Source organism: Dietzia psychralcaliphila, assembly GCF_003096095.1.
Lineage (GTDB): Bacteria > Actinomycetota > Actinomycetes > Mycobacteriales > Mycobacteriaceae > Dietzia > Dietzia psychralcaliphila.
The window spans coordinates 1,031,767-1,262,452 of the sequence record NZ_CP015453.1; the positions used below are offsets into that span (position 1 = coordinate 1,031,767).

The following is a 230,686-nucleotide window of genomic DNA, read 5'->3' on the forward strand; positions in this document are numbered from 1 at the left end:
AGGTCCACCTCTACGGGAAGTCCGAGCGGCCGGGACGCAAGATCGGACACGTCAACGTCCTCGGCGACCCCGGCGTCGACCCGGACGACGCCGACCAGGTGGCAACGGTCCGCGCGGTGGCGGAGCACGCCGCGCACTGGCTCTCCCACGGGGAATGGGCCGACGGCTGGGACCCCCACACGGGGGCGCCGGTCGGGGACTTCGACCGCTGATGCCAGACCCTTCGACGAAAGGCACCACCATGACCGAACGACTGGGCGGGCCGCAGGTCGGTCTGATTATGGGCAGCGACTCGGACTGGCCGACCATGGAGGCGGCCGCGGAGGCGCTCGCCGAGTTCGGGATCCCCTTCGAGGTGGGCGTGGTCTCGGCGCACCGGACCCCGCAGAAGATGCTGGACTACGCCCGCTCGGCCGCCGGCCGGGGAATCCGGGTGGTGATCGCGGGAGCCGGTGGCGCCGCGCACCTGCCCGGCATGGTCGCCTCCGCCACTCCGCTGCCGGTCATCGGGGTTCCGGTGCCCCTCAAGCACCTCGACGGGATGGATTCGCTGCTGTCGATAGTGCAGATGCCCGCCGGGGTTCCCGTGGCCACCGTGTCGATCGGAGGCGCCCGCAACGCCGGGCTCCTGGCGGTCCGCGTCCTCGCCGCCTCCGATCCCGCACTGCAGTCGCGCATGGAGAGCTTCCAGGCCGATCTCGAGGCCATGGTGGAGCGCAAGGACACCGCATTGCGCCAGAGCCTCCACGGCTGACCGGGGGAGCCCCCGGCGGGGCGCCCGCGCCGTCACGGTGTCCCCGGCGCCCTAGCCGGGGGGCGGTTTCCGGCTGGTAACTTGGGAGGTCGGGCGCGGCACGGAGGACCCCGAGGCGACCAGGACGGCAGGACATGCGCCGTCCGCGTCGCCGGGGGGTTCCCCGGACGGTGACCGCCGCGCGACCTGCACCGACGAACCCCTCTTGGAGGACCGCACATGTCCGGTAACCCCGACTTCGACCTGTACCAGCCCGCCGAGGAGCACGAGGAGCTCCGCGCAGCGATCCGTGCCCTCTCCGAGAAGGAGATCGAGCCGCACGCCGCGGATGTCGACGAGAACGAGCGGTTCCCGCAGGAGGCCCTCGACGCGCTCAACGCCTCGGGCTTCAACGCGGTCCACGTGCCGGAGGAGTACGGCGGCCAGGGCGCGGACTCCGTGGCGGCGTGCATCGTCATCGAGGAGGTCGCCCGCGTCTGCGGTTCGTCCTCGCTGATCCCGGCCGTCAACAAGCTCGGCACGATGGGCCTGATCCTGGCCGGTGGCGAGGAGCTCAAGCAGAAGGTCCTGCCCGGGATCGCCGAGGGCGCGATGGCCTCGTACGCCCTGTCGGAGCGGGAGGCCGGCTCGGACGCGGCGGCCATGCGCACCCGCGCCCGCCAGGACGGCGATGACTGGATCCTCAACGGCGGCAAGGCGTGGATCACCAATGGCGGCAAGTCCACCTGGTACACCGTCATGGCCGTCACCGACCCCGAGAAGGGCGCCGGCGGCATCTCCGCGTTCATGGTGCACGCCGACGACGAGGGTTTCGGTGTCTCCAAGACGGAGAAGAAGCTCGGCATCAAGGGCTCGCCCACCGCGGAGCTGTACTTCGAGAACGTCCGCATCCCGGGTGACCGGATCATCGGGGAGCCGGGCACCGGCTTCAAGACCGCGCTGCAGACCCTGGACCACACCCGCCCCACCATCGGCGCCCAGGCCGTGGGCCTCGCCCAGGGCGCGCTCGACGCGGCGATCGCCTACACCAAGGAGCGCAAGCAGTTCGGCAAGGCGATCTCGGACTTCCAGAACACGCAGTTCATGCTCGCCGACATGGCGATGAAGGTCCAGGCCTCCCGCCTCATGGTGTACACCGCCGCCGCCAACGCCGAGCGTGGCAGCGCGCCGGGTGGGCAGAAGCTGGGCTTCATGGCGGCCGCGTCCAAGACGTTCGCCTCGGACGTCGCGATGGAGGTCACCACCAACGCCGTGCAGCTCTTCGGCGGCGCCGGCTACACCCGCGACTTCCCGGTCGAGCGCATGATGCGCGATGCCAAGATCACCCAGATCTACGAGGGCACCAACCAGATCAACCGCATGGTCATGGCGCGTCAGCTCCTGGGCTGATCTGACGGCGCGCCGCGCCCGGCGCCCCGCGCTCCGAGATCCGCTACTCCGAGGCCGGATCCGCTACCCCGATCAGGGTCGCGGATCCGGCGGGAGGGTAGCGGATCTCGTGGTTGTGCCGGGATGAGCGGGCGGTCAGAGGGTGAGGGTGGTCCGCTCCGTGGTCGCCACGTCGGCGGCACCGGGGGAGTCCGCGTCCGCCCCGGTGACCAGGACCGCGGAGCCGCCCGAGGCGAAGATCCCCGCGAGGACGGTCAGGACGTCCTTCCGCTCCCGGCCCGCGACGAGCGCTCGACCGGCCAGCGTCGGGTCCGCGAGTTCCCCGACCCTCCGCCCGTCGAGGGCGAGTCCGCCCACGCCGGACGGGATGAACGCGTCCGGGTGGATCCGGCACGACTCGGCCAGGTCGATGACCCCCGGCGGCACGTCCACGCCGACCGCGGCCAGCGGGCGACCCATCGGGTCGGTGGTCATGAGGAGTGTCTCGACGTCGGCCGGATGGCGGTCGAGGCGGTCGGCGGTGGTGATGACCGCCACGGCGTCGTCTGCCGGCCCGGTCCGGACCTCGGCCCCGGTCCACCAGGCGCCCAGGAGCACCCCTGCGGTGAGCCAGTGGGCCGGCAGATCGCACACCACGACGTCGCCCGGTGCCACGCCCACCTCGTCCCGCAGCAGCCCGGCGATCTTGGCGGCCCAGTTGGCGGTGGAGGTCACGGACAGCTCGATCCGGGACGGGGCCGCCAGGTCGTAATGGGTGACCAGCGGCGCGCCCGGGTCCGCTGCGAGGAGCGGCTGGAGCACGGTGTCTGCGGCGGTGTTCACGGGTCGTCCTCCGGGTTGTCGGTCAGGTGACGGTCGGTCAGGTGACGCCCGATCAGTTGACGCAGGGCACGTCCGAGCCACCGGCGTCGAAGGTCGGACGCTGCGCTATCGAGGGCGGCAGCGGGGCATAGGTGGTGGTCTCGGGGGAGTAGGACTCGGTCGCGGAGGCGTCTCCGGTGGGGCCGCTGTAGTCCTCGGCGAGGACCACGCGGACCGCTCCGGGGGGCACCGCGGGATCCACCTGGACGGGCAGCCCGCCCAGGGCGTCGGACACCGCGAACGCCGCGGGGTCGTCGGCCGAGCCGGCCGCGACGTGCGAGGTGTATGCGGCGGCCGGATCGGTGAGCAGGTCTCCGACGCCGTACCCGAGCTCGGAGAGCGAACCGGAGACCCGGGCGGCGAGCCCGTCGATCACGGTCGTGTTGACCACGGACACCGTCACGGCGGCGGGGTCCACTCCGGGGGTGCCGGTCGGGGTCTGTTCTTCTTCCTCTTCCACGTCCTCGGTACTGGCGAATCCGCCGACGAACTCCGCGACCTGCTCGGGGTCGACGGTGACGATGGACTCTCCCCATTCGGTGAACGAGTCGATGCTGGTGACCGGGATGGTCTCGAACCGCACGTTGCCGCCGCTGATGTCCTGGAGCTTCATCGCGAAGTCCACGAAGTCCCAGTTCTCGTCGATGACGAACGAGCGCCTGGCCGCGTCGACGAGCGCTCCGAGCTTCGAGGGGTCCGCGAGGGTGCCCGCGGACAGGGTCTTCTTGACCAGCTGGGACATGAACGCCTGCTGGCGGACGATCCGGTCGAGGTCGCCCGCGGGCAGGTCGTGCCGCTGTCGCACGAAGCTCAGGGCGTCGGACCCGGACACGGTCTGGACCCCGGCCCGGAAATTCGCCCCGGACAGCGGCTCGTCGACGTCCTCGTTCAAGCACACGGGGACCCCACCGACGGCGTCAGTGAGGAGCACGAAGCCCAGCAGCCCGATCTCGGCGTAGTGGTCGGCCTGCACGCCGGTGAGGTCGCGGATGGTGTTGATCAGCCCGTTACGGCCGGCCTGCACGGCATCGCGTTGATCCTGCTCGGTGAGCGCGCCGTCGGGATCATCGGCCACGGCCTGATCGAGGTAGGCCTGCTTGTAGCCGGAGTAGACCCCGTTGATCTTGCTTCCCCCGATGTCCCGTGTCTCCACGTAGACGTCCCGCGGGATGGAGATCGCGGTGGCGGAACTCCCGTCCTCGGGGATCCGGATGAGCAGGATCGTGTCGGTGTTCTCACCCTCCTCCTCGCCGGTCCGGACGGTGGCGAGCTCCTCCTGGCTGAGCGCGTTGCCCTGGGCGTCGGTGCGGTTGTCCGTCCCCACCAGGAGGATGTCGACGGCGCCGTCGAGCCCGCCGTCGCCCACGTCGAGTCCCCCGGCGGAGGACAGGTCGGAGCTCAGTCCGTTGAACAGCGACCAGCCCACGCCGGTGATCAGGAGGCAGAACACGGAGACCAGGGCGGCGATCGTGCGGCCGATCCGCGAACCCAACGGTCGGGAGGGGGTGGCGTGGCGCCGACCGCGCCCGGGGGCCGGCGCGCGCCGGGGCGTCGCTGGTAGCTCGGCGCTCATCCACCGTCCTTGTCGTCGAATCGGGGCGGTCGGTCCGCTCTCGTGAGAGGGGGGACCGGCCCGCGGGCCGGTGCCCTGGATGCGGCACGGGGGCCGCGCGAGGCCGCCGATGATCTCCCCACGGTACCGCGCCGCGTGCCTGGCGTCGGAATCGGCGTGCGGCGTCGTAGGGTGTTGCGCGTGACGACCCGACTGCCCGTCGTGACGGTGACCTACTCTCCCGGCGACCACCTCCGCCGCTTCGTCGAGACCCTGCCCGGGTCCACGACGCGGCCGGTGGGGTTGGTGATGGCGGACAACGGTTCGACCGACGGCGCGCCCGAGGCGGCCGCGGCCGCGCACGACTTCGCCGAGTTCTTCCCGACAGGGGGGAATCTGGGCTACGGGACCGCCATCAACCGTGCCGTCACGGAGATCTCCCGGCGACCCGCGGAGTTCGACCAGGAGTTCGTCCTGGTCGTCAACCCGGATGTGCGGTTCGAGCCGGGTTCGGTGGACGCGCTGCTCGAGGCCGCCCACCGATGGCCCCGCGCGGCGGCGTTCGGCCCGAAGATCGCCGAGACCGATGGTTCCGTGTACCCCTCGGCCCGCGCCGTACCGCGGCTCGGCGCCGGTATCGGACACGCGGTGCTCGGCCCGGTGTGGCCGGGTAACCCGTGGACCGCCCACTACCTCGACGACTCCGACATGGACTCCGAACGGCCCGCGGGATGGCTGTCCGGATCGTGTCTGCTGCTCCGACGCGAGGCGTTCGATGCGCTCGGCGGATTCGACGAGCGCTACTTCATGTACCTCGAGGACGTGGACCTGGGGGACCGGCTCGGCCGCGCCGGGTGGCAGAGCATCTTCGTCCCGTCGTCGGTGATCCACCACGACCAGGGTCACGCGGCCAGGACCGTGCCGGAGTTCACCCTCCGGGCACACCACCGCAGCGCGTACCTCTTCCAGGCGGACAGGCATCCGAACGCGTGGCAGGCCCCGATACGCTGGGCCCTCAGGGCGGGTCTGGAGCTGCGGTGCCGCCTCGCGATCCGATCCGCCAGGCGCGACCTGCGCTGACTCCGGACGGGACCAACCGCTGGACGAGACCAACCGCCGGACGAGAGCATCCGTCGGACGAGACCAACCACCGGCCCGAGTCGGCCGCGCGAGCGCGCGGCCATGGGCCCATGACATCGGGAGCAAGACTGTGACCTCGACGACCCCCTCCAGCACCGGGCCGGGCGACCTGATCGCCGACACCGAGGCGGTGGTCCTGGTGGGCGGGAAGGGGACCCGACTGCGGCCCCTGACCATCTCGGCGCCCAAGCCGATGCTTCCCACCGCCGGTCTGCCCTTCCTCACGCACCTGCTCTCGCGGATCCGGGCGGCCGGGATCCGGCGCGTGGTGCTGGGCACCTCGTTCAAGGCGGAGGTGTTCGAGGAGTACTTCGGCGACGGATCCGATCTCGACCTGGAACTGACGTACGTGGTGGAGACCGAACCCCTGGGTACCGGCGGCGGCATCCGCAACGTCCTGGACCAGCTGACGGCCTCGACGATCATGGTCTTCAACGGTGACGTGCTGGGCGGGACCGACCTCACCGAGATCCTCGACCTCCACCACGCCAAGAGCGCGGATCTGACCATGCACCTGGTCCGGGTCTCCGACCCCCGCGCGTTCGGCTGCGTGCCGACCGACGACGACGGACGGGTCCTGGAGTTCCTGGAGAAGACCCAGGACCCGCCGACCGACCAGATCAACGCCGGCTGCTACGTCTTCCGGCGCGAGCTGATCGCGCAGATCCCCGAGGGTGTGCCCGTCTCGGTGGAGCGCGAGACCTTCCCCCAGCTGCTCAGTGAGGGGAAGCGGGTCTACGGCTTCGTCGACTCGGCCTACTGGCGCGACATGGGCACACCCGAGGACTTCGTCCGCGGGTCCTCCGACCTGGTGCGGGGTATCGCGCCGTCGCCCGCACTCGAGGGCCACCACGGTGAGGCGCTCGTCCACGACGGCGCAGGGGTCGGCGCCGGGGCGGTACTCATCGGCGGGACGGTGGTCGGGCGCGGCGCCGAGATCGGTGCCGGTGTCCGACTGGACGGCGCGGTGGTCTTCGACGGCGCCCGGATCGAGGCGGGGGCGACGGTCGAACGCTCGATCATCGGCGCCGGGGCCCGCATCGGCCACCGGGCGCTGATCCGCGACGGCGTCATCGGCGACGGCGCCGACGTGGGCGCCAGGTGTGAGCTGCTGCGCGGAGCCCGGGTCTGGCCCGGCGTCGTGATCCCCGACGGCGGGATCCGCTACTCCACGGACATGTAGGCGTCCCCGGGCGGGCGTGGTGCCCGGGGCGGGACCGGCTCGGCCGGGACACCGACGGCCACCGCTCCGAGCGGCCGCCAGGACGGTGGTAGGTCGAGCGCCCGGCGGGTGGTCTCGGCGGCGAAGATCGTCGACCCCACCCAACAGGACCCCAGTCCGCGCGCGGACAGTGCCACGAGGAGCGACTGCACCGCGGCGCCACCGGCGACGGTGAACATGGTCTCCTCGCAGGCGTTCCGGCGCGGGTCCGGGTAGTCGTGGGCCCCGGCGGAGTCGTCCACGAACGGCAGGATCAACTCGGGGCAGGTGCGCAGGAGGTCTCCGCGGGACAGGCGGCGGGTCAGCACGTCGCCGGAGTGGCCGTCGGCCCTCAGATCCGTCTCCCAGTCGGCCCGCAGCGCGTCCAGAAGGCGCGCGCGGGCGTCACCGGCCACCCGGACGAACCGGATCGGGGCGCTGTGGTGCGGCGCCGGTGCGGTGAGCGCGTCGGCCACGGCCTCGGCGAGCGACTCCTCGGGGACGTCCACGTCCGAGAACCGCCGGACCGAGCGGCGGCCGGGCACGGCCTCACGTCGTCCCTGTGCGAGCGCCTCGGCGGTGCCCAGCCGGAACAGGTCCGACGCGCTGTCGCGGACCAGGTCGCGGGCCCGCTGCGGGGAGCCGCGCTCGTCGTCGTCATCCCCGACCAGCAGGTGTCCCAGCCCCCGCACCACCGCCACGGGTCGGGCGCCCAGTTTGCCCTTGACCAGGTCGGCGGCGGCGGCTATCTCGTCGGCCACGGCGACGTCGGTGACGTACAGCTCGTTGCCCTGGCGGTCCACGGCGCCGTCGTAGCCGATCGAGACCCGCAGCCCCGCGGCGCCGATCGCCACGTCGGTCTGGCCGGTACGCCAGGCCCGGCCCATGGTGTCGGTGACGACGACGGCCACCGTCACGCCGGTCCGCCGGCGCAACTCGCGGGCCAGCGCGGAGGCGGACGCGTCGGGGTCCTCGGGGAGCAGCGCGAGCTCGCGGGCGTCGACGTTGGAGCCGTCGACGCCGGCGGCGGCCTGGACGATGCCGAGCCGGTTCTCGGTGATGAGGGTGCGGTTGACCCGCGCCACCACCCGCACGGACTCCTGCTCCACGAGCCGTCGGCGCAGGGCGTCCCGCTCGTCGGGGTCGGTGGGGGCGGCCACGATCCGTCCCTCGGTCTTGGAGAGGACCTTGGAGGTGAGCACCACGACGTCGCCGTGGGTCAGTCCGTGCGGGTCGTCGGTGAGCGCAGCGGCCAGGATCCCCGCCAGATCGTCGCCCGGCCGGAACTCCGGGAGGCCGTCCGGAGCCCACAGGCGGACGTCCGCGGCGGCGGCGTGTTCCCCCGACCAGAGGCGGATCTCGGGGACGGCTCCGTCGGTCATCGGTCGGACCGCGTGGGGACCTCGAGCCCGGCCAGTTCGATGGCGGCGGCCACCATCTGCGCCGTGGCGTCCGGGTCGGTCATGAGCAGCGGGGCCTCGCGGACGGCGATCCCGTCCACCTCGCCCGCGCCGTCGCCGGGGCCGTCGCCGGGGGCGACCAACCAGCCGTCGAGCAGGCCGGTGCCGGATCGGGCTCCGAAGTGACGCGCCACGGCCAGCGCCGAGGTCTCGACGCCGATCGCGGTGAGGCACGCGTCGGCCATGCCGCGCAGCACGGCGCCCCCGATCACGGGGCTCACCCCCACGACCGGCGCGGAGGTGGAACGCAACGCGGCGCGGATGCCGGGGACGGCGAGGATCGCGCCGACGGAGACCACGGGGTTGGAGGGGGCGACGACGACGAGGTCGGCCGCCTCGATGGCCTCGAGCGTCTCCGGGGTGGGCCGGGCCGCATCGGCACCGATCTGTACGAAGCCGGAGGCCGGAAGCATCGCCCGGTGGCGGACCCACCATTCCTGGAAGTGGATCGCCCGCTCACCGGCGCCCTCCGCTCCCTCCGCGCCGTCGGTGTCACCGGGGACCACGACGTGCGTCTCGCAGCGGTCGTCGGTCACGGGTAGCAGCCGGACCCCGGGGGACCAGCGGGCGGACAGGGCCTCGGTGATGTCGGTCAGCCGGTAGCCGGCGCTGAGCATCTGGGTGCGCACGAGGTGTGTGGCGAGATCCTTGTCCCCGAGTCCGAACCAGTCGGGCTGGACGCCGTAGGCGGCGAGTTCGTCGCGGCAGTTCCAGGTCTCGCCGGCGTGACCCCATCCGCGTTCCGGGTCGATGCCCCCGCCGAGGGTGTACATGCAGGTGTCGAGGTCGGGACAGATCCGGACGCCGTGCATCCACGCGTCGTCACCGACGTTGACCACCGCGTCGACACGGTGCACGGCATCCGTACCCGGGAGCGGGGTGCCCGCACCGCCCGGAGCGGGGTCCAGTCCGAACAGTCGGCGTGCGCCGAGCAGGAAACGGGCGCCACCGACGCCACCGGCCAATACACAGATCCTCACGTCGACCAAGAGTAGTGACGGGGGACCGGCCAGGCCCGGGTGGCCGGGGGTGTAGCCCCGCCCGGACGCAGGATGGTGTCCCACGCCACACAATCTGCGGCGTGTCACTGGCCGGCCCGGCGCACGAAAATGCTAGGTATCCCCGATTTCGCTTGACCTCAGCGATTCGCATGTGTGTAATCACAGGTGTGTCATTCGTATCCGAGCGGCACCCGGGCCGGGCGGACGCACGAGCGACGAGCAACGTAACACGAGGGGATGACCGTGGATCGACAGTCACGCACCGCAGCGGGACCCGAATTGACCCTGGTCGACTTCGGCAGCAGTGCGCTCTTCGTGGAGGACGAGGAGGAGAGCTGGCAGGACCGGGCTCTCTGTTCCCAGACCGATCCCGAGGCGTTCTTCCCGGAGAAGGGTGGCTCGACCCGAGAGGCCAAGAAGATCTGCACGGGGTGTGAGGTCAAGGCGGAGTGCCTCGAGTACGCACTGGCCAACGATGAGCGCTTCGGGATCTGGGGCGGACTGTCCGAGCGTGAGCGGCGACGGATCAAGCGCGAGGCCGTGATGTGAGTCCGTTCCGGACCGACCCGTCCGGGGGCCTCGGCGGCCGCTGAAGAACGAGTCGTCTCGACAACTGAGTGATCTCGGTACTGAGAGATCTCGGTACTGAGAGATCTCGGTACCGGGCCACCTCGACCCCGGGCCCTGCTCCCCATGCCTGACCATCCTGCGGGATGGTCAGTTGTCGTTGGGGCCGGCCTCGACCTCGTCCGGTGAGATCTCGAGGTGTTGAGAGACGAGTTCCACCAAGACCGAGTAGACCAGGTCACGCAGGTCGTCCCCGCCCGGCGCCCGGCGGGTGAGGGGCCTGCGGAACAGGACCAGCCGCGCCCGCGTGGGCTGGCCGGCCCGGTCCACCCCGGCGGGGACCAGCCGGGCGAGCGGGACCAGTCCGTCCGCCACGACCTCCTCCGGCCACGTCTCACCGGGCTTCAGGCGCATCCTCGGGACCATGTCCACGGCGAGGTCCAGATGCACCAGGCGGGAATGCCAGTGCTGGTCGATCTCGGCGAACGCCTCGAGCGCGGCGGCGTCGAACTCGGCGGCACGGCTCCGCCACCGGGGGACCTCCGGGGGCAGGATCGGGCCGCGCGGGCCGTGCCCGCGTCGGGCCGCGCGTCGGGAGGTCACGACCCGGGGGCCGCGGCGTCCGGGGTCGCCGGGGAAGTCCCGGACAGAGATCCGGCTGCCCGCACACACGTCGTTCTGGCCGGCGCCCGGGATCGCGTTCCCTGTCGGCGGCCGTCCGGGGACCGGTGCGGTGGGGGTCATGACGCGAGGGTAGCCGTCGTCTCCCGGGCTCCGCGGTACCGACGCGGCGGGTCGCGGCGCACACGGCAGCCGCTCGGGACTACCCTGGGGCCTCGTGAGTGAGAACCGTCGTTGCTGCCGCCCGGGGTGCCCCAATCGTGCGGTCGCCACGCTCACCTACGTCTACGCGGACTCGACGGCCGTCGTCGGCCCGCTCCCGGCGATCCGGGAGCCGCACTCGTGGGATCTCTGCGCAGCGCACGCCCTGCGCATCACCGCCCCCCGCGGCTGGGAACTGGTGCGCCATCCCGACATCGACGCATCCGCCGAGGACTCCGACCTCACCGCCCTGTTGGACGCCGTGGCCGGCGGGCCGGTCGGCGGCCGGAGGGCGGGTGCGGCCCTGGTGGACGCGGACCGGCTACGGCGGTTGGGGGTCTCCGACCCCGGGCCCGTGCTCGCCGCGGCCCCGGTGGAGCCGTCCGGTAGCCGCCCCCACCTGCGGGTGGTCCCCAACGCCCCGGACCGCGACGAGGCCCCGTCGGCGAGGCCCGCTGACGGCGCCCGGGAGCCGGGCCCCGGCCTCGGCTGACCGTGCTCCGGGCGCCCGCGCCCGCAAGCGTCGGACCGGGCGGGAACCCGGCGGGTAGGGTCGACTGATGACACCGTCCGACCGCCTCTCATCCCTGGAGCAGCACGTGGCACGCAGCGCCGAGTCCGTCCGAGCAGTCATCAAGGCCTACGACGTCCGAGGCGTCGTGGGTGAGCAGATCGACGAGGACTTCGTCCGTGAGGTCGGCGCATCGTTCGCCCGCCTGATGCGGTCGGAGGGCGCGGAGACCGTGGTCGTCGGCCACGACATGCGCGACTCCTCCCCGACCCTGTCCCAGGCGTTCGGGGACGGCGTCACCGCGCAGGGCCTGGACGTGGTGACGATCGGTCTCGCGTCCACCGACCAGCTCTACTACGCCTCGGGGCTCATCGACTGCCCGGGCGCCATGTTCACCGCCAGCCACAACCCGGCCCGGTACAACGGCATCAAGCTGTGCCGTGCGGGCGCCAAGCCGGTCGGTCAGGAATCCGGGCTGGGCGAGATCTCGGACGGGCTGGTCGAGGGCGTCCCGGCGTACGACGGGACGCCCGGCACGGTCTCCGAGCGCGACGTCCTCGACGGTTACGGTGCGTACCTGCGTGAACTGGTCGACCTGTCGGGCATCCGCCAGCTCAAGGTGGCCGTCGACGCCGGCAACGGGATGGGCGGTCACACGGTGCCCGCGGTGCTCAGCGGGCTGCCCCTCGAGATCGTCCCCCTGTACTTCGAGCTCGACGGCAACTTCCCCAATCACGAGGCCAATCCGCTCGAGCCGGCCAACCTGGTGGACCTCCAGGCGTTGGTCCGTGAGAGCGGGGCGGACATCGGACTCGCCTTCGACGGCGACGCCGACCGCTGCTTCGTGGTGGACGAGCGGGGCGAGCCCGTCGCCCCGTCGGCCATCACCGCGCTGGTCGCCGGGCGCGAGCTCGACAAGGAACCCGGCGCCTCCATCATCTACAACCTCATCACCTCCCGGGCCGTCCCCGAACTGGTCGAGGAGAAGGGCGGGGTCGCCGTCCGCACCCGGGTGGGCCACAGCTTCATCAAGGCGCAGATGGCGGACACCGGTGCGATCTTCGGCGGCGAGCACTCGGCGCACTACTACTTCCGCGACTTCTGGGGTGCCGACTCGGGCATGCTCGCCGCGATGCACACGCTCGCCGCCCTGGGGGAACAGAACTCGCCGCTCTCGGAGGTCATGGCCGAGTACACCAGGTACGCCGCGTCGGGGGAGATCAACTCCACCCTGGACTCGGCCGAGGAGCAGGTCGCGCGCATGGAGCAGGTCATCGAGGCGTTCTCCGGCCGCGCCGCGTCGGTGGACCGACTCGACGGCGTGACCGTCGACCTCGGGGACGGCGCCTGGTTCAACCTCCGGGCCTCCAACACCGAACCGCTGCTGCGCCTCAACGCGGAGGCGCCCACCAGGGAGGACGTCGCCGCGGTGGTCGACGAAGTCCTCGCGATCGTCCGTGCCTGACCTGACCAGCGACACCGGGGCGGGTCGGGTCGACCTGGACGACGCCGAGGCCCTCCGTTCCTCCGACGCCACCGGGGCCCTGCTCCACGCGTCGATGGCCGGGGCCCAACTCCGTGCGGTCGCGACGGCAGTCGACTCGGGGGCGCTGGACGCGCTCGCCGGGTTCCGTCCCCGGGCTCTCGTGTGGGTCTCCGGGCGCTCGGACCGGGCTCGGCACGCCGCCGGCGTGGTCACCGCCCTCTGCGAGGTCGTCGGAGGAGCCTCCGTCCCGCCGCTGGTCCACGCCCACACGCTCCCCACCTGGGTCGGGGCTCTGGACGTCGTCCTGGTCTCGGGCGACGACGCCGGCGACCGTGACCTCGCGTCCGCCGTCGAGACCGCCGCCAACCGGGGCGCGGCCGTCGTGGTGGACGTGCCGAGGGAGGGCCCGGTGGGCGAATCGGGAGGGGGCCGGGCCACCTGGCTCCCGCCGCTCCCGTACCTGCCGCCGCACCGCGGGGTCCTGCACCACCTGGCCGCGGGGATGGCGGTCCTGAGCGCCCTCGGCGTACCGGGGTTGGACGTCGGCGCGGCCGCGGACGCGGTCGACGTCGAACTCGAGGGGCTGGGGCCCGATCTCGCGACGCCGGTCAACCCGGCCAAGCTCCTCGCCACCTCGGTCGCCGGCTCGGACCCGCTCGTCTGGATCCACTCGGATCCGCTGTCCGCGGCCTACTGCGACCGGGCCGTGGCCGCGTTCTGCGATGCCGGCCGGGTGACGGCGTCCTCCTCCGTCACGGACGCGGTCCGGTCCCAGGCCGAGCGCGCCCGGGGACTGCCCGCCGTGGACCCCCTCGCGAGCCTCTTCCACGACGACGAACTGGACGGTGCGCGGGAGGACAGGACCATCAGGCACCTCGGTATGGTGTTGAGCGCGGACGAGGAGTTCGTCAGGCTGGCGGCGGGGGCGCTCGCGGACGTCGAGTGGATATCCGACCGTGGTCGGGACACGGTCGGCACCGCACCGGCACCGTTGAGCGGAAAGGTGGCGGCGCTCATGGCACGGACCGAACTCTCCGCCGCGTACCTTCTGGTGGGGGGGCTCTAGATCCGTGGTGGCTCTCAGCCCGGTCGTCCAGGCGTACGCGTGGGGCTCCCGGACCGCGCTCCCCGAGTTGTGCGGGACGGTCTCCCCGGCCCCCCACCCGGTGGCCGAGCACTGGTTCGGCGCCCACGACTCCGGCTCGTCCCTCTGCGCCGACGGGCGGGGGTTGGACGAGCGGATCGCCGCCGACCCCGAGGGTGAGCTCGGTGCCCGGGTGGCTGCGGAGCACGGGGGCGGGTTGCCGTTCCTGGTCAAGCTCCTGTCCGCCGAGCAGGCGCTCTCGCTCCAGGCGCACCCGTCCCCGGAGAAGGCGAGGGAGGGGTTCGCCGCGGAGGACGCGCGTGGCATCGCCGTCCACGCCCCGGACCGCAACTACCGCGACGCCAACCACAAGCCCGAGATCCTCGTGGCGCTGACCGAGTTCCACGCGTTGGTGGGTTTCCGACCCGTGTCCCGGACGGTGGCACTGCTCGACGCCCTCGACGTGCCGGCGCTGCGCCCCTACCGCGACATGCTGGACGGACAGCCGGACGCGGAGGGCCTCCGCGCGGTGTTCACGACCTTCGTGACGATGCCGCACATGGCGCTGGAGACGGTGGTGGCGGACCTGGTCACCGGCGCCGTGGGCTACCTCACCGCACAGGGGGTGGCCGGCGCGTGGTCGAACGAGGCCACCACCGTGGTGGAGCTCGCCGAGCGGTATCCCACGGACCCCGGTGTCCTGGGCGCACTGCTGCTCAACCGGGTGGTCCTCCGACCGGGACAGGCCGTCTACCTGGGACCCGGTCAGCTCCACGCCTATCTCCGCGGGGTGGGGGTGGAGGTCATGGCCAACTCGGACAACGTCCTGCGCGGTGGTCTGACGCCCAAACACGTCGACGTCCCGGAGCTGATGCGGGTACTCGAGTTCGACCCGCTGGCGGACCCCACGGTGCGGCCGGTACCGGCCGACCGCGGGATCCCCGGTGAGATGGACTACCCCACGCCCGAGCCCGACTTCGCGCTCTCGCGCATCGTGGTGCCCGCGGCCTCCGCTCCCGTGCGCTACCACCCTGATGGTCCCGAGGTCCTGCTGTGCACCTCCGGGCGGTTGTGCGTGTCCGAGAACGGAGCCACGGAGACCCTGGGGCCCGGACACGCGGTGTGGGTGCCCGCCTCGACGCCCGGGGTGGTGCTGGACGCCGCCGACGGGGCCACCGTCTTCCGCACCCGCGTCGGTGATCCGGTGACGGGGACGCGGCAGCGGTAGACCGCCCCGGCAGGGTGCCCGCTAGTGTGGTGCGGAAGTCTATTCCCCACAAAGAGGAGCTGGTCGCACACATGTCTGCTGATCTCCAGGTGCAGTCCGTCAACGGTGTCGAGTTCAAGGTGGCGGATCTGTCGCTGGCGGAGGCGGGCCGCAAGCAGATCCGTCTGGCCGAGCACGAGATGCCCGGTCTGATGGCGCTGCGTGAGGAGTACGCGGCGGAGCAGCCGCTGGCGGGCGCCCGGATCGCCGGCTCGATCCACATGACGGTGCAGACCGCCGTGTTGATCGAGACGTTGACCTCGCTCGGCGCGGAGGTCCGCTGGGCCTCGTGCAACATCTTCTCCACCCAGGACGAGGCGGCCGCCGCGGTCGTGGTGGGCCCCGAGGGCAGCCCCGAGGCGCCGTCGGGCGTGCCGGTGTTCGCGTGGAAGGGCGAGACGCTCGCCGAGTACTGGTGGTGCACCGAGCAGATCATGACGTGGCCCGACACCGAGCCCAACATGATCCTCGACGACGGTGGCGACGCCACCATGCTCGTGATCAAGGGCAAGGAGTTCGAGCAGGCGGGCGCCGTGCCGTCGGACGACTCCGCCTGGTCGGCGGAGGAGAAGGTCTTCCACGCACTGCTGCGCGAGTCGGTCCCGGCGCACCCGGGCAAGTACACGGCCATCGCCGACGCGGTCCAGGGCGTCACCGAGGAGACCACCACCGGCGTGCACCGTCTCTACCACTTCCACTCCGAGGGCGTGCTGCCGTTCCCGGCGATCAACGTCAACGACGCGGTCACCAAGAGCAAGTTCGACAACAAGTACGGCACCCGCCACTCCCTGCTGGACGGCATCAATCGCGGCACCGACGCCCTCATCGGCGGCAAGAAGGCCCTGGTGTGCGGTTACGGCGACGTGGGCAAGGGGTGCGCCGAGGCGCTGGCCGGCCAGGGCGCGCGCGTCCAGGTCACCGAGATCGACCCCATCAACGCCCTGCAGGCCCTCATGGACGGTTTCGACGTGGTGACGGTCGACGAGGCCATCGGGAACGCCGACATCATCATCACGGCCACGGGAAACAAGGACATCATCACCTTCGACCACATGAAGCGGATGAAGGACAAGGCGATCCTTGGCAACATCGGCCACTTCGACAACGAGATCGACATGGCGGGCCTGGAGTCGGCGGCGGACGTCACCCGGATCAACATCAAGCCGCAGGTCGACGAGTTCGTCTTCGACTCCGACGGCCGGTCGATCATCGTGCTGTCGGAGGGTCGACTGCTCAACCTGGGCAACGCCACCGGTCACCCGTCCTTCGTGATGTCCAACAGCTTCTCCGATCAGGTCATCGCCCAGATCGAGTTGTTCAGCAAGGCCGACCAGTACCCGATCGGGGTCCACCTGCTGCCGAAGATCCTCGACGAGAAGGTCGCGCGCCTGCACGTCGAGGCACTCGGTGGTTCGCTCACCAAGCTCGCGAAGGACCAGGCCGAGTACATCGGCGTGGACGTCGAGGGCCCGTACAAGCCCGAGCACTACCGGTACTGAGCCGGCCCGAAGGTGGTCGCGCGGCTGGTCGTCGTCGAGGGACTCGACGGCGCGGGAAAGAACACCCTGACGACCGCCCTGGTCGGTGAGCTCAGCGACCGGGGCGTGTCCGTCGGGCGCCTCGCGTTCCCCCGGTACGGCACTCTGCACGCCGACCTGGCCGCCGACGCACTGCACGGCGGCCAGGCCGGCACCGCGGACTCGCCGCACGCGATGGCGCTGCTGTTCGCCCTGGACAGGCACGCGGCCCTCGATCAACTCGGTGAGCTGAGGACCTCGCACGACGTGGTCCTGCTCGACCGGTACGTGGCCTCCAACGCCGCGTACACGGCGGCCCGGCTCGGCCCCGGCCGGGAGACGGAGGTGCTCCACTGGATCGGCGAACTCGAGTTCGACCGGCTCGGACTGCCACTGCCGGACCTGCAGATCCTGCTGGACACACCCACCGCGTTGGCAGCCGAGAGGGCGGGGTCCCGGGAGACGACGGACCCGGGTCGGACCCGGGACCGCTACGAGAGGGACGCGACCCTCCAGGCCGCGACGGGGGAGGCCTACCGTCGGCTCGCCGCCTCCGGTTGGCGGTCGCCCTGGCGGGTGCTGGGAGTGGACCCCGACGTGCGGGGGTTGGCGGACCACGTCGTCGGTCGCTGAGTCGTGGTCGGCCCCTGATTTCCCGGGCACCGAGCCGAGCCGTGGGACCGGCCCGTCGGTGCGGCCGGGTAAGGTCTTCATGGACACACGCCGACACACACGCCGACACAAGTGGTGACAATGACCCCGAAGATCCTCGTCGTCGACGACGACGCCGCACTGGCAGAGATGCTCACCATCGTCCTGCGGGGCGAGGGGTTCGAGACCGAGGTCGTGGGCGACGGCGTCCAGGCCATCGAGACCTTCCGTGCGGTCCAACCCGATCTGGTCCTGCTGGACCTCATGCTTCCGGGCAGGAGCGGGATCGACGTGTGTCGGGACATCCGCGGGGAGTCGAGGGTGCCGATCGTCATGCTCACGGCCAAGACGGACACCGTCGACGTGGTCCTGGGCTTGGAGTCCGGCGCGGACGACTACATCATGAAGCCGTTCAAGCCCAAGGAGTTGGTGGCCCGGATCCGGGCCCGGCTGCGTCGTGGGGAGGACGAGCCGAGCGAACTCCTGCACATCGGTGACGTGACCATCGATGTCCCCGCACACACCGTGACGCGTGACGGCACGCCGATCCCGCTCACCCCGCTGGAGTTCGACCTACTGGTGGAGCTAGCCCGGAAGCCCCGCCAGGTCTTCACCCGCGAGGTCCTCCTCGAGCACGTCTGGGGCTACCGCCACTCGGCGGACACGCGCCTGGTCAACGTCCACGTCCAGCGCCTGCGGGCGAAGATCGAGAAGGACCCGGAGAACCCCGAGGTCGTCCTCACCGTGCGCGGCGTCGGTTACAAGGCCGGCCCGGTCTCGTGACCGCACGTCGCACGGACGACGCGGCGGCGTCCTCCGGCGACGAGGGCGACACCCGCGACACCATGGACGCGGCCGACTCGACGTCGACCCTCCGGGAACGGATCCGGGACCTGGACCTCTCGGTCCTGGGGCTCCGGTTCGCGCGCCTGTGGCGGCGGTCCCTCCAGCTCCGGGTGGTCACCTCGACCCTGGCGCTGTCCATGGGCGTGATCCTCACGATCGCGTTCATGCTGCAGAGCCAGATGGCCGCGCAGCTGCTGTCGACCAAGCTGGACGCCGCGGTCGAGCAGGCCGGCAGGCTCCGGGTGACCGTCGAGGCGCAGATCGCGGCGACCGACGAGGGGACCAGCGAGCAGTCCCGACTCGACCAGGCGCGCAGCGCACTGGGGGAGCGGGGCATCGCCTCGGACGGTGAATCGGTCCACGCCGGCACCTTCGACCCGATCCTGGTGGTGCCCGACCAGACCGGCCGCGGGCAGGTCGTCAGCCCGGCGAACTCGCAGGTACCGCCGGAGCTGCAGTCGCTGGTCCAGCGGGGTCGTGTCGCCTACCAGTACGTCACCGTGGACTTCCGGGGCGAGCCCGCCAAGGCGCTGATCATCGGCACCCCGACGGACTCGTCGATACCGGGCCTCGAGCTCTACCTGGTCTATCCGCTCATCGCCGAGGAACAGACCCTCGGGATCATGCGCGGGATCGTCGCGACCGCCGGGTTGGCGATCATCGTGCTCAGCGCGGCGATCGCGTGGATGGTCGCGCGGCAGGTGGTGCTGCCGGTCCGGCAGGCGGCGTCGATCGCGCAACGGTTCGCCAACGGTCACCTCAAGGAACGGATGGTGATCCGGGGAGAGGACGACGTCGCCCGGCTGGCGATGGCGTTCAACGACATGGCGCAGAGCCTGTCCGACCAGATCACGCAGCTGGAGGAGTTCGGCGACCTCCAGAAGCGCTTCACGTCGGACGTCTCGCACGAGCTGCGCACCCCGCTCACCACCGTCCGCATGGCGGCGGACATCATCTCCGACTCCGCCGGACACCTGGATGCCCCGACCAAGCGTGCCGTGGAGTTGCTGGAGTCCGAGCTCGACCGGTTCGAGAGCCTGCTCACGGATCTCCTGGAGGTGTCCCGCCACGACGCCGGCATGGCGGAGCTGTCGGTGACCGCGTTGGACGTGCGGGGGGCGGTCGAGGACGCGGTGTCGACCGTGTCGCACATCGCCGAGTCCGCGGGCGTACAGGTCGAGCTGGACATGCCGGCCGAGGCGGTGGTGGCCGAGGTGGACTCCCGCCGGGTCGAGCGCATCCTGCGCAACCTGGTGGCCAACGCACTCGACCACTCGGAGTCCAAGCCCGTCCGGGTCACCCTCCGTGGGTCCGACGCAGCCCTCGCGGTCTCGGTACGCGACCACGGCGTGGGGCTCAAGCCGGGCGAGGAGTCGCTGGTGTTCAACCGCTTCTGGCGGGCGGATCCCTCGCGGGTCCGCCGATCGGGCGGGACCGGGCTCGGTCTGGCGATCGCGCTCGAGGACGCCAAACTGCACGGCGGTCGCCTGGACTGCTGGGGCAGCCCGGGTGAGGGCTCGTGTTTCCGCCTGACCATCCCCCGGCGCCACGGGGGCACGCTCACCTCGAGCCCGTTGCCGCTGACGCCGGATGATGAGGCGCGTCTCGTGCGGACCGGTTCGCCGACACCGCTGGACCGCGTCCCCGGGACCGAGGAGGCCCGGTCGTGAACCGCGCTCGGGCACTCGTCGCCGCGGTGGCGGTGGTCTGCGTGGCCGCTCTCGGTGCCACCGGATGCGCGACGCTGCCCTCGTCGTCGTCCCCTCAGGTCATCGACACCTTCTCGCCGTCCGGGGCCGGTCTGGCCGTCCCCACCCCGGTGCCCGACCAGGAGCCGGACCTCCTCGTCCGGGACTTCCTCAAGGCGGCCGCGATCGCCGACCAGCGACACGCGGCGGCCCGCCAGTTCCTCACCCCGGAGGCGGCGGAGAACTGGGACGATTCCGCGGAGACCACGATCGTGTTGCGCGCGGATCTCAGCGCCGAGGGCGGCAGGGGCGCGGACAGCGCCGAGTACACGCTCCGCGCCGAGAAGGTCGGATCACTCGACCCCGGCGGCATCTTCAGGGAGGACGTGGGGCAACTCGAGGTGACGATCGGACTCGCCCGGCAGGACGGCCAGTGGCGCATCGACCAGCTGCCCCCGGGGGTCGTGATCGAACGGACCGAGTTCGTCTCCACCTACGCCCAGCGTGATCTGTTCTTCCTCACCGGTTCCGGGGACTCACTGGTCCCCGACACGCGGTGGACGGCCGCGGACCGGACCGACCTGGGTTTCTCCCTGGTCAACCTGCTGGCCACCGGTCCCCGGCCGGGGATCGGGAACTCCGTCCTGTCCCGGGTCCCGACCTCGGTGTCGGTCCGCCCCGACGAGGCCGCGGACGGGGGGGCCGGAACCGCCATCGACTTCACCGGTCTGCCGGTGCTGAGCAGCCAGGCCACCACGCAGTTCGCCGCCCAGGTCGTGTGGACCCTGGCCCGCGCGGACGTCCCCGGCCCGTACCGGCTCGAACGGGACGGCGCGCCCCTCGACGAACGCTACGTCGACGGGTGGACGACCGAGGACGTCATGTCGTTCGACCCGTATCCGCCTGTGGAGCCCATGGAATATGCGCTCACCGCCGCCGACGGCCTGGTCCGGCTCGAGGGGGCCGGCGCGCGACCGGCCGGAGGGCCCTGGTCGCAGGTCCGTGGCGGACGGAGCGCGACCATGTCCCACGACGGGAGATTGCTGGCAGTCATCGCCGGTCAGGACCGCGCGGGGCCCCAGAGGGTGCTGATCGGGGCGATCGACGGCGAGCCGGCCGAGGCGCTCACCGCCCGGACCCTGACCGGACCCACGTTCCACCCCGTGGACGGACGGGCGTGGGTGATGGCCGACGACTCCAGGCTGGTGCGGATCGGAGCGGGAGGTGACCCCCCGTCGGTCCAGGAGATGGACGGCGCCCCGATCCGTGCCCTGGGGTCGCGGGTCACGGGGCTGCGGATCGACCAGTCCGGGGCCCAGTTGGCCGTGGTCGTCGACGGCAAGGTGTTCATCGGCGCGCTGTCGGCCGAGACCGGGCAGCCGCTGGCCGGCACGTTCCGTCAGATCGGCCGGGCGTTGGGGGAGTCGGCCACCGTCGTGGCGTGGCGGGACCGGTCGACGATCGTCGTGGGTCGGGACACCAGCGAGGCGCCGGTGACCACGATCACCGTGGACGGTGCGATGACCGAGCCGTTGTCCCAGCGCAACATCGCCGGGCCGGTCACCGCGATCGCCGCCGCGGGCCGCGAGGTGTACGTGGTGGACCAGCGGTCCCTCCTGAGACTCGACACGGCGGCCGAGACCGGTGACCGATACTGGCGGGAGATCAACGGACTGGCCGCCATCCGGGCGGACCCGGTCGTCGCGGGCTGACCCGGTGCCGACGGGGACCGGCGGGAGGCGTCAGCGCCCACGTGAGCCGGGCTGGGCGGCGGCGCTTGTGGACCTCGTGGTCCCCCTCGAGTGCGCGGGCTGCGGGCGTGCCCGTGAGCGGTGGTGCGGGCGGTGCGCGCTGACGCTGGCCGGGGTCCCGCTACACGTTCGGACCCGCGCGGACCTCCGGGTGCCCGTGTGGGCGTTGGCCCGACACACCGGCCCCGCGGCCCGCGCTGTGTCCGCGTACAAGGACCGTGGCCGCCCTGATCTCGCGTCACCGATCGGCGCCGCCCTCGCCGCCGGGATCGATGCCCTCAGGGCGGCGGGCGAGTTGCCGGAGGCCTCCGAGCGGCCGACGGTGCTCGTCCCCGCACCGGCGTCCGCCCGGGCCCGCCGTCGGCGCGGGTTCGACCACGTCCGCGAGGTCGTGGACGTCCTGGCGGCCGAGTTGGCGGGGTCGGTCCCGGGAGGGGCCGTGGCCGTGGCCCCGGTGCTCGAGGTCCGGGGGCGGGTCCGGGACGCCGCCGGGCTGGACGCGCGTGCGAGGACGGACAATCTGTCGGGCCGGATCCGGCGACGGCCCGAGGGCACCCCGCTGCGGGCCTCGCCCGGAGCGCCGTCGACGGTCGCCGCTCTGCTGGCGACCCCGTCGACGATCCTGGTGGTGGACGACGTCGTGACGACGGGTGCCACGGCGGCCGCGTGCGTCGGGGTCCTGGGGGAGGGGGGCCTGCGCGTGGACGGTGTCCTCGGTGTCACCGCCGCGTGAAGACTCCGGTGACTTCCGGACGACTTGTGGCTACTGCGGTCCGGTGCCCAGACGACCGGGTATCGTGGAGTTCGGACGGGGTTCACCAGCGCGTTCGTTGAAATTAGCCGGTGGTGTTCCACGTCCGGAGAGTATCCACTCAGCCATGTGGGTTGGCCCCTCGACCGGGGTCCCGGGCAGCTGCCGGGCCGGTCGCAGAGGTCCGCCGCAGGCCCGATGAGGAGGAGCTTCGATGGCGAAGACCCCCGCAGTCCTGCTCGACCCCGCCACCTTCGACGGTCCGTTGACCGACGACCCCGGTGCCCCTGATGCGCAGGTGACCATCAAGGGCCGGAACGTCGAGGTCCCGGACCACTTCGCGACCCGGATCCACACCAAGCTCGCGAAGATCGAGAAGATCTCGCCGGCGATCACCCGGTTCGACGTGGTCCTGTTGCACGAGAAGAACCCACGCCTGGCCAAGGCGAGTCAGCGGATCGAGATCACCCTCAAGGGCAAGCCGGGTGTCGCCCGCGCGGAGGCCGCGGAGGACACCTTCTACGCCGCCCTGGAGTCGGCGGTCGCCAAGCTCGAGCGCCAGATGCGCAAGGCGCGCACCCGCCGGAAGATCAGCCATTCCGGGCATCGTCGACCGCAGTCGGTCGCCGAGGCGACAGCGGAGCTCGCGCCCGAGGCGGCACCGGCCGAGGTCATGGACGAGTACGCGGACGGGGTCGACGACCAGCTCCCCGGTCAGATCGTGCGCCGCAAGGAGCACGACGGGACCCCGATGTCGGTCGACGAGGCACTGGAGAAGATGGAGCTCGTGGGTCACGACTTCTACCTCTTCCGGGATGCCGAGTCGGGACACGCCACCGTCGTCTACCGGCGGCACGCGTTCGACTACGGGCTCATCACGCTGACTGACTGAGGCCTGACGGTCGCACTCCACTTGCTCCGGGGGCGGTCCGGTCCACATGGACCGGGCCGCCCTCGGCGTGTATCCGCGGCCGGTAGCACCTAGGATGAACCGAGGACCCGCGTGGCACCCGCGCAGGTAGCCAGATTTCCCGACCAACCCGACCACGAGGACGTTCGAGACTGTGTCCATCCTTTCCAAGCTGCTCCGAGCCGGCGAAGGTCGAAAGCTCAAGCGGTACAGCGCTCTCGCCGAATACGTGGACACACTGTCCGACCAGACGGAGAAGCTGACCGACGACGAGCTCCGCGCCAAGACCGACGAGTTCAAGGGTCGGTTGGCCGAGGGTGAGACGCTGGACGACCTCCTCCCCGAGGCGTTCGCGGTGGCCCGTGAGGCCGCCTACCGGGTCCTCGGGCAGCGGCCGTACAAGGTGCAGATCGTCGGCGCCATCGTCCTGCACACCGGAGCGGTGGCGGAGATGAAGACCGGTGAGGGCAAGACCCTGACCTGTGTGCTCCCCGCGTACCTCAACGCCCTGTCGGGCGAGGGCGTCCACGTGGTCACGGTCAACGACTACCTGGCCAAGCGCGACGCGGAATGGATGGGCCGCGTCCACCGTTTCCTCGGACTGTCCGTGGGCGCGATCCTCGGTGGGATGACCCCGGCTCAGCGCCGGGAGTCCTACGCCGCCGACATCACCTACGGCACCAACAACGAGTTCGGTTTCGACTACCTCCGCGACAACATGGCCCACGACACCGCGGAGCTGGTCCAGCGGGGCCACCACTACGCGATCGTCGACGAGGTCGACTCGATCCTGATCGACGAGGCGCGGACCCCGCTCATCATCTCCGGCCCCGCCGACGGATCGAGCAAGTGGTACGCGGAGTTCGCCCGCATCGCCCCGCTTCTCGAGGAGGGCACGCACTACGAGGTCGACCGCAAGAAGCGCACGATCGGCGTGACCGAGCCGGGTGTCGAGTTCGTGGAGGACCAGCTCGGGATCGACAACCTCTACGAGGCGGCGAACTCGCCGCTGGTGAGCTACCTGAACAACTCCATCAAGGCCAAGGAGCTGTTCACCAAGGACAAGGACTACATCGTCCGCGACGGCAACGTGATCATCGTCGACGAGTTCACGGGGCGCGTGCTCGACGGCCGCCGCTACAACGAGGGCATGCACCAGGCCATCGAGGCCAAGGAGACGGTGGAGATCAAGGCAGAGAACCAGACGCTCGCCACCATCACGCTGCAGAACTACTTCCGCCTCTACGAGAAGCTGGCCGGCATGACCGGCACGGCCGAGACCGAGGCCGCCGAGCTCTACTCGATCTACAAGCTCGAGGTCATGCCCATCCCGACCAACCGGCCGATGGCGCGCGAGGACCAGGCAGACCTCATCTACAAGACCGAGGAGTCCAAGTTCTCCGCTGTCGTGGAGGACATCTCCGAGCGCGTCGAGAAGAAGCAACCGGTCCTCGTGGGAACCGCGTCCGTCGAGCGCAGTGAGCACCTGTCCAAGCTGCTCACCCGCAAGGGCGTCAAGCACCACGTGCTCAACGCGAAGTTCCACGCGTCGGAGGCCCAGATCATCGCCCAGGCCGGCCGCCCGGGTGCGGTCACCGTGGCGACCAACATGGCCGGTCGTGGTACCGACATCGTGCTCGGTGGCAACCCGGACATCATCGCCGACCTCAATCTCCGTGAGCGGGGACTGAACCCGGTGGACACCCCGGAGGAGTACGAGGAGGCGTGGGACGCCGAGATCGAGCGCATGCGCAAGCTCAGCAAGCAGGAGGCGGAGCGCGTCCGCGAGGCGGGCGGTCTCTACGTCCTCGGGACCGAGCGGCACGACTCACGGCGCATCGACAACCAGCTGCGCGGGCGTTCGGGCCGCCAGGGCGACCCGGGTGAGTCCCGCTTCTACCTGTCTCTCGGCGACGAGCTCATGCGCCGGTTCAACGGGGCCGCCGTCGAGGCGATCATGAACCGGTTGAGCCTGCCCGATGACGTACCGATCGAGGCCGGGATGGTCTCGCGGGCCGTCAAGAACGCCCAGACCCAGGTCGAGTCGCAGAACTTCGAGATCCGCAAGGACGTCCTCAAGTACGACGAGGTGATGAACCAGCAGCGCACGGTCATCTACGGCGAGCGCAAGCGGATCCTCGAGGGCGAGGACATCACCGACCAGGTCGAGTCGATGATCTATCAGGTGGTCAGCGCCTATGTCGACGGTGCGGCCGCCGAAGGGTACGTCGAGGACTGGGACCTGGACAAGCTGTGGGACGCCCTGGGCCAGCTGTACCCGGTCTCGATCACCGCGCAGTCGGTCATCGACGGCGACGAGTACGGGGCGCCGGGTGACCTGTCCGCCAAGAATCTCAAGGACGCGATCCTCGACGACGTCTTCGCCCGATACGACGACCGCGAGTCCGAGATCGAGGGCATCGGTGGCGAGGGTGCCATGCGCCAGCTGGAGCGCTCGATCATGCTGCAGGTCCTGGACCGCAAGTGGCGCGAGCACCTCTACGAGATGGACTACCTCAAGGAGGGCATCGGGCTGCGGGCCATGGCCCAGCGCGACCCCCTGGTCGAGTACCAGCGCGAGGGCTACGACATGTTCGCGGCGATGATGGACGGGGTGCGCGAGGAGACAGTCGCGTTCCTGTTCAACGTCAAGGTCGAGGCCTCCCCCCAGCAGAAGACGCTGGCGGCCCCCTCCGCGGCGCAGGCGGCTTCTCTCGCCGGCGCCAACCCGATCCTGCAGGCCGCGGGCACGGGCCGCGACGTCAGCGATGACCAGATGCAGTTCTCGGGCCCGTCGGAGACGGGGGAGGCGCAGCTCGTCGACGAGGGCGTCCCCGCGAACCGGGCCGAGCGTCGTTCCCAGGAACGGCAGGACCGGCTCGAGCGTCGCGAGCGGGCCGCGAAGATCGCGGCTCGCGGGCGCAAGGACTGAACGACCGGGACGCCGGACGGACCGGGGGCCGTGCAGGCCCTAGACCAACCGTAGGGCCGTGCAGGTCGCCCCGGTATCGGTGACCCGGATGCGGGCCGCGACTGCGAACAGTCGCGGCCCGCGGGCGTAGGTGGCGCACACCTCGTACTCGGAGGTTCCACAGGTCTGTGACCCGTGGGGACCCCGGGTTGCGGGGGCCCCGGGGTCGGCGGTGTTGATGTGGAGGCGGTGGATCCGGGCCGGCCCGAGGTCCCGGCCCGGGACGCCTCCGCGGGCCAGCGTCCTGAGCATCTCGACGAGGTGCGGTGGGAACGCGCCCCGTGTGTGGTGCGGGGCGCGCTTCCGGTCGACCACCTCGAGGGCCATGATCACCAGGGCGTGGGCCGCCCGCCTCGCGGGGACCGGCACCGCGTCCTCGGGTTCCGGCACCGGCACCGGCACCGCGACCCGGGTGCCCGGCGGGTCGTGCCGGCGCCCACCCGGACCGGGCTCGGTCGAGGGGAGGGGCCGGACCCTGTACTCGTCGTACGGCACCTCCCGGGACGGCGCCTCCCGGGACGGCGCGGAGCGACCGGTCGACGGCGGTGACACGGGTGTCGGGGCCATGTGTTCTCCTGCTCCCTCCTGCGACGACCGGGCCGGTCTCGCGTCCTTCTACCCCCTATGACGCGCGGGGACGGACAGTCGGTTCCGGCTCCGCTACTGCACTGTCGACGGGCGTTGCCTAGGCTGTCCCCATGCGAGGACTGATTGTCGACTACTTCGGGGTGCTGGACGGCACGGATGAGGATCGCGAGAGCTGGCGGGAGATCCTCAGCGGGGCGCGGGCCAACGACGTGCGCCTGGCGGTCCTCAGCAACGAGCCCGAGGGGCCGGGGGCCGATCGGGTGCGTGAGGACGCCCGCGCCTACGGGATCGAACACGTGGTGCTCAGCGGCGTGACCGGGGTGGAGAAGCCGGAGCCCGAGGCGTTCCTCGAGGCGGCGCGCCGGCTCGATCTCGAGCCCCGTGAGTGCGTGATGGTCGACGACGCCATCGAGAACGTCCTCGGCGCCGTCCAGACCGGCATGATCGGCGTCTTCTACCAGGTGTTCGACCGTGCGGCCGTGGAGATCCGGGGACTGCTCGGACTGGACGAGGCGGTCTGACCCGTGGCGACCAGGCTGGCGACGGCGGACGCGGATCTGCTCCTCGGGGACGCCACCCGATCGCGGAGTCGGCATTCGTGTTCCCTCGCGCTCGTCGCCCGTGACGAGCCGTGGGACATCGACCGTGTCATGGAGTTCGTCGACGCCCGACTGGCCGACGCCCCCAGGTTCCGCCAGCGCATCCGATACGTCCCGTTCGGGCTCGCGCGAGCGGTCTGGGTCGACGACCCGGACTTCGACCTGAGCTTCCACGTCCGCAGGTCCGCCCTGCCGGCGCCGGGGGGGATGCGTCAGCTCGCCGATCTGGTGGCCAGGCTGGTCGACCGCCCGCTCGAGCCCGGCCGACCCCTGTGGGAGCTCTACCTCATCGAGGGCCTCGCCGACGGGCGGCTGGCGATCCTCACCAAGACCCATCACGTCCTCCTGGGCGGCCCCAACGCCGTGGACCTCGCGCAGGTGCTCATGACCGACGAGAGGGCGTCGGCGGACGTGGACGAGGTCGCAACCTGGACCCCCGTCCCGTCGCCCGGCGACGGCGTGCTCGTCCTGGACGCGCTCATCACCATCGCTACGGACCCGTTGGAGCTGGTGCGCCGATCCGCACGCCTGGTCAACGCGGTCGAGCGGGCCAGTCGTGGTCTGGTCGGGGCCGCGAGTCTGACGGTCCTGCGTCCACCCGGGGGGCTCTCGGAGATGTTCCGCACCTCCCGGCCCCGGGGCAGCCGCGTGGGACTGGCCTCGTTCCCCCTGGACCAGGCGCGGGCGATCGCGAGGGAACACGGCTGCAAGGTCAACGACGTGGTCTTGGCCGTCCTGTGCGGGGCGCTGCGCTCGTGGATCCTCTCCTGCGGCCACCCGCTGTCGACGTCGGACACGCTCCGCGCGATCGTGCCGATGGCCGTGTCCTCGGAGAACGGACCGGCTGAGGCGGAGGGTTCGGATGTCTCCGTCGAGGCGACCTCCGCCGAGATCGCCTCCGCCCTCATCGGGATGCCGGTGGGGGAGCCCAATCCGCGGATGCGGCTCGCGCAGATCTCCAGGGAGACCGCCACCCAGCGGCACCCCAGGCAGGCGGTGGGCGCCAAGTCGCTGGCCCGACTCTCCGGCTTCGCCCCGCCCACCCTGCACGCGTTGGGCTCCCGTGCGGCGATCATGTTGCCGTCGGACAGCTACGACCTGGTGGTCACCAACGCGCCCGGGCCACAGCACAAGATGTTCTGGGGCGACGGCGAGCTCGCCGAGGTCTACCCCGTTCCCGCGTTGCTCGACGGTCAGGCGCTGGCCGTGTCGATGAGCAGCTATTCGGGAATTGTCTACTGCGGTTTCACGGCGGACCGCCAGGCGGTCCCGGACGTCGAGGAGATCGGCGAGCTCATCTCGTCGGCACTGGACGAGCTCACCGGTACCGCCCGCTGACCGTCACCGCTCACCCGAGGAAGGCACCACCATGCGTCTGTTCATCCCTGCCACGCTCGCGATGCTGGAGACCCTGCTCGACGGTGGGGAGATGCCCGTGCGCAGCGCGACCGCGTTCGCGGCGACCCCCGCACTCGTCGAGTCGTACGCCCAGGGGGACACGGAGGAGATCGAGCACGTGGCGTTCCTCGAGGCCGCACGTGCCTCCCTCCGATTGCTGGGGGGTGAGATCGACGCCGGGGCCGCGCACGATGCGCACCCGTACCGCCGGGTGGTGGTGAGCGTGGACGTCCCCGACGCGGACGCGGAGCCGCGGCCGGACCTGGACACCGCGGTCGTGCGCCTGACCCGGGGGACCGTGACGATGGCCGAGGTCGCGGCCGTCCACGTGGACCTCGCGGGTGCGGCCGGGCCCGTCGAGGCCGCGGTCGAGGCGGTGGATCGCGCCGACCTGGGGGACGAGGACGCGGAACTCACCGTGGGGGACGCGCTCGACCTCGATCTCGCCTGGTACGACGCCGCGGAACTACCGTTCCTGTTGAATCTGCTCTGAGAATCCCGGAGAGTCGACCCGGTTACCGGGATCACGCCCGGGCGGCATCCCCCAGACGCTAACCTTCGCTACCGTAGGTTCATCTCCGGCACCGTCGGCCCGGTCCTCGGGTCGCCAGGTTCCCGGTCCCAAGGAGGCACCAGTGACCGAGTCGAACAGCGGACTCAACCGTGTACTGCGGGCAGCGGCCGCGCGGGTTCCCGAACCACGGGCCGCGCACCGGTTCCTGAACCGCCTCACGCACCCGCTCCGGGTGGACGACTACTCGTCGCTCATCTATCCGCTGTGGTCCTCGCGAGAGCTCCGCGGGGAAGTGGTCACGGTGCGCCGTGAGGCCGAGGACACCGTCACTCTCGTCATCAAGCCCGGGTGGGGCGCCACCCCGCACTACCAGCCGGGTCAGTACCTGGGTATCGGCGTCCTCCTCGACGGTCGCTGGACCTGGCGTTCGTACTCCCTGACCTCCGCGCCCACCACCGGGCGCGGTGAGTACTCGGTGACGGTCAAGGCCCTGCCCGAGGGGCTGCTCAGTAACCACATCGTCGGCACCGTCGAACCCGGCACGATCGTCCGCCTCGCGGCGCCGGCGGGGGACTTCCACCTGCCCACACCGACCCCGTCCAAGTTGATGTTCGTCACCGCCGGGTCGGGCATCACCCCGGTCATGGGCATGCTCCGGTCCCTGGACCGTCGTTCGGTCACCGAGCCGTTCCCGGACGTCGTCCACGTGCACTCGGTACGCGAGCGGGACGACGCGCTCTTCTACGACGAGTTGCGCGCCCTCGAGAAGACCCAGCCCGGGTACGTCCTGCACCTGCGGGTCACCAGTGAGGAGGGCCGCATCGACTCCCGCCAGATGTCCGCCCTGGTCCCCGACTGGTCGGAGCGGCCGACCTGGGCGTGCGGGCCCAATGCGATGCTCGACGAGCTCGACGAGCACTTCGACGCCACCGGCCGCGAGGACCTCCACGTGGAGCGCTTCACGGTCAACCGGGACGCCGGGGCCTCGGGCGGGACCGTGACGTTCGGCTCGACCGGCAAGACCGTCGAGCTGGACGGCGCCACCACCATCCTCGAGGGCGGCGAGAAGGTGGGCGTGCAGATGCCGTTCGGCTGCCGGATGGGCATCTGCCAGACCTGCGTCGTGGGACTCGACGAGGGCCATGTCCGAGATCTGCGCAACGGGACGGATCACGGACCCGGCGAACGGATCCAGACGTGCATCTCGGTGGCGTTGGGAGACGTCGAGCTCAAGCTCTGAGCCCACGCGGGCTACGTCAGTCCTGATCCGTTCCCAGCGCCCACTGGTCGTTGGACTGCAGGACGCCGAGCAGCTCGCGGACCGCGAGGGCGCGGCGATGTGCGGCGGGGTCGGTGACGGCGTCGAAACTGCACTCGGGGTCCGCGGGCGGTCCCTGGTGGGTGCAGCCCCGGGGACAGTCCTGCGCGATCTCGTGCAGGTCCGAGAACGACGCCACCACGTCGTCGGGGGACACGTGCGCGAGGCCGAAGCTGCGGATCCCCGGGGTGTCCACCACCCAGCCGCCCGTCCCGAGTGCCAGGGCCACCGACTGGGTGGACGTGTGCCTCCCCTTGCCCACCCCGGAGACCACGCCGGTGGCCCGGTGGGCGTCGGGGATCAGCCGGTTGACGAGCGTGGACTTGCCGACCCCCGAGTGGCCGATCATGGCGGAGATCCGGCCGTCGATCCGCTCGTGTAGCGCGTCCAGGTCGTCGTCGATCCCCGTTGTGAGCACGGGGACGTCGAGCGCCTCGAACTCGGCGGCGAAGACCGACGGGTCGTCGAGATCCCCCTTGGTCAGGCAGAGCACCGGTGTCAACCCTCCGGTGTAAGCCGCCACGAGAGCACGGGCGACGAAGCCGGCCCGCGGCGGGGGGTCCGCGACCGCGACCACGATCAGCAGCAGTTCGGCGTTCGCCACCACCACCCGCTCGTACGGGTCGGAGTCGTCGGCGGTCCGGCGCAGCACCGTGCTCCGGTCCTCCACCCGGACGATCCTCGACAGGGTGTCCCGGGTACCGGTGAGGTCGCCCACCACGCCGACGTGGTCACCCACGACGATCGGTGTACGGCCCAGCTCCCGGGCCCGCATGGTGACGATCCGGGTGCCGGCGACGTGGTCCGGGCCGTCGTCCAGGAGCACACACCCCCACCGGCCGCGGTCGACGCTGACCACCATCGCGGCCGCGGCGTCGGAATGGGTCGGCCGGCGTTTGGTGCGTGGCCTGGATCCCTTTCCCGGCCGGAAACGGATGTCGGACTCGTCCCAGCCGCGCGCGTCGCTGCCGCCCCGCCTGCCAGCCATGGCCTTACGTCATCCGCCCGGCGAGCATCTCGGCCCACATCGTGGTGAACCCGGGCATGGTCTTGGCGGTGGAGTCGATGTCGTCCACCTCGACGCCCGGGACGACCAGTCCGACGATGGCGCCGGCGGTGGCCATACGGTGGTCGGCGTAGGCGCGCCACGGTGCACCGTGGAGGGGGGCGGGCGTGATCTCGAGGCCGTCATCGAGTTCGGTGACCCCGCAGCCCACGGCGGTGAGTTCGGCGGCGAGCGCGGCGAGCCGATCGGTCTCGTGGCCGCGCAGGTGCGCGATCCCGGTCAGCCGCGAGGGGCCGGTGGCGAGCGCGCACAGTGCGGCGACCGTGGGGGTGAGTTCACCGATGGCCGACAGGTCCAGGTCGACGGGGGACAGTCGTTCGGGCCCCACGACGACGAGGGTTCCGTGGTCCGCCCCGTCAGCGGTCTCGAGCGTGACGGAGGCGCCCATGTCCCGGAGGATCCCGCGGATGGCGTCCCCGGGCTGAGTGGTGGAGACCGGCCAACGCGGGACGCGCACGGTCCCTCCGGTGACGGCGGCCGCGGCCAGGAACGGGGTGGCATTGGACAGGTCGGGTTCCACCACCCGGTCGACGGCGGAGATCGGACCGGGCGCCACGCGCCAGGACGACGCGGTGGGGTGCTCGACGGACACTCCGGATTCCCGCAGCATCGCCAGCGTCATCTCGATGTGCGGGCCGGACGGGACGCCGGACCTGCCCACGTGGACCAACTCCAGCCCGTCGTCGAACCGCGCGGCGGAGAGCAGGAGGCCGGAGACGAACTGCGACGACGCGGAGGCGTCCATCTCGACCCGGCCGCCACGCACGGAGCCCGCTCCGGAGACGGAGAACGGGAGGCTGTCCCCGGTGACGTCGGCGCCCAGTGCACGCAGTGCGTCCAGGACAGTGGCCTGGGGGCGCACCCTCGCGGCCGGGTCGCCGTCGAAGGTCGAGGTGCCCGTGGCGAGTGCGGCCACCGGGGGCACGAACCGCATGACGGTCCCGGCCAGGCCGCACTCCACGTCCGCCCCGTGCAACCGCCCCGGCGTGACGACCAGCTCGGTGTCGCCCGGCGCGAGCGGCCCCGACGGGCCCTCGATCCGGGTGCCGAGCGCGGTGAGCGCCCCGATCATCAGGTCGGTGTCCCGGCTGCGCAGGGTCCCGCTCACCCGGGCGGGGGCGTCGGCCAGCGCAGCCAGGACGAGGGCCCGGTTGGTCAGCGACTTGGACCCGGGTACCGGGACCACGGCGTGGACGGGCGTGCCGGCGACAGGAGCGTTCCAATGACTCACCTGGTCATTGTCGCCCATCGACCCCGATCCCGCCCGGTCCGGGTGGGAGGATGGTCCGCATGTGTGGACGGTTCTCGCTCTCCTCGGATCCGGCGCGGCTCGCGGTGGAGCTCGACGCCGTCGACGAGGCGTCCGCACCGCCCCCGGGGCTGTGGCCCGACCAGGCCCCGGGCTCGCCGCGGTTCAACATCGCGCCCACCACCACCATCCCGGCCCTCGTCCTGGACTCCCCGCGCGAACGCCTCGACGACCCCGCGGCCTCCCGGCGGATCCTGCGCTCGATGCGCTGGGGCCTGGTCCCGTCGTGGGCCAGGGATCCGGGGAAGCTACCGACGCTCTTCAACGCGCGGGTCGAGACGGCGTTCGAGAAGCCTTCGTTCCGCTCCGCCGTGGCCAGGCGGCACTGCGTGATCCCGATGGACGGCTGGTACGAGTGGGTGCCGGGCGAGCCCGCGGTGCCGGGCGGGAGGGCGGGGCCCAAGCAGCCCTTCCACATGAGTCTGCCTGGCGATCAGGGCCTGCTCATGGCCGGTCTGTGGGAGGCGCGGCGCGATCCGGGGGACGAGACCGTCACGCAGCTGTCGTGCACGATCCTCACCACCGAGGCGCTGGGACCCCTGCGCCGGGTCCACGACCGGATGCCACTGGTGGTGCACCCCGCCGTGGTGTCGGACTGGCTCGACCCCTCGGTGATCGGAGACCCCCGGGCCCTGGTCGCCGGGGCCGGCGGCGACCTGGGGCAGTGGGCCGAGTCGGTGGAGATCAGGCCCGTCTCACGCGCGGTATCCAATGTCCGGAACGAGGGCCCGGAACTGGTCCGGCCGGTGGACCCGACCGCCGGCATGCTCTTCTAGCGCGGTCACCGGGAGGCGATCGCCGCCGTCGTGGCACCCGTGAGGTCGACGAGGTCGGCGGGCGCGAGTTCGATCTCCCACCCGCGACGGCCGGCACTGCACAGGATCGTGGGGTGATCCAACGCGGAACGGTCGACCACGGTCGCCAGAGGCCTCTTCTGGCCAAGGGGAGACACCCCGCCGACCACGTACCCGGTGGTCTTCTCCGCGACGTCGACGGGCGCGAGCGAGACCTTTCCACAGGACAGTGCGGCGGCGGCCGCCTTGAGGTCCAGCCTCGCCGTGACCGGCAGGACCGCGACCGCCAGTGGGGTCCGCGTTCCGGCCGGTGGTCGGGCGGTGGCGAGCACGAGCGTCTTGAGGACCCTGGCGGCGTCGACCCCGAGTCGCTCGCCCATCACGCGCGCGGCCTCGTCGCCGAACGCCCCGCCGGCCGTCTCGTAGGTGTGCACCGCGTGGTCGACCCCGGCGGCCCGGAGGGCGGCGATCGCGGGGGTCGCCGCAGAGTCGGACCTGCCCTGTTTCACGCGCTTCCCGTTCATCCTCCCGAGCCTAGTGACGAGGCCGGCCGGAATAGCGCGCCCGTGGACGGTGTTGGTGAGAGCAGGTACCCGGGATCGTCCCCGGGATCGGGAGAGGAGGGTGCGATGCGGACCGCGGTCCTCGACGCCCCCGGCGTGCGGATAGACTCCGGGCCATCGACAGGTGAGGAGTACCGGTTGCCGACCGAGTTGCAGCCCGACGAGTCCGACCAACGCGCCGAACAGTTCGAGGAGTTGGCTATGCCGCTCCTCGACCAGTTGTACGGTGCCGCGCTGCGGATGACCCGCAACCCGGCCGATGCGGAGGATCTGGTGCAGGAGGCGTACGCCAAGGCGTATGCGGGGTTCCATTCCTTCAAGCCCGGCACGAACTTCCGGGCCTGGATGCACCGCATCCTCACCAACGCCTACATCAACCACTACCGCAAGCGGCAGCGCCAACCCGCCCAGTATCCGACCGAGGAGATCACCGACTGGCAGTTGGCGGCGGCGGCCGAGCACACCTCCACGGGCCTGCGTTCGGCGGAGGTGGAGGCGATGGAGCTGTTGCCGGACGACGAGATCCGGTCCGCTCTGGCCCAGCTCCCGGAGGAGTTCCGGATGGCGGTGTACTACGCCGACGTCCAGGACCTGCCCTACAAGGAGATCGCCGAGATCATGGACACCCCGCTGGGGACGGTGATGTCACGCCTCCACAGGGGCCGCAAGCAGCTCCGCGAGTTGCTCCGGGACGTGGCGACCGAGCGTGGCTTCGGGCGTGACAGGACGGAGGGCGCGAAGTGACGAGAGAACACGACCCACGGCTGGATCCGATCGACTGTGACGCCGCCCGGCGCGACCTGTCCCTTCTCGTGGACCTCGAATGCGACGACGCCTGCCGCTCGAGGCTCGAGCACCACCTCGCCGGGTGCCCTCCCTGTCGTGAGCTCTTCCTGTCGGAGCGCCGGCTCAAGGCCAAGTTGTCCCGGTCATGCTGTGAGAAGGCGCCGTCGGGGTTGAGGGAACGACTCATGGTGGAGATCCGGCGCACCACCGTCACCACGACCGACGCAGACGGCACGACGGTGGTGCGCCAGACCACGACCGTCCACCGGCGTGACCCGCACTGACGTCACCGGAGACGACACGCGAGACGAGGTGAGGGGCGGGCACCGTATCGGTGCCCGCCCCTCACTCGGTTCTGATGGTCCGGACTCAGCTGTTCGGACGCTTGCCGTGGTTGGCGTTCTTCTTGCGGCGATCCCGCCTCTTGCGGCCACGCTTGCCCATGGTCGCCTCCTTTCGTCGGTGTACAAGTCTCCCATGGGAACCCCCGTGTGGTTGCATTGAGGAGTCCGGGGGCCGCCGCGTGAGGAAAGCAGAGGAACATCCGTATGACTGAACAGGTCCGTGCCGAGATGGTCGCGAACGTCATGGAGGTCGTCGCAGCCGTCGGCACAGAGGTCGCCGAGGGCGACACGATCGTGCTCCTGGAGTCGATGAAGATGGAGATCCCGGTGCTGTGCGAGACGGCCGGGACCGTCACCGAGGTGGCAGTCGCCCCCGGGGACGTCATCCAGGCCGGCGACCTCATCGCCGTCATCGGCTGACGATCGATCAGACGACGAAGGCCGGTTCCTCTCCCTCGTGGGAGGAGAACCGGCCTTGTCGTTACCGTCAGGTCAGCCGTCCGGTCCGGTCGCGAGCGGACCGCGTACGATCAGACTGCGTACGGGTCAGACTGCGTTCGGGGTCAGACCGCGGTGCGGGTGCGGGCGCGACGACGCTTGAGGGCGCGACGCTCGTCCTCGCTCATGCCGCCCCAGACGCCAGCGTCCTGGCCGGACTCGAGGGCCCAGGCGAGGCACTCGGCGGTGACGGGGCAACGGTTGCAGACGATCTTCGCCTCGGCGATCTGGGCGAGGGCGGGTCCGGAATTGCCGACGGGGAAGAACAGCTCGGGATCTTCGTCGCGGCAGATTGCGTTGTGGCGCCAGTCCATGGGAACTCCTTACGGTAACGAGACCGTTGTCGGGTCAACCGGACACGGGAAGACGCCGCCGACGCGCTGACCTGCGAGGGTCAGTGCGCGGACGTACGTGTTCGTTCACATCCGGCGATGTGGGGGGGGTGTACCCGCTCCGCGGGCTCGCTCCGCGCGGAGCAGCTCCCGGTTAAGGCTAGGCAAACTGTGTGCGTCTGCGCTGTTACGAATGATCGTGCCACGATTCCATGACAAGTCAACCCTCTTGTCGTGCGATGTGGCAAAGGTCACCCGGGTTGTCAAATCGAACCGTAACCGCACACCAGAGGCTGTAATGGGCTAATCGGAGTCCAGTCCACAAGGGTGGTTCGGGCCCGGGTGACGCCGCGACATAGGCTGTGGAGGTGAACGTGAGCCGACCTGACGACCAACGTGCCCCGCTCGATCACTCGGATCCTCGGACGGCGATCCCCACTCCCGTGCGGCTGGCCGGGTGGATCTCCTCCGCCCAGGGACTCATCGGTGTGGGCGTGGCCGTTGCCCTCGCCATCCGGGCGGCGGGAGGCCATAGAGAGGAGACCGTGGTCATCAGTGGCTACGGGACCGCGGTGTGGTTCGCGATCCTCGGCGGCGGCCTGCTCGCGGCCGGTATCGGTCTGTTGCGGGGTCGCCGCTGGGGCCGGGGACTCGTGGTGATCGCGGAGCTGCTGCTGCTGTTCGTGGCCTGGTACGTGGGGGTGGGTTCGGGCCAGTATCTCGCCGGGCTGATCCTCGCCGTGGTGTGCGTAGTCGCGCTGGTCTCGCTGTTCCGCAGGGACGCGATCGAGTGGTACGCCGTCTGACCTGCGCGGCAGAGGCACTCCCGGCGGCTCTCCCGGCGCAGACCGTCCCGGTTGATCCTGCCCGGTTGTCGACCTGAGCCTGTCAGGCGACGAGCTTGTACGCGCGGATCTCCCCGGCGTGGCGTTCGTACAGGATGTCGCCGATCTGCGCGAGCCCCGTGACGCCCGCTCCCTGTGTCGGCGTCCCGGCGAGGCGTCGATCCTCCCGCCCGGAGTCGTGGTCGAGGAGCGCGATCCCGCCGGTGACCGGCACGAGGACCCACTCGCCGTCCGCATGGGCCTCGGGGTCGGGGGACCAGCCCCCGGTGAGGCCGGGACCGGTCGAGTCCACCACCGTCCACGAGTACACCCCGGACGGCCCGTCGAAGGCGTGCGTGGAACGACCGTCGAACCACCTGACCTGATCGCCGTCCCCGGAGACGGTCTCGGGTGACGGGGGCAGAGCCGGCTCACCGTTCAGGACGAGGACGGTCGAGTGCTCGGTGGGGGAGCTGAACCACTCGACGGTCCAGTCGGGGCCCTGGTTCCGGAGTGCGAGGACCCCCTGATCGGTCACCTCGATGATCCACAGGCCGTCGGCACCGGTCGGGCCCGAGGCGATCTCCTCCGGTCTGCGGTTGTCCTCGGGAACGGTCTCCGAGAGCGTCAGTCTGACGGAGTCGTCCCCGGGGCAGCGCTCCGTCACGGCGAAGCGCTCGTCGGTCAGATCGGCGGTCAGGAGGGTGCACCCGGTGCGGGGCTGCATCCCCGCCTCCTGCGGTGCGTCCACGGCCCCGTACTCGACGGTCCGGACCAGGTCGTCGCGCCAGATCTCCAGCCGGTCCGGGCTGAACGCGAGAGCGTGCTTCCACGTACCGGTGAGGTCCATCGAGTCCGGGAACGCGCTCTGCCTGGAGCTCTCGTACACCTGTCGGGTCGGGTCGAGGGCCGTCACGTCACTGCATCCCGAGGCACCGTCGAACGCGGCCACGAGCCGATCGGAGTAGAACGCCCCGGCACAGAACCGGCCGGCGTGCGTGTACGACCAGGTCTCCTCGCCGGATCCCGCGTCGCGTCCGACGAGCGTTCCGTCGGAGGACACGGTGACGAGATTGCCCTTGGTGGTGAGCGGGGGCCCGGTGCCGGCGGACTCGTGCGTCCAGAGCGGCTGCAGCGACGTGGGGGGCTCGGTCGCCGGGCCGTACTCGGGCTGCTCCGATTCCGCGCCACGCAGCTCAGACCGGGCCGCGCTCCCGGAGAAGAGCACGGCGGCCGCCACCAGCACCATGACCACGGCGATGACCCCGGCGGTGACGAGGTCTCGTCGCGTCCTGCGCTCGGGGGGGACGTCGACGAACGGCAGACCGCGGCGGCCGGAACCGCTCCTGAGTGTGCGCACGTGCCTTCCAGGGGGTGGAGGTCGGGTCAGTCCCGGCCGGAGGAGTCGGAGGTCGACGAGGGGCGACGACGTCGACGCCGACGACGCGGGGCACCGTCCCCGGAGGGCGCGGAATCGGAACCTGGGTCACCACCGGCGTCACCGCCGGAGCCGGCGTCGGTGGCGGAGGTTGCCCCGGCGGCAGGGGACTGCGCCTGGGGTGAGGAACCACCGGTCCGGGTGCGACGACGAGCGCCGGATCCGCCCCCGGATTCGCGACCCGATCCGCGGGAATCACGGTCCGCCGGGCGCCGACCGGACCCTGTTCCAGTCGCGGCCCCGACACGACCACCCGCGCCCTCGGGGATGCCGAGCTCGGCGCGCAGGTGCGGGGACGTCGAGTAGGTCTCGGCGGGTTCTCCGTGGCCCAGGCCGAGTGCCTTGTCGATGAGTCCCCAGCGGGGCAGGTCGTCCCAGTCCACGAGCGTGACCGCGACCCCCTTGCGCCCGGCCCGACCGGTACGGCCGATCCGGTGCACATAGGTCTTCTCGTCCTCGGGGCACTGGTAGTTGATGACGTGGGTGACGTCGTCGACGTCGATACCGCGCGCCGCGACATCGGTCGCCACGAGGACGTCGACGTCCCCGGAGCGGAACGCCTTCAGCGACTTCTCGCGCGCGCCCTGGCCCAGGTCGCCGTGGATCGCCCCCACACGGAAGCCGCGCTCGGCCAGGTCGTCGGCCAGCTTCTGGGCCGTGCGCTTGGTGCGGCAGAAGACCATGGTGGCACCGCGCCCGTCGGCCTGGAGGATCCGCGAGACCACCTCGGGCTTGTCCATGGAATGCGCCCGGTAGACGTACTGGGTGGTGTTCTCGTGCGTGGCGCCGGAGTCGGCGGCCTCCGCCCGGATATGCGTGGGCTTGGTGAGGAAGGTGCGGGCCAGGGTGATGATCGGCCCCGGCATGGTGGCCGAGAAGAGCATGGTCTGCCGCTGGTCCGGGACCATTCTGAGCAGCTTCTCGATGTCCGGCAGGAAGCCCAGGTCGAGCATCTCGTCGGCCTCGTCGAGGACCAGGACCTCGACTTTGCCGAGCACCAACTTCGACTGGTTGGCCAGGTCGAGCAGACGGCCGGGGGTGCCCACCACCACGTCGACGCCCTTCTCCAGGGCGTCGGTCTGCTGCTCGTAGGGGGTGCCGCCGTAGATGGCCAGTACCTTGAGCGGGCGGGTCCCCGACCCGCTGGGCGCGGTGAGCCCGGTGGCGGCGATCTTGAGGTCCTGGGTGACCTGAACGCACAGCTCACGGGTGGGGACGATGATGAGGGCGCGCGGCGTGCCGTCGAGCTCCCGGGTCACCTCGCCCGTCGAGATGCGGTGCAGGAGGGGGACACCGAAACCGTAGGTCTTACCCATACCCGTACGGGCCTGGCCGATGAGGTCCGAACCCGCCAGCGCAAGTGGGAGGGTGAGCTCCTGGATGGCGAAGGTGTGGGTGATGCCGCGCTCTCCGAGCGCGGTGACGATCTCGGGTCGGACACCGAGTTCGGCGAAGCTGGGGGAGGAGTCGGAGGACGGGGCGTCGACGACGGCGGTCGTCGTGGCCATGCCGTCGACTTCACTGGTGGTCACGTCTGTAGTGGACAGGGCGGTGCCTTTCTCGTCTCGCGCGCGGGAGGATGGGCCTTCCGATGGTCGGCCTCGGCGAGCGGGGCGCGCGCACATTTCCACGCGGATCCTCGGTGCGGGGTCCGACCTGCGGACCGGGCGCGGGTGTGATCCACGTGCGACCACCCTATCCCGTGACGCCGCGGTACACAGGGTCCGGGCTAGCCTGGGTCCCACGTATCACCGACGACGGCGTGACATGCGCCGACGATGAGAAGGGCAGGCACCGTGGAGGTCAAGATCGGCATCGCCGACAGTAATCGCGAACTCGTGTTCAAGACCGGGATGAACCCGGAGGACGTGCACGCCCGCGTCGAGGCCGCGCTCACCGCGGAGAGCAAGGCCGTGTTGGAGCTGGACGACGAGAAGGGGCGTCGCTATCTCGTGTCGACCGACCGGGTCGCCTACGTCGAGATCGGGGAGTCGGCCCGCCGCGCGGTGGGGTTCCTCTCCTAGGACTCCGGACCGGGTCGGTCCCCGCCCTGACGAGGGATCTTCGACAGTCCGCCCCAGCACAGGGTGACCGTCGTGGAGACCGCGTCGGCGCGGGAGATCGGTCGGCCCGCGTCTAGCCAGTGCCCGGCGCTGACGCGACTCGCTCCCACGAGGCCCACGGCGAGTAGCCGCGACCGGTGCGCGTCGAGCCCGGAGTCACCGCGGACCAGGTCGTGGACGGCGTCGATGCAGCCGTCGGTCGCGCGGTCGAGCTCGCGTCGGACGTCCTCGTCCCCCGACTCGGAGGTGAACACCAGCCGGAAACCGCGGGTGTCGGAATCGGCGTACGCGAAGAACGTGTCCACCGCGGCCTCGACACGACGCCGGTTGTCCGAGGTCGACTCGAGCGCCGCACGGATGCGGCCGAGCAACTCGTCCACGTGATGGCGCAGGACCTCGATGTACAGGTCGCGCTTGGAGGCGAAGTGCTGGTAGAGCACCGGTTTGGAGACGCCGGCGAGGACGGCGATGTCGTCCATCCCGGAGGCGTGGAATCCCTGGTCCACGAACACGGTCCCGGCGGCGTCGAGGAGTTGTCGGCGACGGGCACCGCGGGGGAGCCGGGTCGCCCTGGCACGCCCCGGAGCCGTCGGGGACGGTCCGCCCGGGCTTGTCATCTTCTGGCTCCTGTCCTCCCGGACTGCGAGTCGACAGTCGACCGGGCCAGACGGACAATACCCGCACCGGCGGAGTGCCGGAGAAGGCGACCACCTCAGGATGTGGGATCGTGGTGGCCTTGACTCGAGCCTGACCGGAGCGGACTTGGAGGTGCGCGGATGAGCGACGGCCGTCGCCGGACGTCGGACGGTGTCGACGTCGGGTCCACTTCGCGAGGTGACACTCCGGGCCACGGCGGGGACCGCTCTCCGTACTACCCTCCGCACGGTGAGCCGCTGCGCGCTCCGTGGGATCCGGAGGAGGAGTCGACCCCCGGCCGTCGCCGCTCCGTCCCCGGCGCACGGGACCACCTGCGCAAGCAGAGCCCCGTGGGACGGTTCTTCACCACGTGGGGCTGGCGGGCGTACGCGATCCCGGTGCTGGTGGTGCTCACGGCGCTCGTGATCGCCGACTCCGTGGCGACACCGGGGCCGGACGACACCGGGTCCACGACCGAGGCGGAGGAGACCCCCGCGGTCGTCGGGGGACCGCTCCGGGGAGAGGTGCCACCGAGCGGACAGCTGCCGGAGGGAGGTCCCTTCACCGAGGCCGGCGCGGGGGGGTTCCGGATCGTGCCCGGGGGAACCGACCGCGTCGGGCGCCCCACCGCCGAGCAGTTCGTCTACACCGTCGAGGTCGAGGAGGGCGTCGACACGACGGATTTCGGTGGCGACGACTCGGTGGCCCGGATGGTCGACGCGACGTTGGCCAACCCCAAGAGCTGGACCGCCGACGGGGCGGTGGCGTTCCAGCGGACGTCCCGGGACGAGCCCGCGTTCCGGGTGACCCTCGCCAGTCCCCTCACGGTCCGCGAGAACTGCGGTTACGAGATCGAGCTCGAGACCAGTTGCTACAACCCGTCCACCGGGCGGGTCTACCTCAACCTGGCGAGGTGGATCCGAGGCGCCCGGTCCTTCCAGGGCGACATCGGGTCCTACCGTCAGTACCTCGTCAACCACGAGGTCGGCCACGCCATCGGTTTCCCGAGCCACGAGCCGTGCCCGGCTGACGGGGTCCTGGCGCCGATCATGATGCAGCAGACCTTCGGGGTCTCCAACAGCGAGATCTTCCGCCTCGACCCCGAGGGTGTGGTCCCGGACAACGACGACACCTGTCGGTACAACGCGTGGCCGTTCCCCGACAGTCCACCGGTGGGGCCGTGAACCCCCTGACCGGCGACTCGGCCGGGACGCTCCCCCCGCTGGTGGATCCGGTGCCCGATCTCACCGCGGAGGAGCGCGCGCGCTATTCGCGCCACCTCCTGCTGGGTGCCATCGGTGACGAGGGGCAGCGTCGACTGCGCGCCGCGTCGGTGTTCGTCGTGGGGGCGGGGGGCCTGGGCGCGCCGGTGCTCATGTACCTCGCCGCGGCGGGTGTCGGGCGGATCACCGTGATCGACGACGACGAGGTGGACCTCGGCAACCTGCAGCGTCAGGTGATCCACTCCGTCCCGGCCATCGGCCGCCCCAAGGTCGACTCGGCCCGGGAGCGACTCGCCGAGTTGGCGCCCGGGGTCAGGGTCGAGGCGGTCCACGCACGGCTCGACGCGCTGAACATCGGCGCGCTCCTCGAGGGGCACGACCTGGTGATGGACGGCAGCGACAACTTCTCCACGCGCTACCTCGTCAGTGACGCCTGCGAGATCGCCGGGATCCCGGTCGTCTGGGGGACGATCGACCGCTTCCGGGCCCAGCTCGCCGTCTTCTGGTCGCGCCCGCCCGCGCCCGCGGTCGCCGTCACCCTCCGTGACCTCTACCCGGCCCCGCCGCCCGCCGGTTCCGTCCCCAGCTGCGCCGAGGCCGGGGTGGTGGGCGCACTGTGCGGCACGGTCGGTTCGATGATGGCGATGGAGGCGGTCAAGCTGATCACCGGGGCGGGCCGGCCCCTGCTCGGCCGGCTCGTGTTGATGGACCTCCTCGAGACCACCCACCGGACCGTGACCATCCGGCCGGATCCGTCCCGGACCCCCGTGACCTCCCTGCCGGAGGGCGGAGACGACATCTGCGGGGTCCGACCCCCCGGCACGGACGACGTGCCCACCGTGGCGGCGGCGGACCTCGCCGCCGAGCTGGCGGACGCGGGACCGTCCGGCTCGGTCGCGCCCGTCCTCGTCGACGTCCGGGGTGCCGGGGAGCGGTCCATCGCGATGATCGCCCCCTCCGTCTGGGTTCCGCTCGACTCGGTCGCCGAGGACGCCGCCGACCCGACCGGGGTCCTCGGGCGCGCCGCGGCCCGGGGACCGCTCGTCGTGTACTGCAAGTCGGGTGTGCGTTCGGCACGCGCGGCTGCGACGTTGGCCGTGGCGGGTTTCTCCGGGGTGCGGTCGCTCGAGGGCGGTATCGAGGCCTGGACCCGCGACGTCGACCCGTCCCTGCCCGGCTACTGACCGGTGGGGTGGGTACGGTGAACGACGTGAACGACGTGACCGTCCCCGACCACGTCCGCGGCGCCTTCGGCGTGGTGGCCGGCGCGGCCATACCCGTTGTCGCCGGTTCCGGGACGGGCTGGCTGGTCGCCGCGCCGGGAACCCCCGTCGTCTTCCGGCCGGTCGTGGACACTGCCCTGGCCAACTGGTCCGCCCGGGTACGGGAGGAACTCGACGTCACCGGTCTGCGCGTGGCACTGCCGGTGCGGTCGACGGACGGCAGGCACGTCGTCAGCGGATGGCGAGCCGACCGGGTGGTCTCCGGACGCCCCGAGGCCCGCGCCGACGAGACCATCGCCTGGTCGGCCCGGATCAACGCCGCGCTCGCGGGTGTCGACCGGCCACGCCTCGCCCGGCGCCCGGCCACCCGACCGTGGACGGAGACCGATCTGTTCGCGATCGCCGAGGCGGCGGCGTGGGACGGGGACCCCGAGCTCGACCTCGGCCCCGGCATGGAGGACCGGGGGACCCCCTTCGCCACCCACCGCGCGGCCGCGCTGCTCGGCGCGACGGGGCTCATCCGACTCCGTCGGCCGGTCGCCCCGGCGGCGGGCGCCGGGGTGGTCCACGGTGATCTCGCGCGGGGCCTGCTCTTCGACTCGTCGGACGAACCCGCACTGACTGATGTCGTCCCCTACGCCCGCCCGGCCTCGTGGTCGGCCGCGGTCGTCGCGGTCGACCACCTCTCGTGGGGGACCGTCGACAGCGGAGTGCTGGCGCGGTGGCGTCACCTCGACGACTGGCCGCAGATGGTGCTGCGCGCGGCGGTGTTCCGGTTGGCGGTGCACGCGCTGCACCCCGGGTCCCGGCCGGCGGCGATGGACGGACTGCAGGCCATGGCCCGGACCGTCGAGGAATACGTCGGCGACCCGGACGCATGAACCCCCGCTCCTCGCGAGCAGGTACCCCCTCGGGCGCACTGGCGTTCCCCGTGGTGGCCCTGGTCGGTGTCGTCCTCGTCTCGCTCAACCTCCGTACCGCCGTCACCTCCCTGAGCCCGCTGCTGGGTGTGATCGACGCCGAACTCGGCCTCGGCACCGGGGGCATGGGACTGCTCGGGATGGTGCCCACGGCGATGTTCGCCCTCTGGGGCGTGCTCACCCCGATAGTGCTGCGTCGGATGGGCCTGGAGCTGCTGACCGTGCTGGCCATGGTGGCTGCCGCGGCCGGCCAGGTCCTCCGGGCCCTCGCCCACGACCCGTGGGTGATGGGGGCGGGATCCCTCGTCGCACTGGCCGGGATGGGCATCGGCAACGTGGTGGCACCACCGCTGGTCAAGAAGTACTTCCCCCGGCACGTCGCGGCCGTGAGCATGGCGTACATCACCGGTCTCCAGCTGGGTACGGTCGTGCCCGCACTGGTGGCGGTCCCCGTGGACGAGGCCGCCGGATGGCGGGTCTCCATCGGGTGGTGGGCGGTTCTCGCGATGGTCGCGGCGGTGCCCTGGATCGTCGTGATCCTGCGGAGCGGCCCGACCACCGCCGGGCCGCCCCCGGCCGGGACCGGCGGCGCGGCCGAGTCGATGCAGCGGATCCGGCCGTGGCGTTCGCCCGTCGGGGTGGCCCTCGCGCTGTTCTTCGGGACCAACTCCCTGTGCACCTACGCCTTCTTCACCTGGCTCCCGGCGGTGGCGGAGACGATCGGCATGACCCGGGCCGAGGGCGGACTCGCACTGGCGGTGTACTCGGCCATCGGTCTGATAGCCGCCCTGGTCGTCCCCTGGACGGCGGGCCGTTTCGAGGACCCGTACCCCGTCGTCGTCGTCTCGGTGCTCTGCTACCTGGCCGGCTTCGCCGGCCTGCTCTGGGCGCCCGGCGCCGCACCGTGGCTGTGGATCTGTCTGCTCGGGGTCGGACCAAGTACGTTCCCGCTCTGTCTGACGCTCATCAACCTCCGCACGCGCACCCAGGCCGGTTCCGCCGCCCTCTCCGGGTTCTCGCAGGGAGTCGGCTACACGGCGGCGAGCCTCGGCCCCATCGTCTTCGGCCTCCTCCTGTCCGGTCCCGGGCTCGGCGGGGGTCTGGCGTTCCTCACGGTGGTCCTCGCGGTGATGTGCGTGGTCGGCCGGATCGCGTGCCGCCCCCGGATGCTCGAGGACACCCTGCGCTGACGCCACCGGTCCCGTGAACCGGATCTCCGGCCTCCGGCCTGTCGTAGGGGTGTGGTCTCATCTAGCCGTGACACAGTCCGCAGCACCGACCGCCGGAGCGCCGCACGCCACCCGCCCCGCGGGGGTCGCCCCGCCCCGCCGGTGGCCACCCGGGCTCGACGACCTGGTCGGGCGGGACTGGCGGCCCCGGCCCCCCGGTCGTCAGGACCGCTGGGTGGTGCGCGGCGGACCGGGGAGTGGGAAGACCACCCTCGTCGCGGACGTGGTCCGCGCCGCGGTGACGGGCGGAGTGGGGTTGGACGGCGTCCTGGTCCTCACCGGGTCCGCCACCGCCGGGGCCGCACTCCTCGAGGAGGTCACGCGCGGGCTCCCGCCGGACTCCGTCGTGGGCACGGACGCCCCCGTCCGTACCGTCCACTCCCTGGCCCACGCCGTGGTCCGGCTGGCGGCGGCCCGGGTCGACGCGCCGCCGCCGCGGCTCCGGACAGGCGCCGAGCACGACGCCCTGGTCCGGGAGACCCTGCTGGGCGAGGTGGCCGACGGTGCGCCGCTGTGGCCCGAGCAGCTACGGCCCGCGTTGTCCGCCGTCGGCTTCGCCCGGGAGCTCCGTGACCTCCTGCTGCGTTCACTCGAGCGTGGGATCGGCCCCCGGGAACTCGCGCGACTCGGACGTTCGGCGGGCCGACCCGCCTGGGTCGCCGCAGCGGGGTTCTTCCGACGGCACGAGGAGCAGATGGCTCTGCGATCCGGACTGCGGGGTGGCGAGTCCGACGTTCCCGAGGCCCTCAACGCCGCGGAGCTCGTGGGGGCGGCGCTGGACGCGCTGACCGCGGACCCGCAGCTCAGGGAGGTCTTCCGATCCCGTCGGCTGGTGGTGGTCGACGACGCGCACCACCTCGACCCGCTCGCTGCCGAGTTCGTGGCCGCAGTCGGAGGTGGAGCGGACGTCCTGCTGGTCGTGGAGGACGGGGACCAGTCGGTATTCCGGTTCCGCGGTGCGGACGGCGGTCTCGCCCGGGCGGTCGTGGACCAGGGCGGCCGGGCGGTGGACCTGCACGTGGGGCACCGGATGGACCCCGCGGTCGCGGCGGTGGCGGCACGGATCGGCTCCCGCCTCCCCGGGGCGGCCCGTCACCGACCCCGTGAGGCCGCTACGGGATCAGGGCCACGCGCGGTCGGCGCGGAAGGCTCGGTGACGGTCACCGTCGCCCGGTCGGCGGCCGCCGAGGCCGCCGTCGTCGCGGACTTCCTGCGTCGGCGTCACGTGCTGGACGGTGTCGACTACGGGGAGATGGCGGTGGTCAGCAGGTCGCTCCCCGGGGTCGTCGACGCCCTGCTGCCCGCCCTCGACGCGGCCGGCGTCCCGGTGGTCGACGCGGGCGCCGAGCTGCCCCCGGCGCACGACCCCGTGGTGGCGGCCCTCCTCCTGCTGCTGCGGTCGGCGCTCCGGGGTGCCGACGGCACGGACGCGGAGCACACCCTCGCACTACTGTCCGGCCCCATCGGTCGAGCCGATGCCGTGGCGATGCGTCGGCTGCGGCGCGGGATCCGCCGCTCCGGGATCGGTGGCTCCGAGCCGAGTGCGGAGACTCTCCGCGCCCTCGTCCTGGCCGAGGGGGACCCGGCGCCGTCCGGTCTCACCGCGGTCGAACTCGCACCGGTCACCCGCATCCGGCACGCCCGGACCGCGGTACTGGACTCGCTGCGGGCGGGCGGGACCGTCGAGGAGGTCCTCTGGGCGGCGTGGTCGGGCTCGAGGATGGAGCGGCGGCTCGTCCGGCAGGCCGTGGCAGCTGATGCGTGGTCCCGTTCGGCGGACCGGTCCCTGGACGCCGTGGTGTCCCTGTTCGACCACGCGGCGGACTACGTGGACCGCGTCCCCGGGGGCTCCGTCGCGCTCTTCTGTGAGGTGGTGTCGAGGGAGGACCTCCCCGCCCCCCGACGGGCCGACACCCGCGCTCGTGGCGGGGCCGTGAGCGTGCTGTCCGCCCACGCCTCGGTGGGCAGGCAGTGGCGCTCGGTGGTCGTGTGCGGGGTACAGGACGGGATCTGGCCGGCCCCTCGCCGCCGTTCGGGGTTGCTCGGGGTCGACGAACTCGTGGATCTGACGGAGGTGGCCGGCGACGGGCCGCTCCCGTCAGAGGCCGAGCGGGCGGTGTCGTCCGCCACGGCCCGGGCGGCAGAGGAACGACGGTTGTTCTACGTGGCCTGCTCCCGTGCGCGTAGCCATCTGCTCGTGACCGCGGTCGAATCCCCGGATGAGGGCGACGTCGCCCCGTCGCGGTTCGTCGACGAGATCTCGGACCTCGCCACCACGGACCTCGCCGCGTCAGGTGGCGACCCGGTCGGCGCGGACGGGCATCGTCTGGGCGCCGCGTCGCCGGCCACCACCCGCTATGCCCCGACGGTGTTCACGGTGCAGCACCTGGCCGTGGATCTCCGGGCCGCGCTGCTCGATCCGTCCACGGACCCGGCGGACGCCACGCACGCCGCGGGGCTCCTGGCAGGGCTCCGTGACGCCGGGGTCGGGGAGGCGGACCCCGGGGCCTGGTACGGCTCGAACGGACCGTCCACCGCGGCGCCCCCCTTCCCCGCGAAGCCGGGCGAACCGGTGGTCGTGCTCTCGCCGTCGGGATTCGGTGCGCTCGAGGAGTGCCCGCTCCGGTGGTTCCTGCAGAAGGTCAGGGGCGATTCCTCAGAGGCGGGGTCGGCGGCGCCCCTGATCCGGGGTTCGGCGGTCCACGCGCTCACCCAGGCGGTCGAGGGCGGTGTCCCCGAGGACGCACTGCGGACGGTCGTGTCCCGCCGGGCCGATGCGCTCACGCGTGCCCGCGGTTGGTTCGCCGAGCGCGGCGCGGAGTCGATGGTCGGCATGGCCGAGACGTTCCGCCGGTGGCGCACCGACACCCGGGACGTCTACACGACCGCGGGAGTGGAGGAGGCGTTCACCTTCGACGTACGGGGCGGGGTGCGGATCCGGGGGCGGATCGACAGGCTCGAGGCGACCCGCCCCGGCGAGGTGGTCCCGGTGGACGTCAAGACCTCGTCGGCGGCAGTCTCCAAGGCGGTGGCGGCGACACATCCGCAGCTCGCCCTGTACCAGCTGGCTGTATCGCAGGGCGCCGTCGAATCCGCCGCGGGTCGCGCGCCCGGGGGCGGACTCCTGCTGTACCTCGGGGGCAGGGAGGGCCGTATGCCCACGGAGCGCGTCCAGGACCCTCTCGGCGGCGAGGCGGCGGACGCGCTGACCGATCGCGTGGTCGAGGCGGGCCACGCGACGGTGGGGCCGTCCTACACGGCCCGCGTGGGACAGTGGTGCGACCACTGCGACGTCCGGTCCAGTTGCCCCGCCCGGTCCGAGGGTCGGCAGGTGATCGGGTGACCCCGGCGACGAGCCCCGACGGCATCGCCGACGCGCTCGGTGTCCACCGTCCGACCCCGGAGCAGGCGGCGGTGATCGCCGGCCCCGCCGAGCCGACCCTCGTGTTGGCCGGCGCGGGTGCGGGCAAGACCGAGACCATGGCCGCGCGCGTGGTGTGGCTCGTGGCCAACGGCCATGCCCGCCCGTCGGAGATCCTCGGGCTCACCTTCACGCGCAAGGCCGCCCAGCAGTTGTCCAGGAGAATCCGGCGACGGCTCGAGGCGCTGGCCGGGAGCCCGTTGTGCACCGGTCCGGGAGCGGACCCCCGGATCGCGGAGTCGATCCGCACCGAGGATCCGCAGATCTCGACCTACCACGCGTTCGCGGGCACTCTGCTCGGGTCCTACGGACTGCTCGTCCCGGTCGAACCGGATTCGCGGCTGCTCACCCCGACGGCTGCGTTCCAGCTCGCGCACGACGTCGTCTCGCGGTGGGAGTCCCCGCTCGCCACGGGGTCCTCCGCCGCACAGGTGACCCGCGATGTCCTGGCCTTGGCGGGTCAACTCTCCGAGCACCTCGTGTCCACTGATGACCTGCGGGCCCACCCCGATCTCCTCTCCACCCTCGTCGCGACCCTGCCCGGTGGGCCCGGCCAGCGCGCGGCCCCGACGAAGTGGCTCGACGAGGCCGCCACCGTCCAGGGACACCGTGACGAGTTGGCGGATCTCGTCGACGCGGTCGCCGCGCGGATGCGCGAGGAGTCCGCGCTGGACCACTCGTCGCAGATGGCGCTCGCCGCGACGGTGGCCCGCGATCACCCCCAGGTCGGCGAGGCCGAACGTCGGGCGTTCCGGGTGGTCCTGCTCGACGAGTACCAGGACACCGGTCATTCCCAGCGGGTCCTGCTGACCTCCCTGTTCGGCGGAGGTGCGGGCCCGGTCCCGGCGGTCACGGCGGTGGGGGACCCGATGCAGTCCATATACGGGTGGCGGGGGGCCTCGGCCTCCAACCTCGACCGCTTCCGGGACGACTTCCCCCGGCCCGGGGGGCAGCAGTCCCACCTCCGCGAGCTCACCACGTCGTGGCGCAACCCTCCCGAGGTACTCGCACTGGCCAACCGGATCACCCTGCCGCTGCGGGACCGCCCGGGTTCGGTGCCGGTCCCGCAGCTGCGAGCGCGCCCCGGGGCCGGGCGCGCGGACCTGAGGATGGCGGTGCTGGACACGGCGGAGGCCGAGCGGGACTGGCTGGCCGACTCCATGGCGTCCCGGTACCACGCGGCGGTGTCGGCCGGCCGTGTCCCGACCGCCGCCGTCCTGGTCCGGCGCAACAGCGACTCCGGGCCGATCGCGGAGGCGCTGGAGAAGCGCGGTCTGCCGGTGGAGGTCGTCGGGGTGGGCGGGCTCCTGGACGTCCCCGAGGTGGCGGACGTGGTCTCGCTGCTCACGGTGGTCGCCCGTCCCGGGGCCGGTGCACCACTGGTACGCCTGCTCAGCGGCTCCCGGTTCGCCCTGGGCGCTGCCGATCTGGCTGCGTTGGCCAGACGGGCGTCCGCGCTCTCGCTCCGTCGCCCGGTCGACGCCGGGGGAGCGTTGTCCCGCGTCGAGGAGCTCGAGGACGTCCTGGACGCCATCGCCCGTGGCGAGGAGACCGACGCCGCTGGACTCGCGGACGCGCTCGCCGATCCGGGACCCGAGGGTGACTACAGCCCGGCCGGAGTCGCCCGGATCGCCGAGCTCTCCCGCATCATCGCAGCGCTCAGGGCCAGGTCATCCGCGCTCCCGACCAGGCTCGTGGCCGCGGCGGAGCAGGCGCTCGGTCTGGATGCCGAGGTGCGTCTGCGGGAACGCGCGGGTGGTGGAGAGGCGCGCGAACAGCTCGACGAGCTCCAGGAGGTGGCGGCCGGGTTCCGGGCGGACCGGGGTTCGGGTCTGGACGCCCTCCTGGCGCACCTCGACCTGGCGCGCACCGTGGACGGCGGGCTCGCCCGGGGTGAGGTCGCGGCGACGCCGGGTCGGGTGCAGATCCTGACCGTGCACTCGGCCAAGGGACTGGAATGGGAGATGGTCGCCGTGCCCCATCTGTCGGTCGGGGTCTTCCCGTCCGACCGGGCGCCCCAGACCTCTGTGCGGTCCGCCACCCACCTCCCCGAGGAACTGCGCGGAGACCGGGAGTCCGGGGACAATCCCGGCGGGGTGCCGGTGCCCCGGCTCGACGACGTGGCAGACCGCAAGCTCCTCGAGGCCGCGCTCAGGGGCCACATCGACCGCGTCGCACGGCGTTCCCTCGACGAGGACCGACGACTGTTCTACGTGGCCGTCACCCGCGCGGAACACTCTCTGCTGCTCTCGGCGTCGCACTGGCACGGGAGCGGTTCCACACCCCGGGGGCCGTCGGAGTTCCTCGACGAGGCCCTCAGGTCCTGCGGGGGCCCCGAACCACTGGGGGAGATCGACCACCTCGTCGTCACACCCTCCGCCACCAACCCGGCCACCTCGTCGGTGGTGGAAGCCACCTGGCCGCGCGCGGCGGCATCCGACCGCAGGTCCGCGGCCCACGCCGTGGAGACGGCCGACCCGGTGGACCCGGAGGCCGACCCGGCCCCCGATCACGGCGCCGCCCGTCATTGGCACCTCGTGGCGGCGCCACTGCTCGCGGACGCTCGCCGAGCGGCCGAACGGCGCGACGCGGTGGTCCTCCCACGGCGACTGACCGCGGGCGAGGTGGTGGCCATGGCGACCGACCCCGACGCGTTCGCCGACCGACTCCGCAGGCCCGTGCCGTTCCGGCCGGACCGGTTCGCCCGGCGCGGCACGCGGTTCCACCTCTGGCTGGAACACCGCTTCGGGGCCACCCATCTGCTCGACATCGACGATCTCCCCGGCGCCGGGGACCAGGGCGCCGTGGACGGGTTGTCGGAGGCGGACCTCGCGGCACTGCAACACGCCTTCGAGACGTCGCGATGGGCGCGACTGACACCGGAGGCGGTGGAGGTGCCCTTCGAGGTGGGACTCGGAGAGCATCTGCTGCGTGGCCGGATGGACGCGGTGTTCGCCGACGGGGACGACTGGATCGTCGTGGACTGGAAGACCGGGCGGGTGCCTGGTGCCGGGGAGTTGCCCTCCGTCTCGCTCCAGCTGGCGGTCTACCGCTACGCGTGGGCGAAGGTCGTCTCGGCGAGGCTCGGTCAGCCGATCGAGCTCGGCAGGGTCCGGGCGGCCTTCCACTACGTTCGCGACGGAAGGACGGTCGAGCCGACCGATCTCCCCGACGCGGACGAACTGCTCCGGCTCCTCTCCGCCGGTCCGGGGAGAGGCCGGTTGTTGTCCGACGGAGACCGATAGGCCACGATGGTCCCGGTGACCCCGACGATCGACGGCGGTCCCGTCCCGGAACGGAGCTGCCGATGGTGAGGAAGCGCGCACTCGCGTCCCGTGTCCGCAGCAGCGACCCGCTGGACGAGAGCCCCGACCACGTCCTCGTGGGCGTGGTGAGCATCCCCGCGAACGCGGAAAGCCCGTGGCGGTTGATCGGCAAGCGCGTGCTGATGGCCGCTCTGGTGCTGGGTCTGGCTGCCCTCGTCGTGTACGTCGACCAGGAGGGGTACGAAGGCGGCGGTGGGCCTGACGGCAGGATCACGGTCGTCGACGCCTTCTACTACGCCACCGTCTCCCTCTCGACCACGGGGTACGGCGACATCGCCCCGATCACCCAGCAGGCGCGGCTGCTCAACGCCATCGTGATCACGCCGCTGCGCGTGCTCTTCCTGATCCTGCTCGTCGGCACGACCCTGTCGGTGCTCACCGAGCAGTCCCGTCAGGCCCTCAAGATCCAGCGCTGGAGGAACCTCGTGCGTAACCACACCGTCGTCGTCGGCTACGGCACCAAGGGCAGGTCCGCAGTCGCGGCGATGCTCGCCGACGAGATCGCCCCCGACGACATCGTCGTGGTCGACACCGACCCCCAGGCACTCAGGTCCGCAGCCGCACGCGGGCTGGTCACCGTCCAGGGCTCGGCCACCCGGTCGGACGTCCTCAAACTCGCGGGCGTCACCCGCGCCGCCGCCGTGGTCGTGGCGACCAACTCCGACGACACCGCGGTGCTGGTCACACTGACCGCGCGGGAGCTCGCGCCCAACGCCAAGATCGTCGCCACCGTTCGCGAGTCCGACAACAAACATCTGTTGAAGCAATCCGGTGCGGACTCGGTGGTGGTCTCCGCCGAGACGGCGGGCCGACTGCTCGGCCTGGCGACCATCACCCCGACGGTCGTGGGGATGATGGAGGACCTGCTGACGCCCGACGAGGGGTTCTCGATCGCCGAGCGGCGCGTGGAGGAGACCGAGGTCGGCGGCTCGCCGCGGCATCTCGCCGAACTCGTCCTGGGGGTGGTCCGCAAGGGTCAGCTGATCAAGGTCAACGAGCCCGAGGCCGACGCGCTGGAGACCGGCGACCGACTGCTCTACATCAAGATGGTCTCGGGCTGAGACCGGGTCCGGCGACGCGGGCGGTCCTTGTGGCCACGGCGATCACCGGACACGCTGGCCGCCCCTCTCACGATCTGCATAAGGAATCTCGATCATGCCGCTGGACTTCAGCCTCGACTCCGACCCCGTGCTGTCGGTCGCCGCGCCCGACCGCGCCGCGCCGCTGAGGCAGGACGCCGACGGTCTGGCGCAGGGGTGGACCGCCGCGCGGGTCCTGCGGGTCGACCGCCGCAACCGGTTCGCCACCGACCCCGTGGCGGGGGGCCGCCGCCGCATCCGTTTGGAACCCGCGTCGGACCACTCCGAGCAGTTGCCGGAGACCGCGGTGTTCCTCGGTCGTACGGACGAGGGGCGTCACATCTGGGCGATGCCCGTCGAGGAGTTGCCCGACGACCCGGCGGTGGCGGGTCTCCGGTCGAACGGGGCCGACCTGGTGGACGGTGACGGATCACTCGCCTCGCAGGCCATCGCGTTGATCGGCTGGCACCGGGAGACCGTGCGCGGCCGGGAACCGCAGCACCATCCCCGTCGCGTGGACGCGGGCTGGGCGATCCAGGACCCGTTCCACGGAGGGGCCGAGTACCCCCGCACGGACCCGGCCGTGATCTGCCTGGTCCACGACGGCGGTCGCCGGGTACTCCTGGCCCGTCAACCCGTCTGGCCGGCCGGGATGTACTCCCACGTCGCCGGGTTCGTGGAGGCAGGGGAGTCGCTGGAAGGATGCGTCCGCCGCGAGGTCCAGGAGGAGGTCGGCGTGGTGGTCGACCGTGTCCGCTACCTCGGGAGCCAGCCCTGGCCGTTCCCCCGCTCACTGATGGTGGGGTTCCATGCGATCGGTGATCCGGACGCGCCCATCGTCCTCGAGGACGAGGAGATCAGCGAGGCCGCCTGGTTCGACGTGGACGAGGTCCGCGCCGCACTCGACGGCCGGGGCGAGCTCATGGTGGCGCCGGCGGTGTCGATCGCCCACGTGATGCTCCGGTCATGGGCGGCGGCGGTGGACCGTTAGGCGTTCGCCAGCTCGGCGAGCTTGGCCCGCACCTGCGAGGCCGGGGGATTGGTCTCGGTGGTGCCGTCCGAGTACAGGGCGGTGGGGACGACGCGGTTGCCGCCGTTGACGCTCTCGACGAACGCAGCGGCCTCGGCGTCCACGTCCACGTCGATCTCGGTGTAACCGATCTCCTTCTCGTCGAGAAGCTTCTTGAGCCGGGTGCAGAAGGGGCACCACGTGGTGGTGTACAGGGTCAGGGCCTCGGCAGCATTGTTCGTGAGATCGCTCATGACGGGGTCCAACGCACGGAGACGGAGGAATCATCCCGGGGGAGGCCCGCGGCGATGTGTCGGGCCCGGATGCCACCATGGGGGCGTGAATGACTTGCGACGTGGCCGGGAGTCGGCGCTCGACGGATTGGACCCCCAGCAGCGGCGGGCCGTCCTCGCGCCCCGTGGTCCCGTCTGCATCCTCGCGGGCGCGGGCACCGGCAAGACGCGCACCATCACCCGGCGCATCGCCCACCTGGTGACCACCGGGCACGTGCGGGGGGACCAGGTCCTGGCGGTCACGTTCACCGCCCGTGCGGCGGGGGAACTCCGCATGCGGCTCGCAGGCCTGGGCGTGGCGGACGCCGGGACGGGGCCGGTCCAGGCGCGGACCTTCCACTCTGCGGCCCTGCGCAATCTCTCCTACTTCTGGCCCCGTGTCTACGGTGAGGAGCCCTGGCAACTGCTCGACGGGCAGTTCCGTGCGGTCGCTCAGGCGGTGCGCCGGGTCGGACTGGATCCCTCGACGGAGACCATCCGGGACGTCCTCACCGAGATCGGTTGGGCCAAGTCCAGTCTGCTCACCCCCGACACGTACGCCGAGCAGGCGGTCGCTCTCGGTCGTGACCTCCCCGCTCCTGCCCCGGAGGTGGCACGGGCGTTCCGGGCGTACGAGGACCTGAAGGTGTCCGGTCCGGTCCGGATGCTCGACTTCGACGACCTGCTGGGACACATGGCGGAACTGGTGGAGGAGGTCCCGGCGATCGCGGAGGAGTTCAGGGACCGCTACCGGTGCTTCGTGGTGGACGAGTTCCAGGACGTCACCCCCGCCCAGCAGCGACTGCTGTCGGCCTGGCTCGGACGCCGCGATGACCTCACCGTGGTGGGAGACGTCAACCAGACCATCTACTCGTTCGCCGGTGCGGACCCGGACTACCTGCTGGGTTTCGCCGAGCGCCACCCCCAGGCGACCGTCGTCCGCCTGGAGTCGGACTACAGGTCGACCCCGCAGGTCGTCGACCTGGCCAACGCGGTGATCGGGGCCGGCGCCGGGCGGTTCCGTTCGGCCGGGCTCACCCTCCGGGGTATGCGCCCTGCGGGGCCCGACCCCGTCCTCACCGAGTACCCGGACGAGGATGCGGAGGCGGACGCGGTCGCGGGGGCGATCGCTGATCTGGTCCACGGTGGACTCGATCCCTCGGAGATCGCGGTTCTCTACCGTGTGAACGCGCAGTCGGAACGAATCGAGGCCGCGCTGGACGAGGTGGGCATCGGCTACCGGCTCAAGGGTGGGGAGGGCTTCTTCGAGAGGACGGTGATCAGGCGCGCGATGTCGACGATCGACAGACTGGTCGACGGCACGGACGAAGCGGTGACTGAAGAGCACTCCTCGCTCACCGATCCCACCGACGTCGTCCGGGTGATCCGGGCGTCTCTGGAGCCGCTGGGTCTCACGGCTGCCGAACCGTCGGGCACCCAGGCGAGGGAGAAGTGGGAATCCCTGACCGCGTTGGTGGGACTGGTGGAGGAGATCGCCACCACCGAGGCCCGTCCCGGGCTACTGCCGGTGGTCGCCGGGCTGAGGGCCCGCGCTGCCGCGAGGCACGCGCCCGACCAGCGCGGGGTCACCCTGGCGTCATTCCACGCCGCCAAGGGGCTCGAGTGGGATGCGGTGTTCCTCCTCGGGGTGCACGAGGGCAGTCTGCCCATCAGCCACGCGATCAAGGCGGGGCCGGACGCCATCGAGGAGGAGCGGCGACTGCTGTACGTGGGGATCACCCGGGCGAGGGAGCACCTGTCCGTCTCGTGGAGCCGCAGTCGGCGGGCCGGGGGCCGCGCGACACGTCGCCCCAGCCGCTTCCTCGATCCGGTGCGCCCTGCCCCGGCACCTGCCGGCACCCGACAGGCGGCCGAGTCGCCCGACAAGGGGCGCTGCCGTGGATGCGGGGAGCGGCTCACCGGGCCGATGCACCGGGCGTTGGGATCGTGCCCCGACTGCTCGGTGGAGATCGACACCGGGTTGTTCGAGCGGCTACGCGACTGGCGAAGGGAGACGTCGGAGCGCATCGGCAAGCCGGCGTACACGGTGTTCACCAACGACACGCTCGTGCAGATCGCCCGTGAGCGCCCCGCGGACACCAGCTCGCTGGGGCGCATCGGCGGGATCGGGGCGCACAAACTCGGCGAGTACGGGGACGATGTGCTGCGCCTGGTCAGGGAGGGCTGAGTCCGCTCTCGTGAGAGGAGGTACCGGCACCGGGCCGATCAGCCGTGGGTCACTCCTCGTCGACGAAGATCTCCGGCATCCAACGCTGGACGATCTGCTGGTACGGCGCGGTCGCCTCGAGTTGGCACAGCATGCCCACCGACGCCGAGAGCACCCGGTGGATGAGGACGTACTCACGGGGAAGCGTGAACGACCGCGAGGTCCGGAACTCGCGGCCGGAGACGTCCCCGTACACGGCCATGATCCCCTGCATCCATGCCCGGTCGAAGTGGAACTCTGGCTTGCGCATCGGCTCGATGAACGGGCCGAGGAAGGCCATCGCGTCCTCGGGGTCCAACCCGCCCCGGCCCACGTAGCCGGAGCGCGTCATGAGCGCGAGCAGTTCCTCGGACTCCCCGGCCAGGGCGAGCCTCATCATCGAGGTGAGGACCGAGGGCATGCCCTCCGGTAGGGGGAGCGAGGCCCCGAAGTCCAGGACCACCATCCGGCCGTCGTCCGCGAGGAGGAAGTTCCCGGGATGCGGGTCGCCGTGCATCATCCGGGCGCGGGTGGGGGAGCAGAACTGGAACTCCGCCAGCAGTTCGCCGGCCCGGTTGCGCTCCTCCTGCGTCCCGGTCGCGGCGATCCGGCCGAGCGTGCGACCCTCTGCCCACTCGGTGACCAGGACCTTGGGGGCGGAAGCCAGTACGGCGGGGACGCGGATCAGCGGGTCGTCGCGGAACGCGGCGGCAAACACCCGCTGGGTGTCGGCCTCGCCCCGGTAGTCGAGTTCGGCCACGGCGCTGTCGTACAGCTCGTCGATGACCCCCTTGACGTCGGTGCCGGGGGTGAGGGGCCGTAGGAGCGGGGCGAGGCGACGGAGCTGACGGAGGTCCGAGCGCAGCGCCTCGTCTGCCCCGGGGTACTGGATCTTCACCGCCACTTCCCGACCGTCCGACCAGACCGCGCGGTGAACCTGGCCGATCGAGGCGGCGGCGGCAGCGGAGGTGTTGAACTCGGTGAACCGCTCCCGCCAGCGCAGCCCCAGCTGGAGGTCGAGGACCTTCTCGACCTCAGCGGGGGGCAGGGGCGGCGCCTCTGCCTGGAGCTTGGTGAGCGCCTCGCGGAACGGGCCGGCGTACTTGTCGGGCATCCCGGCCTCGAACACGCTGAGGGCCTGTCCCACCTTCATCGCCCCGCCCTTGAGCTCTCCGAGCACGGCGAAGACCTGTTCGGCCGCCTGGTCGGCGAGCTCCTCGCTCAGCACGCCCTCGCCCCTGCCCAGCGCTCGGCGGCCCAGCGATCCGGCGGCTCGTCCGGCGATTCCCAGAGGCAGGCCTGCGAGGCGCGCTGCTCGGCGGGATGAGGTGCGGGGGAGTTCGGACACGCCTCCAATCATGACAGAGGAAGCGGATATGTCGCCGCGCCGCAGGTACAGCGTTCGGCTGCCGGCCACTCGAGTCTCTTCCACAGTCCCTCGGCGGGATTGATCTCGACCGTCGCTCCGACGGTCTGGAGGGTGCGTCCGGGTTCACGACTGGCGGAGACCTCGGCGAGCACGAGGGCGGTTGCCGCGGTGAGGGCGGGCACCCCGGCAGCGGGGGCCCGGCCGACGAGCTGGGCGGCGACGAACGGCCACCGCGGGTCGCACCCGGCACGGAACAGGTCGATGCACCGCAGGCACGGGCTCACGCCGGGGAGGACGGTGGGCCCCACCACCACGCGCCCGTCGCGGCAGTACACGTGGAGATGGACCTGGCCGGACCGGGTGAGCGCGGAGGTGACCACGGGATCCACCGCGATCGACCCGGTCAGGATCACCAGGTCCGGAGTCGGGCCGCGCCGGAGCCAGGGCGGCCGGTCCCGGTCGAAGGCCAGTCCCGGGTCCGGCCCGGTCGTGACCCGGCAACCATTGACCGACAGGGGCCCGCGCAGTACCTCCGACACCTGACCCGACCCGAGGATGTGGACCTGCCGGATGGCGGGGGGCATCAGGGTCCGCATCGGTTCCGGGGCCGGCATCGGCTCCGGGGCGGCGAGACGGACGTGGCCGAGTTCGGCGAGCCGCACCAGGATCCGGGCGACGGCGGGCAGGTCGGCGGCGTCGACTCCTGCCCGGGTGGCGGCGTCGTCGAGGTCGGCGCCCCCGTCGAGTTCGACGAGAAGCGCAGCCAGACCCCTGGGTCCGCACGACGCTGGGGCGCCCACCACGACCGCGCGATCCGGGGCCAGGCCCACCTGCACCGAGTCGTGGTCCCGCACCACCACGACGGTCCCCGCGCGCAGGGCGGCCCGGACGGGTTCCCGGGAGGTGGGCGCGATGACGGGGGGAGCGGGGGGTGGGAGGCCGACGGAGCCGGTCGCTGGTGTCACGGGCACATCGTGGCACGCGGCCGCTCGTCCCGGGGGTCCCGTCAGGAGGTTGTCCACAGGCGCGGTGAGTGCGGTGTGGCCTGTGGAGAACCGTGCGATCCCCGGTCGTCTACGGTGGTCGGCGTGTCGCCCACGCCCCGCCCAGACGCCGATGTCGACCCGGACGCTCGACTCGACGACGGGCTGCCCACCAGCCCTGATGACCCCCGGATCGAGGTGCGGAGGTCGCGCCGTCGTAAGCGGACGGTCTCGGCGCGCGTGGAAGGCCAGACCGTGGTGGTGCTCATGCCGGCGGGGTTGCCCCGGTCCGAGGAACGTCGGCTCGTCGTCGACATGTTGGCGCGCCTGCGGCGTTCCGGACGGCGGTCGGGGGCCAGGGCGTCCGACGAGGACCTGATGCGACGCGCGACCGCGTTGTCGGCCAGGTGGATGGACGGACGCCCTCGACCGGCCTCGGTGCGGTGGGTGCCCGCCATGACCACCCGGTGGGCGTCGTGTTCACCCGGATCGGGGGAGATCAGGGTCAGCGAGGCGCTGCGTGAGGTCCCCTCGTACGTGCTGGACTACGTCGTCGTCCACGAACTCGCCCACCTCGTGGTCCCGGGCGGGCATCCACCGCAGTTCTGGGAGGTGGTGCGGCGCTTCCCCCGTACCGAGCGCGCCATGGGCTACCTCGAGGCCTACGCGAGGGTGCTCGGTCAGGGAGCCGACGCAGCGGCTGGTGGCGGAGAGGGTATGGGTGACCTGGTGCAGGCCGACGACCCGGAGGCCGACGTCAGCTGACCGGTCCGCCGACGATCGGCGCGTCGGTCAGGAGTCCCGCCCGGGACCGTCCGTATCGGCGTCTCCGGCACCGTCGCCGTCGCCAGCACCGTCGCCGGCGCCGCCTCCGGACTCGCGGAGGAACTTCTCGATCTCGTCGACACCGGACTGGTCGCCGGTCGACTCGTCGAGGAGCCGGTCGATCACGGCGGCCGGGTTCTCGAGGTCCTCGCCCACGGGCAGCAGGTCCGGGTGGCTCCACAGGCCGTCGCGGCGATCCGTGCCGACCGCCTCTCCGACCCGGCGCCACAGCTCCGAGGCCTCGCGTGCCTTCCGTGGGCGCAGCTCGAGGCCGACGAGGCTGGCGAAGGCCTGCTCGGCCGCTCCACCGGTGGCTCGGCGCCGCAGCCACATCTCGCGCAGTTTGTCGGCGCTGGGCAGGCGGTCGCCGACCGCGGCGGTGACGACGGCGTCGACCCAGCCCTCGACCAGCGCGAGCAGAGTCTCGAGGCGGCCGAGGGCGGCTTCGTTCACGTTGGTCACCTTGGGCCCGATGGCGCCGGCGCCACCGGACAGCAGCTCCTGGAGCTTGGCGGGGTCCTGGAGGATGGAGGGGTCGAGCCCGGAGGCGAGGTCGTCCAGGCCCGAGGTGTCCACCCGGATACCGCGTGCGTACTCGTCGACGGTGGCCAACACCCGCGCCCGCAGCCACGGTGCGCCGGCGAACAACCGGATGTGTGCGGCCTCGCGCGCGGCGAGGAACACCACCACCTCCTGGCGGGGGAGTTCGAGCTCGTCGGCGAACGCGTCGATCGCGGTCGGGCACAGGGCGGCCACCCCGTCGTCCCCGAACGGCAGTCCCACCTCGGAGGAGAACAGCACGGCCGGTGCGAGCTTGCCCAGCCCCTGGCCGAGCTGCATCCCGAAGCCCATGCCGCCCATCTGGTCGAGCATGCCCAGCAGCGGCCCGGCGAGCTGGCGCGCCTCCTCGGGCATCGCTCCCTTGGTGGCCGAGTTCATCTGTTCGGCGACCGGGGTGCAGATCTTCTCCCACGTGGGGAGCGACTGCTCCACCCACTGCTGTGGGGTCCACACCTCGGTCCGGTGCACTCCGGAGGTGAACAGGGTGGTCTCGTCCAGCCACAGTTCCGCCAACCGGACGGACTCCTGGGCGGCGGTGCGGGACGCCTCGCTGATGACAGGGGTGCGGCCGAGGGCCTGCAGGGCGACGGTGCGGGCGAGTTGGTAGTTCACCGGACCCGAGGCGCCCGGTCCGGTCATCGCCGACCCCATGGAGCCGAGCATCTGCCCGAACTGGGAGAGCATCTGGCCGAACTGGCCGAACTGGGAGGGGTCGAAACCGCCGGAGCCGCCCGGGTTGCGGTCCCGGTCGTCGTCGCGACCGTCGTCATCGGAAGCGGAGAAACCGAAGGGCTGGTTCATGCCACAACGGTACAGCCCGACGGGTGCGCAGGTCCGGGCGCGACGTCACGGTTTGGCACGCGCGGACTACCCTTGCCCCCGTGAGTCGCCGACTGCTGACCCTCCTCGCCGCTCTGGTCCCGGCGCTGCTGCTTCTCGTCCTGGCCACGTCCGCGACCGTGCCGCTCGTGGCCATGGGTCCCGGACCCACCTACGACACCTTCGGCGAGGTCGAGGTCGAGGGTGAGGACGGGGTGGAGACGGTGCCCGTCATCGAGGTCAGCGGTCGGGACGCGGACGAGACCACCGGTGCGCTGCGGATGACGACGGTCGCGGTCCGCGACAACCTCACCCTCCTCGACGCCATGCGGTTCTGGCTGGATCCGGTGCAGGTGGTGGTCCCCCGCGATCAGGTCTTCCCCCCGGAACGGTCCAGGGACGAGGTCCGCGAGTCCAACGCCGCGGAGATGGTGGGGTCGGAGAACTCGGCGGAGGTCGCCGCCTACGGTCATCTGGGGATCCCGATGCAACCGCGGGTCGAGGCCGTCGACCCGGAGGGTGCGGCAGCCGACCTCCTCCGTGCGGACGACATCCTGACCTCGATCGACGGGGAGCGTGTCTCCGACTCCACCGCGGTGGTCGAGCAGGTCAGCGCCCACCGGCCGGGCGACGAGGTCCGGATCGGGTTCACCAGGGACGGGCGTGAGGAGACGACGACGACGACGTTGCAGCCGGCCGGTCCGGACGGCGATCCCGACCAGGGCCGCCTGGGCATCCTCGTCGGCGACACACCGGCCGACGGGACCGACGTCGAGATCAACATCGACCCGAATGTCGGCGGACCCTCGGCGGGGCTGATCCTGGCGATCGCGATCGTGGACAAGCTGTCCCCGGGTGAGGCGACCGGCGGAGCCGAGGTCGCCGGATCGGGCACCATCCGCCCGGACGGCACGGTCGGTCCGATCGGGGGGATCACCCACAAGATCCGGGCCGCCCGGGAGGTGGGCGCGACGGAATTCCTCGTCCCTGCGGGAAACTGTGCGGAAGCCGTGCAGGACCCACCGGGCGGGATCCGCCTCATCGAGGTGGACACCCTGGAGGGTGCGCTGGAGGCCCTGGAAGAGGTCGCTTCCGGGGGAGAGCCACCGACCTGCGGGTGAGACCGCGGTTTTCCGTAAGGTGGGGTCCACGAGCATGTCCGCCCCAGCAGTCCAGGAGCTTCCCCGGTGTCCGTCCGCCCACCCGGCAATCCCGGTCGGCCGATCGCGATCTCACGTCGCGGCCGAGCCGTCGCCATCTCGATCGTCATCCTCATCGCCCTGATCCAGGTACTGCCGAGGATCAACTCCACCTACACGAACTGGCTGTGGTTCAGCTCAGTAGACGCCACCAGTGTCATGAGGACCGAGCTGCTCACGCGGATCGGTCTGTTCTTCGTGGTGGCCCTGCTCGTGGGACTCGCGATCGCCGCGGGCATCCTGCTGGCCTACCGCTACCGGCCGGTCTTCCTCTCGCAACCGGGGATGCCGGACACGTTGGCGCGGTACCGGGCGGCCCTGGGTGACTCCCCGGCCAAGACGGTGCTCTGGGTGCCTGTCGGGCTCGGCCTCCTCGCGGGCTCGATCGCGCAGTCGGGCTGGCAGTCGGTCCTCGCGTTCTTCAACTCCACACCGTTCGGCCGAACGGATGCCCAGTTCGGACTCGACATCTCGTTCTACGCCTTCGAGCTCCCGATGTGGCGGTCGATCGTCACCTGGCTCATGGTGGCCGTGGTCCTGGCGTTCCTCGCCAACCTGGTCACGCACTACCTGTTCGGTGGGCTCCGTCCCGGCGCGCGGGAGGGTGCGTTGACCCGCGCCGCCCGGATCCAGCTGGTCAGCCTCGCCGGTCTGTTCGTCCTGCTCAAGGCCGCCGCGTACTGGCTCGACCGCTACGAACTGCTGTTCCGCGAGAACGCCACGTTCACCGGCGCCGGCTACACCGACGTCAACGCGGTCATGCCCGCCAAGATCTTCATGTTCTCCGTGGCCATCGTCTGCGCGATCGCCTTCTTCTCCGCGATCGTCATCAGGGACCTGCGCATTCCCGCGCTGGCCACCGTGCTGTTGCTGTTCTCCGCGCTCGTGGTGGGTTCGGCGTGGCCGCTCGCGGTGGAGCAGTTCTCCGTCAACCCCAACCGCGCCGAGAAGGAACGGGAGTACATCGCCCGGAACATCGAGGCCACCCGGGCCGCGTACGACATCGGCGACGACCGGGTCACCTATGTGGAGAACTGGGGCTCGGCCGACCCGAACCCCCGGGAGGCCGGCTCGGACGTCACGACCCTGTCCAACGTTCGCGTGCTCGACCCCAACGTCCTCTCGCCCACGTTCACCCAGCTGCACCAGCTGCGCAACTTCTACGGCTTCCCCGAGACACTGGGCATCGATCGCTACACGATCGACGGGGAGATGCGGGACTTCCTCGTGGCCGCCCGCGAGCTCAACCCGGAGTCGCTGCAGGCCAACCAGCGTGACTGGATCAACCGGCACACCGTCTACACCCACGGCAACGGATTCGTGTCCGCGCCGGCCAACCGGGTCAACGAGATCGCGGACGACGCCGGTTCGGACCGCGGCGGTCTGCCGAACTTCCAGGTCTCGGACCTCGAGGCCATCGCCAGTGGCCAGGAGATGGTGATCCCGGTGACCCAGCCGCGGACCTACTTCGGTCCGCTCATCGCCCAGTCCGACCCCGACTACGCCATCGTCGGCGACAACGGCGAGGGCCCCCGCGAGTACGACACGGACACCGAGCAGTACACCTACACCGGCGAGGGTGGGGTGCCGGTCGGCGGCTGGATCAACCGCACGGCCTACGCGCTGCGGTTCGCCGAGCGCAACATCCTGCTGTCCAGCCTGATCGGCGAGGATTCCAAGATCATCTACGACCGTGACCCCCGGGACCGTGTCCAGAAGGTCGCTCCGTGGCTCACGACCGACACCAACACGTATCCGGCCGTGATCGACGGACGGATCAAGTGGATCGTCGACGGGTACACCACGCTCAAGACGTACCCGTACGCCGAGCTGAGTTCCCTGGAGGCCATGACGGCGGACTCGACCAACGAGGCCGGCGGCCGCGTGCTCCCGGACGAGGAGGTCTCGTACATCCGCAACTCGGTCAAGGCCACGGTCGACGCCTATGACGGCACGGTGGACCTCTACGCGTTCGACGAGTCGGACCCGGTGCTGCAGACCTGGATGAAGGCCCTGCCCGGCATCGTGCAGCCGCGCGAGGCGATCTCGGAGGAGCTCGAGGAGCACCTGCGCTATCCGGAGGACCTGTTCAAGGTGCAGCGTGAGTTGCTGGCCAAGTACCAGGTCGACGACCCGGGTCAGTTCTTCACCAACGACGCCTTCTGGTCGGTTCCGTCCGATCCCACGGTGACGTCGTCGATCCAGAACCCGCAGACCCCGCCTGTGGGCGGGCCCGCCGGTGGCCCGGCGGGTGCGCAGGCAGTCGACCGCGGTCCGGTGGACGGGCCGAGTCAGCCGCCGTACTACGTGGTGGTCTCCGACCCGACAGACCCGGAGTCCGACGAGCCCTCGTTCCAGCTCATCTCGGCGTTCCGCGGGTACGAGCGCGAGTTCCTGTCCGCACACATGTCGGCGAGTTCGGACCCGGACACCTACGGGGAGATCACCGTCCGGGTGCAGCGACCCACGGAACCGCTGTCCCAGGGGCCCAACCAGGCGCAGGACATCATGATCGCCTCCCCGGCGATCGCCGAGGACCGCCGACTGTGGGGCGAGACCGCCGAGATCACCGAGGGCAACCTCCTGGCGTTGCCGTTGGCCGACGACTCGGTCCTCTACGTGGAGCCCATCTACACCCAGCGCAAGGACCAGGACTCGGCCTACCCGAGGCTGCTGCGGGTGATGGTCTCGTACGACCGCGCCGTGGGTTACGCGCCGACGCTGTACGAGGCGCTCCGGCAGGTGGGCATCGAGGCCGACCCGGACGTCGTGCGGATCGACGAGAGTGGGGAGGCCGAGGCCGAGGCGGAGGTCGAGGTCGAGGGCACGTCCCGGCCGAGCGCTGCGAGCCCGGCGGCGCCCACGACGGGCGGCGGGGGCGACGAGGCCGAACGCGCGACCGCCGTGCGGGAGCTCAGCCAGGCACTTGCGGCCGTGCGCGCCGCCCAGAGTGAGGGAGGAGACCTCTCGGATCTGGGCCAGGCTCTCGAGGACCTCCAGGCGGCGGTCGATGCCTATCAGGCCCTCGGGAACTGACCTGACCAGGGGATATGCGGCCCCGGGTGTGAGTTAGGTCATGTTCCGTTCGTTTTGCGTCCACCGATTTGCCTTCCTCGGTGACTGGCACGTAGTGTCATAGACGCAAACGACGCGGGGTGGAGCAGCTCGGTAGCTCGCTGGGCTCATAACCCAGAGGTCGCAGGTTCAAATCCTGTCCCCGCTACCATGCACTCAGGCCCGGTTCCCGACAAGGGAGCCGGGCCTGAGGTCATTTCGGGGGCGCCGCTTGAGTGCCGGCGGTCGGTGTGACGGTCCCTACGTCGACGCGATCTGGTCTAGTGTCCGACTCGCGCGCGGCGTGCGCGCGATCGAGACCACGCGCCCCGAGGGGCGTCCAGATCCCGGAGGACCCCACCGTGAAGACCCGTGCCGCCGTCGTCGAAGGGCCGGGACAGCCGTTCCGGCTGGTCGACCTGGACATCGATGACCCCCGTGCGGACGAGATCCTCGTCCGCATCAAGGCGGTCGGACTGTGCCACACCGACCTCACGATCAAGGAGATGCTCCCGGCCGAGATGTTCCCCCGGGTCTTCGGACACGAGGGGGCCGGCGTGGTCGAGGCCGTCGGACCGGACGTGGAGGGCGTCGGGGTCGGTGATCACGTGGTGATGAGCTTCCGTTCCTGTCGCGAGTGCGCTCGGTGCGAGTCCGGTGAGGTCGGCTACTGCGACCAGACCATGGCGCTCAACTACATGGGCTACCGGATGGACGGCTCCACCACCTTCCACCGTGACGGAGCTGACGTGGCCGGCTCCTTCTTCGGGCAGTCCAGCTTCTCGGAGCTGGCGATCGGCTCGGCCGACAACGTCGTGGTGATCGACCCGACGGTCGACCTGGCCGTGGCGGCGCCGTTCGCCTGCGGTTTCCAGACCGGAGCCGGTGCGGTCCTCAACACCATCGACCCCCGTCCCGCCTCCAGCATCGTCGTCTACGGCGCCGGAGCGGTGGGCCTGGCCGCGATCGCCGCGGCCGGTGCCCGGGGAGTCGAGACGATCGTCGCTGTCGACACACAGAACTCCCGTCTCGAGCACGCGGAAGGCCTCGGGGCGGTCGGGGTCAACCCGGCCGACCTCCCCGATGGGGAGTTCGTCGACCGCATCAGGGAGCTCACCGGCGGTGGAGCCACGGCCGGTGTCGACACCACGGCCGTGCCGAAGGTCATCACACAGGCCGTACAGGCCCTCGCCCCGCGCGGAACGCTGGTCGTCGTGGGTCTGGGGGCGCCCGAGATCGAGCTCGACGCCATCGACCTCATGCAGAACGGCAAGATCGTCCGGGGCTGCATCGAGGGGGACTCGGATCCGCTGACCATGATCCCGGAGCTGCTGGACATGCTCGCCGCGGGGACCTTGCCGCTCGACACGCTCATCACCACGTACCGGTTCGATCAGATCAACGAGGCGGTCGAGGACGTGGCCGCCGGCACCGTGGTCAAGCCGGTCCTGGTCTTCTGACCCCGGCTGAGTACGAACCGAAGTGGAACTCGTTCTCGAAAAGCCGACCGGACCGCCGGGAGCCTCCTACAGTAGACAGGTGTCTGTTCGCATGTCCGATGCGGCAGGATCTCACCCCGTGACGGCAGGAGACCGCCCATGACAACCTCTCTCGACCGCGACGCCCTACTCATCGGTACGGAGTGGCGCTCTCCCGCGACGGACAACGTCATCGAGGTGATCAGTCCGCACACCGAGGAGATCGTCGCCCGGGTCCCGGAGGGGTCGGTCGCCGACATGGACGCCGCCGTGGCCGCCGCGCGAGAGGCGTTCGATTCCGGTCCGTGGCCGCGGATGAGCCCGCAGGAGCGGATCGAGGTGGTCGCTAGGCTCTCAGCCCTGTACGCCGCGCGGTTGGACGACATGGCGACCCTGATCTCCACCGAGATGGGCTCACCGATCTCCTTCAGCAAGCTGGCCCAGGCGCCCGCGCCCTGGATGCAGATCGAGGCGTTCGTCAACATCGCCCGCGAGTTCCCGTGGGAGGAGACCCGGCCGGGTGTGCTCGGCGGGGAGGTACTCGTCCGCCACGAACCGGTGGGTGTGGTCGCGGCGATCCCGCCGTGGAACGTCCCGCAGTTCACCGTGCTGTCCAAACTGATCCCGGCGCTGCTGACCGGCTGCACGATCGTGATCAAGCCGGCTCCCGAGACCCCGCTCGACACCTACCTGCTGGGGGAGCTGCTGATCGAGGCGGGCGTGCCGGCGGGCGTGGTGAGCATCGTGGCCGGCGGCCGCGAGGTGGGCGAGCACCTGGTGCGCCACCCCGCGATCGACAAGGTCGCCTTTACCGGGTCCACCGCGGCGGGGCGGAAGATCGGTGCGATCTGCGGCGAGCAGCTCAAGCGGTGTTCGCTGGAGCTCGGCGGCAAGTCCGCGGCGATCGTGTTGGACGACGCGGACCTGACGAGCGTCGTCGAGGGGATCAAGTTCCTTGGCGTGATGAACTCGGGTCAGGCGTGCGTGGCGCAGACCCGCATCCTGGTGAGCCGCGATCGGCACGACGAGGTCGCCAGGGCACTGGCCGAGGGGATCGGGTCGATGGTCGTCGGCGACCCGATGGACCCCGCCACCGAGATCGGGCCGATGGTCGCGCAGCGACAGCAGGAGCGCGTGTCCTCCTACATCGAGATCGGGCGACAGGAGGGCGCCCAGCTCCTCACCGGCGGTACCGGCCGCCCGGACGGTCTGGACACCGGCTGGTACGTTCAGCCGACCGTGTTCGCGGGGGTCGACAACTCCATGCGGATCGCGCAGGAGGAGATCTTCGGCCCGGTCCTGTCCGTGATCGCCTACGACGACGTCGATGACGCCGTTCGGATCGCCAACGACTCCGAGTACGGACTGGCGGGGACGGTGTGGACCGCGGACCGCGAGGCCGGGCTGGGCGTGGCCCGCAGGGTCCGCACCGGCACCTACGGGGTCAACACGTACACGATGGACTTCGCGGCCCCGTTCGGCGGCTTCAAGGCCTCGGGGGTCGGCCGCGAGTTCGGCCCCGAGGGCTTGGCCCAGTACACCGAGGTCAAGACCGTCTACCTCGGCGAGCCCGCGCCCGCCGGCGACGCCTGACCCCGCCGTGGTGGGGGAGGTGGCACCGCCGCTGACGGTGCGGGACGCGGACCGGGTCCGCACGCTGACGCTCGCGCGTCCGGACGCGCTCAACGCGTTCGACGAGGCCCTCTACGACGCACTGACCATCGCGCTGCACCAGGCGTCGGACGATCCGACCGTGGCGGTGGTGCTGCTCACCGGGCAGGGCAGGGCGTTCAGCGCGGGAACCGACCTGGTCGAGATGGCCGAGCGGGTCACCAACCCCGACTTCGTCCCCGGCGAGCACGGCTTCATCGGTCTCGTCGACGCCCTGGCCGGGTTCGACAAGCCCCTGATCCTGGCGATCAACGGGCTCGGCCTGGGCATCGGCACGACGGTCATCGGGTTCGCCGACCTGGCATTCATGGCCGAAGACGCCCGTCTCAAGTGCCCCTTCACCAGCCTCGGGGTGGCGCCGGAGGCCGCCTCGAGCTACCTGCTTCCCCGACTCGTAGGTCGGCAGAACGCCGCCTGGGTGTTGCTGTCCTCCGAGTGGATCAGCGCCGCCGAGGCCCACGAGATGGGCCTGGTGTGGCGTCTGTGTCCTGCCGAAGAGCTGCTGTCGGTGGCCACCGAGCACGCCACGCGGCTGGCGCGGCTGCCCGTGTCCAGCCTGCGAGCGGTCAAGCGGACCATGATCGAACCACTGGCCCGCCAGATCGCCGAGGCGCGTGAGCGCGAGAACCAGTGCTTCGCCGAGCTCATGGGCGGGCCCGCGAACTCCGAGGCGCTGGCCGCGTTCGCCGAGGGCCGGCCCGCGGACTTCACCGCGCTCCCCGACGGGGCGTGATCCCACCCTCCCGCGGCCGGGGTGGGCCGGCGCCGGGCCGACAGGGTGTTCGGGGTGTCCGGAGATACCCTCGCGGGAGGTCGCGCTGACGACCTGTCCCCGCAGGAGGTGAGAGGTCCGCCATGACCGCGCAGGTACGAGGTCGGGCGCGCGAGGTCGACGTGGTCGTGATCGGCGCGGGCCAGGCGGGTCTGTCCGCCGGCTACCACCTGCGGCGCCGGGGCTTCGTCCCCGCCGACCGGGCCGCCATCGGCGACCGGACCTTCATGATGCTCGACGGCGACGCCGGCCCCGGCGGGGCGTGGCGCCACCGCTGGGAGTCGCTCACCATGAGCACCGTCAACGGGATCTTCGGGCTCCCGGGCGCCCCGGTGCCCGAGGTGGGTCCCACACTGCCCAGCCGGGAGGTCCTGCCCGCCTACTTCGCCGACTACGAGGAACGCTTCGCGCTGGACGTCCGGCGTCCGGTGCGCGTGCGCGAGGTCCGCCGCACCCCGGACCGGCGGGGCGCGGCGGGTGACGGGCGCCTCGTCGTCGTCGCCACCGGGGTTCCGGGTGACGACGACGAGGTGTGGCTGGCGCGGTACGTCATCAACGCCACCGGCACGTGGACGCGGCCTTTCTGGCCGCACTATCCCGGGCGGGAGAGCTTCCGCGGGCGCCAGCTGCACGTCCACGACTACGTCCGCGCAGAGGAGTTCTCCGGTCAACGTGTGGTGATCGTGGGCTCGGGCATCTCGGCCACCCAGCTGCTCGAGGAGATCTCGCGCGTGACCGACACCCTGTGGGTGACCAGACGGGAGATCGAGTGGGCCACGGGCCCGCCCCCGGAGAACTTCTCGGCCGCCATCTCCGAGGTGGCCGAGCGCACGGCCATGGGGTTGCCGCCGGAGAGCGTGATCGGCGTGACCGGCATGTACCGCACCCCGTGGATCGATCGCACCGAGGCCCGTGGTGCGCTGGTCCGGCACCCGATGTTCACCCGGATCGAGCCCGACGGGGTGCGGATGCCGGACGGGACGCTCGAACCCGCCGACGCGATCCTGTGGGCCACCGGATTCCGCCCCGCGGTGTCGCATCTCGCCCCGCTCGGGCTGCGGACCCCGGCCGGGGGCATCCGTGTGGCCGAGGGCCGCGCGCTCGACGAACCCCGCCTGTTCCTCATCGGCTACGGCCCGTCCCAGTCGACCGTGGGGGCCAACCGGGCGGGCCGTGACGCCGTCCGTGCGATCCTCGCCGACGCGCGGTAGATGCGGGGCGCCGGGGCGTCCGTGTGAGGGAAGAGCCTCAGAGCGTGCGGGAGATCAGTTCCTTCATGATCTCGTTGGTTCCGCCGTAGATCTTCTGCACGCGGGCGGAGGCGTACATCCGCGCGATCGGGTATTCGGTCATGAAGCCGTAGCCGCCGAAGACCTGCAGGCAGCGGTCGATGATCTCGCACTGCTTGTCGGTGCAGAAGTACTTGGCCATCGACGCCGTGGCCGGGTCCAGCTTGCCCTCCAGGTGAAGGGTGATGCAGTGGTCCAGGAGGGTGCGCGCGGCCAGGGCCTCGGTCTTGCACTCGGCCAGTTCGAAGCGCAGGTTCTGGAACTTCAGGATGGGCTTGCCGAACGCCTCGCGCTCCTTGGCGTAGTCGATCGCGAGCCGGACCGCGGTCTCGGCCGCGGCCACGGCGGTGACGGCGATGATGAGCCGCTCCTGGGGCAGCTGCTGCATGAGCTGGATGAAGCCCTGGCTCTCACCCGCCTCGCCGCCGAGGATGTTCGCGGCGGGGATCCGCATGTCGTCGAAGAACAGCTCCATCGTGTCCTGGTACTTCAGCCCGATCTTGTCGAGCTTGCGACCGCGGTCGAAACCCGGGAGGTCGGTGGTCTCGGCGAGCAGCAGGGACAGTCCCTGTGCGCCCTCGCCGCCGGTGCGGGCCACGATGATCAGCAGGTCGCAGTGCATGCCGTTCGAGATGAACGTCTTGGCGCCGTTGACCACCAGGTCGTCGCCGTCCCGCACCGCCGTGGTGCGCAGCGCCTGCAGGTCTGACCCCGCTCCGGGCTCGGTCATGGCGATGGCGCCGACCATCTCGCCGGTCGCGAGCTTGGGCAGCCAGCGGGTCTTCTGCTCCTCGGTCCCGTACTGGAGCAGGTAGTGGGCCACGATCGTGCTGTGGACCGAGTTGCCCCAGCCGTCGTCGAGGGCGCGGGTCTGCTCCTCGGCGATCACGGTCTCGTGTGCGAACGTGCCGCCGCCCCCGCCGTACTCCTCGGGGATGGAGATGCACAGCAGGCCCGCATCGCCGGCCTTGTTCCAGAACCCGCGGTCCACGGCGCCCTCGGCGGCCCACCGCTCGAGGTTGGGCGCGGTCTCCTTCTCGAGGAACGCGCGCGTGTGGGCGCGCAGGGCGTCCAGGTCGTCGGTCATCCACGGGGAGCGGTAGGGGGCGGTCTCGAACACGGGAGATCTCCAAGGGGTCGGTCGCGTGGGCCCGGGCGGCCCCGCTCGAACACCACAATACGAGTGCATGCTTTGCTATGCAATCGTATTGTCGCGGTATCGTCTCTGGCATCGACCGAACGCAGACGCCGTTCGAGGGGCGGAGATGGAGGTGGGGCGCATGGCCGGAACCACTGCGGACCGGGGCGTGGCCGCGGACGGTGACCTCACGGCGCGGGCGCGTATCCGCTACGCCGCACTGGCCCTGTACGCCGAGCACGGCGAGGACAGGGTCTCGATGCGCCGGGTGGCCGCCGAGGTCGGGGTGACGATCGGCCTGATCCAGCATCACTTCGGCACCAAGGACGGCCTGCGCCGGGCCGTGGACGATCTCGTGGTGGAGCGCGTGGTCGGGGCGCTGTCGACGGTGGAGCACACCGGGACGGCCGCGGAGGTGGTGGAGGCCCGGAACGTCGCGGTCCGCGAGATGCTCCGGCAGAACCCGCAGCTCGTCAGCTACCTCAACCGTGCGTTCCTGGAGCCCGACGGCCGCGGGGCCCCACTGCTGGAGGCGATCGTCGACCTCACCACCAGGGAGGTCGAGGGACTGCGACGCGGAGGTCTCGCCTCCACCCGGACCTCGGACAAGGTCCAGGTGGTCCGGACGCTCGTCGACCAGGTGGGGGAGTTGTTCCTCCGGCCGGTGGTCGAGGCCATCTGGGCGCATATCGGTGGCGACCCGGACGAGTGCCCCTCGATCAGGATCACGGTCGAGGGGAATTGAATCCCGCCGGGCGCTGAATCTCACAGGGACCTCGGTCTCGCCGGGAGGGGCGGCCCCCGCCGTTCTGCAGTCGGGGCCCCGGCCCGTTAGGCTGTCAGCGCGTATACCCGGGCAGTCTGCCGGGGTTGGGAAGGACACGCTCATGAGGTTCACCGGTCTGGCCAAGCTCGCAGTGACTGTCGTCATGGCCGGTGCGACCGCACTCGCGGCACCCGCCGCGGCCCAGGCCGCGGTACCGGTCGGCGGCGGCACGCCCGTGTTGGTCAACGGCGTGGCGGGGTGCACCCTCACCGCCGCCGGGTACGACGCGGCCGGCACCCCTGTCGCCTTCACCGCCGCCCACTGCAGCGAGCGGATCAACGCCCCGGTCATCCTCCGGAACGACCCGGGAGCCGGAGTGATCGGCACCGTCGCGACCCGAAACGAGATCCTCGACTATTCCGTGATCCGGCTGAACCCGGGCGTCGTCGTACCGGTCCGCCAGGCGGGCGTCAGCGGACGGGGGCCGGCCCCGGAGTTCGGTGACGTGGTGTGCAAGGACGGACTGTCCACGGGCCACACCTGTGGCATCACGTGGCAGCGGGACGGCGCCAAGTTCTGGAGCCACGCCTGCGCCGGTTACGGGGACTCCGGCGGGCCCGTGACCCGCGACGGCCGCCTCGTGGGGCTGCTGTCCGGTGGTCACATGCCGCCTGCCGCGGGATCGGTCGGAAGCCTCGGCCCCGTCCTGCCGTCCTGCCTCCACCCCGCGCAGTCGCCCCTCTTCCTACCGGCTCTGGCGTACTCGTTCGACGCGATCGTGGCTGACGCCACCGACCGCAACTGGCCCGGGAGCGGCTTCCGGATGGCCTGATCGCGTCGCAGACCGCCGGGTCCGGTGTCTGCCACTCGACGCGGCTGAACCCGGTGTGCGATCACGGTTCACCTGGTACGACTGGATTCACCCCAGACGAGAGGTGCATCCATGACCCACCGTGGCACTCCCCAGGCGGCGGAGCATCGCGACCGGAAGGGCAGAGGACTGATCGCGGTCATCGCGCTGATCGTCGTACTGATCGTCGTCGCGATCCTCGTGTTCCTGTTCACCGGGAACACGGAGGAGTCAGAACAGCCCGCCGCGGAGGACCCCCAGACGGCACTCGCCGACGCCATCGAGGCGCAGGTGTCAGGCTCCACGGTCGAGTTCACACCCGGCCTGGTGGCGGTCGAGTTCCAGGTGAGGCAGGGCGCATCCCCGTCGGCGATGATCCTCAGCGCCCAGGACGACACGATCGCCGTCCTCCGAGCCGTGAAGGGCTCCGAGTGGGAGGGGACGGTGGAGATGACAGGCCTCATGGCCTCCGTGGAACCAGTGGATGAGGAGACCGAGCAGGAGATGCTGAGGGTGGTGTATCTGCCCGAGACGGTCGCACAGATCGACCCGGACGCGGTCGCACGTGACGACGTGTGGGAGATGGCGGACGAGCGGTTCGTGGGACTCGCCCTGACGGAGTAGCGCCCAGATCGGGCGACCTCATCGAGTCCACAGCTCCGCGGTCTCGTCGGCACCGATCTCGGACCGGATGCGTTGCCAGTTGCGACCTCCCCGCGCGAACGTGGCGCGGACCGCGGCGGGGACGCTCGACCGGTCTGTCGGCTCCGATCGCCACAGGCAGTCGCGGACGTGGACCAGATCCACGGAGTGCGCCTCCTCCGCGTCGTCGTAGCGCCACGGTCCGCCGAGACGCCCGAGCCAGTAGTGACCGTCGACGTCCCGTGTCCACACGTACACGCCGTCCGGCACCTCGGCGAACCGTTCGAGCCGGCGGGCCACTCGGTGATCGTGCTGCGCCGCGGCGGCGTCGATCGCCTCGACGAGCGACGACGGTGTACTTCTCAGCCTTCCCCCCATGCCGCAGAGTCCGTTGCGGAGGCCCCGTTCGACGCCCGCACCGTCAGCGATGCCGTCGTCCCTCGAACGCATAGGGGCCCGGAACAGGGGGACGTCGTCGGAGGCCATCGGAACTGCTCCTGTCACGGCGGGGCCGGTTCGGGCGGGGAGGGTGCTTGTGAGGTGGGGTGGGTGCGTGTCGGGTGGGTGCGAGACGGACCCACACCGTGAACGAGAGACGCCCCCGCGGATGGATGATCCGCGGGGGCGTGTTCCGTTCAGGCGCGAGCCCGTGACCTGGTCACTTCAGTTCGGAGCTCGACAGGTCGAGCAGCCGCCGCGCGATCACCAGCTGCTGGATCTGCTGGGTGCCCTCGAAGATGTCGAGGATCTTGGAGTCACGCGACCACTTCTCCAGGAAGCTGCGCTCGGAGTAGCCGTAGCTCCCGGCCAGTTCCACCGCGCCCAGGGTGACGGCGGAGCCGGTGCGCCCGGCCTTGGCCTTGCACATCGACGCCTCCTTGGTGTTGGGCATCTTGTTGTCGGCCATCCACGCCGCACGCAGCGTGAGCAGGTACGCGGACTCCCAGTCGGCCTCGAGTTCGAGGTACTTGGCCACTGCGGCCGGCTGGCTGGTGGCGGGCCGGTCGTAGTCGATCACCATGCCGGCCTCCTCGAGGAGGGTGCGGATCTCCTCCAGTGCCGCCCGTGCGACACCGACGGCCATTCCCGCCACCAGCGGGCGGGTGTTGTCGAACGTCTGCATGGCGCCGGCGAAGCCCTTGTCCACCCGGACCTCCGGATCGCCCAGGAGGTTCTCCTTGGGGACCCGGCAGTTGTCGAAGGTGATCTGCGCGGTGTCCGAGGCGCGGATACCGAGCTTGTGCTCCAACCGGTCCACGTTGACCCCGGGGTGCTCGCGCGGCACCACGAAGGACTTGATGGCCGCGCGGCCCTTGCTCTTGTCGAGCGTCGCCCACACCACGATGTGGTCGGCACGGGCACCTGAGGTGATGTAGATCTTGGTGCCGTTGATGACGTACTCGTCGCCGTCCAACCGGGCGGTGGTGGAGACCGCCGCCGAGTCGGAGCCGAACTCGGGCTCGGTGATGGCCATGGACGCCCAGACCCGCCCGAACCTCTCCATCTGCTCATCGTTGGCGACGGCGGCGATCGCGGAGTTGCCCAGGCCCTGGCGAGGGATGGACAGGGTCAGGCCCACGTCACCCCAACAGGTCTCGATGATGTTGAGCAGCGACTTCATGTTGCCGCCGTTGGCCACGCCCTCGCGGCGCGGTGCTCCGCCCGAGCCCATCGTGGCACCGGAGGCGGCCTGGCCGGCGTCCTCCATGGCCTCCATCATGGCCTTGAGCGTGTCGAGTTCGACGGGGTACTCGTGCTCCGCGAGGTCGTACTTGCGGGAGACGGGACGGAAGATCTGCGTGGCGACCTGGCGGGCCTGGTTGGCGCCCGCCTCGAGCCGCTTGGGGAGTTCGAGGTTGATCATCGTCAGAGGTCCTTAGTCCGGGTGGGGAGGGTGGTGTGGTGGGCGGTGCTCACAGGACCACCACGCCCTCGGCCACACCCACGGCGCGCAGGTCGCGGTACCAGCGCTCGACGGGGTGTTCCTTGGTGAAGCCGTGCCCGCCGAGCAGTTGGACGCCGTCGAGACCGATCCTCATGCCCTTGTCGGCGGCGATCTTGCGGGCCAGCGCGGCCTCGCGGGCGAAGGGCAGTCCCTGCTCCGCCCGGGATGCGCCGCGCCAGGTCACCAGGCGCATGCCGTCGAGTTCGGTGGCCATGTCGGCGACGGCGAAGGCGACCGCCTGACGGTGGGCGATGGGCTCGCCGAACGCCTGACGCTCCTTGACGTACGGGGTCACGTAGTCGAGGACGGCGTGCGAGGTGCCCACGGCGAGGGACGCCCAGCCCAGGCGGGACAGGCGGATCACGTCGGCGTAGGTCGCGGCACGCTCGTCAGGCGAGGCGTCCGGTCCGCCCAGGACCGCGTCGGCGGGGAGGGAGACGTCGGTGAGGACGATCCGCCCCAGTCCCGCGGCGCGCAGGCCCATGGACGGGTCGGCCTCCACCACGAGTCCGTCGGTGTCGGACTCGACCACGAAGAAGGTCGGGAACCCGTCGAGAGAGGCGGCGACGACGAAGAGCTCCGCGCTGCCGGCGGTGGGCACCATCGACTTGACGCCGTTGAGCGTGAATCCGCCCGGCCCGCGGGTGGCGGTGGTCTTCAGCTCGAACGGATCGAAGAGCGGACGAGGCTCGGCCACCACCACGGCGGCCGCCGGGACCTGCTCGGAGGCGAAGGCCGGCAGGTAGGACTTCTGCTGGGCGTCCGATCCGAACTGGGTCAGGGTGGTGGCCACGCCGGAGGGCGCAAGGATCGGCAGGGCCAGTCCCATGTCGCCGTAGGCCAGCGCCTCGGCGACGAGCGAGTTCGTCACCACTCCGCGCTCGGAGGCGATGCCCTCGAACTCCTCGGGCACGTTGAGCATCGTGGCGCCGATCTCGGCGGACCGGGCCAGCAGGGACGCGGGCGCCTCGGCGGCGTGATCGGCGTCGTGGGCAGCCGGCCGGACGACCTCGGCGGCGAAGTCGCGCACGGTCTCGACGATCATCTGCTGGTCGTCGTCCAGGGTGAGGTCGAAGAGGTCGGGCCTCGCCTCGGAGTCGGCGTCCGGCAGACGCTTGGGCGCACCGGATCCGGAGACCTTCTTGAAGGACTTGGTCGCGGCGCCGAGGGTCTTGAAGCCGGTCTTGGTGGCCTCGTAGGTGACCCGGTCGACCTTCTGGCGCAGGTTGAAACGCTCGGCGAACTCCGACCCGGTGATCGTGGTGAGCGCGCGCATGGCCGCTCCGATCGCGTCGATCCTCGTGGGGTTCTTACCCGGGGTGGAGGCCTCCGCGCGTCCGGTCGTGGACGGGGACGTGGGGTTCTTGCTCATCATCACCAGCTGTTCTCGTGACGGACGGTGGACTGTGCTGTCGGCGTCATCTTACTTCGGAGTAAGTTCCGAGCGCCAGACTTTGCCCGCAAGTCGTCCCAGGCCCTGGTGAGAGCGTTCCGGTCAGCCGCGAAGGAGTGCGACGGCCTGGTCGACCGCGCCTGGACGGCCCGCCACGAACCAGTCGTAGCCGTTCACCTCGACGGTCGCGCAGACCCCGCCCGCGCCCTCGACCAGTGCCCGGCCGGGAAGCCAGTCCCACTCCGGACACGAGTGCTGACACCACACCGTGTGGACTCCGCAGGCCACCGACGCCAGGTCGACCGAACCCGAACCGAGCATGCGGATCGTCGCCGCGCCGCGGCTGACCCGGTGGAAGGGGTCGGCGAGGTCGGGGTCGGCGAAGAACGGCGGGTGGAGATAGGTGGCCAGGCTGCCGGCGGCGAGGTCCCCGGGGGCGAGGCGGGCCACGGGGACGCCGTTGCGGCGCGTGGGCACATCCGAACCCCCGACGAAGGTGTCCCCGGTGACGGGCCGGTGGACCGCCCCCAGTAGATAGTCGTCCGGACCGGTGACGGCGACGGCCGAGCACCAGTAGTCGGAACCGTTGACGAAGTTGTAGGTCCCGTCGACCGGGTCGACCACCCACCTGCGCTCGTGCCGTCCGGGGACCAGGGTCCCCTCCTCGCCTAGGACCCCGTCATCGGGCCGGTGGGTGGCCAGGAGGGCGGTGATCTGGTGTTCGGCGGCATTGTCGGCCTCGGTGACCACGTCGGAGACCGAGGTCTTGTGGCGCACGTCCAGTCCGTCCTCGCGCAGGCGCCGCGCGAGGGACCCGGCGTCGACGACGAGTCTGGCGGCCAGATCGGCGTCGGCCATGGGCGTGACGGCCTCGTCGGACGGTGGCCGCCGGTGGCGGGTGTCAGGGGACATCGATTTCCTCCGCTGGGCCGCGGCGGCCCGCTGACCTCGGGCGGTAGCGGGTCCGTCGCTGGCGACGCTACCCCCGTCGGTCGACGGCAGGGCGTGCCCCGGACCGCGGGCAGGTGGCGGGTGGGGAAACGCGAGGCGGGCCGCGGGCCGCGTAGAGTTGGATCCCGTGCACCCTGACGTTTCCGCCGACATCGCAGCCCTCGACGCCACCATGACCACGGTCGAGAAGGTCCTCGACATCGAGGAGCTCGCCCGTCGTGTCGACGAGCTTGAGCAGATGGCCGCCGATCCCGACCTGTGGAACGACCAGGACCGGGCGCAGAAGGTGACCAGCGAGCTCTCCTACATCCAAGCCGACCTGCGCCGGTGCCGCGAACTGCGTCAGCGGCTCGAGGACCTCCCGCTGATGTACGAGCTGGCGGAGGAGGAGGGCGGCGGCGCCGTCGAGGACGCGGACGCCGAGCGCGTCCAGCTGCGTGAGGACGTCGAGGCCATCGAGGTCAAGACGATGCTCAGCGGCGAGTACGACCAGCGTGAGGCGGTGGTCAACATCCGTGCGGGCGCCGGCGGGGTCGACGCCGCGGACTTCGCCGAGATGCTCATGCGCATGTACGTGCGGTGGGCGGAGAAGGCCGGCCACAAGGTCGAGGTCTACGACACCTCGTACGCCGAGGAGGCGGGCATCAAGTCCGCGACGTTCGTCGTCCACGACCCGTACATGTACGGCACGCTCTCCGTCGAGCAGGGCACCCACCGGCTCGTGCGCATCAGCCCGTTCGACAACCAGGGCAGGCGCCAGACCTCGTTCGCCGAGGTCGAGGTGCTGCCCGTGGTGGAGACGACGGACTCGATCGAGGTGAACGAGAACGAGGTGCGGGTCGACGTCTACCGCTCGTCCGGCCCCGGCGGGCAGTCCGTCAACACCACCGACTCCGCGGTCCGCCTCACCCACGTCCCGACCGGGATCGTGGTGACGTGTCAGAACGAGAAGTCGCAGCTGCAGAACAAGGTCGCGGCCATGAAGGTCCTGCAGGCCAAGCTGCTCGCGCGCAAGCAGCAGGAGGAGCGGGCGGCCATGGACGCGCTCGGGTCGGGTGGAAACGCCTCCTGGGGCAACCAGATGCGCTCGTACGTCCTGCACCCGTACCAGATGGTCAAGGACCTGCGGACCGAGTTCGAGGTCAACAACCCGTCCGCGGTACTCGACGGTGATCTCGACGGGTTCATCGAGGCCGGTATCCGGTGGCGGATGCGGGAGGGGGCCGGCGCGGAGTGAGTCTCCAGAGTGACTTCGGCCCGATCCTGACCTGGCTCAGCAACGACGGCCTCGAGGTCGTCCTCCTGATCCTCGGCGCCGCCCTGATGACGCGGGTGATCGCCAAGATCGCGCGGATGTGGACCGGGCGGATCGACTCCCGACACGCCGGCGAGGACTTCTGGTCGGAGGAGTCCAAGCACCTCCACTCGCTCATCCAGGTGATCTCCTACGTCGCGGTGGGGATGCTGTACATCCTCTTCGGCATCCAGATCCTGCTGCGATTCGGCGTGAACCTGGTCGCGCTCGTCGCCCCGGCCACGGTGCTCGGTGCGGCACTGGGCTTCGGTGCCCAGAAGATCGTCCAGGACTTCCTCGCCGGGTTCTTCGTCCTCGCCGAGCGGCAGTACGGCTACGGCGACATCGTCGAGTTGACCACGGCTACCGGCGTCACCGCCGGCACGGTCGAGGACGTCACGCTGCGGATCACCCGGCTGCGCACCCTCGACGGTGAGGCGGTGATCGTCCCCAACGGGCAGATCGTCACCGCCATCAACCAGTCGCAGGACTGGGCCCGCGCGATCATCGACGTGCCGGTGCCCAACAACGCGGACATGGACAAGGCCCACGAGGTCCTCGCACAGGTCTGCCGGGAGATCGTCGACGACGAGCGGGTGGGTCAGTACGTCCTGGACGAGCCCACCGTGATGGGCGTGCAGTCCATCCGGCTCGAGCAGACGGTGATCCGACTGTTGGCCCGGACCAAGCCCGGTATGCAGTGGGAGGTGGGCCGCCGGATGCGCGCGATCATCCTGCGCCGCTTCCGTGCCGAGGGGATCGTCCTCGAGCCCGAGGCGCTGGCGGCGATCCGCGCGGGCATGCTCCGCCCGCCGACCGGAGAGGGGAGCGTGTGATGTCCGAGCACCGTGACGACAACCCGACATCCGGCCGACAGGGGCCTCCGGACCAGGGCGACCAGCAGACGGATGCCGCGAACACGCGGGACCTGAAGGTCACCGGCGATCCACTGGGCCTCGGTGGGACGCCCGATCCCGACGCCCCGTCCCGGAGTCCCCGGCCGAGGATCGTGTCGCTCCTCGGGGAGTTCTTCACGATGTCGCGGACCACCGCGGTCCTCCTGGTGATGTTCGTGTTGCTCGCCATCCTGTACTCGATGGTCAAGGACGAACCCGTCGTCGCCATCCGGCCCCCGGGACCTCCGGTGACCACCTCGGAGAACGGGCCGGCCACGTCGACCGATCCCGCCACCACCACGCCCCCGACCGAGCCGGTCACCGAGACCAGCGTGCCGTCGGTGACGACTCCCTCGGTGCCCACGGGTGGCACCACTGATGATCCGACGACTGACGGGCAACAGACCACCGCCCCGACGGGGAACCGGACTACTCAGCAGGCGCCGCAGCAGACGCAACCTCAGCAACAACCGCAACCCCAGCAACAGCCACAGTTGGTCCCGGAGGGCGCGGCTGCGGGCCCGACCGGTGGCGACGAGACCTCGGAGTAGTGCGCGGGGCACGTCGAGTCCGGTGGTCGGCGACGAACCGAGCCGACCCCGAGCCGTGTGACTGGAGTAGCGCTAGTCTATTGGTGTGATCAGTGCTACTCATGTGACTAAGTCGTATGCGTCCTCGAGACGCCCGGCTCTGTCCGACGTGAGCGTGGAGATCGCCGAGGGGGAGTTCGCGTTCCTCATCGGCGCCTCCGGCTCGGGCAAGTCCACCTTCCTGCGGTTGCTGCTCCGCGAGGACAAGCCCGATTCCGGGACCCTCGTCGTGGCCGGCCACGACCTCACCCGCATGAAGGCGTCCTCGGTGCCGGTGTTCCGGCGCACACTCGGCTGCGTATTCCAGGACTTCCGGCTACTCGAGGGGAAGACAGTGGCCGAGAACGTGGCGTTCGCTCTGCAGGTGATCGGCACATCGCGGCGGACGATCGACAAGGTCGTCCCGGAGACGCTCGAGATGGTGGGCCTGGGTCGCGAGGCGGACCGGCGACCGCACGAGCTCTCCGGTGGCGAGCAGCAACGTGTCGCGATCGCGCGGGCGTTCGTCAACCGGCCACGGCTGTTGCTCGCCGACGAACCGACCGGGAACCTCGACCCGGAGACCAGCGAGGACATCATGCTGCTGCTCGACCGGATCAACCGGACCGGGACAACGGTCGTCATGGCCACCCACGACCGGCACATCGTCGACCGCTCACGGCGCCGCGTGGTGGAGCTCGTCGACGGGCAGGTCGTCCGCGACGACTCGCGGGGCACCTACGGGGTGGATCGCTGATGGCCGTGAAGTTCATCGCGTCCGAGGTCGGCCAGGGCCTGCGCCGGAATCTGTCCATGACCCTGGCGATGATCATCACCACCGCCGTGGCCTTGGCGATGCTCGGCGCCGGGGTCCTGGTGGTGATGACCGCATCGGCCAGTCAGGTCAAGTACGACTACCTCAACGAGTTCCGCGTCTACGTGGACCGGTCCATCTCGCTCGAGGACCCCGACTGCACCTCGGCGTGCGGGGAGATCCGGGAGGAGCTCGAGGCCACCGCCGGCGTCGCCTCGGTGGAGTACAAGAACCCGCAGGAGACATACGAGGAGTTCGTGGACCTGTTCGCCTCCACCGATCCGGTCCTCGTGGAGTCGACCTCCCCGGACGCCCTCGGTTCGCGGTTCACGCTCACGCTCGAGGACCCGACCCGCGCGGAATCCGTCGCCGAAGCCCTGGGCGGCGTCACGGGGATCGAGATCGTGCAGGGGCAGGGGGAGCTGGTCGAGCGGGTCTTCTCGGTGTTGGACGGTGTTCGTAACGCCGCCTTCGCCGTGGCGGTGGTCCAACTCGTGGCCACCGTGCTGCTCATCGCCAACATGACGCAGATCGCGGCGTACACCCGCCGGACGGCGCTGGGGATCATGCGACTGGTGGGGGCGAGCCGCTGGTACACCGAGCTCCCGTTCGTGCTCGAGGCGGTGATCGCCGCCGTGGTCGGCGCACTGCTCGCCGTGGGTGGACTGCTCGCGGCGAAGCGCGTCTTCCTCGACAGGGTGCTGGCCGAGGCGTACCGGGCGAACCTGGTGGAGCGGATCACCACCAACGACATCCTGCTCCTGGCCCCGGTCCTCGTGGTGGCGGGCGCCCTGGCGTCCGCGCTCACCGCGTGGGTCACCCTTCGGATCACGGTTCGGCACTGATCCCGCACTGATCTAGACTCAAGGATCTGCCCGACTACCGCACGAGGAGGTGAGCCGACGTGGCCAAGAAGGGGAAGAAGGGTGCGTCGACCCTCGGCCGTGACGGCAGCGTGGTCGCGAGCAACCGCAAGGCCCGGCACGAGTACACGATCCTCGGCACCTACGAGGCGGGCATCGCTCTGTTGGGAACCGAGATCAAGAGCATGCGCGAGGGCCAGGCCTCGTTGGTCGACGCGTTCGCGACGATCGACGACGGCGAGCTGTGGCTCCGCGGGCTCCACATCCCCGAGTACTCCCACGGGAACTGGACCAACCATGCGCCCAAGCGGGCCCGCAAGCTGCTGATGCACCGCCGAGAGATCGACTCGCTCGTCGGCAAGGTGCGGGACGGCAATGCCACGCTCGTCCCGCTGTCCCTCTACTTCGTGAACGGACGGGTGAAGGTCGAACTCGCCGTCGCGCGGGGTAAGCAAGCCCACGACAAACGTCATGACCTCGCCAAACGGACCGCCGAGCGCGAGGCCGTTCGCGAACTCGGCAGGAGGATCAAGGGCATGCACGCATGATGCCCGTCGCGCTGGCGTCGACCTCGGCGGTGGCGTACGGCATCAGCGACTATCTCGGCGGTGTCGCATCCCGTCGCGCCCGCGCGCTCCGGGTCGTCAGCGTGTCGTACCCGCTGTCGATCGTGCTCGTCGGGGCGGCGGCCGTGGTGGCCGGCGGTTCACCGACCCTGGTCGGGTTGGCCTGGGGGATGACATCGGGTCTCCTGTCAGGGATCGCCGTGTGGTCGTTCTACGTCGCGCTCTCGCGCGGGCCGATGAGCGTGATCTCGCCGATCACGGCGGTTCTGGCCGCGTCGGTGCCGCTCGCGTTCGGACTGGCGGCAGGGGAACGGCCCGGCACGGGAGCGTTGGTCGGGATGTCGCTGGCGCTCGTCGCGACGGTCCTGGTCTCACTGGAGAGCGACGAAGGGTCGTCGATCGGTCACGGTCGTCTGACCCCGCAGCTGGTGGTGCTCACGGTGATCTCGGGGCTGGCGTTCGCGGGCTTCTTCGTCCTGTTGGCCCAGGTTCCGGCGGGTGAGGGGCTGTGGCCGGTCGCGGCATCGCGGATCGGCGCCACCGCAGTCGTCCTGACGGCGGCGTTCGCGGCCCGCGAATCGTTCAGGTTCTCCCGACGTCTCATCGCGATCGGCCTGGTCCTGGCGGTGTTCGACGCGGTCGCCAACGGCGCCTTCTACTTCGCCTCCCAGGCGGGGATGCTCTCGCTGGTCAGCGTGATCGCCGCGCTCTACCCCGCGTTCACGGTCGCACTGGCCATCACCCACGGTGGAGAACGCCTGCGTGCGGTCCAGGTGGTCGGGCTGACGCTGGCCGGGGTGTCCATAGCGCTGCTCGCGTTGGGCTGACCGAGCTCGTGGTGGGCTGACCGAGACGGATGTCACCCTGGCGGTGGGGCCCCGGTCGGGGTAGGGTCAAGGGTCCGTCGATGAGAGTCGGCGGACCTGACGGGGCTGATGTGGTTTCGACTACGTGAGTTGACGCAGGGGAAGCGTGCCGGTGCAGGCCAGAGACCACCGTAAGCGTCGCGGCAACCAATTACGCGCCGATACCAATCAGCGCGACTACGCCCTCGCTGCCTGACAGCGGGCTCGTAGTCTGTCGGCCCGGGGTCGCCCTCGCCCCGGTCACCGGCATCATCTAGAGGGATCACCGGCTCACCCGGTCACGGGGTGGGTCGGGACATCCAACAGTGACTGGGATCGTCATCGCCGACATGTCCGCATGAGGGCGAGATCCGAGTAGAGACCAACGCGGACTGCGCACGGAGAAGCCCTGCCGATGCTGCGGAGGACCCGGGTTCAATTCCCGGCAGCTCCACCATCGGGCCGAGCCCCCGGTCGATCATCGACCGGGGGCTCGGTGCATTTCTCCACAGCGCCACCGGCCCCGGGCTCCACCCCACGGCCCGCCCGTCCCGGCCCGGGTCGCGGTTTCGGTACCCTCTCGGTAGTCGCCGATCGCTCGGAGAAGTGCCGACGGTTTCCCAGTAGAGAAAGGCTCACTCACACGTGAACGCCAAGCCCGCAGGTAACAAGAGCACCAAGGTGCTGAAGACCAAGAAGAACAACGGGATGTTGATCACGGTCGCGGCACTGATCGCCGTCGCCGTCCTGGTCCTCGGCGGTGTGGTGTGGATGGCCCAGCGGGGTGGCGAGGCCAACCCGATCACCTTTGGTGAGACGGCTGACGAGCTGATCGAGATCTCGGACACGGGCGTGATCACGGTGGGGGAGGAGACCGCCCCGACCGTCCAGATCTGGGAGGACTTCATGTGCCCGGCGTGTGCGTCCTTCGAGGGGCAGAACGGTGAGCAGATCGCCTCGGCCGTCGAGGCCGGCGACCTGCGCGTGGAGTTCCACACCCTCAACTTCCTCAACCGTCAGTCGGCGTCGGGGGAGTACTCCACGCGCGCCATCGCTGCTGCCCAGTGCGTGGCGGCCAAGGAGTCGCTGCCGGTCTTCTTCGACGTCAAGAACGCCTTCTTCGCCCAGCAGCCCACCGAGGGCGGCGGCGATCGTTCCGCGCGGGAGCTCGCGAGTACGGCCGAGGCCGCCGGTGCGAATGCGGACACGGTCGAGTGCATCGGCAACGTGGAGACCAACGGCGGGATGGAGAAGGCCTCGGACACCGCCGACAACGCGCAGGACAGCATCCGTGAGGTCACAGACCGCGTCTCCACCCCCACCGTCGCCTACGAGGGTGAGGTCGTGGAGATTAGCAACCCGGCCTGGCTGCAGGACATCCTCGCCTGACCCCGATCCGCGGTTCTCGGAACCGGCCCCGCCCGTCCGTGGTGGGGCCGGAGGCGATTTGGAGGGCCGAACCGGGATGGTGTAACTTTGGTCGAGCCGGTCGCTGAGAGGTGAACGGAGCACGACGAATACGGGGCTATGGCGCAGCTGGTAGCGCACCACACTGGCAGTGTGGGGGTCAGGGGTTCGAGTCCCCTTAGCTCCACCCGAGTAACCGGTCCGGAGACGGACGGTTGATACGAGCAAGAGCCCGGCCTCTGGCCGGGCTCTTTCTATTGCTATCCCTGCTGCGCCGCCCACTCGGCGACCCGACGTGAACTCTCGGACTCCGACAGGTCCTCCACCCGGGACGTGATCGACCAGCGCACGCCGTACGGGTCCCGGATCGAGGCGAACCGGTCGCCGGAGACGAACTCGCTCACCGGCTCGCGGATCGTGGCGCCGGCCTGTTCGGCCCGGTGGACCACATCGTCCACGTCCGCGCAGTACACACCGATCGAGTAGCAGTCGGACTCACCGGTGGGCGCGGGCACGAGCCCGAACTGGGGACTGGGCTCGCCGAGTTGCAACCGTCCGTTGCCGAAGTCGAGTTCGGCGTGCACGACGACCCCTCCCATCTCCGTCACGTCGACCACCCGGGCGCCGAACACCGAGGAATAGAATTCAACGGCGTCCCCCGCTCCTTCGACGGCGAGGAACGGCGTCAGCGTGGTCGACCCGTGGGGGACGCCCGCGGTGGTGTGCTCTCCGGTGACCCCGATCCGGGGCGTGGTGTTCTCGGTCATGAGAAGAACCTACGAGAGCGCGCACAGCGGCGGCTTGAAGATTCGCGACGACGTCGCGGCAGACACGCGGGGAGGGGACGATGTCCGACCTCGCTGATCGACGCGGAGTCCTCTATCCGGACCGGCTGCCCACCTTCCACCGCGAGAACGCCCCGTCCGAACTGTGCGACCGCATCCGGTGGTTCTGGATCCCGCGCTGGCGTCTCGCGCCGGGGGAGACCTCCCGTCAGGAGCTACTGCCCTTTCCCGCGTCCAACCTCGTCGTCGAACCCGGCGGCGTCAGCCTCTCCGGACCGACGACCGGAATCTCCCACCGCGACCTGAGCGGCACCGGTTGGGCCGTCGGTGCCCTGCTCCGCCCCGCCGGACTGGCCTCGCTGACCACCGCACCGCAGCGACTCCGTGACGCCGAGACGCCGTTCGTGTCCGCCGAGCTGCACCGGGCCGTGGCGGAGGCGATGTCGGGGGCAGGGGTGAGGGCCGGGTCAGAGGCTGGGCCGGAGGCGAACGAGGCCCTCGGCGGGACGAGCGGGACCGTCGGCGGGACGAGCGCGGTCGACCAGCGTGAGGCCGTGGCGCGGAGACGGGCGATCCACGCCTTTTCCGCCTGGGCCGCCGAGCACCTCGCTCCCCCGGATGACGGGGGCGCTCTGGCCAACGCGATGGAAGACCTCATCGCCTCGGACAGATCGATCGTCCGGGTGGGCCAGGTCGCCGCCGTCCTCGGCGTGTCGACAAGAGGAGTGCAACGACTCGCGCACTGCTACGTGGGGGTCACGCCGCTGGCGATGATCCGTCGGTACCGCCTCCAGGAGGCCGCGCAGCGACTACGCGACGACCCGTCGGTGACGATCGCCCAGATCGCCGCAGACCTCGGGTATTCCGACCACGCCCACCTCAGCGCCGACTTCCGCACGGTCCTCGGCCGGAGCCCGAACTCCTACCGTCGTGGGCCCGGCGCGGCGGCGAAGGGATCCTCCGACGGGTGACGGATGGGCACGATCCGCTGGCCGAGCGGGAGAAAGGCCAGCGGGACCATCTTCCAGCAGGCGATGCCGAACGGGATACCCACGATGGTCAGGCACAACAGCAATCCTGCGACCAGGTGGGCGATAGCCAGCTCCCATCCGAGCAGGAGGATCCACAGGATGTTGCCGATCAGTGAGAGCACGCCGGCGTCCCGGCGGAACTCGGTCCGCCTACCGAACGGCCACACGACGTACGCCGCGAGACGGAACGAGGCGATACCGAATGGGATGGTGATGATCAGGATGCAGGCGATGATCCCCGCGATCACGTACACCAGAGCCAACCACCAGCCGGCGAGAATGAACCACAGCACGTTCCCCAGAGTTCGCATGACACCACGGTAGACACTGCGGCCGTCAGGTTCGGCGGGTGACGACCAATGCGAATGTCAGTGCTGCGCCCCACAACGCGAAAAGCGGGTCCCACAAGAGGGCATGGCCGATCAGGCCCGGCCGGTCAGAACTCCCGGTCTCCACCCAGCCGGCGAGGATGGCGGCGGCTGCTGCGGCGTTGACCGTGCCGTAGATGATCAGGAACGGTCCGCCGACCCATGCGATCCCGCGCCAGACGGGCCTGCCCGGTATCCGGCGCGTCTCGGCGAGTAATGGAATCCAGGCGGCGAGGAACTTCACCACAGCGACCGCGAGCAGTCCGCCGAGCGCCATGAGGGGCCGTTCCTTCACCACGGTGACGGCCCAAACGCCAACGGTGTCCAGCAGGATTCGGCCCCCGAGCGCCCAGTAGGCACTCCACGCAGCATGCACAGTCCCCAGGATCGCCGCCACCCACAGAGCCGCCCGAGCCGAGGGTGTCGGGCAATCCGGAGTGCCGTTCACTCTCATGGTCGACAGGCTATTGGTCGCGTGGCCCGTCGGAGGGCCCACGAGTAACGACGTGTGTCGCAGGTCACTCCAAACCGCGCACTACGGGACAGAACTGTGACATGTTCTAGTTATGCGTAGCGTGAGTCTCGTCGTGACCAGAAAGCTGCTCGCGCAGGTGCTCGTCGTGTGTCTGGCCGCGAGCGCTCTGATCGCGGGGTCCGCGCACGCCGGTGCACAGACTCGAGCGGTCGAGGGGTTCCACTGGGGAGTCGCGACGTCCGGCTTCCAGGTCGAGGGTTCCAACGCGGACTCCAACTGGAAGCGCCACGTCGACGGTGCAGCGTCACGGGGCGAGGCGGATCCGGTCAACGACGCCGTCGACTTCTGGAACAGGTACGAGGAGGACATCGCCCGTGCCGCGGACATGGGCGTCACCACCTTCCGCCTGAGCGTGGAGTGGTCGCGCATCGAGCCGCAGCCGGGGCAGTACGACGAACAGGCGTTGCGGCGCTACGACGACATCCTGAGCACGATCAGGGCGCACGGCATGACACCGATGATCACCATGGTCCACTACGTGTATCCGGGCTGGCTGGTGGATCGTGGCGGTTTCCTCTCTCCGGACGCGGTGGAGGCGTTCGGGCGCTACGCCGAGCTCATCACCGAGCGGTGGGCCGGCGACGGGACGATGTGGGTCACCTTCAACGAGCCCCTCGTGTTCTTCAGCCACGAGCTGCGTATCGGGCTCGTGGGTCTGCACCAGTTCAACGCCTTCCGCGACAACGTGGTCGCAGCCCACAAGCTGGGATACCACGCCGCTCACCGGGCGGACCCGGACGCGATGGTGACCGCCAACGAGGCGTACCTGCCCGCGTTCGCTCCGGCGACGGATGACCTCCTGCTCAATCACATCCGTGGGGAGCTCGACTTCATCGGCATCGACTACTACTACGGGATAGCGCTCGACAACCTCACCACTATCCGCGCGGCGTGGGACGACTTCGCGGGCGTCCGGCCGCAGCCCGAGGGGATGTACGAGTCGATAGTCCACTACGCGAAGCACTTCCCGGGGATGCCCTTGTACATCGTGGAGAACGGGTTGCCGACGGACAACGGCCACCGCGGTGACGCCATCGACCGCGGTGACTACCTCCGCGACACCGTCTTCTGGATCCAGCGCGCGGTCGCAGACGGATACCCGGTGATCGGGTACAACCACTGGTCTCTGGTCGACAACTACGAGTGGGGTAGCTACGACTCCCGGTTCGGCCTCTACCAGGTCGACGTGCTCACCGATCCGGCGCTCGAGCGTCGGCCTACCTCCGGGGTCGACGCGTACCGGGACGTGATCACGCGCGGTGGTGTCCCGGAGGGCTACCGCCCGGTCCTGCCGGTGGGGATGTGCTCGCTGGGCACGATCCCCGACACGTGCCTGAATCCCGTCGACGTCCACGGACCGCTCGCGACGTTGGCGGGTTGACGGCCCGGACCTTCTCCGGCTGGCTCTTCTCCACCCGGCCCCCCGGACGTAGGGTCACCCCATGGAACGGTTCGCCTCCGTCACCGAGGGGCTCGACGCCCTCGTCGACGCCGGACGACTCACCGGGTACGTCTGCGGGGTCCGGCAGGACGGCAGGTCTCGGATCGTCGCCGGCGGGACACGGTCACTCGGCGGCCCCGCACTCGACCCGGACGCGGTGTTCCCGCTGTCGTCCAACACCAAGCCGGTGGGTGGTGTGCTCGCGCTCACGCTGGTCGAGCTCGGCGTCCTCGCGCTCGACGACCCGGTCGCCACGCATCTGCCGGAGCTGTCCGCCCCGAGGGTCCTGGCCCGGCCGGGCGGGCCGCTCGACCAGACCGTGCCGGCCGGGCGACCGATCACCTTGAGGCACCTCCTCACCATGACCGCCGGTGTCGGCTGGGTGGGGGAGGGCAGCGCCCTGGCAGACGCCATGAGCGAGAGACAGATCGCCCCGGGTCCCTACGCCCCTCCGATGGCGCCGGACGAGTACCTCCGGCTGCTGGGTGCGCTGCCTCTGGCGGACCAGCCGGGTCAGGGGTGGAACTACCACACGGGGAGCGACGTCCTGGGTGTGCTCCTGGCGCGGGCCGCGGGCGCCACCGTGTCCGAGCTGCTGGCCGAGCACGTCACCGGTCCCCTCGGACTGGCGGACTGCGGGTTCACCGCCGACCCGGACCGGCTCCCCACCAGCTACGGGGTCGGACCGGACGGGGATCTCCGGGCGCTGGACACCCGGATCAGGTTCGATCACCCACCGCGGTTCGAGTCGCTGGCGTGCGGGCTGGCCTCGACCGTCGCCGACTACCTGACGATCCTCGACGTCCTGGTAGACGGGGGGACGGTGCTCGGCGCGCGGTACGTGGAGGAGATGGCGACCGACCACCTGACCCCACGGCAGCGCGCGGCTGCCGAGGGGTTCGTCGCTCCCGGCTGCGGGTACGGGTTCCAGGTGGAGATCCGCCCGGACGGGGTCGTCGGCTGGGCCGGGGGACTGGGGACGATCGGCTACGTCGACCGGCGCACGGGCCGCTGCGCGGCGGTGTTCACCACGCAGTCCTACGACGTACCCGGAACGGCGGACGCGCTCGACTCGGTGTGGGAACTGTTGCGGTGACCGGCCGGCCGGACATCACGCCTGCCGTCCCTATGCCTGGCGCCACCACGTGTCCAGGGGGGTGGCCGGGACCGACCGCTTGTGACGTGTGGCCAGGAACAGCTGCTCTATCCGGGTCACTGCCTCGGGTGACACGCCGTCGCGACCCTCCAGATAGTCGTCGATCTGCTCGTACGTGACGCCCAGCGCCACCTCGTCGGGCAGGCCCGGGCGGTCATCCTCCAGATCGGCCGTGGGGACCTTGCGCCAGGTCGACTCCGGTGCGCCGAGCTGCCGCAGCAGTGCAGCGCCCTGTCGCTTGGTGAGGCCGGTGAGGGGGGTCAGGTCGACCCCGCCGTCGCCGTACTTGGTGAAGAAGCCGGTGACCGCCTCGGCGGCGTGATCGGTGCCGACGACGAGGTGGCCCAGTTGCCCGGCCACCGCGTACTGCGCGATCATCCGCTGGCGCGCCTTGACGTTGCCGCGGACGAAGTCCCGGAGCGGGCCCCCGTGATCGGGCAGTTCCTCCAGCGCCTCGGCAGCGGCCGCCGAGGCGGCGTCCGATGCCGGCCGGACGTCGACGGTGACGCTGGCGTCGGGCCGGATGAAGTCCAGGGCCGTGACGGCGTCGGCCTCGTCCGCCTGAGTGCCGTACGGCAGGCGCATGGCGACGAAGCGGGCCTCGGCCAGGCCTTCGGCGCGGAGCTTCTCGGCGGCGAGTTGGCAGAGCCGGCCCGTGAGGGCGGAGTCCTGCCCGCCGCTGATCCCCAGAACGAAACCCGTGGCCGGCGTGGAGCGGAGGTAGTCGGCGAGGAACGCCACGCGACGCTCCACCTCCTGCTCCGGATCGATGTCGGGGCGAACACCGAGTTCGGCGATGATGGACGCGCGGAGCGCACCGGAATCGAGGGAGTGTCCGGTGTCGGGAGAGTTCTGGTTCATGGCGTCAGCATAGGAAGCCCGTGTGACTTCTGCGTGACATGCGGGCGGGGGACGCGAGGTGTCCGGTTCCGCCGGTTGGAGTTCTGACGGGGGCGTCCGTTACGATGGACCAGTTGTGTGTCGTGCATCCGACCTCCGGGTCGGACGTGTCGCGCAGTCATCCCAGTCGTGTCGGCGGCCATTGCGGCCGCCCCGAGAGCCTAAGGAGCGCCAGATGAAGGTCCGCAAGTCCCTTCGGTCGCTGAAGAACAAGCCGGGCGCCCAGGTTGTCCGTCGTCGCGGCAAGGTCTACGTGATCAACAAGAAGGACCCCCGTTTCAAGGCCCGCCAGGGCTGAGTCCGTCCGCGTGGGAACCCACGCACCCTCGAGGGCCCGTCTCCGGTTCGCCGGCGGCGGGCCCTCGTCGTCGTTCCCGGGGTCGGTTCGACCCGGACCAGTCGACCTGGGCCCGGTTCGACCCGGACCTGTCGACCCGGACCAACGGTGTCCGGCCCGACGCGCCGGGGCGGTCTCGGCGCCGTCGCGGAACTCCCGGCGCCCCCACGGAACCCGCCCGCACCGGCCGGCCGGATTCCTCGCCTGTGGAGGGCGTGGGGACAACCTGTGGGGTCGTTGGGGACGGCCTGTGGAGCGCCGGAAGGTGTGCGCCGGGAGCCTCCCGGGTACGGCACAGTGGTGGGGGACGGCCCCGCGCTTCTATCCGCGCGGTGCGTCGGCGGAACGGTGGGAGGGTGTCCACAAGGCGGGATCGCGACCTGGGAATACCAACGATGTAAGACCAAAATGTTGTGGTCGATTGACTCGTCGGACACTAGGGGTAGTGTCTAGAGCGTTGCGGCCACCGATTAATTCCACTCGTGGCATTCGGGTCGCGAACGCTGACAGACACCACGGTTGTCCACAGGCCGGGCGGAAGCGCCGGAACCGATGACCGTCCGAGAAGATCCCCTCCGCGCCTCCCCGGCGCCCGTGCCGAAAGAGGTCCACGACTGATGGTCACCGTCTACACCAAGCCCGCCTGCGTCCAGTGCAACGCCACCTACAAGGCGCTCGACAAGCAGGGCGTCGAGTACCAGGTCGTGGACATCTCGGTGGACGACGAGGCGCGCGAGTACGTGATGGCCCTCGGGTACCTCCAGGCTCCCGTCGTGGTGGCCGGTTCCGATCACTGGTCCGGTTTCCGTCCGGACCGGATCAAGGCTCTCGTCACGGTCGCGGCCTGACCCGGGGCCGGTCGGAGTCACAGTTCCCAGGGAACCGGGGTCTAGCACGAGGAGGCAGTCATGGCGGTGTCGGTGCCGGCCACTGAGCCGGTCAGGATCGTCTACTTCTCCAATTTCTCCGAGAACACCAAACGCTTCATCGACCGACTGGGCCTCCCGGCGCTCCGGATCCCCGTGCGGAAGTCCGGGACCGAACTGATCGTGTCGGACCCGTATGTTCTGATCGTCCCGACGTACGGGGGGAGCCTCGAGGTCACAGGGAAGAGCGGGGCCGCGGTCCCTCGACAGGTGGTCGCGTTCCTCAACAACGCGCACAACAGAAGCCTCTGCCGGGGCGTCATCGCCGCCGGCAACACCAACTTCGGATCGGATTTCGGCCGCTCCGGCGACGTGATCGCAGGAAAACTGGGGGTCCCGTACCTCTACCGGTTCGAGTTGATGGGCACTCACGAGGACGTCACATGCGTCCGCGAAGGATTGGAAGAGTTCTGGCATGGCAGCACCAACCGTGACCCCCGAAGGCACGACAGCGGGAGAGGCGGGCGAGGGGCAGCGCCTGGATTACCACGCGCTCAACGCCATGCTCAACCTCTACGACGCGGACGGGAAGATCCAGTTCGACAAGGACCGTGAGGCGGCGAGGGAGTACTTCCTCCAGCACGTCAACCAGAACACGGTCTTCTTCCACAACCTGGACGAGAAGCTGGACTACCTGGTCGACAAGAACTACTACGAGCGCGAGGTGCTCGACCGGTACACGCGCAACTATGTGCGCGAACTGTTCGACCACGCCTATGCCAAGAAGTTCCGCTTCCCCACGTTCCTCGGTGCCTTCAAGTACTACACCTCGTACACGCTCAAGACGTTCGACGGGAAGCGGTACCTCGAGCGCTACGAGGACCGCGTCTGCATGGTCGCCCTCACGCTCGCGGACGGCGACGAGAACCTGGCCCGCCGCCTGGTCGACGAGATCATCGACGGTCGTTTCCAGCCGGCCACGCCCACGTTCCTCAACTCGGGAAAGAAGCAGCGCGGCGAGCCCGTCTCCTGTTTCCTGCTGCGTATCGAGGACAACATGGAGTCCATCGGCCGCAACATCAACTCCGCGTTGCAGCTGTCCAAGCGCGGTGGCGGGGTGGCCCTGCTGCTGTCGAACCTCCGCGAGCACGGCGCGCCGATCAAGCACATCGAGAACCAGTCCTCCGGCGTCATCCCCGTGATGAAGCTGCTGGAGGACTCCTTCTCCTACGCCAACCAGCTCGGTGCCCGCCAGGGTGCCGGTGCGGTGTACCTGCACGCCCACCACCCGGACATCTTCAAGTTCCTCGACACCAAGCGGGAGAACGCGGACGAGAAGATCCGCATCAAGACCCTGTCGCTGGGTGTCGTGATCCCGGACATCACATTCGAGCTGGCCAAGCGCAACGACGACATGTACCTGTTCTCGCCGTACGACGTCGAGCGGATCTACGGCAGGCCCTTCGCGGACGTCAACATCTCGGAGCACTACACCGAGATGGTCGAGGACAGCCGGATCAAGAAGACCAAGATCAACGCCCGGCACTTCTTCCAGACCCTCGCGGAGCTGCAGTTCGAGTCCGGCTACCCGTACATCATGTACGAGGACACGGTGAACCGGGCCAACCCGATCGCCGGCAAGATCACGCACTCCAACCTGTGCTCGGAGATCCTCCAGGTCTCCACGCCGTCGACGTACAACGAGGACCTCACCTACTCCCACGTGGGCAAGGACATCTCCTGCAACCTCGGTTCACTCAACATCGCCAAGGCCATGGACTCGCCGGACTTCGGACAGACCATCGAGACGGCCATCAGAGGCCTGACCGCGGTGTCGGACCAGACCCACATCGACTCGGTCCCATCGATCGAGCGGGGCAACGCCGAGTCGCACGCGATCGGCCTCGGGCAGATGAACCTCCACGGCTACCTCGCCCGTGAGCGGATCCACTACGGGTCCGAGGAGGGTGTCGACTTCACGAACATCTACTTCTACACGGTGCTCTACCACGCGGTCCGGTCCTCGAACCTCCTCGCGCGGGAGCGCGGGACGTGGTTCGCCGGGTTCCCGGAGTCCACGTACGCGTCCGGCGAGTTCTTCGACAAGTACACCGACCAGGCGTGGGAGCCGGCCACCGAGAAGGTGCGCCAGCTGTTCGCCGAGGCGGACGTCACGGTGCCCACCCAGGACGACTGGCGTGCGCTCAAGGTCGATGTGCAGCAGTACGGCATCTACAACCAGAATCTCCAGGCCGTGCCGCCCACGGGATCGATCAGCTACATCAACAACTCGACCTCGTCGATCCACCCCGTCGCCTCGCGGATCGAGATCCGCAAGGAGGGCAAGATCGGGCGCGTCTACTACCCGGCTCCCTACCTGACCAACGACAACCTGGACTACTACCAGGACGCGTACGAGATCGGTTACGAGAAGATCATCGACACCTACGCGGCGGCCACCCAGCACGTGGACCAGGGCCTCTCGTTGACCCTGTTCTTCAAGGACACGGCCAGCACCCGCGACGTCAACCGCGCCCAGATCTACGCGTGGCGCAAGGGGATCAAGACCTTGTACTACATCCGCGTGCGCCAGCTCGCGCTCGAGGGGACCGAGGTAGAGGGTTGCGTCTCGTGCATGCTCTGACCCCCCGGCCGCAGGTCTGCGCCCCGAACCGCCCCCGCCACCACCAGGAGATCCGATGACCATCGAACAGCACGCCCCCGGATCCCACAGCCCCGCCGCCGGGGTCGCCCCCCGGCTCGTCGACCGGGTGTCGGCGATCAACTGGAACCGCGTCACCGACGACGTCGACGATCAGGTCTGGGGGCGGCTCACCAGCAACTTCTGGCTGCCGGAGAAGGTCCCGGTGTCCAACGACATCCCGTCGTGGCAGACCCTGACGGACTCGGAGCAGCAGCTCACCACGCGGGTCTTCACCGGCCTCACCCTGCTGGACACCCTCCAGGGGACCGTCGGCGCCGTGAGCATGATCCCCGACGCGGCGACCCCGCACGAGGAGGCAGTGCTCACCAACATCGCCTTCATGGAGTCGGTCCACGCCAAGAGCTACTCCACGATCTTCTCGACCCTCTGCTCCACGCCGCAGGTCGACGACGCCTTCCGCTGGGCGGAGGAGAACACCTTCCTGCAGCGCAAGGCTCACATCATCCTCGGGTACTACTCCGGGAAGGACCCCCTCAAGCGCAAGATCGCCTCGACCCTCCTCGAGTCGTTCCTCTTCTACTCGGGCTTCTACCTGCCCATGCGCTGGTCCTCGCGAGCCAAGCTCACCAACACGGCCGACATCATCCGGCTCATCATCCGGGACGAGGCGGTGCACGGCTACTACATCGGCTACAAGTACCAGCGTGCCCTCGAGCAGATCGGTCAGGCCGAGCGCGACGAGCTGAAGGACTACACCTTCGAGTTGCTCTTCGAGTTGTACGACAACGAGGCGGACTACACCGAGGACCTCTACGACACCGTGGGGTGGACCGAGGACGTCAAGAAGTTCCTGCGCTACAACGCCAACAAGGCGCTCATGAACCTCGGCTACGAGGGGATGTTCCCCAAGGACGAGACCAACGTCGACCCCGCGATCCTCTCGGCGCTCAGCCCGAACGCGGACGAGAACCACGACTTCTTCTCGGGTTCCGGTAGCTCCTACGTCATGGGTAAGGCAGTGGCCACGGAGGACGAGGACTGGGACTTCTGACGCTCCTCCCGTCAACGCATCACCCCGGCACCTGATCAGGTGCCGGGGTGATGTCGTCCGGTTGAGGTCACCGGTCGGCCGGAACGTCCGGTTCCTCGTCTAGCCGTCCGGGGCGATCCCGTTGATGGAGCCCCGGATGTCGTCGAGGACCGCGCGTGCGGCCACGGGACCGGCCCCCTCCCACACGGCCCGGTCCACCACGAACATGCGGCGTGCGCCCACCGCGTCGAGCTCCGTCCACCGGTCGGTGGCAAAGGCCTCGCGCGCGGACTGTTCCGAGCCGTCATCGCCACCCACCACGGCGAAGATCACGTCACCGTCGAGTTCGTCGCCCACGGGAGGGGACTGAGGGGCGGGCTCGATCCGCTGACCGTCCCTGGTGCGCTGGGCCGGGGGGCGGCCGGCGCCAACCGCCTCGAGCATGAGGCTCCCGAGAGTGTCCGGCTGCTGGACCACGATCCCGTCGGCGTCCGTGACGGAGACGAGTGAGACCCAGGTGTCGCTGGGGGTGGTGGCGTCGGCGGTGGACCGCGCCCGGTCGATCACGTCCAGCAGGAGATCGCCGCCCGCGCTGGGCCGGCCGTAGGCGTCGGCGATCGCCTCGGTGGCGTCGGTCCAGCGCAGGGGGTCCGGGTCGTAGACAACGGTCGGGGCGATCTCCGACAGGGCCCGTGCGACGGCCGGGTCCGGATCGACGACGTCGGCCACCACGATGAGGTCGGGCCGGAGCTCACGGGCCGCTGTCGCGGCGTCGTCCACGCCGGAGTCACCGGTGATCGCCAGGTCGGGCAGTCCCACCAGGGGAGCGGGGAGGAAGACGTCGGCGTCACGGGGCAGGCCGGAGGTCCCGACGACGAGGTCCTGCAGCCCCAGGGCGCACGCGACGTCCACGGCCCCGGCCCCGAGCGCCAGGATCCGCTCCGGTGACCGCGGGACCTCCACCCTCTCTTCGGCGGGATCCACGGATGCAACCTCCCGAACGCCGTTCCCGGGGAACTCGGCCGGCGCCGGTGCGGGCGCACACGACTCCTCCGGTTCGGCGGAGCGCTGGAGCTCCTCGCCGGCCATCCGTGTAGGGGTCGTGGTGACGGGGTGCTCGACCATGTCGACGGGGGAGGGTCCGCAACCCGCGAGCACGAGTCCGACGACGAGCGGGCCCGCGACGCCCACCGTGACCCGCACGGGGGTGGAAGGGTACCCCCGCCCGCGAGGGCGGTGTCGGCTCGGCGCGAGATCGGTCATGGGGGAGAGCCTAGGAGATGGGTCGTCCGGGCAGTCGAAGTGGAGGTCGGCGCGGGTCCGGGCGTCATCTCGGGCGTGTCGTCGCGACGCCGGATTCCCGCAGATGATCCACCCCGGCGAGTTCGGCGGGGTGAGTGGTGGACCCTCTCAGCGGAGGGTTAGGATTGCGCTCACGCACTATTCCTTTGCGTTCGACGTGGGGTCGGTGGTTCGACCCACGGCGTCGGGTGAGGCGTTCAGGAGGACCCTTAATGACCGCAGTGGCCCCCAAGCCGGTCGACGACCTCGACCATCCACCGGGCGTACCCACGGGCACCGCCCGGCCGGGATCGTTCGTGTGGAAGATGATGACGACGACCGATCACAAGCTGCTCGGCCTGATGTACATCGTCACCTGTTTCGTCTTCTTCTTCATCGGCGGGCTCATGGCCCTGCTCATCCGGGCGGAGCTCTTCGTCCCGGGCATGCAGTTCCTGTCCAACGAGCAGTTCAACCAGCTGTTCACGATGCACGGCACGGTCATGCTGCTGCTGTACGGAACGCCGATCGTGATCGGCTTCGCGAACTACATCATGCCGCTGCAGATCGGTGCCCCCGACGTCGCCTTCCCGCGGTTGAACGCCCTGGGCTACTGGCTGTTCACGGCGGGCGGCATCATCATGCTGTCCGGCTTCATCACCCCCGGTGGTGCAGCGGCGTTCGGCTGGACGATGTACATGCCGTTGGCCGACAAGATCCACTCGCCGGCCGTCGGCGCGGACCTGTGGATCCTCGGCGTCGGCATCGGCGGTATCGGTTCCATTCTCGGCGCCGTCAACTTCGTCACCACGATCATCTGCCTGCGCGCGCCGGGCATGACCATGTTCCGGATGCCGATCTTCACGTGGAACATCCTGGTGGCCTCGGTCCTGATCCTGCTGATCTTCCCGCTGCTCACCGCCGCGGCCCTCGGCGTCTTCTACGACCGTCAGTTCGGTGGCCGCATCTACGACCCGGGCAACGGTGGCGCCATCCTGTGGCAGCACCTGTTCTGGTTCTTCGGTCACCCCGAGGTGTACGTCCTCGCGCTGCCGTTCTTCGGCATCGTCTCCGAGGTGTTCCCGGTCTTCTCGCGCAAGCCCCTCTTCGGGTACGCCGGTCTGGTCTTCGCGACCCTCGCGATCGCCGCGCTGTCCATGGCGGTCTGGGCGCACCACATGTTCGTCACGGGCGCCGTGCTCCTGCCGTTCTTCTCCTTCATGACGTTCCTCATCGCCGTTCCCACGGGTGTAAAGTTCTTCAACTGGATCGGCACCATGTGGCGCGGGAAGATGACGTTCGAGACGCCGATGATCTTCGCGCTCGGCTTCATCGTGACCTTCCTCTTCGGTGGTCTGACGGGCGTCATGATGGCTGCGGCGCCGATCGACTTCCACATCTCGGACACGTACTTCATCGTCGCCCACTTCCACTACACGCTGTTCGGCACGATCGTGTTCGCCACGTTCGCCGGCGTGTACTTCTGGTTCCCCAAGATGACGGGCCGGATGCTCGACGAGAGGTTGGGCAAGTGGCACTTCTGGCTGATGTTCATCGGCTTCCACACCACGTTCCTCGTGCAGCACTGGCTGGGCAACCAGGGAATGGCCCGTCGCTACGCTGACTACCTGGCGACGGACAACTTCACGGTGCTCAACCAGATCTCCACCATCGGCTCGTTCATCCTCGGGATCGCGATGCTGCCGTTCATCTGGAACGTCATCAAGAGCTGGCGCTACGGTGAGATCGTCACGGTCGACGACCCGTGGGGTGCGGGCAACTCGCTCGAGTGGGCCACTTCGTGCCCGCCGCCGCGTCACAACTTCGTGACCCTGCCCCGGATCCGCTCCGAGCGGCCGGCGTTCGAACTGCACTACCCGCACATGAGCGAGCGCATGCGTGCGGAGGCCCACGTCGGGGGCCGGGCCGCGGCCCAGGACCCGGCTGCGGTCAAGGACGTGGCCGAGCGCGGCTCGTCACCGCAGAGAGGCTGACCCACCCGCCCGTACTCACCCACGGGCGTCGGTCCCCGCTGAACCCCGTCGGTAGGCTCGTCCTCCGGCGGGGTTCGGCGCGTGTCAGCCCTTCCTGCCCATCACCCCCAGTCACCAGCACGAACACTCGTCAGGAGCACACGTGAGCACCCCCGGCACCCCGGCACTACTCACCGTCACCGGACCCGACCGGCCAGGTGTGACAGCGAGGATCATGGCGGTCCTCGCCTCCCACCACGCCGACCTGGTGGACGTCGAGCAGGTCGTGGTCAACGGCCACCTCTCCCTGGGGCTCATGGTCCGGGTGGACGCGGGCGCCGACATCGTGACCGTGGTCCGCGAGCTCACCGAGCAGGTCCACGAGCTGGGGATGCAGTTGGAGGTCCAGTTCGACGACATCGCGCCCGCGACCCCGCCGTCCACCCACGCGGTGGTGATCCTCGGCAGTCCGGTCACCGCGTCGGCGTTCTCCGCGGTGGCGGGTTCGCTCGCGTCGATCGGTGCGAACATCGACACCATCCGGGGGATCGCCGACTACCCGGTGACAGGTCTGGAGCTGCACGTCTCGACCGCCGGTCGTGACGCCGCCGACGACGCCCGGCTGCGCGAGACGATGGCACCCCTCTCGGACGCCAACGGCGTCGACATCTCGGTGGACCGCGCCGGGTTGGGCCGCCGGTCCAAGCGCCTCGTGGTGTTCGACGTGGACTCCACCCTGGTCCAGGGCGAGGTCATCGAGATGCTCGCGGCGCACGCGGGTAAGGAGGACGAGGTCCGCGCGGTCACCGAGCGGGCCATGCGAGGGGAGCTGGACTTCGCCCAGTCCCTCCACGAGCGTGTGGCGACGTTGGCGGGATTGCCGGCCACCGTCCTCGACGAGGTCGCCGCGGGCATCGTGCTCACCCCGGGTGCCCGGACGACCATCCGCACCCTCAAGCGTCTCGGCATCCGCTGCGGTGTGGTGTCCGGCGGGTTCATCCAGGTGATCGCCGGTCTCGCCGAGGAGCTGGGTCTCGACTTCGCGCGGGCCAACACCCTGGAGATCGAGGACGGTGTGCTCACCGGCCGGGTCGTGGGCGAGGTGGTGGACCGCGAGGCCAAGGCCGAGTACCTGCGCGAGTTCGCCGATGAGCTCGGGATCTCCCTGAGCCAGACCGTCGCGGTGGGCGACGGGGCGAACGACATCGACATGCTCACCGCTGCGGGGCTGGGGATCGCGTTCTGCGCCAAGCCCGCACTCCGCGAGGTGGCCGACGCGTCGTTGTCCAAGCCGTTCCTCGACACGGTCCTGTTCGTCCTCGGGATCACCCGCGACGAGATCGAGGCCGCCGACACCGCCGCCGGTACCTACCGCCGCGTCCCGCTCGGGTGACCGAGCCCCTGCCACTCGGGGGCCCCGCTGGTGTGACCGAGCCGCTGCCACCCGGGGGCCCCGCTGGTGTGACCGAGCCGCTGCCACCCGGGGGTCCCGCGGCCGGCGCCGCGCTCGACTGGTGCCACTCGCGGCTCCGCGCCGGGTCGGCCGGAGCCGAGGACCCGGACGACCGCGGCACCGTCCGCTCCATGCCGATCGTGCTTCACCTGCCCAAGGCCGACCTCCCCGGACGGACGCCGCTGCTCGAGGCCGTCGCCGGCGCCGTCGCCGCGCTCTGCCTCGACGAGCGCGTGGCCCCGGGAGGGCAGTGGCACGACGCCTACGGGGCGTGGTTGGACGCCCGGATGCGCAAGATCGCGCGGCGTGCGCGAGGAGCCCAGTGGCGCACCGCCCTGGAGGTCCCGGGAGTGACCCGCGAGGTGGACGGGTGCGCGGCGAGGGCGTTCGTCCCCGGGCCGGTCGACGAGGTGGACCCGCGCCTCGGCCGGTTGCAGATCGGGGGCACCGACCTGGAGCGGGACGATCCCGGTACCCCGCCGCCGGGTGTGCCGGTGGTGTGGGTCGACAGTGCACTGCAGATGTCCGTGGGCAAGGCCGCCGCGCAGGTCGGTCACGGGGTGATGGTGCTGATCGCGGAGATGGAACGCGGCCGGCTCGAGCGGTGGATCGTCGACGGGCTCCCGGTGGCCGTCCGCGAGGCCGACCCAGACCGGTGGCGTGAGCTCTCCGCTGCCGTGGCCGACGGCGCGCCCGGGGTCGCCGCCGTGGTGGACGCCGGGTACACGGAGGTCGCGCCGGGCTCGTTGACGGTGATCGCCGTCGAGGGCCGAGGTGACTGAGGCGGGTTGACCCGCGCGATCCCCGGGGCGTCAGCCGTCGCGGAGCCGCTCGAGGGCGCCGATCACCACGTCCCGGTCGGTGGTCTGCCAGAACGGTGGCAGAGAGGCCCGGAGGTAGCCGCCGTAGCGGGCGGTGACCAGCCGCGAGTCGAGGATGGCCACGACTCCCCGGTCGTCGGTGCGACGGAGGAGCCGCCCGACACCCTGGGCGAGCAGCAGCGCGGCATGATTACCGGCCACGGCGAGGAATCCGTTGCCGCCGCGGGCTCCCACCGCTCGCTGGCGCGCCGAGAGCAGGGGGTCGTCCGGCCGCGGGAACGGGATGCGGTCGATCACCACCAGCGAGAGCGACCGGCCGGGCACGTCGACGCCCTGCCACAGCGAGAGGGTGCCGACCAGCGTGGTCTCCTCGTCCGCGGCGAACTGGGTCACCAGGTTGGCGGTCGAGTCCTCGCCCTGGCACAGCACCGGGGTATCGAGGCGCTCCCTGAGCAGTTCGGCTGCGGCCCTGGCCCCTCGCATCGAGGAGAAGAGTCCGAGCGTGCGTCCGCCGGCAGCGGTGACCAGGTCGACCAACTCGTCACCCGCCTCGGGGGAGGCGCCCTCCCTGCCGGGGGCCGGGAGGTGCGAGGCCACGTAGAGGATGCCGTTGCGGCGGTAGTCGAAGGGTGACCCGGCGTCCAGCCCGGTCCACCTGAGGCTGCTCGCGTCGTCGTCGGAGGGTGGTTCCAGGGCGACGGCGGTCGCGGGGTCGGGGCGGGCGGACGAGGCCGGGGGCAACCCCCACGTGGCCGCCAGGCCGTCGAACTTCCCTCCCGTGGTGAGCGTGGCGGAGGTGAGGACGACGGTGGACTCGGAGAACAGTCGCGCCCGGAGCAGTCCGGCCACGGAGAGCGGCGCGACGCGGAGGATCCGTCCCCGACGGTCCTCCTCGGTCATCCACACGATCTCGAGTCGCTCGGTGACAGCGCGCTCGTACGAGGAGAGCATGCGGTCGGCGGCGTCGGCCACCTCGTCCAGAGCCGCGAGGGTCTTCTGCCGGTCTGAGGCGCCCTGGGGATCTCCCGCGGCCTCGCCTGGCTTGGGGCCGGGAACGGCGCTCCGGCAGTTCTCGGCGGTGTGCCGGACCGCGGCCAACGCGAGGTCGGCGCCCTCGGGCAGGAGGTCCCATCGGCCCTCGGGGCAGAGCTCCAACAACCCCGCCAGACCCTCGCCCGCGGCCACCATGCGGTCGGCGGTCTGTTGGTCCACCAGCTTGGCCGCGCGCCGGGCCGCCTGGATAACGGCGGCGCCGGTGAGCTCCGCCGTCGTCACGCCCGTCACCCGGTCGGAGAGCTCGTGGGCCTCGTCGATCACCACCGCGTCGTGGTCGGGGAGGATGGAGACATCGGTCATGGCGTCGATCGCGAGCAGTGCGTGGTTGGTCACCACCACGTCGGCCCGTCCCGCCTCCTGACGGGCCAGTTCAGCGAAGCATTCGGAGAACTCGGGACACAGCTGGCCCAGGCATTCCCGGCTGGTCACCGACACCTGGCGCCACGCCGCGTCCGACACGCCGCGGGGCAGGTCGTCGCGGTCACCGGACTCTGTGTCCTGGGCCCAGTCGTGCAGTCGGGCGATCTCCTGACCGAGCCGCGAACCGGGGCCGGAGTCGCGCGGGGAGGACTCGCGAGGAGCGCGGGAAGCTGTGGATTCGCCGCCGATCGGTAGGTCGAACAACTCCTCGGACACCACGTCCTCGGGATCCACCTCGTCGACCGGGCCGGACGAGACGCGGTGCAGGCACAGGTAGTTCCCGCGGCCCTTGAGGATCGCGTGTGAGGGCCTCACACCGAGCTGCGGCTTGAGGGCGGCGGCCAGCCGGGGGAGGTCGCGGTCCACCAACTGGTTCTGCAGGGCGATCGTGGCGGTGGAGACCACCACCGTCCCCCCGGTGGCGACCGCGTGACGCAGCGACGGCACGAGGTAGGCCAGCGATTTCCCGGTACCCGTGCCGGCCTGGACCGCCAGGTGTTCGCCGGTGGCCAGGGCGTTTCCCACCGCTTCGGCCATACGGACCTGGCCCAGGCGCTCGCTGCCGCCGAGGCTCTCGACCGCGGTGGAGAGCAGGTCGGAGACAGGGGGGAGCGAGTCGGTCACGCGGTAACCCTAGCGGCCCCACCGGACGTGACGGCGATCTGCCGACCGAGGGGAGTAGCCGACGAGAGGCCGCGTCCCGGGCGTCGGGCAGCGCACGGGGGTCACCCGGCGGGTGGACCCGGGGGCACCACTCGCACGGGGACCGCCGGCTCGCCCTCGCTCAGCGCCAGACCCTCCCACGGCAGGGTCACCATCGCGGACTCGTGCAGTGCCCGCGACCCGGCCAGTGTCGGGAGCCCGGGTACGGGTTCACCGTCCCGCATCAGGGGGACCATCAGCTCCCGCTGATCCAACCCGGGTTCGGCCGGCAGGGTACCGGCCCACGGCAGGAGCACCTCCTCGACCGCGGTGCCCGAGCGTCGGTGCAGGCGGACCGCCCGCTTGGCGCCCGGCAGGGATTCCTTGTGGGCGGAGCGTTTGGCCACCGGGATGCCGTCCACCTCCACCAACTTGTAGACCATCCCGGCGGTGGGGGCGCCGGATCCGGTCACCAGTCGGGTACCCACGCCGTACGCGTCGACGGGCTCGGCCCGGAGGGCCGCGATCGCGTACTCGTCGAGATCCCCGGAGACCACGATCCTGGTCCGGAGTGCGCCCAGTGAATCGAGCTGGACACGTACCTGACGGGCCAGAACCCCGAGGTCACCCGAGTCGATCCGGACGCCTCCCAGTTCGGGCCCGGCCACCTCGATCGCCGTGTCCACGCCGCGGGTGATGTCGTAGGTGTCCACCAGGAGGGTGGTGCCCACCCCGAGGGTGGCGACCTGCGACCGGAAGGCGGCGGCCTCGTCCGGGCCGTCGGGGCCGGTGTGCAGCAGTGTGAACGCGTGCGCGGACGTGCCGGCGGAGGGGACCCCGTGCCGTCGGGTGGCCTCGACGTTGGACGTGGACGCGAACCCGCAGAGGTACGCGGCGCGGGCCGCCGCCACCGCGGCCTCCTCGTGCGTGCGGCGCGAACCCATCTCGATCATCGGGCGACCGTCCGCCGCGGAGGTCATCCGTGCGGCGGCGGAGGCGATCGCACTGTCGTGGTTGAGCACGGACAGGACCAGGGTCTCGAGGAGCACACACTCGGCGAACCCGCCCCGGATGCTCAGGACCGGGGATCCGGGGAAGAACAGCTCCCCCTCGGGGTACCCGTCGATGTGACCGGTGAAGCGGAAGTCGCGCAACCACTCGATGGTCGGCCCGTCGAGCGAGTCGGCCACCACCGCGAGCTCCTCCTCGCCGAAGCGGAAGTCACCGAGGCGCTCCATGAGTCGGCCGGTGCCGCCGACGACGCCGTACCGGCGACCCGCCGGCAGCCGTCGGGCGAACACCTCGAATACACAGGGGCGGTCGGCCGTCCCGTCGGCCAGTGCGGCCCGGATCATCGTGAGCTCGTACTTGTCCGTGAGCAGGGCGCTGGACGGACGGCCCGGCAGGTGAGGGGCGCGCGTGGGCGCGGTCGAGGTCACCCGCCAGACTCTACGGCGTGGCCGACCCGGCGGTAATCCGTATCCTTGGCCCTATGCACACCGTGAGCACACAGATCGCGGACGACCGGAGCGTCGTCCCCGTGATGGCGATGCCGTCGGCCGCGCCCGTGGAAGCCACGGACACCGAACTCGACGCCGGGCTGGACAGCCCGTGGCTCACCGTGGTGTGGGACGACCCGGTCAACCTGATGAGCTACGTGACCTTCGTGTTCCAGCGGGTGTTCGGCTACAGCAGGGAGAAGGCGCACGAGCTCATGCTCAAGGTCCACAACGACGGCCGCGCGGTGGTCTCGTCCGGGAGCCGGGACAAGGTGGAGAACGATGTCCGAAAGCTCCAGGAGGCCGGACTGTGGGCCACGATGCAGCGGGAGGCCTGAGCTAGTGAAGGCCTGGCAGCGCAAGTCCTCGCTCACCGGCCCACGGGTCAAGGCGGTCATGGAGGGGCACGAGGTGCAGATCCTCCACGCCCTGGTGTCCAACATCGTCGACATGCTGGAGCAGCGCCGCGACTCGGCGCCGAGGGACGAGCTGGCCGAGATCACCGGGATGCGCAGCGGTCACTCCGAGCTCCCCGTCGAGGCCCCACTCGTCCGTCTGCTCCCGGATTTCCACCGACCGGAGCCCGGCGAGGGATCCGACTCGGATGCCGCCGCGGTGGCCCGCGCCCACAACTCGGGCATGCGCATGATCCACGAGCCGGCGATCATCGACGTCAAGCTCGCGGCGGCGTCGACAGTCCTCCGGTCCCTCCCGGCGCGCGGCGGGACCGTCTCCCTCAACCCCGAGCAGGCGCAGGCGTGGATGGGGTGTCTCAACGACGTCCGGCTCGGACTGGGCGCGTTGCTGCTCGAAGCCGGGACGGTGGACGGCGTCCCGGCCACCGACATCCCCGAGTTCGTCGCCGAGGACGACCCGAGGTCGGCGCACCTGGACGTCTACCACTGGTTGACCTTCATGCAGGACTCCCTGTGCACCGCTCTGACGGGTAAGTGAGGAGAACACAGTGAATCCAGACCAACGCACGTTCCGGACGGGGGGCGCCAAGACCGCCCGGCCCGCCCCTCAGGGGCCCCGCCGCTGGCCGGCCCTGGTGCTTCTCTTTGCATTCGTCGCGCTGATGTGGGTGGTCGAGGCGGCGGACCAGGTCATCCAGTCCACCATCGGACCCCCGCAGGGGCTCGACGGCTACGGGGTCCGCCCGCTCTCGACCGACGGGTTGCCCGGCATCATCTTCCAACCGTTCCTCCACGGGGACTGGGCGCACCTGATCGGCAACTCGATCGCCCTGCTCGTGCTGGGATCGATCATCGCGATGTCCGGAATCCGCCCCCTGATCAGCGTCACGCTCATCTCGTGGCTCGCCTCGGGCGTGGTGTCGTGGGTCCTGGGCGGCACCGGGACGGTGCACATCGGCGCGTCCGGAATCGTGTTCGGTTACGTCTTCTACGTGATCGTGCGAGGGCTGTTCTCTCGCCGCTTCCTGCACCTGGTCATCGGTCTGGTCATCGGCTTCTACTACGGGTTCGAGGCGCTGGCGGGGCTGTCCCCGATGCTGGACGGCGTGTCCTGGCAGGGGCACCTCGGCGGGGCCATCGGCGGAGTGCTCTCGGCGTACGGCCTCAAGCGTGACCGGAAGCCAGAGGGTGCCACCACCGGGCAGGCGCGGTGGAACGCCGGTCCGACGAGGTGACGGCCCCGGATCCACTGGCCCCTATCGGGGTGTTCGACTCGGGAGCGGGCGGGCTCACCGTGGCCCGCGCGATCATGGACCAGCTCCCCGACGAGTCGCTCATCTACGTCGGGGACACGGCCAACGGGCCGTACGGCCCGTTGCCATTGGCCCGGGTCCGTGAACACGCCCTGGCGGTCGCGGACTCCCTCGTCGATCGTGGGGTCAAGGCACTGGTGATCGCCTGCAACACCGCCTCGGCGGCGATGCTGCGGGACGCGCGCGAGCGCTACCCGGTGCCGGTGGTGGAGGTGATCCAGCCGGCGGCAAGGAGGGCGGTGGCCACCACACGCTCGGGCCGCATCGGGGTGATCGCCACCCGCGCCACCGTCGCGTCGCTGGCCTACGACGACGCCGTGGCCGCCGCATCCGGGGTCCACCTGACCTCGGTGGCGTGCCCGAAGTTCGTCGAGTTCGTGGAGCGCGGGATCACCAGCGGTCGGCAGGTCCTGGGTCTGGCGGAGGCGTACCTCGCGCCGATCCGGGACGCCGACGTGGACACCCTGGTCCTGGGGTGCACCCACTACCCGCTGCTGTCCGGGGTGGTCCAGCTCGCGGTGGGCGATCACGTCACGCTGGTCTCCAGCGCCGAGGAGACGGCCAAGGACGTGCTGAGGGTGCTCACCTCGGGCGACCTGCTGCGCCCCCACGATGCGGAGAGTCCCGCGACACGGGAGTTCCTCGTGACCGGCGACCCGGACGGCTTCCGCCGGGTGGCGTCTCGGTTCCTCGGGCCCGGGCTGGTGGCGGTCGGTCGCTCGGGCGCCGTGCGATCCAGCACCGGGAGATCCAGCAGCGGGAGATGGAGCGCCGTGAGATCGGGCACCTCGTGATCGGCCGTCCGCTTCCTACATCGGCTGATGGTCTGGGGCACTGTCCGGGCGACCCGTCGCGCGCCGTGGCACGATGGTGCCCATGTTTCTGACTGTCCTGGGTTGCTCGGGGAGTATCGGCGGACCCACCTCGCCGGCATCCGGGTATCTGGTGGAGGTCGAGGGGGTCGCCCCGGTCGTGATCGACATGGGGCCCGGTGTGTTGGGCGCTCTGCAGCGGTACATCGCGCCGGAGGACGCCACGATCCTGCTGTCCCACCTCCACGCCGACCACTGCCTGGACGTCCCGGGACTGTTGGTGTTGCGACGCTACGGACCGGAGGCCGAGCGCGCGGTCAGGGTCCCGCTCATCGGTCCGTCCGGGACCGCCTACCGGATCGGCGTGGCCTCGGCGGAGGAGCCGGGGGCAATCGACGACCTGTCCGACACCTTCGAGGTGAGTTCGTGGGACGACACGCCCGACGTGGAGATGAGGGGCGACGACGGTGTGGTGGGCCTGCGCGTGCGGGCCGACCGGGTGGATCACCCGCCGGAGTCCTACGGGATGCGCCTGACCTCGGAGTCCGGTCGCGTCCTGGTCTACAGCGGCGACACCGCCTACTGCGACTCGCTGGTCCACCTCGCGGCCGGTGCCCATGTGTTCCTCTGTGAGGCGTCGTGGACGCACGAGGAGGGTCGTCCGCCGGGGATCCACATGTCCGGGGCAGAGGCCGGTCGCACCGCCCGACTGGCCGGGGTCGGGCGACTGGTGCTGACCCACATCCCACCGTGGACGGACCGCGAGGCCGTGCGCGCCGAGGCCGCCGCGGAGTTCGACGGCGAGGTACTGCTGGCGGAGCCGGATCTGAGACTCGAGGTCTGAGCGTCGAGTTCTGAGGCCCTGTGTCCGGGGCCCTGTGTGTGGGGCGCGGTATCCGGGACGCTGTGTCCGGGGCCCGGTGTCCGCGGTCCGGCCGCTAGGATCGGCGGTCGTGACCTCATCTACTGACGGCAGAGCAGACGGACGCGCGGACGGCGACCTCCGCGACGTGACCATCACGCGGGGTTTCACCTCGCACCCGGCGGGTTCGGTGCTCGTCACCTTCGGGCAGACCCGTGTCATGTGCACGGCGAGTGTGACCGAGGGCGTGCCGCGTTGGCGTAAGGGTTCGGGACTGGGGTGGCTGACCGCGGAGTACGCGATGCTCCCGGCCGCCACCCACGAGCGCTCGGGACGCGAGTCCGTGCGGGGCAAGGTGGGTGGACGCACCCACGAGATCAGCCGCCTGGTGGGCCGGTCGCTGCGCGCCTGCATCGACCTGTCGGCGCTGGGGGAGAACACCATCGCCCTGGACTGCGACGTCCTCCAGGCAGACGGTGGTACCCGGACCGCCGCCATCACCGGCGCCTATGTGGCGTTGGCGGACGCGGTGACGTGGCTCGCGGCCAAGGGCGCCGTGACCGGAAACCCGCTGACGTCCGCGGTCGCGGCCGTGAGCGTCGGAGTGGTCGACGGTCGGGTCCTGTGCGACCTGCCGTACGAGGAGGATTCGCGCGCCGGGGTGGACATGAACGTCGTCTGCACCGACGCGGGGGAGTTGGTCGAGGTGCAGGGCACCGCGGAGGGTGCGGCGTTCGGGCGGGACACCCTCGACGCGATGCTCGACTCCGCGCAGGCCGGCTGCGAGCGGCTGTTCGAGCTGCAGCGCGAGGCGCTCGCCGCCCCCTACCCGGGCGAGCTGCCCGCGCCTGCGGCCGCGCGGACCCCGGGGCGATAGCCGTGACCGTGCGGTTGCTCGTCGCCAGCCGGAACGCCAAGAAGCTCGTGGAGCTGCGCCGGGTGTTGGAGTCCGAGGGGATCGTCGGCATCGAGCCGATCGGCCTGGACGACGTGCCGGAGTTCGCGGAGGAGCCGGAGGACGGCGCGACCTTCGAGGAGAACGCCCTGATCAAGGCGAGGTCCGGCTGGAAAGCGACGGGCCTGGCGTGCCTGGCCGACGACTCCGGGCTGGCCGTGGACGCGCTCAACGGGATGCCGGGCGTGCTCTCCGCGCGCTGGGCGGGCCGGCACGGCGACGACGAGGCCAACAACGCGCTCCTGCTGGCACAGCTGTCTGATGTACCCGATGACCGCCGCGGCGCGGCCTTCTTCTCCAGTTGCGCCCTGGTGTACTCGGCGGCTGACCCGGCGGTGGACCCGGAATCGTCGACGGAGAATCTCGTCGAGCGGGTCGCGGAGGGGCGGTGGGCCGGACAGGTGCTGCGTGAGCCACGCGGCGAGGGAGGGTTCGGCTACGACCCGCTGTTCCAGCCCGAGGGCTCGGGCCGCTCCGCGGCAGAGCTGACGCCGGAGGAGAAGGACGCCGACTCCCACCGTGGCCGGGCTCTGCGCTCGCTCGCCCCGGCGCTGCGGGTCCTGGTCGAACGAGACTTGTCGGACTGAACTACAGCTCGCTTCGCCTGCGCACGGCTTCAAGTGCCCGCTCTGTCTCGAGCACGCGCAGGTGCGGGACCGGGTCGATCCCCGAGCGCAGCACGAACTCGGTGAGCTGCCGCCGCACCTGCGCGCGCAGATCGTCGGGGTCCCACGGTTTGGCGATGTAGTAGTCCAGGCCGCCATCGTTGACCGCGCGGATGGTGTCGGCGTGGTCCGCCTGTCCCGTCACGAGTACGGTCCGCACGTGCGGGTACTCCCGCGACGCCATGAGCTCCACGAGGAAGTCCGTGCCGGACCTCCCGGGCAGTCGGTGGTCGGCCAGCACGAGCGCCAGGACGTCACCGTCGTCGGCGATCTCGTCCAGCACGGCGTGGGCGTCGGGGACGTCCTCGGCGGGTTCCACGCGGGCGACGTCACCGAACGGCACCAAGTCGGATTCGAGCGCCTCGCGGACCTCGGGCTCGTCCTCGAGGACGAGCACCACGAGTCGGGCGGGGCCGGACCGGCCGGATCGGGAGTGCGTCACGTCAGTGGCTCCTCGCTGTGGTGGGCGGCGGGCAGGACTACCCGGAACTCGGTGCGTCCGGGTCGGGAGTCCAGCTCGATCACTCCGTCGTGATCGTGCACGATGCGGTGGCTGATCCCCAGCCCGAGCCCCAGCCCGAACCGGATGCGTCCTGACTTGGTGGTGAACCGCGGTTCGAAGATCTTCTCGCGGATCTCCTCGGGGATCCCGGGGCCGTTGTCGACGACCGTGACGACGACCCCTCCGTCCACCGCCCGGTGCGCGCCGACCCACAGCTCGGGGTGGGTCGGTGCCCGCGGGCCGGTGAGGACGTCGGCTGCGTTGGTGAGCAGGTTGATCCACACCTGCGTCAGCTGGCCCGGGTGTGCCATCACCTCGGGCAGGTCGTCGGCGACGGTGCGGTGCACCCGCACGTCGGGCAGCCGGTGCGCGGTGATGCGGAGCCCGTCGTCGAGGGTGGCGGCCACGTCTGTGGGGACGTACTCCGCCCCGACGGGCCGCATGGACGAGCGCAGCGAGGACACCAGGTCCGCGATGTGGCTCACCGCGAGGTCGAGGTTGCGGGCCGCCGAGCCGATCGCCGCCGCCGTGATGACGGCCTCGCGTGTATCGGGGGACGACGACGAAAGGGCCCGGAGCGTCTCGTCGTCGTCCAATCCCGCGGCCACCACCCTCCGGGTGGCCTCGGCGTCGGACAACACGCCTCGCACCCTCCGGCGGGCGCTGCGCAGTTCGGCGGTGGAGCGCGGCGGCGCAGTGCGCGCGCGGCGGAGCGCCCGGGTCACCAGCTCGGCGTCCCCGCCCCGGGCGACGAGCGACTCAAGGTCCGCCAAGAGGTGGTCGCGGGCGCCCTCGAGGGCGGCCAGGGGGTTGTTCAGTTCGTGGAACAGGCCGGCGGCCATCTGGCCGATGGCGGCGCTCGATGCCTGGCTCATGAGCTCGACGCGGGCCTCGGCGAGAGCGTCGAGGGCGTCCGCGAGGCGCTCGCCCTCCTCGTGCAACCGGATGGCCAGTTCGGCCTCGGTGCGTCGCTGGGTCTCGGCGTGGCGGAGGCGGTCGTCGAACCCGTGGATCGCCACCACCCCCAGGGCTGTGGCGACGCGGGTGCTGCGGGTCAGCGCGGCGACCAGTTGTTCCTCCGACAGGTGCACCAACTCGCAGTCGGTCAGGGTGCGCGTGGTGTGCAGGGAGCCGCGGTCGCCGACGAACCCGGGCAAGCCGACGAGCGGCCCGCCGCGGAAGGGGTTGGCATCATCCGGGTAGGTGCGGCCCGGCAGGATCACCTCGACCTCCCCGCGCAGCAGGACGTAGACGCCCTCGAGTCGGGAGTCCCGTCGGGAAAGGACGGTGCCCGGCGGCAGCTCGACACGGGGGCGTGGGCCCAGGGACTCCTCGAGCGCGTCTACGAGTTCGGTCACGGCGGACCGGCGGGAGCCACGCAGCGACGGCATCAGCCCGGCCGCGGACCGGTGCACGCCCGGCATGTCTCCGGGGTCGCGGGTTCGCAGCGCGGCCCTCTCCGGCGCGCCCACCTCGCTCCGACGGCGCTCGGCGTCCAGTCGTGCCCAGCGGTTGAGGATGCGCGGACCCAGCTCACCAGGCGACCACGGCGCCGAGACCACTCCGTCCAGGAGGCCAGCGTCGACCGTCCGCCCGATCCCGGAGACCGCGGTGCGGGAGGTCACCACCAGCAACCGCGGCGGCGGATCCTCCGGCCCGGAGGCGGAGATCACCGCGGCCAGGACCTCGTCCGGGGAGTGGTGGTCGCTGTCGCACGCCACCACTACCTCCGGCCCGGCGGTCGTGCCGGCGAGCCCGGAGACCAGGCGGTCGGCGGCCCCGACGCCGTCGGCCCGGTGGACGATCACCGCGCCCTCGGCGGCGGCGGTGATCTCGCGGGCGACGGCCGCGGCCACGGGACCATGACCCACTATGAGCACCGACGGGGCGCCCTGGGCGGTCGGGTGCGCGCCCGCCGCATTCGGGTCGGCCGCGTTCATGTCAACCCCATCAGGGACCACCAGGTGGGCATGACGAACGCCACCAACACCAGACCGACCGCACCCACGACGAGGCCGATCACGGCCATGTCCTTGGTGCGGAGCTCGCCGGTGGCGTAGGCGATCGCGTTGGGCGGGGTGGAGACCGGCAACGCCATCCCGAGTCCGCAGACCACGGCCAGGCCGACGGCCAGGATCACCGAGTCGGTGCCGACTGTCACCGCCAGGCCCGGGGCCAGCGGGATGAGCAGATTCGCCGTGGCCGAATTGGAGATGAGGGTGCCCAGCAGCAGGGCCAGGGCGAGCAGGCCCAGGGTGACGGCCAGGCCCGGCATCACCGCCCAGTCGACCAACCCGATCATCCACTCATCCAGCCCGGTGGCGGCCATGCCACTGCCGAGCGCGATGCCGCCGGCGACGAGCCACAGCACCGGCCACTGCAGTCGCCTCAGGTCCTCACCGGTCATCACCGAGGTGGCCAGCAGGACTGTCACGGGAAGGAACGCCACCGTCGCCGCCGGGATGCCGTGCGCGGCCTCGGTGAGCCACAGCAGGACGGTCACCGCGGCGACCACGTAGAACAGAACGGCGCGGGGGCGGGTGTCGAGGTCCACGTGGACGTCGATGTCCACGGCCACGCCGCGGTCGAGGTACCGAACCGCCAGCACCGCCCACGCGACCGCGAGCAGGACCAACACCAGCGGACCGGTCGCCAGGAGCCAGTCGACGAAGGTGATCTGTATGCCCTGGTCGGCGAGCGTGCCCACCGCGATCGCGTTGGGCGGCGAGCTGACCGGGGTGAGCAGACCGCCCACCGTCGCGGCGACAGGGATGCTCAGCGCCAACCCGGCGCGAGCGGTGGGGGAGGGGGAGACCGCGAGCACCGGGATGAGGACCGCGAGCATGGTGGCCGTGGTGGCGGTGTTGGACATGAACGCCGACAGCACGGCCGTGATGATCATCAGGCCGAACACGGTGAGCCGCAGGCTGCCCCGGAACGGCCGCAGCATCACCGCGGTGAGATTGCGGTCGAGCCGGTACTTGGCGGCGCCGTCGGCCAGGAGGAACCCGCCGAGGAACAGGATGATCACCGGGTGGGCGAGCGTGGCGTAGATGGACGCCGCCGTGGGCGCCTCGAACGCGGTGTCACCGAACCCGACCAGCGCTTCGTCGGAGATGAGCAGGACCTGGAGGAATATCACCAGGACCGCCGTGGCCACCAGGGGAATCGCCTCGGTGACCCACAGGATCACCGCCACCGAGAACACCGCCAGCATGCGCTGGGCGGGCGGCTCGAGCCCCGGGAGATCGGCGATCAGGACCGCGACCGGTACGAGGACGGCGAGGGTCAGCCCGATGCGTTGAAGCGTCGTCCCGGGTAGCCCCCTGGCGGCGGCGAGCAGCGACACATCACACCGCGTACGCGGCCCTGACGTCCCGGGTGCGCTTGTGTTCGAACCAGAACGACAGGAACGGCACCGTTCCCGCCAGCGCGGTCAGCAGGGTGCGGGAGGCCGCCCACCGGGCCTTGATGGCCAGGTCGAGGGTCATGAACAGGTAGATGATGTAGAAGACACCGTGCGCCTGCCCGATGTAGGTGAACCAGTCGGGTGCGTCCGAGGAGTTCTCCAGGATCAGGTACTTGTAGATCATCTCCACCGTGAGGACCAGAAGCCACACACCGGTGATCCAGGCCAGGGCACGGTATCGGGCGAGCGCTCCGCGGACCTTGCCGTCGGGATCCGGCTTGCGGTTGTCGGTCTCCGGGGTGGCTGCGACGGTCATGTGGCGTGTCTCTCCTGGTGACGGTCGCCGGCGGCCGCGTCTTGTCGGGCCAGCTCGGCGAGGTACGAGTTGTAGGCGTCCAGGCCCTCGTCGCGGGCTCGGACCTCCGCGACGGGACGCCGGGTGGGCAGGAGATCGGCGGGGATCTCCGTGACGATCTTCTCGCGCCTGCGCGAACCACTACGGCTGGGCGTCCCGTCGGGGTGATCGCCGACCTCGTCGTCGTCACCCTCATCCCCGGCGGCATCCACCGCGGGGAGAGCAGTGTCGGCTTCCTCGGCCTCCAGTCGCACGTACTTGAGGTACGCGTACACCAGGAAGCCCGCCAGGAACGGCCACATGAAGGTGTAGCCGAGGTTCTGCACCGTGCCCGTGGCCTCCTGGTAGCGGGCGAGCTGCCAGAACCCCATCCCCAGGCAGAAGATCGCGCCGAGGACGACGAACGCGATCCACGAGGGACGGTGCCTGACCTTGGTGGAGGCCGGTTGGCCGGAGGCGGGGTCGCCTCCGCCCGTGCGGTGGCTCAGGGTGTCGGACACCCCTCCACGATACCGCCGACGGCGCGGTAAGCTCACCTCGCCCGGTACCCCCGGGCAGGCGCCCGTGGCGGAATTGGCAGACGCGCTGGATTTAGGTTCCAGTATCTACGGATGTGGGAGTTCAAGTCTCCCCGGGCGCACACACGGGGTGTCGGTTCAGGTGACGTCGTCAATCAACCGGGCGAGGATGCCGTTCACAGTCAGCAGCCCGATGAGCTCGTCACCGCGGACCACGACCAGGCGGTTGAGGTTCAACCGGCCCATCAGCACGGCGGCCTGGTTCACCGACAGGCCCTCTCCCACGGAGACGGCCGGCTTCACGGCGACGTCATAGACGTTGAGCAGGTCCACGTCGCCCTCCTCCGCCACGATGGCGCGCAGCAGTTCGTTGTAGCTGAGCAGGCCGTAGGCGTCGTGGGAGTGCTGGGGATCCACCACGAGACTCTTCACCCGACGGGAGCGCATCATCGCCAGCGCCTCGCGCAGGGTGGCGTAGGGCGAGATGGTGATCACCTCGGGCACCATGACTTCTCGGACGGTCAGCATCGGGGTTCCTCCTGGGGTTCTCGGTCGTCTCGGGGTGTGGGCAAGGTGGGGCTCAGGTGTTCTCCCGGCGCATGTACTCCTCGAACTTCACCACCTGCCGGGCGTCGATCCCGGTGAGGTGCTCGATGGGGACGTTGAAGGCGATGCCGTGAGAATTGTCCCCGTCGACCAGGATCTCGTGCAGGGCCTTGAGGATCGAGGTGGCCAGGTGTGTGCCCACGACCATCAACAACACCGACTGGGAGCCCTCGAAGGTCAGGCCGAAGAAGGTCTTCTTCTGCTGCCCGCCGATGCCCTTGCCCTCCAGGATGGTCACCCCGGTCGCCCCGGCCCGCTGCGCGACCTCGATGGCGTTGTCCTCCAGTTCTGGGGGAGCGATGACGACGACGGCCGTGAATTTCATGACGGTTCCTTCCGCAGACGGGGAATTCTCTCGAGAGCGATGGCATAGAGCAGGACGGAGATGATCGGGAAGATCGAGGCGAAGGCGATGAGCCCGAAGCCGTCGAGCAGCGCACTGCGGCCTTCGATAGCGCTGGCCAACCCGATGCCCAGGGCGGTGACCAGCGGCACGGTGACCTCGGACGTGGTGACCCCGCCGAGGTCGAAGGCCAGCGCGACGATGTACTTGGGGGCCAGGACCACCAGGACGATGACCACGGCGTAGGAGGCCATGATGAAGTAGTGCAGCGGACCGCCGGCGAGGATGCGGTACACCCCCAGGGCGATGCCGACCGCCACACCCGTGGCCACGACCAGACGGATGGCGGTGGCGTTGATCCCGGCCGGCGAGACGGTCTCCGCCTGGTCGGCAATGGCCACCAGGGCCGGCTCGGCCATGGTGGTGGCGAACCCGATGAGCAGGGCGAACAACAGGATCAGAGCCGGCACACCGCGGTCGATGAGTTGCTCGGCCATCTGTGTACCCAGCGGGAAGAGCCCCATCTTCAGGCCCACCACGAAGGCGTAGAGCCCCACGAGGACCATGACGAACCCCACGGCCACGCGCAGCGGGTGGGACAGCTTGCGACGTAGCGCGACGTACTGGAAGAACAGGACGACGATCACCATGGGCGCCACGTCGCGAACCATCTCCGCCAGGCCCACCACGTGTTCCAGCCAGAGTGGGGCGCCGGCCCGCTCCGACCCCGTGGTGGGCGTACCGCCGCCACCACCGAAGGTGTAGACCCACATCCCGTAGAGCTGCACCCCGATTATCGGCACCATCACGCACAGAGCCACCAACCCGAACCCGTCCGTGAGCGCGCTGCGGCCCCGGATCGAGTTGGCCAACCCGATCCCGATCGCGGCGATCAGCGGCACGGTCACGACGTTGGTGGTCACACCGCCGGAGTCGAAGGCCAGGCCCACGATCTCCGGTGGGGCCACGAACGTGGCTGTCAGGACCACCACGTAGCCGCCGATCAGAATCCGGTGGACCGCCCAGCCCCGCAGCACCCGCAGGATCCCCAGTACCAGCACGAGTCCCACTGACACGGCGATGACCACCCGCAGCACGATCCCGTTGATCCGCCCCTCGCTGATCAGTTCCGCCTGCTCCGCCACCGCGATCAGGGCCGGCTCGGCCACGACCGCGGCGAACCCGATGGCGAAGCCGAACGCCAGCAGCAGCCCCAGGGCCCCGCGGCGGGTGAACTGGTTGGCGAGGTTCTTGCCCACCGGGAACACGCTCAGGTCCAGGCCCTGGAGGAACAGGGCGATACCCACTCCCACGATCAGCAGACCCACCACCAGCTGAAGTGGGTCCTCAGGCATCCGGCGGAAGACCAGCAGCTGGAAGGCCACCACCACGGCCACGATGGGCAACAGATTTCTCAGCGCTTTCCGGAACTCCTGGGCGAAGTGGCGGAGATGCTCCATGGAGGCTGGCGTCCTCTTCCGGTGTCGGGTCGACAAGCGGCCTGGACCCAGTCTGACGCACGACCACGGGTGCGTCCACGAAACAGCCCGCGACCGTGCTCTGGCTGCCGAGCCGAGGGGACCTCACCGGCGACGGGCCGACCGGAGCGCGGCGAGGACCCTGTCGACGACCTGCTCCACGGGCAGAGAACTCGAGTAGGCGATCCCGTTCTCGTCCGGGTCGAGAGGTTCCAGCGTGGCCAGCTGGGACTCCAGGATCCGGTGGGAGGCGAAGTGGCCGCGGCGGGCGGCGAGGCGATCCGCGAGGAGCTCCGGGTCGGCGCCGAGTTCCACGAAGAACACGGCTCGGTCGATGTCCCGGAGCACGTCACGGTAGGCGCGGCGCAGGGCCGAACACGCGATGACGACGCCGTGGTCCGAGGTGGATTCGGGTGCCATCCGGTCCCGCTCCCTCAGATGATCGCGGACCGCGGCGAGCCATGGACTCCGGTCATCGTCGGTGAGGGGTTCGCCGGCGCCCAGCTTCCGGCGGTTGGCAGGGGGATGCAGGTCGTCGGCGTCGACGAATGGCGCATCGAGGCGCTCCGCGATCGCGCGGGCGACGGTCGACTTCCCGGCTCCGGACACGCCCATCACGACGATGTGCGGGAAGAGCACGGGCAACGGCCCGTCAGATGGTGAAGGCCATCGACCCGAGGATCTTCCTGCCCAGATCCTCGTCGCCACTGATCTCCACACCGTTGCCGGGTTCCGCGGTGATCCTCCCGGTCGCCGCACGCACGAAGGTCGGGGTGTCGAAGACCAGCTCGACGGTGATCCGCGCGGAGTCGTCGACGTCCACCAGTCCCGCCCGGCCGGCGACCAGCACATCGGTGGCCAGGGACAGATCGGTGTCGGACTCACCCGTCACCCGGAACCGGACCCGCGAACCGTCCGGGGCTCCGGCCTTCTTGCCCACGATCCGGGGGAGGGCGCGCACGATCTCGTCGAGTGCAAATCGCCCCGGGCCGCTGCCGAGGTGATGCTGCATGCCGAGCGCGTGACGGATGTCGTCCTCGTGGACCCAGCAGTCGAAGACGCGAACGCCCATGAAGCGTCGGAACGGCACGCGACCGACAGGGGAGTCGGACTCGGCCTCGAAGTCGTCGGCCGTCATCTCGGCGAGTTGTCCCGTGCGCTCGGCGATGGCCTCACGGAAATCCGCGAACGCGTCCTCGACGGCCAGGGGCCGGGCCTCCTGCACGAACTTCTCGTTGAGCTCGCCGATGGGATTGCGGACGTACTCGTGAGACGAGGACGGCAGGTCGACGTCCGGCACCGGCTCGCCGGAGAGCAAGTGCTCCGTTCCCGCCACGTGCGCCACCACGTCGCGGACGGTCCACCCCGGGAGGGCCGTCGGTGCGGTCCAGTCGTCTCTCTTCAGCCCCGCGAGGAGCTCGTCGAGGCGCTTCCACTGCTGGATCAGATGGCGCACCTCGACAGGGGCCTCGCCGGTGGCTTCTGCGGGTTCTGTGGTGGTGTCGTCACTGCTCTCGGTGTCCATGGTCACAAGGCTACTGCCGCGGTGGAACGGACTCGGAGTCTTCTGCGCGACCCGGGGACGAGCACCTTTCCGGGGACGAGGACCATTGCGGTCCCGGCAAGTCTCGGGCCTCGAACTCCTCTGGGATGATGTCGAGGTGTACTCGGAAGTGACGCTGCGGGATGGAGTGGCCCTCTGGCGCTCGGTCGGGGGAAGCGGATCGGTCGTCCCGGCTGACGGATGCGTCGATCTCATACTGCGTGACGACGCGGTCCTCGTCGCGGGGCCGTCGACGCGGTGGATCGACACCCTCGCGGACGGCGATGAGGGGTCGTTCGGTCTCCGACTGCCGCCGGGAGAGGCCGCGTCCGTGCTCGGAGTCCCTCTCGTCGACCTCGCCGACAAGCGGCTGGCACTGGAGGAAGTGGTTCCCGCGCGGGACCAACGCATCACGGCCGCGCTTCGGAAGATCGCCGGTGGCCTGCGCCCCGCCATCGACCTGACGACATCGATCACATCGGCGACACGCTGGACCGGGTTCGTGCGCCGATCCGCTTCCGGCCTGGTTCCGGCACGAGTCGTGGCCGAGGAGCTGGCATGGTCCGAGCGCACATTTCGCCGACGCATGGCGATCGAGTTCGGCTACGGCTACGCCACGTTGGTCCGTATCGAGCGGGCGGGCCGCGCCCGCTCGGTACTCCGTTCCGGCGCGTCGGTCAGCGCTGCCGCAGCACTCGTCGGATACGCCGACCAGCCGCATCTATCGCGCGAGTTCCGGCGACTGGTCGGGATGAGCCCGGGTCAGTTCGTCTCCAGTTCCGCATAGAGGTCGACCGAGTTGCCGTCGGGGTCGAGGAGCGTCGCGTAGCGCTGTCCCCAGTGCGCGTCCCATGGCGGGACGTGCGCGGTGTGTCCGGCCTCCACCAGCTTCGCGAAGGTCGCGTCCACGTCTCCGGGAGAGCCCTTGTCGAACGCCAGGGCGATGCGATGCCCGCCCTCCGGCACGGCGTAGTCCGGGTCGAACCCGCGGATGGTCTCGATCGTGTCCCAGGCGAGCGCCGTGCCGTCGTCGAGTGTGGCGTCCACGTGCGGCGCGCTGTCCTGCCCATCGGCGATGTCCACGCCGAGAGCCCGGTAGAACGCCAACGAGGCGGCCATGTCGCGGGTCACTATCCCGATGAACCCCAGTGTCAGTCTCATGTGATCCACGCTAGGCGGGCCGGTGTGGCCGAGTCGTGAACAGATCGGCCACATCGCCGGTGGCCGCACCCGGACCGTCCACCTCGACGACGCCGGCCCCGGCGCCGCTCGGGAGGAGGGCGTCGGGGCCGGCGATCGGGTCGCGCGACGCGAGATCAGAGCTCGCGCGCGGGGCGTGAAGTGGCCTCCTCGGGATCGTCGGGATGACCGACGTAGTGCACGATGCTGGCGACGAGTCCGCCCCAGATCACGAGCAGGAACAGCACCATCATGATGACCGCGGGAGCGTCCATGGCTCAGGCCTCCTTGGGCGTGTGGGTGGGTGTCGGGTTCTCGTCGGGACGGGTGAGCCCCTCCTCGTAGGTGAAATCGCTCGGGTCGTCGTCGACGGGCGGCGGCCCGTCGAGGTGGCGGGCCCCCCGCCAGGGCAGGACCGACAGGATGATCGAGAGCACGAGGATGGTCCCGACCATCCCCCAGCCCCAGACGCCGAGCACGGAGGCCTCATACCCCTCGTAGGGCTCGGACAGCAGGGCCATGATCTCGCGGATCAGCGAGTAGCCCAGGACGAGCGGGGTGATGACGGCCAGGCACACGATCCAGAACGTGCCGACCTTCCACGAGGACACCGAATTGAGGTGATCGCGCAGCGTGGGGGCGAGCCGCAGCCCGAAGATCACCACGATGAGGGCGATGAGGGAGATCCCGACGATGCCCAGACTGTTGACGAACTTGTCCATGATGTCGAGATTCTGCAGGCCGGTCTCGGTCGGCATGAGCAGCAGCGAGATCGCGGCCATGGGAATGCCGACGGTCAGCGTGGCCACGGTGCGGGACGAGCCGATCTTGTCCTGGAAGGACGAGATGACCACCTCGGTGATCGAGATGAGCGAGGTGATGCCGGCCAGGATGAGGCAGACGAAGAACACCACGCCCCAGATCGGACCACCCGGCATCTGCGAGATCAGCGCCGGGAAGGCGATGAAGGCCAGTCCCGGGCCGCCCCCGACGTCGTCCCATCCGGCTCCGGCCGAGGTTGTGACGAGGAAGCCGAGGGTGGCGAACACGCCGATCCCGGCGAGGACCTCGAAGGCCGAGTTGGAGAAGCCCACGACCAGGCCGGAGCTCGTGAGGTTGGACTTGCGCTTGAGGTACGACGAGTAGGTGAGCATGATGCCGAAGCCCACGGACAGGGACAAGAAGATCTGGCCGTAGGCGGCGATCCACACGCCCGGGTCGGTGAGGACACCCCAGTCCGGGGTGAAGAAGTTGTTGAGGCCCTCAAGCGCACCCTCGAGGAAGAGGGAGCGTACGACCAGGGCGGCGAAGAGCGCCACCAGGAGCGGGACGAAGAGCAGCGCGGTGCGTCCGATGCCCTTCTGTACGCCCGCGAGCAGGACACCGAGCGTGACGATCCACACGACCACCAGGACGATCGCGATGCCCGGGACGAAGTCGACTCCGAACCCGCTGCCGGCGCGGAGGAAGTCCTCGGCGAAGAACGACGCCGACTCCTCGTACGTCTCACCCCAGCGTTCGTCGACCGAGAACCACGCGTAACAGGCCGCCCACGCGATGATCACCGCGTAGTAGACGGCGATGACGAAGGAGACCAGGACCTGGATCCAGCCGATCGGCTCGGCGAAGCGGTTCATGCGTCGGAAGCTCAGCGGCGCGGAGCCGCGGAAACGGTGGCCGATCGCGTAGTCGAAGAACAGCAGCGGCAGGCCCGCGGTGAGCAGCGCCACGAGGTAGGGGAGCAGGAAGGCGCCGCCACCGTTGTCGTACGCGACAAAGGGGAAACGCCAGATGTTGCCGAGGCCGACGGCGGAGCCGATGGCGGCGAAGACGAAGACGGAGCGACGGGAGAATGTCTCTCTCGGTGTCACCCCACCTCTGGTGGGCGGGCTGGTCATGGTCGACTCCTTGTCGGACGATCGGGCGGCGGATGCGCCGAGTGTGACGCAACGACGATAGGTGTGGTCTCCGTAACTCCCAACATCTAGTCGGCGGGTTGTGGTCTTGGTGACCATATCGACGCATTCGCGGCACCTGATTGTGTTACTGGCGGGGCTACAGTGACTACATGAAGTCTCAGCGCGTGAGCCGGAGGGTGGGCCGCGGGCTGGTCGCGGCCTCACTCGTGGTGTCGATGGCGGGGGCCTCCACCCTCGTCGCCGCTCCGACGGTGGCCGTCCCGGTGCCGTCTCCCGCCGAGGTGGTCCGCGAGACCGGGTCGTGGTTCTCGCACGGGTACACCCTCGACCTACGCGCGGACGGAACGGGGATGTTCGCGGCCTGGGTCGGGGCGTTCGACGGCACCAGGGTCCAGCTCAGCCTCATCCCCGCACCGGGCGCGGCGACGGTCGCGGAGGTGACCGCGGTCGAGACGGTCGGACTCGGCGGCCTGGCCCCGGACGAGCAGCCGGGTGTCGGGGGTCTGGTCACCATCGCCTTCGGGGACGCGGTGCGCACGGCCCACGTGGAGTGGTCGTCCGGACCGCGCCGCCTGGCCGCGGACCTGTGCCCCGCCGAGGGGCTCGACGCCGCACAGATGGCCGTTCTCCGGTGCGGGGCGTAAGCGGCTGACCGGGGTGTGCAGACCGGAGGCGACACGCCGTCACCGGGCGGATCACCCCTGAGAACGGGGTAACGATTCGGTAACGGAGGCAACCCCAAACCTGAGGCCCCCCTCACCTGTGTGTATGAGGAAACCGTCGGGTTCCGGGTGTGAGCAGGGTCACCTGCCGACCCTCCCGGGTGGCCCCCGAACGGACGGCCGTACCCCCTCAAGCTGAGGGCTCCCTCAACTTCCTGTGGCAGTCTGTGCCCTGCGTCGGACCAGCAACTGGTTTCGGCGCGGAGATGTCCCACACGAAGTTGCCAAGGAGTTCCACACGTGACGATCGACGACCGCGACCTCACACCCCGCCCGCTCGAGACCGGACATGCGGCCCGCCGCCAGTCCCGGGCACTCGCGGACGACCTGCGTGAGGGCACCGCCTACGCCCTCGCCTTCGGGGGCCAGGGGATCGCGTGGCGCGACGCGTTGAGCGATCTCATCGACGGCACGGGGATCGGTCCCGAACTCCAGGACCTGGTCGACTCCTCCGTCTCCCTCACCGAAGCGGTCCACGACGAGATCGCCGTGGTGCGCCCCCACGGATTCCGGCCCATCGAGTGGGCCAACACCACCACGGGCGAGGACGAGGACCACGGCGACCTCCCCGACGAGGCGTCGCTCTCCTCCGCCGCGGTCTCGCTCCCGGCCGTCCTGCTCACCCAGGTGGGTGCCGTTCGCGCGCTCGCCGCCGAGGGCTTCGACGTCAACGACACCGCTCCCGCCGCGGTGGTCGGGCACTCCCAGGGGATCCTGGCCGTGGAGTCCGTCGAGACCTTCGGTTCGATCGACGACCGCCTCCTGGCGGTGGCCGAGCTGATCGGCGCCGCCGCCACCCTGATCGGGCGCCGCACGGGCCTGTTCCGTCGTGGTGAGGCCAGCCCCATGGTCGGCGTGTCGGGCATCGACGGCGCACAACTACGCGCCCTCGTCGACGAGGTCTTCGCCGCGGTCGATCCCGCACTGCGGCCCACCGTCTCCATCCGCAACGCCCAGCGCCGCCACGTCGTGGTGGGCCGTCCGGACGACCTCGAGGACCTGCGCCGTCACTGTGCGGACCTCGAGGCCGAGTCCCGTCGTCGTCGCGAGGCCAAGCTCACCGGCGGCGAGGTCTTCGCCCCCGTCTTCGACCCCCTCGACGTGGAGGTCGGTTTCCACCATCCCGCGATGGCCCCCGCCGTGGACGTCGTGTCGGACTGGGCCGCCCGCTGTGGCCTGGACGCGGATCGCGCGGCCTCCCTGGCCCGCCAGGTCTTCGCGGAGCCCGTCGACTGGGTCGAGGAGATGGCCGAGACGCTGCACTCCGGCGCGGACTGGATCCTCGACATGGGCCCGGGCGAGGCCCTGACCCGCCTCAACCGCTCGGTGGTCCGCGGACAGGGCGTCGGCGTGGTGGCCGCCGCCACCCGCGGTGGACTGCGCAATCTGTTCACGCCGGGCGCCACCCCGTCGATCGAGCGCCCGTGGACGGCGTACCAGCCCCAGCTGATCACCCTGCCCGACGGCAGTGTCCACGTGGAGACCTCGTTCACCCGCCTCACCGGCTGCTCGCCGATCCTCCTGGCCGGGATGACCCCGACCACCGTGGACCCGGAGATCGTCGCCGCCGCGGCCAACGCCGGTCACTGGGCCGAGCTCGCCGGCGGTGGTCAGGTGACCGAGCCGATCTTCGCCGAGAACACCCAGCGCCTCGCCGAGCTGCTCGAGCCCGGCCGGAGCGCCCAGTTCAACTCGCTGTTCCTCGACCCGTACCTGTGGAAGTTGCAGGTCGGTGGCAAGCGACTGGTTCAGCGCGCCCGCGCCGCGGGTATCCCGTTCGACGGCGTGATCGTGACCGCCGGCATCCCCGAGCTGGACGAGTCCGTGGCCCTCATCGAGGAGCTCACCGAGGCCGGCCTGCGCCACGTCAGCTTCAAGCCCGGCACCATCGCCCAGATCCGCCAGGTCGTGCGGATCGCGGCCGAGGTGCCCCACATGCCGGTGATCGTCCAGGTCGAGGGCGGGCGCGCCGGCGGCCACCACTCGTGGGAGGACCTCGACGCCCTCCTGCTGGCCAGCTACCCGATGCTGCGCGACCGCCCCAACGTGGTCCTGTGCGTCGGCGGCGGGATCGGTACCCCGGAGCGGGCCGCCGACTACCTCACCGGGTCCTGGGCCAACGCCCACGGCTACCCGGCCATGCCCGTCGACGGCATCCTCGTGGGCACGGCCGCCATGGCCACCCTCGAGGCCACCACCAGCCCGCAGGTCAAGCAGCTCCTCGTGGACACCGTCGGTGTGGACCACTGGGTGGGTGCCGGCCAGGCCGAGGGTGGGATGGCCTCCGGCCGCAGCCAGCTGGGCGCCGACATCCACGAGATCGACAACACGGCCGCCCGTACCGGGCGTCTGCTGGACGAGGTCGCCGGCGACGCCGACGCCGTGGCCGAGCGCCGCGAGGAGATCATCGCCGCGATCAACGGCACCGCCAAGCCGTACTTCGGTGACCTCGACACCATGACCTACGAGCAGTGGCTGCGACGCTTCGCCGACCTGTCCCTCGCGTCCGCCCCTGCCGCCGGCTCCGCCTCCGACGCGGTGGCCGCCGGTGATCCCTCGGTGTGGCTCGACCCCACCATCCGCGAGCGCTTCCACCGCATGGTCCAGCGCGCCGAGGCCCGCCTGGACGCCGCGGACTCCGGCCGAATCGTCTCGGCCTTCCCCCGCGTGGAGGCCATGGAGCGACCCGCCGAGGTCGTCGACACCCTCGCGGCCCGCTACCCCGAGCTGGCCACCGCCACCCTGCACCCCGCCGACGCCGCGGAGTTCCTCGACATCTGTCGCATGCCGGGCAAGCCCGTCCCGTTTGTGCCCGTCATCGACGGCGACGTCCGCCGTTGGTGGCGATCGGACTCACTGTGGCAGGCCCATGACGCCCGCTACGACGCCGACGCCGTGTGCATCATCCCCGGCACCACCGCGGTCGCGGGGATCACCCGGGTGGACGAGCCGGTCGGCGAGCTGCTCGATCGCTTCGAGTCCGCCACCGTCGACCGTGTCCGCGGCTACCTGCCCACCACCGAGGCCGTGAGCGGCCGCCGCCGCGGCACCGTCACCACCGCGCAGGGCCCGGTCGCCGACGTGCTCAACGCCCCCGACGTCTCGTGGGCGGGCCGCCTCGTGGTGAGCCCGGTCCACCGCCTGGGCGTCCTGCACGCCTGGGAGATCGACGCCGACGGCATCGGCCGCCACCCGGTCTCCGGCGCGGTCCTGACGCCGGCCGCCGACGGGCGCACGGTCGACCTGACCCTGCCCGTCGGTCCGACCGAGATGACCATCACGATCACCCTGGGTGACTCTGTCGCCACGGGAGCCGCGCCGGTCGTCACCGACGACGCCGCCGAAGCCGCCATGAGCACCCTGCTGAGCACCGCCGCCGGCGTGGGCCGCGGCGGCGCCGGAGGCACCGTGATCGAGGCCCTGCCCGAGGTCTCCGGCGGTGTCGCCACCGCGCGGTTCACCTTCGAGCCCACCCTCGCCTCCGACCACACCGGAGTCACCGCCGGGAGTCTGCCCACCTCGCTCATCACCTCGGACGGCGTCCCGGACGCCCTCGTGGGTGCGGCGTGGCCCGCGGTCTTCGCGGTGCTCGGTGAGGCCCGTCGCCCGCGTGGCAACGGGACGGTGGTCGAGGGACTGCTGGACCTGGTCCATCTGGACCACGGCGTCCGCATGCACTCGGCGTTGCCCCAGAGTCCGACCGACCTCGTCGTCGTCGCCCGTTCCGGTGGCGTCCGCGACACCGACCTCGGACGTCTGGTCGAGGTGTCGGTGGAGGTCGGAGCCGTCTCCGCCGACGGTTCGCAGTCCCCGCTGTGCACTCTCTCGGAGCGGTTCGCGATCCGCGGCCGCACCGGTGGTGCCGAGGTGGGCGACCCCCGCCCGGCCGGTGGATCCCTCGTCGGTCCCGACGGTGGAGCCGTCACCCCGGCCGAGACCAGCCGCCAGCATCGGGTGTCGACCTCGCTCATCGCCCCGCACGACATGACCGCCTTCGCGCTGGTCTCCGGCGACCACAACCCCATCCACGTCTCCGACACCGCAGCCGACCTCGCCGGCCTGGGCGGCGTGATCGTCCACGGTATGTGGCTCTCGGCCGCCGCGCAGCACGCGGTCCAGGCCTCGGACGGGAAGACCCCCGCCCTGCGGATCGCCGGCTGGACCGCCCGCATGCTCGCCCCGGTCCGACCGGGCGACCACATCAAGGTCCGCGCCGTCCAGACCGGCCGTCTCGCCGGCGGCCAGGTCCTCGAGGTCACGTGCACGGTCGACGGTGCCACCGTCATGGCCGCCACCGCCCTCACCGAGGCCCCGCGCACGGTCTACGCCTTCCCCGGCCAGGGCATCCAGGCCAAGGGGATGGGTATGGAGGGACGCACCCGCTGCCCGGCCGCCCGCGAGATCTGGGACCGTGCCGACGCGCACACCCGTGAGGCCCTGGGCTTCTCGATCCTCGCGCTCGTCCGTGAGAACCCGACCGAGGTGACCGTCCGCGGCACCGTCCACCGGCACCCCGACGGCGTGCTCTACCTGACCCAGTTCACGCAGGTCGCGATGGCCTGCCTCGCGGTGGCTCAGCGCGCCGAGCTCGAGGCCGACGGGCTGTTCATCGACGGCGCCTACTTCGCCGGACACTCGATCGGCGAGTACGACGCCCTGGCCGCCATCTCCGGGACACTGGAGCTCGAGCCGCTGCTGGAGATCGTCTTCCAGCGCGGGTCGACCATGCACGAGCTGGTCCCGCGCGATTCCGAGGGGCGGTCCGACTACCGGATGGCCGCGATCCGGCCGTCGCAGATGGGGATCTCCGACGACGAGGTCGTGGACTGGGTGGCCGACGTGGCCCGCGAGTCCGGCGAGTTCATCGAGATCGTCAACTACAACCTCGCGGGATCCCAGTACGCGCTCGCCGGCACCGTCGCCGGATGCAAGGCGCTGGAGAAGGCCGTCGAGCGCGAGCTCGAGGTCTCGGGCGGCAAGAACGCCTTCATCCTGGTGCCCGGCATCGACGTGCCGTTCCACTCGACCGTCCTGCGCGGTGGTGTCCCGGACTTCCGGGCCACCCTCGACGCGCTGATCCCGCACGACATCGACATCTCGGTGCTCGTGGGCCGCTACATCCCCAACCTGGTGCCGCGCCTGTTCAGCCTCGAGCGGTCCTTCGTGCAGGAGATCGCCGACCTCGTGCCGGCCGATTCCCTCGCCGAGGTCCTGGCCGACTGGGACTCCTGGTCCGCCACGCCGACGCGCCTGGGCCGCCTCCTGCTGGTGGAGCTGCTGGCCTGGCAGTTCGCCAGCCCGGTCCGCTGGATCGAGACCCAGGAGCTGCTCTTCACGCCCGTCGAGCGCGGCGGACTCGGCATCGAGTGCTTCGTCGAGGTCGGTGTGGCCAACGCCCCGACCGTGGCGAACCTCGCCTCCAAGACCCTCGACCTGCCCACGCACCGGGGCCCCCGCGCCCAGGTGCTCAACGTGGAGCGCGACTCCGCTGCGCTGTACGGCACCCTGCCGCCCAGCGTGGAGGTCGACGACGACGAGCTGGACGCCGGCGACGGCTCCGCCTCCACCACCCCGGCCGCCGACCAGGCGGCCCCCACAGACCCCGCACCGGCCGTCAATACCCCCGGCACGGCCGGTGCGGACCGATCCACCACCCCGGCGGCAGCCGAGGCAGCCCCCGGCGCTCCCCGCCCGGACGACCTGGAGTTCGGTGCCCCCGCGGCCACCCGCATGCTGGTGGCGCTGCGCACCAAGGTCCGTCCCGAGCAGATCGTGCCCGGCGACTCCATCGAGACGCTGTGCGACGGCGTCTCCTCACGTCGGAACCAGCTGCTCCTGGACCTGGGCACGGAGCTGAGCCTGGGCGCCATCGACGGCGCGGCCGAGGCGGACTTCCCGACCCTGGCCGACCAGGTCTCGCGCCTGGCCCGCGGTTACGCCCCCTTCGGCCCCGTCCTGTCCGACGCGGTCGGTGAGGCACTGCGCGCGGTCCTGGGCCGCACCGGCAAGCGCGCGGCATACATCACCGAGCGGGTGACCGGCCCCTGGGAGCTCGGCACCGGCTGGGCGCAGCACGTCACCGCCGAGATCGCCCTCGGCACCCGCGACGGCGCCTCGATCCGCGGCGGCGACCTGGCCTCCCTGGACGCCTCGGGCGTCAAGGACGTGGCCGGACTGGACGCGCTCATCGACGCGGCCGTCCGCTCGGTCGGCGCGGCTAACGGCGTGGCCGTGGCCATGCCGTCCTCCGGAGCCGGCGGCGGCGCGACCGTCGACGCCGCGGCACTGAACGAGTTCGCCGACGGCGTCCTCGGCCCCGACGGTGTCCTCGCGGAGGCCGCCCGCGGCCTGCTCACCCGACTCGGGCATCTCGAGCCGGACGCGGTGGACCTGCTCGCCGAGGCCGACCCGGACGCCGAGCTCGCCGACCTCGTGACCGCGGAGCTCGGCACCGACTGGCGCCGCGTGGTGGCCCCGGCCTTCGACTCGGGCCGCGCCGTCCTCATGGACGACCGCTGGGCCTCGGCGCGCGAGGACCTGGCCCGACTGTGGACCCGGACCGACGTTCCCGCCGATGCCGCGGAGTCCTTCCGCGGCGCCGGTGACATCGTGGCCGAACAGGCCCGCTGGTGGGCCGAGCGGTCCACGGCAGCCCGGCGGGACGCCCTCGCGGTGGCCTACCGGGAGATCGCGGAGATCGCCGTCGAGGACTTCGTCGGCGACTACGCGGGCGACGTCGCCGTCGTCACCGGCGCCGGCAAGGGTTCCATCGCCGCCGCCGTGACCGGACAGCTCCTGGCGGGCGGGGCCACCGTGGTGGCCACCACCTCGAGCCTGGACCAGAAGAAGCTGGCCTTCTTCAAGGACCTCTACCGCACCAACGCCCGTGGCGGCGCCGCGCTGTGGGTCCTGCCGGTCAACATGACCTCCTACTCGGACGTCGACGCGCTCGTGGAGTGGATCGGCACGGAGCACGCGGAGTCGGCCGGTGGCCAGACCACCGTCCTCAAGACCCCGCTCACCCCGACCCTGCTCTTCCCGTTCGCCGCCCCGCGCGTCCAGGGTTCGATGGCCGACGCCGGACCGCGGGCCGAGACCGAGATGCGCGTCCTGCTGTGGAGCGTGGAGAAGCTCGTGGCCGGGCTCGGCGCGATCGGCGCCGACACCGACGTCGACTCCCGCCTGCACGTGGTGCTCCCGGGTTCGCCCAACCGCGGGATCTTCGGCGGCGACGGCGCCTACGGCGAGGCCAAGGCCGCGCTCGACGCCATGATCGCCAAGTGGGGCTCCGAGAAGTCCTGGTCCGAGCGCGTGACGTTCGTCCACGCGATCATCGGCTGGGTCCGGGGCACCGGTCTGATGGGCCACAACGACCCGCTCGTCGAGGCCGTGGAGGCCGCGGGTGTGTCCACCTGGTCCACCTCGGGGATCGCCACCGAGCTGCTGGGTTCGTGCACCCCGGACGTCCGCCGGTCCGCCGGCGAGGCACCCGTCACCGTGGATCTCACCGGCGGGCTCGGTACCGCCGACCTGGACATGTCCGCGCTCGCCGCGGACCGTCCGACCGCGGTTGCCGAGGCCGCCACCGACGACGCCGACGGGACCATCGCGGCCCTGCCGTCGCTGCAGACCGTCACCGTCGACGAGCGTCCCGAGTGGGGTCAGGTCACGCAGGAGCTGGAGGACATGGTGGTGATCGTGGGCTCCGGCGAGGTCGGCCCCTACGGCAGCGCCCGCACCCGCTTCGAGGTGGAGACCACCGGCGACCTCAGTGCCGCCGGCGTGGTCGAGCTCGCCTGGTCGACCGGCCTCATCGAATGGGAGGACTCGCCGCGCGCAGGCTGGACCGTTACCGAGACGGGTGACCCGATCGACGAGTCCGACATCGCCGAGCGCTTCCACGACGAGGTCCTGGGCCGTGTGGGCATACGCCGGTACGCCGACGACTCGCGAGCCGAGATGTTCTCAGGCGCCTCGCCGCAGCTCACCTCGGTGTTCCTGCCGGAGGACCTGTCCTTCGTCGTGGACGACGAGCAGCAGGCCCGCGCCTACCTCGAGGCCGACCCGGAGAACACCGTCGTGACCCACGACATCTCCACCGGCGACTGGACGGTCACCCGCAAGGCCGGCACCGAGATCCGCGTTCCGCGCCGCGCCACGCTCACCCGCATCGTGGGTGGGCAGATCCCCACAGGATTCGACCCGACGGCGTGGGGAATCCCCGCCGACATGGTCTCCGGCATCGACCGTGTGGCCGCGTGGAACCTCGTGGCCACCGTGGATGCGTTCATCTCTTCCGGCTTCACCCCGGCTGAGCTGCTCGCCCATGTCCACCCGGCCGACGTGGCCAACACCCAGGGCACCGGCATGGGCGGCATGACCAGCATGAGGTCGCTGTACATCGACGGCATCCTCGGTCGCAGCCGCGCCAACGACACGCTGCAGGAGGCGCTGCCCAACGTGGTGGCAGCCCACGTGATGCAGTCCTACGTCGGCGGCTACGGCTCGATGGTCCACCCGGTGGCGGCCTGCGCCACCACCGCGGTGAGCGTCGAGGAGGGCTTCGACAAGATCCGCGCCGGAAAGGCCGAGTTCGTGGTGGCCGGCGGGTTCGACGACCTGTCCACCGAGGGCATCCAGGGCTTCGCCGACATGTCCGCCACGGCGGACTCGGCGGCGATGGCCGCCAAGGGGATCGACGAGCGGCACTACAGCCGTGCCAACGACCGGCGGCGCGGCGGGTTCGTCGAGTCGCAGGGCGGCGGCACCATCCTGCTGGCGCGCGGCGACGTCGCGGCCCGCATGGGGCTGCCGGTCCACGGGGTGGTGGCCTGGGCGGGGTCGTACGCCGACGGCGCACACACCTCGATCCCGGCACCGGGGCTCGGCGCGCTCGGCGCCGGTCGCGGTGGAAAGCGGTCGCCCCTGGCCCGGGGCCTGGGTGAGCTCGGTCTGACCGCCGACGACCTGGCCGTGGTGAGCAAGCACGACACCTCGACCAAGGCCAACGACCCCAACGAGTCGGACCTGCACGAGCGGCTCGGCGCGGCGATCGGACGCTCCGACGGCAACCCGTTGTTCGTCGTGTCGCAGAAGTCGCTCACCGGTCACGCCAAGGGTGGCGCGGCGGCGTTCCAGCTCATCGGGCTCACCCAGATGCTGCGCTCGGGGACACTGCCCCCGAACCGGGCCCTGGACTGCGTCGACGACGTCCTGGACCGGCATCGTCACCTGGTGTGGTTGCGCGAGCCGCTGCAGCTGGGCGGGGACCTGCCGCTCAAGGCCGGCCTGCTCACCTCGCTCGGTTTCGGTCACGTGTCCGGCCTCATCGCCGTGACGCACCCCGAGGCGTTCCACCGCGCGGTGGCCGCGCAGCTCGGCGACGAGGAGTCGGAGCGGCTCCGCGAGGCAGCGCTCACCCGAGAGCGTGAGGGCACCCGGCGCCTGACCGACGCCATCTACGGCGGAGAGGCCCTCTACAGCCGTCCGGAGGCACGTCGCCTGGGCGACGGCACTGCTGAGGAGGTCAAGGAGCGCGAGGCCGCCATGATCCTGGACCCCGAGGCACGGATCGACGCCGACGGCGTGCTCGCGGCCAGCGACTGGCAGTGACCGTGGCGGTGCTAGGCGTCGGGGTCGACACTGTCGACCTCGGCGCCTTCGCCGCGTCCCTGGCCGAGCCGGGGACCCGGTTCGCCGGAGCCTTCTCCGCCACCGAGCGACGGCAGTGCCGCGAGCGTGCCGAGGCGCGGGGAGCCGGACCGGGTACCAGCAGGGCAGACGGCGACCGACCAGGTGGCAGCAGGTCAGACGGCGACCGATCAGGTGCCGACAGGTCGCGCGGTGCCACCTCGTCGTCGTCTGATCAGTCCACCCCCATGGCCCGTCACCTGGCCGCCCGCTGGGCGGTCAAGGAGGCCGTGGTCAAGGCGTGGTCTGCTGCCCTGTACGGCACGCCCCCACCGATCTCGCCGGACCTGCTGGTCTGGTCCGAGATCGAGACCGTCTGTGACGCGTGGGGTCGGCCCGCGGTGCGCCTGAGCGGAGAGGTCGCAAGGCAGGTCGCCGCGACGGTGGGGGAGGGCACCCGCTGGAACGTCTCACTCAGCCACGACGGCGACTCGGCCGTGGCGTTCGTGGTGCTCGAGGGCACGCCCACCGGGTAGCGCGCCGTCGCTGTTCCCCGGGTGGAGGGGTGCCTCCGATTGGCGGACAGGATTCGCGTTCCGGGGCCGTCTTCTCGCCCCTGAGGTCCGCCAACCACCGCTGGCCCTTCATCCTCCGACGAGCTCAGCCGACCTGGGCTTCCTTCTCCGCCAACCACAGGTAGGCGGTGAGCATCCGCTTGAGTTCGGTGACGGTGGCGTCGTGGATGTCCTCGCCAGTGGCGGACCCGGCGCTGACGGAGAAGTTGAGCATCGAGTAGGCCACGTGGACCAGCACGTCGGCCATGAACGCGCGACGCTGCCGCTCGGTGGCCGGCATGAGCGGGGCCAGCACGCTGGCGATCATCCTGGCCAGCTCGCGCTCGTTGACCGCGGCCGTGGCGCGGGTGGCCGGGGTGGCCTGCGTGGCCAGCCAGACCGCACGCCGGGAGGGATCGCTCAACCACAGGTCGGCAAGGTGGTCGAGGAAGTCGTTGAGCAGCTCCGGCCAGTCCAGCGCGGGGATCTTCTGCGCGAAGCGCTCGATCTCCTCGATCACCCCGTGGGCGTCCTGGCGGTCCAGCTCGCACACCAGGACGTACTTGTTGGCGAAGAACTGGTAGAGCGTCCCGATGGGCACTCCCGCGCGGGAGGCCACCTCCTCGCAGGTGAACGAATCGAACCCCACCTCGACCAGCACATCCCGTGCCGAGGAGAGCAGCGCCTGGAACTTGCGACGGCTCCTCTCCTGGATGGGCCGTCGGCGGGGGACCAGTATGTTGGGCTCGTCCTGGACGGCCTCGTCCACGTGATCCCCTATGGGTTCCTGCACTCGCTCGGGCGGTTCGGTGGGCATGGGTGGACTCAGCCCTCCGTGGGTTCGGGCAGTTCCACGCCGAGGAGCTTCGCGAGCATCGCCACGTGGCCCTTGGCCCGGACGTTGTACCTGGCGAGGGAGATCGTTCCGTCGGATTCCACGACGAACGTCGAGCGGATCACTCCCATCACGGTCTTGCCGTAGTTCTTCTTCTCCCCGAACGCTCCCCACTCGGTGAGCATGGTCTTGTCCGGGTCGGACAGCAGGGGGAACGTGATCCCGTGCTTGTCCCGGAAACGCATGAGCTTCGCCGGCGGGTCGGGAGACACACCCACGACGCCGATTCCGGCCTCCCGCAACTCCTGCAGGGCGCCCTCGAAGTCCACGGTCTCCGTGGTGCAGCCCGGCGTCATGGCGGCCGGGTAGACGTACAGCACCACACGTCCGTGCGCGGTGAGCAGGTCCGCCAGCGACGTGGGGGTTCCGTCGGCGTCGGGGAGGGTGAAGGCGGGGGCGGTCTGGCCCACCTCGAGCCGTGGTGTACTCACCGGTGCTCCTGAAGTCGGGTCGGGGTCTCTGATCCCACCAACCTATCCGATGCGTCGGCGCGCGGGCGCGGATCGCCGACGGGTGCAGTAGCGTGGGCGGGGTCCAGAATCCGCGGCTAACCGCGTGACGAGCGATCGACGGAGGTCTCGTGTCCAGGAGTTACGACAGCATCGAAGGCGACATCGCCAAGGCGCGTGACGATCTCGCGACGACGTTGGACGAGATCGTTGACCGGGTCAACCCCAAGAACCTCGCCGAAGAGGGTAAGGAGAGGGCCGTCGCCGCCCTCACCGACCCCCGGGTGCTCGCGGTCCTCGGTGGGTTCGCCGCACTGGTCATCGGGGGTTTCACGGTGTCCATGGCCAACAAGCGCAAGGAACGCCGGCGCATCGAGGCCTACCTCGAGGCGCGCCGGGCCTGAGTTCCGGCCGGTGTCGGTGCCGTTGTCGGTCGCGCGAGCGCCGGGCCCGCCAGCGACCGGGCTCGCCGGCGCCGGTCGCGTCCGGTGCCGGGCACGACGAAGAGAGGCCCTCCCCGCCGGGGGAGGGCCTCTCTTGGTGTTGTGCGCCATCAGGGACTCGAACCCCGAACCCGCTGATTAAGAGTCAGCTGCTCTGCCAATTGAGCTAATGGCGCCTGCTTGGTGCGAGAGAAACAGTAACAGGACACCGGCGCCAACACGAAATCGCCAGGTCAGGGCGGGGGTGCCGGGTCGGTGGGCGGCAATCCTTTATCAATTCGATATGGAATGCAAGGAAGTTCACAGGCATACTTGTGGAGACTTCTCGCCGGTCCTGTTGACGTCCGGGGGAGATGATGCTCGGAAGGGGCCATTAGTGAACTTGCGCAACACGGATAGGACCAGACGACGGGACCCGGGTGCCCGGTCGAGATCTCGTCTCGCGCTGGCCGTCGTGTGTGCCGGGTCACTCGTATTGACCGGCTGCACCATCGGCTCCGGCGGCGCCGAGGAGGTCCAGGTCGCCGAGGCGCCCCCGGAACCCGCTGCGGTCATCGACCTGTCAGTGGAGGACGGTTCACTCGACGCCAACCCGGCCGAGCCGGTGGTGCTCACCGCCAGTGACGGTCGTCTCGACTCGGTCGTCATGCGCAACCCAGAGGGCATCCAGGTCCAGGGCGAGTTCAACCCCGACCTCACCGAATGGCGGACCACCGAGGATCTGGGCTACGGCCGCCAGTACACGCTGGAGTCCACCGCGGCGGACGAGGCTGGTCTGATCACCCAGAAGAACGTCACGTTCAGCACTCTCACCCCGCGCATCATGACCGCTGCCTACCTCACCACCGGTCAGGGTTCCACGGTCGGCATCGGCCAGCCTGTGGCGGTGATGTTCGACGAGCCCATCGCGGATCGCCGGGCGGCCCAGGACAACATCCACGTCCGGACCGAACCCGAGGTCGAGGGCGCCTTCTACTGGGTGTCCAACCAGGAGGTCCGGTGGCGACCGGCCGAGTACTGGGCGCCCGGTACCACGATCGACGTGCACGTGGACATCTACGGCGAGGACCTGGGTGGCGGGATGTACGGCCAGGAGGACGCGCGCAGTGACTTCCAGATCGGCGACGCGGTCATCTCCCGGGTGGACGACTCGACCAAGCAGATCGTGATCGAGCGCAACGGCGAGGTGGTCAAGACCATGCCCACGTCGATGGGCAAGGCCGACACCCCGACTCCCAACGGCACGTATGTGATCGGCGAGAAGCTGGCCTCCATGGTCATGGACTCCTCGACCTATGGTGTGCCGGTCGACTCGCCGGAGGGGTACCGGACCCCGGTCCAGTACGCCACGCGGATGTCCTACAGCGGCATCTTCGTCCACGCCGCGCCGTGGTCCGTCTGGGCCCAGGGCAGCAGAAACGTGAGCCACGGGTGCCTCAACGTCACCACGGCCGATGCCAAGTGGTTCTACGACAACGCCAAGCGCGGCGACATCTTCGAGGTCACCGGCACGGTCGGTCCGACGCTGCCGGGCTGGGACGGGCTGGGCGACTGGAACGTCCCGTGGGAGACCTGGAAGGCCGGCAACGCCGACGCGGGCACTGCCTGAAGCCAGCACTGCCTGAAGCCAGCACTGCCTGACGCGGGCACTGCCTGACCTGGGCACAGCCTGACGTGAGGTCTCGTCCGGCCCGCTGTCGGGATGGCGCGCCCGGGGTAGCGTGAGCCCTCCTCACGTCGCCGACACCGGAGGTCCGCATGTGGTTCTCGTCCCTCGATCCGATCGTCCGCGTCCTTCTGATCGGTCCGGTCGCGTACGTGGCGATGGTCGCGGCGATCCGCTTCAGCGGCAAGCGGGTGCTGTCCAAGCTCAACGCCTTCGACATGGTGGTCACGGTGGCTCTGGGGTCACTCCTGGCCACCATCCTCACCTCGTCGGATCTGGCACTGGTGACCGGTCTGGTCGGGATCGCGCTCCTGCTCGCGCTCCAGGTGGTGGTGAGTCTGTTCACCTCGAGGCTCGTCAAGGGCCGCACGGTCGTGCGTGCCCGGCCCGTCCTACTGGTGGACCGGGGAGCCATGTTGGAGGACGCGATCGCCTCGAGCAGGCTGACTCGTGACGAGATCTTCCAGGCCATGAGATCCAGTGGTTTCGGTGGGCTGGACCAGGTGGCCGCGGTATGTCTGGAGTCGGACGGCACGCTGTCGGTGATCGGCACCTCGAGCGCCGGTGACGAGGAGGCATTGGCCCCGCTGCGGGGCTGGGCCGACCACTGACAACCCGGAAGTCGCGCGGGCGGCCTCAGCGGATCGGTCGACTGGCTCTGTCCGCGTCGTGTCGAGCGGCGGACAGAGCCAGTCGACCGGCTCTGTCCGCGTCGTGTCGAGCGGCGGACCTGAACATCGCGCGACCGGGAGCCGCGGTGACGCCGTGTGCGAGCGTGCTGGCCACCACGACAAGGGTGCCCACACCCAGCAGCAGCGGATCCGGACCCGCTCGGGACGCCTCCTCGGTCAGATAGAACATCGCCGCGACCCCGACCGGCCCGAACCAGCCGAGGAACGCGGCGTCGCGTACCCGCAATCCGAGCGGACGCATGAGCGCGAGAAGCACCGGCGGGCGCCGCAGGACGAGCACAGCAGCCGTGAGGATCACCGCACCCCACCCCAACTGCTCCCACTGCTCCCACGGCAGCATCGCTCCGAGGACCAGGAAGAACGGTAGGACCGCGAACTGGTTGATCGCCTCGTCGATCTCCACCTCCACCTGTCTCTCGTGCCCGACGCTGGCCAGGTTGAAGGCCAATCCCGAGACGAATGACGCGAAGACCCCGTTGACCCCCAGCAGGCCTGAGCCACCGAGGACCAGCAACGCCAGCAGCAGGGTGAACATCAGGATCGGGCCGTTCTCGGCGGTGTGGTGGCGCTCCGAGAAATGGAGGGCCTTGGCCGCCGACACTCCGGCGAGGACGCCCAGCACCAGGGCGCCGAGGATCTGCCAGCCGATCTCCAGGGCGGCCTGCCCGGCGGTGAGGGGGGTGGCGACGGCGAGCGCGATCACGACCAGGGGAAGGGCCAGTCCGTCGTTCGCCCCCGACTCGAGAGACAGCAGTTGCCGGTCGTCCTCGGGGAGGTCCCGCTCGGCGGCGTCGCCGGTCACCGCCGCGGAGGCGAGGACGGGATCCGTGGGGCAGATCGCGGTACCGAAGAGCAGCGCCACCGCGAACGGGATCCCCAACGCCCAGATCGCGAGACCGGTGGAGATCAGCGCCATCGCGGGCATCACCACCACCAGGAGGAGCGCCAGACGCCGCCAGTGTCGACGGATCGCCGAGAAGGGGTAGCGAAGAGCCACACCCATCACGGAGATGGCCAGAAGGATCTCCGCGCCGTGGTGGAGCGTCGAGGGGTCGGCGACGATGTCGGGGACGTCGAGAACACCCATGACCACGGGGCCCAGGACTATGCCGACCCCGAGCGCGATGAGCGGCTCCGACACGGGCCACCGGTGAAGTCGCGCGGACAGGGCGACAATCACGACGCCGAGCGCGCCGACGGTCGCGAGCAACAGATCGAGTGTGGACACGAGCCCTCCAGGTCAGTCGGGTCCACCGCACCATAGAAAACCTCAGGCGGTCGCGCCATCGGTCCCTCACGCCCCATGGCGGACCGCGCGAATGCCGAGGGAGAGCGAATGGAAAGGTGGGCGCATGACCGACGAGCGCGAGATCACGTGCCCCACCGATCTGGCCCACGGCCGCCGACTCAACCCTGCCGCTGTCGGCTGGACCCGCACGCCGCTGCACCGCACGCGCATCTCCGGTTGGGGGCGCACCAAGCGCTGGGAGTACTGGGGCATCGTGACCGACCGGTTCGTGGTGGGACTGACGGTGGCTGGTCTCGACTACCTGTCCACCTGCGCGGTCTACGTCCTGGACCGCCAGACCGGTGTGGAGACCACCCGTGGCGGGATCAGCCCGTTCGTCCGGCCGGGATTCGGCGACGATCCGGGAGACGGGACGGTGCGCGCGTCGGCCGGCGTGGGCTCTGGTCGGGTGGGTATCGAGATCGACGACGACGCGGGCGCCACCGCGATCCGGGTGCACGCGAAGGGCCTCCAGGTGGTCCTGGATGTCATGCGCCCGGGCCACGACAGCCTTGGGGTGGTGGTGCCGTGGAGCGAGCGCCGCTTCCAGTACACGCTCAAGGACCTCGCCAATCCCGTCACCGGTTCGGTGACCCTGGACGGGGTCGCCCACGACCTCGGGGCCGGCTGGGCGGTCCTGGACCGCGGGCGCGGACGCTGGCGGTACGCCACCCGATGGAACTGGGGCGCCGGCAGCGGCGTGGTGGACGGTGTGCCGTGTGCACTGCAGGTGGGTGGGCGGTGGACCGACGGGACCGGGTCCACAGAGAACGGGATCCTCGTGGACGGCCGTCTGCACAAGCTCGGCGAGGATCTGCACTGGACCTATGATCTGGCGGATCCGGAGGCTGCCTGGAGGGTCCGTGGTGAGCGCCTGGACGCCACGCTCACCCCGTTCCACCTCCGCCGGGACATCACCGAACTCGGGATCCTGGCCGTGCGCACCCATCAGGCCTTCGGCATCTGGTCCGGAACCGGGGTCCTGGATGATGGCACCACGGTGCGCCTGGACGGCCTCACCGGGTGGGCGGAGGAGTCGCGGAACCGCTGGTAGGTCTAGGCGGTCGGCCCGTCCGCGAAGAGGGTCTCGGGCGCACTACAGGCGTATGGCTCTGATCAGCTGGTCGGCCAGATCTGTGAGGGACGTGGCCATGATGTCCGGCGACCGGAAGTACCCCGGGTAGGGCTCGCCGTTCCTGTTGATCCAGGCGGTACCGAGTCCAGCTCGTGCGGCGCCGTCGATGTCCCAGGGATGAACGGCGACGAGCATCGCATTCGTGGGGTCGACACCGCACCGGACGAGAGCGTGCGCGTATGCCCCGCCGGCCGGCTTCCAGGCACCGGCGTCCTCCACCGAGAGAAGTGCCTCGAAATGCTCGCGTATCGACGCGCGGTCGAGGAGGCCTTCGGCGATCGCCGCCGAGCCGTTGCTCAGCGTCACCAAACGGATCCCCAGGGCGGTCAGTGCTCGCACTCCGTCCGGCACGTCGGGGTGCACGAGGAGGGCGGTGAACCCGCCCATGATGTGCTGGACCGCGGCGTCGGGGTCGCGATCGAGCGGGTGACCATGGAGGCTGATTCGCAGCGAGTCCTGGGCGAGGCGGGCGAAGGAGTCGCTCGCCGACACGACCGTGAGGGCGAAGCCGTCCCGGAGGAGCCCTGCGAACCAGCTCGACGCCAGGTGCGCCGGCGCGCCGACATCCTCGAACCGCCGGCTCATCGGCGACATGTCCGAGAGTGTCTCGTTGACGTCGAAGATGATCAGGGCCGGTGTCCGGGGCCCGTCCGGGCTCACCGGGTGGTCCCGGCTCGCGATTCGCTCCCCCGAGTGCTCGTCGGTCATGGAACCCTCCTCGGTCAGGATCGGTGCTCGGCCAGAATCGGTACTTGCTCAGGATCGGTACTCGGGGTTCTCCCAGCCGAAGCGGGCACCGGAGTCCCAGGCGGAGCGCTGGTTGCCCTCGCCGGGGATGCCGCCGGCCGCCTTGAGCAGCCGGGCCAGGTGCATCAGGTTCCAGGTCATGAAGGTCGTGTTGCGGTTGGTGAAGTCATTCTCCGGCCCACCGCTGCCGGGGTCCAGGTACGACGGCCCGGGGCCGACCTCGCCGATCCAGCCCGCGTCGGCGTTGGGCGGGATCGTGTAGCCGAGGTGCTGCAGGCTGTAGAGGATGTTCATCGCGCAGTGCTTGAGTCCGTCCTCGTTGCCGGTGACCAGGCACCCGCCGACCCGGCCGTAGTAGAGATGCTGGCCCTTGTCATTGAGCATCCCGGACAGCGCGTAGAGCCGCTCGATGACCTGCTTCATCACACTGGAGTTGTCGCCCAGCCAGATGGGCCCGGCCAGCACGAGGATGTCGGCCTCGAGAATCCGCGGGTAGATATCCGGCCAGGCGTCGACGTCCCATCCGTGCTCGCGCATGTCCGGGTAGACGCCCGTCGCGATCGGGTGGTCGACCGCGCGGAGGGTCTCCACCTCGACTCCGTGCTTGCGCATGATCGAGGCGCTCGCGTCGACGAGTCCCTGGGTGTTGCTGACGTCGGGGCTGCGCGTGAGAGTGCAGTTGACGAAGATCGCCCGCAGGCCGGTGAAATCGGTCTCGCTCATCGGGACTCCTCGGTGCCGGTAGGGGCGATCATCAGAGCGTAATCACCAGCTAGCAGCTACCGTCCGGTTTCGGTGGCGGAATACGTGGGGGCGAAATGAGAACGAGGCCCGGACTGCGACAGGAGGGTGCGTCGGGCATTGGAGTACGCAAGGTCCTCGGAAGGTCTCCGCCACAGCAATCGCTAGAGCTGTTCAGGCGTGGCAGATAGGGCCAGTGGGTACGCCTAGTCCGGCGATCCGGTACTTCGATTCCGGCGACTCGGTACTCCTTGGGGCGGGCGGGGTGGTCTGCTCGGGGTGAGGCGGCGCGACTGCGCCGCTTCTTCCTATTTGAGGAGGCTGATGTGGCCGAGTACAAGGCCATCATGACGTTGGCGCTGGCCGGGCATAGCTACAGCGAGATCGTCGCCGCCGTCGGGTGTTCGCGTCGGGAGATCGCGGCGGTGAAGAAGACGATCACCGCGTACGGCATCACCGCCGGCCAAGCGTCGTCGATGAACCCGGCCGAGATCGCCGGGATGTTCCCCGACGGGCGCAAACGCGTCTCGGAGGACTACGCCAAGCCCGATTTTGATCGGGTGCTGGCGTCGATGAAGTTCAACCGGCACTTCACCATCCAGCAGGCCTGGGGCAAGTATCTCGCCGCTCCGGCCGGAAGCGGGAAGAAGTACGGGTACTCGCAGTACTGCGCCCTGTTCGCCGAGCACGCCCGCATCAAGGACGTGGTGGCCACGCTGCATCACGAACCGGGTCGGACGATGCTGGTCGACTGGGCCGGCGACACCCTCGAGGTCCTCGACGCCGTCACCGGAGAGGTCACCAAGCTGTACTTGTTCGTGGCCGTCCTGCCGTACTCCGGTGCGGTGTTCTGCCGCGGCTTCACGGATATGAAATCGCCGTCCTGGATTGACGCTCACGTCGCCGCATTCGCGTTCTTCGGTGGGACACCGCAGATGGTGGTGCCCGACAACCCGACCACCGCCACTCATCGGCAGAAGCAGGGCGAGGCGGCCAGGGCTGTCAACGTCCGCTACCAGCAGCTGGCCGACCACTACGGCACCGCGATCGTGCCGGCCCGGGTCCGAAAACCCCGCGACAAGGCAGCCGTAGAGTCAGCAGTGGAAGTGGTCAACAAACGCGTCATCGGCTACCTCGCCGAGGAGGTGTGGACCACCGTCGAGGCCCTGAACGCGGCGATCGCCGACCGCGTCGCCGAGATCAACACCCAGATTCGCCGGGCTGACGGTACGACCCGGTGGGAGAGGTTCGAGTCCGACGAAGCGCCGCTGCTGGCGGCCCTGCCCGACGACGGGTTCGCCACGGTGGAATGGAAGCAACTCAAGGTCGGCCGGAACTATCACGTCTCCTGCGAGTCGCAGTACTACTCGGTGCCGTACACCTTCGCCGGTCAGCTGCTGCGGGTGCGCCTGACCGCGCAGTCGGTGACGCTCTTCGACGGTGACCAGGTCGTCTGCGAGCATTCGCGGCGCCACGGCCGCAAGGGCCAGTACTCGACGGTGCTGGCTCACGCCCCGAAAGAGCACCAGGGTATCGACGGCCTGTGGTCGCGGCAGTGGTTCACCGACCGCGCCCGCGGGTTCGGCCCCGCCACCGAGCAGGTGATCGCCCAGATCCTGGATCGTCACGTGATCGAGGCGCAGGGCTATCTGGACTGCCAGAACATTCTCGAAACTCTCGGCAAGAGAAGTCGACAGCGGCTCGAGGCGGCCTGCCAAGTGCTGCTCAACCAGAACAGCGTCGGCAGCTACAGCGTGCTCAAACGCGTCATGGCCACCATCGACTCCGACGGCAAAGCGCCCCGACCCGTGGTCCCGGCGGCGGCCACACGAAAGCCCCCGCCACCGGCCGGAGCCCGAGACGACAGCGCCGTTCAAGTTCGCTCGGCCGATCACTATGCGCGCGGCCGCAGCGGGGAGGGCGTGTGATGTTCACCGAGATCGATCACCAGAAGTTCCGCAATCTGCGCATCACGCACGTGGCGACCCGGTTCGAGGAGCTCATCAGCGATGAGGCCAATGACGAGCTCACCCCGGAGCAGATCTTTCTCACCGCCGTCGACGACGCCTTGGACCAGCGCCAGGCCCACCGGATCGACAAGCTGATCCGAGCGGCGAAGTTCCCGATCCCGCAGGCCTCGATCGCGGAGATCAACTACCAGGAAGGACGCGGGATCACCCCGGTGCGGATGAAACGCTACGCCGGGCACCACTGGCGCCAAGACCCCACCAACCTGCTGGTCCTCTCACCGACCGGCGGCGGGAAAACCTACCTGGCCTGCGCGATCGGCATCGCCGCCTGCCAGAACGGGCACACCGTCACCTACGCCCGCATGGACGAACTCGCCCGGCGGCTGGTCATCGCCCGCGGCGACGGCATCCGCCACCAGAAGATGCTCAACGACCTCTCGGACGTGGAGCTGCTGATCATCGACGATTTCCTGACCGTGGGCATCGATCCTGAGGCCGCGAACGACTTGTTCGCCGTGTTGGCCAACCGGGAGCACCGGCTGCCGACGATGATCGCTTCCCAATCCCGGCCGGCGTACTGGCTCGAGGCGCTGCCTGACCGGGTCGCCGCGGACTCCATCGTCAACCGCCTGGCCAACAACGCCCGCGAGATCAACCTCGGCGAAGTCGACATGCGCCGACAGCGCGACGACCAAGCCCGAGCCACTACCGGCTACTGGGAGTAACCCCCGACGGTGCCGGCCCGCTTCACACACGGGCCGGTTCCGGGTCGCCGGAATGGCGGTACCAACTCGCCGGACCCGCGGTACCGACAAGCCCTATCTGCCAAGGCGCCGGTGGGTTCTTTCGAGGCCTCGCGGGTACAGATGAGCCGCTGGTAGGAGCGCTCAAGCGGTATTGGCCTCACAGGCCACGAATGCCGTCCCAAACCGGACCTTCTGCTCGTAAGTCGGCAAGGTCTGCCTGGTCGGTAAGGAGCGGTGGATTCTGCACAGCGGATCGCCAGCCTGGCCCCGGTGCCCGTAGGTGGCCTGCTGATCGCGCTGGCCGCATAGGGGTGGGACGTTCGCGGTCAGGTGCACGACTTGGAATGGATTCGTCACGGTGCGTGCAGCGGGAGCGACCTTGGCCGCGGCAGAGTGGCAACTGGCGAACCCATTCATGGGCACCACCGTGACCCGAATACAGAACCCCTGGTCACTGATATTGAGCCAGTCGGTCACGACCTACGCCGACTGGCATTGGATAGTGCCCAGCAGGCGGGCTGGCGTCCACTACGAGTGTGAGGTCGACTAGCTCGGTCACGATCGACAAGGTGCCGTTGCCGCGGACCTGCTTCTGCTTGCCGTCGTCGGCGCCCAGCTGAACTATCGTTGGCGACGGGCGTCCCGCTCGGCATCGTCGTCCTCACGCTGGGCGTCCTGGTCGTAGGAGCTGGCCAAGCTCTCGAGCAGGGCTCCAGTACGCGGCCAGCGGTTCCGAACTTTCACCGCGTTGTCGCGGAACTCTTCCGCGATAGCGCGCTCTTGGTCGCCCCCGGCGTAAGCAGTCCGTCCGTGGACTCCGCGCTGGTTGAGGCGGCTAATGCGAAATTCGGATTCCAGTTCGTCGCTCTGTTCGTGCTCTATGACGTTGCGGACTGGCTCGCACGGCCAGGTTCCGTCCTCATCAGTGACAGGGGCGGCGAGTGCGGCGCCGATTGCGGCGGACGCGATTTGGGTCCGGTCACGCGATCCAAGTTCAACGCGGACCTGTTCTACCCACGCTTGCACAGCCTCGGCGGCTGGAAGTTCGTCGGGAACGTTTGAGCCCGGAAGAGGGCCATGCCACCCGTTTAAGAGGCTCCATGCTGCACTGCTGAACCTGAATTGTTCGCCGGACATCTCCGACGTCTCGTCTCCGGCGACTGCTGCGTCAACATCAGTCTTGGGCTGGTCGTCGGGTTTGTACACACTGCTGGCCGCGGTGGCAAACAACTCTGGCTTACGAGCTAGCTCTCGATGAAGAGCCCGCGGCTCACGGTAGTCGTTCAGAACAGGAAGGTAGCGAAACTCAAGGTTCGAGATGACTTCGTCGTCTACTTCTGAGTTTTCCAGACGATTGAGCAAGAGACCGACGGTGTAGCCGAGATTGTGGGTGTCTTCATTATCGGGTTCGTTGGCTTGGTCGAAATCAGTGGAGAGCACCCTGATAATGAGGTCTGACGAGGGGCCAGGTGAGCCGTGACCTGCGGCAGTGGTCATCGCGCCAAACGGGCGTCCCGCGTCGAGCAAGCCCTCGCAGACTCGCTCTACGACTTCGCCGTCGACGCGGTACGGGTTCACACCTTTCCAAAAGAGCGCTTGCTGCTCCGCCTCAAGCTTCGCGACGACGCCGAGTATCGCTGAAGAGGTCCGCACGGTGTTAAGTAGGACGGCTGCCTGGTCTGGACGCTTGGCCACCACTTCTTTGAGCCAGGTGAAGTCCTCGGCCCGGGCAACGGCGTACCCCCAGGCGACGGCCAAGTCCGAGGCGGGATGTTCGGATGCGGTACTGGCCCCGAGCCGATCCAGCACTCCGTCGACGAGGTCGAGGTCCTCGCTAATGTCAATCTCTGCGAGGGTCTTTCCGACGTACCCGGGTACCTCGACGTTGGCGGCAAACGCAGCGACCGCTTCGAAGCCGCCGGAGGCGAGAATGGCTCGGACAACTTCGGCTCGTCGATCATTGAGCGTCTTCTCGGGCTGCTCGTCGTTGCCGCCAATCTGGCGGGTGTCATCGATCTCCGCGGTCCAGCTAAACAGCTCCCCCTCCTTCTTGGTTTGCAGGTCGTAGCCTCGTTCGGCAAGAAATTGGTCGATTGCGTCGATGTCGGCTTCCGGCATAGCCCACGCGGCTTCCTTGTACCGGCGATGTCTGTCGGCCTCTTTGGCGATCTTGGCGAGCACTTCGGCTTGGGTGCCATCGCCGAGGTCGTTCCATCGCGTGCTGAATATGTCGAGGATACGAGCCATGTCGGCCGATGAGAAACGTGTGATGAGTCCTGCCAGTCCGAGCAAGTCTTCATTCGGCACCTTGAGCAATCGGGTGCAGATCTCAGTCAGGGTTTCCTTGTATTCCGAGGGTGATGCGCGGTGACGGGGCGTCGGCCAGTCGCGGTAACGAGGGCCTGCAGGGATGATGCCCGCGCCTCGATCTTCGACGAGACCTCGAAGAAGGTCGGTGGCGTGCTCAGGGACGGTCGCGATGACCGCGTCGATCACGTCGAGACGGTTGTTAACGTTGACAGCGCCACTGGGTCGGATGATGCTGAGGACCGAGATGAGCGATGCAGCGGGACGGTTGGCGAGAGTTCCGCCGGGATCGAGGACCGCGAGGCGGGCGAGTGTTAAAGCAACGCGAGCGACGTGCGTGGGAGAAAAGGCCAAAGTCTCGAGTGCCCAGAGGAGGGACGAGTGCGACCCCTGGCTACCCAGGAGATCTTTCTTCTCATCGAACAGGCCCATGACTGCGGCGTTCTTGGAGCGAAGTGACGTCTCAACAGCGCGCAGGAAAGCGTCGGGTGCAGCTTCAGCTAGAAGCTGAAGCTCACTAGCGAGCGTGAGCCACCGGTCGTAGTCGGCGTCTTGAAGTAGCTCTCGAACAATCTGTGTGGCGGCCTGTTGGCCGGTGATGGTGCCCGCCGCGGTGGTGTCGCCCGTGTGAGCGCCCAGGATGGCAGTGGTTGTGGCGACGCCGCGCCGCAGAGAGTTTGAATATCGGCGTTCTTGTCGCGTGGCGTCAAAAATGAGTTTAAGCCGGTCTTCGGCGGCGAGGCCAGTGTGGGGATTGGCTTCAATGAGCACTTCAATTGCTGTCTGCGTGAAGGTGGAGAGGCTTTCGGGAGTGATAAGAGCCCCAATCGCATCCCAAGCGTCCACGATGTCCACGAAGTCCCAGTCGTTACCGAGAATTCCAAGTGGGGCATCTTCGCCGATAGTGAGCGGAATGAGTGCCCGGGTAAGGTCGCCCCAGTTCGCTTCTCGCGTGAGCGCAAGCAGAGCTTCCCTGTCCCCCTCTTTGCTTGCATCCCACGATCCGGCAAGAAGAGCAGGGGCGAGTAAGGAAACGGTGGATCCGGTTGCCCAAGAAGGTGTCTGGTGGCTATGTCGACTCAGACGACGACGCAACGTGCCAAGGCTTCTTCGCGACGCAAGCGCGTACTCGTGGGCCTTGTAGACGTCGATCGACGCGCTTCGCCACGCGTCCGCTCCGGCGTACGGATCGATTGGAGCTAGGCGGCCCTTGTCGTGCGCCGATCGCGCAGTTCGCGGAAGCACCACATGATGACCGACGTTGATGGCTTCGGTGACGGAGTCGGGCAGAAACAGAGGAACGAGAATGTGCCGCGTGTGGTGGTTGCTCCAGTGTCGCCATCCCGCCTCATCGGTTATGACGATAGTACGTTCGCGCAGCGCCTCTAGATGCTCAGAGGAGCGAATAGCGGCGTCGGTCTCGGCCTCCTCGCCGATCTCATTCACCGCCGATTCATTGGGGAGAGGGCCTGGCCCGAGACGTAGGGCAGCCGCGATGAAGGCGACAGCCTCGTCCGAGCTTGACGCGGCGACTACTTGGGCGTCTGCTGGTGGGCCGTCTAGGACGTCGAGCAAGTCGATGACGTCCCTTCGACGCCCTGCGGTGAGCACAGCGGCAGGGGTGGCGGGTTGGGTCTGTTTAGACCATCTTTCGAACCACGTGTCGAGGGCGATGTCGCCCAAAGAACCCTTGCCGAGGTGCTCTCGGAGCCACCCTTCTACGCCAGGAAATTGTTCGAGCCAGAGTGCGAGCTCATCCGCAGTGAGGACGAAGATATTCTTCCAGTTGTCGCCTCGTTCTTTCATGTCGGCGATCCACTTGCCGCCTCTGCTCCACTTGCGGTTCGTCACAGCGACGTAGGAGGTCTTCCGGCGAATTTCTACCGGTGTTGTCCCAGTGCGCTTCACGTAGTCACTGATTGCTTTGTTCCGCTGGCCCTGCTCGGTTCCGATTTCCCATAGCGAATCGCCGAGCGGAACGTATGGGTGGGAACTGCCGGAGACCGAGATAATTCCATCCAGGCCAGACAGGGCCACGCCCTCTGCGGCCGGCATTCGAATCCAATCGGGCCGCGAAGAAGCCATAATGAGGCGTCGAACGAGGGTCGGAAGATGGCCTTCGGAGTCGCGACGTCGCGACCATTCGTCGAGGTCGCCGCTGGTAATGTGGATCCCCATTCGAAACTCCTTCTGGAGTTGCGCGCCACTCCCGCTTGTTAGAAAACTGTGCTCTGATTCCATCAACCGCGGACCCGTCACCTGAGCGTTCAGCATACTATGCTCGGTCTGGGGTTGGACTTGCATTCGATAGTTTCGGAGCTCGACTAGTTCTCCGTATTCTGGCCCGCTCGGGAATTTGGCGCTTCCCCTAAGCGCCGACATGATTCGCCGTTACCAGAACTGATCGCTGTCCTCGAAACGAATGGTCGAAGAAGTATGCACGCGTCACAACCGTAGCGCAGCAGAGCGCGGGCGGATTCGGAGACCTTTTCAAAGGCTAAGGGAACGACCGCTACTGCAGGAACTATTGCATGGCGGGAAACGAGAACGGCGGGCGACCCGCACAATGTGCACGTCACCCGCCGTTTCCGGTGGGGTGGCTGACGGGACTCGAACCCGCGACAGCCAGGATCACAACCTGGTGCTCTACCAACTGAACTACAGCCACCATCGCCGTCCTCGCGAACGGCGTTGATGATGCTACCCGGTCGGTGCGCCGGTCAGGAAATCGCCAGGTACCTTCGCCGGCCGGGCCTGGGCAGCGGCGCGTGGGTCCGTCAGTCCACCGCGGGCAGGGCGCCGGCGGCCGCGCGCACCTCGTCCGTGGTGGGGCCGGGCTGCGGCACGAACGCCGTGGCGCGGTAGTACTTCAGCTCGCGGATCGACTCCTTGATGTCCGCCAGGGCGCGGTGGGACATGCCCTTCTCGGGTTGGCCGAAGTAGATGCGCGGGTACCAGCGGCGGCACAGCTCCTTGATCGAGCTCACGTCGATCATCCGGTAGTGCAAGTAGGAGTTGAGCTCGGGCATGTCGCGGGCGAGGAACCCGCGGTCGGTGCCGATCGAGTTGCCGGCCAGGGGAGCGGTCCCGCCCACCGGGACCCAGGCGCGGATGTAGTCCAGGACCTCCTTCTCGGCCTCCGCCACTGTCACGGCGGAGGCACGGATCTCCTCGGTCAGGCCCGACGAGGAGTGCATGTCCCGCACCACCGGGAGCATCGCGGCCAGCTTGGCGTCGGAGGCGTGGATGACGATGTCCACGCCATCGCCCAGGACGTTGAGTTCGGAGTCGGTGACCAGGGCCGCGATCTCCACCAGCGCGTCGTTCGAGGTGTCGAGGCCGGTCATCTCGCAGTCGATCCAGACAATCCGGTCGTTCTTGGATTCCTGGTGGGGCGTCGGGGTGGACGTCGAGGTAGGGGTGGGAGCGGGGCTCGGCTCTGGCATCGTTCGACTATATCGCCGCAAGAACGGCGGGTAGGCCCCGGAGGATCAGGCTCAGCCCTGCCGCACCCTGCTGGGCTCGGCGGCGGACCGGCGTCCGACCGGTGACGGTCCGGTCGTGTCGCGGCCAGCAGAGGCCGCGGTAATCGCCGCGTAGACGGCCGCGGCCGCAAAGACGAGCCCGTAGGCCATCCGGCCGGCGGGCGGGAGGAAGAATTGCGGCAGGAACAGCGCCGCGACCACCGCGAGCGGGAGGAGGGCACCGGCCGCTCGGCCCGGTCGATGTGCCCGACGCCATGAGATCGCCGCCGCGATCCCGGCCACTGCCAGTGTGATGAGTCCCACCGCGAAGAGGGCCACAGCAGCGGGGTTGTCACGAACAGCGGCCACGAGGTCGAGCACGTCGGGGTCGCCGGCCAGGGCCCGGGCCCCGATCTCGTGCAGCGCGAACGTCTCCGCGCCGTAGTACGGCAGGACGAGCGCGACGCCCACGGGTCCCGTCCACCGGAGTGGCCCCGAGGTCTGCAGCGACCAGAATGCGGCCAGGGACACGAGCGCGGCCGCTCCCGCGAGGTGGGAGGCGATCCACAGGGTCGAGGAGAACGCCTCAGCCGCGGCGAGGGTCTCCCCGCCGTCGGCGTCACCGTAGGGGCGTAGCACCAGGTACCCGGCAATGAGGACACCGGCGGCGGCGACGAGGACGGCCGATGACCGGCGAGATACAGGGGTGGGTTTCGGATCAGACATCGGACCTCCAGCGGCAATAGAGAGCACTGCTCTCGTTATGGGTCGACGCTCAAAGTAGGCCCGGTCCGGTCGCAATGCAAGAGCGCCGCTCTCGGTTTTCTGGAACACTCGCGGCATGGGCAAACGAGACGAGGCCAGGGCGCAGACCGTCGACCGGATCCTCGCCGCCGCGCGGGAGGAGATCGCGAGGGTCGGCGGGGTGGGTTTGTCGATGCGCTCGGTCGCCCGCGAGGTCGGGATGGTCTCCTCCGCGATCTACCGCTACTTCCCGTCCAGGGAGGACCTGCTCACCGCGATGATCCTCGAGAGCTACCGCGACCTGGCCGGCGCTCTCCACGCGGCTGAGGCCGATGCCGATATCGCGGACGACGACGGTGACGCCGCGGCCGTAAATCCCGACGCCCTTTCCGACGCCGAACTGTGGAGCCGTCTCGCGGAAGCCCTCCGCGGTTGGGGCCTGCGAGCACCGCACGAATTTCAGCTCATCTACGGCACTCCGATCCCCGGGTATGTGGCACCGCCCGAGACCATCCCGGCCGCCGGTGAAGTAGCCGCCCCGTTCCTCGGTTGTCTGCGGTCCCGGCACGTTCCCGGTTTCGAATCAGCCGGCGCCGGCATGAGTGCCTTCGCGAACGACTCTCGCGTCACCCCGTCGACGGCGGCCGCAGTGGTCGCGGCGATCTCGGAGCTCATTGGCTTCGTAGGACACGAACTGGCCGGGCACTTTGTCGGCCTGGCCGATCCTGCCGACGACCTCTTCCGGGCGGTGGTCGCACGCCAGGTGAGAGATCTCGGGTTGGGATCTGCAGCGGATGACGATGAACTCTTGTGGAACTCGATCTTCGGCCAGGCGTTCGCGCGGCATTTCGCCCTCCACCCCGCACCGGGGATGGAGATGGCGCACCCAGACGACTCGCCCTATCGGGTGGACGAGCTCACCATGATGGACGGCGCGGTGACCCTGGTCTGGTCATATCCGGAGATTCGTTCCGAACGGGGCGGGCCGGTTCGGGTGGGGAGGCACTGGAACCTCCGGGAGTTGCGGCGAGGTTTCTCGCCTTCCGACCCCGAAGACGTCGCAGGCGCGGTGATTGATGAGGACTTCCTGCCGCTGGCACTGCCGTCGGAGGACCGGGAGGGGCCAGACGGGATCCGCTGGCTCGGCCAGCCACCGCCCGCATGAGAGGAGGGCCGGATATCACCCGCCTGACCGAACCCGGCGGATCAGCCCTCTGCCTGCCCCTCGCCGAGCTTGGCGTAGAACCGCCCCACAATCGGGGCCATGACCCTGCGCGGGGTGTAGTTGCCCGCCACGGACATGGCCTGGCCCAGCGGCCCCGGGACCACGCGCATCTTGTTGCGCGCCAGCGCGTCCAGCGAGACCCGGGCGGTGTACGTGGTGTCCACCCAGAAGCGGTCGGGGACCAGGCGGTCGACGAAGGTCTTGTCCTCCTCGACGATCTCCTCGATGCGCACCGGGCCGGGCGCGAGCAGCGTCACGTTGACCCCGGAGTCCTTGAGCTCGCCTCGCAGCGACTCGGAGAAGGTGTTGAGGAACGCCTTGGTGGCGGCGTAGGTGGCGTTGTTGGGGATCGGCATGTTGCCGGCCGCCGAGCCGACGTTGAGGATCGCACCCGTGCGCCGGGAGACCATCCCGGGCAGTACGGCCAGCACGAGGTCGTGGCACGCCACGGCGTTGACCTGCACCTGGCTCTTCTCGTAGTGGGGATCGAGCGCGGCGACCGGGCCGAACGTCGCGATCCCGGCGTTGTTGCACAGGATCGAGATCTCACGGCCCGCCAGCTCCTCCAGCAGCGGCGCCCGCTTCTCCGGATCGGACAGATCGCAGGCCCGGACCTCGACTGTCACCCGGAACTGGCTCTCCAGCCGCTCCTTGAGCTCCTGCAGCACCTCGCCGCGCCGTGCCACCACGATCAGCGAGTGACCGCGGCGGGCCAACTCGGCGGCCAGCGCCATGCCGATCCCGGAGGAGGCGCCGGTGACGACAGCACGATTCGTCGCGGTGGGCAGGGGAAGCGGCATCATGCGTCCTCGGGTCAGGTGGTCAGGGCCGAGGGTGAGCGTACCGGCGAGGGTGGTGAACGGGGGAGTCGGTGACGACGACGAGCGCGACCCCCGGCGACAGTGTGTCCCCGCGCCCGGGCGCATCAAGGGCACCGGCCAGGTAGGTCCGGTGGATCAGCTTCATCTCGGGACCTCCGGCGAGCCACCAGGCATTAGGTTCTAGGGCGTGAGCAGCACCGGGACACCGCCCCCTCCAGAGACCGCTATCTCGTCGTCGTCATCGTCGCCCGATCCCCGTCCCGCCTCCCGCGGCCAGGTCTTCTCCTGGGCGATGTGGGACTGGGGTTCGGCGGCGTTCAACGCGGTGATCGTCACCTTCGTCTTCTCCGTCTATCTCACCGACTCGGTGGGGTCTGATCTCGATGGTCCGTTTTCGGCCGCCACCTGGCTGTCGATCTCGATCGCGCTGGCCGGGCTGGTGATCGCGCTGACCGCGCCGGTGATGGGCCAGCGCGCGGACCGAGGTGGGCGCCGTCGGCGGTCGCTGGCGATCTGGACCTACCTCACGGTGGCGCTGACCGCCCTGATGTTCCTTGTCGACTCGGACGCCCCCTACCCGTGGTTCTTCGTCGGACTACTGCTGCTCGCGCTGGGGTCCATCACGTTCGAGTTCGCCGAGGTCTCGTACTTCGCGATGCTGCGGCAGGTCTCCACCCCGGCCACCGTGGGGCGGGTCTCCGGCTTCGGGTGGGCGATGGGCTACTTCGGCGGGATCTTCCTGCTGCTCACCGCGTTCCTAGGCTTCATCTCCGGGGACGGCGACGAGCGGGGGATGCTGGGGATCTCCACCGACGGAGGCTTCAACGTGCGGCTGGTGTGCCTGGTGGCCGCGGTGTGGTTCGCCCTGTTCGCGCTGCCAGTGCTGAGGTCCGTGCCGGAGAACCGGCCCCGGGGGAAGAAGGGCGACGACGACGAGGCGGGCTTCCTCGAGTCCTACCGCATCCTCTGGCGGGACCTCAAGGCCCTGTGGCGCCGGGACCCGCGGACCGTCAAATTTCTGCTGGCCAGTGCGATCTTCCGCGACGGGCTGGCGGGGGTGTTCACCTTCGGGGCGATCCTGGCGGTCACGGTGTACGGACTCGCACCGGGTGACGTGCTGCTGTTCGGGGTGGCGGCCAACGTGGTGGCGGCCCTGGGCGCGGCCGTGGCGGGAGTCGTGGACGACCGGGTGGGGCCCAAGGCGGTGATCATCGGCTCGCTCACGGCGATGCTCGGCACCATGACCGTCCTGCTGTTCGTCGACGGCACCGCCATGTTCTGGGTCTTCGGGCTGCTCATGTGCCTGTTCGTGGGCCCGGCGCAGTCGGCGTCGCGGTCGTTCCTGGCGCGGTTGGCCCCGCCGGGCAGCGACGGCCAGATGTTCGGCCTCTACGCCACCACGGGACGTGCGGTCTCGTTCCTCGCGCCGGCGTTGTTCGGGCTGTTCACGTGGGGTTTCGGCACCGACCGCGCGGGCATCGCCGGGATCGCTCTCGTCCTGCTCGTGGGCGTGCTCCTGCTGCTGCCCGTGCGGACCCCGACCCGCGCCGAGGCCTCCGGCGTCTGGGTGCGCGACTGAACCGCTGGGTCAGAGCGTGCCGGACGTCAGGAGGTCCAGGACTCCGGCGGCGTCGTCGACGATCTCGGAGAACCCGGCCTCTCGGAGCTCGGCGTCCCCGATACCGCCCGTGCGCACGGCCACCGAGCGGATGCCGAGCGTGGCGGCGATCGCGTCCCAGGTGGCGTCTCCCACCATGACCGCGCTCGCGGCGTCCACCCCGGAGCGCTCGAGGGCTATCGCGACGATGGTGGGGTCGGGCTTGGCGGTGTCGACGTCCTCGCCGGTGGTCATGGCGTCCACGGCGTCGTCCACGTCGAGGAGTCCGCGCGCCTCGGCGAACTCCGACGGCGGAGCCGAGGTGGCGAGCACCGTGACCCACCCCTGCTCCTTGGCGCCGCGCACGAGTTCGCGGGCACCCGGCAGGAGACGGAGCGAGTCCCCGGCCTCGGCGTAATACTCCGAATGCAGATCTTTGGCCCGGCTCGCCACGCGATCGCGGTCCTCGTCGTCGTCGACTCCCGCGATGTCCAGGAGCTCGCCCACCAACGTGGATCCGTCCTTGCCGATCCGGTGGTGCACCTCCACGAAGGGAACCGGCGCGCCCACCTCGGCCAGGGCGCGGTGCCAGGTCCAGACGTGGACGTAGGTGGAGTCGACCAGGGTGCCGTCGACGTCGAGCAGCAGGGCGCGGGGAGAGGTCATGCGTCCGACCGTGCCCGGCCCCCGTGCGGGTGGCAACCGGTGGCGACAGGGCCGTGCCCGGCGCACCCTCAAATCCATGACACGTTTCGGATACACCCTCATGACCGAACAGTCCGGCCCCAAGGAACTCGTGCGCTACGCGGCCAAGGCCGAGCAGGCGGGATTCGACTTCGAGGTGGCCTCGGACCACTACTTCCCCTGGCTGTCCTCGCAGGGACACGCGCCGTACGTGTGGAGCGTCCTGGGCGCAGTGGCGCATGTGACCGAGCGGGTGGACCTGTGCACGTACGTGACCTGCCCGATCCTGCGCTACCACCCCGCGGTGGTGGCGCAGAAGGCCGCGACCGTGCAGATCATGTCCGACGGCCGGTTCATGCTGGGCATCGGCGCGGGGGAGAACCTCAACGAGCACGTGGTGGGGCAGCGGTGGCCCTCGATCGACGAGCGCCACGAGATGACGGTGGAGGCGCTGGAGATCATCGGCGAGCTGTTCGACGGCGGACTGGTGACCTATTCCGGTGAGCATTTCCGCGTGGACTCGGCCCGCCTGTGGGACCTGCCCGAGAAGCGGGTGCCGATCGGCGTGGCCGCCGGCGGGGAGAAGGCCGTGGCCCGGCTCGGACCGCTCGCCGACCACCTCATCGCCACCGAGCCGGAACCCGCCCACATCGAGGGGTGGAACGCGCTCGAGGGGCAGAAGAAGATCGGTGACGGGGCCCGCGCGATCGCCCAGATCCCCATCAGCTGGGACCCCGACTCGGAGAAGGCGGCCGTCGAGCGCGCGCACGACCAGTTCCGCTGGTTCGCCGGCGGCTGGGCCGCCAACGCCGACCTGCCCACCACCGCCGGGTTCGCCGCCGCCACCAAGTTCGTGCGGCCCGAGGACGTGGCCGAGCAGCTGGCGTGCGGGCCCGACCTGGACGCGATCGTCGAGAAGGTCCGGCCTTTCTGGGAGGCCGGGTACACCGACGTGGCATTGATCCAGATCGGCGACTCGACCCTGGACCGGTTCCTCGAGGAGGCCGCCGAGCCGCTGCTCGCGCGGCTGCGGGAGGCCGCCCCGAGCTGAGGCGGCGCGATTCCCGCCGCCGGGGCCATCGAGAAGAGCGTTTCGCGCATTTTCACTCGACCGATGTGCGCGAAACACTCTTCGCGATGAGGGGCGGGACTCGCGATGACGGGCGGGGCGGCCGGACCTCTCCCGCGACCTCCCGAGGGGTGTGGTTCTAGTTGCCGGCTCAGGGGAGGTAGTCGTTGGTCGTGGCAGCGGAGCCGTCGACCTCTGTCTCCAGCAGCCCGTTCTCATACATCCACGTCCCGTACGCCGCCCAGTCCTCGGCCGACTGCTGCCCGAAACCGTCCTCGGGCAGCAACGCGAGGGTGGCGTCGATCATCAGCTCCAGCACGTCCGGGTCGTAGGAGCCCTCGGTCTCGGGGATGAGGGAATCGATGGCGGCCCGGCGATCGTCCAGAGCCGTGGCCTGACCGGACGCGGTCCCGGCGAGGAAGGATCGCACGCGCTCGGCGTAATCGGCGTCGTCGGCCAGGCGGCTCGGGTTGGCGATGATCACCAGTTCCGCGTAGTCCGGGACCCCGAGTTCCGTGGCCGGCATCACCACGAAGTCGCCCTGAGCGGTGAGCTCGACCCCCTCGATGTTGCGGAAGGCTCCGAAGATCGCGTCCACCTGGTCGGTCAGGAGCGCCTGGTTGAGGCTCTGCTGCACGTTGGGGGCGGAAATCGAGTCCGGATCGATCCCGGCCTCCCGGGCGATGAAGTCGAGGGTCGGCTGCTGCGAGGCCAGACCCGACAACCCCACGGTCTTGCCCTCGAGGTCGGCTGCGGTGGTGATCCCGGACTCCGTCCTGGCGATGAGGGAGGTCAGCGACGTCGGAATCAGAGCGGCGACCGAGACCACGTCGAGACCCTGCTCCGCGGCGATGAGAGTGTCGGGCTCATAGGAGATGGCCAGGTCGGCGCGCCCCAGGGACACCTCCCGCGCGGCGTCGGCCGTGTTGGCGGGCGTCATGAACGTGACGTCCACACCGGCGTCGCTGTAGGCGCCGGTGTGCTGCGCGGTGTACAGCGCCACATGATCGGGATTGGGGCTCCAGTCGAGAAGGACGCTGACCGGTGCCTCGCCGGTCTCGTCTGGCTCGGAGTCGTTCGCAGGCGCCTGACATCCGGTCAGAGCCACCGCGGCAGCGATCGCGATCGCGAGCATGCGGACCCCGGGTCGCGGGAGGGCCTGGCGTCGGATCGTCCTGGGTCGTGTGTCCGTCATGATGGGTTCCTTTCCCCGGTGGGAGTGTTCCAAGGGCAGATGAGGCGTTCGAGGATGGTCACACCGGCCAGCAGGACGCTGGACATGATCGTCAGCACGACCACCTGGGCAAAGACGAAATCGGTCTGGAGCCGGGGGATCGCCTGGAGCATGAGGTAGCCCAGGCCGTTGGTCGAGCCCGTGTACTCGGCGAAGACCGCGGCGACCGGGGCGAAGGTGACCGCGACGCGCAGTCCGGCGAAACCGCGCGGGGCGGCGAAGGGCAGACGCACCCGCCAGAAGAGCGACCACCGGGTGGCGTGCAGGCTCCGCAGCGTGTCGATCAGCCGGGCGTCGACCGTGCGGACACCGGAGAGAAGGTTGAGCGCCACCGGGAAGAAGCACAACAGGGCCACCACGATGACCTTCGGTGCCATGCCATAGCCGAGGGAGATCGTCAGCAGTGGGCCGATCACGATGACCGGGATGGCCTGGGAGGCGACCAGCAGGGGGGTCATGGCCTGCCCGATGGTGGGCACGAACGCGCTGACGACCACCACCGCCACCGCGACGACCACTCCGAGGATCACTCCGATGATGGTCTCGGTGGCGGTGAGCAGCGTGGCTGAACCGAGCCTGTCGGGCCAGGTGGACACGAGCGAGTTGAGCACGGCGAGTGGGGCGGGGATGACGTAGTCCGGCACGAGCTCGAGAGCGGTGACGATGAACCACGCGGCGAGCACCAGCAGGATCGTGACGCAGGCGGGAGCGGCGGAACGGAGGAATCGCACGGTCATCGGGCGGTTCCGCCTTCGGCCAGGTGCGATTCCCGGGCCAGGGCCTGGAGCACTTCCCGGCGGGCCGTGGCGAACGCCTCGTCGCCGAGGAGGACCTCGCGGGGGCGGTCGTCACCGAACCATCCCGGCCAGGTGGAGACCACACGCGCCGGGGCGTCGAGCTCCTGTCGTGCGAGCAGGACCACGCGTTCGGCGAGGAGCAGCGCCTCATCGACGTCGTGCGTGACCATGACGAGGGTGGCCGAGGTGCCGGTGATGGACTGGCGCAGCCACTGCTGGACCTCGGCACGGGTGATCGCGTCGAGCGCGCCGAGCGGCTCGTCGGCCAGCAACACGGGTTTGCGCGCCAGCAGAGCTCGCGCGAGCGCCGCGCGCTGGCGCATGCCTGCGCTGAGAGCTGCGGGACGGGCATCGGCCCAGATACCCAGCCCCAGGCGGTCCAGCATGCGCTGGGCCTCGGCGCGGGCCGCGCGACGGCTCACCCGTTGGTTGCGGAGACTGATCGCGACGTTGTCGAGCAGGGTCAGCCAGGGCAAGAGGCTGTCGCCCTGGGGCATCAACGCACAGGACTCCAGGCGCCGTGCGGGCCGGGCTTCGTCGAGGACTCGGGCGCTTCCGGTTGTCGGTTCGACGAGACCGGCGATCAGCGACAGGAGGGTCGACTTGCCACATCCGCTGCGCCCCACAACGGCGACGTGCTCGCCCACCGGGACGGACAGGGTGAGGTCCGCGAGAACCGGGCGGAGCGCGCCCGGATAGGTGTGTCCCAGATCGTCGAGCGCCACCGCCGTAGTTCCTGGATGACTCACGAAAGCGCACGCCAGCGCATCTGACATCCCTCCGCTCGTGTGAACGAGTTCAGGTTCAGCGGGTGTGATCTCAGCCCCGTTCGGTAGGGGCACCCCGTGTCATCGATGCTGACCTTTGCGAATCAGCTCGAATTCCGAACGTACCATCGGCACGCATCGGGATTCGACGCGACTCCATTGCTGGTAGCGACGGTCGGGTGCAATCGCCCGCAACAGGTGGTCGGTGGCCGGCAGGGACCCGGCCGCTCGCTCACCTCGCCGGCGGCAATGGCCGCGAACGTTGTGCCCACTCGGCGAGGGGCCGCATTCGCCACTCGGCGAGTAGCCATATCTGACGGTTTTCGGGCAACCCCACCTGGGAGAACGTGATCAGGAGTGACCACGCGGCGGCAGGAGTGACCACGCGGCGGGCGGTGGCCCGGTGTCGATTCGCACGAAGCTGGGCACGGCGACCGGCCGAGTGCCGATCTCGGTGCCGGACACACGCTCTGAGCTGGGCGCCCCCGAGAGGATTCGAACCCCTGACCAGCCGGGTAGAAACCGGATGCTCTATCCACTGAGCTACGGAGGCCTGCGACGCGCGCATCCGGCGTCGCCGGGAGAATGGTAGCCGATCCGGGGGTGTGCGGAGCAGCCGCGAATCGGCCAGGGGGCACTGGAGTTCCTACGATAGAGGTCATGACGTCGTCGAAGTCGGCACCCGCCACCGCCGGACCGCTCAGGACCCGCAGCGTGGTGCCCGTCGTGATCCTTCTCGCGGTGGTGGCCGCCGCGGTGGTGATCCCGCTCTCGGGCATGTCCACCGAGGTGGCGCTCGCGCTGGTGGGCGTCCCGGACCCGGGCGTTCTCACCACGGCCGGGCTCCCGGCGGTTCGCGCGATGGGCGAACTGCTCGCGGCGGTGGCGGTGGGAACGGCCCTGTTCGCTGCGTTCTTCACCCCGCCCCAGAAGGACAAGACCCTCGACGTGGATGGATACCGCTCGCAGCGGATCTCCTCGTGGGCCAACATCGCCTGGGCGGTGGCCGCGGCGCTGCTCATCCCGCTGACCCTGTCGGACGTCTCCGGGCGCACCTTCTGGGAGTCGCTGCCGCCGGACCAGTGGATCGTCGCCATCAACCAGATCGACGTGGCCTCGTCGTGGCGGTGGGCGGCGGTGATCGCGCTGGTGGCGGGGATCGGGCAGCGGCTCACCCTGAGCTGGCGCTGGTCGGTGATCTGGCTGGGCGTGTCGGTTCTCTCGCTCCTGCCGGTTGCGGCTACGGGCCACGCCTCCGGGAGCACGGCCCACGACATCGCCACCAACTCGCTGATCATCCACCTGTTCGCCGCGGCGTTCTACGTGGGCGGGCTGGTCGCGGTGCTGGCGCACACCATGCGCGGTGGTTCCCGCGTGGCACTGGCGCTGCGCCGCTATTCGGTGGTGGCCACCATCGCGATCATCGCGCTCGGGTTCTCCGGGATCATCAACGCGCTCGTGCGTCTGCACCCCGCCGACCTGTTCTCCTCGACCTACGGGTTACTGGTGCTGGCCAAGGCGCTGCTGCTGGGCCTGCTCGCGGTGTTCGGACTGGCGATGCGCCGCCGGATCATCGCCAAGATCGAGTCGAAGTCGGCCAACGCCCCCGTCGACCGCGGGACCCTGCTGCGGATCGGGCTGGTCGAGGCCGTGGTGATGGCGGGCACGATCGGGCTCTCGGTCTCGCTCGGCCGCACCCCGCCGCCGGCGCCGCTCTACGTCCCCACCCGACAGGAGGCCCTGCTGGGCTTCGAACTCCCCGGTCCGTTCTCGTTCGGCACGGTGCTGGGGTTGTGGCGCTTCGACCTGGTGCTGGGCCTGGCCGCGGTCGTCCTGCTGAGCCTGTACGTGTGGGGCCTGGTCACCCTGCACCGCCGCGGCGACTCGTGGCCGGTGGGCCGGACCGTGGCCTGGGCGTTCGGCTGCGTGCTGCTGTTCCTCACCACCAGCTCCGGCATGGGGATGTACATGATGGCCGACTTCGCCAGCCACATGGTCGGGCACATGCTCATCTCTATGCTCGTGCCGGTGCTGCTCGCGCTCGGCGGGCCGCTGACGCTCGCGTTGCGTGCGCTCCCGGCGGCGGGGCGCGGGAACCCGCCGGGACCGCGTGAGTGGATCGTCGAGTTCATCAACAACCCCCTCTCGCGTTTCCTCACCCACCCGATCGTGGCGTCGGTGCAGTTCGTGGCCGGTTTCTACATCATCTACTTCGGCGGGTTCTACGAGGCGCTGGCCTCCGAGCACCTGGGCCACATGTTCATGAACGTCCACTTCCTCATCAGCGGCTACCTGTTCTACTGGGTGATCATCGGGGTCGACGCGGCGCCGCGTCAGTTCTCGCCGCTCTACAAGCTCATGGTGCTGCTCAGCTCGCTGCCGTTTCACGCCTTCTTCGGCATCATGCTCATGAACTACAAGACCGTGCTCGCCGAGAACTGGTACGGCGGGATCGGACTGCCGTGGATCCCGGACCTCCTGCAGAGCCAGCAGGTCGGTGGCGGCGTGGCATGGGCGGCGGGGGAGATCCCGCTGTTCATCGTCATGTTGGCCCTGGCGTGGCAGTGGTACCAGAGCGACATGCGTGACGCGCGGCGCGGGGAGCGGCAGGCCGATCGCGACGACGACGCCGAGCTCAAGGCCTACAACGAGATGCTCGGCGAGATGTCACGCTCCGACCGCCGGGGTTGAGAGGCGCCGACCTCGTCGTCGTCGGATCCCTCGCTCCACACCCCTCTGGCCCCTCCACAGGGTGGCCACCGCGAGCGGTGCGACCGGGATACGACGACGACGAGGTGGGGCACGCTCTGGGGCACGAGGCCGACGCACGGTCGGTCCGAGTGTGACAGGAGCGAGACCATGAACGAGACCCACACCACCGTCCGCGGAACCGTGATCACCGACCCCACCACCCGCCGGGTCGGGGAGGACTCGGTGTTCTCCTTCCGGGTGGCCAGCAACACCCGGTACCAGGACCGCGACACCGGGGAGTGGAAGACCGGCGGCACCCTGTACTTCTCGGCCAACTGCTGGGGAAGGCTGGCGCAGCGGGCGTCCGGGAGGCTGGTCAAGGGCGACGGCGTGATCGTCCAGGGTCGGTTGCTGACCAACGAGTACGAGAAGGACGGCAGGCTCCAGCGCGACCTGGAGATGCGGGTCACCGCCCTGGGCCCGGACCTGTCGCGGATGGACGTGACCATGCGCAGGGCGCAGGCGGAGGGGTCGGCCACCGCGTCCGACGGGGAGGGGGCGGGGCGGCCGCTGGAGTCGGGAGATGCCGAGGACGCCATGGAGATCGGCTCCCGGGACGCGGACGATGCGCCGGCGGAGGAGTCCGCCGTCAGCGGGTTCGCGGAGGCGGTCCGGGTCTGAGTCGGCGGGGCCGCGGGTAGCCCTCCGCCGGGCACACCGGGGCCGCGGGCGGGCACGTAACATGGGGGTCGTGCCCGCGGCCCGGCCGCGGCGATGTGAACTATTTGCGCAGGTGAGAGGGCAGAAGTGGCCGAGTTTATTTACACGATGAAGAAGGTTCGCAAGGCGCACGGGGACAAGGTGATCCTCGACGACGTGACGATGTCCTTCTATCCCGGTGCGAAGATCGGCGTCGTGGGGCCCAACGGCGCAGGTAAGTCCTCGATCCTCAAGATCATGGCCGGTCTGGACCAGCCCTCCAACGGCGAGGCGTTCCTCGACCCCGAGGCCAGCGTCGGCATCCTTATGCAGGAGCCCGTGCTCGACGAGACCAAGACGGTCAAGGAGAACGTCGAGGACGGCCTCGGCGAGACCATGGTGCAGATCCGCCGGTACAACGCGGTGGCCGAGGAGATGGCCACCGACTACACCGACGAGCTCATGGAGGAGATGGGCAGGCTCCAGGAGCAGCTCGACGCGGTGGACGCCTGGGACGTGGACTCCCAGATCGAGCAGGCCATGGACGCGCTGCGCTGCCCGCCGGGAGACTCGCCCGTCACCCACCTGTCCGGTGGCGAGATGCGACGCGTCGCGCTGTGCAAGCTGCTGCTGAGCAAGCCCGACCTGCTCCTGCTGGACGAGCCCACAAACCACCTCGACGCCGAGTCGGTGCTGTGGCTGGAGCAGCACCTGGCCGCCTACCCGGGCGCCGTCCTGGCCGTCACACACGACCGCTACTTCCTCGATCACGTGGCGCAGTGGATCTGTGAGGTCGACCGCGGCAAGCTGCACCCCTACGAGGGCAACTACTCCACCTACCTGGAGAAGAAGGCCGAGCGTCTGGAGGTCCAGGGCAAGAAGGACCAGAAGCTGCAGAAGCGCCTCAAGGCCGAGCTCGAGTGGGTCCGCTCCGGCGCCAAGGCCCGCCAGTCCAAGTCCAAGGCGCGACTGGCCAAGTACGAGGAGATGGCGGCGGAGGCCGAGAAGCACCGCAAGTTGGACTTCGAGGAGATCCAGATCCCCACCCCGCCGCGCCTGGGCAACGTGGTGGTCGAGGCCGACAAGCTGCAGAAGGGCTTCGACGACCGCGTCCTGATCAAGGACCTGTCGTTCACCCTGCCGCGCAACGGCATCGTCGGCGTGATCGGCCCCAACGGTGTGGGTAAGACCACCCTGTTCAAGACGATCGTCGGACTCGAGGAGCCGGACGCCGGCTCCGTGAGGGTCGGCGACACCGTCAAGCTGAGCTATGTGGACCAGTCCCGCGCGAACATCGATCCCGAGAAGTCGGTGTGGGAGGTCGTCTCCGAGGGCAACGACTTCATCGAGGTCGGACAGAACGAGATGCCGTCGCGCGCCTACGTGAGCGCCTTCGGCTTCAAGGGCCCGGATCAGCAGAAGAAGGCCGGCGTGCTCTCCGGCGGTGAGCGCAACCGACTGAACCTGGCGCTGACCCTCAAGGTCGGCGGCAACCTGATCCTGCTGGATGAGCCGACAAACGACCTCGACACCGAGACACTGGGCAGCCTCGAGAACGCACTCGAGGACTTCCCGGGCTGCGCCGTCGTGATCTCCCACGACCGGTGGTTCCTCGACCGGACCTGTACCCACATCCTCGCGTGGGAGGGCAACGTCTCCGAGGGGCAGTGGTACTGGTTCGAGGGCAACTTCGAGGGCTACGAGGAGAACAAGGTCGAGCGTCTCGGCCCCGACGCCGCCCGCCCGCACCGGGTCACCCACCGCAAGCTGACGAGGGACTGACTCGAATGGGATCGCACGCCGCGCCCGACACGCAGACCCCCGGCGCCGTCCACCGGGTCCATATCCCGTTGCGCATCGCCGACTTCGTGGGGCAGCACGTCAACAACGTGCGGTTCCAGGAGTTCTCGCAGGACGCCCGGCTGATGTGGTTCCGGGACGAGTTCGGCGTCCCCGGGTCGCGGGTGCCGATCTCGCTGGCGCGGTGGATGGAGATCGACTTCCGCCGGGTCATCGGGTTCGGCGCCACGAGCGTGTGGGTGGACGTCGAGGTCCTCCGGGTGGGCCGCACCTCCTTCACCATGAGGACCTCGATCGGTTCGGACTCCACCGGCCCGGAACCGTGCGCGATCGTCGACACCGTGTTGGTGGTGACGGCACCGGACGAGACCACGACACTCGAGATCAGTCCCGAGGAGCGCGCGGCGCTGCTCGGCGAGCGCGAGGAGGCCAGATGAGTCCCGGTGAGCAGACCCCGGACCGGGGGACGTTCCGCTGCACCCTGCAGGTGCGGTGGGCGGACTTCGACCAGTTCGGTCACGTCAACAACGTCAAGTACATCGAGTACGCGCAAGAGGCCCGGATACTGTTCGTCCGCAGCCGGTTCGGTCCGTTCGGACTCGGCAACCTGCCGCAGGTCGTGCGCCGGGTCGAGATCGATCACCTCCGCCCGGTGCTGCGGGACTCGACGTCGGTGGACGTGGAGATCGAGGTGGAACACGTCGGGACCACGTCGTATCAGATCAGGCAGACGATCTTCGACGCCGCGGGCGAGGTCTGCTGCACGTTGCGCGTGGTGATGGTCGCCTACGACTCCTCGACCTCTACGGCCGTCGAGATCCCCACCGGGGTGCGTCACGTCCTGGAGGCCGCGCATCAGCCCGCGGCGATCACCGACGAGGGGCCGGCGGAGTGACCGACCAGCTCGTGTACGAGGCCGGGGGACCCCTCGGCATCTCCGGGGAACCGGGCCACCGCGTGTTCACCGCGGCGATGCCGGTCCGCTGGTCTGATCAGGACCTCTACCATCACGTCAATCACGCGCGGATGATCACGCTCATCGAGGAAGCCCGTATCCCGTGGCTCTTCGAGGAGGGCACACCCACCGTCACGCTCACCGCCGGCGCCGTGATGACCGAACTCTCCGTGAAGTACCGCGGCCAAATCACGCGCGCCGACGGCCCGATCCGGGTGCGCATGTGGTGCGAGAAGGTCGGCGCCGCCATGTTCGTGGCCCGCCACGAGGTCCGTGGGCGCGCCACCCCCGACTCGGCTCCCGCGGCGGTCGACTGCACGGCCACCATCGCGGCGTTCGACCTCGCGACCCAGCGGCCGCGCCGGTTCACCCGGGCCGAGCGTGAGCACCTGATGGAGTTCCGCCACGAGGTTCCGGCGTGACCTTGCCCGGAGCCGGGGGAGCCGGCGCGGCCGCGGGTGGCACGATCGCGGTGCCCGACCCCGCCGACCGCGAGGACCTGCGCACCCTGTTGCGGCGGCTCCTGCGGCTCGATGAGGCTGCGGTGGTCCGCTTGACCAGCGGTGACGATGGCAGGATGCGCGTGTGGTCCCGGACGCCGTTCGGCGCACTGGTGGTCCGCGGGGTCGGTGGGAGCTGCCCCGGCGGGGACGTGGTGTGCGGGGCGGACCACCTGCTCACCGAGCTCGACCTGCTGCCGCGCGGAGACACCGGCGGGCTGCTCGACCCCGGGATGCCCCTCACGTCCTCCTGGCAGGGACTGCTCCCGCCGGCAGACGGGTTCCAGGCGGTCGAGGACGTCCCCGCGCAGGTCCTGCTGGACCTGACCGAGTCCGGTCGCGGCGCGGCCCGGGAGAACGCCGGCCCGGCCGGGCTGCCGCCCTCGTTGCTGGACCAGGAAGCGCTCACCGTGCGCGCGGACAGCGACAATCCCGTGGGCGTGGACATGAGGACCGTGTTCTCCATGGTGATGTGTGGTTTCGTGCCCGAGCGGGCCGGGCGCGCCCCGGAGGGTGAACCGGTCCGGGTGAGCGAACGCGGGGCATGGCTCCGCCTGGACGCCCGCTACGGCACGGCCTACCGCCGGACCGACGCGCTCACTCTCGAGCCGCGATGACGTCACCGGGATTCTCGGTCTCCTGGCCCGGGAGGGGAGAGCCCGAGGTCCCCGGTGATCAGGGCCCGGCGCCGGAGATCGCGGCGGCGGTCCCGGATGCCGAGGGGCGGGTGACCGGCGTCGTCCTCGGTGGCGACGGGGCGAGGATCACGGAAGCCAGTTCTTCGCTGGACCAGTTCGGCCTGGGTACCGCGGGCGCGGCGCAACTGGTGTACCTCGACCCGCCCTACAATCGCGGCGGCCGCTTCGACGGGTACCACGACAACATGCCGCGCGACCAGTGGCTGGGCTACATCGAGCACCGGCTGGTGGTGGCGCGCGCACTGCTGGCGGAGACCGGAACGGTCTGGGTTCACCTGGACGACGCGGAGGCCCACCGGGTCCGCTGCGTGCTCGACGAGGTGTTCGGCGCCGACGCATTCATCGCCGATCTCACCGTGGAGAGCAACCCCAAGGGGCGTCAGCTCGACAGGTTCTTCGCCGGATCCCACGACCGGCTCATGGTCTACGCGCGGGACCCCGCGCAGGTCAGGCTGGCCGGGGGAGTCGCGTCCGCGGTCGACCCCTCCGATTTTCCGCACACCGCCGAGGACGGCGTCAACTACCGTCTGCTGCCGCTGCGCAACACCAACAAGCGGTTCAACCCGCGCACCACGCCCACCATGACCTACCCGCTCTACGGCGATCCGGACACCGGCGAGGTCTCCGTGGACCCCGTGTCCGGGCTCACCGAGATATTCCCCGTGTTCGGTGACCTCAGTCCGGCCGTGTGGCGGTGGTCGCGGGATCGGGCGCGGGAGCGCAGTGACGAGTTGGTCTGTCGGACGGTTCGGGGTCGGGTGGGGCCGCGGGTCGACGTGTATCAGCGCGACCGGCACGAGGTGGGCCGCATCAAGAAGCTCAAGTCCATCTGGCTGTCCCAGGAGGTCGGGTCCACCGACACCGCCCGCGCAGAGCTGCGCAGTGCGGGTGTCGACGGGTTCCGCACGCCCAAGCCGGAGGCGCTGATGCGGCGGATCGTCGAGCTGGCGACCGAGGCGGACGACCTGGTGGTGGACCTGTTCGCCGGCTCCGGCACCACCGCCGTGGCGGCCCGCGACCTGGGCCGTCGCTGGGTGGTGGTGGAGCGCAACCCCGATACGGTCCGCGACGTGATCCTGCCGCGGTTGCGCGTCAGCGGAGTGTGACGTCAGCGGAGCGTGACGCCAGCGGAGCTCGTCGCTGCCGGGATTTGACGCTACCGGAGCTTGACGCTGCCGCCGTCCACCATGAGTGTCTGCCCCGTCATGTAGCGGGAGTCCTCGCTGGCCAGGAACACCGCGACGCGGCCGATGTCCGCCTCGGGGTCGCCGAACCTGCGCATCGGGGTCCCGGCCAGCAGGTGCTTCTCGATGCCGGGGTTGGCCTCGATGTACGCCTCGACTCCCTCGGTGAGAGCAAGAGGCGAGATCACGTTGACGTTGACGCCGTCCCGGGCCCATTCGTTGGCGGCCACCCGGGAGATGGCGCGGATGGCCTCCTTGGCCGCCGCGTACGAGGCCTGGGTGGGGCTGCCCTCGATACCGGCGCCGGAGGCGAAGTTGATCACCGAGCCACCCGTCGAGGCCAGGTGCGGGTGTGCGGCCTTCATCAGCCAGAAGGTGGGGTAGAATCCCGTGTCGAACGACAGGTCCAGCATCTCCTGGGTGGTCTCCAGCAGCGGTGCCTGCCGTGACGCGTGGGCGTTGTTGACCAGGACGTCGAGGCGCCCGAAGTGATCGATGGCGCTCTCGACGATCACGCGGGCGTTGTCCTCGACCGAGATGTCCGCCGCCAGGTATCGGACGCTCTCACCCAGTTCGTCGACCAGGGCACCACCGGCCGCGTCGTTGATGTCCACGACGAGTACTCGGGCACCCTCCTTGACGAACGCGCGGACGATGCCTCTTCCGATCCCACCGGCGCCGCCGGTGACGAGTGCGGTCTTCTCCGTCAACCTCATGGTTTAATCCCCGTTCTTAGTGTGGTCGTAACCATACTGCGGTGTCCGGCGGCAGGACCCCGCCGGTCGGGGATTCAGACGCGAGGGGTCCTGAGGGGAGGGGTCCTGAGGAGAGCAGGACCTCGCCCCGGGGAAGGGGCACCGACCGGTCTGAGGTGTTGAGCGCGCACACCACGCCGTCGTCGCGCCGGAATGCCAGGCATCCGGACGGCGCCCCGTACCACTCGACCGACGCGGATCGCGGGCCCGGCCAGGCCCGCCGGGTCTCGATGGCCGCCCGGTACAACGACAGCGTGGACTCCGGGTCCTCGATCTGGGCCTCCACCGTCAGACAACCCCAGGACGCGGGCATCGGGAGCCAGGTGTGATCGGAGGTCGAGAAGCCGTACGGCGGTCGGGAGCCCTCCCACGGGATCGGGACGCGGCAGTGGTCGCGGCCCATCTCCGCGTGGCCGCTGCGTTCCCAGGTGGGGTCGGTCAGCCGGTCGTGGGGGATCGAGTAGTCGCTCGGCAGACCCAGCTCGGACCCCTCGTAGAGGAACGTGATCCCCGGCAGGGCCAGCTCCACCAGCAGCATCGCACGGGCCCGGGCGGTGCCGAGGGTGCCGTTCCCGTACCGCGTCACCTCGCGCACGACGTCGTGGTTGGACAGCGCCCAGGTGGGGGCCGAGCCGGCGATGCGTGAGGCCTCCAGGGTGGAGTCGATGGCCTCGCGCACTGCGCCCGCCTCGAAGGGGGCGCCGGTGAGAGCGAAGTGGAACGCGAAGTGCAGCTCGTCGGGGCGGAGGTATCGCGCGAACCGGTCGACCGGGCCCACCCACACCTCGCCGAAGGTCGCCGCGCCCGGGTACTCGTCGACGACCGCACGGATCCGCCGGTGGACGTCGTGGACGCCGGGTCGGTCCCACCGTGCGTCGCGCTGGTCGACGACGAGCTGGGCGATCTCCACGTCGTCCGGCAGGTCGGCCAGGTCGTCGGGTTTGGCCAGTCCGTGCGCGACATCGATCCGGAACCCGTCGACCCCGAGGTCGAGCCAGAAGCGCAGGGTCTCGTCGAGGTCGTCGCCCACGTCGGGGTGCGACCAGTCCAGGTCCGGCTGCTCCGGCGCGAAGAGGTGCAGGTACCACTGCCCGGGTGTGCCGTCGGGCTCGGTGACCCGGGTCCAGGCGGGACCGCCGAACACCGAGGGCCAGTTGTTGGGCGGCTGTGAACCGTCCTCCCCGAGGCCGTCGCGGAAGAAGTAGCGTTCGCGCTCGGGGCTGCCGGGACCCGCCGCCAGGGCGGCGTCGAACCACGGGTGCTCGACGCTCGTGTGATTGGGCACCAGGTCCATGATCAGGACCATCCGCGCTGCGTGCAGGGCCTCCACCAGGTGGCGCAGCGTGTCGACGTCGCCGAACAGCGGATCCACGTCGCGGGGGTCCGACACGTCGTAACCGTGATCGGCGCCGGGCGAGCGCATGATGGGGGACAGCCACACCCCGTCCACGCCGAGCAGCTCCAGGTAGCCGACGCGGTCGATCACTCCCTGCAGGTCACCGGCTCCGTCACCGTCGGAGTCGGCGAAGGAGCGCGGGTAGATCTGGTACAGGACCATGTCCTCCCACTGCCGCGGGGCGTGGGCCGGTGACGTCACATGTCCTCCGGGGTGTTGACCATCATCGCGGCGGCCCGGGTGAAGTACTCCACCATCGCCGCCCGGTGCTCGTCGTCCATGGTCTCGCGGTCGATCGTGTCCACCGCGGCGAGCATGTGCGTGAGCCAGGCGTCGTGGGCGGCGCGGTCGACCCGGAAGGGGTTGTGGCGCATCCGGAGCCGGGGGTGACCGCGCTGCTCCGAGTAGGTGGTGGGGCCGCCCCAGTACTGCTCGAGGAACATCCGCATGCGGTCCTCGGCCGGACCCAGGTCGTCCTCCGGGTACAGCGGGCGCAGCACCGGGTCGTCCGCGACCCCCCGGTAGAACTCGTGGACCAGCTTCCGGAAGGTCTCCGCGCCGCCGATCTCGTCATAGAAGGTGCTGCTGGTCATGTTCCTCATTGTCCAGAAGGGACAGCCGGAGCGGGGCTTTTGGCCCCGGTAGGGGTGAAGACCATTCACGGACGTGGATCCGGATCGGTTGTCGGGGTCAGCGATCCAGCTGGAGACGTCTCCATGCGGCACACGTGAGAGCGGCGGACGCCACGGCGATGATTCCGGAGACGGCGAGTTGTGGCGCGGTGACGGCCTCGCCCTCCGACATGGCCCAGAGTGCGGGCGCGGCCAGCGGCATCCACCCTCCGGCCCCGGCGAGGGCTCCCACCTGCGCCACGACGACGAGCGCGATCGTGCTTCCCACTGCGGCGAGCAGCGACCGGGTCACGGTCGCGATCCAGGCAACGGGGATCGCGATCCCCGATGAGAGCGCCCCGAGTGCACCGAGTCGTCCCAGCGCCGCCCAGGTCCCGTCCCCGGGTGGGCCGTACCCGGCCACCAGTCCGACCGCGAGCACGCCCAGCACGAGGGCGATGCTGACCGCGGTGGCCCAGACGACGTAGACGACCAGCTTCGCCAACGCGATGCGACTGAGGCTGACGGGTAGGGCGAAGAGGCCGGAGATGGTGCCGTCGGCGAACTCGCGGCCGAACATCCAGGCCAACACGATCCCGAAGCCGAGGATGCCTGCGACAGCGGTGATCTGTGACGCGCCCGCGAGGAGACCGTGCCAGTCCAGGACGGCGGCGGGTCCGGCCTGGGCGATCAGCTCGGTGTTCCCACCGGCCACTCCAGCGGTGATGCCGCCGAGCACCGCGACCATGCCGAGCACGATGGCGAGGGTCGCGGTCACGCCGACCAGAGATCGCGTCAGCTTGATCGCCTCGACACGGATCGCCGCAGTCATCCCGCCTGCTCCTCAGCTGCTCGGTGACGATCGTCCAGGAGGATGCGGTCGAAGAAGGCTCGTTCGAGGTCGTTGCCCGAGGTGTCGAGCTCCCCGATCAGACGACCCGCGTTCATCAGGAGCACCCGATCGGCGATCCTCGCCACCTCGTCGAGGTGGTGACTACTGACCAGGATCGCCGCGCCCTCTCGCGCGCGCCGGGTCAGCTGCTCACGCAGCAGGATCACCGAGAGGGGATCGAGCGCGTTGCTCGGCTCGTCCAGCACGATCAGCCGGGGATCGTGGTGGAGGGCGGCAGCCAGGCCGACGCGGCGCTTGTTCCCCAGTGAGAGGGTCCGGAACCGGCGATCGGCGAGGGCGGCCAGCTTCCACGTGTGCAGCGAGTCCTCCACCCGCCGTGGATCACTGCCGTGAAGCATGCTGACGATGTGCAGGTTCCGCCGCACGGTCAACTCCGGGTAGGCCAGTGGTACCTCGATGAGTGCTCCCACCCGCGCCCACCCGTCGGCGGTCACCGCGTCCAGGGGGCTGCCGCAGAGCCGCACCGTGCCCTGCTGAGGGCGGAGCATCCCGAGCGCGAGCCGCATCAGTGTGGTCTTGCCCGCTCCGTTCAATCCGACCAGTGCCACGATCTCCCCGGCCGTGATCTGCACGGTCAGTTCCGAGACTCCCGCGCCGTCCCGGAACGTGCGAGTCACCTGGCTGAACTCGAGCACGGTCACACCCCTCCCAGCGTGTCGAGTGCCGACTGGAGCGCGGCGTGCAGCGTGGTCTCGTCCGACCGCGCCCAGTCCAGGAGAGCGGTACTCAGGCCGGCGACGACGGCGGTTGCCGCCACCCGTGCCTGCGGGTGGCCTGCCCCCCGGGCGACCAGAGCTCGTTCCAGGGCCGCGACGGTCTCCTCGTTGTTGCGTTCGATTCCTCCACGCAGCGTCCGAGCCTCAGCGATGATCCGCAATCGGTCACGCGTCGACTCCACGTCCTCGGCGCTCATCTGCGACCACGACTGCCTGATACCTTCCGCCACCGCACGCATGGCGTGCTCGTCAGCTGGACGCGCACGAACCGCCGCGGCCATCGATGGATCGAACTGGTCGGCCAGCAGGACTCGCTCCTTGGTCGGGAAGTGCCGGAACAGGGTCATCTCGCTCACCCCCGCACGCTCTGCGATCTCGGCTGTCGACGTCGCGTCGTACCCCCGCTCGGCGAACAGTGTCCACCCGGCATGTCTCAACGCCTCGTGCGTTCGACCCCATCGGTCCATGGTCGAAATGTTAGCTACTAACAATGGCTGGAACAAGGGCAGGATTTGTGGCTGGAACACGGTAATCAGCGCGAAGTGTTCATCGAGGGTGCATCATCGTTGCAGGCGAGGTTCACTACGGGCCCGGTCGATCGTGTTGGACTGGGCTCGGGCAGACGAGTGGAGACCGACCATGGGCACAGCCGTGCGCGAGAATTCGGAGTACCGACAACCGGGGTCACGAGCCCCCGTTCGACTCGAGCGCGTCCCGGACCCGCATGTCCCGCTGGCCTCCGCACCGCGGGTTCTCCTACTCAACGCCGGCTACGAGGCGCTCACCGCCCTCCCCGCCCGCCGCGCCGTGGTGATGCTGCTCGGTGGTAAGGCGGTCGTGGTCCACGAGCACCCGACCGAGATCCTGGTCCGTTCGGTCGACACGGCCGTTCGCGTGCCCTCGGTGATCATGCTCCGCGACTACGTCCGGATCCCGTACCGGGCGCAGGTGCCCATGACGCGGGCCGCCCTGATGCACCGTGACTCCCATCGGTGTGGGTACTGCAACGCCCGCGCGACCACCGTCGACCACGTGATCCCGCGCAGTCGCGGGGGAGAACACGTGTGGGAGAACTGTGTGGCCTCCTGCGCGCCGTGCAATCACCGTAAGGCCGACAAGCTCCTCTCCGAACTGGGGTGGGAACTGCGGGTGCCGTTGGTGGCGCCGAGGGGCCGGACGTGGCGGCTCGTCTCCCAGCTCCGCGAGATCGGCCCGTACTGGGAGGACTACCTGTACCTCGACGCCGCCTGAGCAACGCCGTCACATGCCCCGGAAGGCGGGTCGGGGAGCGACGGGCGCAATCAGGGCGAACCCGACGGCCACGGATGCCTTCGTCGAGACCAGACCGACGCTGGGAGAGTTGGCGCGGTTGTCATCGGGTGGCTCCGACGTGGCGGTTCAGAAAGGCGATCTGATCGGACACGATGTGCTCGAAGTGCGGGTCCAGGTAGGGCTCGAAATGTGAGAGGTCATAGGACTTCACCTCGCCGTTGGGGATGCGAGCCGCGATCGTGCGCGCCTTGGCGTACGGCGTGACGTCGTCTCTGACGGCCAGTTGCACCAGCGTGGGTGCGGTGATCTTGGCGGCATGTCGGCCCGGTGAGTAGAACGGCACCCGCAGCGCGATGCGGGCCGCGACATCGTTGTCGGCCAGTAGTTCGTCGCGCTTGTCCCCAGCCATCTCCAGTACCAGGTCATAGGCGCCAGGTGAGGTCATCATGGCGACCTCGCCGGGTCGTCCGATGGATTTCACCCGGCGCGGCGGGCGGCCCAGCCACGCCCCCACCTGATCGCGCGCCGCCGCCAACGCCAGACGAGCCACCAGTGTGGGGGATTGCGCGAACGCCGACGCGGGGCCGACGACGTGCGGCACCTGCACGATCACGGCCGCCAGCGCGTGGTCCCGGGCGGCGAGGTCCAGAATGTGACCGCCACCGAATGACGATCCCCACCCCACTACCCGGGTGGTGTCGACGCCGGCGAGGCCACGGGCGTAGGACACCGCGGCGCGCCAATCGGCATGCTGGCCGGCGATATCGAGCACCCGTCGGGGCTGCCCGTCACTCGCGCCCCAGGACCGGTAGTCGAACACCAACGCGGCGTACCCCGCTTGGGCGAACCGGGCGGCGTAGGCGTCCAGGCGCAGCTCCCGGGTCGCGGCGAACCCGTGGGCCAGCACCACGATCGGCGGGTTCTCCACGCCGTCGGGACGGTATAGCCACGCCGCACACGCCACGCCCTCGGAGGAGAAGGTGACTTCTTGCCGGACGTAGGTGTGGACGGTCATGGGCTCTCCAGGCGATTCCGGTTCGTTGATCGTCATTCAAGAGACGGTAACAGGTCGTTGAATGCCGTTCAAGAGGATCGTCTAGGATCGAGTCATGCCGGAGAACAGGCGACCCCAGGCGCCGGAGGAGAAGCGGGCGGAGATCGTCGCCGCCGCCCGCGAGCTCTTCGTCGACGCCGGCTACGACGCCACCCCGATGAGCCGCGTGGCCGCGACGGCCGGGGTTACCGCGAACACCATCTACTGGTACTTCGACGACAAGGATGCCGTTCTGATCGCCGTCCTGGACGCCGTCTTGGCAGATGCGTTGGACCAGTACCAGTCGGTGGCCGCTGAACCCATCCCCGTGCGCTTGCTGTGGGTGGTGCGCCAGCTCCAGCAGATGAGCCGCCTGGTCAGCACCGTCCACGCCCGCGCGGAGCGCTCACCCTCGGTGGCGTCGTGGCACGACGACTTCCACCTACTGACCTCCGGCCTGTTTCGTAGCGAACTCGAGGCCGCCGGCGCGGCCACAGACGGCCTGGACGCCGAAGTGATGATCGGCGTCTTCACCATCGAGGGACTCCTCATGCACCCGTTGGGCGAGGAGGAGCAGCGCGCCGTCTGCGACGCACTCACGGCGCGGTGGGTCCCGCCGCAGAGTTCCTGATGACGGACGTTCCGCCTGCCGGGGCGGTGCGGCGGTAGCGGCTATCGGGCGTCGCTGCCGGCCGCGAGGCCGGGGAGCAGGGTGTACACCTCTGCGACCGAGCGGCCCGCCGCCATGACCGTCGCGTCCGGTCGCACGACCGCCGCTCGTGCGTGGTGGGCGTGCAACCACTGTTCGAGGGGGCTGTCCAGCGCGACGACGACGCTGGTCCCGCCACGACGCCTGATCTCGAACTCCTGCTCGGGGGTGGGTGTGTCCACCGCAATGATCCGGAAGCCCGCCGTGGAGTCGTCGAGGCGGCGCCCGTCGGCGGCCACCACGGCGTTCGGCGCGAGCTGCCCGGCCAGTCGGGCTGCGCTCGGGACCGGCACCCATCGAGGAATCCCGGAGCCCACCACCCCGCGCCGGACATAGCAGGACGGCCGGAGTGCGGGGGTCGTGCTGTCGGTCAGTCTCGCCGCCAGACCCGGAACCCCCGCGAGCACGGGCGCGACGGTGCGGCGCAGGACGTCGCCGCCTCGACCACCGCCGGTCATGGCGGCTCCCGTCACCATCGCCAGGTGGATGAGATCGGTGCAGTGCGGGATACGCTCCCGCTCATAGGACTCGAGAGTCGATGACGGCGCTCCGCCCCGGAGGACGTCGGCGAGCTTCCAGCTGAGGTTCGCGGCGTCGCGCAGACCCGCGCCCATTCCCTGGCCGATGAACGGTGGCGTCAGATGCGCGGCGTCGCCGAGCAGGAAGACCCGGCGATCACGCCAGCGTTGGGCGACTCGTGCCCGAAAGGTGTATTCGGTAGAACGGACCAGTCTCAGGTCTGGCGCGTCGACGCCCTCGAGCCACGGTCGTAGCAGTGGCACGACCGTGTCGATGTGGGCGTAGTCCTCGGCCGTCTCGTGGTCGAGGAGTTGGAACTCCCAGCGGTAGCGGGTCTCGCCGACGCGCATGTAGGTGGCCGCTCTGTGGGTGTCGCACACCTGTGCCACGCCGTCCCACTGGCGTAGGTCAGCCGACGTCTCGACATCGATGACGAGCCACCGCTGACTGAACCCGAGATCCCGCCACTCGGCCGAGATCGCCGAGCGGGTGATGCTGCCGGCGCCGTCGCAGCCGAGGAGGTAGCTCCCCCGGAAAGTGATCCGTTCGCCCGTGTCGAGGTCGGTCGCTGAGACCGTGACTCCCGTATCGGACTGACCGATCCCGCACACCTCGACCCCGGAGCGGAAGGTGATGAGATCCGCGCGTCGGGCGACGGCGGTCCGGAGAAGTTCCTCGAGTCGGGGCTGGTCGAACATGGACGCGGCCGGAAAGCCGTTCGGGCCCATGCCCGGGTCACGGGGGAACTCGGCGATGACCCGCAACGCGGAGGTCACCAGACGCAGGCCGAGCGCGGGACGGGAGATCTCCGCGAACCCGGGAGCGAGACCGAGCCGGGCGATGATCCGGTACACCTCGTCATCCAGGTGCACCGCCCGCGGTTGTGGGTAGATCCCCTCCCACCGCTCGAGGAGGATCGACGGAACCCCGAGGTCGGCCAGTAGCGCGGCCGCGGTCAGACCCGCCGGCCCGGCGCCGACGATGAGAACCGGATCGATGTCGGGGCTCATCGAACCCCTATCCGGCCCGGCGCACCGATGGCGACGCGCGCCGTCGAGGTGGGGGCGATCATGCGTAGCGCACCACGTTCCGCTGCACGCCGAGATCGAGCGTCCCGTCGCCCGCGCGTATCGACGTCTCGACGATGTCGCCGTCCTGCAGGTACTTCGGATTGCCGGCCTGGCGCTTGAAGAACGCCTTCCACTTCAGGTGCGGCGGAAGCAGTGCCCCGATCAGCTCGATGGGTTTCGCGGGCGCGGTGAGTGCGGTCCCACCGGGGGTGCCGGTCAGGAGAAGGTCGCCGGCGTCGACACGCTGGAACCTGTTCAGGGTTCGTACCGCCTCCAGGGGGCTGTAGATCATGTCGGCTACGGTGCTGTTCTGGCGGGTCACCCCGTTCACCCGCAGCTGCAGGGTGAGCGTGGAGAACCTGTCCCACTCTCCGGGCTCCAGCAACACCAGGACCGGACCGACCGGGGTGAAGCTCGGGTAGGACTTCGCCTCGTAGAACTGCGTCTTGGGCAACTGCACGTCGCGGGCTGACACATCGTTGGTGATCACGAGGCCGGCCACGGCGTCGGCGAGGGTCTCCTCGTCGACGGTGGCTCCGACCGGCAGGCTTCGTCCGAAGACCAGGCCGATCTCGACCTCGTAGTCCAACAGCTGCACGTGCGCGGGCTTGATGATGTCGTCGTTCGGCCCGACGATCGATCCCGAGGCCTTGCGGAAGAACGTCAGCGGGACCTTGTCGGGGTTCATTCCGGAATCGCGGACGTGCGAGACGTAGTTCGTCATCTGCGCGATCACCCGGCAGGGCGCTGTCACCGGCGACTGCAGTGTCAGGCTCGCCGGGTCCACGACCTCGCCGCTGTCGGTCGTGGCCAGGACGACCGCCTGACGGTCCGCGATCAGCTCGGCGGTGGTGGTCGCGCGCGTGTCGATGCGACGGGCGCCGGCGGGCACCAGCACCCACCATGCATCTGCGGTACGGAGGACGGACAGGCTCATGTGCGGGCTACTTTCATCAGGCCGAGAAGGCGTTGGACATCGAACTCGTTGTCGGACTCGCGCAACGACGAGAGAATCGAGGTGAACTCGCGCAGCGCGGCGCGGCCGGGCTTGATGCCCAGGAAGTCTGCGGTCGCCGGCGGGCCCCATTGGTTGAGGCCTGACGCCGTCATCGGGGCCCAGCCGGCGGTGACCGTGCTGTCGAACTGGTCACCGTCCGTGAAGTGCTCGACCAGGAACCCGTCCGGATCGCGCCAGTAGTCGAAGAGCTGGCTGCCCTGGATGTGGCGCCCCAACCCCCACGAGTGGTCGTATCCCCGGTCGAGGAGGTACTCGCTTCCGGCGGCCAACGCGTCCAGATCGCAGACCTGGAAGGCGGAGTGGACGTATCGGTCGGCGGGGCCGAGCGTCAGGGCCAGGGTGTGGTGGTCGGCGACCTCTCCACCGCGGTCGCACCGGATGAAGCTCATCACGGGTCCGCGTTCGCGCTGGCCGGGGTAGTACAGGAAGTCGCTCACGATCATTCCCAGGTTGTGCAGATACCAGTTGAGCGACGACAGGTAGCGCGTCGACGACAGCACGACGTGACCGAGGCGCTCGACGACCGCCGGAGCGCGCGGGGGACGCTGAGTGCTGTTGACGCGGGTCCGGTCGCGTTCGAAGTTGAACGGCTGGCGGACGCTCTGCAGGGGCAGTGCCGGCCATTCGGTGACTCCCGAGACCACCCGCACGCGGCACCCGCTGGGATCCCGGGTGGTGACCGCACACCCTCCGAGGGCGTCGTCGAGAGACTCCACGGGTCGTCCCCACTCCGAGGCCAGTGTGTGGACGTCGGCGTCGTCGGCCGCGAGGAAGGCCGCGCCGGTGAACGCGGTCCGCGCTGCCCGACGGACGATGACACACGGCGGCCCCGCGAGGGCGCCCCGTAGGTGCAGCTCATCGGGAGTCTGAAAGGTGGGGGTGAACCCGAAGTCCACCGCGAACGCAGCGGTGCGGACGAGATCGGGCTTGTCGAACTCCAACCAGGCGATGTCGTGGACCTTCACCACCGGGTCCGGCCGGCGCCCGGGATGTTCCCCGGGCAAGGCGCCCTGATCGGCGTGCAGTCCCTCGTGCACGTCATGGTTGACCGTCATCTCGACTCCCGTCGTCTCGGTTGACGATATCGTCATATACGCCGCATGCGTCAGTCAAGTCTGTTGATGATTTCGTCACGGGTGCGTATGGGACCATGTGACCCATCGTGGAAGGAGAATGCGATGGCCCAGGCTGATCCGGGCGTTCTCTCGCGCGCTCAGAGACGCAAAGCCCAGACCCGGCGGTCCCTCATCGGTGCCGCCCAACAGCTGATGGCTCAGGGGCGGACCGCGGTCTCGGTCCTCGACATCACCACGATGGCCGACGTCGGCAACGGCTCGTTCTACAACCACTTCGCCACGAAAGAGGAGTTGTTCGAGGCTGCGGTGATGTCCGTCGTCGAGGACCACGGGGAACTGCTGGACGCCTTCACCGAGGGGATGAGCGATCCGGCGCACATGTTCACGCAGAGTTTCCGCTTGACCGGTCGTCTGCACCGTAGGTACCCCGAGTTGAGCAGAGTCGTGGTCAACCACGGTTTGTCTGTCCTCGCCACCGCCGACGCAGGGTTGCTTCCCCGCGCGCGTCGCGATATCGAGGCGGCGGTCGCCGCCCGGCGATTCGTCGCCACCGACATCGACGTGGCCCTGACCGTCGTCTCCGGGTCCGCGTTGACGCTGGCGTTGCTGCTGCACGACCAACCCGGACGCGACGACGCGGCCACGACCGACGCCGTCACCGCCCACGTTCTGCGTGCCTTGGGTGTCAGCGAGGACGAGGCCGCGGCGCTCATCGCTCTTCCGCTGCCGGACTGGGGCTGACCACGCTCGGGAGTACTCATGGGATGTCCCGGTAGAGGCTGATCAGATCGCGGTGATCGCGACCAGCACCATCTCGTCGACCGACACCAGCTTGCGGCGGCGGCGGCCGTCGCGGCGCCCGGCCGCTCGTTCGTGGTCGTCGATCGCGGCCCAGCCGGCTGCGTCGATCCTCGTCCCCCGACGCTCGGCGATCAGGGCGTCGACGTCGTCCTCACCGATCGGGGGAGGCGACAGGCGACTCTGTGTCCAATCGGCGATGATGGCCTCGGCGGTCTGCAGACCACACTGCCTGTTGGCGCCGATCCCTCCTCGCGCGCCGCGCTTGATCCACCCTGCGACGTAGACGCCGACAATCGGGGATCCGTCCTCGGTCACGCGACCGCCGTCGTTGGGGATGACGGCGGCACCGGAGTCGAACGGTAGGCCGGAGAACGGATCCGCGCGATACCCGATCGACCGGATCACCGTGGACGCGGGCACGGTCGTCTCAAGGCCCGTCGGGACGACGCGACCGGTGCCGTCGGTGCTGTACGCCATGCGAGTGACCCGCATTCCTGAGACGCCGTGGTCGTCGCCGAGGATGGCGGCGGGGGAGGACAAGTAACGGAACGCGACCGTGCGCGCCGCGCCCGTCGGTGTGCGGGCTGCGTAGCGGCGGGCGAGGCGCAGCTTGGTGGAGGTGGTGGGGTCCAGCGTTCCCGCCTGCTCGTCCCGGTGGGTCTGCGGGTCGAGAACCAGGTCAGCCTGGTCCACGACGACGTCCACGCCGGAGAGCGAGGCGAACGCCTGGAACTCGGAATTGGTGTACGCGGCGTGAGCCGGACCGCGTCTGCCCAGGATGCTCACGTGCCGCACCGTCGACTGGCGAAGGGCCCGCAGCGCGTGATCGGCGATGTCGGTGCGCGCCAGCTCATCGGGATCCGTCACGAGGATCCGTGCCGCGTCGAGGGCCACGTTGCCGTTGCCCACGATCACGACGGACTCGCCGCTGAGGTCGATCTCGTCGTCGGCATGGTCGGGGTGGCCGTTGTACCAGGCCACGAAATCCGTGGCGGCGAGCGATCCGGGCAGGTCCTCGCCGGAGATGGCCAGAGCGCGATCAGCGGCCGCCCCGGTGGCGACGATCACCGCGTGGTACCTGGAGCGGAGTTCGTCGAGGGTGATGTCGACTCCCACCTCGACGTTGAGGAAGTACCGGAACGCCTCGCGAGCCGCGGTCGCGGCGAACGTCCGCTCGACGCCTTTGGTCGCCGCGTGGTCCGGGGCGACTCCCGCGCGCACCAGACCATAGGGGGTGGGGAGGCGGTCGAACATGTCGACCGTGACGCCGCGGTGCCGCAGCAGTTCCCCCGATGTGTAGAAGGCGGCCGGCCCCGCACCGATGACCGCCACCCGGAACGGAAGCGGTCCGGAGTCGAATGCCGGACGGGGCGGCGTCCAGGAGCCGACGATCTCGCGTCCCCGGAAGTAGTCGGCATTCATCTCGGGAAAGTCCGAGTCCGGCGGCAGCAGATCGTCCGGAACGATGGCGTCGACGGGGCACTCGTCCACACACGCCCCGCAATCGATGCAGGCGGCCGGGTCGATGTGCAGCATCTCGGCCCGGGCGAACCCGGGCGACCCGGGTGTCGGATGAATACAGTTCACCGGACACACCGTGACGCAGCTCGCGTCGTTACAGCACGGCCGCGTGATGACATGGGCCACCGGGCTTCCTCCTTGGATCGTCACGAACCGCCCGCCTGTGGCGGACGGAGTTCACTCAGCGGAACGAGGCCCGGAAGGACTCGAAGCCCTGAAGGCAGTTGTTGCGCAGCAGTTCCGGATCACTGACGGTGATGGAAGAGACGCGCGGGACCATCGCGTGCAGCAGGGTCTGCATCTCCAGCTTCGCCAGCTGCATGCCGACGCAGGTGTGCACACCGTGCCCCCATCCGACATTGCCGCCACGCCATTCCAGCGAGAATCGCTCGGGGTGGTGGAAGTGCCGCTCATCACTGTTCGCAGCGGCGAACACCACCGCGATACGGTCCTTCGGGCGCAGCTGGACCCCACCGAACTCGGTATGCGCGGCGACGGATCGCGTGAACGACCGGACCGGCGACGCCATCCGCACCGCTTCCACCACCGCGGTCGGGATCAGGTCCGGGTCTCGGCGCAGCCGTTCCCACAGCCCGGGAGTTGTTCCCAGGCTCCACAGCAGCTGGCCGGTCGACAGGATCGTGGTGTCCAGACTCGGGGCGACGAAGTCAATGATCATGTTCTTCGCCTCGACCCGCCCGATCTCTCCCCGGTCAGCGGCATCGAGGACCGTCGACGCCCACCCGCCGGGTGTCACGTTCCGGCGGCCGACCGCCAACGTGTAGAGGAACAATCCGAGCGATCCGCGTACGGAGCCACGCGCCCGGCGATTCGCCGAACCGAGACCGTCGAACGTCGACTGGCCCCAGTTCAGCATCTGCTCCGGGGTCACCTTCACACCGACCAGTTCAGCGACCGCCTGCACCGGTAGGCGGGTCGCGAAGTCGGCGATGCCATCGAAGTGATCCTGTGCCAACAGCCGGTCGACGGTGTCGGCGGCCTCCTGCTCCAGTGTGGGCAGCGACGGGCGTATCGCCCGTGAGGTCAGGGACTGCATGAGGATCATCCGGCGGTTCATGTGCGTGGCGTCGTCACTCGCGAGCGTGGTGTAGTGCCCGAGGGTGTTGGCGACCGGGTTGGCGCCCACGCCTTTGCCGCTGCGGAAAGTCGCGTCGTCGCGTAGGGCCAGCCGCACGTCGTCGAACCGGCCGATCGCGAACATCCGATGACGTGGGAGCCATACGACGGGGCCCGCGTCCCGGATTCGGCGATACACCTCCTGTGGTCTGTCGACCACCTCGTCGCCGTACAGATCGACGTCAACCACCGGCGCCCCACGGTGTGTAGCGGTCCGGAGAAGAGAGTGTCGAAGCGTCATCGGCCCGTCCTGGTGTCACGAGTCGCACCGGCATACGCCGCGCGAGTCGATTCCGTCATGATTGACGAAATCATCATCTAAAAGGGTGTCAAAGGTCAAGTGTTGTCCGCGGACACGCCCGGAAAGCTGCGGCTCCGCGTTAGGCGGGCCGGTCAGGTCAGGTCAGGTCAGGTCAGCACGACTATCAGATCGCCGGCTTCGACCTGCCCGACTGTGTTGATGGCGATGCGGTCGACGGTGCCGCCTTCGGGACTCGTGATCGCGGCCTCCATCTTCATGGCTTCGATGGTGGCGACGGTGCCGCCGGGTTCGATCTCGTCGCCGACCCCGACGGCAACGGTGACCACGCCGGAGAACGGTGCGGGGATGTGGAGGTGGTTGCCGGGGTCGGCTTTCTCCGCGGCGGGTACCTCGACGCCTACTGAACGGTCGCGGACCGGAACCGGCCGCAGCTGTCCGTTGATGATGCACATCACGGTGCGCATGCCGCGGTCGTCCGGTTCGCTGATGGCTTCGAGACCGATGAGGAGATCGACGCCGGGTTCGAGTTCGACGCGGTGTTCCTCGCCGTAGCGCAGGCCGTAGAAGAACTGGTTGGTCGAGAGCTGGGAGGTGTCACCGTACTGCTCGCGATGTTGCTCGAACTCCGCGGTCGGGCCGGGGAACAGCAGCCTGTTGAGCGTCTCCTGCCGGGTGCGACCGGCCGTCTGCAGCGCGGCGGCGTCGGCATCGGAGATCGGTGGGACCTCCGGCGCCGCCGCTCGCCCCTGAAGAGCGGTGCTCCGCAGCGGCTCCGGCCAGCCGCCGGCGGGGTCTCCGAGCTCGCCGCGCAGGAACCCGATCACCGACTCGGGGATGTCGTAGGACGTGGGGTCCGCCGCGAAGTCGGCCGCGGAGATCTCGCGCCCGACCAGGGACAGAGCGAGGTCGCCGACGACCTTCGACGACGGGGTGACCTTGATCAGCCGACCCAGCATGCGGTCGGCCTCGGCGTAGGCCTGTTCGACGGCCTCGAAACGGTCGCCGAGTCCGAGGGCCACGGCCTGCTGGCGCAGGTTCGACAACTGGCCGCCGGGGATCTCGTGCGTGTACACACGTCCGGTGGGAGCGGGCAGGCCGGATTCGAACGGCGCGTACACCTTTCGCAGTGACTCCCAGTACGGCTCCAGATCGCACACTGCGGCGAGGTCCAGGCCGGTATCGCGGTCGGTGTGGGCGGCGGCGGCCACGATCGCCGACAACGGCGGCTGCGAGGTGGTCCCCGCCATGGCGGCGCTCGCGCCGTCAACCGCGTCCGCGCCCGCCTCCCACGCGGCGAGGTAGGTCGCGAGCTGGCCCCCGGGGGTGTCGTGGGTGTGGACATGGATGGGCAGATCGAACTCCGACCGCAACGCTCTCACGAGCGTCGTCGCGGCGGGCGCACGCAACAGGCCGGCCATGTCCTTGATCGCGAGTACGTGGGCGCCGGCGTCGACGATCTGCTCGGCCAGGTGGAGGTAGTAGTCGAGCGTGTAGAGGTTCTCGGACGGGTCGGCCAGGTCGCCGGTGTAGGACATCGCGACCTCGGCGACCGCGGTTCCGGTCTCGCGCACGGCATCGATCGCCGGACGCATCGCGTCGATGTTGTTCAAGGCGTCGAAGATCCGGAAGATGTCGATACCCACATCGGTGGCCTCGGCCACGAACGCTGAGGTCACGGCTGTCGGATACGGGGTGTAGCCCACGGTGTTCGCACCCCGCAACAGCATCTGCAGACAGATGTTCGGGATCGCCGAACGCAACTGCGCCAGCCGATCCCAGGGATCCTCCTTGAGGAACCTCAACGCCACGTCATAGGTGGCGCCTCCCCAGCACTCCACTGACAACAGCTCCGGAGTCAGGGCGGCCACATGCGGGGCGACCGCCAGAAGGCCCGACGTCCGGACCCGGGTGGCCAACAACGACTGGTGTGCGTCGCGGAAGGTGGTGTCGGTGACCCCGAGCTGCGGGCGGGACCGGAGATCGGCCGCGAACCCCTGGGGTCCCAACGCGAGGAGCCGTTGCCGCGACCCCGGCGGGGGGTTGGTCAGTGACGAGGGATCCAGACCGGGAAGCTTGTCACCCGGGTACACCGGGGTGGGACGCTCTCCGTGCGGCCGATTGACCGTCACGTCCGCGAGGTAGTTCAGGATCTTCGTTCCGCGATCGGCCGACGGCCGCGCGGTCAGCAACTCCGGACGGTCCTCGATGAACGAGGTCGTGGCCCGACCCGCCTGGAAGTCCGGGTCATCGAGCACCGCCTGCAGGAAGGGGACGTTCGTGGCCACTCCCCGGATACGGAACTCGGCGATCGCCCGGCGCGCCCGCGCGAACGCGGTCTCGAAATCCCGCCCGCGACACGTCAACTTCACGAGCATCGAGTCGAAGTGTGCGGACACCTCGGCACCGAGGGCCACACCGCCGTCCAGGCGCACACCCGCCCCGCCCGGGGCGCGGTAGGCGGCGATCCGCCCGGTGTCCGGTCGGAAGCCGTTGGTCGGATCCTCGGTGGTGATCCGGCACTGGAGCGCCGCGCCGCGGATCGTCAGCTGGTCCTGTGAGAGCCCGAGGTCGTTCAGTGAGTCCCCTGACGCGATCCGCAACTGCGACTGCACCAGATCGACATCAGTGATCTCCTCGGTCACGGTGTGCTCGACCTGGATGCGCGGATTCATCTCGACGAACCTGTGCTGTCCACTCTCGTCCACCAGGAACTCGACCGTGCCCGCCCCCGAGTAGCCGATGTGGTGGGCGAACGCGACCGCGTCGGCGCATATCCTCTCGCGCATCTCCTGTGTCAGGTTCGGCGCCGGGGCGAGCTCGATCACCTTCTGATGACGGCGCTGGAGACTGCAGTCGCGCTCGAACAGATGGATGACCTCGCCCGTGGTGTCGGCCAGGATCTGCACCTCGATGTGTCGCGGGTTGATCACCGCTTGTTCGAGGAACATCGTCGGGTCACCGAACGCCGACTCCGCCTCCCGCGATGCCGCGCTGATCGCGTCCGCCAACTCCTCGATCGTTCCCACCCGACGCATCCCCCGACCGCCGCCACCGGCCACCGCCTTGACGAACACGGGGAATGTCATGTCTTCTGCTGCCGCGACGAGCTCGTCGAGATCGGCGGAGGGCGCGGACGAGGCGAGCACCGGCAGGCCCGCCTCGCGCGCCGCCGCCACCGCACGCGCCTTGTTGCCTGCCAATTCCAGGACCGACGCCGGCGGACCGACGAACGCGATTCCCGCCGACGCGCACGCCGCCGCGAGATCCGGGTTCTCCGACAAGAACCCGTATCCCGGATAGATCGCATCCGCGCCAGACCGCTGGGCGACCGCGATGATCTCCTCGATCGACAGGTACGCCCGCACCGGATGGCCGGGTTCCCCGATCTGATACGACTCGTCGGCTTTCAGTCGGTGCGGGGAGTTGCGATCTTCATGCGGGAACACCGCGACCGTTTTCGCGCCCAACTCGTACGAAGCCCGAAAGGCGCGGATCGCGATCTCACCGCGATTGGCCACCAGAACCTTGTGGAACATTCGGACGTCCTCACTTCTCGGATGTGCTCTCGGGCCTGTGCGGACCCTATGGCCTCACGCGTCACGGCGTCACGGATGCCGCGCGTGCACGGGTCGCGAACGTTTTCCGGCCTGCCTCCCGCGTCCGAGGACACCGAAGGCCCGCGCCGGCAAGATCCTGGACTGAACGTCAGGCTTGACGAAATCATCACCCACGACCGCGTTCGAGTCAACCCTCACCGGAGCAGCGAGTTCTCGATGTTCCCGGCCCACACCGCGGGATGACGGGTCGGTGGGCGATCAAAGCCCGCGGACGGACAAGGTCCTCGCGAACAGGGTCCACGCTCTGCGGCGCCGCGCCGCCCATCGGCTCAGCCTGCGGCCGCCGCATCCGCGGCCCGGGCCTCGAGCGCGCGGGTCAGGTCCGCGGTCTGCTCGGCGAGTATCCGGCGCAGGGCGGCAGGCTGGGAGTCATCCGCGATCACGGCTTCGAAGCGGGCCACGGTGTCGGCGTCCACGGACCACGCCGGGAAGAGCCCTGCGGCGACGGTCTTGGCGAGGTCGCCGGACCGCGCTTTCCACAGGGCTGTCACGTCGTCGAGGTAGCGCTCGCACAGGCCGGCGAGCAGGTGCTCCTGCCCCGGCATGTCGATCCCGAGCAGGGTGGCGCGCACCACCGCGTTGCTCGGGGCGTCGTCGCCGGTGGAGGTGAGCAGTGCCTCGGCCTCCTCCTTCGCACCGACGGTGGGCCGGGCGGCACGGGCGGTCGCAGCCCGACGAGCGCCTCCGGCGGTGTCATCCGCCGCCAGCTCCTCGTCGATCCGGTCGGAGTTCTCGGCGCCCGCCGCCACGAGTGCGGTGAGGACGGTCCACCGCAGGTCGGTGTCGAGGGTCAGGCCGGGCAGCCCCGCCTCGTCGGCCCCGGCATCGAGGAGTGTGGCCAGAACGCGCGCCTGGTCGGCCCCCACGGGGCAGCTGCACAGCGCCGCGAGGAACGCCAGCTGATGATCCGACCCGGCCTCCGAGTCCCGGGCCGCCGCGAGCATCGCGGCGGAGAACTCCGGCCAGCCGGTGGCCGCCGCCCAGTCCGGGTCGGCGTACTTCGCCAGCGTGGTCTGCGCCTGGGCGAGCACGCGCTGGACCACCCCGATGTGGGCCTCCCGCGGTGCCGCGCGGGTGACCACCTCGACGAACCGGCGAGCCGGGAGTCGGGCCTCGCGGGTCATCTCCCACAGCGCGGACCAGCACAGTGTGCGGGCGAGCGAATCCGTCACGTCCTCGATCGAGCTCAGGACCGTGGCCAGCGAGCGCTCGTCGAGCCGGACCGAACAGTACGTCAGGTCGGCGTCGTTGGGCAGGACCAGGTCTGGCACGGGAAGGCCGGCCATGTCCGGGACAGTCGTGCGCGCAGCGTCCACGTCCAGCTCGGCGAACGCGGTGCGGACCAGGGCGCCCGAGTCGTCACGGCTGTAGAGGCCGACTCCGAGGCGGTGGGTGCGCAGCTCCCCGGCTCCGGGGGCGGCGGGCCCTTGGACGGCGGTCAGTTCGGAGATGGTCCCCGGGGTGTCGGCGCCGGTGTCCACCTCCACCGTGATCGGGTTGATCCCGGTGGTCCGCAGCCACTGATCGGCCCAGTCGGACAGGTCGCGGCCGGACGAGGCCTCGAGAGCGCGCAGGAGGTCGTCGAACTCGGCGTTGCCGAAGGCGTGCTCGGCGAAGTAGGCGCGCAGGCCTGCCAGGAACGGTTCGCGCCCGACGTACGCCACCAGCTGCTTGAGCACGGACGCGCCCTTGGCGTAGGTAATGCCGTCGAAATTGGCCTCGACCGTCTCCAGGTCCTTCATGTCGGCCGCGACGGGGTGGGTGGAGGGCAGCTGGTCCTGCCGGTACGCCCACGCCTTCTCCATATTGGCGAAGGTGGTCCACGCATCGGTGTACTGGGTTGCGTCCACCTGGGCCAGGACCGAGGCGAAGGTCGCGAACGACTCGTTGAGCCACAGGTCGTCCCACCAGCGCATGGTCACCAGGTCGCCGAACCACATGTGGGCCATCTCGTGAAGGATCGTCTCGTTGCGCCGCTCGTAGCGGTAGCCGGTGACGCGGGAACGGAAGACGTAGTCCTCGAGGAACGTCACGGCCCCGGCGTTCTCCATCGCCCCGGCGTTGAACTCGGGCACGAAGATCTGGTCGTACTTGCCGAACGCGTACGGCATGCCGAACTCGCGGTGGTAGAAGGCGAAGCCCTCCTTGGTCTCGGCGAACAGTCGCTCGGCATCGAGGTGCTCGGCGAGCGACCCGCGGCACAACAGCCGTAGTGGAATGGTCCCGTGCTCGTCGGTGTAGGAGTCCTCCGCCACGTGATAGGGGCCGGCGATCAGGGCCACCAGGTACGTCGACAGGATCTCCGTGGGCTCGAAGTGGTGCACGACCGAGCCCGACTCGCCCGGGGACTCGGTGGCCGGGGTGTTGGCCACCACCACCCAGGAGGCGGGGGCGGTGACGGTGAGCGTGTAGCGGGCCTTGAGATCGGGCTGGTCGAAGCACGCGAAGACCCGCTTGGCATCGGCGGTCTGGAACTGGGAGTAGAGATAGACCTCCCCGTCCACGGGGTCGACCATGCGGTGCAGGCCCTCCCCGGTGGAGGTGTACGCCAGATCGGCGTCCACGACGAGCTCGTTGGTCTCCTGCAGGTCGGGCAACGTCAGCCCCACCTCGTCGTCATACTCCCCGGTCTCCAGGTCCCGTCCGTTCAACGTCACCGAACGGATCCGCGCCGACCTCAGGTCGATGAACGTCTCCGCCCCGGGACGGGAACAGGCGAACCGGACGACCGTGCGCGACCGGAACGTCCCCGCTCCCGGCCCGCCGGAGCCGTCGGTGAGGTCCAGGTCCACCTCGTAGGTGTCCACGTCGAGCAGCTCCGCCCTGGCGGCGGCGTCGGAACGGGTGAGATTGAGCGAGCGCATCGGGGAGGTCCTCGGTTCCTGGGCGGGGGTGGTGGCCCCAGTCCTACCACCCCGGACGGGGTGGCGGCGTGGGGTCCGGGCAGGGACGATGGGGTCATGACATCTTCCGGTTCCACCACCACCCGTTCCGTCGACTTCTGGTTTGACCCGCTGTGCCCCTTCGCGTGGGTCACCAGCCGCTGGATCCTGGAGGTGGAGAAGGTCCGCGACATCGAGCTGACCTGGAACGTCATGAGCCTGTCCGTCCTCAACGACGGCCGGGACCTGTCCGAGGAGTACACGGAGATGATGACGCGGGGCTGGGGTCCGGTCCGTGTGGCGATCGCCGCCGCACAGCGTCACGGCCAGGAGGTCCTGGGCCGGCTGTACACCGAGCTCGGCACCCGCATCCACGACCAGGGGCGGGGGATCGAGGACCCCACCGTGATCACCGAGGCGCTCGAGGCCGCCGGACTGGACGCGGGTCTGGCCGCCGCAGCGGCGACGGATGAGTACGACGACGAGCTGCGCGCCTCGCACCACCGCGGCATGGACCCGGTGGGCGACGAGGTCGGCACCCCGGTCGTGCACGTGGACGGCGTGGCCTTCTTCGGACCCGTTCTCACGCGCATCCCCCGCGGGGAGGACGCGGGCCGGGTCTTCGACGGTGCCGCCCTGCTGGCCGAGTACCCCTACTTCTTCGAGCTCAAGCGCAGCCGTACCGAGGCCCCGCAGTTCGACTGAGCCGATCGCGATGACCAGTGGGAGGGTGCCCGGAACCGGCGGAACGAAAGGTGTGGCGGACCTCCGGCCACTGCGGGTCGACGACGCCGCACTCGTCGCCGAGGCGACCCTGCTCAACGTCAACTGGACGGGCGAGGAGCTGGTGACACCCGCCGACATCGCCTCCGATCCGGTGCTGACGCACTACACCGCACTCCGACCCGATCGCGGTGACTTCGGACTGGTCGCGGAGATCGGCGGACGCCCCGTCGGCGTGGTGTGGCTGCTGTTCCTCGACGCCGCGGATCCCGGCTACGGGTACGTGGCCGACGGGGTCCCCGAGCTCAGCGTGTGCGTGTGGCCCGGATATCGCGGGGGAGGTCTCGGGACGCGGTTGCTCGAGGAGGCTCTCGCAGCCGCGCGGGGCAGGGGTCTGGACCGGGTCTGTCTCAGCGTCGAGGCCGGTAATCCGGCCCGGAGCCTGTACAGGGACCTGGGATTCGTCGCCGCGGAGGGCACGGCGTCGGAGACGATGGTGATCCGGCCGCGGGAGTGACTCCACCGCCTTCGGCGGCAGGGGTCCGACGTGGCAGAATCGTCGTCATGCGCATCTACCTGGGAGCGGACCACGCCGGCTTCGAGACCAAGAACGTCATCGCCGAGCACCTGAAGACCTCCGGCCACGAGGTGGTCGACTGTGGCGCCCACACCTACGACGCGGAGGACGACTACCCGGCCTTCTGCATCGACGCGGCCCGCAAGGTCGTGGCGGACCCGGGCAGCCTCGGGATCGTGCTGGGCGGTTCGGGCAACGGCGAGCAGATCGCGGCCAACAAGGTCCCCGGTGCCCGCTGTGCGCTGGCGTGGAGCGTCGAGACCGCCCGACTGGCCCGCGAGCACAACAACGCCCAGCTGATCGGCATCGGGGGGCGGATGCACTCGCAGGAGGAGGCGCTGGCGATCGTCGACGCGTTCCTCGACCAGAGCTGGTCCGAGGCGGATCGTCACCAGCGGCGCATCGACATCCTCGCCGAGTACGAGCGCACCCACGAGGCCCCGCCGGTCCCCGGGGCCTGACCAGACGAGTGCCTGAGCGACACCGTGCCTGAGCGACACCGTGCCTGAGATGCACCGTGCCTGAGGGGCACACCCTCCACCGACTGGCCCGCCTGCACACCGAGTACTTCGCAGGCGGGCCCGTCCGCGTCTCCAGCCCACAGGGGCGGTTCGCCGACCACGTCGTCGTCGACGGTCGGTACTTCGACCACGCCGCGGCGACGGGCAAGCACCTCTTCCATCACTACGAGGGCGGCCTCACCGTCCACGTCCACCTGGGGCTCTACGGGTTCTTCGACACCCACCTCGTGCCCGAGGGGCAGGAGCCCCCCGCGCCGGTGGGGCAGGTGCGGATGCGTGTCGGGGCGGTGCATTCGGAGACGGTGTATCCGGAGACGGTGCGTCCCGGGGCGGAGGACCGGCCGGCCCACTACGTGGACCTGCGCGGCCCCACCCGGTGCGAGGTCCTCGGCGAGGAGGGGGTGGCCGAGGTGCGCGCACGACTGGGTCCCGACCCCCTGGACCCTGACGCCGAGCCCGATCGGGCCTGGGCCCGGATCTCCCGCAGCGCGCGACCGATCGGCGCGCTGCTCATGGACCAGAAGGTGCTGGCGGGGGTGGGCAACGTCTACCGCGCCGAGGTGCTCTTCCGCGCCGGCATCGACCCGTTCCGGCCCGGAACCGAGTTGGATCGCGCGGAATTCGACGCCGTGTGGGAAGATCTCGCGGCGTTGATGCCGATCGGGGTGGACACCGGGGGGATCGTCACGATCCGGCGCCCACACGACCACGGCGACGTCCCGAGGCGAGGCGCCGACCGGCCGCGCAACTACGTCTATCAACGTGACGGGTGGGACTGCCGGGTGTGTGGCGACGTGGTCCGCGCGCACACCATGGACGCCAGGACGTTGTTCTGGTGTCCGACGTGTCAGGCGCGCTGACCTCGCGATAAATGAGAAATGTCCCGGATCATCGACGGGCGATGAACCGGGACCGTGGAGCGGGTGACGGGAATCGAACCCGCGTAGCCTGCTTGGAAGGCAGGGGCTTTACCATTAAGCTACACCCGCATCGGAGCCTGACCTGGGGGTTTACCCCACGTCCCGCTCGCGCTGTAGCCACACTACCGGAACGATCTGATGCCCCCAACTCCCGGCCCGTGAACTCGGAATCCGTGCCGAACCGGTGCTGTCGTACACTGGGCGAGTTGGTTTGGCGGCCCGGCAGGTTTTCCGCGTACGGCGCGGGATGGTCGGCCGCGCGACTCACCGGGATGTGGCGCAGCTTGGTAGCGCATCCGCTTTGGGAGCGGAGGGTCGCAGGTTCGAATCCTGTCATCCCGACCAGCGGAGCCCGAACAACGAACCCCACACGACTTTCCTAGGAGATCATCACCGTGAAGAGCACTGTCGAGCAGCTGAACCCGACCCGGGTCAAGGTCACGGTGGAGGTGCCGTTCGCGGAGCTCGAGCCGGACTTCGCCAAGGCCTACAAGTCGCTCGCCGGCCAGGTCAACATCGCCGGCTTCCGCCCGGGCAAGGCCCCGGCCAAGCTCCTCGAGTCGCGGATCGGCCGCCCGGCCGTGCTGGAGCAGGTCGTCAACGACATGATCCCCACCCGTTACGGCCAGGCCGTGGACGAGCACGACCTCAAGGTCCTGGCGCAGCCGGAGATCGAGGTCACCAAGCTCGAGGACGGTGAGCTCGTCGAGTTCACCGCCGAGGTGGACGTGCGCCCGGAGATCACCCTCCCGACCTACTCGGACCTGTCGGTGACCGTCGAGGCGCCCGCGACGGACGAGGCGGCGGTGGAGACCGAGCTCGACAACCTCCGTGCCCGCTTCGGCACCCTCAAGGGCGTCGAGCGCGGTGCCCAGAAGGGCGACTTCCTCTCCGTGGACCTCGCCGCCACCGTCGACGGTGAGCCCGTCGACGAGGCCTCGACCGAGGGCCTGTCCTACGAGCTCGGCTCGGGCACCCTCGTCGAGGGTCTCGACGACGCGGCCGAGGGCCTCAAGGCCGGCGAGTCCAAGGAGTTCACCTCCTCCCTGGTCGCGGGTGACCACGCGGGCAAGGAGGCCGTCATCACGGTGACCGTCCAGTCCGTCAAGGAGCGCGAGCTCCCCGACGCCGACGACGAGTTCGCGCAGATGGCCAGCGAGTTCGACACCCTGGACGAGCTCAAGGCCGACCTCACGGAGAAGGTGGCGCAGCAGGCCAAGGCCGGCCTCGCGGGCGAGATCCGCGACAAGGTCCTGGACGCGCTGATCGAGGCCACCGACATCCCGACCCCCGAGTCCCTGGTCGAGTCCGAGGCGCACGCGCAGATGCACCAGCTCATCGACCAGTTCGGTGGCGACCCGGCGATCCTCGACCAGGCGCTGGCCGCCGAGGGCACCGACCGCGAGACCTTCGAGGCCGAGACCCGCGAGGGCGCCGCCCGCGCCATCCGCAGCCAGCTCCTGCTGGACGCCGTGGCCGAGGACGCCTCGACCGAGGTCTCGCAGGAGGAGCTCACGCAGCACATCATGTTCCAGGCCCAGCGCTACGGCATGGACCCGAACCAGTTCGTGCAGCAGATCCAGCAGGCCGGCCAGCTCGGTTCGCTGTTCTCCGATGTGCGCCGCTCCAAGGCCCTGGCCGACGTGATCGTCCAGGCCACCGTGACGGACACCGAGGGGAACACGGTCGACACCACCGAGTTCTTCGGCTCGCGTGAGGACCAGGGCGCCGAAGGCTCGGACTCCGCCGAGGCCGCCGATTCGGCCGAGGTCGAGGCCGGCACCGCGGACGAGAAGGACACCGACGCCTGACCGTCGCCACCCGATAGACCCCCCGGAACCGGGGACCGCCTCGCGGTGGTCCCCGGTTCCGTCGTTCGCGGCGACGGTGACCGCGGGCGGCGACGCTGAGAGCGAACACCCGCCCCGTCGGGACGGTTCCGTCGTGGGCGTTGGTTACTGTTTGACGTAACGGATACCCGGCCGCCGGACGGCCGGGCACCGCGGGAGCGGTGAGACGATCAGCGAAGGTAGGTACCCCGTGGCCCAGAACGGTTCAGCGGCACAGCCCGGTTCGACGCAGCCCGCCCTCAGCTCGCCCGGATCCCACGGGCTGACCCTCGGCGACTCGGTGTACGAGCGTCTTCTGCAGGAACGGATCATCTTCCTGGGTTCCCAGGTCGACGACGACATCTCCAACCGCCTCTGCGCGCAGATCCTCCTGCTCGCTGCGGAGGACCCCACCCGCGACATCGCCATGTACATCAACTCGCCCGGCGGCTCCGTGACGGCCGGGATGGCGATCTACGACACGATGCAGTTCGTCGAGTGCGACGTGGCGACGTACGGCATGGGCCTGGCGGCCTCCATGGGTCAGTTCCTGCTGACCGCCGGCACCAAGGGCAAGCGCTACGCGCTGCCGCACGCGAAGATCATGATGCACCAGCCCTCGGCCGGCGTCGGTGGCTCCGCCGCCGACATCGCCATCCAGGCCGAGCAGTACGCCGCCACCAAGCGCGAGATGGCCGAGCTCATCGCCCAGCACACGGGCCAGTCGTTCGAGCAGGTCACCGAGGACTCGGACCGTGACCGGTGGTTCACCGCGGAGGCGGCCAAGGAGTACGGCTTCGTCGACCACGTGATCGCGCGCGCCTCCCAGACCGGCGGAACCTCGCCGTCGTGACAGAGCACGCCGCCCACGGGAGCGCTCCCGCCGCCCACCCAGCCCCGCACACGACCACGGAGTCACCGATGACCTCACTTCCGTCCTCGCGCTATATCCTCCCGTCCTTCGTCGAGCACTCGAGTTACGGCGTCAAGGAGTCCAACCCGTACAACAAGCTCTTCGAGGAGCGCATCATCTTCCTGGGCACCCAGGTCGACGACGCCTCGGCGAACGACATCATGGCCCAGCTCCTCGTCCTCGAGGGGCAGGATCCGGACCGCGACATCACCATGTACATCAACTCGCCCGGTGGATCGTTCACCTCGCTCATGGCGATCTACGACACGATGCAGTACGTGCGTCCCGATATCGTCACGGTGTGCCTGGGACAGGCGGCCTCGGCCGCCGCGGTCCTGCTCGCGGCGGGAACCAAGGGCAAGCGGGCCGCGCTGCCCAACGCCCGCATCCTCATCCACCAGCCCGCCACCGGAGGAATCCAGGGGCAGGTCTCGGACCTGGAGATCCAGGCCGCCGAGATCGAGCGGATGCGTCGTCTCATGGAGACCACCCTGGCCCGGCACACCGGTCACGAGGCGGAGAAGATCCGCAAGGACACCGATCGCGACAAGATCCTCACGGCCGCCGAGGCCAAGGATTACGGGATCATCGACACCGTGTTCGACTACCGGAAGCTGTCGACGACCAACTGACGTCCGGGCGGCGCGCCGTAGTGGGTAGCGGTGCGCCGTCAGGTCCAATGAACTGATCGCGCGGGGGTCGGATTTGCCGGCCCTCCCGCGTACCGTCGACTACGGGGTGTGAATCCGGGCCCCTGGAATGCGAGGACGTAGAACTCATGGCACGTGTGGGTGAGAGCGGCGACCTGTTGAAGTGTTCCTTCTGTGGGAAGAGCCAGAAGCAGGTCAAGAAGCTGATCGCCGGTCCCGGGGTCTACATCTGTGACGAGTGCATCGAGTTGTGCAACGAGATCATCGAGTCCGAGGTCGAGGACTCTCAGGACTCGGCACTCGACGAGCTGCCCAAGCCGTCGGAGATCCACGCGTTCCTCGACGAGTACGTGGTGGGACAGGACGCCGCCAAGCGGAACCTCGCGGTGGCCGTCTACAACCACTACAAGCGCATCCGTGTGGGGGCCTCCCTCGGTCGCGGTGACGCCGTCGAGCTGGCCAAGTCCAACATCCTCATGCTGGGTCCGACCGGGTGTGGCAAGACGTATCTCGCCCAGACTCTGGCCAAGATGCTCAACGTCCCGTTCGCCATCGCCGACGCCACCGCGCTGACCGAGGCCGGTTACGTCGGTGAGGACGTGGAGAACATCCTCCTCAAGCTGATCCAGGCCGCGGACTACGACACCAAGCGTGCCGAGATGGGCATCATCTACATCGACGAGGTCGACAAGATCGCCCGCAAGGCCGAGAACCCGTCGATCACCCGCGACGTGTCCGGCGAGGGCGTCCAGCAGGCGCTGCTGAAGATCCTCGAGGGCACACAGGCGTCGGTGCCCCCGCAGGGTGGACGCAAGCACCCGCACCAGGAGTTCATCCAGATCGACACGTCCAACGTGTTGTTCATCGTCGCCGGGGCCTTCCAGGGCCTGGAGAAGATCGTCGGTGACCGCGTGGGTCGCAAGGGAATGGGCTTCGGGGCCGAGGTGGCCAGCAAGAGCTCCCTCGACACCACGGAGAACTTCGCCGAGGTCATGCCCGAGGATCTGGTGAAGTACGGCTTGATCCCCGAGTTCATCGGGCGCCTGCCGGTGGTGGCGACCGTGACGAGCCTGGACCGCGAGGCGTTGGTCAACATCCTCAGCGAGCCCAAGAACGCGCTCGTCAAGCAGTACGCCCGGCTCTTCGAGATGGACGGCGTCGAGCTGGAGTTCACCCCGGACGCCCTCGAGGCCGTGGCCGATCAGGCGATCCTCCGGGGCACCGGCGCCCGCGGCCTGCGCGCCATCATGGAGGAGGTCCTCCTCCCGGTCATGTACGACATCCCCGGGCGCGACGACGTCGCGCGCGTGGTGGTCACCGGCGAGACGGTGCGCCACAACGTACTGCCGACGATCGTCCCCTTCTCCGATTCCGAGCCGCGGGAGAAATCGGCGTAGGTCCACCGCCGAGCCCGGCCCACGAGTGCTACACCCAGGGGCGCCCCTTCCACGGGGGCGCCCCTGAGTCGTGCCGGGGGAGTGTCACGGCGTGATGCGGCGCTCCAGCAGCGCCGACACCGCCAGGCCGAGGACGATCCCCCAGAACGGGGCGGAGATCCCGAGCAGGGACACGTCGGCCACCGTCACCAGCAGGCACACCAGCGGCCCCAACGCGCGGTCGGTGCGGAACGCCGTGACGAACGCCGACTGCAGTGGCGCCAGCATCGCCAGCCCGCCGAGCGCCGCGACGAAGGCCGCCGGCGTGCCGACCATGAGCCCGACGAACGCGGGGGCGAGTACTCCCACGACCAGGGCGAGCCCACCCGTGCCGATCGCGGCCGCGTAGTGCCGGCGGGGTTCGCCGGACGAGACGAGCAGCGCGTTGGTCGGTCCGGTCAGGCAGGTGGAGACCGCGCCGATCGCGGAGACCAGCAGCGACCAGACCCCGCAGGCCACGGCGCAGGCGTTCACCGGCGGATGGTGCCCCTTGGCACGAAGTACGCCGACACCCTGGCCGTTCTGGACGACGAGCACGGTGATGGCCAGGGGGACCACGAGCTCGGTGAGGCCGCGGAGGGTGAACTCCGGCGCCTGCGCCATGGGTACGGCGAACAGCCCGTCGTCCAGGACTCCCCGGGACAACCCGCCGTCGAGTATCACCGCGACGATCCCCACCAGCATCGCGGCGAGGATGGGCGGGATCACCCGGGCCACCCGCGGGACGGCGCCGACGGCGAGGAACGCCAACACCATGGGGAGGGCCACGGCGGCGGAGGCCCACACCGCGTCGACCAGGCCCAGGCCGAATCGGAGGAACACCCCGGCCACCATGGCCATGATCAGGGGCATCGGGATCCAGTCCATGACCCTGCGGGCGACCCCACTGAGCCCCACCAGCAGGATCACCACTCCGGTGACGACGTAGGCGCCGAGCACCTCCGACCACCGCAGGTGCCCGAGCGAGTTGCCCACGATCACGGTGCCGGGGATGGTCCAGAAGAACGCCAACGGTGTCCGGTAGATCCAGCTCATGAGGATGGTGAGGACGCCGTTGGCGAAGAACACCCCGAAGATCCACGACGACAGTTCCTGCGGGGACAACCCGCCCTGCTCTCCCGCGGCCAGGATCACGGCGACGGGTCCGGTCGCGGAGAAGATCAGTGCGATGAGGGCGTTGGCGCACTCGCGGGGGCCCAGGTCCGCGAGAACCTGCCGTGGTGAGGGCCGGCGGTGGTGGGGGAGCTCGATCGGCAGCGGCGTGGCGGTCCGGGACGGGTCTCCTACCGCGGCGTCGGTGTCCCGGCTCCGCCCGTCGGTCGGGGCACTGTCGGCGGTCATGGGACTCCTGAATCGGCGGGTTCGGGCCCGAACGGGTGGCGCGACCTGGCGACGTGGGCCGCCAGCTCGGTGCGGCCGTTGATCCCGAGCTTCGAGTAGATGCGGGTGAGGTGGTACTGGATCGTCTTGACGCTGAGGAACAGCTCCTCGGCGGCCTGGGCGTTGGTGCGCCCCGCCGCGACGAGCGTGGCCACGGCCCGTTCCTGCGGGGTGAGGGTGGAGTTGCCGACCGCGCGGGCCACGTCGACGCCCCCGGCACGGCGCTCGCGCTCACAGCGCTCGACGTAGGCGTGGGCGCCGAGTTGCTCGTAGAGGTCTCGGGCGGTCCCGAGGGCGAGGTGTGCCTCGCGGCGCCGGCCGGCCCGCCGGAGGGTCTGGCCGAAGCCGAAGTGCATCTGCGCGGAGTAGTAGGGCATCGCCAGTCCGTCGAGATATTCCAGGCTCCGGTGGAAGATGCGGGAGCACTCCTCCGCATCCCCGCGGACGGCGGCGATCCGGGAGCGGACCGCGCCGAGCCTGGCCTGCGTGGACCGGTGGCCCAGCTCCACGGCGCGCTGTTCAGGCGGTCCGATGAGCGCCTCGGCGTCCTCGAGCCGACCGGCCAGGACGAGGGAGTGGGCGTAGAGATCGTGCCACGGCCAGAAACCCGGCTGGTCGATGTCGAGCCGGAGGGACAGGGCGTGAAGTGGTTCGGCGGCCCGCCGCACGGAGGTGTAGTCGCCGGCGGCGGCGGCGACCTGCATGCGACCCATCGCGGAGGGGATGATCTGCACGGGGTAGGCGTCCGCGGTGGTGGTGAGGTGCCTCAGGTGTGCGGCCGCCCCGAGATGGTCGCCACGCATGGACCTGATGACGGCACCCGACCAGTGGATCGCGGGGGCCAACAGGTCGAGTTCGAGGTCGTCGAGACGTCGCGCGGCGGTGTCGACGACCCGGAGCGCCTCGTCCCAGTCCCCCCGCAGGAGCTGGGTGCGTGCGAGCCACGCCTGCGCCCATAGCGAGATCCGCGCGGAACCGGAGACGTCGGCGGTCGGCACGGCCGAACCGAGCCGGCGGCGGGCCGTCTCGAGATCGTCGTGGGCGAGGGCGATCCACCCGGAGGCCATCTCGAACCGCTGGGCCACGGCGGGGGCGAGTGCACCGAGTCGGCCCTCGTCGGCGTCACCGGCACCCGGGGTCGCGTCGATCGCCTCGCCCAGGACGGTGATCGCCCGGGCCTCCTCGACCTCGGGTTGGTCGGGCTGGTCGCTGCCGATGACGACCCCGGCCCACTGCCGCAGTTGGTCGGGGCGCCAGAGGCACAGTGAGTGCACGACGAACTTCTGGGCGAGGGCGACCGGGTCGGGAGCGGTGTCACCGGGACCACCGGTCGACCCGGGGTCGAGAGCTCGTCGGAGGAGTGCCTCCGCCTCTCCCGCGTGGCCCAGGTGGAGCGCGAGCGAACCGAGGACGGCATCGCGGCGACGGTCGGGCCGGACCCGGTCCAGCGCGTGGGACAGCGCGGCGGCCTCGCTGATCCGCCCCGCCCCGAGGAGCGCGTCGATTCCGTCGATGTGCAGGCCTCGCGCCTCGTCGGGGTCCGCGGTGAGCGCCGCCGCCGTGAGGTAGGCGTGACCGGCGGCGCTCCAGTGTCCGGACCTGGCGTGAGCCCTCGCACGCTCCCGCAGCACACGGCAGAGCTCGGGGTCCGGACCGGTCGAGGTCGCGGCCAGATGGTCCAGGGCGGCGTCGGGGTCCTCGACCTCCGCGAGTCCGGCCGCGACGGTGTGCAGAGAGAGCAGCTCGCGGGGTGGGATGCCGCGAAGGACCGCCGTACGGACGAGAGGCGAGCGGAACGTGAGCGCGGCGGCGCCGGGGGAGAGGTCCACGCGGAGTATCCCGGCCCGGTGTGCGGCGTCGAGGGCGTCCAGCACCCTCCCGGCCTCGCCGGACCCACCCGGTCGGGCTGCGACGAGGGCGGCCAGGGACTCCAGCAGGACCGGAGGGGGGAGGACGGCGGCGGCCTCGACCACTGCGCGGTCTCCGGGCTCCAGCCCCGCGAGCAGGGCTCCGGTCTCCAGCTCGACCGAGCTGGGCAGGGGCGGGGGAGAGAACGGGCTCGTCCACCAGGAATCGGAGGCCTCGTCGACGACCGCGGCCACCGCGTCGGCGGCGCCTCCGGTGTAGTCCAGGATCCTGCGGGCCGCGGCGGCCGACGGCTCCCGCCCCGTGCGGGCCGCCGCCAGGGCCCGGATCTCGGAGTGGTCGAGTGCACCCAGGTGCAGGGTCTCGCGGGCGAGGGTGGCACACAGGTCCGCGGACTGTCCCTCCGAGGGGTTCCCGGCGGTGAGGACCAGGAGGACGGAACCGTCGACGGAGGCCTCGAGGGCCGACCCGAGAGCACGGAGGGAGTCGGGGTCGGCGTGGTCGGCGTCGTCGATCACGATGACCGTCCCGGCGCCCGCGCCCCCGAGGGCGGCGCCGAGCTCGTCGACGACCTGGGTCGCCGTCCGCTCGACCGGGAGGGCGCCGGGAGTCTCCTCGTCACACCCCGCAGCTCCCCGGGGGAGTCGCTGGAGGATACGGTCCGCGGTCACCCACGGGACGTCGTGTTCCCACGGCAACGCCCTGGTCAGAACCGTGGTCACACCGGTGGTCCCGGTGAGCAGGGTGTCGACGAGGTGGCTCTTGCCCCCACCGTAGGGGGCGGCCACCAGGACCACCGACGACCCGCGGTCCACCACCGCGCCATGGATCTCGCGGAGTCGCTCCGCTGCGCGGTGGTGACCGTGGCGGGGGATCAGGGAGGGCATGGTGGTCATGACCTCAGCGTAGGTCGGTCGCTGGGGTCTCGATCTGTTCCAGCGAACCCCCGGTCCGTCCCTCGTGTCCGGAGCCCGGGACGGTATCCGGGACCTGCGCGATCAGGCCCGGCGAGCGCGGCACGGCGAGCGTGATGAGGGCGCCGGCGAGGGCCACTCCGGCAAAGACGAGGAACGAGGTCTCCGCCTGGAGGCCCGCAGCGACCAGGAGACCACCGATGACCGGGCCGAGGATCCCGCCCAGCCGCCCGAAACCCGCACACCAGGCCACACCCGCGGCGCGGGAGCCGGTCTCGTAGTAGTTGGAGACGAAGCCGTAGACGAGCACCTGGGTCCCGATGGTGCCCATACCGGCAGCGGCGACGAGCAGGATCATCAGAGCGATCGGAGGGGAGAGGGTCACGGCGATCAGCGCCAGGGTGGCGAGGACGAACGAGCAGGCCACGATGACCCGCGGGCCGTGCCGGTCGGCCAACCGCGACGCGGCCAGCCCGCCGACGATGGCGCCGCCGTTGAGGACCAGCAGGAAGCCCAGGGAACTCCTGGCGTCGATGCCGTACGTCTCCATGATCGTCGGTAGCCAGGTGTTGAGCCCGTAGGTGAGCAGGAGTCCGGCGAAGCTCATGAACCCGAGCAGGAGGGTGCCGAGTCGGTAGGCCGGGGTCAACAGGCCGGCGAACCCGGTGGGTGCGATCGCAGCGGTGCCCGTCCGGGGGTCGTCAGTGGTCGCGGCTGGTGCGTCGATGAAGGCGTGGACCGGCAATCCGCGGGCGGTGCACAGGGCGACGGCCTCGTCGGTGCGGCCGCGCGAGGAGAGCCAGCGAGGCGACTCGGGCAGGGCGTACCACGCGTAGGGCAGGACGATGATGATGGGCAGTGCGCCGATGAGGAACAGTCCCCGCCAGCCGATGTGGTCGCGCAGGAGCATCGCCAGGGCGGAGGCGAGGACGCCTCCGGCGGGGATGCCGCTGTAGACCACGGCGTTGAACAGGTTCCGCCGCCCGGCGGGGGCGAACTCGGCGATGATCGCGCCGGCGGTGGCGACGATGGCGCCGATTCCGAGGCCGGTGAGCAGGCGAAGGATCCCGAACGTCGTGATGTTCTGTGCGAAGGCGGTGGCGGCCATGCCGATCGAGAACCAGGCGATCGAGCCGAGCATGATCTTCCGCCGGCCGATGCGGTCTCCGACGGCGCCCGCGCTCAGGGCTCCGATCATGACTCCGACGAGCGCGTACGAACCCAGGGCGCCGGCCTGCGCGGCCCCGAGGGGGCCGATCTGACCGGGGTCCGACATGAGCGTGGGCAGGATCGCGCCGTAGATCACCAGGTCGTAGCCGTCGAAGAGGATGGCCAGCGCGACAACGGCCAGCACTCCGTAGACGGTTCGCCGATGCGCGGGGGACTCCCAGACGTCGGCTGTGGTTGCGGTCTTTTCGGTCACGGTGGACCTCCGGTGAGGGATGGGATGGGTGGGATGGAGCGGTGTAACACCAGGGGGCGCGGGGTGGCGCCGGGGGCGTGAAGAGGGTGCGTGAGGTGACGTGCGGCGCGCGTAGACGGGAGCCGGAGCGGGCGGTCAGCCCTGGTCGCCGCCGGCGACAGGGAGGACCGACCCGGTGATGTAGGACGCCTCGGGGGAGGCCAGGAAGCAGATCGGAGCGGCCTGTTCGTGGAGGTCGCCGTAGCGACCGAGCGCGGTGGAGTCGACGGTCTGGTCCACGATCTGCTGGTACCAGCGCTTCTCCTCGTCGGTGCTGGCGTCACCGCCGCGGGAGATTCGGCGCTCCGGGGCGAGAGTTCCGCCTGGAGCGGTGGCCACCACCCGGATCCCGTGGGGAGCCGCCTCGAGCGCGAGCGCTGTGGTCAGTCCGTTCACCCCGCCCTTGGACGCCGCGTACGGGACACGGTTGACACCGCGCGTGGCCACGGAGGACACGTTGACGATGGTGCCGGCCTCGACGGAGACCATCGACGGCAGGACCGCCCGGCACATCCACAGCGTGGGGAACAGCGAACGGCGCACCTCCTTCTCGATCTGTTCCGGCGAGTACTCGTGGTAGGGCCGGGCCCAGATCGTGCCTCCGACGTTGTTGATCAGTACGTCGATCCGGCCGTGAGTGGCGAGTGCGGTGTCCGCCGCGAATCGCGCGCCCTCGAACGTCTCGAGGTCGGCGACCACCGGAGTCACCCTGTGGCCGTCCGGCGACTCAGCGGTCAGTTCCTCGGCGACCCGGGTGATCGCGTCCGCACGGTCGACGGCGGTGACGACCCCGCCTTCCCGGACGACCCGGTCGGCGACCGCACGACCGATTCCCTGAACCGCACCGGTGACCAGGACGGACAGCCCGTCGAAACGCCCGGGGGACAGGACGGGTGGGACGGCGTCGTGGTCACCGACCGGGGCGCTCATGACGCCGCCCCGACGGACTTGTCGGCGAGCGCGGCGCGCATGGTCGCCTTGGCGTGTTCGGTGTGCCGCCTGATCAGGTATCGCGCCGCGTCGCGATCCCCGTTCTCGAACGCGGTCACGATCTCGAGGTGCTCCGGCACGATGTCCTCCGACACCCAGCGGGCGTCCGGGAGGACACTGTTCATCACCCGGGTGACCTCGAGGATCCGGTAGGCCTGCAGAAGGGCCTCGTTCCCCGTGCACCGGAAGAGGTACTCGTGGAACTGCGCGTTCGCAGCGGTGAAGCGCGCCGGGTCGAGGAAGCGATCGCCCCGGATGTACTGGTTGGCCGACTCCGCCAGCATGCGGAACTCCGCCAGGCGAGCGGCGTCGAGTCGGCCCATGGTGAGCTCGACTGCTCCGAGCTCGAGCGCCATCCGGGCATCGAACTGGGCGTCCGAGTGGGTGATCCCGGGATGTACCTCGCCGCTGACCACACCGGTCGAGGACGTGATGGTCTCGGACCGCTCGCCGCCGGACAGCGACAGGGCGGTCGACGTCGTCCGCGGGACGGAAGTCGAGAGGACGGGCTGCGGTGTCACGGGTCGAGGGACGTATCCCGCCGGCCGGGCCGCGATGACGGAGGTCTTCTCCTCGGCCGCCGGTCCCGGTGAGGACCCGGGGCCGAACACGCCCGGGACCCGGGACTCGAACCCGACCGGTCGGGCGGCGATTGCCGGCTGCGGGCCGGTGGATCCGCGCGACCCGGTGACGGGAGCGCGGAACAGGCCCGGAATCCGGGGTCGGAAGCCGACGGGCCGTGCTGCGATCGGTGCTGCGGGGATCACGACGGCCTCGCGGGTCGCGACCGCCGGGGCGGCCTCGGAGACTCTCTCCGCCGTGACGGGACCGGTTGCGACCGGCCCGGCTGTGGCGAGCTCGTCAGGGGCCGTGGTGATCTCGGCCGGTTCAGGGTCGGCGTGTGCAGCAGCGTTGTCGACGGCGACCGGTGCGACCTCGGCGGGGGTGGCCACTGCCGGCGTCTCAACGGGAGTAGTGGATGCGACGTCGGCGCCTGCAGCCGCTGCCCCGTCCCCCACCACCGTGGCCGGGGTGAACTTCTCGTAGTAGAAGTGCGTGACCTCGAGGCCCTCGGTGTCCAGGAAGGTCCGGACGGACTCCACCATCGGCGGGGGGCCGCACAGGTAGATGTCGGCCGTCCCGCCGTGGAGGTGCTCGGGGCGGATCAACCCGGTGACGTATCCGGTGTTCGGGAACGCCGTGGCCGGGTCGGACACGACCAGGTCCCACGTCATCCCCGGCAACCGTGTCGTGTACTGGTCGAGTAGATCGGTGTACACCACATCGGTGTCACGTGAGGTCCCGTAGACCAGGTGCACGGGCCTGTCCCCGGAACCGGCGACGGCGAGGCTCTCCAGAATCGACAGGACGGGTGCGAGTCCGGTGCCCCCCGCGAGCAGCAGCAGCGGCCGCGGTGACTCGCGCAGGAAGAAGCTCCCCATCGGGCCCGTGAGGTCGAGCCGGTCGCCCGGCGCACATCGCTGCGCCAGGTACTCGGACATCGCGCCGCCGGCGGCGTACTTGATGAGGAACGACAGGTGGTCGGCGTCCGGGCCCGTCGAGAACGAGTACGAGCGAACCTGGTCGGTGCCGGGCACGGACACGTTCACGTACTGGCCCGGCAGGAACGCGAGCGCTCCGCGGTCATCGAGTTCCACGGTGAGCGCGAACGCTCCCTCGGCCAGTCTCTCGACAGACGTCACCGTCGCGGGATGGGCGGCCGCGGTTGTCTTGGCCACGTCCGAGGTGGTGGGGATCTGGACCACCAGGTCCGAGCGCGGGACCATCTGGCACGGCAGGCAGTAGCCGGCCTCGGCTTCGGCGTCGGTGAGGGCGTCGTCGATGTAGTCGCCGCCGTCGTAGTCTCCCGACTCGCACAGTGACTTACACGTGCCGCACGCTCCGTCGCGGCAATCGAGGGGGATGTTGATTCTGGCCTTGTACGAGGCGTCGGCGACGGTTTCCGACGGGCCACATGTGATGAAGCGCGTCACACCGTCCTCGAAGCCCAGGGCCACCTGGTAACTCATGGGATCTCACTTCTTGTCGCTGGCATGATCGGCCGCTCTGAGCGGGCCGGTGGTCGTCGACGCCCCGGTGGGGCCGGCGTGGTGGCTACGAGGGTCACACCATGTAGACGTCCACGATGTGGTGGATGTAGTCGTTCTTGAGCACGACCTTCTTGTAGGTGATCAGCGGGGTCTCACCCGTGACGTCGAGGGTGTAGAAAGACGTCCCGAAGTACTGGTCGGTGGCCTTGTAGCGGACATACGAGGAGAGCCAGTTGAAGCGGACATCGACCTCGCCGGGCCGCCGGTCGAGCACCTCGATGTTGCTGATGAGGTGGCCGGTGCGGGGTTCCGGCAGGGAGGTGGACGACGACCGGTCGGTACGGATGCGGAACACCCGGTCCTCGATGCCGGCCCGGTTGGGATAGAAGATGAGCGAGATCTCGGAGTAGGGGTCCGTGGTGAGCTCGCCGTCGTCGTCCCAGGCCGGCATCCAGTACATCGCGTCCTCGCGATAGCACTCGATCCATGCCTCGAACTGCCGGTCGTCGAGCAGGCGGGCCTCGCGGAAGAGGAAGGCGGAGATCTCCTCGACGGAGATCGACGCCACCGCCGGTTCAGACACTGAGGGTGCGGACGCTGAGGGTTCAGACACTGAGGGTGCGGACATCATCGGTCCTTTCGTGGGAGTGGAGGCGCCGGAGGGCGCGGGTCGGATCAGAGGGAGGCGGTCGCGGTGGCGCTCGGCGTCGCGCCGTTCGTCCCCGCGGCTGAGGCATCCGCCTCGGCGGCGGCGCGCTCCTCGGCCTCCAGTGCACGGCGCATGGTCTCGAGCCAGTACCCGTGCTGCACCGGGTACAGACCCTCGTCCTCGGTCTTGGCGCCGGAGGAGAGCACGTTCTCCATCCCCAGCCCTCGGGCGGTGGTGTCGGGGCCGCTGACCTGGTGGGTGGAACCGCGGGTCATGTCGTTCCACGGAGCGGCACCGGCCAGGTAGGTCTTCTGGCAGGAGCGGAACTCCTCCAGATCGTCCGGCGTCGCCATGCCGGTCGCGTTGAAAAAATCCTCGTACTGCCGGATCCGGGCGGCGCGGGCGTCGGCGCTCTCGCCCTTGGGGGCGATGCAGTAGATCGTCACCTCGGTCTTGTCCACCGAGATCGGCTTGAAGTGCCGGATCTGACTGGAGAACTGGTCCATCAGGTAGACGTTGGGGTAGAGGCACAGGTTTCGGGAGGCCCCGACCATGAACTCCGCCTTCTTCTCACCGATCTGCTCGGCCAACTCCTCCCTGCGTTCCCACAGCGGACGGTCCTCGGGGTTGCCCCACCACATCCACAGCAGCAGGTGGCCGTGGTCGAACGACCAGTAGCCGCCTCCCTGCTTGCCCCACGTGCCGGCGTCCATGGCCTTGGTCTCGTTCTTGGATTCGCCTGAGCCGCGGCGGGCGGTGGTGGCGGCGTAGTTCCAGTGGGTCGCCGAGACGTGGTAGCCGTCGGCGCCGTTCTCGGCCTGGAGTTTCCAGTTGCCGTCGAAGGTGTAGGTCGACGACCCACGCAGTACCTCCAGCCCCTCCGGGGACTGGTCGACGAGCATGTCGATGATGGTCCGGCTGTCCCCGAGGTGCTGCTCGATCGGCAGCACGTCCTCGTTCAGGCTGCCGAAGAGGAACCCGCGGTAGTTGGCGAACCGGGCCACACGGCGAAGGTCATGTGAACCGCCGGTATTGAACTGCTCCGGATAGCCGGCGTCCCGCGGATCCTTGACCTTCAGCAGCTCACCGGAGTTGGAGAACGTCCAACCGTGGAACGGGCAGGTCAGCGTGGTGCGGTTGTCCGTCTTGCGGCGGCACAGCATCGCCCCGCGGTGCGAGCAGGCGTTGATCAGGCAGTTCAGTTCTCCGTCCCTGCCGCGGGTGATCATGATGGGCTGGCGGCCGATGTCGGTGGTGAAGTAGTCGCCGACGTTCGGGATCTGGCTCTCGTGTGCCAGGTAGACCCAGTTGCCCTCGAAGATGTGCGTCATCTCGAGTTCGAACAGTTCCTCGTCGGTGAAGATGCGACGGTTCGCACGGATGATGCCCTCGGCGGGACGGTCCTCGAGAGCGGTGTCGAGAGTGTGCTGCAGATGGTCGAGTCGATCGGACATCGAGTACTCCTTGCGGGGTCGGGGCGGGCCACCTCGAGGGCGACCTGTTGCCGTGATGACCCCAACGGTGCCCGAGTGTGGGGCGAGTCACACTAGGGGTTTGCCTAGTCGTGCCTAGGTGCCACTTGTTCGCACCGCGAACGGATTGTTCTCATCCGTACGTCTATCTGCGAGAACGCGCCCGCGAGGTGCGCGATACGCACAAGATTGCCACTACATACGTATAGGGCGGTGATTGACGACACACCTTTGCCGGGGGCACAGTGAGGGCATCGGCCGACGGAGATCCCTGAGCAGGACATCGTTCACCGGCCCGATCCAGTCCCCCCACTCACGCAGGGAGCGTCATGAGCACCACCGCAGTCCCCACCACCGCAGTCCCCACCGCCTCGGGCTCCGGCAGCGCCGCCACCGACAAGTTCAAGGGCCACCGGGTCAGCTCCGACACCTCGCCGGAGCGCGCCGCCGCCATCTACAAGGACGTGCTGACCAAGCTGTCCGAGGTCATCTACCAGCACGAGGTGACCTACGACGAGTACCGCGTCCTCAAGCAGTGGCTCATCAACGTCGGCGAGGGTGGCGAGTGGCCGCTGTGGCTCGACGTCTTCCTCGAGCACTTCGTCGAGGACTCCAACAGTCGGATCTTCACCGGTACCAAGGGCTCCATCGAGGGCCCGTACTACGTGCCGGACGCCCCGAACCTCGGCGCCAAGGGCACCATGCCGATGCGCGAGGACGAGAAGGGCACCCTCCTGGTGTTCAAGGGTCAGGTCCGTGACCTGGACGGCGCCGGCATCGAGGGCGCGACAGTCGAGCTCTGGCACGCCGATTCCGATGGCTACTACTCGCAGTTCGACGACGGCCTGGGTATCCCGGAGTGGAACCTGCGCGGCACCTTCTCCACCGATGTCGAGGGTGGGTTCGAGATCACCACGATCCAGCCCGCGCCCTACCAGATCCCGCACGACGGCCCGACCGGCGAGTTCATCGCCAGCTACGACGGCCACCCGTGGCGTCCGGCGCACCTGCACCTCAAGGTGACGGCCCCGGGCAAGCGGCTCATCACCACTCAGCTGTACTTCCAGGGTGGCGAGTGGGTCGAGGACGACGTCGCCGGCGCGGTCAAGCCCGAGCTGATCCTGGCCCCCGAGCCGGGCGCCGACGGCGTTGACGAGGTCGTCTACGACTTCGTGCTCGACCCGGTCTCCGAGGCCCGTTACGTCGCCTGATCACATCCGATCACCGGAAGCATCGTCCCCAGCCCCAGCCCCAGCCCCAGCCCCAGCCCCAGCCCCAGCCCCGGCCGCAACGAGCGGCCGGGGCGCCGGTGATCCCACCCAGCTCACAGCAAGTCGAGGACCGAACATGACCGACATGACCATCCGATCCGTCGAGACCCGCATCCTCGACGTCCCCCTCATCCGCCCCCACAAGTTCGCCACCACCACCGCGACCGAGCAGTCCATCCTCCTGGTGTCGGTGACCACGGCCGACGGGGTCGTCGGCTACGGCGAGGGCGTGACCCCGGGCGGCCCCTGGTGGGGCGGGGAGTCGGCCGAGACCATGCAGGTGCTGGTGGAGAAGTACCTCGCCCCCGTGGCCGTGGGCCGGCGCGTGGACGAGGTCCCGGCGGTCCTCGAGGCGATGGAGGGAGTGGTGGCCCGCGGTCGCTTCGCCAAGGCCGCACTCGAGATCGCCATGTTCGACGCATGGGCGCGCACTCTGGAGGTGCCGGTGCGGTCCCTTCTCGGCGGCGCCGTCCGCGACTCCATCGAGTGCACGTGGGCCCTGGGCGCCATGCCTCTCGAAGCGATGGTCGAGGAGATCGACGAACTCCTCGCCGCGGACCGCCACCGCACCTTCAAGCTCAAGATGGGGGCACTGGAACCGGCCGAGGACGTCGCGCGCATCTCCGCGCTCGCCGAGCGCCTGGGCGGCCGCGCCGGCCTGCGGGTGGACATCAACGCCCGGTGGGACCGGTTCGCCGCCAACGTCCACCTCCCCGCGCTGGTCGCGTCCGGGATCGAGCTGATCGAGCAGCCGACCCCGACGGAGCAGATCGAGGTGCTCGCCGAGCTCAATCGCACGCTGCCCGTCCAGATCATGGCCGACGAATCAGTGCAGTCCCCGCATGACGCCCTCGAGGTCGTGCGCCGCGACGCCGCGGGGGTCATCGCCGTCAAGACCACCAAGCTGGGTGGCCTGACCCGGAGCAAGGAGGTGGTGGCCATCTCGCGCTCGGCAGGCATCGCCTGTCATGCCGCGACCTCGCTGGAGGGGCCCATCGGAACCATGGCGTCACTGCACCTGGCGTGCGCCGAGCCGGGCTTCAACTACGGCTCCGAGCTGTTCGGTCCGCTGCTGTTGGCCGAGACATACGTGACCACGCCGATCAGGTACGAGGCCGGTCGGGTTCACCTCCCGGAAGGGCCGGGCCTGGGCGTGGAGATCGACCACGACGCGGTGGAGAAGTTCACCCGCCGCTGACCGCTGACCGCTGTCCCACTGCCCTGCTGACCGCTGACCTGCTGACCACTGACCTACCAACCACTGACCGTTGAGAAGTAGAGGAGACTACCGAGATGGCACTGTTCCACGTCCGCATGGACGTCAATATCCCCCGTGACCTCGATCCGCAGGTGCGCGAGGACACCGTCGCCCGCGAGAAGGCCTACAGTCAGGAGCTGCAGCGTTCAGGCACGTGGCGGGAGCTCTGGCGCATCGTCGGCCAGTATTCCAACATCAGCATCTTCGACGTCGAATCCGGCGACGAGCTGCACGAACTGCTCTCGGGCCTGCCGCTGTTCCCGTACATGGACATCGAGGTCATGGCGCTGACGCGGCACCCCTCGCGAGTCGACGACTGACGCTCCGTCCGACCGGGCTCGGACCGATGAGCGTCCGGCCCCTCACCGTTACGATCAACGTCAAGAGCGTTCCGCACACTTCCACTCGAGCAATGTGTGCGGAACGCTCTTGCCGATGCCGGGGAGCCCGTCAGACGCGCTCGAAGACGGCGGCCAGGCCCTGGCCGCCGCCGATGCACATCGTCTCCAGACCCCACTGCGCGTCGCGCCGCACCATCTCGTGCGAGAGGGTGGCGAGCATCCGGGCGCCGGTCGCGCCGACGGGGTGGCCCAGCGAGATTCCGGAGCCGTGGGGGTTGAGGCGGTGCGAGGCGGGGTCGATGTCCCACTCCCGCATGACGGCCAGCGCCTGGGCGGCGAAGGCCTCGTTGAGCTCGATCACGTCGATGTCCGCCAGCGTCATCCCGAGCCGGTCGAGCGCCTTGGCGGTGGCGGGGACCGGGCCGATCCCCATCGTCTCCGGGGCGACACCGGCCACGGCCCAGGACGCCACGCGCACGAGCGGGGTCAGCCCGAGCGAGGCGGCCTTGTCCGCCGTGGTGACCACACACATCGCGGCGCCGTCGTTCTGGCCCGAGGCGTTGCCGGCGGTGACGGTGGCCTCGGGATCGGTCCGGGCCATGATCGCCCGGAGGCCCGAGAGTGTCTCGACCGTGGTGTCGGCGCGGGGATGCTCGTCGGTGTCGACGACGAGGTCCCCGCCCCTGCGCTGCGGGACGGCGACGGGGACGATCTCCTCGGCGAACACACCGGACTCCTGGGCGGCCACCGCACGCTGGTGGGACTGCACGGCCAGTCGGTCCTGCTCCTCGCGGGTGATGCCGTACTCGCGGCGGAGGTTCTCGGCGGTCTCGATCATCCCGCCGTCGATCACGTGGGAGCGGCCACCGACCGTGGTGCGGGCGCGGCCGAGGCGGTCGATCAGCGAGACGCCGTCGCCCTTGATGCCCCAGCGGGGAGAGGGCGTGGCGTAGAACTCCACCTGGCTCATCGATTCGACGCCTCCGGCCACCACGAGGTCCACTCCGCCGGAGGCCACCTGCAGCGCGCCGGTGATCACCGCCTGGAGTCCGGAGCCACAGCGCCTGTCCAGTTGCATCCCGGGCACGTCGATGCCGAGCGGGGAGTCGAGGGCGGCGATCCGGCCGATGGCGGGACCCTCGCCACCGGGCGAGCCCTGGCCCAGGATCACGTCGTCGACGTCCGCCCCGGTCAGGCCGGTGCGCTCGACGAGCGCGGTGAGCAGGGAGGTCGCCAGGGTGTTCGCGTCCAGATCGCGGAACACGCCGCCGAAGCGGCCGACCGGGGTACGCAGGGGCTGGCAGATGACGACGTCGCGCATGGGTTCTCCTGGTGGTGGCTGGGGTGGGGAGCGTGGTGAGGGGAGGGGTCTCGGTCGGAACTGGTCAACGGTTGACGGTCGCCAGGTCCGCGGACAGGGCCCGGGCCGCGTCCACCACGACCGGGACGAGCTCGTCCCGGAGCTGGTCGATCGAATACCGGGCGGCGTGTGTGGAGACGTTAAGCGCGGCCACGACCCGCCCGTGGCGGTCGCGGACCGGGGCGGCCAGGGACCTCAGCCCCGGTTCGAGTTCCTGGTCCACCAGCGCCCACCCGCGGTCGGCGACCGCCGCCAGTTCGGCGCGCAGCCCGGCCGGCTCTCCGATCCCGTGCGGTGTGAGTACGCGTAGGTCGGTCGCCGCCAGGTGGGCATCCAGCTCCTCCGGGGGCAGGGCTGCGAGCAGGACCCTGCCCATCGAGGTGGCGAAGGCCGGGAAGCGGGTTCCGATGGTGATCCCGATGTTCATGATCCGACGCACCTGGACACGGCCCACATAGACGATGTCGTGACCGTCGAGGACGGCGATCGACGACGACTCGTCGAGCTGGGCGCTGAGCCGTTCGAGGTGCGGTTGGGCCAGATCGGTCAGTGGCATGGCCGAGAGGTAGCTGTAGCCGAGGTCGAGCACGCGGGGGGTGAGCCAGAACGCCGACCCGGCGGTGTCCACGTAGCCGAGCTCGACCAGTGTGTGGAGGAACCGACGCGCGGTCGCGCGGGTGAGCCCGGTGGTCCGGGCGACCTCACTGAGGGTCTGTCGGGGGTGGTCGGCGTCGAACGCGGTGATGACGGCGAGGCCGCGCGCGAGGGACTGGACGAAGTCCGGGGACGCCGGTCGTTCGGGTGTGGACCCTGCCCCTGACTCGGACCCGAAACCGGACCCGGAGCTGAGCCCGAGCCCAGACCGGGTCTCGTCGTCGGCGTGCTCGCGGTCCTCCGCGCTCACGCGGGCCCGGCCGAGGTCAGGTGCGCGCGCAGGACCTCGGAGACGCGCTCGGGCATCTCCACGGTGGGAACGTGGGCTGCGGGCGACAGGGTCACGAACTCGGCCCCCGGGATACCGTCCGCGAGCTCGCGGAGCACGTCGGGCGGCGTGGAGGGGTCCTCGTCTCCGGCCACCACGAGGGTGGGACAGGTGATCCGGCCGAGGTCGGCGCGTCCGTCCCACCCGGACAGGGCGTCGCAGGCCGCGGCATACCCCTCGTCGCTGGTCGCCAGGATCATCTCGCGGAGACCTGCCACCAGGGCGGGATCCTCCTCGGCGCGACCGGGGGTGATCCACCGCGCCACCACCGCGTCGGCGACGGCCCCGGTGCCGCCCTCGCGGACCGCGGTCGCGCGGTCGACCCATCCCGAGGGTTCGCCGAACTTCGCGGCCGTGCACAGCAGGGCCGTGGACCGGACCCGGGTGGGCTCGTGGACCGCGAGCCACTGGGCCACCGCACCTCCCAGGGAGAGCCCGACCACGTGGAAGCGGTCCACGCCGAGGGCGTCGAGCAGGGCGAGGACGTCGCCGCAGAGATCGGCGATCGTGCACGGCCCCGGAACCACGTCGGAGCCCCCGTGTCCACGGTGGTCGACGGCGATGACCGTGTGGTCCCGGGCCAGTTCGCGCACCTGGGCGTCCCACATCGACCGGTTCGATCCGAGTGATCCGAGGAGTACGACGGCAGGGGCATCCGCTAACTGCGGGCCGCTGACCTGGTGAGACAGGGTGGCGGGCATGGGGCGGTTCCTTTCCTGGGGGAGGCGGCCGGGTCCGGTCGGGCCCGGGTGACGTGCACCACGATACGCCGCAAGTGTACGCATAACGAACAGTTGTGCAAGAAGCGAACAGAGTCTACGGTGTGTGACATGACCAACAAGATCTTCTCGTCGGCCGCCGCAGCGGTCGCGGACATTCCGGACGGCGCCTCGCTCGCCGTCGGGGGGTTCGGTCTGGTCGGCATCCCCGCCGTCCTGATCGATGCACTCCTCGACCAGGGGGCCACCGACCTGAGCACCGTGAGCAACAACTGCGGTACGGACGGCTTCGGTCTCGGCACGCTCCTCGAGGCCCGACGCATCACCCGCACCACGGCCTCCTACGTGGGGGCCAACAAGGAGTTCGCCAGGCAGTACCTGAGCGGCGAGCTGGAGGTGGAGTTGACGCCGCAGGGCACGCTCGCCGAGCGGATGCGCTCCGGCGGAGCGGGCATCCCCGCCTTCTACACACCCGCCGGCGTCGGGACGATGGTCGCCGAGGGTGGACTCCCACTGCGCTACGACGGCGACGGGGGAGTGGCCGTGGCGTCCGACCCCAAGGAGGTGCGCGAGTTCGACGGAGTGCAGTACGTCCTCGAGCGCGCGATCGTCACCGATTTCGCCCTCGTCCACGCCCACCGTGCGGACACCGCGGGCAACCTCCAGTTCCGCGGCACCGCACGGAACTTCAACCCGGACGTCGCGATGGCCGGCCGCATCACCATCGTCCAGGCCGAGGAGATCGTCCCGGCGGGACGGATCGACCCGGCCGACGTCCACCTCCCCGGAATCTTCGTCCAGCGCCTCGTCGAGGTGGGACGTCAGGAGACCGGAGTCGAGATCGAGAAGCTGAGTAGCGGCAGGAACGGGGAGGACCGGTCATGAGCTGGACCCACGAGCAGATGGCGGCCCGGATCGCCGCGGACTTCGTCGACGGCCAGTACGTCAACCTGGGGATCGGGATGCCGACCCTCATCCCCGACGTCGTCCCCGGCGGTGTCGAGGTGACCCTGCACTCGGAGAACGGCATCCTCGGCGTGGGCCCGTACCCGACGCCCGAGCAGCTCGACCCGGAGATGATCAACGCCGGCAAGGAGACCATCACGGCAGCCGCCGGGGCGGCGTACTTCTCGTCGTCGGAGTCCTTCGCCATGATCCGGGGCGGAACGGTCGACGTGGCGGTGCTGGGCGCCATGCAGGTCTCACAGGCCGGGGACCTGTCCAACTGGATGATCCCGGGAGCGATGGTCAAGGGCATGGGCGGTGCCATGGACCTGGTCCACGGCGCCGGCCGGGTGATCGTGATGATGGACCACGTCACGCGCAAGGGGGACATCAAGCTCATGGCCGAGAACTCCCTGCCGTACACCGGCCGCCGGTGCGTTCAGCGCGTCGTCACCGACCTGTGTGTCCTCGACATCACCGCCGAGGGGTTCCGGCTCGTCGAACCGGCCCCGGACGTCACGATCGAGGAGATCCGCGCCAAGACGGGCGCCGAGGTCCACACCTAGCGGGACCGCACACCGCCGACTGGCCCCGGGGCGAACAACGGGTGTACGACGGTTCAGGCGATCAACCGGGGGTCGGTTTCTCACTACTGTGGGGACCGACCCCGTCGTCGCCTGAGGAAGGTCCCCACGCATGAGCACCTCCACCCCGGTCACCGTCACCGTCACCGGCGCCGCCGGAAAGATCGCCTACTCGTTGCTCTTCCGCCTGGCGTCCGGCCTGGTCTACGGCCCCGACACGCCGGTCCGCCTGCGGCTGCTCGACATCCCGTCCGCGGTCACCGCCGCCGAGGGCGTGGCGATGGAGATCGAGGACTGCGCCCTTCCCCTGGTCGACTCGATCGACATCACCGACGACGCGACCGCGGCGTTCGACGGCACCAACGCCGCGTTCCTCGTGGGGCCATGCCGCGGGGCAAGGGCATGGAGCGCTCCGACCTGTTGAGCGCGAACGGCGCCATCTTCCGCGACCAGGGGCGCTCGATCAACGCCGGCGCCGCGGACGACATCCGCGTGGTGGTGGTGGGCAACCCCGCCAACACGAACGCCTACATCGCGCACAAGCACGCCCCCGACGTCCCGGCCGGTCGGTTCACCGCCCTCATGCGGCTCGACCACAACCGGGCGCTGAGCCAGCTCGCCACCCGGCTGGGCGCCCCCGTCGCCGACCTCGACGGAGTGGTGGTCTGGGGCAACCACTCGGCCACCCAGTTCCCGGACGTCTCCTATCTCACCCGCGCCGGTGAGCCCGTGACCACCGGCCTCGAGCGGGACTGGTTGGCCGAGACCTTCATCCCCCGGGTCGCGAACCGGGGAGCGGAGATCATCTCCGTCCGCGGGTCGTCCTCCGCGGCGTCGGCGGCCGGCGCGGCGGTCGATCAGATGCGCGACTGGGTCCACGGGACCCCGGGGGAGAGCTGGACCACGGTGGCGCTTCCCTCCGAGGGGCAGTACGGCACCGTCCCGGGAGTGGTCACCGGACTGCCCTGCCGTAGCCGCGGTGCCGAGTGGGAGGTCGTGGAGGGTCTGGGGATCGATGACTTCCAGCGCGCCCGCATCGACGCCTCGGTGGCCGAGTTGATCTCCGAACGCGACGCCGTGCACGCCCTCGGCCTGACCGACTGACCCCGGGGGCGGGGCCCGGGCGGCGTATGTGGGGTCGCGGGCCCGACGGCCTACGATGGTCGGGTGACGACTGCAGCGACTCCCGGCCCCGAGACCGACCGTGCGGACTCCCTCCCCGCCTCCTGGAACCCCGGCGAGGTCGAGTCCGAGCTGTATCAGCGCTGGGTCGACGCCGGCTACTTCGAGGCAGACCCCTCCAGCGACAAGCCGGCGTACTCGGTGGTCCTGCCGCCGCCCAACGTCACCGGCAACCTCCACATGGGGCACGCGCTCGACCACACGCTCATGGACGTGCTCACGCGTCGCAAGCGCATGCAGGGGTTCGAGGTGCTGTGGCTGCCGGGTATGGACCACGCGGGAATCGCCACCCAGACTCTGGTGGACCGCAAGCTCGTCGCCGAGGGGATCGACCGGCACGAGATCGGACGCGAGGCCTTCATCGAGAAGGTCTGGGAGTGGAAGCGCGAGTCCGGCGGGACGATCGGTGAGCAGATGCGCCGGCTCGGCGACGGTGTGGACTGGTCACGCGAGCGGTTCACGCTCGACGAGGGCCTGTCCCGCGCCGTGCAGACCATCTTCGCCGAGCTCTACGGCCAGGGGCTGATCTACCGGGCCGAGCGCCTGGTCAACTGGTCGCCGACCCTGCAGACCGCGATCTCGGACATCGAGGTCAAGTACGCCGATGTCGAGGGCGAGCTGGTCAGCTTCCGCTACGGGTCCATGGACGACTCGCAGCCGCACCTGGTGGTGGCCACGACCCGGCTCGAGACGATGCTGGGCGACACGGCGATCGCCGTGCATCCCGGGGACGAGCGCTACGCCCACCTGGTGGGCACCGAGATCGAGCACCCGTTCCGCGAGGGCTGGACCATGCGGGTCGTGGCGGACGACCACGTGGACCCCGAGTTCGGCACGGGCGCCGTCAAGGTCACGCCCGCGCACGACCCCAACGACTTCGCGATCGGCCAGCGCCACGGGCTCGAGATGCCCACGATCATGGACGCGGCCGGCCGCATCGCCGACACGGGGACCCGCTACGACGGGATGGACCGGTTCGAGGCGCGCAGGGTGATCCGCGAGGACCTCGCCGCCCAGGGCCGGATCGTCAAGGAGGTGCGTCCGTACCTGCACTCCGTCGGCCACTCGGAGCGCTCCGGCGAGCCGATCGAGCCGCGACTGTCCCTGCAGTGGTGGGTCAGGGTCGAGGAGTTGGCCCGGATGGCCGGCGATGCCGTGCGCGACGGTGACACGGTGATCCACCCGAAGAGCCAGGAACCGCGCTGGTTCGACTGGGTCGACGACATGCACGACTGGTGCATCTCCCGCCAGCTGTGGTGGGGCCACCGCATCCCCATCTGGTACGGGCCCGACGGCGAGGTCGTCTGCGTGGGCGTCGACGAGCAGCCGCCCGCCGGGTACACGCAGGACACGGACGTGCTCGACACGTGGTTCTCCTCCGGACTGTGGCCGTTCTCGACCATGGGATGGCCCGACCGTACCGCCGACCTGGAGCGGTTCTACCCCACGTCCGTGCTGGTCACCGGCTACGACATCCTGTTCTTCTGGGTGGCCCGGATGATGATGTTCGGCACCTTCGTGGGCCGCACCCTCACCGGCGACAAGGCCACCCCGGGCCCCGTCCCGTTCACGGATGTGTTCCTCCACGGGCTCGTCCGCGACGAGCACGGTCAGAAGATGTCCAAGTCCAAGGGCAACGGCATCGACCCGCTGGACTGGGTGGACCGCTTCGGTGCCGACGCCCTGCGCTTCACCCTGGCCCGGGGCGCCAACCCGGGCGGCGACCTATCCGTGGGCGACGACGCCGCCCAGGCCTCGCGCAACTTCGCCACGAAGCTCTTCAACGCCACGCGCTTCGCGCTCATGAACGGCGCGAAGGTGGGCGAGCTCCCCGAGGCGTCCGCACTCACCGACGCCGACCGATGGATCCTCCACCGGCTCGGGGAGGTGCGACTGTCGGTCGACGACGCACTGGACCGCTACGAGTTCTCCAAGGCCTGCGAGACGCTCTACCACTTCGCGTGGGACGAGGTGTGCGACTGGTACCTGGAGCTCGCCAAGGTCCAGTTCGGGAACGACGACGAGGCGCGCAGCTCCGAGCGCGCCGAGCACACGCGGCTCGTGCTGGGACACGTCCTCGACGTGGTGCTGCGGATGCTGCACCCCGTCATCCCGTTCGTCACCGAGGTGCTGTGGACGGGCCTGACCGGACGCGACTCCGTGGTGATCGCCGACTGGCCCTCCGACGTGGTCCCGGCAGAGGGCGCCGCAGAGTCCGTGCGCCGGGTGGCCGACGCCCAGACCCTCGTCACCGAGATCCGCCGCTTCCGCTCCGACCAGGGCCTCAAGCCGGGCCAGCGGGTGCCCGCACGCGTCACCGGGGTCGACCAGGCGGACCTGCCCGCGGACCTGCTCGACCAGGTGGCCTCGCTCGCACGGTTCACCCGGGCCGAGGACGACTTCACCGCCACGGCCTCGCTGGAGGTCCGGCTGGGGTTGTCCACGGTGGGGGTCGAGATCGACACCTCGGGGACCATCGACCTGGCCGCCGAACGGCGCCGTCTGGAGAAGGACCTGGCATCCGCTCGGAAGGAACTGGAGACCACCGGGGCCAAGCTGGGCAACGAGGCGTTCCTGGGCAAGGCCCCCGACCACGTGGTGGACAAGATCCGTGCGCGCCGGGATCTCGCCGAGGCCGAGGTCGCCAGGATCTCCGCGCGACTCGAGGGCCTTCCGGCCGGGAGCAACGCCTGATGGCGGGCCATCGGTGGCTCGAGCCACATGACCCGAACGAGGGCTGGGACACTCCGACGGAGGAAGACGTCGCCGAGATGCTCGGTGAGGAGGGCCTGGTCTCCGGGGTCTCCCTCGGGGGGCCACTGCCCGGGGACGAGGACGGTGACGACCACCAGGAGCCGCGCCCGATCCCGGAGGTCGGCAGCCCCGAGTGGCAGGCCGACACCGCAGAGCTCGCGGTGGTCGAGGAGGAACTGGCCACCCGGTGGCCGGAGACCCGCCTCGAACCGAGCCTCGACCGGATCGCGGAGCTCACCTCCGTCCTCGGGGACCCGCAGCACGCCTACCCGGTCGTCCACGTGGCGGGGACCAACGGCAAGACCTCGGTCACCCGGATGGTCGACGCGCTCCTCCGGGCGCTGCACCAGCGCACCGGTCGCAACACGAGCCCGCACCTCCAGACAGTCACCGAGCGCATCGCCATCGACGGCGAGCCGGTAACCGCGCGTCTGTTCGTGGACACCTACCGCGAACTGCAGCCGTACCTGGAACTGGTCGACCAGCGCTCGGAGTCCGCTGGCGGACCGCGCATGAGCTACTTCGAGGTGATCACCGCGATGGCCTTCGCGGCCTTCGCCGACGCCCCCGTGGACGTGGCCGTGGTGGAGACCGGCATGGGCGGGACCTGGGACGCCACCAACGTGGTGCGGCCGGCCGTCGCCGTCGTCACCCCCATCGGCCTGGACCACACCGACTACCTGGGCGACGACCTGGCGACGATCGCGGGGGAGAAGGCGGGGATCATCCAGCCGGGAGCAGAGGACGAACTGTTGCCGCGGGACCCGATCGCCGTGATCGGTCGCCAGGAGCCCGAGGCGATGGAGGTACTGGTGCGTCGCGCGGTCGAGGTGGGCGCGGTGGTGGCCCGGCTCGGCTCGGAGTTCGACGTGGTCGAGCGCCGCCTCGCGGTGGGCGGTCAGCAGCTCACCCTTCGTGGACTCGGGGGCGAGTACCCGGAGGTGTTCCTGCCGCTGTTCGGTGAACACCAGGCCGAGAACGCCGCCACCGCGTTGGCCGCCGTCGAGGCGTTCTTCGGCGCGGGTCCCGAACGGTCGCTGGACCCCGAACTCATCCGCGCCGGATTCGCCGCCGTGGACAACCCCGGCCGGCTCGAGCGACTCAGCTCGAGCCCGACGGTCCTGGTGGACGCAGCGCACAACGGCCACGGCGGTCGAGCCCTTGCCGAGGCGGTCACCTCCGAGTTCGACTTCAAGAGGCTCGTCGCGGTGGTGGCCATGCTCGACGGCAAGGACGCCGACGCCTTCCTCGCGGCGATCGAGCCGGTGGTCGACGAGGTCGTCATCACCAGGACAGGGTCGCCGCGCGCGATGGCGCCGGGCGACCTCGCGCGCATCGCCGAGGACCGGTTCACCTCACAGCGGGTCCACGTGGTGGAGACCCTCCCCGACGCGATCAGTGCCGCGCTGGACCTTGTGGGTGTCCCAGACCCGACCGCCGACGACGACGTGTCCGGCGTCGGCGTGCTCGTCACGGGATCCGTGGTGACCGCCGGGGCTGCCCGCAGCCTGTTCGGAAAGGACGCACAGTGACCGACCCCGGCTCAGCCGAAGCCAGATCAGCCGACACCGGTTCCGCCGACACCAGATCAGCCGACACCGGTTCCGTCGATCCCGGGGCCACCGCGCACGAACCCTCGGTGGATCCGTGGAAGGGCCTGCGGGGGATCATGGCCGGAACACTGATCCTCGAGGCCATCGTCATCGGGTTGGTCCTCACGGTGATCGCCCGGGTCGACGACGGGGAGCACTTCCAGCCCTGGAAGGTGTGGTTCGTCAGCCTGCTCGCCGTGGCGATGGTCGTGGCCAGTGGTCTGCAGCGACGCCCCTGGGCGATCCCCCTGAACCTCACCCTCGCCGGGTTGGCCGTGGCGGGCTGGGCCGTGCACTGGTCGATGGGCGTCTGCGGCCTGATGTTCGCGGCGGTGTGGGCGTACATCCTGTATCTACGGCGGGACCTGTCCAAGCGGATGGCGGGCGGCTACCTACCCAGTCAGCACGACTGACTGGTACCGGGTACTTGTAGCATTGCGGCCGTGACCGAGAGAACCTTTTTCCTCATCAAGCCCGACGGCGTCCAGCGAGGCCTGACCGGGACCATTCTGGCGCGTATCGAGGCCAAGGGCCTCACGCTCGTGGCCATGGACATGCGCCGGGTGCCGCGGGAGACCGCGGCCGAGCACTACGCCGAGCACGCCGAGCGTCCGTTCTACGGTGACCTGCTCGAGTTCATCACCTCCGGGCCGGTCGTGGCCGGTGTCGTCGAGGGGCCGCGCGCGATCGCCGCATGGCGCCAGTTGGCCGGCGGAACCGACCCGGTGGAGAAGGCCGCCCCGGGCTCGATCCGGGGCGACTTCGGACTGGAGACCCAGTTCAACCTGGTGCACGGGTCGGATTCCGAGGAGTCCGCGGCACGTGAGATCGCCTTGTGGTTCCCCGGACTCTGATCCGAGTCGATCAGCAGCGATAGCGCTGAACGCGCCCGTCGGTCCCCGGACCGACGGGCGCGTTTCTCTCTCACCGAGCCCGCGCGGCGACGGATCGTCGGCGTATGTGGGAGAATGTCGGAAGCCCACATTCTTGGCGAGCGGACCTCCAGTTCGCCCCGGATCGGGCGCCCGCCATCCGCGGGCCGGATCACACCGGAGTCGCGGACCACAAGACATAGCCCCACCCGAGGTGGGGCCCAGATAGAAATGCCGACCCCGTGCGGCGGCGTGGGTCACCGGAGTCCTTCCGGTGACGTGATCGCGCCCGGAGTCCGGCCAGAGGAGACACGTGTCGGATTCGAACCTGACCATCGACGATCTCAATGCGCTTCCGGAGAAGATGCGCGCGCACGCGGCCGCCAAGGCCGTGGGGATGACCAGCAAGGAGTTCCTGGCCGCCATGGCCGGAATCGGCGTGGAGGTCAGGAGCGCCCAGTCCGGCGTGACGCGCGAGGTGCTGCTCACCTGGTTCGCCAGCCGTGGGGAGGGCGGCGCCCCCGCGTCGGAGGCTGCTCCCGCCGTGGACGACGCACCGGTGGAGAAGCCCTCCCGCACGTCCTCGGCAGAGAACGCCCCCGCCGAGAAGGCCCCCGCCAAGAAGGCCGCCGCGAAGAAGGCATCGGCCGAGAAGGCTCCGGCGAAGAAGGCTCCGGCGAAGAAGGCTGCAGCCGAGAAGCCCTCCCGCGAGACCTCGGCGGAGGAGCCCTCCCGCGAGTCGTCAGCCGAGGAGGCCCCAGCGAAGAAGGCCCCCGCCAGGAAGGCGCGCAAGGCCGCGGCGGAGAAGACGGCACCCGCCGCCGCGGACGGTCCCACCGCGGAACCCACGACCGGAAAGAAGTCCACGTCGCAGGCTCCGGTCCGTCGACCCCTTCCGGAGATGTCGATCGTGACCGGTGAGGTGGGCACCGCGGAGCCGGGCAACCGCCGCCGGTCCACCGCGACCCCCTCGTTCTCCCCGCTGTTCCTCTCTCCCGACGAGGCCGCCGCCAAGGCCGAGCGGGAGCGCCCCGCGCGCACGAAGTCCGGTGGACCCGAGACGTCGCGCACCGGACAAACCCGGACCGGGCAAACCCGGCCGGACCAGCCGAACGCCGGGACCACGGACGAGACGGGAACCCGGGGCGACTCCGACACCCCCGGGACGGCTGACATCCCCGGCACCGCCGACGCCCCGGAGACCACCGACGCCTCCAAGATCGCCGACGCCTCGGAGTCCACCGACACCAACGACGACCAGAACGACAACGGTGAGGGTGGTAGCCGTCGCCGCCGGCGTGGCCGTCGCGGCCGCGGGCGTGGCCGGGGCGAGAACTTCGACGACCAGAACGGCGAGGACGACGAGAACGACGCGTCGACGGACGACTCCGATGACGCCCGCGACGACACCTCCGGTGACCGCCGGGACCAGCGTTCCGGCGGCTCCGGCGGCGCTGACCGTCGTGACGACTCCGGCTCGGCGGACACGGCCGACGGGCGGTCCGAGTCGGGGGACGAGTCCTCCGAGGACGACTCCGACGACTCCGACGGGTCACCGTCCGGGTCGCGTCGGCGTCGCCGTCGTCGTCGTCGTGGTGGGGGTTCGGGCAACGACGACACCCAGGCCTCCGGCGACGACTCTCCCGACACCGAGGTCCAGGAGCAGCGCGAGCCGCGCCGTCGCCCCGCACGCGGGGGACAGAGCGCGGGCGCGGGTTCGAGCACCGGTACGTCCGCGGACGAGGTCCAGGGCATCACCGGCTCGACCCGGCTCGAGGCCAAGCGCCAGCGTCGCCGCGACGGGCGCGATGCCGGCCGCCGCCGTCAGCCCATCCTCTCCGAGTCGGAGTTCCTCGCACGCCGCGAGTCCGTCGACCGCGTGATGGTGGTCCGGGAGAAGCAGCGCGGCGACGGCAAGGGGATCATGACCCAGGTCGGCGTGCTCGAGGACAAGGTCCTGGTGGAGCACTTCGTCACCACCGAGTCCGCGCGCTCCATGGTGGGCAACGTCTACCTCGGCCGTGTGCAGAACGTGCTGCCGAGCATGGAGGCCGCGTTCGTCGACATCGGCCGCGGTCGCAACGGCGTCCTGTACGCCGGTGAGGTCAACTGGGAGGCTGCCGGGCTCGGCGGCAAGGCCCGGCGGATCGAACAGGCGCTCAGGCCCGGTGACATGGTCCTGGTGCAGGTCACCAAGGATCCCATCGGTCAGAAGGGCGCCCGCCTGACCACGCAGATCTCGCTGGCCGGCCGATTCCTCGTGTACGTGCCCGACGGGAACTCCACCGGCATCTCCCGCAAGCTCCCCGACACCGAGCGGCGCCGGCTCAAGGCGATCCTCAAGGACGTCGTCCCCGAGGGCTCGGGCGTGATCATCCGGACCGCGGCCGAGGGGGTCAGCGAGGAGGAGATCGGCCGGGACGTCGAACGACTGGCGGCCCAGTGGGCCGAGATCGCCGAGGCCTCCGCCAAGCGGACCTCCGCCGGCGCCGGCACCCCGGTGGCCCTGTACGAGGAGCCCGACCTGCTGGTCAAGGTGGTGCGGGACCTGTTCAACGAGGACTTCTCCTCACTGGTGATCCAGGGCGACACCTCCTGGGACACCGTTCACGACTACGTCTCGAAGGTCGCACCGGAGATGACCGAGCGCCTGGAGCGGTACGACAACCCCGACGTCGACGTGTTCGCCACCCACCGCGTGGACGAGCAGGTGGCCAAGGCGCTCGACCGCAAGGTGTGGCTGCCCTCCGGCGGCTCGCTGGTGATCGACCGCACCGAGGCCATGACGGTCATCGACGTCAACACCGGCAAGTACACCGGCTCGGGCGGCAACCTCGAGGAGACCGTCACCAAGAACAACCTCGAGGCGGCCGAGGAGATCGTCCGCCAGCTGCGCCTGCGCGACGTGGGCGGAATGGTGATCATCGACTTCATCGACATGGTCCTCGAGGCCAACCGCGACCTGGTCCTGCGCCGACTCACCGAGGCGCTGGGTCGCGACCGCACCCGGCACCAGGTCTCCGAGGTCACCTCGCTGGGTCTGGTCCAGCTCACCCGGAAGAAGTTGGGCACGGGCCTCGTCGAGGCGTTCTCCACGCCGTGCGAGCACTGCCAGGGCCGCGGACTGATCGTGCACGCCGACCCGGTCCACACCGAGTCGCACAACGCCGACGAGCCCGGTAACCGACGTGGCCGCAAGCGCGGCGGCAAGGGTGCGGAGTCGGATCAGCCCGATACCGCGACCCCCTCGTCATCCGCGCAGAAGCAGACGCCCAAGAAGGACGGGCCCGCACCGGCCGCGCATCCGGCCGCTCTCGCGATCTCCCGTCAGGAGGCCGCTCAGGCCGCCGCGGAGAAGGCGGCGCGTCCGGAGGTCGTCACCGCTGAACCGAGCGCACCGGCGACCACGGCATCGGCGACCGCCGCGGAACCGGACGCCCCGGCGTCCACCGTTTCCGCGGAGATCTCCGGCACCCCGGATTCCGAGGAATCGGATGCTGGAGTGGCAGAGTCCGCGGACGCCGCCGGCTCCCGTCCGGGTCGCCGCCGTCGACGCGCCACCCGCCGCCCGGCGGACGGGGCCATCGACCCGGTCGTCGCCGCGGAGGACGCGGCAGTGGCGGAGACGGCCGAGACGCCGGAGGACGAGGCCGCGGTCGTGGCGGAGGCGGCAGAGGCCGTGCAGACGGTCGAGGCCACCGAGCCGAGCGCGCAGGCGGTCCCGGACTCCGCCGCGGCAGGCGGAGGGTCGGACGCCGACGCACGGTCGGAGACGGCCGGACGACGTCCCCGCAGGCGGTCCACCCGACGCGAGGCAGGCGCCGCGGTCGCGCAGGCGACGGAGGGGGAGTCCGCGCCGGTGGCGGTGGTCCCCGTCGAGGCCGCCCCGCTCGCGGAGGCGCCCCCGGTCGTCGTCGCGGAGCCGCGTCAGCGACCGGCCCGGCGACGCGCGACCAGGTCCACGACCGCCCCCGAGGGCGGCGATCACTAGAGGTACGGGGCCCGGTGGCACGGTCGGTTTGACCTGCTGTGCCGCCGGGCCGTAACCTTGACAAGTCGCTCGTGGCGGCGCTATGTCGTCGCGCGAGAAGTCGCGGGCCGGGCCGTCAAGGCCGCGGGACCGGCGATCCTGGCCGACGAGAGTCGGCCGGCTAGAGAAAACACCGCACAGTAGTTGTGGACGTCCCAGCGGCGACCACACACCCGAGAAGCAAGGGGAAGCCCTCGATGTACGCGATCGTCAAGACCGGCGGCAAGCAGTACAAGGTCGCCGAAGGTGACCATGTCAAGGTCGAGAAGATCGAGGGTGAGGCCGGTACCTCCGTGTCCCTGTCCCCGATCCTCGTGGTCGACGGTTCGACCGTCACCTCCGCTGCCGACGCCCTGGCCAAGGTCTCCGTCTCCGGCGAGATCGTCGAGCAGACCAAGGGTCCGAAGATCCGGATCCACAAGTTCAAGAACAAGACCGGGTACCACAAGCGTCAGGGCCACCGTCAGAAGCTGACGGTGCTCAAGATCACCGGTATCAAGTAATCCACCACGGCCGCCAAGGCCACCAGCTCAGCGCCCTCGGGCGTCTTCCCTGAAGGAGGGGTTCGGACATGGCAAGTAAGAAGGGCGCATCCAGCACCCGTAACGGTCGTGACTCCAACGCGCAGCGTCTCGGCGTGAAGCGGTTCGGCGGCCAGGAAGTCAACGCCGGCGAGATCCTGATCCGCCAGCGTGGCACCAAGTTCCACCCGGGCGTGGGCGTCGGCCGTGGCGGCGACGACACGCTGTTCGCGCTGGCCGCCGGTGCGGTCGAGTTCGGTACCAAGCGCGGTCGCAAGACCGTCAACATCGTGCCGGTCGGCGTCGAGGCCTGACCCGGCACCACTGACGCGAGTCGCCCTCGGGGGCCGGGCGGGGTCTGATGACCCCACGCCCGGTCCCCGAGAGCATTTCCGCCACATCATGCACGTCCCACCACCAGCAGGAGGAGTCCGCATATGTCGAGATTCGTCGACCGCGTAGTGCTCCACCTCGCGGCGGGGGACGGTGGCCGCGGCTGCACGTCCGTACACCGGGAGAAGTTCAAGCCGCTCGGCGGCCCCGACGGGGGCAACGGCGGGAGCGGCGGGGACGTGGTGCTGGTGGTGGACCCCCAAGTCCACACCCTGCTCGACTTCCACTTCCGGCCCCATGCGCGCGCCGGCAGGGGAGAGCCCGGGATGGGCGCCAACCGGAACGGCGCCCAGGGCGGCGACCTCGTGCTGGCGGTCCCGCCCGGGACCGTCGTGCTGGACCAGAACGGTGAACTGCTGGCGGACCTGACCGGCGCCGGGACCCGCTTCGTGGCGGCCGAGGGCGGCAAGGGCGGGCTCGGCAACGCCGCGCTCGCCTCCAGGGCCCGCAAGGCACCGGGGTTCGCCCTGCTCGGTGAGCCCGGCGAGGTGCGCGACCTGACCCTCGAGCTCAAGTCCATGGCCGACGTCGGCCTGGTCGGGTTCCCCTCGGCGGGCAAGTCCTCGCTGGTGTCGGTGCTGTCCGCGGCCAAGCCCAAGATCGCCGACTACCCGTTCACCACACTGGTCCCCAATCTCGGCGTGGTCTCGGTGGGCGACGACACGTTCACCATCGCCGACGTGCCCGGGCTCATCCCCGGTGCCAGCGAGGGTCGGGGACTGGGCCTGGACTTCCTGCGCCACATCGAGCGCACGGCCGTCCTCGCCCACGTGGTGGACTGCGCGAGCCTCGAGTCCGACCGTGACCCCATCTCCGACGTCGACGCCCTCGAGGCGGAGCTCGCCGCCTATCAGCCCGAGCTCGCCGACGCCGGGCTGGGGGACCTGGCGGACCGGCCGCGGGTCGTGGTGCTCAACAAGATCGACGTGCCGGACGCCGCGGACATGGCCGAGATGGTCACCGCGCACTTCGAGGCCAAGGGCTGGCCCGTGTACGCGATCTCCGCTGTGGCGCACAAGGGTCTCGACGAACTGCGGTACGGGCTCTACGAGCTGATCAAGGCCCACCGTAAGGCGACCCCGCCGGCGGCGCCCGAGCGGATCGTCCTGCGGCCCAGGGCCGTCGACGTGGCGGAGTTCACGGTCCGTAAGGACCCCAACGAGGCCGGTGCCTTCGTGGTCTCGGGGTCCAAGCCCGAGCGCTGGATCCGCCAGACGGACTTCGGCAACGACGAGGCCGTCGGCTTCCTCGCCGACCGCCTGGCCAGGCTGGGCGTCGAGGACGCGCTCATCAAGGCCGGCGCCCAACAGGGTTGCACCGTCACCGTCGGCGACGTCTCCTTCGAGTGGGAGCCGCAGACCCCCGCCGGTGTGGACCTCATGCGCACGGGCCGCGGCACCGACATCCGGTTGGAGTCCGACGAGCGTGTGGGCGCCATCGAGCGCAAGTACCGCAAGCGGGTGCGCCGCGGACTGATCGACCCCGACGAGGAGATCCTGGAGTGACGGACGAACCGGAGCTGCGGCGCCGGATCGGCACGGCCCGCCGCGTGGTGGTCAAGATCGGCTCCTCCGCCATCACCAGCTTCGGTGGCGGAATCCGCCGGCCCCAACTCGACGCCCTGGCCGATGTCTGCCAGGCGCGCATGGCGGCGGGGTCGGACGTCTTCGTGGTCTCCTCCGGGGCGATCGGCGCGGGGATGTCCCCACTTGGGATGACCACCCGCCCCGCCACCCTGTCCGCCAAACAGGCTGCCGCCAGCGTGGGGCAGCTCGAACTGGCGCGGGCATGGGGCGACTCGTTCTCCCGATACGACCGCGTGGTGGGCCAGGTCCTGCTGACCGCGGGTGACATCGGGCGCCGGGAGAGCGCGGCCAACGCGCAGCGCACCCTGGATCGCCTCCGCACCCTCGGCGCGGTCCCGGTGATCAACGAGAACGACACGGTGGCCACCAACGAGATCCGCTTCGGGGACAACGACCGGCTGGCAGCGCTGGTGGCCCACCTCACCAGTGCCGATGCGTTGATCCTGCTCTCGGATGTGGATGCACTGTACGACTCCGATCCCCGCAAGGGCGACGCCACCGCGGTGACGATGGTGTCGGGCGCGGCCGATCTCGACGGGGTGGTGGCCGGCGCCGGCGGTGCCCTCGGGACCGGCGGGATGGCCTCCAAGCTCGCCGCGGCGCGCCTGGCCGCCGACGCGGGCATCCCGGTGCTGCTCACCGCAGCCGAGCGGGCTGCGGAGGCGCTGGCCGGTGAGCCTCGGGTGGGCACGGCGTTCGCGCCCCGGCCCGAGCGGATGACCGCGCGCCGGTTCTGGGTCCGCCACGCCGCCGACGCACGGGGCGCGGTGATCCTGGACGACGGCGCGGTGCGGGCCGTCACCGGATCCCGCCGGTCGCTGCTACTCGCCGGGGTGACCGGCGTCGACGGGCTGTTCCACTTCGGTGACGTGATCGAGATGCGTGATCCCGCCGGCGACACCGTCGCCCGGGGGATCGCCCAGTACGACTCGATCGAGGTTCGCGCCCGGCTGGCCGAGCGCGCGTCGGGGACCGGGACCACGGGCCAGGGGCGTCCACTCGTGCACGCCGATGACCTGGTGGCGCTCTAGAGCTCGATCCCGCCCTCGGTGTGGACCGGGGTGACCGTGCCCTCGGCGAGGTTGTACAGCGCCCCGACGATCGCGGTGCGTCCCTCGCGGATGGCGCGGTCCACTGCGGCGGATTTCTCGCGGATGGCGGTGACCGCCTGCCGGACGTTCTCGATCACCACGTCCTCGTACCCCGCCGCGGGATCGCGCCGGGCCTCGAACACGGCCGGGGCGATCCGCTCCACCACGTCACGCAGGTATCCCGACGGGGTGGTGTGGGTGTCGACGGCGTTGATCGCTGCGCCCACGGCTCCGCACGAGGTGTGACCGAGCACCAGGGTGAGCGGTATCCCGAGCACGTCCACACCGAACTCGATCGAGCCCAGGACCGACGGGTCCACGATGTGGCCGGCGTTGCGGATGACGAACAGGTCGCCGAGGCCCTGGTCGAGGACCACCTCGGCGGGCACGCGCGAGTCTGCGCAACCGAAGACCATTCCGAAGGGGTGCTGTTCGCCGGTCAGTTCGGCGCGCCGTGCAGGGTCCTGGTGGGCGTGCAGGCCGGCACCCTCCACGTAGCGGCGGTTTCCGTCGAGCAGTCGCTGGAGTACGGCGTCGGGGGTCAGGTCGGTGCTCATCCCTGCAGTCTGCCCCGCCGCCCGCCGGTCGCCTACAGGGCCTGGTCGGTGAGGGTCAGCACCTCCACGCAGTCGCCGTCGACCGTCAGCGTGGCCTCGGCGTGTGCCCGGGTGTGGCCGCGGTTGACCACGGCCACGGGGGTACCGGTGGTCACCGCGCGTCGCACGAACCGGTATCCGGACCGGACGGTGAGGGAGGAACCCACGACGACGACGAGGTCGGACTCGTCGACCAGGGCGTTGGCCTCGTGCACGCGGTGCGCGGGGACGTTCTCCCCGAAGTAGACGATGTCGGGCTTGAGCACGCCCGAGCAGCGGGGACAGTCGACCATGCGGAAGTCCGCGGTGTCGGCGAGGACCGCGTCGGCGTCCGGGGCGACCTCGATGGCCCCGCGTGTGGCCACCCGCTCCGCGAAGCCGGGGTTGAGACGGTCCAGGTCCTCGTGCAGGGCCCACCGGCTCTGACGCAGTCCGCAGTCGAGGCAGGTCACCACGGCGTAGCTGCCGTGCAGGTCCACGAGCCTGCGGCTGCCGGCCTTGAGGTGAAGCAGGTCCACGTTCTGGGTGATGACCCCGCTGATCAGCCCCCGGCGTTCCCAGTCGGCCAGGAGCGCGTGCGCCGCGTTGGGTCGGGCGGCCTCCATGTGGCGCCATCCCAGGTGGTTGCGGGCCCAGTAGTGGCGGCGGTACCCGGGGTCGCCGACGAACTGCTGGAAGGTCATCGGGGTCCGGGCGGGGGAGTCCGGGCCACGGTAGTCGGGGATACCGGAGGGGGTGGAGATCCCCGCCCCGGTCAGGACGGTGGCACGCCGGCCCCGGATG

At 70.1% G+C, this 230,686-nt stretch carries 201 protein-coding genes, 8 tRNA genes, 1 other RNA gene, 1 pseudogene and 1 riboswitch (2 of these 212 running past the window's edge); of the genes and pseudogenes, 125 read left to right on the top strand and 86 right to left on the bottom strand.

The annotated features are described in order from the left end of the window. From A6048_RS04620 to A6048_RS04630, 3 genes are all read left to right on the top strand, one after another. On the top strand, positions 1-212 hold the end of the coding sequence (locus A6048_RS04620; protein ID WP_107748576.1) for a 5-(carboxyamino)imidazole ribonucleotide synthase. It extends 1,075 nt beyond the left edge of the window; only the last 212 of its 1,287 coding nucleotides appear in the window; its start codon lies off the left edge, out of view; its stop codon occupies positions 210-212. A gap of 29 nt (positions 213-241) precedes the next feature. Further along, complete coding sequence (gene purE, locus A6048_RS04625; RefSeq protein ID WP_107748575.1) at positions 242-754, top strand: 5-(carboxyamino)imidazole ribonucleotide mutase; 513 nt, start codon at positions 242-244, stop codon at positions 752-754. Between the two features lie 219 nt (positions 755-973). Next, positions 974-2,143: an acyl-CoA dehydrogenase family protein gene (locus tag A6048_RS04630; RefSeq protein WP_107748574.1), complete on the top strand. Its 1,170-nt coding sequence runs from the start codon at positions 974-976 to the stop codon at positions 2,141-2,143. A 135-nt stretch (positions 2,144-2,278) separates the two neighbouring features. On the opposite strand, the gene A6048_RS04635 is transcribed toward A6048_RS04630, so the two are convergent. Together A6048_RS04635 and A6048_RS04640 are read right to left on the bottom strand one after the other, a co-directional pair. After that, complete coding sequence (locus tag A6048_RS04635) at positions 2,279-2,965, bottom strand: TIGR03089 family protein (RefSeq protein ID WP_107748573.1); 687 nt, start codon at positions 2,963-2,965, stop codon at positions 2,279-2,281. 52 nt (positions 2,966-3,017) lie between these two features. Continuing rightward, positions 3,018-4,577: an LCP family protein gene (locus tag A6048_RS04640; protein WP_235027418.1), complete on the bottom strand. Its 1,560-nt coding sequence runs from the start codon at positions 4,575-4,577 to the stop codon at positions 3,018-3,020. Between the two features lie 180 nt (positions 4,578-4,757). Here A6048_RS04640 and A6048_RS04645 point away from each other — a divergent pair, with 180 nt between their 5' ends. Together A6048_RS04645 and manB are read left to right on the top strand one after the other, a co-directional pair. Next, the gene (locus A6048_RS04645) at positions 4,758-5,636 is read left to right on the top strand and encodes a glycosyltransferase family 2 protein (RefSeq protein WP_107748571.1); all 879 of its coding nucleotides are present in this window, start codon (positions 4,758-4,760) and stop codon (positions 5,634-5,636) included. A gap of 130 nt (positions 5,637-5,766) precedes the next feature. Further along, the gene (gene manB, locus A6048_RS04650; RefSeq protein WP_235027417.1) at positions 5,767-6,879 is read left to right on the top strand and encodes a mannose-1-phosphate guanylyltransferase; all 1,113 of its coding nucleotides are present in this window, start codon (positions 5,767-5,769) and stop codon (positions 6,877-6,879) included. On the opposite strand, the gene A6048_RS04655 is transcribed toward manB, so the two are convergent. Then, positions 6,861-8,279, bottom strand: coding sequence for a coenzyme F420-0:L-glutamate ligase (locus A6048_RS04655; RefSeq protein WP_107748570.1), 1,419 nt, complete (start codon positions 8,277-8,279; stop codon positions 6,861-6,863). The genes manB and A6048_RS04655 overlap by 19 nt on opposite strands. Further along, positions 8,276-9,337, bottom strand: coding sequence for a 2-phospho-L-lactate transferase (gene cofD, locus A6048_RS04660; protein WP_107748713.1), 1,062 nt, complete (start codon positions 9,335-9,337; stop codon positions 8,276-8,278). Before cofD ends, A6048_RS04655 begins: the two co-directional genes overlap by 4 nt. A gap of 258 nt (positions 9,338-9,595) precedes the next feature. Here cofD and A6048_RS04665 point away from each other — a divergent pair, with 258 nt between their 5' ends. Further along, positions 9,596-9,907 (top strand): WhiB family transcriptional regulator, encoded by a 312-nt coding sequence (locus A6048_RS04665; protein WP_107748569.1) that lies wholly within the window; start codon positions 9,596-9,598, stop codon positions 9,905-9,907. Positions 9,908-10,075: 168 nt separating this feature from the next. Here A6048_RS04665 and A6048_RS04670 read toward each other — a convergent pair whose 3' ends face one another. Further along, the gene (locus tag A6048_RS04670; protein WP_107748712.1) at positions 10,076-10,528 is read right to left on the bottom strand and encodes a metallopeptidase family protein; all 453 of its coding nucleotides are present in this window, start codon (positions 10,526-10,528) and stop codon (positions 10,076-10,078) included. A 235-nt stretch (positions 10,529-10,763) separates the two neighbouring features. On the opposite strand from A6048_RS04670, the gene A6048_RS04675 reads away from it, so the two are divergent. From A6048_RS04675 to secA, 12 genes are all read left to right on the top strand, one after another. Then, a complete protein-coding gene (locus tag A6048_RS04675; RefSeq protein WP_107748568.1) occupies positions 10,764-11,240 on the top strand; it encodes a DUF3499 domain-containing protein in 477 nt (158 codons plus the stop codon). 106 nt (positions 11,241-11,346) lie between these two features. Beyond that, a complete protein-coding gene (locus A6048_RS04680; RefSeq protein ID WP_107748711.1) occupies positions 11,347-12,723 on the top strand; it encodes a phosphomannomutase/phosphoglucomutase in 1,377 nt (458 codons plus the stop codon). Next, a complete protein-coding gene (locus tag A6048_RS04685) occupies positions 12,716-13,810 on the top strand; it encodes a hypothetical protein (protein ID WP_107748567.1) in 1,095 nt (364 codons plus the stop codon). Before A6048_RS04680 ends, A6048_RS04685 begins: the two co-directional genes overlap by 8 nt. Before the next feature lie 4 nt (positions 13,811-13,814). Then, positions 13,815-15,056, top strand: a complete 1,242-nt coding sequence (manA, locus tag A6048_RS04690) for a mannose-6-phosphate isomerase, class I (RefSeq protein ID WP_107748566.1) — start codon at positions 13,815-13,817, stop codon at positions 15,054-15,056. Between the two features lie 71 nt (positions 15,057-15,127). Then, positions 15,128-16,594 carry an adenosylhomocysteinase gene (gene ahcY, locus A6048_RS04695; RefSeq protein ID WP_107748565.1) on the top strand — a complete coding sequence of 489 codons (1,467 nt, stop codon included), beginning with the start codon at positions 15,128-15,130 and terminating at the stop codon, positions 16,592-16,594. Positions 16,595-16,606: 12 nt separating this feature from the next. Continuing rightward, positions 16,607-17,245 (top strand): dTMP kinase, encoded by a 639-nt coding sequence (locus A6048_RS04700; protein WP_107748564.1) that lies wholly within the window; start codon positions 16,607-16,609, stop codon positions 17,243-17,245. Between the two features lie 120 nt (positions 17,246-17,365). Further along, positions 17,366-18,046, top strand: coding sequence for an MtrAB system response regulator MtrA (mtrA, locus tag A6048_RS04705; RefSeq protein WP_107748563.1), 681 nt, complete (start codon positions 17,366-17,368; stop codon positions 18,044-18,046). Next, complete coding sequence (mtrB, locus tag A6048_RS04710) at positions 18,043-19,779, top strand: MtrAB system histidine kinase MtrB (protein WP_107748562.1); 1,737 nt, start codon at positions 18,043-18,045, stop codon at positions 19,777-19,779. The genes mtrA and mtrB overlap by 4 nt, the downstream gene beginning before the upstream one ends. Further along, on the top strand, positions 19,776-21,509 hold the full coding sequence (locus A6048_RS04715; protein WP_107748561.1) for an LpqB family beta-propeller domain-containing protein: 1,734 nt from the start codon (positions 19,776-19,778) through the stop codon (positions 21,507-21,509). Before mtrB ends, A6048_RS04715 begins: the two co-directional genes overlap by 4 nt. A gap of 76 nt (positions 21,510-21,585) precedes the next feature. Continuing rightward, positions 21,586-22,281: a ComF family protein gene (locus tag A6048_RS04720; RefSeq protein WP_244911054.1), complete on the top strand. Its 696-nt coding sequence runs from the start codon at positions 21,586-21,588 to the stop codon at positions 22,279-22,281. A gap of 232 nt (positions 22,282-22,513) precedes the next feature. Further along, complete coding sequence (gene hpf, locus A6048_RS04725) at positions 22,514-23,191, top strand: ribosome hibernation-promoting factor, HPF/YfiA family (protein WP_107748560.1); 678 nt, start codon at positions 22,514-22,516, stop codon at positions 23,189-23,191. 172 nt (positions 23,192-23,363) lie between these two features. Next, the gene (gene secA / locus A6048_RS04730) at positions 23,364-26,141 is read left to right on the top strand and encodes a preprotein translocase subunit SecA (protein ID WP_107748559.1); all 2,778 of its coding nucleotides are present in this window, start codon (positions 23,364-23,366) and stop codon (positions 26,139-26,141) included. Positions 26,142-26,180: 39 nt separating this feature from the next. Here the strand turns inward: secA and A6048_RS04735 are convergent, their stop codons facing one another. Continuing rightward, positions 26,181-26,747, bottom strand: a complete 567-nt coding sequence (locus A6048_RS04735) for an Rv3235 family protein (protein WP_244911055.1) — start codon at positions 26,745-26,747, stop codon at positions 26,181-26,183. Between the two features lie 131 nt (positions 26,748-26,878). Between A6048_RS04735 and A6048_RS04740 the strand changes: the two genes are divergently transcribed. The 4 genes from A6048_RS04740 (at position 26,879) to A6048_RS04755 (ending at position 30,519) form a co-directional block, all read left to right on the top strand. Further along, on the top strand, positions 26,879-27,289 hold the full coding sequence (locus tag A6048_RS04740; RefSeq protein WP_107748558.1) for an HAD family hydrolase: 411 nt from the start codon (positions 26,879-26,881) through the stop codon (positions 27,287-27,289). Positions 27,290-27,292: 3 nt separating this feature from the next. Then, the gene (locus tag A6048_RS04745; protein WP_107748557.1) at positions 27,293-28,705 is read left to right on the top strand and encodes a wax ester/triacylglycerol synthase family O-acyltransferase; all 1,413 of its coding nucleotides are present in this window, start codon (positions 27,293-27,295) and stop codon (positions 28,703-28,705) included. A gap of 31 nt (positions 28,706-28,736) precedes the next feature. Beyond that, on the top strand, positions 28,737-29,258 hold the full coding sequence (locus A6048_RS04750) for a DUF6912 family protein (RefSeq protein WP_107748556.1): 522 nt from the start codon (positions 28,737-28,739) through the stop codon (positions 29,256-29,258). A gap of 142 nt (positions 29,259-29,400) precedes the next feature. Continuing rightward, positions 29,401-30,519 carry a ferredoxin reductase gene (locus A6048_RS04755; RefSeq protein ID WP_107748555.1) on the top strand — a complete coding sequence of 373 codons (1,119 nt, stop codon included), beginning with the start codon at positions 29,401-29,403 and terminating at the stop codon, positions 30,517-30,519. A gap of 16 nt (positions 30,520-30,535) precedes the next feature. On the opposite strand, the gene rsgA is transcribed toward A6048_RS04755, so the two are convergent. Both rsgA and aroA read right to left on the bottom strand, forming a co-directional pair. Beyond that, positions 30,536-31,585, bottom strand: coding sequence for a ribosome small subunit-dependent GTPase A (gene rsgA / locus A6048_RS04760; RefSeq protein ID WP_107748554.1), 1,050 nt, complete (start codon positions 31,583-31,585; stop codon positions 30,536-30,538). Positions 31,586-31,589: 4 nt separating this feature from the next. After that, positions 31,590-32,912, bottom strand: a complete 1,323-nt coding sequence (aroA, locus tag A6048_RS04765) for a 3-phosphoshikimate 1-carboxyvinyltransferase (RefSeq protein WP_107748553.1) — start codon at positions 32,910-32,912, stop codon at positions 31,590-31,592. A gap of 41 nt (positions 32,913-32,953) precedes the next feature. Between aroA and A6048_RS04770 the strand changes: the two genes are divergently transcribed. Beyond that, positions 32,954-33,748, top strand: coding sequence for an SOS response-associated peptidase (locus A6048_RS04770; protein ID WP_107748552.1), 795 nt, complete (start codon positions 32,954-32,956; stop codon positions 33,746-33,748). Positions 33,749-33,753: 5 nt separating this feature from the next. Here the strand turns inward: A6048_RS04770 and A6048_RS04775 are convergent, their stop codons facing one another. Next, positions 33,754-34,290, bottom strand: a complete 537-nt coding sequence (locus A6048_RS04775; RefSeq protein WP_107748551.1) for an aminoacyl-tRNA deacylase — start codon at positions 34,288-34,290, stop codon at positions 33,754-33,756. Positions 34,291-34,395: 105 nt separating this feature from the next. Between A6048_RS04775 and A6048_RS04780 the strand changes: the two genes are divergently transcribed. Next, entirely contained in the window at positions 34,396-35,073 is a 678-nt protein-coding gene (locus tag A6048_RS04780) for a sigma-70 family RNA polymerase sigma factor (protein ID WP_107748550.1), read from the top strand. Continuing rightward, positions 35,070-35,399 carry a mycothiol system anti-sigma-R factor gene (gene rsrA / locus A6048_RS04785; protein ID WP_107748549.1) on the top strand — a complete coding sequence of 110 codons (330 nt, stop codon included), beginning with the start codon at positions 35,070-35,072 and terminating at the stop codon, positions 35,397-35,399. The genes A6048_RS04780 and rsrA overlap by 4 nt, the downstream gene beginning before the upstream one ends. An 85-nt stretch (positions 35,400-35,484) precedes the next feature. Here rsrA and A6048_RS18875 read toward each other — a convergent pair whose 3' ends face one another. Further along, the gene (locus A6048_RS18875; RefSeq protein WP_370650909.1) at positions 35,485-35,559 is read right to left on the bottom strand and encodes a 50S ribosomal protein bL37; all 75 of its coding nucleotides are present in this window, start codon (positions 35,557-35,559) and stop codon (positions 35,485-35,487) included. A 104-nt stretch (positions 35,560-35,663) separates the two neighbouring features. Between A6048_RS18875 and A6048_RS04790 the strand changes: the two genes are divergently transcribed. Beyond that, a complete protein-coding gene (locus tag A6048_RS04790) occupies positions 35,664-35,879 on the top strand; it encodes a biotin/lipoyl-binding carrier protein (protein ID WP_017836613.1) in 216 nt (71 codons plus the stop codon). Positions 35,880-36,022: 143 nt separating this feature from the next. Here A6048_RS04790 and A6048_RS04795 read toward each other — a convergent pair whose 3' ends face one another. After that, positions 36,023-36,271, bottom strand: a complete 249-nt coding sequence (locus A6048_RS04795) for a WhiB family transcriptional regulator (RefSeq protein WP_107748548.1) — start codon at positions 36,269-36,271, stop codon at positions 36,023-36,025. Positions 36,272-36,663: 392 nt separating this feature from the next. On the opposite strand from A6048_RS04795, the gene A6048_RS04800 reads away from it, so the two are divergent. Beyond that, complete coding sequence (locus tag A6048_RS04800) at positions 36,664-37,095, top strand: hypothetical protein (RefSeq protein WP_235027638.1); 432 nt, start codon at positions 36,664-36,666, stop codon at positions 37,093-37,095. A gap of 82 nt (positions 37,096-37,177) precedes the next feature. Here A6048_RS04800 and A6048_RS04805 read toward each other — a convergent pair whose 3' ends face one another. Together A6048_RS04805 and A6048_RS04810 are read right to left on the bottom strand one after the other, a co-directional pair. Beyond that, entirely contained in the window at positions 37,178-38,473 is a 1,296-nt protein-coding gene (locus tag A6048_RS04805) for an Rv3212 family protein (RefSeq protein ID WP_107748546.1), read from the bottom strand. 26 nt (positions 38,474-38,499) lie between these two features. Further along, entirely contained in the window at positions 38,500-40,059 is a 1,560-nt protein-coding gene (locus A6048_RS04810) for a DEAD/DEAH box helicase (protein WP_107748708.1), read from the bottom strand. 288 nt (positions 40,060-40,347) lie between these two features. Between A6048_RS04810 and A6048_RS04815 the strand changes: the two genes are divergently transcribed. Next, the gene (locus A6048_RS04815; protein ID WP_107748545.1) at positions 40,348-40,575 is read left to right on the top strand and encodes a DUF3107 domain-containing protein; all 228 of its coding nucleotides are present in this window, start codon (positions 40,348-40,350) and stop codon (positions 40,573-40,575) included. On the opposite strand, the gene A6048_RS04820 is transcribed toward A6048_RS04815, so the two are convergent. Further along, the gene (locus tag A6048_RS04820) at positions 40,572-41,231 is read right to left on the bottom strand and encodes a TetR/AcrR family transcriptional regulator (protein ID WP_107748544.1); all 660 of its coding nucleotides are present in this window, start codon (positions 41,229-41,231) and stop codon (positions 40,572-40,574) included. The two genes, A6048_RS04815 and A6048_RS04820, sit on opposite strands and share 4 nt — an antisense overlap. A gap of 159 nt (positions 41,232-41,390) precedes the next feature. Here A6048_RS04820 and A6048_RS04825 point away from each other — a divergent pair, with 159 nt between their 5' ends. From A6048_RS04825 to nudC, 8 genes are all read left to right on the top strand, one after another. Beyond that, positions 41,391-42,434: a DUF3152 domain-containing protein gene (locus A6048_RS04825; protein WP_107748543.1), complete on the top strand. Its 1,044-nt coding sequence runs from the start codon at positions 41,391-41,393 to the stop codon at positions 42,432-42,434. Further along, positions 42,431-43,657 (top strand): ThiF family adenylyltransferase, encoded by a 1,227-nt coding sequence (locus A6048_RS04830; RefSeq protein WP_235027639.1) that lies wholly within the window; start codon positions 42,431-42,433, stop codon positions 43,655-43,657. The genes A6048_RS04825 and A6048_RS04830 overlap by 4 nt, the downstream gene beginning before the upstream one ends. Positions 43,658-43,683: 26 nt before the next feature. Beyond that, complete coding sequence (locus tag A6048_RS04835) at positions 43,684-44,577, top strand: TIGR02569 family protein (protein WP_244911056.1); 894 nt, start codon at positions 43,684-43,686, stop codon at positions 44,575-44,577. After that, positions 44,574-45,806 carry an MFS transporter gene (locus tag A6048_RS04840; RefSeq protein WP_107748541.1) on the top strand — a complete coding sequence of 411 codons (1,233 nt, stop codon included), beginning with the start codon at positions 44,574-44,576 and terminating at the stop codon, positions 45,804-45,806. The genes A6048_RS04835 and A6048_RS04840 overlap by 4 nt, the downstream gene beginning before the upstream one ends. A gap of 67 nt (positions 45,807-45,873) precedes the next feature. Next, entirely contained in the window at positions 45,874-49,188 is a 3,315-nt protein-coding gene (locus A6048_RS04845) for an ATP-dependent DNA helicase (protein WP_244911057.1), read from the top strand. After that, on the top strand, positions 49,185-52,511 hold the full coding sequence (locus A6048_RS04850) for an ATP-dependent DNA helicase (protein ID WP_107748540.1): 3,327 nt from the start codon (positions 49,185-49,187) through the stop codon (positions 52,509-52,511). Before A6048_RS04845 ends, A6048_RS04850 begins: the two co-directional genes overlap by 4 nt. A gap of 62 nt (positions 52,512-52,573) precedes the next feature. After that, positions 52,574-53,653, top strand: coding sequence for a potassium channel family protein (locus tag A6048_RS04855; protein WP_107748539.1), 1,080 nt, complete (start codon positions 52,574-52,576; stop codon positions 53,651-53,653). Between the two features lie 94 nt (positions 53,654-53,747). Further along, positions 53,748-54,662, top strand: coding sequence for an NAD(+) diphosphatase (gene nudC, locus A6048_RS04860; RefSeq protein ID WP_107748538.1), 915 nt, complete (start codon positions 53,748-53,750; stop codon positions 54,660-54,662). Here nudC and A6048_RS04865 read toward each other — a convergent pair. Then, positions 54,659-54,934, bottom strand: coding sequence for a mycoredoxin (locus A6048_RS04865; RefSeq protein ID WP_107748537.1), 276 nt, complete (start codon positions 54,932-54,934; stop codon positions 54,659-54,661). The genes nudC and A6048_RS04865 overlap by 4 nt on opposite strands. 85 nt (positions 54,935-55,019) lie before the next feature. Here A6048_RS04865 and A6048_RS04870 point away from each other — a divergent pair, with 85 nt between their 5' ends. Then, the gene (locus A6048_RS04870; protein ID WP_107748536.1) at positions 55,020-57,140 is read left to right on the top strand and encodes an ATP-dependent DNA helicase UvrD2; all 2,121 of its coding nucleotides are present in this window, start codon (positions 55,020-55,022) and stop codon (positions 57,138-57,140) included. Between the two features lie 49 nt (positions 57,141-57,189). On the opposite strand, the gene A6048_RS04875 is transcribed toward A6048_RS04870, so the two are convergent. Beyond that, positions 57,190-58,506, bottom strand: coding sequence for an ABC1 kinase family protein (locus A6048_RS04875; protein WP_107748535.1), 1,317 nt, complete (start codon positions 58,504-58,506; stop codon positions 57,190-57,192). An 8-nt stretch (positions 58,507-58,514) separates the two neighbouring features. Further along, a complete protein-coding gene (locus A6048_RS04880; RefSeq protein ID WP_244911058.1) occupies positions 58,515-59,492 on the bottom strand; it encodes a hypothetical protein in 978 nt (325 codons plus the stop codon). A gap of 123 nt (positions 59,493-59,615) precedes the next feature. Here A6048_RS04880 and A6048_RS04885 point away from each other — a divergent pair, with 123 nt between their 5' ends. After that, positions 59,616-60,275 carry a M48 metallopeptidase family protein gene (locus A6048_RS04885; RefSeq protein WP_235027452.1) on the top strand — a complete coding sequence of 220 codons (660 nt, stop codon included), beginning with the start codon at positions 59,616-59,618 and terminating at the stop codon, positions 60,273-60,275. A 27-nt stretch (positions 60,276-60,302) separates the two neighbouring features. Here A6048_RS04885 and A6048_RS04890 read toward each other — a convergent pair whose 3' ends face one another. Further along, positions 60,303-61,697, bottom strand: a complete 1,395-nt coding sequence (locus A6048_RS04890) for a zinc-dependent metalloprotease (protein ID WP_107748534.1) — start codon at positions 61,695-61,697, stop codon at positions 60,303-60,305. A gap of 80 nt (positions 61,698-61,777) precedes the next feature. On the opposite strand from A6048_RS04890, the gene A6048_RS04895 reads away from it, so the two are divergent. From A6048_RS04895 to A6048_RS04925, 7 genes are all read left to right on the top strand, one after another. Then, complete coding sequence (locus tag A6048_RS04895; protein WP_107748533.1) at positions 61,778-62,836, top strand: YlbL family protein; 1,059 nt, start codon at positions 61,778-61,780, stop codon at positions 62,834-62,836. A 66-nt stretch (positions 62,837-62,902) separates the two neighbouring features. After that, on the top strand, positions 62,903-65,950 hold the full coding sequence (locus tag A6048_RS04900; protein ID WP_107748532.1) for a UPF0182 family protein: 3,048 nt from the start codon (positions 62,903-62,905) through the stop codon (positions 65,948-65,950). Positions 65,951-66,063: 113 nt separating this feature from the next. Then, a tRNA-Met gene (locus A6048_RS04905) sits at positions 66,064-66,140 on the top strand. Positions 66,141-66,330: 190 nt separating this feature from the next. Next, positions 66,331-67,428 (top strand): NAD(P)-dependent alcohol dehydrogenase, encoded by a 1,098-nt coding sequence (locus tag A6048_RS04910; protein WP_107748531.1) that lies wholly within the window; start codon positions 66,331-66,333, stop codon positions 67,426-67,428. 138 nt (positions 67,429-67,566) lie between these two features. After that, a complete protein-coding gene (locus tag A6048_RS04915) occupies positions 67,567-69,039 on the top strand; it encodes an aldehyde dehydrogenase (protein ID WP_107748530.1) in 1,473 nt (490 codons plus the stop codon). Between the two features lie 19 nt (positions 69,040-69,058). Further along, complete coding sequence (locus A6048_RS04920) at positions 69,059-69,850, top strand: enoyl-CoA hydratase/isomerase family protein (protein ID WP_372450593.1); 792 nt, start codon at positions 69,059-69,061, stop codon at positions 69,848-69,850. Between the two features lie 122 nt (positions 69,851-69,972). Then, positions 69,973-71,100: an NAD(P)-binding domain-containing protein gene (locus tag A6048_RS04925; protein WP_107748529.1), complete on the top strand. Its 1,128-nt coding sequence runs from the start codon at positions 69,973-69,975 to the stop codon at positions 71,098-71,100. 37 nt (positions 71,101-71,137) lie between these two features. Here the strand turns inward: A6048_RS04925 and A6048_RS04930 are convergent, their stop codons facing one another. After that, positions 71,138-72,298 carry an acyl-CoA dehydrogenase family protein gene (locus tag A6048_RS04930; protein WP_107748528.1) on the bottom strand — a complete coding sequence of 387 codons (1,161 nt, stop codon included), beginning with the start codon at positions 72,296-72,298 and terminating at the stop codon, positions 71,138-71,140. A 160-nt stretch (positions 72,299-72,458) separates the two neighbouring features. Between A6048_RS04930 and A6048_RS04935 the strand changes: the two genes are divergently transcribed. From A6048_RS04935 to A6048_RS04945, 3 genes are all read left to right on the top strand, one after another. Continuing rightward, the gene (locus A6048_RS04935) at positions 72,459-73,061 is read left to right on the top strand and encodes a TetR/AcrR family transcriptional regulator (RefSeq protein WP_235027588.1); all 603 of its coding nucleotides are present in this window, start codon (positions 72,459-72,461) and stop codon (positions 73,059-73,061) included. A 142-nt stretch (positions 73,062-73,203) separates the two neighbouring features. Further along, positions 73,204-73,914, top strand: coding sequence for a chymotrypsin family serine protease (locus A6048_RS04940; RefSeq protein ID WP_107748527.1), 711 nt, complete (start codon positions 73,204-73,206; stop codon positions 73,912-73,914). A gap of 111 nt (positions 73,915-74,025) precedes the next feature. Next, a complete protein-coding gene (locus tag A6048_RS04945; protein ID WP_107748526.1) occupies positions 74,026-74,556 on the top strand; it encodes a hypothetical protein in 531 nt (176 codons plus the stop codon). Between the two features lie 18 nt (positions 74,557-74,574). Here the strand turns inward: A6048_RS04945 and A6048_RS04950 are convergent, their stop codons facing one another. The 4 genes from A6048_RS04950 to A6048_RS04965 form a co-directional block, all read right to left on the bottom strand. Continuing rightward, positions 74,575-75,060 (bottom strand): GAF domain-containing protein, encoded by a 486-nt coding sequence (locus A6048_RS04950; protein WP_107748525.1) that lies wholly within the window; start codon positions 75,058-75,060, stop codon positions 74,575-74,577. Between the two features lie 172 nt (positions 75,061-75,232). Next, positions 75,233-76,438, bottom strand: coding sequence for an acyl-CoA dehydrogenase family protein (locus tag A6048_RS04955; RefSeq protein ID WP_107748524.1), 1,206 nt, complete (start codon positions 76,436-76,438; stop codon positions 75,233-75,235). 49 nt (positions 76,439-76,487) lie between these two features. Beyond that, positions 76,488-77,894, bottom strand: coding sequence for an acyl-CoA dehydrogenase family protein (locus A6048_RS04960; protein WP_107748523.1), 1,407 nt, complete (start codon positions 77,892-77,894; stop codon positions 76,488-76,490). Between the two features lie 120 nt (positions 77,895-78,014). Continuing rightward, positions 78,015-78,824 (bottom strand): inositol monophosphatase family protein, encoded by an 810-nt coding sequence (locus tag A6048_RS04965; RefSeq protein ID WP_107748522.1) that lies wholly within the window; start codon positions 78,822-78,824, stop codon positions 78,015-78,017. A 166-nt stretch (positions 78,825-78,990) separates the two neighbouring features. On the opposite strand from A6048_RS04965, the gene prfB reads away from it, so the two are divergent. From prfB to A6048_RS05015, 10 genes are all read left to right on the top strand, one after another. Then, entirely contained in the window at positions 78,991-80,100 is a 1,110-nt protein-coding gene (gene prfB, locus A6048_RS04970; RefSeq protein WP_107748521.1) for a peptide chain release factor 2, read from the top strand. Next, positions 80,097-80,993, top strand: a complete 897-nt coding sequence (locus tag A6048_RS04975; protein ID WP_107748701.1) for a mechanosensitive ion channel family protein — start codon at positions 80,097-80,099, stop codon at positions 80,991-80,993. The genes prfB and A6048_RS04975 overlap by 4 nt, the downstream gene beginning before the upstream one ends. Further along, positions 80,993-81,604: a hypothetical protein gene (locus A6048_RS04980; protein WP_107748520.1), complete on the top strand. Its 612-nt coding sequence runs from the start codon at positions 80,993-80,995 to the stop codon at positions 81,602-81,604. The genes A6048_RS04975 and A6048_RS04980 overlap by 1 nt, the downstream gene beginning before the upstream one ends. An 85-nt stretch (positions 81,605-81,689) precedes the next feature. Further along, on the top strand, positions 81,690-82,379 hold the full coding sequence (gene ftsE, locus A6048_RS04985; RefSeq protein ID WP_107748519.1) for a cell division ATP-binding protein FtsE: 690 nt from the start codon (positions 81,690-81,692) through the stop codon (positions 82,377-82,379). Further along, a complete protein-coding gene (gene ftsX / locus A6048_RS04990; RefSeq protein WP_107748518.1) occupies positions 82,379-83,281 on the top strand; it encodes a permease-like cell division protein FtsX in 903 nt (300 codons plus the stop codon). Before ftsE ends, ftsX begins: the two co-directional genes overlap by 1 nt. A 59-nt stretch (positions 83,282-83,340) precedes the next feature. Next, positions 83,341-83,847: an SsrA-binding protein SmpB gene (gene smpB / locus A6048_RS04995; RefSeq protein ID WP_107748517.1), complete on the top strand. Its 507-nt coding sequence runs from the start codon at positions 83,341-83,343 to the stop codon at positions 83,845-83,847. Next, the gene (locus A6048_RS05000) at positions 83,844-84,692 is read left to right on the top strand and encodes a DMT family transporter (protein ID WP_162845725.1); all 849 of its coding nucleotides are present in this window, start codon (positions 83,844-83,846) and stop codon (positions 84,690-84,692) included. Before smpB ends, A6048_RS05000 begins: the two co-directional genes overlap by 4 nt. 101 nt (positions 84,693-84,793) lie before the next feature. Next, positions 84,794-85,167: a transfer-messenger RNA gene (ssrA, locus tag A6048_RS05005) on the top strand. Between the two features lie 188 nt (positions 85,168-85,355). Then, positions 85,356-86,099, top strand: coding sequence for a DsbA family protein (locus A6048_RS05010; RefSeq protein ID WP_162845724.1), 744 nt, complete (start codon positions 85,356-85,358; stop codon positions 86,097-86,099). Between the two features lie 132 nt (positions 86,100-86,231). Beyond that, a tRNA-Ala gene (locus A6048_RS05015) sits at positions 86,232-86,304 on the top strand. 73 nt (positions 86,305-86,377) lie between these two features. On the opposite strand, the gene A6048_RS05020 is transcribed toward A6048_RS05015, so the two are convergent. Beyond that, on the bottom strand, positions 86,378-86,884 hold the full coding sequence (locus A6048_RS05020) for a VOC family protein (protein ID WP_107748515.1): 507 nt from the start codon (positions 86,882-86,884) through the stop codon (positions 86,378-86,380). Positions 86,885-86,964: 80 nt separating this feature from the next. Between A6048_RS05020 and A6048_RS05025 the strand changes: the two genes are divergently transcribed. After that, positions 86,965-87,873: a helix-turn-helix domain-containing protein gene (locus A6048_RS05025; protein WP_107748514.1), complete on the top strand. Its 909-nt coding sequence runs from the start codon at positions 86,965-86,967 to the stop codon at positions 87,871-87,873. On the opposite strand, the gene A6048_RS05030 is transcribed toward A6048_RS05025, so the two are convergent. Together A6048_RS05030 and A6048_RS05035 are read right to left on the bottom strand one after the other, a co-directional pair. After that, positions 87,825-88,244: a YccF domain-containing protein gene (locus A6048_RS05030; RefSeq protein ID WP_107748513.1), complete on the bottom strand. Its 420-nt coding sequence runs from the start codon at positions 88,242-88,244 to the stop codon at positions 87,825-87,827. The two genes, A6048_RS05025 and A6048_RS05030, sit on opposite strands and share 49 nt — an antisense overlap. Positions 88,245-88,269: 25 nt before the next feature. Next, on the bottom strand, positions 88,270-88,755 hold the full coding sequence (locus A6048_RS05035) for a DUF3995 domain-containing protein (protein ID WP_107748699.1): 486 nt from the start codon (positions 88,753-88,755) through the stop codon (positions 88,270-88,272). A 133-nt stretch (positions 88,756-88,888) separates the two neighbouring features. Between A6048_RS05035 and A6048_RS05040 the strand changes: the two genes are divergently transcribed. Both A6048_RS05040 and A6048_RS05045 read left to right on the top strand, forming a co-directional pair. Continuing rightward, a complete protein-coding gene (locus A6048_RS05040) occupies positions 88,889-90,217 on the top strand; it encodes a glycoside hydrolase family 1 protein (protein WP_235027587.1) in 1,329 nt (442 codons plus the stop codon). A gap of 61 nt (positions 90,218-90,278) precedes the next feature. Next, positions 90,279-91,373 carry a serine hydrolase domain-containing protein gene (locus A6048_RS05045; protein ID WP_107748511.1) on the top strand — a complete coding sequence of 365 codons (1,095 nt, stop codon included), beginning with the start codon at positions 90,279-90,281 and terminating at the stop codon, positions 91,371-91,373. Positions 91,374-91,403: 30 nt separating this feature from the next. Here the strand turns inward: A6048_RS05045 and nadE are convergent, their stop codons facing one another. Next, positions 91,404-92,294: an ammonia-dependent NAD(+) synthetase gene (gene nadE / locus A6048_RS05050; protein WP_107748510.1), complete on the bottom strand. Its 891-nt coding sequence runs from the start codon at positions 92,292-92,294 to the stop codon at positions 91,404-91,406. Between the two features lie 214 nt (positions 92,295-92,508). Between nadE and ykgO the strand changes: the two genes are divergently transcribed. The 5 genes from ykgO to nrdF all read left to right on the top strand — a co-directional run bounded on the left by ykgO (position 92,509) and on the right by nrdF (position 97,252). Further along, on the top strand, positions 92,509-92,631 hold the full coding sequence (gene ykgO, locus A6048_RS05055) for a type B 50S ribosomal protein L36 (protein ID WP_003852698.1): 123 nt from the start codon (positions 92,509-92,511) through the stop codon (positions 92,629-92,631). Positions 92,632-93,287: 656 nt separating this feature from the next. Then, positions 93,288-93,518: a glutaredoxin-like protein NrdH gene (gene nrdH / locus A6048_RS05060; protein WP_107748509.1), complete on the top strand. Its 231-nt coding sequence runs from the start codon at positions 93,288-93,290 to the stop codon at positions 93,516-93,518. A 60-nt stretch (positions 93,519-93,578) separates the two neighbouring features. After that, positions 93,579-94,151, top strand: a complete 573-nt coding sequence (gene nrdI / locus A6048_RS05065; RefSeq protein WP_372450594.1) for a class Ib ribonucleoside-diphosphate reductase assembly flavoprotein NrdI — start codon at positions 93,579-93,581, stop codon at positions 94,149-94,151. Continuing rightward, complete coding sequence (gene nrdE, locus A6048_RS05070; protein ID WP_235027589.1) at positions 94,099-96,180, top strand: class 1b ribonucleoside-diphosphate reductase subunit alpha; 2,082 nt, start codon at positions 94,099-94,101, stop codon at positions 96,178-96,180. The genes nrdI and nrdE overlap by 53 nt, the downstream gene beginning before the upstream one ends. A 55-nt stretch (positions 96,181-96,235) precedes the next feature. Continuing rightward, entirely contained in the window at positions 96,236-97,252 is a 1,017-nt protein-coding gene (gene nrdF, locus A6048_RS05075) for a class 1b ribonucleoside-diphosphate reductase subunit beta (RefSeq protein ID WP_107748507.1), read from the top strand. A gap of 99 nt (positions 97,253-97,351) precedes the next feature. Here the strand turns inward: nrdF and A6048_RS05080 are convergent, their stop codons facing one another. Further along, positions 97,352-98,494: an ABC transporter substrate-binding protein gene (locus tag A6048_RS05080; protein WP_235027586.1), complete on the bottom strand. Its 1,143-nt coding sequence runs from the start codon at positions 98,492-98,494 to the stop codon at positions 97,352-97,354. A gap of 251 nt (positions 98,495-98,745) precedes the next feature. Here A6048_RS05080 and ctaD point away from each other — a divergent pair, with 251 nt between their 5' ends. The 3 genes from ctaD (at position 98,746) to A6048_RS05095 (ending at position 102,720) form a co-directional block, all read left to right on the top strand. Further along, entirely contained in the window at positions 98,746-100,506 is a 1,761-nt protein-coding gene (gene ctaD / locus A6048_RS05085; RefSeq protein WP_107748506.1) for an aa3-type cytochrome oxidase subunit I, read from the top strand. Between the two features lie 142 nt (positions 100,507-100,648). Further along, on the top strand, positions 100,649-101,878 hold the full coding sequence (gene serB / locus A6048_RS05090) for a phosphoserine phosphatase SerB (RefSeq protein ID WP_107748505.1): 1,230 nt from the start codon (positions 100,649-100,651) through the stop codon (positions 101,876-101,878). A gap of 68 nt (positions 101,879-101,946) precedes the next feature. After that, positions 101,947-102,720 (top strand): aminoacyl-tRNA hydrolase, encoded by a 774-nt coding sequence (locus A6048_RS05095; RefSeq protein ID WP_211310059.1) that lies wholly within the window; start codon positions 101,947-101,949, stop codon positions 102,718-102,720. Positions 102,721-102,750: 30 nt separating this feature from the next. Here A6048_RS05095 and A6048_RS05100 read toward each other — a convergent pair whose 3' ends face one another. Together A6048_RS05100 and A6048_RS05105 are read right to left on the bottom strand one after the other, a co-directional pair. Next, on the bottom strand, positions 102,751-104,859 hold the full coding sequence (locus A6048_RS05100; RefSeq protein WP_107748503.1) for an ATP-dependent DNA helicase: 2,109 nt from the start codon (positions 104,857-104,859) through the stop codon (positions 102,751-102,753). Positions 104,860-104,960: 101 nt separating this feature from the next. Then, the gene (locus tag A6048_RS05105) at positions 104,961-106,316 is read right to left on the bottom strand and encodes a nicotinate phosphoribosyltransferase (protein ID WP_107748502.1); all 1,356 of its coding nucleotides are present in this window, start codon (positions 106,314-106,316) and stop codon (positions 104,961-104,963) included. Positions 106,317-106,420: 104 nt separating this feature from the next. Here A6048_RS05105 and clpS point away from each other — a divergent pair, with 104 nt between their 5' ends. The 7 genes from clpS (at position 106,421) to A6048_RS05140 (ending at position 111,321) form a co-directional block, all read left to right on the top strand. Beyond that, complete coding sequence (gene clpS, locus A6048_RS05110; protein WP_372450596.1) at positions 106,421-106,714, top strand: ATP-dependent Clp protease adapter ClpS; 294 nt, start codon at positions 106,421-106,423, stop codon at positions 106,712-106,714. A gap of 4 nt (positions 106,715-106,718) precedes the next feature. Continuing rightward, positions 106,719-107,330, top strand: coding sequence for a DUF2017 domain-containing protein (locus A6048_RS05115; protein WP_107748500.1), 612 nt, complete (start codon positions 106,719-106,721; stop codon positions 107,328-107,330). 10 nt (positions 107,331-107,340) lie between these two features. Further along, positions 107,341-108,027, top strand: coding sequence for a rhomboid family intramembrane serine protease (locus tag A6048_RS05120; protein ID WP_107748499.1), 687 nt, complete (start codon positions 107,341-107,343; stop codon positions 108,025-108,027). Next, positions 108,003-108,899, top strand: a complete 897-nt coding sequence (murI, locus tag A6048_RS05125; protein WP_235027353.1) for a glutamate racemase — start codon at positions 108,003-108,005, stop codon at positions 108,897-108,899. The genes A6048_RS05120 and murI overlap by 25 nt, the downstream gene beginning before the upstream one ends. A gap of 82 nt (positions 108,900-108,981) precedes the next feature. Then, positions 108,982-109,761 (top strand): MBL fold metallo-hydrolase, encoded by a 780-nt coding sequence (locus tag A6048_RS05130; RefSeq protein ID WP_107748498.1) that lies wholly within the window; start codon positions 108,982-108,984, stop codon positions 109,759-109,761. A 109-nt stretch (positions 109,762-109,870) separates the two neighbouring features. Then, positions 109,871-110,656 carry a ribonuclease PH gene (gene rph, locus A6048_RS05135; RefSeq protein ID WP_107748497.1) on the top strand — a complete coding sequence of 262 codons (786 nt, stop codon included), beginning with the start codon at positions 109,871-109,873 and terminating at the stop codon, positions 110,654-110,656. An 8-nt stretch (positions 110,657-110,664) separates the two neighbouring features. After that, a complete protein-coding gene (locus A6048_RS05140; RefSeq protein WP_162533939.1) occupies positions 110,665-111,321 on the top strand; it encodes a non-canonical purine NTP pyrophosphatase in 657 nt (218 codons plus the stop codon). A 1-nt stretch (position 111,322) separates the two neighbouring features. Here the strand turns inward: A6048_RS05140 and A6048_RS05145 are convergent, their stop codons facing one another. From A6048_RS05145 to A6048_RS05165, 5 genes are read right to left on the bottom strand one after another with little or no spacing between them, the layout of a single operon-like run. Then, the gene (locus tag A6048_RS05145; RefSeq protein WP_107748495.1) at positions 111,323-111,841 is read right to left on the bottom strand and encodes a response regulator; all 519 of its coding nucleotides are present in this window, start codon (positions 111,839-111,841) and stop codon (positions 111,323-111,325) included. Then, a complete protein-coding gene (locus A6048_RS05150) occupies positions 111,838-113,841 on the bottom strand; it encodes a sensor histidine kinase (protein WP_107748494.1) in 2,004 nt (667 codons plus the stop codon). Before A6048_RS05150 ends, A6048_RS05145 begins: the two co-directional genes overlap by 4 nt. Next, a complete protein-coding gene (locus A6048_RS05155; protein WP_107748493.1) occupies positions 113,838-115,250 on the bottom strand; it encodes an SLC13 family permease in 1,413 nt (470 codons plus the stop codon). Before A6048_RS05155 ends, A6048_RS05150 begins: the two co-directional genes overlap by 4 nt. A 1-nt stretch (position 115,251) precedes the next feature. Next, positions 115,252-115,626 (bottom strand): DUF3817 domain-containing protein, encoded by a 375-nt coding sequence (locus A6048_RS05160; protein WP_107748492.1) that lies wholly within the window; start codon positions 115,624-115,626, stop codon positions 115,252-115,254. Beyond that, positions 115,623-116,165, bottom strand: a complete 543-nt coding sequence (locus A6048_RS05165) for a hypothetical protein (protein WP_107748491.1) — start codon at positions 116,163-116,165, stop codon at positions 115,623-115,625. Before A6048_RS05165 ends, A6048_RS05160 begins: the two co-directional genes overlap by 4 nt. 58 nt (positions 116,166-116,223) lie before the next feature. Between A6048_RS05165 and A6048_RS05170 the strand changes: the two genes are divergently transcribed. Continuing rightward, positions 116,224-116,305: transfer RNA gene (locus A6048_RS05170), tRNA-Leu, on the top strand. A 16-nt stretch (positions 116,306-116,321) separates the two neighbouring features. Here the strand turns inward: A6048_RS05170 and A6048_RS05175 are convergent. The 5 genes from A6048_RS05175 to A6048_RS05195 all read right to left on the bottom strand — a co-directional run bounded on the left by A6048_RS05175 (position 116,322) and on the right by A6048_RS05195 (position 120,135). Then, positions 116,322-116,711: a CBS domain-containing protein gene (locus A6048_RS05175; RefSeq protein ID WP_107748490.1), complete on the bottom strand. Its 390-nt coding sequence runs from the start codon at positions 116,709-116,711 to the stop codon at positions 116,322-116,324. A gap of 52 nt (positions 116,712-116,763) precedes the next feature. Then, positions 116,764-117,114, bottom strand: coding sequence for a P-II family nitrogen regulator (locus A6048_RS05180; RefSeq protein WP_107748489.1), 351 nt, complete (start codon positions 117,112-117,114; stop codon positions 116,764-116,766). Beyond that, complete coding sequence (locus A6048_RS05185) at positions 117,111-118,592, bottom strand: DUF1538 domain-containing protein (RefSeq protein ID WP_107748488.1); 1,482 nt, start codon at positions 118,590-118,592, stop codon at positions 117,111-117,113. The genes A6048_RS05180 and A6048_RS05185 overlap by 4 nt, the downstream gene beginning before the upstream one ends. A gap of 123 nt (positions 118,593-118,715) precedes the next feature. After that, the gene (locus A6048_RS05190) at positions 118,716-119,249 is read right to left on the bottom strand and encodes a gluconokinase (RefSeq protein WP_327495107.1); all 534 of its coding nucleotides are present in this window, start codon (positions 119,247-119,249) and stop codon (positions 118,716-118,718) included. A 13-nt stretch (positions 119,250-119,262) separates the two neighbouring features. Then, the gene (locus A6048_RS05195; RefSeq protein WP_107748696.1) at positions 119,263-120,135 is read right to left on the bottom strand and encodes a maleylpyruvate isomerase family mycothiol-dependent enzyme; all 873 of its coding nucleotides are present in this window, start codon (positions 120,133-120,135) and stop codon (positions 119,263-119,265) included. A gap of 148 nt (positions 120,136-120,283) precedes the next feature. Between A6048_RS05195 and A6048_RS05200 the strand changes: the two genes are divergently transcribed. Further along, positions 120,284-120,940: a helix-turn-helix domain-containing protein gene (locus A6048_RS05200; protein WP_159110253.1), complete on the top strand. Its 657-nt coding sequence runs from the start codon at positions 120,284-120,286 to the stop codon at positions 120,938-120,940. On the opposite strand, the gene A6048_RS05205 is transcribed toward A6048_RS05200, so the two are convergent. The 3 genes from A6048_RS05205 to A6048_RS05215 form a co-directional block, all read right to left on the bottom strand. After that, on the bottom strand, positions 120,916-121,314 hold the full coding sequence (locus tag A6048_RS05205) for a VOC family protein (RefSeq protein ID WP_107748486.1): 399 nt from the start codon (positions 121,312-121,314) through the stop codon (positions 120,916-120,918). The two genes, A6048_RS05200 and A6048_RS05205, sit on opposite strands and share 25 nt — an antisense overlap. A 155-nt stretch (positions 121,315-121,469) precedes the next feature. Beyond that, positions 121,470-121,607 (bottom strand): methionine/alanine import family NSS transporter small subunit, encoded by a 138-nt coding sequence (locus A6048_RS05210; protein ID WP_107748485.1) that lies wholly within the window; start codon positions 121,605-121,607, stop codon positions 121,470-121,472. A gap of 3 nt (positions 121,608-121,610) precedes the next feature. After that, positions 121,611-123,230 carry a sodium-dependent transporter gene (locus A6048_RS05215; protein ID WP_107748484.1) on the bottom strand — a complete coding sequence of 540 codons (1,620 nt, stop codon included), beginning with the start codon at positions 123,228-123,230 and terminating at the stop codon, positions 121,611-121,613. A gap of 170 nt (positions 123,231-123,400) precedes the next feature. Here A6048_RS05215 and A6048_RS05220 point away from each other — a divergent pair, with 170 nt between their 5' ends. From A6048_RS05220 to A6048_RS05230, 3 genes are all read left to right on the top strand, one after another. Further along, positions 123,401-123,895, top strand: coding sequence for a hypothetical protein (locus tag A6048_RS05220; protein ID WP_107748483.1), 495 nt, complete (start codon positions 123,401-123,403; stop codon positions 123,893-123,895). A 318-nt stretch (positions 123,896-124,213) separates the two neighbouring features. After that, complete coding sequence (locus A6048_RS05225) at positions 124,214-133,585, top strand: type I polyketide synthase (protein ID WP_107748482.1); 9,372 nt, start codon at positions 124,214-124,216, stop codon at positions 133,583-133,585. Further along, positions 133,582-134,139, top strand: a complete 558-nt coding sequence (locus tag A6048_RS05230) for a holo-ACP synthase (RefSeq protein ID WP_107748481.1) — start codon at positions 133,582-133,584, stop codon at positions 134,137-134,139. The genes A6048_RS05225 and A6048_RS05230 overlap by 4 nt, the downstream gene beginning before the upstream one ends. A gap of 124 nt (positions 134,140-134,263) precedes the next feature. Here A6048_RS05230 and A6048_RS05235 read toward each other — a convergent pair whose 3' ends face one another. Both A6048_RS05235 and A6048_RS05240 read right to left on the bottom strand, forming a co-directional pair. Beyond that, positions 134,264-134,974: a TetR/AcrR family transcriptional regulator gene (locus A6048_RS05235; protein WP_107748480.1), complete on the bottom strand. Its 711-nt coding sequence runs from the start codon at positions 134,972-134,974 to the stop codon at positions 134,264-134,266. A gap of 8 nt (positions 134,975-134,982) precedes the next feature. Then, on the bottom strand, positions 134,983-135,483 hold the full coding sequence (locus A6048_RS05240; protein ID WP_107748479.1) for a peroxiredoxin: 501 nt from the start codon (positions 135,481-135,483) through the stop codon (positions 134,983-134,985). 149 nt (positions 135,484-135,632) lie between these two features. Here A6048_RS05240 and A6048_RS05245 point away from each other — a divergent pair, with 149 nt between their 5' ends. Beyond that, the gene (locus A6048_RS05245; protein ID WP_107748478.1) at positions 135,633-135,905 is read left to right on the top strand and encodes a DUF3618 domain-containing protein; all 273 of its coding nucleotides are present in this window, start codon (positions 135,633-135,635) and stop codon (positions 135,903-135,905) included. 142 nt (positions 135,906-136,047) lie between these two features. Here the strand turns inward: A6048_RS05245 and A6048_RS05250 are convergent. Further along, positions 136,048-136,120: transfer RNA gene (locus tag A6048_RS05250), tRNA-Lys, on the bottom strand. Between the two features lie 200 nt (positions 136,121-136,320). Between A6048_RS05250 and A6048_RS05255 the strand changes: the two genes are divergently transcribed. Both A6048_RS05255 and A6048_RS05260 read left to right on the top strand, forming a co-directional pair. Beyond that, positions 136,321-137,553, top strand: coding sequence for a L,D-transpeptidase (locus A6048_RS05255; RefSeq protein ID WP_235027479.1), 1,233 nt, complete (start codon positions 136,321-136,323; stop codon positions 137,551-137,553). A 149-nt stretch (positions 137,554-137,702) separates the two neighbouring features. Continuing rightward, entirely contained in the window at positions 137,703-138,221 is a 519-nt protein-coding gene (locus A6048_RS05260) for a DUF421 domain-containing protein (protein WP_107748476.1), read from the top strand. 25 nt (positions 138,222-138,246) lie between these two features. Here A6048_RS05260 and A6048_RS05265 read toward each other — a convergent pair whose 3' ends face one another. Continuing rightward, positions 138,247-139,530 carry a cation:proton antiporter gene (locus tag A6048_RS05265; RefSeq protein ID WP_107748475.1) on the bottom strand — a complete coding sequence of 428 codons (1,284 nt, stop codon included), beginning with the start codon at positions 139,528-139,530 and terminating at the stop codon, positions 138,247-138,249. Positions 139,531-139,654: 124 nt separating this feature from the next. Between A6048_RS05265 and A6048_RS05270 the strand changes: the two genes are divergently transcribed. Then, on the top strand, positions 139,655-140,644 hold the full coding sequence (locus A6048_RS05270) for a DUF2804 domain-containing protein (RefSeq protein WP_107748474.1): 990 nt from the start codon (positions 139,655-139,657) through the stop codon (positions 140,642-140,644). Between the two features lie 42 nt (positions 140,645-140,686). Here A6048_RS05270 and A6048_RS05275 read toward each other — a convergent pair whose 3' ends face one another. Together A6048_RS05275 and A6048_RS05280 are read right to left on the bottom strand one after the other, a co-directional pair. Beyond that, positions 140,687-141,433 carry a haloacid dehalogenase type II gene (locus tag A6048_RS05275; protein ID WP_107748473.1) on the bottom strand — a complete coding sequence of 249 codons (747 nt, stop codon included), beginning with the start codon at positions 141,431-141,433 and terminating at the stop codon, positions 140,687-140,689. A gap of 48 nt (positions 141,434-141,481) precedes the next feature. Next, positions 141,482-142,195 (bottom strand): flavodoxin family protein, encoded by a 714-nt coding sequence (locus A6048_RS05280; RefSeq protein WP_107748472.1) that lies wholly within the window; start codon positions 142,193-142,195, stop codon positions 141,482-141,484. A 344-nt stretch (positions 142,196-142,539) separates the two neighbouring features. On the opposite strand from A6048_RS05280, the gene istA reads away from it, so the two are divergent. Continuing rightward, entirely contained in the window at positions 142,540-144,141 is a 1,602-nt protein-coding gene (istA, locus tag A6048_RS05285; RefSeq protein WP_108835156.1) for an IS21 family transposase, read from the top strand. Beyond that, positions 144,141-144,908 (top strand): ATP-binding protein, encoded by a 768-nt coding sequence (locus tag A6048_RS05290; RefSeq protein WP_006898359.1) that lies wholly within the window; start codon positions 144,141-144,143, stop codon positions 144,906-144,908. Before istA ends, A6048_RS05290 begins: the two co-directional genes overlap by 1 nt. Positions 144,909-145,550: 642 nt before the next feature. On the opposite strand, the gene A6048_RS18200 is transcribed toward A6048_RS05290, so the two are convergent. The 4 genes from A6048_RS18200 to A6048_RS05320 form a co-directional block, all read right to left on the bottom strand. Continuing rightward, a complete protein-coding gene (locus A6048_RS18200; RefSeq protein ID WP_146166360.1) occupies positions 145,551-149,414 on the bottom strand; it encodes a hypothetical protein in 3,864 nt (1,287 codons plus the stop codon). Positions 149,415-149,828: 414 nt separating this feature from the next. Then, positions 149,829-149,904: transfer RNA gene (locus tag A6048_RS05310), tRNA-His, on the bottom strand. Positions 149,905-150,013: 109 nt separating this feature from the next. Continuing rightward, the gene (gene orn / locus A6048_RS05315) at positions 150,014-150,682 is read right to left on the bottom strand and encodes an oligoribonuclease (protein ID WP_107748114.1); all 669 of its coding nucleotides are present in this window, start codon (positions 150,680-150,682) and stop codon (positions 150,014-150,016) included. Positions 150,683-150,733: 51 nt separating this feature from the next. After that, positions 150,734-151,426: a hypothetical protein gene (locus A6048_RS05320; RefSeq protein ID WP_107748115.1), complete on the bottom strand. Its 693-nt coding sequence runs from the start codon at positions 151,424-151,426 to the stop codon at positions 150,734-150,736. A gap of 115 nt (positions 151,427-151,541) precedes the next feature. Between A6048_RS05320 and A6048_RS18595 the strand changes: the two genes are divergently transcribed. Continuing rightward, a complete protein-coding gene (locus A6048_RS18595) occupies positions 151,542-152,609 on the top strand; it encodes a TetR/AcrR family transcriptional regulator (protein ID WP_235027525.1) in 1,068 nt (355 codons plus the stop codon). Positions 152,610-152,650: 41 nt separating this feature from the next. Here the strand turns inward: A6048_RS18595 and cmrA are convergent, their stop codons facing one another. Next, a complete protein-coding gene (gene cmrA / locus A6048_RS05330) occupies positions 152,651-153,469 on the bottom strand; it encodes a mycolate reductase (RefSeq protein WP_107748116.1) in 819 nt (272 codons plus the stop codon). A gap of 313 nt (positions 153,470-153,782) precedes the next feature. Here cmrA and A6048_RS05335 point away from each other — a divergent pair, with 313 nt between their 5' ends. Then, positions 153,783-155,069, top strand: coding sequence for an MFS transporter (locus A6048_RS05335; protein WP_200837383.1), 1,287 nt, complete (start codon positions 153,783-153,785; stop codon positions 155,067-155,069). Between the two features lie 9 nt (positions 155,070-155,078). Here the strand turns inward: A6048_RS05335 and A6048_RS05340 are convergent, their stop codons facing one another. Then, a complete protein-coding gene (locus A6048_RS05340) occupies positions 155,079-155,753 on the bottom strand; it encodes an HAD family hydrolase (RefSeq protein WP_107748117.1) in 675 nt (224 codons plus the stop codon). A gap of 76 nt (positions 155,754-155,829) precedes the next feature. On the opposite strand from A6048_RS05340, the gene A6048_RS05345 reads away from it, so the two are divergent. Continuing rightward, on the top strand, positions 155,830-156,822 hold the full coding sequence (locus A6048_RS05345; protein ID WP_107748435.1) for a TIGR03557 family F420-dependent LLM class oxidoreductase: 993 nt from the start codon (positions 155,830-155,832) through the stop codon (positions 156,820-156,822). 169 nt (positions 156,823-156,991) lie between these two features. On the opposite strand, the gene A6048_RS05350 is transcribed toward A6048_RS05345, so the two are convergent. The 4 genes from A6048_RS05350 to A6048_RS05365 form a co-directional block, all read right to left on the bottom strand. Beyond that, complete coding sequence (locus tag A6048_RS05350) at positions 156,992-158,035, bottom strand: ABC transporter substrate-binding protein (RefSeq protein WP_107748118.1); 1,044 nt, start codon at positions 158,033-158,035, stop codon at positions 156,992-156,994. Continuing rightward, on the bottom strand, positions 158,032-158,811 hold the full coding sequence (locus A6048_RS05355) for an ABC transporter permease (RefSeq protein WP_107748119.1): 780 nt from the start codon (positions 158,809-158,811) through the stop codon (positions 158,032-158,034). The genes A6048_RS05350 and A6048_RS05355 overlap by 4 nt, the downstream gene beginning before the upstream one ends. Then, positions 158,808-159,647 (bottom strand): ABC transporter ATP-binding protein, encoded by an 840-nt coding sequence (locus A6048_RS05360; RefSeq protein ID WP_159110337.1) that lies wholly within the window; start codon positions 159,645-159,647, stop codon positions 158,808-158,810. The genes A6048_RS05355 and A6048_RS05360 overlap by 4 nt, the downstream gene beginning before the upstream one ends. Further along, positions 159,630-159,727: riboswitch (TPP riboswitch) on the bottom strand. Its footprint overlaps the gene before it by 18 nt. A 391-nt stretch (positions 159,728-160,118) precedes the next feature. Further along, positions 160,119-160,191, bottom strand: a tRNA-Arg gene (locus A6048_RS05365). A gap of 107 nt (positions 160,192-160,298) precedes the next feature. On the opposite strand from A6048_RS05365, the gene A6048_RS05370 reads away from it, so the two are divergent. The 8 genes from A6048_RS05370 (at position 160,299) to A6048_RS05405 (ending at position 168,087) form a co-directional block, all read left to right on the top strand. Then, positions 160,299-162,329, top strand: coding sequence for a bifunctional copper resistance protein CopD/cytochrome c oxidase assembly protein (locus tag A6048_RS05370; RefSeq protein ID WP_107748121.1), 2,031 nt, complete (start codon positions 160,299-160,301; stop codon positions 162,327-162,329). Between the two features lie 168 nt (positions 162,330-162,497). Further along, positions 162,498-163,010 (top strand): single-stranded DNA-binding protein, encoded by a 513-nt coding sequence (locus tag A6048_RS05375; RefSeq protein ID WP_107748122.1) that lies wholly within the window; start codon positions 162,498-162,500, stop codon positions 163,008-163,010. A 126-nt stretch (positions 163,011-163,136) separates the two neighbouring features. Next, entirely contained in the window at positions 163,137-164,810 is a 1,674-nt protein-coding gene (ettA, locus tag A6048_RS05380; RefSeq protein WP_107748123.1) for an energy-dependent translational throttle protein EttA, read from the top strand. 5 nt (positions 164,811-164,815) lie between these two features. Continuing rightward, on the top strand, positions 164,816-165,265 hold the full coding sequence (locus tag A6048_RS05385) for an acyl-CoA thioesterase (RefSeq protein ID WP_107748124.1): 450 nt from the start codon (positions 164,816-164,818) through the stop codon (positions 165,263-165,265). Continuing rightward, on the top strand, positions 165,262-165,723 hold the full coding sequence (locus A6048_RS05390) for an acyl-CoA thioesterase (protein WP_107748125.1): 462 nt from the start codon (positions 165,262-165,264) through the stop codon (positions 165,721-165,723). Before A6048_RS05385 ends, A6048_RS05390 begins: the two co-directional genes overlap by 4 nt. Next, positions 165,720-166,205: an acyl-CoA thioesterase gene (locus A6048_RS05395; RefSeq protein WP_107748126.1), complete on the top strand. Its 486-nt coding sequence runs from the start codon at positions 165,720-165,722 to the stop codon at positions 166,203-166,205. Before A6048_RS05390 ends, A6048_RS05395 begins: the two co-directional genes overlap by 4 nt. Further along, a complete protein-coding gene (locus tag A6048_RS05400) occupies positions 166,202-166,900 on the top strand; it encodes a DUF8185 domain-containing protein (RefSeq protein WP_107748127.1) in 699 nt (232 codons plus the stop codon). Before A6048_RS05395 ends, A6048_RS05400 begins: the two co-directional genes overlap by 4 nt. After that, positions 166,897-168,087: a site-specific DNA-methyltransferase gene (locus tag A6048_RS05405; RefSeq protein WP_107748128.1), complete on the top strand. Its 1,191-nt coding sequence runs from the start codon at positions 166,897-166,899 to the stop codon at positions 168,085-168,087. The genes A6048_RS05400 and A6048_RS05405 overlap by 4 nt, the downstream gene beginning before the upstream one ends. Before the next feature lie 50 nt (positions 168,088-168,137). Here A6048_RS05405 and A6048_RS05410 read toward each other — a convergent pair whose 3' ends face one another. The 6 genes from A6048_RS05410 to A6048_RS05435 form a co-directional block, all read right to left on the bottom strand. Beyond that, complete coding sequence (locus A6048_RS05410) at positions 168,138-168,881, bottom strand: SDR family NAD(P)-dependent oxidoreductase (protein WP_107748129.1); 744 nt, start codon at positions 168,879-168,881, stop codon at positions 168,138-168,140. Between the two features lie 16 nt (positions 168,882-168,897). Next, positions 168,898-170,478 carry a glycoside hydrolase family 13 protein gene (locus A6048_RS05415; RefSeq protein ID WP_107748436.1) on the bottom strand — a complete coding sequence of 527 codons (1,581 nt, stop codon included), beginning with the start codon at positions 170,476-170,478 and terminating at the stop codon, positions 168,898-168,900. A 35-nt stretch (positions 170,479-170,513) separates the two neighbouring features. Continuing rightward, complete coding sequence (locus A6048_RS05420; RefSeq protein ID WP_107748130.1) at positions 170,514-170,909, bottom strand: globin; 396 nt, start codon at positions 170,907-170,909, stop codon at positions 170,514-170,516. A gap of 97 nt (positions 170,910-171,006) precedes the next feature. Next, a complete protein-coding gene (locus A6048_RS05425) occupies positions 171,007-171,759 on the bottom strand; it encodes an ABC transporter permease (RefSeq protein ID WP_107748131.1) in 753 nt (250 codons plus the stop codon). Beyond that, a complete protein-coding gene (locus A6048_RS05430; protein WP_235027524.1) occupies positions 171,756-172,481 on the bottom strand; it encodes an ABC transporter ATP-binding protein in 726 nt (241 codons plus the stop codon). Before A6048_RS05430 ends, A6048_RS05425 begins: the two co-directional genes overlap by 4 nt. Continuing rightward, positions 172,478-173,023, bottom strand: coding sequence for a TetR/AcrR family transcriptional regulator (locus tag A6048_RS05435; RefSeq protein ID WP_107748132.1), 546 nt, complete (start codon positions 173,021-173,023; stop codon positions 172,478-172,480). Before A6048_RS05435 ends, A6048_RS05430 begins: the two co-directional genes overlap by 4 nt. Before the next feature lie 172 nt (positions 173,024-173,195). Between A6048_RS05435 and A6048_RS05440 the strand changes: the two genes are divergently transcribed. Then, entirely contained in the window at positions 173,196-173,807 is a 612-nt protein-coding gene (locus A6048_RS05440) for an HNH endonuclease (protein WP_107748133.1), read from the top strand. Between the two features lie 121 nt (positions 173,808-173,928). On the opposite strand, the gene A6048_RS05445 is transcribed toward A6048_RS05440, so the two are convergent. Continuing rightward, the gene (locus tag A6048_RS05445; protein ID WP_107748134.1) at positions 173,929-174,843 is read right to left on the bottom strand and encodes an alpha/beta hydrolase; all 915 of its coding nucleotides are present in this window, start codon (positions 174,841-174,843) and stop codon (positions 173,929-173,931) included. 94 nt (positions 174,844-174,937) lie between these two features. Here A6048_RS05445 and A6048_RS05450 point away from each other — a divergent pair, with 94 nt between their 5' ends. Further along, positions 174,938-175,492, top strand: coding sequence for a TetR/AcrR family transcriptional regulator (locus A6048_RS05450; protein ID WP_107748135.1), 555 nt, complete (start codon positions 174,938-174,940; stop codon positions 175,490-175,492). A 41-nt stretch (positions 175,493-175,533) separates the two neighbouring features. On the opposite strand, the gene A6048_RS05455 is transcribed toward A6048_RS05450, so the two are convergent. From A6048_RS05455 to A6048_RS05465, 3 genes are read right to left on the bottom strand one after another with little or no spacing between them, the layout of a single operon-like run. After that, positions 175,534-177,099 (bottom strand): bifunctional 3-(3-hydroxy-phenyl)propionate/3-hydroxycinnamic acid hydroxylase, encoded by a 1,566-nt coding sequence (locus tag A6048_RS05455; RefSeq protein ID WP_107748136.1) that lies wholly within the window; start codon positions 177,097-177,099, stop codon positions 175,534-175,536. 58 nt (positions 177,100-177,157) lie between these two features. Beyond that, the gene (locus A6048_RS05460) at positions 177,158-178,096 is read right to left on the bottom strand and encodes a fumarylacetoacetate hydrolase family protein (protein WP_107748137.1); all 939 of its coding nucleotides are present in this window, start codon (positions 178,094-178,096) and stop codon (positions 177,158-177,160) included. Next, positions 178,093-179,232 carry a VOC family protein gene (locus tag A6048_RS05465; protein ID WP_107748138.1) on the bottom strand — a complete coding sequence of 380 codons (1,140 nt, stop codon included), beginning with the start codon at positions 179,230-179,232 and terminating at the stop codon, positions 178,093-178,095. Before A6048_RS05465 ends, A6048_RS05460 begins: the two co-directional genes overlap by 4 nt. Before the next feature lie 123 nt (positions 179,233-179,355). Here A6048_RS05465 and A6048_RS05470 point away from each other — a divergent pair, with 123 nt between their 5' ends. Next, complete coding sequence (locus tag A6048_RS05470; RefSeq protein WP_107748139.1) at positions 179,356-179,994, top strand: TetR/AcrR family transcriptional regulator; 639 nt, start codon at positions 179,356-179,358, stop codon at positions 179,992-179,994. Positions 179,995-180,036: 42 nt separating this feature from the next. Here A6048_RS05470 and A6048_RS05475 read toward each other — a convergent pair whose 3' ends face one another. From A6048_RS05475 to pepN, 4 genes are all read right to left on the bottom strand, one after another. After that, positions 180,037-181,701, bottom strand: coding sequence for an FAD-dependent oxidoreductase (locus A6048_RS05475; RefSeq protein ID WP_107748140.1), 1,665 nt, complete (start codon positions 181,699-181,701; stop codon positions 180,037-180,039). A gap of 55 nt (positions 181,702-181,756) precedes the next feature. Continuing rightward, complete coding sequence (locus tag A6048_RS05480) at positions 181,757-182,902, bottom strand: cytochrome P450 (protein WP_235027523.1); 1,146 nt, start codon at positions 182,900-182,902, stop codon at positions 181,757-181,759. A gap of 218 nt (positions 182,903-183,120) precedes the next feature. After that, a complete protein-coding gene (locus A6048_RS05485) occupies positions 183,121-186,510 on the bottom strand; it encodes a pyruvate carboxylase (protein WP_107748142.1) in 3,390 nt (1,129 codons plus the stop codon). A gap of 350 nt (positions 186,511-186,860) precedes the next feature. After that, positions 186,861-189,455: an aminopeptidase N gene (pepN, locus tag A6048_RS05490; protein ID WP_107748143.1), complete on the bottom strand. Its 2,595-nt coding sequence runs from the start codon at positions 189,453-189,455 to the stop codon at positions 186,861-186,863. A gap of 96 nt (positions 189,456-189,551) precedes the next feature. Here pepN and A6048_RS05495 point away from each other — a divergent pair, with 96 nt between their 5' ends. Genes A6048_RS05495 through A6048_RS05510 form a run of 4 tightly spaced genes read left to right on the top strand, consistent with a single transcriptional unit; the run spans position 189,552 to position 192,154 of the window. Next, complete coding sequence (locus tag A6048_RS05495; RefSeq protein ID WP_107748144.1) at positions 189,552-190,178, top strand: mycothiol-dependent nitroreductase Rv2466c family protein; 627 nt, start codon at positions 189,552-189,554, stop codon at positions 190,176-190,178. Between the two features lie 10 nt (positions 190,179-190,188). Further along, on the top strand, positions 190,189-190,713 hold the full coding sequence (locus A6048_RS05500; RefSeq protein ID WP_107748145.1) for a GNAT family N-acetyltransferase: 525 nt from the start codon (positions 190,189-190,191) through the stop codon (positions 190,711-190,713). Between the two features lie 47 nt (positions 190,714-190,760). Beyond that, positions 190,761-191,234, top strand: coding sequence for a ribose-5-phosphate isomerase (locus A6048_RS05505; RefSeq protein ID WP_107748146.1), 474 nt, complete (start codon positions 190,761-190,763; stop codon positions 191,232-191,234). A 56-nt stretch (positions 191,235-191,290) separates the two neighbouring features. Beyond that, complete coding sequence (locus tag A6048_RS05510; RefSeq protein WP_107748147.1) at positions 191,291-192,154, top strand: Fpg/Nei family DNA glycosylase; 864 nt, start codon at positions 191,291-191,293, stop codon at positions 192,152-192,154. A 55-nt stretch (positions 192,155-192,209) separates the two neighbouring features. On the opposite strand, the gene A6048_RS05515 is transcribed toward A6048_RS05510, so the two are convergent. Continuing rightward, a tRNA-Gly gene (locus A6048_RS05515) sits at positions 192,210-192,283 on the bottom strand. 199 nt (positions 192,284-192,482) lie between these two features. Here A6048_RS05515 and A6048_RS05520 point away from each other — a divergent pair. The 5 genes from A6048_RS05520 to clpX all read left to right on the top strand — a co-directional run bounded on the left by A6048_RS05520 (position 192,483) and on the right by clpX (position 197,003). Then, positions 192,483-192,559: transfer RNA gene (locus A6048_RS05520), tRNA-Pro, on the top strand. Between the two features lie 50 nt (positions 192,560-192,609). After that, positions 192,610-194,025 (top strand): trigger factor, encoded by a 1,416-nt coding sequence (tig, locus tag A6048_RS05525; protein WP_107748148.1) that lies wholly within the window; start codon positions 192,610-192,612, stop codon positions 194,023-194,025. 229 nt (positions 194,026-194,254) lie between these two features. Then, entirely contained in the window at positions 194,255-194,896 is a 642-nt protein-coding gene (locus tag A6048_RS05530) for an ATP-dependent Clp protease proteolytic subunit (protein WP_107748149.1), read from the top strand. 68 nt (positions 194,897-194,964) lie between these two features. Further along, positions 194,965-195,588 (top strand): ATP-dependent Clp protease proteolytic subunit, encoded by a 624-nt coding sequence (locus tag A6048_RS05535; RefSeq protein WP_107748150.1) that lies wholly within the window; start codon positions 194,965-194,967, stop codon positions 195,586-195,588. 146 nt (positions 195,589-195,734) lie between these two features. Next, a complete protein-coding gene (gene clpX, locus A6048_RS05540) occupies positions 195,735-197,003 on the top strand; it encodes an ATP-dependent Clp protease ATP-binding subunit ClpX (RefSeq protein ID WP_107748151.1) in 1,269 nt (422 codons plus the stop codon). 84 nt (positions 197,004-197,087) lie between these two features. On the opposite strand, the gene A6048_RS05545 is transcribed toward clpX, so the two are convergent. The 7 genes from A6048_RS05545 to benA all read right to left on the bottom strand — a co-directional run bounded on the left by A6048_RS05545 (position 197,088) and on the right by benA (position 207,808). After that, the gene (locus A6048_RS05545; protein ID WP_107748152.1) at positions 197,088-198,383 is read right to left on the bottom strand and encodes a benzoate/H(+) symporter BenE family transporter; all 1,296 of its coding nucleotides are present in this window, start codon (positions 198,381-198,383) and stop codon (positions 197,088-197,090) included. Continuing rightward, positions 198,380-201,184: a helix-turn-helix transcriptional regulator gene (locus A6048_RS05550; protein ID WP_107748153.1), complete on the bottom strand. Its 2,805-nt coding sequence runs from the start codon at positions 201,182-201,184 to the stop codon at positions 198,380-198,382. The genes A6048_RS05545 and A6048_RS05550 overlap by 4 nt, the downstream gene beginning before the upstream one ends. 4 nt (positions 201,185-201,188) lie before the next feature. Further along, positions 201,189-202,625 carry an MFS transporter gene (locus tag A6048_RS05555; protein ID WP_107748154.1) on the bottom strand — a complete coding sequence of 479 codons (1,437 nt, stop codon included), beginning with the start codon at positions 202,623-202,625 and terminating at the stop codon, positions 201,189-201,191. Between the two features lie 135 nt (positions 202,626-202,760). Further along, a complete protein-coding gene (locus A6048_RS05560; RefSeq protein WP_107748155.1) occupies positions 202,761-203,594 on the bottom strand; it encodes a 1,6-dihydroxycyclohexa-2,4-diene-1-carboxylate dehydrogenase in 834 nt (277 codons plus the stop codon). Further along, a complete protein-coding gene (gene benC, locus A6048_RS05565) occupies positions 203,591-205,684 on the bottom strand; it encodes a benzoate 1,2-dioxygenase electron transfer component BenC (RefSeq protein ID WP_107748156.1) in 2,094 nt (697 codons plus the stop codon). Before benC ends, A6048_RS05560 begins: the two co-directional genes overlap by 4 nt. A 94-nt stretch (positions 205,685-205,778) precedes the next feature. Next, complete coding sequence (gene benB, locus A6048_RS05570) at positions 205,779-206,333, bottom strand: benzoate 1,2-dioxygenase small subunit (protein WP_235027522.1); 555 nt, start codon at positions 206,331-206,333, stop codon at positions 205,779-205,781. Between the two features lie 47 nt (positions 206,334-206,380). Further along, positions 206,381-207,808 carry a benzoate 1,2-dioxygenase large subunit gene (gene benA, locus A6048_RS05575; protein ID WP_107748157.1) on the bottom strand — a complete coding sequence of 476 codons (1,428 nt, stop codon included), beginning with the start codon at positions 207,806-207,808 and terminating at the stop codon, positions 206,381-206,383. Positions 207,809-208,155: 347 nt separating this feature from the next. Between benA and catA the strand changes: the two genes are divergently transcribed. From catA to catC, 3 genes are all read left to right on the top strand, one after another. Beyond that, positions 208,156-209,037 carry a catechol 1,2-dioxygenase gene (gene catA, locus A6048_RS05580; protein WP_107748158.1) on the top strand — a complete coding sequence of 294 codons (882 nt, stop codon included), beginning with the start codon at positions 208,156-208,158 and terminating at the stop codon, positions 209,035-209,037. 136 nt (positions 209,038-209,173) lie between these two features. Continuing rightward, on the top strand, positions 209,174-210,295 hold the full coding sequence (locus A6048_RS05585) for a muconate/chloromuconate family cycloisomerase (protein ID WP_107748159.1): 1,122 nt from the start codon (positions 209,174-209,176) through the stop codon (positions 210,293-210,295). A gap of 95 nt (positions 210,296-210,390) precedes the next feature. Then, positions 210,391-210,675 carry a muconolactone Delta-isomerase gene (gene catC / locus A6048_RS05590; protein WP_107748160.1) on the top strand — a complete coding sequence of 95 codons (285 nt, stop codon included), beginning with the start codon at positions 210,391-210,393 and terminating at the stop codon, positions 210,673-210,675. A gap of 130 nt (positions 210,676-210,805) precedes the next feature. Here the strand turns inward: catC and A6048_RS05595 are convergent, their stop codons facing one another. The 3 genes from A6048_RS05595 to pcaD form a co-directional block, all read right to left on the bottom strand. Beyond that, positions 210,806-212,017: an acetyl-CoA C-acetyltransferase gene (locus A6048_RS05595; protein ID WP_107748161.1), complete on the bottom strand. Its 1,212-nt coding sequence runs from the start codon at positions 212,015-212,017 to the stop codon at positions 210,806-210,808. 64 nt (positions 212,018-212,081) lie between these two features. Continuing rightward, positions 212,082-212,960: an IclR family transcriptional regulator gene (locus tag A6048_RS05600; protein ID WP_107748162.1), complete on the bottom strand. Its 879-nt coding sequence runs from the start codon at positions 212,958-212,960 to the stop codon at positions 212,082-212,084. Next, positions 212,957-213,739 carry a 3-oxoadipate enol-lactonase gene (gene pcaD, locus A6048_RS05605; protein WP_107748163.1) on the bottom strand — a complete coding sequence of 261 codons (783 nt, stop codon included), beginning with the start codon at positions 213,737-213,739 and terminating at the stop codon, positions 212,957-212,959. The genes A6048_RS05600 and pcaD overlap by 4 nt, the downstream gene beginning before the upstream one ends. Before the next feature lie 129 nt (positions 213,740-213,868). On the opposite strand from pcaD, the gene A6048_RS05610 reads away from it, so the two are divergent. The 12 genes and pseudogenes from A6048_RS05610 to proB all read left to right on the top strand — a co-directional run bounded on the left by A6048_RS05610 (position 213,869) and on the right by proB (position 229,247). Then, positions 213,869-214,642 carry a CoA transferase subunit A gene (locus A6048_RS05610; protein ID WP_107748164.1) on the top strand — a complete coding sequence of 258 codons (774 nt, stop codon included), beginning with the start codon at positions 213,869-213,871 and terminating at the stop codon, positions 214,640-214,642. Beyond that, a complete protein-coding gene (locus A6048_RS05615; RefSeq protein WP_107748165.1) occupies positions 214,639-215,268 on the top strand; it encodes a 3-oxoacid CoA-transferase subunit B in 630 nt (209 codons plus the stop codon). The genes A6048_RS05610 and A6048_RS05615 overlap by 4 nt, the downstream gene beginning before the upstream one ends. A gap of 130 nt (positions 215,269-215,398) precedes the next feature. Then, positions 215,399-216,390 (top strand): annotated as a pseudogene (locus tag A6048_RS05620) (malate dehydrogenase). A gap of 63 nt (positions 216,391-216,453) precedes the next feature. Further along, the gene (locus tag A6048_RS05625; protein ID WP_107748167.1) at positions 216,454-219,162 is read left to right on the top strand and encodes a valine--tRNA ligase; all 2,709 of its coding nucleotides are present in this window, start codon (positions 216,454-216,456) and stop codon (positions 219,160-219,162) included. After that, positions 219,162-220,754: a bifunctional tetrahydrofolate synthase/dihydrofolate synthase gene (gene folC / locus A6048_RS05630; RefSeq protein ID WP_200837421.1), complete on the top strand. Its 1,593-nt coding sequence runs from the start codon at positions 219,162-219,164 to the stop codon at positions 220,752-220,754. The genes A6048_RS05625 and folC overlap by 1 nt, the downstream gene beginning before the upstream one ends. Then, entirely contained in the window at positions 220,751-221,227 is a 477-nt protein-coding gene (locus A6048_RS05635) for a DUF4233 domain-containing protein (RefSeq protein WP_412523694.1), read from the top strand. Before folC ends, A6048_RS05635 begins: the two co-directional genes overlap by 4 nt. A 30-nt stretch (positions 221,228-221,257) precedes the next feature. Beyond that, a complete protein-coding gene (ndk, locus tag A6048_RS05640) occupies positions 221,258-221,668 on the top strand; it encodes a nucleoside-diphosphate kinase (RefSeq protein WP_107748168.1) in 411 nt (136 codons plus the stop codon). Between the two features lie 331 nt (positions 221,669-221,999). Continuing rightward, positions 222,000-225,677, top strand: a complete 3,678-nt coding sequence (locus tag A6048_RS05645) for a ribonuclease E/G (RefSeq protein ID WP_107748169.1) — start codon at positions 222,000-222,002, stop codon at positions 225,675-225,677. A 236-nt stretch (positions 225,678-225,913) separates the two neighbouring features. Continuing rightward, positions 225,914-226,219, top strand: a complete 306-nt coding sequence (gene rplU / locus A6048_RS05650; RefSeq protein ID WP_017835684.1) for a 50S ribosomal protein L21 — start codon at positions 225,914-225,916, stop codon at positions 226,217-226,219. Between the two features lie 68 nt (positions 226,220-226,287). Continuing rightward, a complete protein-coding gene (gene rpmA / locus A6048_RS05655) occupies positions 226,288-226,551 on the top strand; it encodes a 50S ribosomal protein L27 (RefSeq protein ID WP_107748170.1) in 264 nt (87 codons plus the stop codon). Positions 226,552-226,674: 123 nt separating this feature from the next. After that, the gene (obgE, locus tag A6048_RS05660) at positions 226,675-228,135 is read left to right on the top strand and encodes a GTPase ObgE (protein WP_107748171.1); all 1,461 of its coding nucleotides are present in this window, start codon (positions 226,675-226,677) and stop codon (positions 228,133-228,135) included. Next, a complete protein-coding gene (gene proB, locus A6048_RS05665; RefSeq protein WP_107748172.1) occupies positions 228,132-229,247 on the top strand; it encodes a glutamate 5-kinase in 1,116 nt (371 codons plus the stop codon). Before obgE ends, proB begins: the two co-directional genes overlap by 4 nt. On the opposite strand, the gene A6048_RS05670 is transcribed toward proB, so the two are convergent. Beyond that, positions 229,244-229,864: a carbonic anhydrase gene (locus A6048_RS05670; protein ID WP_107748173.1), complete on the bottom strand. Its 621-nt coding sequence runs from the start codon at positions 229,862-229,864 to the stop codon at positions 229,244-229,246. The genes proB and A6048_RS05670 overlap by 4 nt on opposite strands. A 32-nt stretch (positions 229,865-229,896) precedes the next feature. Beyond that, positions 229,897-230,686, bottom strand: partial view of a Sir2 family NAD-dependent protein deacetylase gene (locus A6048_RS05675; protein WP_107748174.1) — the 3' portion only. 89 nt of this gene lie beyond the right edge of the window; the window shows 790 of its 879 coding nt (coding positions 90-879); its start codon lies off the right edge, out of view — the gene reads right to left on this strand; it ends in the stop codon at positions 229,897-229,899.

What these genes read in the sequence shown, in the direction of transcription:
- purE (WP_107748575.1), top strand. Translation starts at nt 242, where the DNA reads ATGACCGAACGACTGGGCGGGCCGCAGGTCGGTCTGATTATGGGCAGC.
- A6048_RS04630 (WP_107748574.1), top strand. Translation starts at nt 974, where the DNA reads ATGTCCGGTAACCCCGACTTCGACCTGTACCAGCCCGCCGAGGAGCAC.
- A6048_RS04640 (WP_235027418.1), bottom strand. Translation starts at nt 4,577, where the DNA reads ATGAGCGCCGAGCTACCAGCGACGCCCCGGCGCGCGCCGGCCCCCGGG.
- A6048_RS04655 (WP_107748570.1), bottom strand. Translation starts at nt 8,279, where the DNA reads ATGACCGACGGAGCCGTCCCCGAGATCCGCCTCTGGTCGGGGGAACAC.
- A6048_RS04665 (WP_107748569.1), top strand. Translation starts at nt 9,596, where the DNA reads ATGACCGTGGATCGACAGTCACGCACCGCAGCGGGACCCGAATTGACC.
- ahcY (WP_107748565.1), top strand. Translation starts at nt 15,128, where the DNA reads ATGTCTGCTGATCTCCAGGTGCAGTCCGTCAACGGTGTCGAGTTCAAG.
- mtrA (WP_107748563.1), top strand. Translation starts at nt 17,366, where the DNA reads ATGACCCCGAAGATCCTCGTCGTCGACGACGACGCCGCACTGGCAGAG.
- hpf (WP_107748560.1), top strand. Translation starts at nt 22,514, where the DNA reads ATGGCGAAGACCCCCGCAGTCCTGCTCGACCCCGCCACCTTCGACGGT.
- A6048_RS04735 (WP_244911055.1), bottom strand. Translation starts at nt 26,747, where the DNA reads ATGGCCCCGACACCCGTGTCACCGCCGTCGACCGGTCGCTCCGCGCCG.
- A6048_RS04740 (WP_107748558.1), top strand. Translation starts at nt 26,879, where the DNA reads ATGCGAGGACTGATTGTCGACTACTTCGGGGTGCTGGACGGCACGGAT.
- A6048_RS04750 (WP_107748556.1), top strand. Translation starts at nt 28,737, where the DNA reads ATGCGTCTGTTCATCCCTGCCACGCTCGCGATGCTGGAGACCCTGCTC.
- rsgA (WP_107748554.1), bottom strand. Translation starts at nt 31,585, where the DNA reads ATGGCTGGCAGGCGGGGCGGCAGCGACGCGCGCGGCTGGGACGAGTCC.
- aroA (WP_107748553.1), bottom strand. Translation starts at nt 32,912, where the DNA reads ATGGGCGACAATGACCAGGTGAGTCATTGGAACGCTCCTGTCGCCGGC.
- A6048_RS04770 (WP_107748552.1), top strand. Translation starts at nt 32,954, where the DNA reads ATGTGTGGACGGTTCTCGCTCTCCTCGGATCCGGCGCGGCTCGCGGTG.
- A6048_RS04775 (WP_107748551.1), bottom strand. Translation starts at nt 34,290, where the DNA reads ATGAACGGGAAGCGCGTGAAACAGGGCAGGTCCGACTCTGCGGCGACC.
- A6048_RS04780 (WP_107748550.1), top strand. Translation starts at nt 34,396, where the DNA reads ATGCGGACCGCGGTCCTCGACGCCCCCGGCGTGCGGATAGACTCCGGG.
- A6048_RS04790 (WP_017836613.1), top strand. Translation starts at nt 35,664, where the DNA reads ATGACTGAACAGGTCCGTGCCGAGATGGTCGCGAACGTCATGGAGGTC.
- A6048_RS04795 (WP_107748548.1), bottom strand. Translation starts at nt 36,271, where the DNA reads ATGGACTGGCGCCACAACGCAATCTGCCGCGACGAAGATCCCGAGCTG.
- A6048_RS04810 (WP_107748708.1), bottom strand. Translation starts at nt 40,059, where the DNA reads ATGGCCACGACGACCGCCGTCGTCGACGCCCCGTCCTCCGACTCCTCC.
- A6048_RS04820 (WP_107748544.1), bottom strand. Translation starts at nt 41,231, where the DNA reads ATGACAAGCCCGGGCGGACCGTCCCCGACGGCTCCGGGGCGTGCCAGG.
- A6048_RS04825 (WP_107748543.1), top strand. Translation starts at nt 41,391, where the DNA reads ATGAGCGACGGCCGTCGCCGGACGTCGGACGGTGTCGACGTCGGGTCC.
- A6048_RS04840 (WP_107748541.1), top strand. Translation starts at nt 44,574, where the DNA reads ATGAACCCCCGCTCCTCGCGAGCAGGTACCCCCTCGGGCGCACTGGCG.
- A6048_RS04855 (WP_107748539.1), top strand. Translation starts at nt 52,574, where the DNA reads ATGGTGAGGAAGCGCGCACTCGCGTCCCGTGTCCGCAGCAGCGACCCG.
- nudC (WP_107748538.1), top strand. Translation starts at nt 53,748, where the DNA reads ATGCCGCTGGACTTCAGCCTCGACTCCGACCCCGTGCTGTCGGTCGCC.
- A6048_RS04865 (WP_107748537.1), bottom strand. Translation starts at nt 54,934, where the DNA reads ATGAGCGATCTCACGAACAATGCTGCCGAGGCCCTGACCCTGTACACC.
- A6048_RS04890 (WP_107748534.1), bottom strand. Translation starts at nt 61,697, where the DNA reads ATGAACCAGCCCTTCGGTTTCTCCGCTTCCGATGACGACGGTCGCGAC.
- A6048_RS04915 (WP_107748530.1), top strand. Translation starts at nt 67,567, where the DNA reads ATGACAACCTCTCTCGACCGCGACGCCCTACTCATCGGTACGGAGTGG.
- A6048_RS04925 (WP_107748529.1), top strand. Translation starts at nt 69,973, where the DNA reads ATGACCGCGCAGGTACGAGGTCGGGCGCGCGAGGTCGACGTGGTCGTG.
- A6048_RS04935 (WP_235027588.1), top strand. Translation starts at nt 72,459, where the DNA reads ATGGCCGGAACCACTGCGGACCGGGGCGTGGCCGCGGACGGTGACCTC.
- A6048_RS04940 (WP_107748527.1), top strand. Translation starts at nt 73,204, where the DNA reads ATGAGGTTCACCGGTCTGGCCAAGCTCGCAGTGACTGTCGTCATGGCC.
- A6048_RS04945 (WP_107748526.1), top strand. Translation starts at nt 74,026, where the DNA reads ATGACCCACCGTGGCACTCCCCAGGCGGCGGAGCATCGCGACCGGAAG.
- A6048_RS04950 (WP_107748525.1), bottom strand. Translation starts at nt 75,060, where the DNA reads ATGGCCTCCGACGACGTCCCCCTGTTCCGGGCCCCTATGCGTTCGAGG.
- A6048_RS04955 (WP_107748524.1), bottom strand. Translation starts at nt 76,438, where the DNA reads ATGATCAACCTCGAACTCCCCAAGCGGCTCGAGGCGGGCGCCAACCAG.
- A6048_RS04960 (WP_107748523.1), bottom strand. Translation starts at nt 77,894, where the DNA reads ATGATGAGCAAGAACCCCACGTCCCCGTCCACGACCGGACGCGCGGAG.
- A6048_RS04965 (WP_107748522.1), bottom strand. Translation starts at nt 78,824, where the DNA reads ATGTCCCCTGACACCCGCCACCGGCGGCCACCGTCCGACGAGGCCGTC.
- A6048_RS04980 (WP_107748520.1), top strand. Translation starts at nt 80,993, where the DNA reads ATGTCCGAGCACCGTGACGACAACCCGACATCCGGCCGACAGGGGCCT.
- ftsX (WP_107748518.1), top strand. Translation starts at nt 82,379, where the DNA reads ATGGCCGTGAAGTTCATCGCGTCCGAGGTCGGCCAGGGCCTGCGCCGG.
- A6048_RS05000 (WP_162845725.1), top strand. Translation starts at nt 83,844, where the DNA reads ATGATGCCCGTCGCGCTGGCGTCGACCTCGGCGGTGGCGTACGGCATC.
- A6048_RS05020 (WP_107748515.1), bottom strand. Translation starts at nt 86,884, where the DNA reads ATGACCGAGAACACCACGCCCCGGATCGGGGTCACCGGAGAGCACACC.
- A6048_RS05025 (WP_107748514.1), top strand. Translation starts at nt 86,965, where the DNA reads ATGTCCGACCTCGCTGATCGACGCGGAGTCCTCTATCCGGACCGGCTG.
- A6048_RS05030 (WP_107748513.1), bottom strand. Translation starts at nt 88,244, where the DNA reads ATGCGAACTCTGGGGAACGTGCTGTGGTTCATTCTCGCCGGCTGGTGG.
- A6048_RS05035 (WP_107748699.1), bottom strand. Translation starts at nt 88,755, where the DNA reads ATGAGAGTGAACGGCACTCCGGATTGCCCGACACCCTCGGCTCGGGCG.
- A6048_RS05045 (WP_107748511.1), top strand. Translation starts at nt 90,279, where the DNA reads ATGGAACGGTTCGCCTCCGTCACCGAGGGGCTCGACGCCCTCGTCGAC.
- nadE (WP_107748510.1), bottom strand. Translation starts at nt 92,294, where the DNA reads ATGAACCAGAACTCTCCCGACACCGGACACTCCCTCGATTCCGGTGCG.
- ykgO (WP_003852698.1), top strand. Translation starts at nt 92,509, where the DNA reads ATGAAGGTCCGCAAGTCCCTTCGGTCGCTGAAGAACAAGCCGGGCGCC.
- nrdH (WP_107748509.1), top strand. Translation starts at nt 93,288, where the DNA reads ATGGTCACCGTCTACACCAAGCCCGCCTGCGTCCAGTGCAACGCCACC.
- nrdI (WP_372450594.1), top strand. Translation starts at nt 93,579, where the DNA reads ATGGCGGTGTCGGTGCCGGCCACTGAGCCGGTCAGGATCGTCTACTTC.
- nrdE (WP_235027589.1), top strand. Translation starts at nt 94,099, where the DNA reads ATGCTCAACCTCTACGACGCGGACGGGAAGATCCAGTTCGACAAGGAC.
- nrdF (WP_107748507.1), top strand. Translation starts at nt 96,236, where the DNA reads ATGACCATCGAACAGCACGCCCCCGGATCCCACAGCCCCGCCGCCGGG.
- A6048_RS05080 (WP_235027586.1), bottom strand. Translation starts at nt 98,494, where the DNA reads ATGACCGATCTCGCGCCGAGCCGACACCGCCCTCGCGGGCGGGGGTAC.
- ctaD (WP_107748506.1), top strand. Translation starts at nt 98,746, where the DNA reads ATGACCGCAGTGGCCCCCAAGCCGGTCGACGACCTCGACCATCCACCG.
- clpS (WP_372450596.1), top strand. Translation starts at nt 106,421, where the DNA reads ATGGCGATGCCGTCGGCCGCGCCCGTGGAAGCCACGGACACCGAACTC.
- A6048_RS05130 (WP_107748498.1), top strand. Translation starts at nt 108,982, where the DNA reads ATGTTTCTGACTGTCCTGGGTTGCTCGGGGAGTATCGGCGGACCCACC.
- A6048_RS05150 (WP_107748494.1), bottom strand. Translation starts at nt 113,841, where the DNA reads ATGAACGCGGCCGACCCGAATGCGGCGGGCGCGCACCCGACCGCCCAG.
- A6048_RS05160 (WP_107748492.1), bottom strand. Translation starts at nt 115,626, where the DNA reads ATGACCGTCGCAGCCACCCCGGAGACCGACAACCGCAAGCCGGATCCC.
- A6048_RS05175 (WP_107748490.1), bottom strand. Translation starts at nt 116,711, where the DNA reads ATGCTGACCGTCCGAGAAGTCATGGTGCCCGAGGTGATCACCATCTCG.
- A6048_RS05180 (WP_107748489.1), bottom strand. Translation starts at nt 117,114, where the DNA reads ATGAAATTCACGGCCGTCGTCGTCATCGCTCCCCCAGAACTGGAGGAC.
- A6048_RS05185 (WP_107748488.1), bottom strand. Translation starts at nt 118,592, where the DNA reads ATGGAGCATCTCCGCCACTTCGCCCAGGAGTTCCGGAAAGCGCTGAGA.
- A6048_RS05195 (WP_107748696.1), bottom strand. Translation starts at nt 120,135, where the DNA reads ATGGACACCGAGAGCAGTGACGACACCACCACAGAACCCGCAGAAGCC.
- A6048_RS05205 (WP_107748486.1), bottom strand. Translation starts at nt 121,314, where the DNA reads ATGAGACTGACACTGGGGTTCATCGGGATAGTGACCCGCGACATGGCC.
- A6048_RS05210 (WP_107748485.1), bottom strand. Translation starts at nt 121,607, where the DNA reads ATGGACGCTCCCGCGGTCATCATGATGGTGCTGTTCCTGCTCGTGATC.
- A6048_RS05215 (WP_107748484.1), bottom strand. Translation starts at nt 123,230, where the DNA reads ATGACCAGCCCGCCCACCAGAGGTGGGGTGACACCGAGAGAGACATTC.
- A6048_RS05220 (WP_107748483.1), top strand. Translation starts at nt 123,401, where the DNA reads ATGAAGTCTCAGCGCGTGAGCCGGAGGGTGGGCCGCGGGCTGGTCGCG.
- A6048_RS05235 (WP_107748480.1), bottom strand. Translation starts at nt 134,974, where the DNA reads ATGCCCACCGAACCGCCCGAGCGAGTGCAGGAACCCATAGGGGATCAC.
- A6048_RS05260 (WP_107748476.1), top strand. Translation starts at nt 137,703, where the DNA reads ATGTGGTTCTCGTCCCTCGATCCGATCGTCCGCGTCCTTCTGATCGGT.
- A6048_RS05270 (WP_107748474.1), top strand. Translation starts at nt 139,655, where the DNA reads ATGACCGACGAGCGCGAGATCACGTGCCCCACCGATCTGGCCCACGGC.
- A6048_RS05275 (WP_107748473.1), bottom strand. Translation starts at nt 141,433, where the DNA reads ATGACCGACGAGCACTCGGGGGAGCGAATCGCGAGCCGGGACCACCCG.
- A6048_RS05280 (WP_107748472.1), bottom strand. Translation starts at nt 142,195, where the DNA reads ATGAGCGAGACCGATTTCACCGGCCTGCGGGCGATCTTCGTCAACTGC.
- A6048_RS05290 (WP_006898359.1), top strand. Translation starts at nt 144,141, where the DNA reads ATGTTCACCGAGATCGATCACCAGAAGTTCCGCAATCTGCGCATCACG.
- A6048_RS18200 (WP_146166360.1), bottom strand. Translation starts at nt 149,414, where the DNA reads ATGGGGATCCACATTACCAGCGGCGACCTCGACGAATGGTCGCGACGT.
- orn (WP_107748114.1), bottom strand. Translation starts at nt 150,682, where the DNA reads ATGCCAGAGCCGAGCCCCGCTCCCACCCCTACCTCGACGTCCACCCCG.
- A6048_RS05320 (WP_107748115.1), bottom strand. Translation starts at nt 151,426, where the DNA reads ATGTCTGATCCGAAACCCACCCCTGTATCTCGCCGGTCATCGGCCGTC.
- A6048_RS18595 (WP_235027525.1), top strand. Translation starts at nt 151,542, where the DNA reads ATGGGCAAACGAGACGAGGCCAGGGCGCAGACCGTCGACCGGATCCTC.
- cmrA (WP_107748116.1), bottom strand. Translation starts at nt 153,469, where the DNA reads ATGCCGCTTCCCCTGCCCACCGCGACGAATCGTGCTGTCGTCACCGGC.
- A6048_RS05335 (WP_200837383.1), top strand. Translation starts at nt 153,783, where the DNA reads ATGTGGGACTGGGGTTCGGCGGCGTTCAACGCGGTGATCGTCACCTTC.
- A6048_RS05340 (WP_107748117.1), bottom strand. Translation starts at nt 155,753, where the DNA reads ATGACCTCTCCCCGCGCCCTGCTGCTCGACGTCGACGGCACCCTGGTC.
- A6048_RS05345 (WP_107748435.1), top strand. Translation starts at nt 155,830, where the DNA reads ATGACACGTTTCGGATACACCCTCATGACCGAACAGTCCGGCCCCAAG.
- A6048_RS05350 (WP_107748118.1), bottom strand. Translation starts at nt 158,035, where the DNA reads ATGACGGACACACGACCCAGGACGATCCGACGCCAGGCCCTCCCGCGA.
- A6048_RS05355 (WP_107748119.1), bottom strand. Translation starts at nt 158,811, where the DNA reads ATGACCGTGCGATTCCTCCGTTCCGCCGCTCCCGCCTGCGTCACGATC.
- A6048_RS05360 (WP_159110337.1), bottom strand. Translation starts at nt 159,647, where the DNA reads ATGTCAGATGCGCTGGCGTGCGCTTTCGTGAGTCATCCAGGAACTACG.
- A6048_RS05370 (WP_107748121.1), top strand. Translation starts at nt 160,299, where the DNA reads ATGACGTCGTCGAAGTCGGCACCCGCCACCGCCGGACCGCTCAGGACC.
- A6048_RS05375 (WP_107748122.1), top strand. Translation starts at nt 162,498, where the DNA reads ATGAACGAGACCCACACCACCGTCCGCGGAACCGTGATCACCGACCCC.
- A6048_RS05385 (WP_107748124.1), top strand. Translation starts at nt 164,816, where the DNA reads ATGGGATCGCACGCCGCGCCCGACACGCAGACCCCCGGCGCCGTCCAC.
- A6048_RS05390 (WP_107748125.1), top strand. Translation starts at nt 165,262, where the DNA reads ATGAGTCCCGGTGAGCAGACCCCGGACCGGGGGACGTTCCGCTGCACC.
- A6048_RS05405 (WP_107748128.1), top strand. Translation starts at nt 166,897, where the DNA reads ATGACGTCACCGGGATTCTCGGTCTCCTGGCCCGGGAGGGGAGAGCCC.
- A6048_RS05410 (WP_107748129.1), bottom strand. Translation starts at nt 168,881, where the DNA reads ATGAGGTTGACGGAGAAGACCGCACTCGTCACCGGCGGCGCCGGTGGG.
- A6048_RS05415 (WP_107748436.1), bottom strand. Translation starts at nt 170,478, where the DNA reads ATGGTCCTGTACCAGATCTACCCGCGCTCCTTCGCCGACTCCGACGGT.
- A6048_RS05420 (WP_107748130.1), bottom strand. Translation starts at nt 170,909, where the DNA reads ATGACCAGCAGCACCTTCTATGACGAGATCGGCGGCGCGGAGACCTTC.
- A6048_RS05425 (WP_107748131.1), bottom strand. Translation starts at nt 171,759, where the DNA reads ATGACTGCGGCGATCCGTGTCGAGGCGATCAAGCTGACGCGATCTCTG.
- A6048_RS05435 (WP_107748132.1), bottom strand. Translation starts at nt 173,023, where the DNA reads ATGGACCGATGGGGTCGAACGCACGAGGCGTTGAGACATGCCGGGTGG.
- A6048_RS05440 (WP_107748133.1), top strand. Translation starts at nt 173,196, where the DNA reads ATGGGCACAGCCGTGCGCGAGAATTCGGAGTACCGACAACCGGGGTCA.
- A6048_RS05445 (WP_107748134.1), bottom strand. Translation starts at nt 174,843, where the DNA reads ATGACCGTCCACACCTACGTCCGGCAAGAAGTCACCTTCTCCTCCGAG.
- A6048_RS05450 (WP_107748135.1), top strand. Translation starts at nt 174,938, where the DNA reads ATGCCGGAGAACAGGCGACCCCAGGCGCCGGAGGAGAAGCGGGCGGAG.
- A6048_RS05455 (WP_107748136.1), bottom strand. Translation starts at nt 177,099, where the DNA reads ATGAGCCCCGACATCGATCCGGTTCTCATCGTCGGCGCCGGGCCGGCG.
- A6048_RS05460 (WP_107748137.1), bottom strand. Translation starts at nt 178,096, where the DNA reads ATGAGCCTGTCCGTCCTCCGTACCGCAGATGCATGGTGGGTGCTGGTG.
- A6048_RS05465 (WP_107748138.1), bottom strand. Translation starts at nt 179,232, where the DNA reads ATGACGGTCAACCATGACGTGCACGAGGGACTGCACGCCGATCAGGGC.
- A6048_RS05470 (WP_107748139.1), top strand. Translation starts at nt 179,356, where the DNA reads ATGGCCCAGGCTGATCCGGGCGTTCTCTCGCGCGCTCAGAGACGCAAA.
- A6048_RS05485 (WP_107748142.1), bottom strand. Translation starts at nt 186,510, where the DNA reads ATGTTCCACAAGGTTCTGGTGGCCAATCGCGGTGAGATCGCGATCCGC.
- pepN (WP_107748143.1), bottom strand. Translation starts at nt 189,455, where the DNA reads ATGCGCTCGCTCAATCTCACCCGTTCCGACGCCGCCGCCAGGGCGGAG.
- A6048_RS05495 (WP_107748144.1), top strand. Translation starts at nt 189,552, where the DNA reads ATGACATCTTCCGGTTCCACCACCACCCGTTCCGTCGACTTCTGGTTT.
- A6048_RS05500 (WP_107748145.1), top strand. Translation starts at nt 190,189, where the DNA reads ATGACCAGTGGGAGGGTGCCCGGAACCGGCGGAACGAAAGGTGTGGCG.
- A6048_RS05505 (WP_107748146.1), top strand. Translation starts at nt 190,761, where the DNA reads ATGCGCATCTACCTGGGAGCGGACCACGCCGGCTTCGAGACCAAGAAC.
- A6048_RS05535 (WP_107748150.1), top strand. Translation starts at nt 194,965, where the DNA reads ATGACCTCACTTCCGTCCTCGCGCTATATCCTCCCGTCCTTCGTCGAG.
- clpX (WP_107748151.1), top strand. Translation starts at nt 195,735, where the DNA reads ATGGCACGTGTGGGTGAGAGCGGCGACCTGTTGAAGTGTTCCTTCTGT.
- A6048_RS05545 (WP_107748152.1), bottom strand. Translation starts at nt 198,383, where the DNA reads ATGACCGCCGACAGTGCCCCGACCGACGGGCGGAGCCGGGACACCGAC.
- A6048_RS05550 (WP_107748153.1), bottom strand. Translation starts at nt 201,184, where the DNA reads ATGACCACCATGCCCTCCCTGATCCCCCGCCACGGTCACCACCGCGCA.
- A6048_RS05560 (WP_107748155.1), bottom strand. Translation starts at nt 203,594, where the DNA reads ATGAGCGCCCCGGTCGGTGACCACGACGCCGTCCCACCCGTCCTGTCC.
- benC (WP_107748156.1), bottom strand. Translation starts at nt 205,684, where the DNA reads ATGAGTTACCAGGTGGCCCTGGGCTTCGAGGACGGTGTGACGCGCTTC.
- benB (WP_235027522.1), bottom strand. Translation starts at nt 206,333, where the DNA reads ATGTCCGCACCCTCAGTGTCTGAACCCTCAGCGTCCGCACCCTCAGTG.
- benA (WP_107748157.1), bottom strand. Translation starts at nt 207,808, where the DNA reads ATGTCCGATCGACTCGACCATCTGCAGCACACTCTCGACACCGCTCTC.
- catA (WP_107748158.1), top strand. Translation starts at nt 208,156, where the DNA reads ATGAGCACCACCGCAGTCCCCACCACCGCAGTCCCCACCGCCTCGGGC.
- A6048_RS05585 (WP_107748159.1), top strand. Translation starts at nt 209,174, where the DNA reads ATGACCGACATGACCATCCGATCCGTCGAGACCCGCATCCTCGACGTC.
- catC (WP_107748160.1), top strand. Translation starts at nt 210,391, where the DNA reads ATGGCACTGTTCCACGTCCGCATGGACGTCAATATCCCCCGTGACCTC.
- A6048_RS05595 (WP_107748161.1), bottom strand. Translation starts at nt 212,017, where the DNA reads ATGCGCGACGTCGTCATCTGCCAGCCCCTGCGTACCCCGGTCGGCCGC.
- pcaD (WP_107748163.1), bottom strand. Translation starts at nt 213,739, where the DNA reads ATGCCCGCCACCCTGTCTCACCAGGTCAGCGGCCCGCAGTTAGCGGAT.
- A6048_RS05610 (WP_107748164.1), top strand. Translation starts at nt 213,869, where the DNA reads ATGACCAACAAGATCTTCTCGTCGGCCGCCGCAGCGGTCGCGGACATT.
- A6048_RS05615 (WP_107748165.1), top strand. Translation starts at nt 214,639, where the DNA reads ATGAGCTGGACCCACGAGCAGATGGCGGCCCGGATCGCCGCGGACTTC.
- folC (WP_200837421.1), top strand. Translation starts at nt 219,162, where the DNA reads ATGGCGGGCCATCGGTGGCTCGAGCCACATGACCCGAACGAGGGCTGG.
- rplU (WP_017835684.1), top strand. Translation starts at nt 225,914, where the DNA reads ATGTACGCGATCGTCAAGACCGGCGGCAAGCAGTACAAGGTCGCCGAA.
- rpmA (WP_107748170.1), top strand. Translation starts at nt 226,288, where the DNA reads ATGGCAAGTAAGAAGGGCGCATCCAGCACCCGTAACGGTCGTGACTCC.
- obgE (WP_107748171.1), top strand. Translation starts at nt 226,675, where the DNA reads ATGTCGAGATTCGTCGACCGCGTAGTGCTCCACCTCGCGGCGGGGGAC.
- A6048_RS05670 (WP_107748173.1), bottom strand. Translation starts at nt 229,864, where the DNA reads ATGAGCACCGACCTGACCCCCGACGCCGTACTCCAGCGACTGCTCGAC.